Genomic DNA, 226,840 nt, shown 5'->3' with positions numbered 1-226,840 from the left:
CCGCCGAGGAACGCACCCGTCAGGTGAATGAGCCGGGCCGCACCCTGTGGGCCAAGCTGGACTACCGCTTCTGAGTCAGGGTCGAAGCGCGTAGTCACTGCCCCACTTTTTCAGACACAAAAAAAGCGGCCCGATGGCCGCTTTTCTCATGCCGATGCCGCTACACGAAGAAGGCGAACAGCAGGCCCGCCAGAATCAGGCGGTAGATGACGAAGGGCAGCATGCCCATATTACTGATCATCTTCAGGAAGTAGTGGATACACAGGTAGGCGGACACAAAGGCCACCACCAGGGACACACCCAGGGGGGCCCAGTTAACCGGCTCAGGGTTACCAATCAGGCCCAGGGCCTCGTAACCACCGGCCAGTGCCCCCACAGGGATCGCCAGCAGGAAGGAGAACCGAGCGGCGGCGACCCGGTTCAGCCCCACCAGCAGGGCCGCAGTAATGGTGACACCGGAACGGGAGGTCCCGGGAATCAACGCCATCGCCTGGGCGATACCGATAAACAGCACCAGCTGCCAGGTCAGATCCTCAATACCCCGCTTCTCACTGGGCTTGGCGTCTGCCCACCACAGCAGCAGACCGAAGATCAGGGTGGAGCTGGCCACCACCAGGGTGCTGCGGAAATGGGTGCCGATGAAGTCGTTGAACAGCAGGCCGGAGAGCCCGACGGGAATGGTGCCCAATATGATGAGCCACGCCAGTTTGCTCTGATCACAGTGACGTCCGGCAAGCGAGCGTAACCAGGCGGCCAGCAGGGAAACCACATCCTGCCGGAAATAGATCACCACCGCCGCCAGGGTACCCAGGTTGACGATGGCATCAAAGGCCAGCCCCTGATCCGGCCAGCCCAGCAGCTGCGAGGGCAGAATCAGATGCGCCGAGCTGGAGATGGGTAGAAATTCGGTGATCCCCTGAATCAGGGCGAGCCAGAAGGCTTGTATCAGATCCATTTACTGCATGTCTCCGGAGGGTAACCAGTGGAAAGCCACTGGCCACAGTTTCTGTTGAGTCTTGTCAAAATCCTGCCACCGCTGCGACAGGGGGGTGTCATCGCCGGGCATCACCAGCTCGGGCGCCAGCTCAGCCAGGGGCCACAACACAAAGGCGTTAAAACGAATCTCTGGCCTGGGCAACACCAGGGGCTGCTGGCACTGAATCTCGCCGAAGAGCAGCAGATCCAGATCCACGGTGCGGCTGGAGAACTTCCGGGCGTTCGGGGCGCGGCCATGGGCGAGCTCTATCTGCCGCAAGGCAGTGGCGGTGCCCGCCAGAGAGAGCTTGGAGTCGCAGGCCACTACAAAGTTCAGGAAGTTATCCCCGTCAAAACCCACCGCTTCACTTTCAAACACCCTGGACAAAGTCAGGGGGCCAAAGTGACGAAACAGGTCGTCCAGGGCGGGAGGGATGTTCTCTCTGGGGCTGATGTTGCTGCCGACACTGATGTAGATGCGAGTCACGGATTGGTCCTGCAGCCCCGCTCTATGCGCACCCCAAGGTTGGCAGCATTTTTCACCGCGCCAGGCTTATTGACCGTCACCTTGACCCAATGCACGCCGAAGCGGCTGCGAATCAGCTCGGCCACCTTTTCAGCCACGGTTTCCACCAACTCGTGGGGCGTCCCCTCCACCAGTTCGGTAACGGCGGTGGAGACGGTGTCGTAACACAGGGCATGGCGGTAGTCGTCCGAGGCGGCGGCTGGCCTGTTGTCCCAACTCATCTCCAGGTCAATAAACAGGGTCTGGGTGATCTGCTTCTCCCAGTCGAAAACCCCGATGACCGCTTCACACTTCAGCTGGTCTACGAAAACCGTATCTGCTTGCAACTCTGGTACTCCAATCAAAGGTTAGATACCCTAATATCCTGTCCGTAGGCGGGTGTGGCGGAATCATAAAGCCTTTTACCCCATCCCGGCAAACCGCAACCACCGTCCCGGGTGGCCATTTACGCAGAAAAGGACGCGCCGTTTCGATGACCCTGATGATGATCCTGTTTGCCTACCTGCTGGGTTCCGTATCCAGTGCGGTATTGGTGTGCAAGCTCAAAGGGTTACCCGATCCCAGAACCAGCGGCTCCAACAACCCGGGCGCCACCAATGTGCTCAGACTTGGGGGCAAGGGAGCGGCGGTGATGGTGCTGCTGTTCGACGTGCTCAAGGGCACCATTCCGGTGTGGACCAGTTACCATCTGGGTATCGATCCCCTCTCCCTGGCCTTTATTGGCATCGCCGCCTGCCTGGGCCACATCTATCCGGTGTTTTTCGGCTTCCGCGGAGGCAAGGGGGTGGCGACCGCCCTTGGGGCCCTGGCGCCCATCAGCGACTGGATGGGGCTGCTGATCATCGCCACCTGGGTGGTGATCGTCTGGCTGACTCAGTACGCCTCCCTGGGCGCGGTGATCACCTCGATGCTGGCCCCTGTGTACACCTACCTGATCAAACCCCAGTACACCCTGTCGGTGGTCCTTCTGTGTCTGCTGATCATCTGGCGGCACCAGCCCAATCTGGTGCGCCTGTGGCAAGGTAAGGAGCCAAAGGTGTCCGAACGCCTGAAGGCGAAGGCTAAGCAGCCCCCGGCGCCTTGAGGGTCTCCAAAGGCCAGCGCGGCTGACACTTCACTGAAAGAGGCTGGGTTTCACCGGCCTTGAGCCGCTGCAGACCCGCGTAAGCAATCATCGCACCGTTGTCGGTACAGAATTCGTTACGGGGGTAATACACCTCGCCCTTCTGTTTGGTCATCATCGCTGCCAGCTGAGCACGCAGGTGTTTGTTGGCGCTCACCCCACCGGCGATCACCAACCGGTTCAGGCCGGTCTCCTTCAGGGCCCGGCGGCACTTGATCGCCAGGGTATCCACCACGGCATCCTCGAAGGCCCGGGCGATGTCGGCCCGGGTCTGGTCATCGTTGCCTTCGGCGGCGATGGTATTGGCGGCAAAGGTCTTAAGCCCAGAGAAGCTGAAATCCAGGCCAGGGCGGTCACACATGGGACGGGGGAAGGTAAAGCGGCCCGGCGTGCCCTGCTCAGCCAGCTTGGCCAACAGCGGTCCGCCGGGGTAATCCAGGCCCATCAGCTTGGCGGTCTTATCAAACGCCTCGCCGGCGGCATCGTCGATGGACTCACCCAAGGCCTGATACTGTCCTATGCCATCCACCCGCACCAGCATGGTGTGGCCACCTGAGACCAGCAGCGCCACAAAGGGGAACGGAGGCGGGTTATCCTCCAGCATGGGTGCCAGCAGGTGCCCCTCCATATGGTGCACCGCCACCGCGGGAATGTTCCAGGCAAAAGCCAGGCTACGACCAACACAGGCCCCCACCAGCAGTGCCCCGACCAGGCCCGGGCCAGCGGTATAGGCGATGCCGTCAATCTCCTCCGGAGTCAGGCCGGCGTCGGCGACCGCCTCCTTCACCAGGGGCACGATCTTACGTACATGGTCTCGGGAGGCCAGTTCAGGCACAACGCCGCCGTAATCCGCATGCAGCTTCACCTGACTGTAGAGGGCGTGCGACAACAGCCCACGCTCATCGTCGTAGATAGCGATACCAGTTTCATCACAGGAAGTTTCGATTCCCAACAGTCGCATGCTAGACTCTCACATTAATTGTTGAAGGCGGCAATTCTACCTGTGCCTTGACCAGGATACCAATCCAGGCTGGCACAACCGCCCTTAACCCGGGGAAAGCTCACCGGGCACAACCGAAAATCTCCTTTCACCATAAAGGGTTGAGAGGCGATTTTGTTTTGGTTGTTACCCAAGCTCCTTAAGACAGGTGAACGCCCCTTTACAAGGCAGTGCGGTTCAGAGTAGAATTTCGCACCATTTTGAACTTACGCCGGTCAAAAGATGACCAGCTCAAACCCAATTTATTGAGGTGAGTGGCAGATGCCAGTAATTAAAGTACGTGAAAACGAGCCCTTTGACGTAGCCCTGCGTCGCTTCAAGCGTTCCTGCGAGAAGGCAGGTATCCTGTCTGAAGTACGTCGCCGTGAGCACTATGAGAAGCCTACCACTGCACGCAAGCGCGCTAAAGCTGCTGCTGCCAAGCGTCACGCTAAGAAGCTGTCTCGCGAAAACGCTCGTCGTACTCGTCTGTACTAAGCAGAGTTTACGATGTCCGTAATTGAGCGTCTTAAAGACGAACAGAAAGCTGCCATGCGTGCCAAAGATAAGGCACGCCTGGGCACCATCCGCCTGGCTCTGGCTGCGGTTAAGCAGCAAGAGGTAGACGGCCAGAAAACCCTAACAGACGATGAAATCACCGCGGTTCTGACCAAGATGGTCAAGCAGCGTCGCGATTCCATCAGTCAGTTTGAGGCCGCCGGCCGTCAGGATCTGGCCGACGTGGAAGCCGCCGAAGTTGTCGTGCTGCAGGAGTTTCTCCCTCAGCCTCTGACCGAGGAGGAGCTGGGCGCTCTGGTAGACAAGGCACTGGCCGATTCCGGTGCCAGCTCAATGCAGGATATGGGCAAGGTGATGGGGCTTCTGAAGCCTCAGGTTCAGGGTCGTGCCGACATGGGCGCGGTCAGTGGTCTGATTAAGGCCCGTCTGAGCTAAGCCATCTTGCCTTAGCGTGAAACAAGCCGTGCCCTGCACGGCTTGTTCGTCTCTAATCGATTGCACCGCGGAGACTCATAAGTAAGTGGCAGGGCGTATCCCCAGAGATTTCATTGACCAGCTACTGGCCCGAGTCGACATTGTCGATCTGATCGACGCACGCGTAAAACTTAAGAAAACAGGCAAGAATCACAGCGCCTGTTGTCCATTCCACAACGAAAAATCCCCCTCCTTCACCGTCAGCCAGGATAAGCAGTTCTATCACTGTTTTGGCTGTGGCGCCCACGGCAATGCCCTGGACTTTGTGATGGAGTATGACCGGCTGGAGTTTCTCGACGCCATCGAGGAGCTGTCATCCACTGTGGGCCTAGAGGTCCCCAGGGAGCAGGGCCAGAACGCCCACCAGCAACAGGCCCCCAAACTCACCAGCCACTACGAGCTGATGGATTGGGCCGCCCGCTTTTTCCAACTGCAGTTGCGCAAGCATGCCCAGCGCCAGAAGGTGATCGACTACATTCGTTCCCGCGGCCTGGATGGCGATACCGTCAAGAAGTTCGGCATCGGTTTCGCCCCGGATGGTTGGGACAACCTGCAGTCGCAACACAAACAAAATCCCACCGGCCTGAACGTGCTGACCGAGTGCGGCATGCTGATCGCCAAAGAGGGAGGTGGCCGAAGCTACGACCGCTTCCGCGACCGGCTGATGTTTCCCATCCGCGACCGACGAGGTCGGGTGGTGGCCTTTGGTGGCCGGGTATTGGGTGACGGAACCCCGAAATACCTGAACTCGCCGGAAACCCCGATCTTCCACAAGGGACGGGAGCTCTATGGCCTGTATGAGCTGAAACAGCACGACAGGAACCCCGCCAGAATTCTGGTGGTCGAAGGCTATATGGATGTGGTGGCCCTGGCTCAGCATGGGGTGCCCTATGCGGTGGCCTCCCTGGGTACCTCCACCACCGCAGATCAGATGCAGCTGCTGGTGCGCACCAGCAAGCAGGTGATCTGCTGCTATGACGGCGATAACGCTGGCCGGGAAGCGGCCTGGCGTGCCATGGAAACCGCCCTGCCCTATCTGCGGGACGGTATCCAACTGAAGTTCATGTTCCTTCCCGATGGGGAGGATCCGGACAGCCTGGTGCGTAAACAGGGTAAAGAGGCGTTCGAAGCCCTGGTAGAGAAGGCGATGCCCCTCTCCGATTACCTGTTTGACACCCTGCTGACCGACGCCGATCTCTCCAGCCAGGAGGGCAAGGCCCAACTGGCCAGCACCATGGAGCCCCTGCTCAACAAGGTGCCCGATGGTCTGCTGAAAGAGAGTCTGTTTGCCCGGCTTCGTACTGAACTGGGCTGGGGAGCAGACTCCCTGCGGCAACGCAGTGCGCCCCAGGTAGTTCAGCCCACCGGGGCACAGGGGCGCGGCACGCCGGTTCGGCGGGCCATCGCCCTGCTGCAGCAACAACCTTCACTGGGCCACAATCTGCCGGTCCAGGAGGAGTTGCAACACCTGGAGATGGCGGGCTTGCCGCTGCTTCGGGAGATGCTGGAGATCTGCCGCCCTGAATCGCTGACCACAGGTCAGCTGATGGAGCGGTTCAGGGGCCGTCCTGAACACGGCACCCTGAGTAAGCTGCTGAACTGGAAACTGGAACTCAGTGATGAGTCCGCCTTCCGCCAGGAGTTTACCGACTGTTTATTATGGTTAAACCAACGTTTTTTTGAACAGATGTCAGAGCAACTGCAACGTAAAGCGCGTGATGGTTCAATATCCACCGATGAGCTACGTCAACTGCAGGAGATGAATCTGTTATTACAGGGGCTTAAGGCCCCGGCAAAGGCTAGCGATTGAACCGCAGAAACGCTATAATTGGCTATTTGCGCGGCTGTCGCTCAAACACTCTGTTCGCATAAGTAAGTGGATGATATCTATGGATCAAACTCCGCAGTCACAACTCAAGCTTCTGGTAGCCAAAGGCAAAGAGCAGGGCTACTTGACCTACGCCGAGGTGAACGACCACCTTCCGGCGGATATGATCGATTCCGATCAGATCGAAGATATTATCCAGATGATAAACGACATGGGTATTCAGGTTTTCGAGTCCGCCCCGGACAGCGATGACCTGATGATGTCGGAAGACGCCACGGATGAAGACGCTGCCGAAGCCGCCGCTCAGGTGCTGGCCAGCGTAGAGGGCGAACTGGGCCGCACCACTGATCCCGTACGCATGTACATGCGTGAAATGGGCACAGTTGAGCTGCTGACCCGCGAAGGCGAGATTCTGATCGCCAAGCGCATCGAGGATGGTATCAACCAGGTACAGTGCTCCGTCGCCGAGTACCCGGAAGCGATCTCCTTCCTGCTGGATCAGTGGGATCGTTTCGAAGCGGACGAGATTCGTCTGTCTGAAATCATCTCCGGCTTTGTTTCCGAAGATGAAGACCAAAACAGCGTTGCCCCCACCGCCACCCACGTTGGCTCCGAGCTGTCCCAGGAAGATCTGGACGACGAAGACGACGAGGATGATGACGACGAAGAGGAGACCACCTCCGGCCCGGATCCGGAAGAGGCCCGTGAGAAGTTTGGTGAACTGCGCCGCCACTATGAGTTGGCCCAGCAGGCGATCGCCGATCACGGTCATGACTCCGTCGAAGTGGCCATGGTGGTGACCCGCCTGTCCGAACTGTTCAAGCAGTTCCGCCTGGTGCCCAAGCAGTTCGACCACCTGGTTGGCAACATGCGTACCATGATGGATCGCGTGCGCATCCAGGAACGCCTGATCATGAAGCTCTGCGTTGAACAGGCCAAGATGCCCAAGAAGAACTTCATGAAGGCCTTCGCCGGCAGTGAAACCGACGACAGCTGGCTGCAGACAGAAGTGGCCGCCGGCAAGAGCTACAGCGATGCCCTGACCAAGGTGCAGGATGAAGTGTCCCGCTGCCAGTCCAAGCTGGGCCAGGTAGAGGTGGAAACCCGCTTGACCATCGGTCGCATCAAGGACATCAACCGGCGCATGTCCATCGGTGAAGCCAAGGCCCGCCGAGCCAAGAAAGAGATGGTGGAAGCCAACCTGCGTCTGGTGATCTCCATCGCCAAGAAGTACACCAACCGTGGTCTGCAGTTCCTGGACCTGATTCAGGAAGGTAACATCGGCCTGATGAAGGCGGTGGATAAGTTCGAGTACCGCCGAGGCTACAAGTTCTCCACCTACGCCACCTGGTGGATCCGCCAGGCGATTACCCGCTCCATTGCGGACCAGGCTCGTACCATCCGTATTCCGGTGCATATGATCGAGACCATCAACAAACTGAACCGCATCTCCCGTCAGATGCTTCAGGAGATGGGCCGTGAAGCTACCCCGGAAGAGCTGGCCGAACGGATGCTGATGCCGGAAGACAAAATTCGCAAGGTACTGAAGATCGCCAAAGAGCCCATCTCCATGGAGACGCCCATTGGTGATGATGAAGACTCCCACCTGGGTGACTTCATCGAAGATACCACCCTGGCTCAGCCCATTGATGCCGCCACCAGCGAAAGCCTGAAAGTGGCCACCAATGAGGTACTGGAAGGGCTGACCGCCCGTGAAGCCAAGGTACTGCGTATGCGATTCGGTATCGACATGAACACCGACCATACTCTGGAAGAGGTGGGCAAACAGTTTGACGTAACCCGTGAGCGGATTCGTCAGATTGAAGCCAAAGCGTTGCGTAAGCTGCGCCACCCCTCCCGCTCTGAAATTCTCAAGAGCTTCCTCGACGAGTAATCAGGCGAGAAACCGAAAATGAAAACGCCCCGCTAATGCGGGGCGTTTTTTTATTTCTGCCTTGACCCTCATTCGCTATTTCCACCTGACTTTTGTCAGACAAAAAATCAAACTTTCGGGCCTTTATCTCGGCAGATAATTACGCTCTTTCCCCTGTTGTCTGGCCACGGCAATTCTCTGGTTTTTCGAAAACATTGCCTTTATCTGGCCCAGAGTTTCTCCTAAAAGCACCGAACCATTGGATCCAAAGGCGCGGGTCTTATACAGCCTCTTGACCTCCGCCAGAGCGTTGGGCGAACGCTGAGCCAGGGCGGTGGCCAGTTCCTGGCTACGCGCCATGGCGTCATCCACCACTTCGGTGACCAGGTTCACTCTGAGTGCCTCTTCGGCGCTGACCGGCTCCGCCAGCATGGAGAGCATCAATGCCTGGTCCTGGGGCATCTGTTCACGCAGCGCCAGAGTCCCGCCCATATCCGGAATCAATCCCCAGCGCCCCTCCATCACCGCCAACGTGGCGTCGGACTCGGCAATGCGGAAATCCGCCCCCAGGGCGATCTGCATCCCTCCGCCCCAGCAGCGTCCCTGGATGGAGGCGATCACCGGTACCGGCAGGTCCCGCCAGCCGGTGCTGACCCTCTGGGCCCGGTTCGCCTGCCAGGGCCAGAGTTTGAACAGCAACTTCATCGCGATTGAAGGAGAGGTAAACATGGACTTTATGTCTATGCCGGAGCAGAAATCCTTGCCTCGTCCGGTCAGGATGACCGCACGAATCTCCCTCATGCCCGCGATGCGTTTTTGTACATCTACCAAGGCCTTGAACAGTTCATAGTCCAGGGCATTACACTTATCAGGACGATTCATCTCCACCAGGGCGATGCCGTCCAGGACACTTAAAATAACTTTTTCCGACATAACCACTCCTTAGTTGTCAGAAATTCATCACCGTCAAGATCATGACATTTATAAATTAATTCAATAGAATGCTCTTTTTACGAGTTTCGATAAAAAGGTCATTTAGACCCTGGGCAGGGAGGCACCACCATTAAGGTTCTAATTTGCGATGACTCTGCGCTGGCCCGCAAGCAACTGGCCAGAACTTTGCCGTCGGGCCTTTGCAGTGACATAGCCTTCGCCGAAAACGGCGAACGGGCCCTTGAGATGCTGAAACAGTCCAGCTATGAGCTGCTGTTTCTTGATCTCAACATGCCTGGCCTGGATGGCTATCAGGTCCTGGAGGCCCTTTCTGGTCTGACCTCCAAGCCCCAGACTATCGTGGTTTCCGCCGATATCCAACCCCAGGCCCTGGCCAGGGTGAAGGCTCTGGGTGCTTTGGACTTCATTAAGAAGCCGGTCAACGCCGCGGATCTGGCCTCGGCCCTGGCCAGACTGCAGATCGAAACCGGCACAGAGACGGGCTCTGTAGACACGGGAAACGTCAGCCTGGAAGATGCTCTGCGCGAAATCTGTAACGTCGCCATGGGCCGTACCGCCTCGCTGCTGGCCAAGGTGATCGACGACTTTGTTCAGTTGCCTGTGCCCAAGGTCTCCCACTGGAGCAGCCGTGATCTGGAGATGATGCTCAGCTCCGCCCGCCAGGATCAGTACACCCAGATCCTCAGCCAGGGGTTCATCGGTGCCGGTATCGCCGGCGAGGCGCTACTGCTGTTCCACGACATCAACGAAACCGATCTCAGTCAGCTGTTTGGCCTCAAGGGCGAAACCGCCGCTCAGCAGGAGGAGATCCTGATGGATGCCGCCAACCTGTTATTTGGCGCTTTCCTAAACAGCCTGTCAGAACAATTACATGTGGCCTTCAGCCAGAGTCCGCCCATCATCTGGCGCCACTCCAAAGAGGTCAACAGTCTCAGTGGAGAGGTCTACGCCATTGAAATCAGCTACCGACAGGAGCAACATAAGCTAAATTGCGACCTGTTACTGCTGCTGCCTCAATCAAGCTGGGCCCTGCTGCAGACCCAACTCAAGGATCTGGTGTAATCGATGCCAAACCAGCACTCACACAACGCCGAACTCGATGCCCTGCACCTGCTGACCCAGTTGGTTCAGACCATTGAAGTGGGCCTGGTGGTGCTGGATCGTCAGTTCCGCATCCACCTGTGGAACAGCTTCATGGAGAACCACAGCGGCCTTCGAGCCTCTCAGGTCAGGGGTAAGCGGGTCTTCGACCTGTTCGAGGAGTTACCGGAGGAGTGGCTCACCAGCAAGCTGGAAACCGCCTTCCTGCTGAACAACCGCGCCTTCACCACCTGGGAACAGCGCCCCTATATCTTCAAGTTTCCCAACTCCCGCCCTGTGACTGGCCAGAGCCCTTACATGTACCAGAACCTCACCATTCAACCTCTGAGCAACCGGTTTGCCGAGGTGAACAATGTGGCTCTGGTGGTGTATGACGTCACCGTGGAGGCCAACCACCGCCAAGCGCTGTCGAAGATGAGCCAGATTGACACCCTCACCGGACTGGCCAACCGCCGCATGTGGCAACAACACCTGGATCAGGAGTTTGAGCGCAGTCGCCGCTATGGCCACCCCACCACCCTGATGGTGCTGGACATCGACCACTTTAAATCCATCAACGACACCCTGGGCCACAGTGCCGGCGATCTGGTGTTGGCGGCGGTGGGTCAGAAGCTGGGTCAACTGCTGAGGAAAAGTGACGTGGCGGCCCGCTATGGCGGTGAAGAGTTTACCCTGTTGCTGCCTGAGACCACTCAGGAGCAAGCGCAGCAGTTGGCCGAGCGTATTCGAAGCTGCATGTCTGAGTTAACCGTAGAGACCGACGCCGGAGCAGCCAGCTTTACCGTCAGCATAGGTTATGCCCCTTACCATACAGGGCTGGAGAACAATAAGGTGTGGTTTGAGGCGGCAGATAAAGCCCTGTATGAGGCCAAACGCCAGGGACGCAACCGCTGTATCCTGGCGAAGGCGAGCTGATCTTGCCCGACTAATCCTGCCAGTAGCCCTGAAGGCCATCTTCTTTACGACGCCCCCACCCCCGGCGCCTCTCCTTCTTTCCAGGCTCCCAGCGCAGGTACTGGCGACGATCTGAGTTCTGGCGCCGGTTAATGCTGCGGCGCTCCTGCTGAGGCTGCTGATCCGTCATACTCTGTCCCCTCTATGAGACACAGACTATAGTCTCCGGCATTGCGGCCAGCAAGCTCTTGGGCTCCACATATGGACCAAGGAAGCTGGCATAAGCATCGCCGACAATCCGGTCGGCCCCAGGCACAGCGCCTGCCTGAACCGACCTATCTTAGCCACAAAAAAAAGCGCCTGGCGGCGCTTTTTTCACCATTGCTGGCGAGTGAGAATGACACCAGGGTGTTCATTCTACAAAGTAGGTGCCCCAACCATCGTACTGAATGCCATGTTTGTCAGCCAGTTCGATCATGGTCTTGGTGTCCTTATTCAGGCGCTCCACCTCAAGTTTGTGCTCAATCACGGCATCGAAGGCAAACACCACGGCGCCGTCATCCAGCTCCAGCTCTTCGGCATCTTCCACCTCGAACCCCGCCTTAAAGGCGTCCACAGCGGCCTTCTCCAGCTTATCGAAGTTGGAGCCGGAGAAGTGGTGTTCTATGACGTACTCGGCGTCCGGCTGAGAGCCATCCTCCAGCAGAGCTTCCACGATCTCGCGGTTCTCCAGCTCCTGCTCGAGGATCAGTTGTTCAATGGTCATGACCATCTCCAAATGGGTAAGATTGGCGCCAGTATATCAGGCCAGGGCAGGCTTGGCCCCTGCCAGTCGCATCGCCTCGTTGTTCAGCTCTTCCAGGCGCTGCTTCATTCGGCCGTAGACCTCTTCCGCCAGTTCGCGAACCTGCTCCTTGGAGTAGCCCTTGGTGCAGATCGGCTCCAGAGTCTCCACGATCACCACCCCGTTGTTACGGCGATTCATATTGATTCCATGCTGGTCTGAGGCGATCACAGGTACGATGGGGACCCCGGCCTGGATGGCGGTATGGAAAGCACCGGTCTTGAAGGGGAGCAAACCACGGCCACGAGAACGGGTGCCTTCAGGGAAGATCCACACCGAGAGCGACTTGCCGCGAATCTTCTCTGCCGCCTGCTTCAGGGTGCGAACCGCCTTGGAGCGGTTGCCGCGATCGATAAGGATGTTGCCGGTCAGCCAGTAGAGCTGGCCAAAGAAAGGGATCCATTTCAGGCTGGTCTTGCCCATGGAAACTGTGCCCTTGGGCACAGAGCCTGTGTGGGTGAACAGATCGAAGTTGTTCTGGTGGTTGCCCACGTAGACCACGGGATCACCATCGCCTCGTGCGCCGCGGTGGATCACCTTGAGACCGAGGATCGGTGCCACGGCACCAAACACCTTGGCGGTGTAGTGGACATTATTTCGGTGAAAAGGGCGAATCAGGCACAACAGCAGGCCAAGGGTGGACACCAGGACCAACAACAGAGCCAGAGTCAGGGAACGCAACAGTAACAGCATCGGTAACGTCTTTTCCTCACAACAGGGGCGCCCAGTATAGGCAAACCCCGTGACCGACTCAACGAATTCGTTACAACTGTTCGCTCAAAATTTGATACCCATATTGGTCACAGACTACAGCCAATGACGACACTGGTTGATACGTTGCTGTAATGCCTCGTAAAACTCTCCAAGGTGCAGCCCATCAGCCAATCCGTGATGAATCTGTGCTGCCACCGGCACCTTCACCTCTTCACCACTCTGATCGTACTTTCCCCAGGTGATCCTGGGCACCGAGTCCGCCGGACTCAGAGGCATGGGGTTGGTCATCTGGGTAAAGCGCACCCAGGGCAGGCAGGACATGTAGATGGAATCATCCCCATCCCCCTCCTCGTCAAACAGCCCGGGGCGCTGCCAGGCCATATCCGTCTGAGACGTCATCCGTCGGGAAAATTCGTCAAACTCCTCACAGTAGGGCACCCGGGTGAACCGCACCAGTCGGTCTTCGCCCAGGGTGGTGATCCCGGCACTCAGGTGTTGATGCTCGACAACCAGATCACCGCGTATCCGCCAGCGGGTCCAGTCAAGCTGGTGACATACGGTCATGATGGCGTGGGTGATGGCATGATAAGCGGAGAGTTTGTCACGCCGGCATCGGTGAAAAAGCTCGGTGATGGTGATGTCCGCGCACAGGCTGAAGTAGGGCTGGTCCAGCTGAGTGAAAAACTGAAATTGCTGGCGGCGGGGCCAGCGCTCCATATCCAGATGTTTCATGATGTCCTTTGTTCTGTTCTTACCGGGCTCTTGGCGGCCCGCTGAAAGTGTACCTCTGTTTTATAACAGAGCGACTACAGCGGGCATAAAAAAAAGCGAAGCCAGTCGGCTTCGCTTTCTCTGTGACTCAGTTAATCGGTGACTAACTCAAGTTTATCCACCCGCTGCAGGCCCCGGGGCAGTTTGTTGCCTCGGCGACCTCGCTCACCCTGATAGTGAGCAAGGTCATCGGGTTTGAGGGTCAGCTTACGCTTACCCGCCCACAGGGTCACGGCGGCGGTTTCAGGCACCACTACCAGATGCTTCAGGTACTCTTCCCGGCTCTTCACCCGTTCGGTGGGAATGCCGATGATCTTGTTGCCCTTACCCTTGCTCAGGACCGGCAGCTGAGCCACGGGGAACAGCAGCATCCGCCCTTCGGTGGTGATCGCCAACAGACGATCGCTCTCCTGGTTGGCAATGGCGGTCGGCGCAATCACCCGGGCGCCGATAGGCACGGTCAACAGTGCTTTACCCGCCTTGTTGCGGCTGATCATCTCCTTGAGGGCACAGACGAAGCCATAGCCAGCATCGGTGGCCATCAGATAGAGTTGTTCCGAGTCCCCCATCAGGGTGTGTTCCAGCATCTCACCGGCCACCAGGTTGAACCGGCCGGACAGGGGCTCACCCTGGCTACGGGCCGAAGGCAGGGTGTGCGCGTCCGTGGTGTAGCTTCGTCCTGAGCTCTCCAGGAAGATCACCGGTTGATTGCTGCGGCCCCTGGCATGGGACAGATAGCCATCACCGGACTTGTAGCTGAGCGTTTCAGGGTCCACCTCATGGCCCTTGGCCTGACGGGCCCAGGCTTTCTGGGACATCACCACGGTGATCGCCTCGGTGGGCATCAGCTCGGTTTCGGTCAGGGCCTTGGCCTCCTCCCGCTCCTGAAGCGGACTGCGGCGATCGTCGCCATACTTCTCTGCGTCCGCCAGCAGCTCCTTTTTCACCAGGGTCTTCATCCGGCGCTCTGAGGAGAGGGTCAGTTGCAGCTTGTCCCGCTCCTTGGAGAGTTCATCCTGCTCACCGCGGATTTTCATCTCTTCCAGCTTGGCCAGGTGACGCAGCTTGAGGTCGAGAATCGCTTCCGCCTGCTTCTCGGTCAGGCCAAAGTGCGCCATCAGCACCGGCTTGGGGTCATCCTCATTGCGGATGATGGCAATCACTTCGTCGATGTTGAGGAAGGCGATCAACAGGCCGTCCAGGATGTGCAATCTGGCCAGTACCTTGTCCAGGCGGTACTCCAGCCTGCGACGCACCGTGGCCATACGGTAGTCCAGCCACTCGCCGAGAATGGTTTTCAGCCCCTTCACCGCCGGGCGCTGATCCAGTCCCAGCATGTTCAGGTTGACCCGGTAACTCTTCTCCAGATCCGTGGTGGCGAACAGGTGCGCCATCAACTGCTCCAGATCCACCCGGTTGGAGCGGGGCACCACCACCAGGCGGGTGGGGTTCTCGTGATCAGACTCATCCCGAAGATCCGTGACCATGGGCAGCTTCTTCGCCTGCATCTGAGCGGCGATCTGCTCCAGAATCTTGCCACCGGACACCTGGTGGGGCAGCTCGCTGATCACCACTTCGCCCTGCTCTATGGTGTACACCGCACGCATCTTCACCGACCCCTTGCCGGTTTCATACATCTTGGCAATTTCATTGGTCGGGGTGATGATTTCGGCACCTGTGGGGTAGTCCGGGCCTTTGACAAAGGTCATCAGCTCCGGCAGTTCCGCCCTGGGATTGTCCAGCAGGTGGGCACAGGCGTTGGCCACCTCGCGGGCGTTGTGGGGCGGGATGTCGGTGGCCATACCCACGGCAATGCCGGTGATGCCGTTCAGCAGGATGTGGGGCAACCGGGCCGGCAGGCTCTTGGGTTCCTTCAGGGTGCCGTCGAAGTTAACGCCCCAGTCCACCGTGCCCTGACCGAGCTCGCTGAGCAAAACCTCGGAGAAACGGGAGAGGCGGGATTCGGTGTAACGCATGGCGGCGAAGGACTTGGGATCGTCCGCCGCCCCCCAGTTCCCCTGACCGTCTACCAACGGGTAACGATAGGTAAAGGGCTGAGCCATGAGCACCATCGCCTCATAACAGGCGCTGTCACCATGGGGGTGGTACTTACCCAATACGTCACCCACGGTACGGGCTGACTTCTTGTACTTGGCAGAGGCGGACAGGCCAAGCTCACTCATGGCGTAGATGATACGTCGCTGTACCGGCTTGAGACCGTCACCGATGTGGGGCAGTGCCCGGTCCATGATGACGTACATGGAGTAGTTCAGGTAGGCCTCTTCGGTAAAGGCATGCAGCGGCCGCTGCTCCACTCCCTCAAGGCTCAATTCAGTTGCATCACTCATTGTTTTCGTTATCCGCCGTCTGCGCCGGCATTCCGTTGTAAGTTAGCTTGTAAACCGCACCATTATAATCGTCCGAAATCAAAAGCGAACCATCAGGGTGCTCAAGAAATGCCACAGGACGGGCTAAAGGTTGTTCTCCGTCAAGCCAGGGGCCAATAATCACCCGGTATTGCCAGCTGCCGTCGGCCTGTGGCAACAGGACACTGACCTGGTAGCCGACCTTGCTGCTGCGATTCCAGCTACCGTGCTCGGCGATAAACAGCGCCCCCCGATACTCTTGGGGAAATGCCTCACCCCGGTAGAAGTGGATCCCCAGGGGCGCCACATGGGCCTGCAGCTGCCACATTGGGGGCTGAAAACCGGCCATCTGCCCAGCACTGGCCTTGAACTTAGGGTCTGGCACCTCGGCGCCATGGAGGAAGGGGTAACCAAAATGGCTGCCCGCAGTGGTCAGCCGATTGATCTCATCCGGGGGCACGTCATCCCCCATCATGTCGCGGCCATTATCGGAAAAATAGAGTTCGCCACTGTCCGGATGGAAATCGAACCCCACGCTGTTGCGTACGCCCCTGGCCAGTATCTCGTAGTTCCCCCTGTCCAGGTCCAGCGCCAGAATGCTGGCGTAGGGCAGTTCCGGATTGCAGATGTTGCAGGGCGCACCCACAGGCACAATCAACCGGCCGTCGGGGGCAAAGCGGATGAACTTCCAGCCGTGGTGGGCATCACTGGGTAGGCCGTCATACGCCACCTCCATCTTGGGTGCCACCAGCCTGTTTTCCACGTCCGGGAAAGCCAGGATGCGACTGACCGCCGCCACGTAGAGGGTGTTGTCGCGAAACGCGATGCCGGAGGGAAGGTAGAGCCCCTGGGCCACCAGGTGCCGGGTCTCATAGACACCGTCACCATCCAAGTCCTGCAAGGCATGTACCTTGCCCGCCTTTCTGCTGCCGACAAACAGGGTACCCCGGCTGCCCCAGGCCATCTGCCTGGCATTGTCCGCCTCGGCGACCTGAGTCAGAGAAAACCCCTCCGGCAGCTGGACGGACGAAACCGCCGCCGCCGCGGCGATGATCAATAGTGTGACGCTTCCCATTTTTCCTCCCTGGCAGCCGGGCTAAGATTGCATAGTTATGCAAGCTCAATCTGGTCACCCTTTAGCCATGGCGTTCAGTTAGCCATCAATGCTGTCGTTAACAATTTCAAAATTCAATCCAGAATTGCAGCAATTGAAATCCAGAGCTTCAAAAAATATTATATTTAGAGCAATAACATCAATAAAATGTGATTATCTGACCCCGTCGACACTTCACACTTTTTCGCAAAAATCGATCTGGGCGCCATTTGACCCCTTTACATAGTGACAACATTCACGAAAAAGATGCTCAGTTTTTAGGCTGTTTCAATAGTGTGAACTGATGACGATTCCCGCATCAAGCTCTCTGCTATTAATACACCTGCACACAACTAAGCGGGTAAAGATCATGCAACGCGTATTCAATACACAGGACACTCAAAATCTGGCGATTGATCGCCGTCCGACCCTGGAAGAGCTGGTGCGTGACACCGGCTGGGTCACCGAGTCCACCGCCGTAACCCAGGAGCCCGACGGCACCCTGGTCCACTGGCGTATGCCCCTACACCAGGTGGTGGCGGCCCGTATGTCCTTCACTGGCAAGTCCCTGCGCAGCGAGCTGGGTGGCAACTTCAGCAAGTACGTGGTTCAGGTAAACCACGAAAAACGAGAGCTGGCAGAAGACTGGTCCAACGGGGTGGTCAGCGCCCTGAACTACATGGATTGTAAGCGTCGCACCATCTGGTAAGCGCCGCTCTCGCACTGACAGACAAAGAAAAAGGCCGCACTGAGTGCGGCCTTTTCTTTATCAGTTATCCAGGGCAGCCAGGTCGCCCTTGGCTTCCAGCCAGGACTTGCGGTCACCGGCCCGCTTCTTGGCCAGCAACATGTCCATCAACGCCTCGGTGGCCTGGGCATCATCCACCGTGAGCTGCACCAGACGGCGGGTATTGGGATCCATGGTGGTCTCCCTGAGCTGGCCCGGGTTCATCTCACCCAGCCCCTTAAATCGGGTGACCTGAACTTTGCCTTTGCGCTTCTCGGCGGCAATTCTGTCGAGGATCCCCTGGCGCTCCTGATCGTCCAGGGCGTAGAACACCTCTTTGCCCACATCGATGCGGAACAGAGGTGGCATCGCCACATACACATGCCCCTGCTCCACCAGGGAGCGGAAGTGCCTCATGAACAGGGCGCACAGCAGGGTGGCGATGTGCAGGCCATCGGAGTCCGCATCCGCCAGGATGCACACCTTGCCGTAGCGCAGCCCGCTGAGATCGTCCGAATCGGGATCGATCCCCAGGGCGATGGAGATGTTGTGCACCTCCTGAGAAGCCAGCACCTGACCGGCGTCCACCTCCCAGGTATTCAGAATCTTGCCCCGCAGGGGCATGATCGCCTGAAAGTCACGATCTCGGGCCTGCTTGGCACTGCCCCCCGCCGAGTCACCCTCCACCAGGAAGAGTTCGCCGCGCATCGGCTCAGTAGTGGTGCAGTCGGTGAGCTTTCCTGGCAAGGCAGGACCACTGGTCACCTTTTTGCGGGCCACCTTCTTGGCCTTGCGCAGACGGCTCTGAGCGCTGGCGATGCAGAACTCTGCCAGGGCTTCCGCCTGCTCGGTGTGCTCGTTGAGCCACAGGCTGAAGGCATCCCGGACCACGCCGGTAATGAAAGCCGATGCCTGACGGGAGGAGAGCCGCTCCTTGGTCTGACCGGCAAACTGGGGATCCTGCATCTTGATGGAGAGGATGTAGCTTACCTTGTCCCAAATATCCTCAGGAGCCAGCTTGACCCCCCGGGGCATCAGGTTGCGGAACTCGCAGAACTCGCGCAGCGCCTCCAGCAGGCCCTGGCGCAGACCGTTGACGTGGGTCCCGCCCTGGGCGGTGGGGATCAGGTTGACGTAACTCTCCGCGACGGAATCGCCCCCCTCCGGCTGCCACACCAGGGCCCAGTCCACCGCTTCATTGTTCGCAGCAAAGGCGCCGGTAAATGGGGTATCCGGCAGCATGGGCCAAGACTTCACCGTATCGAACAGGTAATCCTTGAGGCCATCTTCGTAGTGCCACTCGGTGACCTCGCCGGTCACCTTGTTGTCGAACTTGATCTTGAGTCCGGGGCAGAGTACCGCTTTGGCCCGCAGCAGGTGAGTCAGCCGGGCCACAGAGAAGTTGGCGGAATCGAAATAGCTGGGGTCGGGCCAGAAATGAACACTGGTGCCGGTATTGCGACGGCCACAGGTGCCGGTCACCTGCAGATCCTGCACCTTGTCGCCATTTTCGAAGGCGATCTCATACACCTGGGCATCGCGGCGAACGGTCACCTCCACCCGGGTGGAGAGGGCGTTCACCACGGAGATCCCCACACCGTGCAGGCCACCGGAGAACTGGTAGTTCTTGTTGGAGAACTTACCACCGGCGTGCAGTTTGCACATGATCAGCTCGATGCCGGGCACGCCCTCTTCCGGGTGGATGTCCACCGGCATGCCACGACCGTCATCGATCACCTCCAGAGACTGATCCTTATGGAGTATCACCTGGACGCTGCTGGCGTGACCCGCCAGGGCTTCATCGACGCTGTTGTCGATCACTTCCTGACCCAGGTGGTTGGGCCGGGCAGTGTCGGTGTACATCCCGGGGCGCCGCTTTACCGGCTCCAGTCCGTTGAGTACCTCAATGGCATCGGAGGTGTATTGATTGGTCATCTCTGGTCCCAAGTCCGCTTAGTTGTGGTTATGTTATCGGCATCATCGAGTGGGCTTCAAGCCAGCCCAAGGAAACGGCATGCCGCAGGCAGGTGCTGCTCAAAGCCGACGAAACTGTGGTCGCCGCCGGGTTCAATCACCATTTGGCCATGATGATATTTATCGACCGCCTGACGGTAATCCAACACCTCGTCACCACTCTGCAGCAGAGTCAGGAAACGGTCGGGGTGGTGGATCACCTGAGTATCCAGTGCCTGAAGCTGGGCCATGTGGGCCTGTGTGACCTCAAAGCACTCACCGGTGTAGGGGTTCTCCTGAGGGCCCAGATAGTCCAGCAGCAGTTCAAAGGGGCGCACCGCCGGGTTGATCAGCACCGCCCTACCCCCATATTTTTCCGCCAGGTAACTGGAGAAAAAGCCCCCCAGGGAGCTGCCCATCAGCCGCAGCGGCTCTCCCGCGGCCAAGGCAGGTTCGACAATCCCCTCAAGCTGTGCCATGGCCGCCTGTGGCGTGGTGGCCAGCCGGGGAATGGCTAAGGGTTCATTGGCATGATGCCGCCCCATGTAGTCGCGGACCAACTCCGCTTTCTGCGAACCGGGGGAACTGTTGAATCCGTGGATGTAGAGCAGCATGGTTCCTTGCCTAGTAGCCGGACGCCGTCCTGTCGGGCTGGAAGCGATCGCCGGAAAGCCGTTTTATGGAGGTGTCGATGCTACCATCGGCATTCAGGGTCAGCAAACGGTAACCGGGCTGCAGGTTGTCCAGGCTGAAGTCCCGGCAGTGTGGCCGGAACTGAATGGAGGTGGACGGTGCCGCCAGCATGCGGATGTGATCCAGGCGCTCATCCATCTCCTGATGGACATGGCCCCAGACCACCCCTTTCACTGTCTCGAAGCGGCGAATCAGATCGTTGAACTCCTGACCATTGTCCAGTCTGTGCTGGTCCAGCCAGACACAGCCCGTATCCAGCGGGTGGTGATGCAGGGCGATCAGGGTGTGGTAGGCACTGGAGTAATTCAACACCGCTTCCAACCACTCCAGCCTGTGGTGATTCAGGTGCCCACCGGGCAGACCCAGTACGGTACTGTCCAGTTGCAGCAGCTGCCAAGGGCCGAGAATGATGCGCCTGTCCAGCATGACACCGCTGCCCTCGAGGCCCAGCTCCATGCGATCAAAGGCGTCGTGGTTGCCCGGCAGTGCACTGACCGGCACACCCAGCCCGCGAACGCCGTCGGCAAAGTGGCGGTAGGCTTCGATGCTGTGGTCCTGGCTGAGATCCCCGGTGCCAATGACCATATCCAGGGGCTCATAGCGCAGTTCAGAGAGGATCGCGGAGAAGCTGTCCCAAGGATTCAGTCCCAGGAACTCAGCCCCTTTATCGGCAAACAGGTGGGGATCGGAGATCTGTGCGAGGCGGATCGACTGCTTGTCCGCAGGAAACGACAGTGCCTTGGCTCGAACACTCAAGGGCTGGTTTACTCCCTAACTTCAGCCACCATGGCCTTAAGCCGATGGGGCGATAAACATTCCAATATTTCAGCCAGAAACAGGTTTGTCTGGAACCTGTCCTGCGCCAGCCACAATTTGGCAGTCTGCCAATCATACAACGGCGAAAGGCCGGAGATCTGTTGACCACTTAACACTTCTGCCAGTCGAGCGTCGTGGTACATCCTAACCGACATGCAGGGGATAGTCAGCCAGGAGCTGGCCGGCACCCAGCGCTGTATCTGTAAAACCTGGGTGTAACGGGTTTGCTCCACCAGGGTGAAGCCCACCTCTATCAGGGGAGAGAGGCGCATATGCCAACGCTCCCCGGGCTTGGCATCTTCGGGGATCAGGGGCAGCAGGCGCAGATAGTTGCGCCCATACAGGGCGTGTAATCTCGCCAAAGAGTCGCGCCGTTTGGCCATCAGACCTTATCCCTCCTGAGCTTGTGGTGATTCAATTCCAGCCATTGTAGACCAATCACGCTGCTTCCATTGTCGATTTCTCCAGATTCCACCATCTGGTACGCCTGGGACCTGGGCACCACCACTACCCTGATGTCTTCATGCTCATGATCCAGGCCGTGAATCCCCTCAGCCTTGGAAGCGTCCACCAGGGCCAGGACCATATAAAGGCGCTCGGAGCAGCCCCCCGGCGAAGAGAGATGGCTGCCGATGGGAGTGAGGCCATCGCTGCTCAGTCCGGTCTCCTCCAGCAGTTCCCTCTCGGCAACCTCCAGGATCGACTCCTGCTTATCGATCATTCCCGCCACCAGTTCATAGAGCCAGGGGTTGCGGCTGTTGCCTATGGCGGGAATGCGAATCTGCTCAATCAACACCACCTCATCCCGCACCGGGTCATAGGGCAACACCACCACCGCATTGCCCCGCTCGAAGATCTCCCGGGTCACCACCTCACTCATGCCGCCGTCGAACAGGGGGTGGCGCAATTTTCTCTGAATCAGTTTGAAAAAGCCCTGAAACAGCGTTTTTTCCTCCAGAAGCTCGATCCGTTCAGGATCCATCTGGCCAGGAAGTTGTACTTTCATCCATCTACCCTCTGTTTGGCGAATTTCTCCAGCCTTATGAACTCTATAAACTGTTACACTTGGTGACGCAAAATGATTGACTTTCCTGGGTGCAATTCAGTTTACTAAGGCTGTCAAAGTCAAGGTCGTCTTGGGAATAACGGGTTTTCCCAGCCCGGAAATTTAGCTTGCCTGTGGTGCAGGCTAGCTTTGTGTTTACTTTAAGGATTTCAAATGCGAACCAAATTTCGTGCATTGACCCTAGCGCTTGGTCTGGCCGGTGCAACCCTGCCAGCTCATGCGGACGATCTCTATCAGATCTACCAACAGGCACTGACCAAGGATCCGGTCCTGCTGCAATCCAAAGCGACTCGTGACGCCGCCTTCGAAGCGATCGATCAGAGCCGAGCCTCTCTGCTGCCCCAAATCAGTGGCTCCCTGGGCTATGGTTACTCCTGGTTTGATGACCTGGGTGAAACCTCAGACAGCGGTGGTTCCGGTTCCGGCAGCATCGAGCTGGGTCAGAGCATCTACAATCACGCCAACTACGTCAACCTGGCGCTGAGTGAGAAGAGTGCCGCCCAGAGCGACGCCAACTACTCTCTGGCCGCCCAGAGCCTGATCGTGCGGGTGTCCAACGCCTACTTCGACGTGCTCTCTGCCCAGGACTCCCTTGAGTTCGTTCAAGCCAACAAGCGTGCCATCGAGCGCCAGCTGGAGCAAACCAAGCAGCGTTTCGCCGTGGGCCTGACCGCCATCACCGACGTGCATGAAGCCCAGGCTCAGTATGACCTGGCCATCGCCGAGGAGATCAACGCTCAGAACACCCTGGAGAACAGCTACGAGGGCCTGCGTGAGATCACCGGCCTGGAGCACAGCGAACTGTCCGTGCTGGACACTCAACGCTTCAGCCCCTCTGCCCCGGCCCCGGCCACTCACGAGGCCTGGCTGGCACTGGGTGAGGAGAGCAGCCTGGAGCTGCTGAGCCGCCGCCTGGGTGTGGACATCGCCAAAGAGCAGATTGAACTGGCGAAAACCGGTCACCTGCCCAGCCTGGATCTGGCCGCTGGCATCACCGCCAACTATGGTCAGGAAGATCGCCCCAACCAGATCACCAACGATACCACTGGCCAGATCGGCCTGACCCTGAGGGTACCCATCTTCAGCGGCTTCTCCGTGACCAGCCAGGTTGAGCAGGCCAAGTACAACTTCGTGGCCTCCTCTCAGGCCCTGGAGGAGACTCACCGCTCCGTGGTGCGTAACCTGCGCAACAGCCTGAACAACGTTAAGGCGTCCATCAGCACCATCAAGGCCTATGAGCAATCTGTGGTCTCTGCGGAGAGCGCCCTGAAGGCCACCGAAGCGGGTTTCGAAGTGGGTACCCGTACCATTGTTGAGGTACTGAACTCCACCCGTCAGCTGTACAGCGCCAAGCAGCAGCTGGCCGATGCCCGCTACAACTACATCCTGGCCGTTCTGTCCCTGAAGCAGGCAGCCGGAACCCTGAGCGCCGAAGACGTACAGATGATCAACAACGGTCTGAAGTAAACGTTGCGCCTACGAAAAAACCGCCCATTGGGCGGTTTTTTTATGGCTGGCGCAGGGCGATTAGAAGCTCAGCTCCACGCCGACGAAGGCACCGGAGAACTCCAGGTCCGCCTGAGTGCCCCAGTCGCTGACGTCAAAGGTGTGCTGGCGATAGCCCCCCTTGATGGCCAGGTCCAGGGCCAGCATATCCAGCTCCCAGCCCAGGCCAGCCTTATAATCGCTGATGTCGCGATCGTCATAGCTGGCCAGCACCCCGTCGGCAAACACAAACAGTCCGGTACCAATCAGGTTCACCTGTCCCCGCACATAGCCCATGAGAATGCCATCATCCAGGTTGTCCTCATTGAGGGCGCCATCGTTGAGCTTGCCACTGTACAGTCGGTAGCTGGCGCCCAGATCCAGTTCTACGGCACCGTTGTCCAGCAGCTCATAGTAAGCCACCAGTTCGGTGTTGGAGAGGTCCGCCTTAACGGAACCCTGGCCGTCTGACTCCTGCTGGTTGTGACGCAGCATCACGTTGGGCACCAGGGGAATGAAGTGCTCGAAGGCGACATAGCCACTTGGCTGATAGCTGTCGTCCCAATCACCACCCGTGCTGTGCAGATCGCCACTGACGCTGTTCTGCTGCAGATCCAGGCCCAGCTTGACCCCCAGTACATCGGCCTGGGCGGTTCCGGTCAAAGCAGTGGCAAGACAGGCCGCCGCAACAGAGAGTTTCAAACGCATAAAGAGTTACCCTTGAGTTAGCAGTTGTTTGAGGTCAATCAGTGCCGCATTGGCACGACTGATGTAATTCGCCATCACCAGCGAATGGTTGGCCACCAGGCCAAATCCGCTGCCGTTGAGCACCAAGGGACTCCAAACGGTCTCCTGGGTCGCCTCCAGCTCACGGATGATCTGTTGCAGGCTGACGGTGGCGTTCTTCTTCTCCAGCACAGGAGCAAAATCGGACTCCACGGCGTTCATGATCGCCAGCAGCGCCCAACAGCTGCCACGGGCCTCATGGAACACATCGTCAATCTTCCACCAGCTGGTTTTCACCTCCTGCTCGCTCACCGTCATGGTGGACGCACTGGCGGAGGTGTCCCCGGCCAAGTCGGTGTTCAGGCGAGCCTGGCCGACACTGGCGGACAATCTCTGGGACAGGCTGCCCAGACGTTTCTCCACCTGATCCAGCACCGCCACCAGGTTGTCGGCTCGGGCGTAGAACTGGGCCGAGGGCTGAGTGGGGTCACTGATGCGCATCCGGTAGGACTTGAGCGCCTCAATGCCATCGCGATACTCGGACTCGGCACTGGGGATCATCCAGCTGCGATGATCGATGTTGAATTTCGGCTGAGCCTTGGCCAGATCCGGGTCCTCGGCAGATTGGGACTGGGAGCGAGCCAGGTCCTTGCGCATCACCAGGGTCAGATCCCGCACCTGCTCCAGGGCACCAAACTCGAAAGCAGGCATGTTATCCATCAGCACCGAAGGCGGCATCTTGTCATTGGAGAGGAAGCCCCCGGGTTTATCCAGCAGGTTTTCCATCACCTCAATGGCCGCAGAGGTGGTGGCATAGCCGGTCACCGGCGTCTCCCCGCGCAGACGGTCGTTGCCTATCTGGTCTGGCTCGAAACTCCACCATACGGCGACCAGCCAGTTCAACAGCAGCAGACCCACCAGGCCTGCCACAATCCACTTCCTATTCAATGCGGCCATACACTGGCTCCTCTTTAGTGGTGATGATGGTGCTCATGCCCGGCGGACTTCATGTCCACCACCGGCAGACTGACATCGACCTTGTCGCCATTGGCAAAGGTCAGGGTGCAGTTCACCTGCTGACCGGCCAGCGGCTGCTGGGTCAACTGCAGCAACATAAGGTGGTCCCCCCCTTCGGCGAGGGTTACCGACTGGCCCGCAGGCAATTCGATGCGCTCAATGCGGCGCATCTTCATCATGCCGTTCTCGGTCAGCATGGTGTGTATCTCGGTCTTACCGGCAATGTCACAGCTGGCCCCAGTCAGGGCAGTGGCCGCGTCATGGTTATGAAGGGTCAGGTAGGCGGCGGTATTGGGCACTCCCGGCGGCATCTCCCGCACCTTGGCATCACTCAGGGTAATGGCAGCCATGGCAGGAGCTGCAGCCAACAGGGCACAGCAAGTAAACAGTTGTTTGAATTTCATCGCGCTTCCCTTACACTTTTTCCTTCGGTACAAAATCTCTCCACGGAAAGGAGCAATTATGGCCAATCCCATAGCGATCTCCCGTGACGGTAACGTCATGGTACTGACCATCAATCGACCCGACAAGCGTAACGCATTGACACATGAGATGTATTACCAGCTGTGTGACGGGCTGCAACAGGCGGAAAAGGATCCTGAGATCCATGCCTGCCTTCTCAGGGGGCAGAGCAACTGCTTTACCGCCGGCAATGACCTGAGCAACTTCCTGGCCGATGGCGGCTTCGACGAATCCAATGCCGCCGCCCGGTTCATCCAGCTTCTCCCCACCCTCAGCAAACCGCTGGTTGCTGCGGTAGGGGGCAATGCCGTAGGCATCGGCTGTACCCTGCTGCCCCACTGCGACATGGTGATCGCGGCAGACACTGCCACCTTTATGCTGCCCTTCGTCAACCTGGGGATCGTTCCTGAAGCGGGTTCCAGCACCCTGATCCCGCAGATGTGCGGCGGCCCCCTGGCGGCAGAGCTGCTGCTGCTGGGTGAGCCCTTCGACGTAGAGCGCGCCAAGCAGGTGGGCCTGGTCAACTACAGCTGCACCGAAGCGGAGCTGATGGATCTGGCCATGACCTATGCTCAGAAGTTTGCCTCCCGTCCTCCACAGGCGATGCAACAGGCAAAGAGACTGCTGAAACTATCCCAACCACAGTTGGGCCAGGTGATGCAGGCGGAATTTTCCGCCCTAGGGGAACGACTGGCCAGCGATGAAACCCGCCGGGTGATTCAGGCTCGTCTGAAACGATAAGGGAAGCGGGGCCCCCGAGAGGGCGGTGGGGACCCCGCGGAAATTCGGTTCTACTGGCTCTTTTGCCAGTACCAACAGGCGATCACCACTAAGGCCAGGGTCACCAGGGACCAACTGCCGTAGTCCTGCCACCACCACACCAGTGCCGGGGGATCGCTCAGGGTTGCCAGACAGAGGCAAAGCAGCAGTACGACTAGCAGTAACGGCATCGACGTTTAGGCATCAACAGGGTGGCAACCAGATAAGCCAGGGTTGCGGTCACTGGCTCAAGCATCAGGTAAACCAGAAAGATGGCCCGGCACCAGAAAGGGCTGAATCCCAGATAGCTGCAGAGGCCGGCAAAGGTTCCGGCGACCCAGCCCCGGCTGGGATCTCGTTGAATTTTATTGGCCATGGTTTACCTCCTGGTCGTGCAACTCTTTCCTATTTACTCTTTCATCGGTCATCGCCAGTGCAGGCAACGGCCGGAAAACCTTTCTGGGCTCTAGCACACTTCGTTGTAGATCCAGTAACCCAGGACAGTCAGCATCCAGCCGGCCAGGGGCAACATGCACAGCATGGCCGGCATCCAGTTCACAATCATTCTGCGTCCTCTCCCTGTTGGTGAGCAGCTGCGGTCAACTCGGGCTTGGGCTGCTTGGCGGCCAGCTCGGTGGATTTACCCACCAACAGCATCTGGGCGGCCAGTCGCACTTCGTTGGCCAGTTGACGTTCCAGGGCTTGGCGCATTGAGGCTACCTGGGAAGACACAAACTGCTCGACTCCCTGCTCAATCTCGCCGTGAGGGGTCGCCTGGGCACCGGCGGAAAACATCAACACTGCGGCCAATGAAACGGATACCAGAGACTTCACTTTGATTGAACGGTCCATGAGATTTTCTCCAAAAGGGTGAATGTGTAGTTCACATAGGACTATTCAATCAGCGTGCCAACTTTTATCTTATTGATATTAAAGAATATGATAAAAATAAGGGGGGAGGTCGGAGTGCCCATTTAAGGAGATCTCCGGGGAAATGGTGATTTTCACCAACCCTTGGTGAAATTGGTTAAGAAAGGGACAGCAGGCTGCCCCTCGAACAGAATCAGGCGGATTGCACACCGGTGGCCAGGGCCAGATCCACCATGTCGCTGAAGCTGTTCTGGCGCTCCTCTGCGCTGGCTTCCTCGGTCATCAACAGATGATCCGACACGGTAAGGATGGTCAGCGCCCGCGCCCCCTGCTCGGCGGCGATGGCGTAGAGGGCGGCCGCCTCCATCTCCACCGCCAGCACCTTCATTCTTTGCAGGGCGGGCAACAGTGCCGGGTCGCGGCCATAGAACAGATCATTGGTGAACACTGTGCCGAAGCGGGCCGGGATTCCCAGCCGCTGGGCCTGCTGATGGCAAGCCATCGCCAGATCAAAGTCCGGTACCGCAGGATAGTCGTAGCCCGCCAGCCGGGTGCGGTTGGTGAGTGATGCGGTGCCGGCACCGGTGGCCACCACCACGTCCCTGAGCTTAAGATCTTCCGCCACGCCACCGCAGCTGCCGATGCGGATCAGGGTTTTGACCCCATAGTCGCGTATCAGCTCTTCGGCGTAGATGGAGATGGAGGGGATGCCCATGCCGTGGCCCATCACCGACACCCTGTGGCCCTGCCAGGTGCCGGTAAAGCCCAGCATGTTGCGCACATTGGTCACCTCCACCGCGTCCTCGAGAAAGGTGTCGGCAATGTACTTGGCCCGCAAGGGATCGCCGGGAAACAGCAGCAAGTCGGCGAAGTCGCCAGGTTTGGCATTGATATGGGGAGTCATCTTGGTTTCCTCTTTTGTCAGTGTCGACGACAGTGTAAAAAGAGGCTTAAGAACAGTATGAGGACATTTGTCCGCCTGGGGAGCCAGACATGCCCGCATTAGAATCCCACCTCCTGAGCAGCGCCATCGAAAAGGGCCATCGACAGCTGATGGAGGCCATCCATGCCCTGCCCCTGAAACAGTGGCTATTGGCGGAAGGGGAGCCCCTGCTGCGCCAGGGAGAGCGTGTCGACGCCCTCTACTGGGTGGAACAAGGGGAGTTTACCCTGCACTACGCCGCCGCCAACGGCAAAGAGTTTGGCCTGGGGATCTGGCAGGGGGATCGGCGGCTGTTTGGCGAGGTGGAACTTCTCACCGGCCAACCTTGTCAGTTCGATGTGGTACCCCTGGCGCCGGTCAATGTCAGAGAGCTGCCCAGGGCCAAATTTGAATCCCTGCTCATCGAGCACCCGGAGATCGCCCTGTGGCTCAGCCAGCAACTGGCGGGGTACTACCAGGGGCAGATGCAACGGGCCATGACCCTGAGCCTCTACCCCCTGGCGCACAACATCGCCCTGGATCTGATGCAGCGCCGTGCCAATGGCGAGCCGGACCTCAAGCTCTACCAGGAAGCGGCCCGCTTCGGCTGCTCCGAGAGGGTCTACCGCCGGGTGGTGGTACAGCTGACCGAGCTGGGGTTGTTGGAGAAACGTGAGGGGCGACTGGAGATCATTGACCAGGAGAAGCTCAGCGCCTTCCTGGATCTGTAAACAACAACGCCGCCCCTGAGGGCGGCGTTGGCTTATCTGACGTGAACCTAAACCTGCTCCAGAGGCTCACCCACTTGGGCCATCGCTTCCAGCAACAGGGCTGGCGTGGCATCGGCCTGATGGGCGCGCTCAGATAAAGTGCGGCGCCAGGTGCGGGCACCGGGCAGCCCATTGAACAGGCCCAGCATATGGCGGGTCACGTGGTTGACCCGACCGCCTCGGGCTAGGTGACGCTCCACATAAGGCACCATCTTCTCCACCACCTCGCGGCGATCCGCCATGGGGGTATCACAGCCGTAGATCTCTCTGTCCACCGCCGCCAGCATATAGGGGTTCTGGTAGGCTTCACGGCCCACCATCACGCCATCCATCTGCTTCAGGTGGGTCTGGCACTCCTCAAGCGTCTTGATGCCGCCATTGAGCGCCAGGGTCAGGTGGGGGAAGTCCCGCTTCAGCTGATAGGCACGCTCATAGTCCAAAGGCGGAATCTCCCGATTCTCCTTGGGGCTGAGACCAGAGAGCCAGGCCTTACGGGCATGGATGGTGAACTGCTCACAGCCGGCGTCCGACACCAGCTCGATGAAACGAACGAGGAACTCGTAGCTGTCCTGATCGTCGATGCCGATACGGGTCTTGACCGTCACCGGAATATCCACCACCTGACGCATGGCGTCCACGCTCTGGGCCACCAGTTCTGGCTCGGCCATCAGGCAGGCACCAAATCGACCGTTCTGAACCCGATCAGAGGGGCAACCCACATTGAGGTTCACCTCATCATAGCCCAGCTCCTCGGCCCGCCTGGCGCACAGGGCCAACTCCTGTGGGTTGCTGCCGCCCAGTTGCAGGGCCACTGGGTGCTCCTCCTGGTTGTAGCCCAGATAATCTCCCTTGCCGTGGATAATCGCCCCTGTGGTCACCATCTCGGTGTACAGCAGGGTATGCCGGGACAGCAGCCTGGCAAAGTAGCGGTAGTGCCTGTCGGTCCAGTCCAGCATGGGGGCCACGGAGAAGCGGCAGTTGTGCTCGGCGTAACTCAAAGAAAGATCACCCTAGATTCAGTTCAACACAGCCGGAGACAACTCTCCGGACGGCTTTGGGCCGGGGATTATAGCAAAGCCCACCCCCTCAAAGAAAACCCCGCCGACATCGCTGACGAGGCAAAGGGAGTGATGGGCCATTTCTCAATGGGTTGGCAGAATGTGCCGGGCGGTGCGGCCCGGCACAGGGTGAAGATCAGCGGGCGGACGCCACATGCTGATAGGCAGGAAGGTGTTCATACAGCTCATCCTTGAGGGGATGACGACGGGCGCTGCGGATGCGATGTATCTGGTAGATCGCCAGGGCCACGTTGGCCGCCAGGGCGATGGCCGAGACACACCACAGGGCCGCAGGATCAGCGGACGCCTTCACGGCAAACCTGGAGGTGTCCACAAAGCTTGGGAAGCACATGACAAACATCATCCAGAACGCCAGGGTATGGGCCCGGTGTTGCAACCAGGCTCCGCGACGCATGAAGAAGGCTGGAATGGTGCAGGAGAGCAGCAGGGCCGCACCGGCATAGAAGGCGTGGTCACCGACGCAGTTATAGACATAGGCAAAGTTCCACAGATCGTAGGCGATGATCCAGAACCACAGCATGTCGGGCCAGAGCATATCCTTGAACTTGTCCCGGCTGATGAAGATCCCGGCCCAGCCACAGATGGTGAGGATATTCAGGATGCCGGCAACGCCGTTCATGATGTTCCAGGAGCCACCGGTGATCATCACTCCGTCCACCAGGCCGTTGAAGCTGTAACACTGAAAGTCCCGCACCACGGCCTCGGCGATGTTGATGGCCAGAATCGCCGGTGGAAACATCAGCACCCACTTTTTCTGGGCCGCGCCCGGGATATAGCGGATCGCCATAAAGCCGATGCAACCCGCCAGCACCGAGTACACCTTGGCCCAGTGGAACCAGGTGCCCACACTGGAGCCTTCTGCGGTGGTGGTGTGGGGCCAGACGGTAAAGGTCAGCACCAGGGGCAGCACAATGAAACAGCCGATGCCGGCCCACATGCTGCGGCGGGAGATCTCGTTAAGCAGAATCAGGGCGCCCAGAACCGCGCAGAAGGCGACCCAGGAGTGAAAGGGGATGGGTTCAAACAGAGACATGTTCCACCTCGCAAGGTAGGGCGGAGGAGCGGAATGGGGATTGAGGATGACACCGCTCCTCCTGAAAGCTGGCAGAGCTACGGACGAGGCTCTGCCAGCGTTTCTGGGTTAGAAGGCGTAGTTGTATTCCAGCCAGTAGCTGTCGTCCTTGGCGGTGCTGTAGTAGGCGCGGACGTTCTGCTTCTTGGTCAACTGATACGCCAGGGAGATCTCGAACTCATAGGCATCCATCTGCAGGCCCCCCTCCATCACGTCGTCATCCCAGGACTTGCCGTTGAGCTCCATGGTGTAGCGGTAGCTGGCCAGGGTCCACCAGTTGTCGGAGATGGTCCACTTGGCGTACACCATGGCCGTACCGATGGTGGAGGCGATGTCCACACCACTGGAGCTGGAATCGGGCCATTCAGGGTTCAGATCCTGAATGTTGTCGTCCATGATCACCGCACCCACATAGAGGATGGGCCAGATCAGGATGTCATCCCCCACGGGGATGGTGGCCACGGGACCGGCCTGAATGACCGAGGTGGACCCGAAGAAGGGATGATCGGCAAATACCGCGTCAACGGAGAAACCCAGGCCGTTCTTGGTATTAATGGTGCCGTAACGCAGACGGTAGGAGCGGTTACTGGCATACCCTTTGGTTTTGGTGCCTACGGGTCCAATACTGCCATCTGGGTATTGGCCATATTGAATGCCACCGAATTTGGGTGTTTTATCGCCTTCATTGAAGATGTTTTTTACTTCAAACAGAATACCGGTCTTCTGATCAAATTCTCCTTTATCTTCACTCAGGGCCATCATCCCTTTCAGGTTGGCACCCTCGCTACCATAAGATGCACCTAAATAAGTGTACACTTCGGTTGGATTGCCCATATCCGGTGCTTCTTCAGAAGCAAATGCAGACAAACTCAGGGCGGCCATCGCTAATGCAGTGAATTTTTTCATTTTCAACTCCAGAATCATTTAATTATTTATTTGTGTCGTAACTAATAACTAACTCGCCATCTCTTGTCTCAAGCGGTAATTTCTCCATTTGGCGCCGAAAACCTGATAGAAGAGGATGGAATTAAGGACGAAGCTCAAAAGTCCAACCGCCAGCATTAATTCGTCGTTTCTTGGCAGCATCACCACATTACTTTCGTACATCGCCGGGTTGGTGAAGTAGTACATAAAGGAGAGCGCCAGGGTAAACGCCCGTGCCTGCAGCCAGGTACCCTTGGTGATCAACAGAGACGGAATGGTGGCCGCCGTCAGCACCATAAACTGGGCCGTGGCGGAACCGGGGAAGTTCAGGTAGACGAAGGCAAAGTTCCACACGTCATAGGCGATGATCCAGAAGGTGGTCATGGCCGGCCAGATCATGTCCTTCTCCTTGGTCTTGGCCGCCTGGATTTGCGCCCAGCCGGTCAGAGTGATGATGGAGAAGATGCCGCCGATGGCGTTCAGGACATTGGCGGTGTAGCCCATGCTGAAATCCTGCAGTACCGCCTCGGAGATGTTCAGTGCCAGGAAGCCCGCCGCACAGAACTTGGCCCACTTCATCTCACCCACCTTGGTGTATCGAATCAGGGTAAAGAGCACACAGGCGCCGACCACGGAGTAGAGCTTGACCCACTTGAACCAGTAGCTGACGCCATAGCTGGCCCACAGGGGGATCAGTACGATGGGCAGGACGAAGAAGATGATCACCGTGGGCCACTTGTAACGGCGGCAGACCTCGTTCATCACCATCAGGCCAATCAGCACCAGCAGCACGTGACCATAGGCCCTGGCCTCAATCCACTTGTGGCCGATGAACTTCTTCCCCTCCTTGGCATAGTGGAAGCGATCGGCGGAGACCACGGTCATCTCGGCGTTGTCGAAGTTGTCGATCTGCTGACCGGGAGAGCTGCTGATGACCAAACGGTCGCCATCAACCTGCCACTGTTTCACCTCAACCTGATTGTGACCTCCGGACTGCTTGGTGATGGTCACCTGGTGGTCAGGCGCAAACTCCAGTCTGAAGAAGATGCTTCCCTGGCCGGGGTCGCCATCCATGGTGCCTTGCCAGATCTGGCCGGCAAACTGATCGCCGATGGACACCCCATCCAGGTCGTTGGCCAGCACGGCCGGAGCCAGCACCAGGGCCAGCAGCCAGGCGCAAAATAGCTTAAAGAAGGATTTCATTTTGTCTCTCCGCGGGGCAGTTGCCCTGCCCCGCATTTCAGTAAACTCAGGCGGTGACCGGTTTTTGGCCTGGAAGCAGCGGGCTGCTCTCCTCGGTTCTGGCATCCACCACCAGCGGCGGTTGCCGGTCCCCATAGGGGGGTTCATTGCCACCCTCCGCATTGGGCTGACGGAACTTCTTGAAGTACCAGAACAGGTAAGCGACATGCAGTACCGCGTTGGCTACGCCCCAGTACAGCAGTACCTGATCGTTGGCCCAGTGGGTGGAGTCCATGACCTTGGCGAAGGGGTCGCCCATGGCACGCACCAGGATGTGGAACGCCAGGGTGTAGACCCGGGCAATGATGTAGAGCTCGGGACGCTTCTTGAAGACGGGATAGAGCTCTGCGGCCATCAGGATGCAGAAGGAGCTGGCGAAATATCCGGGGTTCTCACCATAGACAAAGGCCATGTTCCAGGTGGTGTAGAGGAAGTTCCATGACGCGGTGGAGTAGAACAGCAGGTCATTGGGCGCATCCTTTCCGATAAGCCAGTACTGGCGCTTGCCGTTCTTGTATTTGGGGAAGGGCATGGTCACCAGCAACACACAACCTGCAATGAAGTTGAAGTAGTTCTCTGTCACCAGATCCTTGACGGTTGCCTCGGCAATATTGAGGAAAAGAACGCCATACAAAACCCAAAGAACCCAGTCTTTTCGGAAAAACTTAAGTATCCGGTTTGGATTTTCATAATAGAGATATGCAATTCGTGCAGTACCGACAATTAATGCGGTAGGAATAAGCACGCTGACGGTTTTTGCCCAGCGGAACCAACCATCCAAATTATCCGCCCAAAGAGGCGCAGTCAATAAAGACAACAGCCAGAACAGAAAGGTAAATCTTGGTGTTCTTCTCATCATTTCGACGAGAACTAGCAGAAATACAATGTAGCCCACCATGGAAACTACATAGGTAGAAATCGGGATACCCATACCAACCTCAGAATTTATCCAGACTCACTTTAGAGCTTTTACTCTAATCTTTGGTTTGGCCGATTTTCATGACCGGGATCAAGAAATTTCCCGCCCACTTTCTGAACTAACATCAATATGGTTCGAACCAGATTCTTTAACCAGAAAACAGAGTGACCTGTCAATCTGGCAGTCTCATATGAAGCTTTCGCCCAAATTTGACCACCCCGACAGACAGGTAACTCCATTCGTTAACATGAGCGAACACTTTAGAAAAATAGATTGATTTAAATCAATAAAAAATAGATTAGAGCAAATACTCTAATGGGGATTCTGGCCATATATTAAGGTGACCCAAGATGCAAAAAATGCCCCTGCTTTCCCTATGCTTTTCCCTGGCCTTCAGTGGCGCCGCCTGGTCGGTGAACATGGCCGATGTGGAGCTGGCAGACAACCTCACGCTGGATGGTGTGGAGATGCCCTATCGAGGCGCCGGCATACGCTCCAAGTTCTTTATGGACCTCTATGTCAGCTCCCTCTACAACCAGGAGAGCCTGCCTGCTACCGAGTTGATGGAGGGCCACACCGCTGCCACCATTCAACTGGACATCATCTCTTCGATGATCACCTCGGAAAAGATGACCGCCAGCATGGAGGACGGATTCGCCCAGTCCGCCGGTAAACACCTGCCGCAGCTGAAAGAGCAGATCAGTCAGTTTACCCAGGCCTTCAGTGCCCCGGTCAGTGAAGGCGACACCTTCCAGATCGTTTCCATTCCTGGTCAACCGGTGGAGCTGCTGAAAAATGGCACCAAGCTGGTGGCTGTTGAAGGGGAACTGTTCCGCTCAGTGTTGCTGGGCATCTGGCTCGGTGACACTCCTCTCGACGATGATCTGAAAGAGGAGATGCTGGGACTGTAAACATCCTGGAGCTTTGTTGTCGCTCTTTTGAACGAGCCAATGAAGACCGCTGAAGAGTGTCGCACGTAAGTCGTACTGTCCGGATACGCCGCCGGACCGCTTCGGGGCCAGAGCAAGACCTGGCCCCTTTTTTTAGCTCATCAGAGTCGCCAGAATACGACGCCCTCCCCCCTGATCCCTATGCTCGCCCAGGTAGATCCCCTGCCATTGCCCCAGCGCCAACCGTCCCTTGCGGATCGGCAGCATCAGGCTGGTGCCCAGCAGACTGCTCTTGATGTGGGCTGGCATATCGTCATCCCCCTCATAATCGTGGCGAAAATAGCGGGTACCATCGGGCACCAGCCGATCGAAAAAGGCGGAGAAGTCTCCTCTGACCGTGGGATCGCAGTTTTCATTCAGTGTCAGGCTGGCGGAGGTGTGCTGCAACTGCAGGTGCACCATGCCGACGGCGATCTCCCCCAGGGGTAACCCCCGGCAAATCTCATCGGTGATCAGATGGAACCCCCGTGGGCGGGGATCCAATCTGAGCTCAATCTGTTTCATCGAATTATCCTGGCGTCGAAGCTGTTACCGGCATAGTGGCAGTTCTCCCACAGGATGCAAGTACCCTCAGGCGATGGACCACTCCTGTCGGGTGGGGAATCTACACTTTCGGGTAATGGGCTGAGCCCAACTTGCACACTGGTTATCCGTTGCGCTTAGGGAGAGCGAGTGAAACTAAGAAAGTTACCTTCAAGCAGAGGGCTCAGTTCAACCCCAGCTTGCTCACCAGTTCCACCCGGTTTCGGGTCTCGGTCTTACGGAAAATGGAAGCCAGGTGCGCCTTCACTGTGTATTCACTGATAAACAGCTCTCGGGCAATCTCCTTGTTCCTGGCCCCCATGGCCACCAGACGCACCACACTCTGCTCCCGGTTGGTCAGTTTCTCCTGCTCCTGGCGCTGCTGCAGTTGAACCTGGCTGCCAATCATGCGAGTAACCGCCTTTTCAAGAGTCGCCCGGGAAAACCACAGCTCTCCCTGCATCAGGGCTCGCAATGCTGACAGGGTCATGTCCACGCGTTTCTCCTGGAACAGCAGCCCTTTGAGGCCCAGTGTCAGCAATTGCACCGAGTCCACCTGAGACTCCTTCACGTCGTACAGCACCATGGCATGGTGAGGCAGCAGATCACGCGCCCAGTCAGGCAGCCCGCCGGCCCCGATTCCGCCCTGCCAGGGCACCAGAATCAGGGTATGGGAGTCGACATCCGGCTCGGCCGGAAGAGGCTCGCCTACGGTGTGGATCTCCACGGGAACCCCCAAGGTGGCACACAACATCGGCAGGGAGCTGGGCAGCTCACCACTCTGGTAGAAGAGAATTTTGGAAAACGGGGTCATAGGCATTCCTTGCACTCGATGCGCCAGACATCCATTGTCCGGCATGACCGTAACGACCCCAACCTAAAGGCTTAGAAGAGAAAGCTCAAGAAAATGAATGCGGATCAACACCGCGCACAAGCAACTTGGATGCGCTTCATAAGCTGCGCTTTGGGGTGCCCTACTCCACGTACCGATATTGAACCCGGGCGGTGGTGCTGCACAGCAGCTCATAGGGTATGGTAGACGCACACTCTGCGACCTCCTCCACCGGCAAGCCTTCCCCCCACAGCACCACGGCATCGCCCACCTGGACCGGATCGTCGCCGATCTCCACGGTGATCATATCCATGGAGACACGGCCTGCCAGGGGATAGCGTTTGCCATTGATCAGCACCGGTGTGCCGCTGACCGCATGGCGGGGGTAGCCATCCCCATAGCCCATGGCGATCACCGCCAGGCGGGTGTCACGACTGGCGCGCCAGCTCTGCCCGTAGCCCACGGGATCACCCGCCTTGTGCTCCCGCACCGCCAGCACCGCGGTTTTCATGGTCATCACCGGCTTCAGTTCATAGTCTTCCGGACGACCGGCAATCATCGGAGACCCGCCGTACAGCGCCAGCCCGGCACGCACCCACTGCCCGTGGGACGCGGGCCAGGCCAGGGTACCGGCGGAGTTGGCCAGGGTGCGCTCACCAGGCAGATTCTTGGTCAGTTGATTAAACAGGGCAATCTGCCGGGTGGTTTCTGGATTCTCCGCCTCATCGGCCACGGCGAAGTGGGTCATGAAGTTGATTTCTCCCTGGATGTTGTCCAGGGCACGCAAGCGCTGATACAGGGCTTCGAACTGATGAGGCTGAACCCCGAGGCGGTGCATGCCTGTGTCCAGTTTCAGCCAGATGCGCACCGGCTTGCTGAGTGCGGCGCGCTCCAGTATCGCCACCTGTTCACTGTCGTGAATGGCCACCTCCAAGTCGTGGCTGGCCGCCAGCTCCAGATCCTCTTCGGAGAACACCCCCTCCAGCAACAGCATCCGGGCACCGATCCCTTCGCGGCGCAGGCAGAGCGCTTCCTCCAGCCTGGCCATGCCGAATCCATTCACTCCGGCATCATCCAGCCACCGGGCCAGAGTCGTCAAACCATGGCCATAGGCATTGGCTTTGACCACCGCCATGATCTTTGCACCGGGCGCCAGTTGGCGCAGCCGGCCCAGGTTGTGCAACAGGGCACTTCGGCTGATCTCAGCCACAGGAGAAAATCGCACTGCAGGTCCTTACTCGTCGTACTCGAAACCGCCGCCGGCATAGTTGTCAAAGCGGGAGAACATCCCCTGGAAGGTAAGGGGCACCTTGCCAATGGGGCCATTACGCTGCTTACCGATGATGATCTCGGCGGTGCCCTTCTCGGCGGTATCCGGGTGATACACCTCATCCCGGTAGATAAACATAATCAGGTCGGCATCCTGCTCGATGGAGCCAGATTCACGAAGGTCGGAGTTCACCGGGCGCTTATCGGCCCGCTGCTCCAATGAGCGGTTAAGCTGAGACAGGGCAATCACCGGTACGTTCAGCTCCTTGGCCAGGGCTTTCAACGAGCGAGAGATTTCGGCAATCTCCAGGGTCCGGTTATCGGCCAGGGCCGGCACCTGCATCAGCTGCAGGTAGTCCACCATGATCATGGAAAGTCCCCCGTGCTCACGGGCGATTCGCCGTGCCCGGGAGCGCACTTCCGTCGGGGTCAGGCCAGAGGCATCATCGATGTACATCTTGCCCTGCTCCATCATCAGCCCCATGGTGCTGGAGACCCTTGCCCAATCCTCGTCGTCCAGCTGGCCGGTACGGATCTTGGTCTGGTCTACCCTGCCCAGGGAGGCAAGCATACGCATCATGATCTGTTCCGAGGGCATCTCCAGGGAGAAGATCAGCACCGGGTGGTCTTCGTTCATCGCTGCCGCTTCGCACAGGTTCATGGCGAAGGTGGTCTTACCCATGGAGGGTCGGGCCGCCACGATGATCAGATCCGACGGCTGGAATCCGGCGGTCATCTTATCCAGATCCGAGAAACCACTTGAGACCCCGGTCACCCCGTTGTGGGGGTTGGAGTAGAGCTGCTCAATCTTATCGACCGTCTTCTCCAGGATGCTCTTGATGTTCTCCGGGCCCTCGTTGGCGTTGGTCCGGCTTTCGGCAATCTTGAACACCCTGGTTTCCGCCAGGTCCAGCAGAGCGGCAGAGTCCCGCCCCTCAGGATTGAAGCCGGCGTCGGCGATGTCGTTGGCCACCTTGATCATCTCGCGCACCACCGCCCGTTCACGGACAATTTCGGCGTAGGCGACAATGTTGGCGACACTTGGAGTGTTACGAGATATGTCAGACAGGTAGGGGATGCCGCCGACGTTTTCCAGCTCCCCCTGACGACTCAGCTCTTCGGAGACCGTCACCAGATCCAGGGGGTGGCCCCCCTCCAGCAGCAGGGACATGGCGGCGAAGATATACTGATGGCTGCGGCTGTAGAAGTCCTCTTTGACCACTCGCTCGGCCACCTGGTCGAACACATCGTTGTTCAACATCAGGCCACCCAGGACCGACTGCTCCGCCTCAATGGAGTGCGGAGGGATCTTCAGTTGGTCGACCGTTTTCTGCTGCCCGCTTTCGCGCTGGCGTGTTTCTGCCATGTTAAACCCGTTACACTAGGAACTTTTAGTTGATAAGATTGCCCCTTTCCGGGCGCCAGCCCAGACAGGATTCATAATAATAAAGGGATCTCCCATGCCAACCAAAGCTTCTTCTTCGGTATCAGCATTGGCGCTGAGCCTCTCCCTGGCGATGCCCGCCCTGGCGAATGAGGGCCAGTGGCTGCCAATGCAGATGCCGCAACTGGCGGATGAGCTGAAACAAGCCGGTATCCGTCTGCCAGCGGATCAGCTGGCCGATCTGAACCAGTATCCAATGAATGCGGTGGTGGGACTCGGCTATTGTACCGCCTCCTTCGTCTCTCCCAAAGGCCTGGTGGTCACTAACCACCACTGTGCCTACCGGGGCATCCAGTTTAACAGCAATGAAGAGCACAACTACCTGGATGATGGCTTCCTGGCCACCTCCATGGACAAAGAGCCCTCTGCCGGGCCACAGGAACGCCTCTACGTTACTGACAAGATTGAAGATGTCACCGATAAAGTGTACGCAGGTACCACCGACGAAATGGACGGCTACCAGCGTTACCACACCATCCAGGGCAACCGAAAAGCCTTGCTCAAGGAGTGTGAGTCCAACGACAACTACCGTTGCCACGTTCGCAGCTTCCACGGCGGCAAGAAGTACTACCTGCTTCGCCAGCTGATGATTCGCGACGTACGCCTGGTGTACGCACCGCCTCAGAGCGTCGGCTCCTACGGCGACGACATCGACAACTTCGAATACCCACGTCACAGTGGCGACTTCACCTTCCTGCGCGCCTATGTGGCCCCGGACGGCTCCCCTGCCGCCTACAGCGAAGAGAACGTGCCCTACCAGCCAAAGAGCTTCCTCAAGGTCAACGCCAGCGGCGTTCGCGAAGGGGACGGCGTCCTGGTGGCAGGCTACCCTGGCCGCACCAGCCGTCACAAGCTGCTGAGCGAGCTGGAGTTCGCCTCCGACTGGCAATACCCGGTGGCTGCCAAGCGCTACCAGCACCATATCGATCTGATCGATCAGTATGGAGTGGACGATGGCGTCATTAAGATCGCCTACGCCGGCACCAAGGCCAGCCTGGCCAACCGCATGAAGAAGCTGAACGGCCTGCTGGACGGCTTCCGCAAGACCGACATCCCCGCCATCAAGGGCAGCAGTGAGCAGGCGTTCATCGACTGGCTGAAGGCCGATGCCAAGCACGCCAATCAACTGGCCAAGGTGGATGAACTGCAGCAGAAGCTGGCCAAACAGCGCGACTACAAGCAGCGCGCCTTCTACTTCGAAAACGCCCAATCCAGTGCCATGCTGAGCACCGCCAATCGCCTTTACAAGCTGGCGAACGAGCGTCAGAAGCCGGACGCGGAGCGTGAAGAGGGCTATCAGGAGCGTGACATGAAGATGCTCCAGGGCCGACTCAACCGTCTGTCTCGCAGCTACGACTCCCGTATGGACCGGGCCCTGTGGCAGACCGACATCGACGCCTACCTGGGCCAGGACAACCGTACTGCCGCCCTGGACAAGGTGCTGGCGACTCTGGACCTGGATCAGGCCTACGCCAACACCGAGCTTCATGACGGTGCCAAGCGCCTGGAGTGGATGACCCAGCCGGTCGACGCCTTCAAGGCCAGCAAAGACCCCTTCATCCAGATGGCCGTGGCCCTGTATGACGCCAACGAAGCCAACCGCAAGGAGCGCCAGACCCTGGCCGGTGAAATCACCGCCGCCCGTCCGGCGGTGATGGATGCCCTGCTGGAGTGGTACGACAGCCGCAATCAGCCTGTGTACCCTGACGCCAATGGCACTCTGCGCGTCAGCTATGGTGTGGTGGATGGTTACCAGTCTGCCGACGCCCTCTACAAGCAGCCCTTCACCAAGCTGGAAGGGATTGTGGAGAAGCACACCGGCGTCTATCCCTTCAACGCCCCTGAAAAGGTGGTCGAGGCGATCCAGGCCAAACGCTACGGCAGCTTCTTCCAGGAGAGCCTGAAGGCCGACAATCAGGCCTGGTACTGCGCCATCTTCTCCTGCCCTGAAGCCCGTGATGCTCACTTCGGCTCGGTGCCGGTGAACTTCCTCTCCAGCGTTGACACCACAGGCGGCAACTCAGGTTCCCCCATCCTCAACGGTGACGGCGATCTGGTGGGCCTGAACTTCGACTCCACCTATGAGTCGATCACCAAGGACTGGTACTTCAACCCGGAGATCACCCGGGCGGTGCATGTGGACTTCCGCTATGTGCTATGGATGATGGAGCAGGTCGACAATGCCGACAACCTCCTCAGTGAGCTGACCCTGGTGGAGTAATCCTCAGGTTCAGGCCAAACAAGAGAGGCGCACCGGAGTGCGTCTCTTTTTTTGGTCCGCTGCTGCGCCCTGGGCGTACTTCAATGGAGTTCACCGAACAGGCTTAGCCATGGAGACACCATGAATCGGCCCAAATTGCTGTTCACCGCCCTGTTGGGCTCCTTTACCATGGGGCTGGTAATGTCCGCCGCCCTGACCACCATCCTACCGGCATCGATGCCAGCTGGGCGCAGCGCTGGGGCGAGAGCTTCCTGCTGGCCTGGCCTCTGGCATTCACCCTGAGCCTGACGGTGATGCCCAGAGTGACCAAACTGGCCAACTCTCTGGTCAAAGAGCCTGTGCGCAGTACCAAATAGCAGGCAAAAAAAAACACCGCCCGGAGGCGGTGTTTCTCAATCTTCCGACTAATGCGGCAGATTACTCAGCAACAACGGAAATCTTAACGTCGGTGCTAACTTCGCTGTGCAGAGCGATAGCGATGTCGAATTCGCCAGTGTGACGCAGAGCGCCTTCAGGCAGACGAACTTCAGACTTGGCTACTTCAACGCCAGCAGCAGTGATGGCGTCGGCGATGTCGCGGGTACCGATGGAACCGAACAGCTTACCTTCGTCACCGGCCTTGGAGGCGATAACAACGGCTTCCAGAGCAGCCAGTTTCTCGGCGCGAGCTTCAGCAGCAGCCAGCTTGTCAGCGATGTTCTTTTCCAGATCAGCGCGACGAGCTTCGAACTCAGCGATGTTGGCTTCGTTAGCGAATACCGCTTTGCCTTGAGGCAGCAGGTAGTTACGAGCGTAACCGGATTTAACGGTTACCTTGTCACCCAGACCGCCCAGCTTGGCAATTTTATCCAGCAGAATAACTTCCATTACCTTTTCCTCTACTTTTAAAGGGTTAACCTAATGCCGAACTTAACCTTGCAGGTCAGTGTAAGGCAGCAGAGCCAGGTAACGAGCACGCTTGATGGCGCGAGCCAGCTGACGCTGGTACTTAGCGCTGGTGCCAGTGATACGGCTCGGTACGATCTTACCGCTTTCGGTAACGTAGTTTTTCAGAGTCGCTACGTCTTTGTAGTCGATCTCAGTAACACCGTCTGCAGTGAAACGGCAGAATTTACGACGACGGAAATAACGTGCCATTTGGGCATCTCCTATGAAATAGGTTCAATTGAGTCAGCGTGCAATACCAGGCGGCTTTGGCCATTCCTGCTCTGTTGCCAGGCGAGGAATCCCGCCACCCGTATTGGCTGACCTGAGTCCAATGAATCCAGTAAGGGTTGTGCTTCCCGACCGCTTACGACCACCTGTATCTTGCAGTAAACCGGACGATTCAGTCCCGCTTCCTGCTGCATGGAGCGGTGCTCCAGAACGAAGTACCCGTGGGGAACTCCGTTGATACCGGTTGCCCGTTTAGGAGGCCGAAGGACGGTGCCAGTCAGCTCCAGGCGGTTGGTATTCACAACAATTACTCGGCCTTGGCTTCCTCAGCAGCAGGTGCAGGAGCAGGCTTGGCTTCGCGACGCTCTTCACGCTCACGACGCTCTTCCTTGGCTTTGGCCATAGCGGAAGGCTCGGTGATAGCGCCTTTGGTGCGGATTACCATGCTGCGGATAACGGCATCATTGAAGCGGAAAGCAGTTTCCAGCTCTTCGATGGCTTCAGCGGTAGCTTCAGCGTTAACCAGAACATAGTGAGCCTTGTGCAGCTTCTCAATTGGGTATGCCAGCTGGCGACGGCCCCAGTCTTCCAGACGGGTTACAGAACCACCATCTTTACCGATGGTAGCGGTGTAACGCTCGATCATGCCAGGAACCTGTTCACTCTGATCAGGGTGAACCATAAATACGATTTCGTAATGACGCATTATTGATCCTTACGGTTATTCAGCCTCTTGCAGGCTCAGCCGGACCTAGAGGCAAGGAACAAAAAGGGTTTCGGCTGATTAGCCGGCGCATATTACAGCAAATGGGCATGCTGAGCAAGGAAATTGGCGCCTTTGCGGAGGTTATTCTCCCCGGCTTTCGCGGACGACGTCAGTTCATCACCACCTTCCACTGATGGCGGGGGCGGAGTACACTGTGTCTCTGCCACTGGCCCGCAACGGGCCCATCCCATAATGACAAGAGTGCACAAACACAGTGTTAAAGACACCCTATTGGCTGCCCATACTGCTCATCGCTCCCAAGGCCCTGGCCCTGGTGCCGCCGGAGTACAAGGAACCGGAGGATCGCCTCGACGCCGAGGTGGAACTGGGCCTGCAATACACCTCGGGCAACACCGAGTCCAGCAACTTCAACAGCCGGGGAAAGCTGGTCTACGACGGTGATTCCGCCAAGCACGAAACCGTGCTCAAGGCCTACTTCGCCTCGGACAACCAGAGCGCCACCGCAGAGCAGTACACCGTCGAATACCAGCTCGACTACAAGCTGAGCGGCAGCAACTACCTCTATGGCCGTAGCGAACTGATCTGGGACAGGTTCGGCTCCTTCACCCAGCAGCAGATCTACTCAGCGGGTTACGGTTTCACCCTGATTGACCGTCGCCACACCAAGCTATCACTGGAAGCGGGTGGCGGTTACCGTTTCAACGAACCCAACCTCACCGATGACGATGCGGACCAGAGCAGCTCCACAGACGAGGGGATTGCCCGTTTCTCCGGCAAATTTGAGCAGCGGCTCCATGAGTACACCACCTTCAATGCAGAGGGGGCGGTGGAAACCGGTAACCGTAACACCGTTGCCACCCTGAAGATGTCCATCCGAAACCAGCTGTGGGCGGACCTGGCTCTGAAGATCGGCACCGACATCAAGTTCACCGACCGGGTACCGGAGAACAGCGAACGCACCGACATCATCTCCACGGTCAACCTGCTCTATACCTTCTAGGGCGTGTTGACCTTTGCTGAATGTTTTTGCGCCAGCATCCAGCCACTAAGGCCTCGGTGTGTCGACAGTGCGCTCAAAGTAAATGGGCATCTGGACTGAGCAAAGCGCCCTAGAGACACAGCAGACAGAACAGAAAAGGGCGCCCCAAGGCGCCCTTTGTCATTTGTGGATCCGAGTTAGCCCCGACGCTGACGCACCGCTTCAAACAGGCATACCCCGGTGGCCACAGACACGTTCAGGCTGGTGACCACCCCGGCCATGGGAATGGAGATCAGCTCGTCACAGTGCTCACGGGTCAGGCGACGCATCCCCTTGCCCTCGGCGCCCATGGTGATGGCCAGAGGACCGGTCAGCTTGGCCTGATAGAGGTCATGGTCCGCTTCGCCCGCGGTGCCCACGATCCACACCCCACGCTCCTGCAGTTCACGCATGGTGCGCGCCAGGTTGGTCACCTGGAACAGGGGGATGTTTTCGGCGGCACCCACCGCCACCTTGCGCACCACCGGGCCCAGGCTAGCAGAACGGTCCCGGGGCACAATCACCCCATGAACCCCAGTGGCGTCGGCGCTGCGCAGGCAGGCACCCAGGTTGTGGGGATCGGTGACCCCATCGAGGATCAGCAGCAGCGGCGTCTCAACCCCATCGAGCAGGGCAGCCAGTTCCGCTTCCCCCTTCACCGGGGCAGGCTTGGCCGCGGCCACCACGCCCTGATGCTGAGGGGATGCCGCTTTCTCATCCAGGGCCTTTCGCGCCGCCGGCTGACAGCTGATGCCGTTTTGCTTGGCCAGCTGCAGGATCTTGTGCAGGCGCTCATCGTCCCGCCCCTTGAGCAGCCAGATTGACTTCACCCGCTCAGGCTCGGACTGCAACAGAGCCTCCACCGCGTGGAGGCCAAACACCATCTCTTGTTTCATTACTGCTTATTCCGCTTCTTACTCTTGTTGGCCGGAGTATCCCGACCCGCTGTCTGTTTCTGAGAGGCTTTGCCTCGGCCGCCGGACTTGGGCTTACCGTTCTCCTTGCCACGGCCTGACTTGCCCTTGCCTTTGCCGTCGCCGGCCTTGTAAGGGCCCTTTTGCGACTGCTTGTCGGCAGGCTTTTGAGACGGTTTCTGGGCCTGCTTGCGGCTGGATTTGGCCTTGGCCTTCATCTTCTTGCCGACGCCCTTCTCCTCCACCATGCCCAGCTCGATCTGACGATCGTCCAGCTTCACCGACAGCACCTTGACCCGAACTTCATCGCCGAGACGGTAGCGCTTACCGCTGTGCTCGCCGTAGAGCCCCTGGCGGACCGCATCGAAGTGGAAGTAATCATTCTCCAGGCTGGAGATGTGCACCAGGCCGTCGATGTGATAGCTGTTGAGGCGGACAAACAGGCCAAAACTGGTGACGCCGCTGATCACCGCGTCGAAAGTGTCTCCCACATGGTCCTGCATAAACTCGCACTTGAGCCAGTCGGACACATCCCGGGTGGCGTCATCGGCACGGCGCTCGGTCAGGGAGCAGTGATCCCCCAGCTCTACCAGCTGCTGGGTATCGTAATGCAGCGCCGCCCCATCCTGGCTGCGGCCCTTCATCTTGTCCATCGCCTTCTTGATCAGCCCCTGGTCCTTGACCAGCAGGGAGCGGATCACCCGGTGCAGAATCAGATCCGGGTAGCGACGAATAGGAGAGGTAAAGTGGCTATAGCCCTGCAGCGCCAGGCCGAAGTGGCCCAGATCGTCGGGGCTGTAGACCGCCTGCTTCATGGAGCGCAGCACCATGGTGGTCACCAGCTCCGCATCTCCCCGCCCCTCAAGAGAGGAAAGCAGCTTGGCGATGTCCGCCGGAGAGGGCTTCTCACCACCGCCCAGCTGCAGCCCTTGCTGGCCCAGGAAGTCTCTCAGAGACTTGAGTTTGGACTCGCCCGGCCCTTCATGGATCCGGTAGAGGGTTTCACCCTTGTGCTTCTTGACGAACTTGGCGGCGGCCACGTTCGCCAGAATCATGCACTCCTCGATCATCTTGTGGGCGACATTTCGCTCACGGGGCACGATCTGCTCGATGCGGCGATCGGCGTTAAAGATAAACTGAGTCTCTGTGGTCTCCAGCACCAAGGCACCGCGCTTCACCCGGGCCTGATCCAGGGCACCGTAGAGCTTGTGCAGCTCCTCCAGGTGAGGCAGCACTTCGGCATATCGCTCGCGCAGGCGCTCATCGCCGTCGAGCATGGCCGCCACCTTGGTGTAGGTCAGGCGCGCGTGAGAGTGCATCACCGCGGGATAGAACTTGAAGCCGGAGAGGTTGCCCGCCTTGGAGACGGTCATCTCCGCCACCATGCACAGACGGTCCACTCCGGGATTCAGGGAGCAGAGGCCATTGGAGAGCTTCTCCGGCAGCATGGGAATCACCTGAGCCGGGAAGTAGACGGAGTTACCCCGTTTAATCGCTTCATCGTCCAGAGGCGTGCCGCTGCGCACATAGTGACTGACGTCGGCGATGGCCACCCACAGGCGCCAGCCGCCACCGCTCTTCTTCTCGCAGTAGACCGCATCGTCAAAGTCACGGGCGTCTTCACCATCAATGGTCACCAGAGGCAGCTTACGCAGGTCGATGCGCCCCTGTTTGTCCTCTTCGCTGACCTCGTCGTCAATTCCTTCCACCTGCTTGAGCAGGGCTTCGGGCCACTGGTGGGGCAGATCGTGATTGCGCAGGGCGATGTCGATCTCCATACCGGGATCCATCTCGTTGCCCAGCACTTCAACCACCTTGCCTCTGGCGTGGGTGTGCCGACCTGGTCGCTGCACCAGCTCAACGGACACCACCTGGCCGAGGCGGGCCCCCATGCGGTCGCCTTCATGAATCAGGATGTCCTGGCTGATGCGCCTGTCGTCGGGCACCACAAAACCGACACCGTCTTCGGTGAAGTAACGGCCAATGATCATCGGGTTTCTCGGTTCCAGTACCCGGACGATGCGCCCCTCCTGGCGACCACGGCGATCGTGACGATCTCCCTGAGCCATCACTCGGTCCCCGTGGAGCACACTGTGCATGGTGCGCTCGGTCAGGAAGAGATCCTGGCTGCCATCATCGGGGCGGAAGAAGCCGAACCCATCCCGGTGGCCAAGCACCGTGCCGGTGAGCAGGTCCATCTTTTCCGGAATGCCATAGCGTCCTTTGCGGGTGTACACCAGCTGTCCGTCACGCTCCATGGCGCGCAGGCGACGCATCAGGGCGATATACTGCTCGCCCTCCAGGCCCAGTTCCGCCGCCAGTTCATCGCGGCCAATCAGGCCACGGCCGTCAGCGATCAGCTGCAGCAGGTATTCACGGCTGGGAATGGGGTTTTCGTACTTCTCAGCCTCACGCTGATAATGGGGATCGTTTTTATCCAATAGTTAAATTCTCGTAGAAAAAAGGGGGATTTAGCTTCAAGTATACCGGCAATCAACGGTACTTATCTTGAAATTTCTGATCCGCTCGGATGGCCGCAACGGTGCGGGGCGGGATCAGAGGCTCCAGTTGAGCCAGGAGAGTGCGGGCGGTCTGCCTGTCCTCTTCGTGCTGGTACACCTCCTCAAACAGCCAGCGGTAGGCCTGGGGATAATCCCTCGGGGCACCATGGCCGTTGATGTACATGCGCACCAGATCGAACCGGGCGCGAAGGTGGCCCTGTTCTGAGGCAAGCTTATAGTAGTGAACCGCCAGGTCATTGTTCACCAAAGTGAACTTGCCGATGCGGTAGTAACGGGCCAACTGCTCCAGAGCATCGGGCAGGCCGGACTCAGAAGCGGTCTCCAGATAATAGAACCCTTCGCGAACATCCTCGTCCACGCAGACACCGTACATCAGCATATCGGCCCACAGCATCTGGTAGGCGGGCTCCTTAAGCACCTTGGCATGAGCCCGGACATCCTCGACCAGCTGACAGTCGTCGCGACGCATCTGAGCCAGGTGGGTATTGTCGCGAATCATCTGCAGCAGCGCATCCTGCGAGTACAGCTCCACCGCCTGCAGTTCCGCACGGGCAGGAGCCATCATCATCAGAGTTGTGAGCAGCAGCAGAATTCGTCTCATACTTGGGTTATCGGCCCGGGTTGTTCAATCTGTAGTCCAACATAGCATAACGGGGCCAGTTGGCCCCGTCACTGTCGCTGTTAGGCGAATGGATTCCGCAGAATCATGGTCTCTACCCTGTCCGGGCCGGTAGAGATGATGTCCACGGGGACCTCCAGCAGCTCTTCGATGCGGGCGATGTAATCCAGCGCCGCCTGGGGCAGCTTGTCGTGCTCCACCACACCAAAGGTGTTGTCGTTCCAGCCAGGCATGCTCTCGTAGATGGGCTCTACCTGCTCGTAGTCTTCGGCGGCCAGGGGCGGAACCTCAACGATGCTGCCGTCGGCCATCTTGTAGCCGGTGCACAGCTTCAGCTCTTCCAGGCCGTCCAGGACGTCCAGCTTGGTCAGGCACAGGCCGGTGATGCCGTTGATCTGAACGGCGCGACGCATGGCCACGATGTCCAGCCAGCCACAGCGGCGCTGACGGCCGGTGGTGGCACCAAACTCATGGCCCTTCTCACCCAGGTGCTGACCAACATCGTCATCCAGCTCGGTGGGGAATGGACCACCGCCCACACGGGTGGCGTAGGCCTTGATGATGCCCAGCACGTAGTCGATGCGGTTAGGACCGAAACCGGAACCTGTGGCCACACCACCGGCAGTGGTGTTGGAGGAGGTCACATAAGGGTAGGTACCGTGGTCGATGTCCAGCAGAGTGCCCTGGGCACCTTCGAACAGGATCGGCTCTCCGGCCTTGCGGGCCTTGTCCAGCAGGTCGGTCACGTCGACCACCATGGACTTCAGCAGATCCGCCACAGACATCGCCTGCTCGTACACCTCATCGAAGGAGACGGGCTCGGCCTGGTGGTACTCGGTCAGCATGAAGTTGTGGTAGCTCAGTACCTCCTTCAGCTTCTCGGCGAAACGCTCGGCATCGAACAGGTCACCAACGCGCAGGGCACGACGGGCTACCTTGTCCTCGTAGGCCGGACCGATACCACGACCTGTGGTGCCGATCGCCTTGCTGCCACGGGCCGCTTCACGGGCCTGATCCACCGCCACGTGATAGGGCAGGATCAGCGGGCAAGCCTCGGAGATCAGCAGGCGGTCCTCGACAGGCACGCCACGCTCTTTGAGCATGGTCAGCTCACGCAGCAGCGCGTTGGGAGCCAGTACCACACCGTTGCCGATGATGCACTTGACGTTCTCGCGGAGGATGCCGGATGGAATGAGATGCAGGACGGTCTTCTCGCCGTTGATAACCAGAGTATGACCAGCATTGTGGCCACCCTGATAACGCACCACATAGGAAGATTTATCAGTAAGCAGGTCTACGACCTTGCCTTTGCCTTCGTCACCCCATTGGGTGCCGAGAACAACAACATTTTTGCTCATTATGGATACAGAGTAGGTGGTTAAAGCAGGATTCTAGCAAAACAGCCTGAGCAAAACAGCCGTTATTAAGAAAAAATGTACAGAATTACCGCACCCGCAGTCACCAGGGCGCCTCCGATGCGCCTCAGGATAGCATCAGGCTGCTGACTCAGTTCGGACACCGCAGCGCGCCACTGACGAGGCAACAGGGCCGGTCCTATCCCCTCCATCAACAACAACAAACCCAGGGCCAGAAGCCAGGATTCAGACATAACTCACTCTCCTTGAAGAACATTTCCCATTAAAGAAAAAGCCCGGCTTTGAGCCGGGCTTTTCAACGTAACCGAGATCAGTTGGCCTTGTTGGCGCCCTTCATGTACTGGAAGAACTCCGAGTCCGGAGAGACCACCAGTACGTCCTGCTTGCTGTTGAAGGACTTAGCGTAGGCATCCAGGCTGCGCATAAAACTGTAGAACTCAGGCGCCTGATTGTAGGCATCGGCGTAGATCTTGGCGGCCTGAGCCTCACCCTGACCACGCAGAGTCCGAACCTTCTTCTCGGCTTCCGCCAGCATTACCGTGACCTTGGCGTCGATCTCGGCGCGAAGCACCTCTGCCTTCTCGCGACCTTGAGAGCGGTGCTCCTTGGCCACGGCAGTTCGTTCGGCGCGCATACGATCGTAGATGGACTGACTCACCTCTCGGGGCAGGTTGATCTGCTTAACCCGGACGTCCACCACCTTGATGCCCAGCTCCAGGGCACTGTCGGACGCGGCCTTCAGGGCCTCCTGCTGCAGCTCATCGCGGCTGCCGGAGACGATCTCGGAGATGGTACGGGAACCGAATTCGCTACGCAGGCCGTTGTTGATCTTACTCTGCAGCAGCGCTTCCGCCTGCAACTGGTTACCACCGGAGGTCGACAGGTAGAAGCGTTCGAAATCGATGATGCGCCACTTCACGTAGGAGTCCACCATCAAATCTTTCTTCTCGGAGGTCACGAAGCGGTCAGCGGGCGCATCCAGAGTCAGGATACGGGCGTTCAGTCGGATCACCGAGTCGATGACCGGCACCTTGAAATGCAGGCCTGGCTCATACACCAGGGTAACGCCGTCGGCGTCCTTGGCGATCTTACCGAAACGCTTCACGATGCCGCGTTCACCTTCGCTGATCACGAACAGGCTGGAAAGTCCCAGGAAAAACACCAGGACCAGAGTGACAATAGCTACGGGTCTCATGGCTTAGTTCCTCCCCTGACGAATGCTGCCGCCACGGCTGTTGGAGCTGCGGTTGTTGTTAAAGGTGGACGAAGGCAGAGAGCTGCTGTCGTTTACCTGAGTGGACCCTGTACGAGGCGCACTCTTGCCGGAAGAGCGCTCGATGATCTTGTCCAGAGGCAGATAGAACATGGAGCCGTTGCCCTCGGTATCCACCATCACCTTGGAGGTGTTGCCAAATACCTTCTCCATGGTCTCCAGGTAGAGACGCTCACGGGTCACTTCAGGCGCCGCCTGATACTGAGGCAACAACTGAACGAACCGGGTTACCTCACCCTCGGCTTCCAGGGTGACACGCTCACGATATGCGGTGGCTTCCTGCTCCATACGCTGCACCTGACCACGAGCCTCAGGCTCAACGGCACGGGCGTAGGCTTCCGCTTCACGCACGAAACGCTCCTCATCTTCCTGGGCGGAGATGGCGTCATCGAAGGCGTCTTTCACCTCTTCCGGCGGACGGGCAGGCAGTAAGTTGACGTCGACCACGGTCAGACCCAGGCCGTAGGGCTCAATGATCCCCTCCAGCTCGGTACGGGTGTCCTGACGCACCTGCTCACGGCCGGTGGTCAGGATGTCATCCATGGTGGTGTGGCCCACAACATAGCGCAGGGCACTGTCCATCGCCTCGTTGAGAGACTCATCCGGATTGGTCACGTTGAACAGGTAGGCTCGAGGGTCGGTGATGCGGTACTGAACCTTCATCTGCACCGCCACCACGTTTTCGTCCATGGTCAGCATCATGCCGGAAGCGGGCAGCTCTCGGATGTTGTTGACGTTCACCGGAGTCACCTCATCGATGAAGGTGGCTTTCCAGCCCAGACCAGGCTCAACCAGCTCATAGTACTGACCGAAACGCAGCACCACACCGCGCTCCGCTTCCTCAATCTTGTAGAAACCGGACAGGCCCCATACCGCGGCCAGCAAAAGGGCAGCGATGCCTACGGCGGCGCCGCTCAGGCCTCCGCCACGGTTACCGCCAAAGCGCGAGGACAGCTTGCGGAACACCTGATCCAGGTCCGGTGGACCCTGATCATTGCCACCGCGGTTCCCCCAGGGGTCATTTCCCTTATTTCCAGGCTCATTCCAGGCCATGTAGTTCTCCGTTATATCTTATCGGGACCAGGTGGAAACGTCCGCCGTATGCGGTCATTACGCCCCTGCCGATAGCTTAGAGGTTTAACGCTAATTTATCAGGCAATTACTGGATGATAAAGTGCTCTAGCTTCCCTTGCGAAGCCTTCACCTGTCTACGCCACTCCGATTCCGGAAGGGAGATCGCCACCAGGCAGTTCCCCTCCTCATCATATTGACTGCTCTGAACCGCGCTAAGTTCAAAGAAGACGTTGAGCCACTTGTGCTCAGCTGGCGGTAGTTTTAATGATAGTTCAACTATTTGCCGTCCGAGAAGGTCGCTGAGTGCCTCAAACAGGAACTCCTGACCCAGGTCTGCCTGAGCAGACACCCACACCCGCACCGGTCGACCCTGGTCGTCCCGGTCGATGCGCGGCACCGCGTCCTCCAGCAGGTCCACCTTGTTGTAAACCAGCAACTGCGGGATCTCATCGGACTCAATCTCCTTAAGAACCCGATGAACCTCTTCGATATTCTCGACGGCTCGCTGGTCATGGGCATCCACCACGTGCAGAAGCAGGTCCGCTTCCCGGGTCTCCTGCAGCGTCGCCTTAAAGGCGGCCACAAGATCGTGGGGCAGGTGTCGGATAAAGCCAACGGTGTCCGCCAGCACGGCTGGCCCCACCTGGTCTATCTCGATCCTGCGCAAGGTGGGATCCAGGGTGGCAAACAGCTGATCAGCCGCATAAACGCCTGAGTTGGTCACCAGATTGAACAGGGTCGACTTACCCGCATTGGTGTACCCCACCAGGGACACCGTCGGAATTTCGCGGCGGGCCCTGGAGCGACGCCCCTGTTCCCGCTGCTTCGCCACCTTCTCCAAACGTCGGAGGATGGTTTTAATACGTTCGCGCAGCAAACGCCGATCGGTTTCAAGCTGAGTTTCGCCCGGCCCCCTCAGACCGATCCCCCCTTTCTGGCGCTCCAGGTGAGTCCAGCCACGCACCAGGCGGGTGGAGAGGTGGCGCAACTGTGCCAGCTCAACCTGCAGCTTACCTTCGTGGGTTCGTGCCCGTTGGGCAAAGATGTCCAGAATCAGGCCGGTGCGATCCAGCACGCGACATTTCATCAGGGCTTCGAGGTTTCTCTCCTGGGCTGGAGAAAGGGCGTGGTTGAAGATCACCACATCGGCCTGTTCCGCCTGGACCAGAGCCGCGATCTCTTCTGCCTTACCGGCGCCACAGAAGTATTTGGGATGGGGGGAGGAGCGAGATCCGGTAACGACTCCGCAGGCGTCAACACCTGCGGAGGAAACCAGTAATTGCAGCTCTTCCAGATCTTCTCGTTCCCCCTCTCGGGAGAAGTTCAGATGAACAAGTACAGCGCGTTCGCCTGCCTCATACCGCTCAAACAAGCAGACTCTCCTGGCTGTTAACCCTGGTTTTGATCCTGTTGATTATAACCGCTCTGCTGGTTCTGGTTCATGTTGAATGGACGGCCAGGAACCACAGTGGAGATGGCGTGCTTGTAAACCATCTGGCTCACAGTGTTCTTCAATAGAATCACAAACTGATCGAAGCTCTCAATCTGTCCCTGCAGCTTAATACCGTTTACCAGATAAATAGATACTGGTACCCGTTCACGACGCAATGCGTTCAGAAACGGGTCTTGTAAGGATTGCCCCTTAGCCATAATGATTCCTTAACTAAAATATTCTAATTGCTTTTAATAAATACCGTTCTGCAAGCAACATCTAACTGAGCTGTTGGTAGTTATAGCCTATGTAAAGTTAGATGGCGAGTCCCCGTAACAGTTTATCTACATTGCCTGCAGACTCCGAGGTCAACCATTGCAGATCGGACCAGCTCCTCAGCCAGGTTATCTGCCTCTTTGCCAGCTGCCTGGTAGCAGCTATCCCCTTCTGCGTCATCTGTTCGTAGTCATCTTCACCTGCCAGGAAAGACCACACCTGGCGATAACCTACGCAGCGGATGGACGGCAGACCTGGGTGCAGATCGCCTCGTTGATACAACCGACGCACCTCATGCTCGAAGCCCGCCTCAAGCATCAGGTGGAATCGTTGCTCGATTCTCTCATGCAAGCGCTGCCTCTGCTCCGGAGCAATGGCGAACTGGCTGACTTTATACGGTAAAGGATCGCTTTTACGCTTTGTCAGCTCTGTCAGAGTTTCGCCACTAATTCTATAGACTTCCAGAGCCCGCGACAATCGTTGCGGATCGTTGGGGTGGATTCTCTCAGCAGCAACCGGGTCGATCTCTGACAACTGCCGGTGTAATTCGGCCCAACCGATGCTTTTTGCCTCCTCCTCGATCTTCTGCCGAACAGTCGCATCCGCAGAGGGAAGAGGAGACAGGCCTTCAAGCAGCGCCTTGTAATAGAGCATGGTGCCGCCCACCAGCAGGGGGATGCGACCGGCGGCGGTGATCTGAGCCATCTCCCTCAGGGCGTCGGCACGAAAGTCTGCCGCAGAGTAGGCTTCAGCCGGATCCAGGATATCGATAAGCCTGTGAGGAGCCAGCGCCAGCTCTTCTGCACTGGGCTTGGCAGTGCCGATGTCCATCTCCCGATAGATCATCGCCGAATCGACACTGATCAGATCACAGGGCAGCCGCTGACACAGCTCAATGGCCAGGTCGGTCTTTCCAGACGCAGTCGGCCCCATCAGGAAGATGGCCGGTGGCAAGGTGGTGCTCATATCAGGACTCCAACTCAGAACGCCAGGGCAGTGCCCGGCCCCGGCTGGTCATTAATCTTTCTATGTCGGCGCCGGGCAAGGTTTGTAACCTCTGCCACAGCGCTTCCGGGTTCCCCGGCTCAGGCTCGGCCTGATCCGTCAACCAGGCCACAAGGGCCTCACTGTTGGGGGCTTCACCGGCAGGAAAGGACGCCAGCCACTGCAACAGCTCCGGCACCACTTGTGCCAGGTTGGCTTGGCGCAGCATCGCCGGCACCTTACGGATAATCAGCCTCTGCTTCTGCTCGGCCAGTTCCAGACCGAGGCGCTTAAGCAGGCCCTGCTGCAACTCCAACACCCCATCCCAGGCATCAATTCTGGGTACAGACACCGGCAATAACAAGGGTTGTCCCACCAGCCCCTGCGGCAGTCGTTCCGCCAGCTCCAGGCGCAGTACGGCGCTGCCCAGGGCGCCAAGGGGCAGCAATCTTAGTTGATCCCCCCGCCCAAATAAAGCAAAGCGCTCATCCAGCTGAGTCAGCCAACGCCACACCGACGCATCGGGCCGCTGCTGAGGCTCAGACTCGGGCACCGACTCGGTGCGCATCAGTTCACCGTAGTTGCTGACCGCGTTTCGGTTGGACGCCGGTTGCAACGGCGGCGGGGTATAACCACCTCCTGAGGGGGCAGATCTGACGCTGGACCTGTTCCCAGCATAGCCGCCATACCCTTGGCCCGTCGGAGCAGATTCAGACACCCTAGCTCCGGGGGGGGCGCCCTCATAACCTGCACCTCTCCGAATGGTATCCCCACCAGGAGGCTGCGACACAGGAGGCGTGGGAACGGTGTCGGTGTCAGGCGCCGACTGCAGGGAAAGTTCTCCCTGAGTCAGCTGCGCCACCGCATCGCTAAGCCCCTGCAGAATAAAGTCGTGCACATAACGGGCCTGGTGGAAGCGCACCTCATGCTTGGCCGGGTGCACGTTGACATCCACCTCCTGGGGAGGCAGCTCCAGATGAAGTACGTAGCCGGCATCCAGCTGCTGACCGTGGAGCTCCAGCGCCTGGCGCAGCGCATGGTTGACCAGGCGATCCCGGACCACCCGGCCATTGACGTAGAAGTACTGCACCTCATTGAACTGCTGGTGGCCATCGCCGATGCCCAGGTGACCGTGGAGCTGCAGCTGGTCATTGCCGGCGCTGATGGCCAGGGCAGCATCGGCGAATCGATTGCCACAGATGGCGCCTAGCCGCTGCTGATGCTGACGCTCGGTGCGGGCCGGACGGTACTGCCTCACCTGCTTGCCATTGTGGCTCAGGGTGAAGTGCACCGTGGGCTTGGCCAGGGCGATGCGTCTGAGCTGCTCATCGATATGGTTGAACTCGGTCTTATCCGCCCGCAGGAACCGCCGGCGCGCCGGGGTGTTGAAGAAGAGATCCTCCACCTGGACCGTGGTGCCAACCGGGTGGGCCGCCGGCTGAAGCTTCACCGCCATCTCCCGTCCCTCGGCGTAGGCCTGCCAGCCCTGCTCCTGCTCCTGAGTGCGTGAGGTCAGGGTCAGCCTGGAGACCGAACTGATGGACGCCAGTGCCTCTCCGCGAAATCCGAAACTGAGGATGCTCTCCAGATCCTCCAGGCTGGCCACCTTGGAGGTGGCATGACGGGAGAGCGCCAGGGACAACTCCTGTTCGGCAATGCCGATGCCATTGTCGCGGATCACCATCGCCTTGCTGCCACCGCGCTCGATCTCAATGTCGATACGGCTGGCACCGGCATCCAGGCAGTTCTCCACCAGCTCCTTTATCACGGAGGCGGGTCGCTCCACGACCTCGCCGGCCGCGATCTGGTTAGCCAGTTGCGGCGGCAGTATCTGAATCGGCATAGGGGGTCCTCAGAGACGGGGAATGGTCAGGGTCTGGCCAATTTGAATGTTGTCAGACTTCAACTTGTTGGCATTGCGAATCGCCGCCACGCTGACCCGATACTTCTGAGCTATGCGCGACAGAGAGTCACCCCGCGTCACCTTGTGAGTGCGGGTCTGGGCCAGCAAGGCATCCCTTGGGGGGTTCTCGGTGAAGTAGGTTTTCACCGTCTGGTGGATGGCGCCGGCCACCTTGTTCTGATAAGCACTGCTGCGCAGCTTCTTCTCCTCATTGGGGTTGGAGATAAAGCCGGTTTCAATCAGCAGGCTGGGAAAATCCGGAGATTTGAGCACCGCCAGACTGGCGTGCTGCGGGCTCTTCTTGTGCAGCTTGGTGATCTTGCCGATGCGCCTCAGCATCTGGTCGGCGATCGCCTGACTCTCCACCATGGAGTTTTCCCGAGCCAGATCCAGGAAGGTGCGCTGAAGGTGCGGATCTGCACCACCACTGGCGGAGATCACCTCACCGATGCCCCGAAGTTCTGAGAGCTTGTCATCTTTTTCCAGCCAGCGACCCATCTCGGAGTTGGCACGTCGCTTGGAGAGCACCCACACCGACGCCCCCTGGGGCTGTGGCGAGGTAAAGGCATCCGCATGGATGGAGAGCAGCAGATCGGCCCGCTTCTTTCGCGCCAGTTCAGAGCGGCGATCCAGGGAAACAAAGTAATCGCCGGTGCGCACCATGAAGGCCTCAAACCCCGGGGTGGCATTGAGCTTGTCCCTGAGCTTGCGGGCGATGGGCAGCACCACATTTTTCTCATAGGTGCCGGACGGCCCGATGGAACCCGGGTCCTTGCCGCCATGGCCCGCATCGATGGCGATCACCACATTGCGAGCCGGAGTGCTTTTACTGCTTTTGGCGGAAGTCGCTTTGCCTGCGGGAGCCGCCAGCAGATCGATCACCAGACGGTGGCCATAATTTCCCTTTGGACCCAGCTTAAACACCTTATGGGAAGCGGGTTGCTTCAGATCCAGCACCAGACGCAAAGTGCCGCTTTTGGGTGGGTTACTGAGGCGAATGCGTTTGAGTTGGGACGAGGTGAACTTCAGATCGGAGAGCTTGGTGTTCAGCTTCCCGCCCTTGAGGTCCAGCACCAGCCGCTCCGGGCCATCCAGGCGGAAGCTGTCGTAACTGGGAGACGCGGACAGGTCCAGCACCACCCGGGTCCGCTCCTTATCAGGCCAGATGCGAATGGTGTCGATGTTGTTGGCCCATGCCAGGCCGGGAATCACCCCTAAACACAGCGTCAATCCAATCAGGACCAACAGCCGACGTCCCCAGTCTCTTATCATCGGTTATAGCTGTTCCAGTAGTGCCTCGCCCTTGATGGTATGGCTACTGAGTGTCGCACTCCGCCCATCCCCTTGATAGCTTAGGGTAATGGTTAGATCCGCCGGGGGCAATACGCCCTGACCTCGATTCGGCCACTCCACCAGGCAAAGGGAGCGGTCGGTGAAATAATCCCGAATCCCCATAAACTCCAGCTCTTCCGGGTCCGCCAGGCGGTAGAGGTCGAAGTGATAGACACTGACCTGACTCAGTTCATAGGGCTCCACCAGGGTATAGGTGGGGCTTTTCACGTGCCCTTGGTGACCCAGCCCCTGAATCAATGCCCGTGACAGGGTGGTTTTGCCGGCGCCCAACTCTCCCTCCAGGTGGATCACCATGGGCGGCTTGATCAGCTTGGCGAGCTCGGCCCCCAGGGCCAGGGTGTGACTGTCGTTATCCAGGATCCGGGTGTATTGCCTCATTCAGTTCACTCTTGCGGGTTGACCAATTGACGGATGTAGGGCATCAAATCCGATGCCAGCATGCCTCGCTGGCCCCCTTCCGCCGCCATATCCGCAGCCTCTCCGTGGAGGCAGACACCGCAGGCAGCGGCATCGAGCAGTGGCAGTCCCTGGGCCAGCAGGGACGCGATTATACCAGACAAAACGTCTCCGCTGCCCCCTGTGGCCAAACCTGGGTTGCCTACCGGTGCCACCAACATCGACTCACCGTCATAGATCAGGGTACCGGCCCCTTTGAGCAGCACCACACCGCCGTAACGCTCCTGCAGCTCCCGCACCGCCTTGAAGCGATCCCGCTGAATCTCCACGGTCTCAACCCCAAGCAATCTGGCCGCCTCACCCGGATGGGGCGTCAGCACCCAGTCATCCCGTTTCAGCGGATTCTTGGCCAGCAGGTTCAGGGCGTCGGCGTCCATCACCAGGGGACGCTCGGAGTTAAGGGCCACTCGCCACATATGGTAGGCCCAATCACCACTGCCCAGGCCAGGACCACAGAGCACGACCTGACCCCAGCTGACCCTCTGGTACACCTCCATGTCTGCGATGTCACTGCCCCATAGCATCAGCTCGGGGCGCCCAGCCTGAATCAGCGGCAGGTTTTCATAGCGGCTGATGATGCTCACCAGGCCAGCGCCACTGCGCAGGGCCGCTTCCGACGCCAGACGCACGGCACCAGGCATGCCGTGGTTACCGCCGATCACCGCGATGCGTCCATGATCCCCCTTGTGGGAGTCAGGCTTTCTGGGCCCCAGGTAATGAAGATAATCGGCGTAACTCACCTTGGAGGCGTCACAACGAACCTGAGAGGCCATGGCGTCACCGATGGCCAGAGGGGCCAGCACGATGTCGCCGCAACAACCCACCGCCATGCCGGTCAGCAGGCCCTGCTTCACCCCAACAAAAGTCAGGGTGACATCCGCCTGAACCACGGCTTCCGCCACGTAGCCGTTGTCACCATTGAGGCCGGAGGGCAGATCCAGTGCCAGTACCTTGGCGCCACTGTCATTGATGGCAGTGATCATCTCCAGAAACTCTGGACGCAGATCCCCTTCAAAACCGGTGCCCAGCAGGCCATCGACAATGTGGCTCGCCCCCGCCAGACGGCAGGCTTCTGCCACCTCGAAACGACCGCCAGCATCCATAAACTGCTGCTGAGCTATCTTGGCGTCCCCCTTGAGCAGGCGCTCAGGTTGAATCTGCAGGACGCGAACCGTCAGTCCTTCCGCCAGGGCATTTCGCGCCAGGACATAGGCATCACCGGCATTGTTACCCCGGCCGCACACCACGGTCAGTTCGGTGGCCTCTGGCCAACGTTCACGAAACAGTTGCCAAGCTCGCAGCCCCGCCTCCTCCATCAAAGACCACATCAGCACCCCGTGCTGCTTGGCCAGAAGGGGCTCCCATTTCCTTACCGTCGCACCGGAAAACAGGGTTGAGGGTAGTGCCGCCGTTGCCTTACGCATTACTGTGTCTTGCCTCCATCAGGGGAAAAAAAACGGTCAGGATTCCCTGACCGTTTCTTATGTATTGGTTAGCCGAATTCATCACGACTGTGATCTGTATCCGCTCAAGGTCTATGATAGGTACCCCAACATCCCCCAAGCTTCCAGTTTAATCGAACCCGGCTTTGATCAGTGTCAAATATCATCCATCCGCAGCGTGTTGTGGACGAATCTCTGCTGACGAATGCGCTCTGCGGCCAGCACCGCCTCCAGAGCGGACTGGGTTTCCATATGCTCGGATTGCTCCAGGGCCAGATGCAGCAGACCCAGCACCTTGTTATCCAGATCCAGGGCCAGGTTCATCACCGTATGCTCATCGGCTCCCCCCTCTAGGACAACCCCGTTGCACTCCTCGATGATGTCATCGTAATCCAGACGCTTGAACCAGGTATCCAGCACGCCATCAGACGCTTCCTCGATATACTGATCCATCTTCTCGGCCACCTCGAGCTGGTGGGTCCGCAAGTACTCCAGCAGCAACTTAACCCGGGATGAGTCAGCCTGATGGTCCAGGCGGTCATACAGCTTGCTCATCGCCACCCGGCACTGTGACACGTATTCGAGCAGCTCTCGCATCTGTTTAAAGCGCATAGGATCTCTCCACAAATTCAAGCGTTTGATCTTAGGTATAGCCTCATTATGGTGACTTTGTACAAAAGATATTTTGAACGCCATCACCCTTTAGTGATCTGGGATCACACACAGAGTTTTCGCGCCTGTGACCCTGGTCCTATGGACAGACAAAGCAATCCTCTGAAAACCGGTCAACTTCATTCTAAAGAGGGACGATTTAACCAGGCAGAGACACCCCTTGGGTAACAACTGCTAAGGGAAAACAAGGGCTTTGACGGCCCAAACGCAAAAAGCCACCCCGAAGGGTGGCTTTTACTGATTTGCAGCGCCGCACGAGGCTCCCCGCGGTTTGGCAGAGAGTGTGGCCTCAACCCATCAAGGTTGCGCTCTGCCAGTTGACGGTCCTAAACCTCAGACGCAAAAAGCCGTTCGAAAGCATGGCTTTTTCTAATTTGGCGCACCGCAAGAGGTTGCGCTCTACCGGTTGGCAGCCCTGAACCCCAAACGCAAAAAAGCCGTTCGAAAGCATGGCTTTTTCTAATTTGGAGCGGCACACGAGGTTCCCCGTGGTTTGGCAGAGAGTGTGACCTCAACCCCTCAAGGTTGCGCTCTACCAGCTGATGGCTCTATAACCCAGACGCAAAAAAGCCATCCCGATGGATGGCTTTTTCTAATTTGGAGCGGCACACGAGGTTCCCCGTGGTTTAGCAGAGAGTGTGACCTCAACCCCTCAAGGTTGCGCTCTACCAGCTGATAGCTCTATAACCCAGACGCAAAAAAGCCATCCCGATGGATGGCTTTTTCTAATTTGGAGCGGCACACGAGGTTCGAACTCGTGACCTCAACCTTGGCAAGGTTGCGCTCTACCAGCTGAGCTAGTGCCGCTTAATTCTGTGGACTCTGCCGAGTGTCTCACGGGCGAAAAGAAGGTTGCGCTACTTTCTACCCTGCACTGAGCTAGTGCCGCTTAATTCTTTGTTCAAATTTGAGAAATTGGAGCGGCACACGAGGTTCGAACTCGTGACCTCAACCTTGGCAAGGTTGCGCTCTACCAGCTGAGCTAGTGCCGCTTCGTTTTAAGCTTTGAAAATTGGAGCGGCACACGAGGTTCGAACTCGTGACCTCAACCTTGGCAAGGTTGCGCTCTACCAGCTGAGCTAGTGCCGCATAATTTTCTATCGCGCTATTCCCGAGTTGTCTCAGGAAGCGAGGGCGCATTATAAGCGAAAATAAAGCCTCTGCAACCCCCAGCCGCCAAATTTGGTTTAAGTGGTCAAATTTTAAAAACTTCGCCCCTGTAGTAGGCCAACTCGGCGATGGATTCACGGATGTCATCCAGTGCCAGATGGGTGCCCTGCTTCTTAAAACCACCAAGGATTTCAGGCTTCCAGCGACGGGTCAGCTCCTTCACCGTGCTCACGTCCAGATAGCGGTAGTGGAAGTAGCGCTCCAGCGCTGGCATATAACGATAGAGGAAGCGCCTGTCCTGGCCCACGCTGTTCCCACAGATGGGCGAAGCTCCCTCAGGCACCCAGAGTTTCAGAAACTCGATGGTTTGACGTTCCGCCTCAGCGGTGCTGATGGCACTTTCCTTGACTCTTTGGGTCAGGCCGCTCTCCCCATGGGTTCGGGTGCACCATTCATCCATCTTCGCCAGCTCGGCGTCACTCTGATGAATGGCCAGCACCGGCCCCTCCGCCAACACATTGAGCTGGGCGTCGGTGACTATGGTGGCAATCTCGATGACGCAGTGCTGCTCTGGGTCCAGCCCGGTCATCTCAAGATCGATCCAAATCAGGTTGCTTGGGTCCGCTGCCATGGGTGATTTCCCTCAAATCCAGTATTTTTGATGCATTAAGTAGTATGATAACCCTTTTACTTCTCCCCCTGCCACGGTCCCTACAGCGGTCCGCGGCCTGAGACAGAGTTAATTCACGCGTGAGCAAAGGCAAAAAGAGACTGACCAAAGGACAGATTCGCCGAGTCAGAGCGAATCAGCAAAAGCGACTGAAACGCCAGGAACCCGAATGGGACAGTGATCAACTGGGCGCCCAGGAGTTGGGACGGGTCATCAGCCGCTACGGCCAGCATGCCGATATCGAAGCCCCGGATGGCAGCGTCCACCGTTGCAACCTGCGACGCACCATCGACAGCCTGGTCACCGGCGATGAGGTGGAGTTTCGTCTGGGTAAAGAACACCTGCACGGGATCAGTGGCATCGTCGAAGCGGTTCACCCCAGACGCAGCGCCCTGACCCGCCCCGATTACTACGATGGCGTAAAGGTGGTGGCGGCTAACATCGACCAGATCTTCATCGTCTCTTCAGTTCTGCCCGAGCTGTCCAGCCAGATCATCGATCGTTACCTGGTGGCCTCGGAAGATACCGGCATTCCCCCGGTTCTGGTCCTCAACAAGATTGACCTGCTGGATGATGAGGGCCACCAGCTGGTGGATGAGATTCTGGCTCCCTACCGGGAGATCGGCTATCCCATCTTCCTGCTCAGCAGCCACACCGGCGAAGGCGTTGATGAACTGCGTCAATGGCTGAAGGACAAGGTCAGTATCTTCGTGGGCCAATCCGGTGTCGGCAAGTCCTCCCTGATCAATGCGCTGATGCCTGACACCGAACTGGATGTGGGGGCGGTCTCATCGGTCTCTGGCCTGGGGCAGCACACCACCACCACCGCCAAGCTGATCCATTTTCCCGAGGGGGGCGACCTCATCGACTCTCCCGGAGTGCGGGAGTTTGCCCTGTGGCATCTGGAGACCGAGCGCGTCACCTGGGGCTTCAAGGAGTTCAGAGAATGGATGGGCAGTTGCCGCTTCCGTGACTGCAAACACATGGATGATCCCGGCTGCGCCTTGCAAGAAGCCGTAGAACAGGGAAAAATCAGCCAACAACGTTTTGATAACTACCACAGAATTTTAGAAACCATGGCCACAGATCGACCCACTCGCCAGAGCAGCGATCCCATGGACAGGAAATAGAAAGGAAGAACCGTGTCTCTGGACAAACTTAAAGTGAACCTGCAGTACATCCTGCCCAAGCACGCCCTGTCGCGCCTGGTGGGCAGCTTTGCCGCCTCTCAGGCGGGCCCGCTGACCACAGCTTTCATCAAGTGGTTCATCAAGCAATACAAGGTCAACATGGATGAGGCTCTGCACAGCGACCCTCGCTCCTACAAGACCTTCAATGACTTCTTTACCCGGCCTCTGCGTCCCGGTGTGCGCCCCATCGCCGAAGGCGACGATCTGGTGGTTCAGCCCGTCGACGGTAAGGTGAGCCAGCTGGGCCCCATCAAGGATGGCCGGCTGTTCCAGGCCAAGGGGCATGAGTACAGCCTGCATACCCTGCTGGCCGGTACCAAAGAGGATGAGGCGAAATTCACCGACGGTGAGTTTGCCACCGTGTACCTCTCCCCGACCGATTACCATCGCATCCACATGCCAATGGCCGGCACCCTGCGCAAGATGATCTACGTGCCAGGCGACCTGTTCTCAGTCAATCCAATAACCGTAGAAAATGTGCCCGGCCTGTTCGCCCGCAACGAGCGTGTGGTATGCATCTTTGATACCGACAAGGGCCCCATGGCGATGATCCTGGTGGGCGCCACCATTGTGGCCAGCATCGAGACTGTCTGGGCAGGCACCATCACCCCCCCCACCGGCCCCTCCGTCTTCAGTTGGGACTACCCCGCCGAAGGGGAAAACTCCGTCTTCCTGGAGAAGGGCGCAGAGTTGGGACGCTTCAAGCTGGGCAGCACCATCATTGCCCTGTTTGGTAAGGGGATGCTGGAGGAGTTTGACGACGACTTCCACGTCGGTGCCGCCACCCGCCTGGGCAAACCCATGGCCAAACTGGACTGACACCAGCCTAAGATTCAGGGAGAGGCCGGCGAGCCTCTCCCTGAATGGCTCTCCCCAATCACTAAAGGGCGTATCCATGAACTCCAAGGGTCAATCCGCCCTGATGTCGCCGCTGCTGCAGCTGCACCTGTCGATACTGTTGTTTGGCGGTACCGCACTGTTCTCCGCCCTGATCCCCCTGCCCGCCACAGAGATCACCGCCTATCGAGCCGCCATCGCCTCCCTGGTACTGGGCTCTCTGGTGCTTTACCGTCGCGGCCACCTTAAGCTGATGCGCTACCGTGACTATGGGGTGATCACCCTGCTTGGGGTGATCGTCGGCCTGCACTGGGTGACCTACTTCGCCTCGATGCAGGCCTCCAGCGTCGCCATCGGCATGATCGCCTTCTTTACCTACCCGGTGATGACGGTGATTGCCGAGCCCCTGTCTAAGAAACAGTTGCCCAAGGCCGCAGACCTTGTCAGCGCCATGGTGGTGCTGGCCGGCATCGCCCTGCTGGTGCCTACCCCCTCGCTGTCTGACAACCTGACCCAGGGCGTTGCCCTTGGCATCATCTCTGCGGCCCTGTTTACCGCTCGCAACCTGATTCAGAAACGCTGGTTCAGTGGCTACGATGGCCCCACCACCATGGCCTATCAGACCGGCGTCGCGGCCCTGATGCTGCTGCCCTTCTGCACCCAGGCACCCACCGAGCTGGATGGCTCAGGCCTGGGGTTGCTGTTGCTGTTGGCCATCATATTTACCGCCCTTCCTCACGCGCTGATGTCCCAGTCGCTGCGACACCTGGCGGCCAAGACCGTCAGCCTGGTCGGCTGTCTACAGCCCCTCTATGGCGTCAGCCTGGCGGCCCTGGTGCTGGCCCAGTGGCCGGATGCCCGCACCCTGGCCGGAGGTGTTCTGGTGGTGTGCGCCGCCCTGTTTGAAACCCATCAGCAGAGTCGGGCCCAGGGGAAAAAGGCCCGCTGACGCCTAAATGCCGGTTACGCCACCGCCGATGGGCGAGCCTGTTGGAGGGGAAAGCGCAAAATTAGCCATAAATAACTCCTGTGCCCTAGTGCTCGGCCCCCAATCTCCGCTACCATTTGATGCAGCCCTAACTGCCTCAGATGACCCGAAAAATACCCATGTGGCGCACCTTTCTACTCTGCCTCACCCTGCTCACTGCCCCCTTGGCGGTGTCCGGCCCCTTTTCACTCGAAAAACAGCTCTCCGGCGGTCAGGCCCAGGCGGGCTCCCTGACCCCAGTTCAATGGCAACAAGCCACCGACTCTGAGCGTCGACGCACCGAAGAGTATCAGCAGCAGCTGGCGGATTACCCTGTCCAGCAGCAGCAGATCCTCTCCCAGCTGCAGCAGCCCCTCCGGGCGGCGGTGGACGCCGCCCTGCCTCTGCCCCAGCAGCTCTCCCTGGCCCATAACATGCTGGGCGAGCTCAAGAGCAGTTTCGACAGCCTGGGAGAGCGCATCGACTGGCTCAGAAATCGTCGCGATGAGATAACCAAGGAGCTGACGCTGGCCCAGGAGCAAAAGCGCCTGGCGGAGCAGGACAGCGGCGCCCTGCCGGAACGACAAGCCTATCTGGCACAGTGGCTTCAGACCCTGCTCCTGGAAGAGCAGGTTCGCCCCAAGGAGCTGAAGCTGACCCAACTCAGGCAGCAACTGGTCACCTCGCAGATTCTGGCTCAGGAGCAGTTGATCGAGCAGCTCAACCAACAAGCCAATGAACTGCGCCGCCGCCAGAGCGAGCAAGCCCTGAGCGACCTCGCCGGACAGGAGTACCTCAGTGATCCCGCCCTGACCGCCCTGGCCAGGGAGAACGCCATCCTCGCCCAGCAGCTGACGTCCGTAAACCAGACCACCGAATCTCTGGTGGCACAGCAGCAACAACTGGAGCAGATGCACAGTAAGCAGCAGCAGCGGCTGAACCAGGTGCGCGATCAGTTTCAATGGATGACACCGGACGCCACCTTCGGCAGCAGCCTGCTCAAACAGCTCAGGCAGTTGGAGCGGCGCCAGCAACTGCCTCTTCTGGATCGGGAGATCAGTCGCTCCCGGGTGCAGAAGTTCGACCTGGAACAGCGCCAGGCAGAGCTGGAGTACCGGTTGGGCCGCACAGACAGCGACGACCCAAGAGTCCCCCTGTGGCAAAATCAGCAGACCCTGCTCACCCAGACTCTGGAAGCCCTGGAGCAGCAGGTGGTGGAACTGTCCCGCCTCAACCAGCTTCATCACCAGGTCACCCAGTTGGATGATCGGCTGCTGCAGCTCATCGGTGAGCGGCTGTTCTGGCTGCCCAATGCCCAGCCTCTGGATACCCATTGGCTCGCCCAGGTGATCGGCAGCATCACCTGGCTGGTCTCCACCGACCGCTGGCAGGAGCTGCGCGTCGCCGTCAATCAACACGCCGCCTGGTGGTCCCTGTGGCTGGTGTTAGCGGTTCTGGCTGTTGTGATGCAGGACCTGCTGCGCCAACCCTATGCCCGCCTTCGCGAGCACCAGGCGCGCTACGTGGGCAACGTGACCCACGATCGTTTCAACGATTCTTTCAAGGCGCTGCTGGCGGCCATCGGCTACTCCGCCATCATTCCCGTCCCGCTCCTGGCTGCCGCCTGGAAGCTTCAGGCGCAGGTACAGATGCCCTTTGTTCACGCCCTGGGTTCAGGAATGATGGCCGGGGTACTGCTGATCGCCCTCTATTGGTTGGTGTTCCAGCTGAGTCGCGAAGACGGTCTCTTTATTGCGCACTTTCGCCGCCATCCACCGCTGATTCGGCAGAACATCCTGTTCTTCCGCCGCCTGCTGCTGAGCGCGGCCCCGCTGCTGGTGCTGATCCGTTTCTGCCAGGAATCCCAGGTGCCCCTGCTCAGTGACAGCCTGGGGCGGGCCGCTTTCCTCGGACTGTGTCTGTTGCTGGGACACGGCTACTGGCGCTTTATCAAGCTGGTGGATCAATACCACGTGCACCACACCCGCAGCCGCCCCAATCAACACCTGCTGGAGCGACTGGTGTGGCTGGCCCTGGTGATTCTTCCCCTGGTGGCCTTCGTGCTTACCCTGCAGGGCTACTACTACACCGCCTTCTCGGTGCTGACCCAAGTGCAGCTCACCGTGCTGCTGGCCATCGGCTTTATGCTGGCGCACCTGATGGTCAAGCGCTGGATGCTGATTCAACGCCGCCGTCTCGCCTTCGAGCGGGCCAAAGCCAGGCGGGCCGAGGTGCTGGCCCAACGGGAGAAGGAGCGCAGCGACCCCGGAGGCGAACCCCTGGAGCCTCTGGAGGAGCCCCAGATCGATCTGGACACCATCTCCACCCAATCACTGGGTCTGGTGCGATCCCTGATGATCCTGGCGTTCATCCTGACCCTTCTTGGGGTCTGGAACCAGACCCACCCCGCCATGTTCAGCTCCCTGGACGGCGTCGTGCTCTGGACCAGCAACGAGGTGGTGGCTGGCATCGAGCAGGTGGTGCCCATCACCCTCAAATCCATTCTGGCCGGCAGCCTGATCCTGGGGTTCACCCTGATGACCGCCCGCAACCTGCCCGGTATGTTGGAGCTGGTGCTGCTGCAGCGGCTTGAGCTGACTCCGGGTACCGGCTTTGCCATCACCACAGTAAGCCGCTATCTGGTGGTGCTGGTGGGCACCATCGCTGCGTTTTCCACCCTGGGGATGGCCTGGAGCAAACTGCAGTGGCTGGTGGCCGCCCTGTCGGTGGGTTTGGGCTTCGGCCTGCAGGAGATCTTCGCCAACTTCATCTCCGGCCTGATCATCCTGTTTGAAAAACCGATCCGCATCGGTGACACCGTCACCATCCGCGATCTCACCGGGAACGTCTCCAAGATTCAGACCCGGGCCACCACCATCGTGGATTGGGACTGCAAAGAGATCATCGTGCCCAACAAGGCCTTTATCACCGAACAGCTGATCAACTGGTCCCTCTCCGACGCCATCACCCGGGTCACCATCAAGGTGGGTGTTGCCCGCGACAGTGACCCCGCCCTGGTGGAAGCCCTGCTGCATCAGGCCGTGAAAGAGACGCCTCACGCCCTGGTACAGCCGGAGCCTGAGATCTACTTCGCTGGCTTCGGTACCCATACCCAGGATTATGAGATTCGGGTCTATACCGATGAGATGGGCAAACGCTGGCCTCTGCGCCACCGCCTGCATCAGCTGATCATCAAGAAGTTCCGTGAGTCCAAGGTGGAGCTGGCTTATCCTCAGATGGAGATTCAGCTGAAAAACCGGGGCGAACCACCGGAAGGGGCCTTAGGCCTGATTCGATAACCAGGAGACAAGGAACCGCCCATGTTAGTTATCGCGCACCGGGGTGCCAGTGGCCTGGCACCTGAGAATACCCTGGCGGCCATGGAGAAGGCTCTGGACCTGGGCGCCTGCGCCATCGAACTGGATGTGCACAGGGTGGAGCAGGATCTGGTGGTGATCCACGATCGCTGGCTGCAACGACATACCGACGGCCATGGCCTGGTACATCAGTCGACCCTGGCCCACCTGGCGAGCCTGGACGCCGGCAACGGTGAACGGGTGCCCACCCTGTGGCAGGTGCTGACCCTGGTGGCGGGCCGCTGCGACATCAACATCGAGCTGAAAGGTCGCGGAACCGGCGAACTGCTGGCCCCTCTGCTGGAGCGGGCCATCGCCGAGCTGGGGTATCAGGGCAGCCAGTTCCTGGTCTCCTCCTTCAACCACCCACAGCTTGCCCGGATGAAGGCCGCCCTGCCTTGGGTGAAGATAGGTGCCCTCACCACCAGTTGCCCCCTGAACTACGCGCGGTTTGCCGAAGAAATGGGGGCATTTTCGGTGCATATGGACGTCAATTTCGCCGAACCCGAATTCATCGCAGACGCCAAGGCCCGGGGTCTGAAGGTGTATGTGTACACAGTGGATGAAGCGGAAGACATGATAGAGCTGCAACATCAGGGCGTCGACGGCGTCTTCTCCAACCTGCCAGACAAGGCCAGGGGCATTCTCGGCAATGATCGCCGTGGCCCGGGAGAGGCCTGGCAATGACCACCCTGGCCCTGCTGACCTCGAACAATGAAGCCTATCAACAACTGATGGCTCAAACCTCTTTGCCAGGCCTCACCCTGGAGAGCGACCCAGCCAACGCAGAGATCTGGCTGGCAGACCCGGACCAAGCGGCTCAGGCTCTGCAACACTGTCCTCCTCCTGCCTGGCTGGCCAGCACCTTTGCCGGGGTCAATCCGCTGCTTGCCCCCCACCTGCCCCATGGCTACCCACTGACTCACATCAAGGGGATCTTCGGCCCGCTGATGGCCGAATACGTCATGGGACACCTGTTGAACCTCTGCCGGGATCTGCCCAGGCTGAGAGAGCAGCAGCAACAAAGTGAGTGGAATCCCTTCGGCTATGCCAGCCTAAGCGGACAGACCATGCTGATTCTGGGCACGGGCGACATCGGCCAGAAGGTGGCCAGCGTCGCCCAGGCCTTTGGCATGAATACTCTGGGCGTCAGTCGCAGTGGTACCGCCGCCCCCCACTTCGAGCGAGTCCATCCGGTGAGCCAGCTCCATCAGGCGCTCAGTCAGGCTCAGGTCGTGGTGGGCGTGCTGCCCGACACACCGGACACCCGGGGCCTGCTGGATGACTCAGCCCTGGCGGCTCTGCCTCCGGGAGCGATACTGGTCAATGTTGGCCGCGGCAGCCTGGTGAGCGATGAGGCCCTTCTGAACGCCCTGGAAAAAGGCAGGCTGACCCATGCGGTGCTGGACGTCTTTCAGCAGGAACCTCTGCCCAAACAGCACCCCTTCTGGTGCCACCCGGGCATTACTCTGACCCCTCACGTGGCCGCCACCAGTTTTCCTGAGCAGATATGGCAGCAGTTCACCGACAACCTCGCCCGCTTTCAACGAGGAGACACACTCCGCCACCTGTTTGACTGGGCGAAGGGCTACTGATCCCTGAGCGACAGCAACCCCTCTACCCGCTGTTCCAGTTCCAGGGAGTCCACCTCCAGGGTCATGGTGACCTTGATGGCGACGGTGTCGGACAACTTATCTGCCTGCTCCAGGATGCTGTGCTCCAGGGTCTGGTGTGACTTGATTCCCACTTCTTTGAGAAACCGTCTAATTGACTGATTTAGCAATTCTTTATCCACACTCATTTTCAGCACCTCTCACTATAAAAGATCGACTTCACATATTTTTATAACAACAAAACCTAACTATTGCCGATTTAACAGCCAAAAGTAATTGGACATGATAATCGTTCGCATTTATTATGAGCCCAGTTCAACAGAAGGGTTGTCACCATGTACGTATGCATCTGTCACGCCGTTACCGAAAAGCAGGTCCGCCAAGCAGTGGACGACGGCGCTACCGACGTAAAGTCACTCAAGCAGAAACTGGGTGTGGGTAGTGAGTGTGGCCGTTGCATTCAGGCAACCCTGGAAGTGATTCAGGCCCAGAAAGACGTCCAACCACGCTACTACGAAGTGGCCTGACACAACCTGTCCCCCCTCCCCTCCAGCCTTTTTGACAGAGGCTGGAGCGCTTCTATGCTTAATCGTTGTCCCCACAAAAAGAGCACAACGATGAAAGCTGACCCGAAAGTGATCACCCACCTGAATAAGGTGCTGTTCAACGAACTCATCGCCATCAATCAGTACTTCCTTCATGCCCGTATGTACAAGGACTGGGGCCTGAAACGGATCGCCGATAAGGAGTACGATGAGTCCATCGACGAGATGAAGCACGCCGATAAGCTGATTGAGCGGATCCTGTTCCTCGAGGGGCTGCCCAATTTGCAGAGCCTGGGAAAACTGCGCATCGGTGAGAACACCAAAGAGATGCTGGAGTGCGATCTGGCCCTGGAGATGGACGCCATTCAGGATCTGAGGGAAGCGATCGCCTACTGCAAATCAGTGCGCGATTATGTCAGCGGCGAACTGCTGGATGACATCCTCGAAGACGAAGAGGAACACGTGGATTGGCTGGAGACCCAGCTGGAGCTGATCGACAAGATGGGCATCCAGAACTACCTGCAGACCCAGAACATCGACGAATAGCAGCGGCCAACGAAGAGAGAGCGGCTCCAGGCCGCTCTTTCTCTAATCAGGCGTTGTGCTGCACCTCGGGCAACTCGCCACCTCGCGCCAGGGTAAGCCTCACCAGGGCGCACACCACTGCCAGGGTACAGACTATGGTGGCTCCTGAAGGCAGATCCCAGGTGGCCGATGCCCACAACCCCAGCAGATAACCGGCCAGGCCTGCGCCATACCCCAGAACCAAAGCCTTGGTCCCCTTCATCCGATTCACCGCCAGCGCCGGTAGGATCAGGCTGGAGAACACCAGGTAGACCCCCACCAACTGCACCGAGAAGGTGATCATCAGGGCAAACAGCGGGTAGAAGGCACGGCCGCTGAGCAGCGCCGGGCGCCAGAGCAGCAGCCCCAGAACCAGGGCGGTGCACAAACCAGGCAGCTTGAGTGCGGGCCAGTCGGTCCAGAGGATCTGCCCGGAGAGCAGCTGCTTCAGCAGCTCTCCCCCATGGGGATCCTTGGCCAACAGCAGCATGGCCGCCACCGCAGACAGCACATAGAGGCAGCCGATCATCGCCTCAAGTTCCGCTTTGGCGTGCTTCTCCAGCAGGGCAATCAAGCCTGCACCAAACAGGGCAAACAGCAGAGGCATCCACAGGCCGGAGCCCGCCAGGTGCTCCAGCTCATGATGCGTGGACGCGAATACCGCTCCCAACGCGGCGATCTGGGCGATCGCCAGATCGATAAAGATAATCCCCCGAGCCAGCACCTGTCGCCCCATCACCACGTGGCTGGCCAGCACCAGGGTGCCCGCCGCCAATGCCGGCAACAAAATGCTGAACATAGTGAGATCAAACATCTTTATTCTCCAGGGTCTCCAGCAGCAGCTGGATGTTGGTGTCATACAGCTGGAACAGATCGTCCACCTCCTCGACCCCGGGACCAAAAGGCAGCTGCAGCACGGGAAGATTGGCTCTCTGGCCCAGCCACTGGGCTCCGCGGCCATCCTGATAACCGGTGTAGATCACCGCCATGACCGGGGTCGACTCGGTGAGCTTCAGCAGCTGAGCCAGGTGTCCGGTTGTGGGTGGCAGACCCGGCTTTGGCTCAAGGTCACCCGCCTGCTCCATGCCCAGCCAGTCAAACAGATACTGGAAGCTGGTGTGGTAGGCGATCACCTTCTTGCCTTTGAGAGGCGCCGCAAGGGTTTCCCAACGAGTGATCGCCTGGGACCAGCGCTGGCTGAAGTCCACCAGATTGGCCTGGTAGTCACCCTGACGCTCAGGATCCAGCTCCACCAATTTGGCGGTCACCGCTTTGGCAACGGACTGCATCCGCTCAGGGGAAAAGTGGAAGTGAGGGTTACCGCCGGCATGAACGTCGCCCATGGAGCGGTCCACCTTGTCCAGCTTGCCCAGGGTGTCCACATACTCGGCGGCGTAGAGCATACCTGGCTGACCGTCGCGCACCTTGCGGTTGTTGGCCTTCATCTGCAGCATGGGCAACCAACCCACCTCCAGTTCGGCGCCGGCGCAGATCGCCAGATCGGCACGACGCAGTTTGGAGATCAGGCTGGGCCGGGCCTGCACGTGGTGAGGGTCCTGCAGAGCGGTGGTGGCGCTGGAGACATTGGCCTCCGGCGCCAGCTCCTTGGCCAGAGCGGCGTACTCTGGCTCGCAGGTGAAGATATTGAGCGCCCAGGCTTGGGGCGCTGCAAGCAGCGCCGCCAGCACGGGCAGAGTCCATTTAGAACTGGTGCGCACCGTGAGCTCCTAATGCCATAACGAATTGCAGAGTCAGGATCTGATCGTCTTTGGAGCCAAACAGCTCATCATCCTGATGGGTGTACTGCAGACGAACTGTGGAGAAGTGGCTGTTGTGCCAGGCAACCATCACCTCGGCCTCTTTCAGCTTACCCTCTTCGAAGTGCAGGTGGTGCTCACCGTCATGCTCCTCTTCATGGCCCATGGAAGCGGTCAGCTCACCATAGCGCACACCGGCAGACCAGTTGGGGGTGAACTGGTATACACCAGACACATACCAGCCCTTGTAGTCGGCAGGCAGGTTCTCTTCACCGCCGGACTCTTCAAACGGCTTGTCCATCAGCATGTACTCTGCAGACAGAGTCAGGAAGTTGTTCTTGTAGTTACCGTTGGGCGCCCACTTGTACACGGCGTCCAGGCTGTAGAGGTCACGGCCAGTCAGAGAGGCACTGTGGCTGTGGCCAGCATGGTCGTCACCCTCGTCGGCGTGCTCCTCCTCTTCATGCTCTTCAAGGTGGCCCTGACCGTTTTCATTGCGCAGCCAGGAGAAGCCCAGCTGCCAGCTGTGGTCAGTGCCCCAGTCGCCACCCAGTTTGGTGTACAGGTGATAAACGCCCACACTTTCCAGTTCAGACTCTTCGATGCCTTCCGCTTGCAGGCTGTCACCGGAGAAGCCTTCGGCACCCAGTACCCAGTAGGTCTCGGTGGGGGCAACCCAGTTCAGGCGCAGGCCGTCATCGAAGTAGTGACCACCCAAAAAGGCACGGTAGATGGCAGGACGCTCTACGAAGGAGTCGGTGTGAGGGTGCTGGCTGTTCAGGTAACCCAGGTCAGACAGGAAGCGACCGCCGCGGATGGAGAGGCCACCGGGCAGACCCAGGGTCTGAATGAAGGCTTCCTCCAGCTCCACTTCGGTGTCACCGTCGTGGGTTTCCAGTACGGTAGTCAGTTTGCCGTAGAACTGATCGTCGATGGCACCACTGATGGCCAGTTCGGTTTCACCCAGGCCAAGACCATCTTCACGGCCGCCCAGCGCGCGATCGCCATCCTGGTAGTAACCGTCCAGCACCACGCTGATGGCAGGGTTGTTGGCCGCAAACACGGAGGCAGAAGCGCAGGCCAGAACCAGGCCGGTGGTAACAGCATTCAGTTTCATTGTTCTTTGTTCCTAAAAATCGCATAGGGTCACGCCCACCACGGGACATGACGGAAAAAATAAAAATATATTTTTGGATATAACGACTTAGGACAAAGGAGGGGCGCGAATGGCGCAGCGCCGCTGTGGCCCAACCTGAGGCTTGCACGTATCTACAGGAATGGGTTGCGGATGAACCGACGGCTGAAGCGCCTTGGGCAGAGAGGGAGTCAGGGCCTTGGCCTGATGATCCCCGTGGAAGCACCAGGCACACTTAACCAGGTCCTGGTGAACATCAAAGTGATAAACAGCATGAGCCGGGGCCGCCAGTGACAGGACCAGCACCCAGAGCACCATCAACTTTGTCAGAAGGGTCCTATGACTCATGCAGCTTTGAATTTGACTTAATTGAGGCCATGTTAGCCGCTAACGATGACACCCACAAGTCAGTAACAGGGGGTCAACTGCAATCGAAAGCGTAAGAAAAAATGTTCTTGGGTCAGCTCACGCCCTGGAAACGGGGAAGGCGGTCACCGCATCGATGTGGCTCTCCCCAAGGGCCAGCATGATCAGGCGGTCCACTCCCAAGGCCACCCCGGCACAGTCCGGCAGCCCGGCAGCCAGTGCCCGAATCAGCTGATGGTCGATGGGCCGCTCGGGCAATCCCGCCTGCAACCGTTTGCCATTATCCGCCTCAAAACGGCGCAGTTGCTCGTCGGCGTCACTGAGCTCATGAAAGCCGTTGGCCAGCTCAATGCCTTTGAAATAGACCTCGAAACGTTCCGCCACTCTCTTGTCAGTAGGACTGATGCGGGCCAGTGCTGCCTGGCTGGCGGGGAAGTCGAACACGAAGCAGGGGCGCTGCTGGCCGATCACCGGCTCCACCACCATGGAGAACAGCAACTGCAACAGGGTATCCAGATCCTCCTCAATGTCGGCGATGTCGCCCAGACCATGCTCCTGACAGCAGCGCCTGAGGGCAGCCAGATCCCGCTCCAGGGGATCCACCCCGGTTACCTGGATGAACACCTGCTGGTAGCTCATCCGTTCAGGCTCGGCGCAGTTCAGCACCAGTTGCAGCAGCTCGGCCATCTCATCCATCAGCTGATGATGGTCGAAACCTGGCCGGTACCACTCCAGCATGGTGAACTCCGGGTTGTGGTGCCTTCCCGCCTCCTCGTTTCTGAAGCTCTTGCACAGCTGATAGATGGCACCACTGCCGGCGCACAGCAGCCGCTTCATATGAAACTCAGGGGAGGTCATCAGGTAGAGGGGCACCCCATCGGCGGCACCCGGTCCCACAAAGCGGGTGTCGAAGCTGTGCAGGTGCAGATCTGTGGTGGCCGCCCTGGAGAGGGCGGGGGTATCCACCTCCATCACATCGAGCCGGGCGAAGAACTGACGGATGCTGGCCATCAGCTTGGCTCGCTGCCTGAGGTTAGTCAGGGGGGCCGTGGGTTGCCAATCTTGGCTTGAGGTCGCCATTGGGGTCTCCATAAACAAAAACAGTGGGCCTTGGCCCACTGTTTATCTCACAAGCTTAGGCTGTGATTACTTGGTGCGAACACGCTCTACGTATTCACCGGTACGGGTATCCACCTTCACCATCTCACCGATCTGGATGAACAGAGGAACACGCACCACGGCACCAGTGGACAGGGTGGCAGGCTTGCCGCCGGTGCCCTGGGTGTCGCCCTTCAGGCCGGGATCGGTCTCAGTCACTTCCAGAGTCACGAAGTTGGGCGGAGTCACCACGATGGGGTTGTCGTTCCAGACGGTGATGGTGCAGACATCCTGCTCCACCAGCCACTTCTCGGCGTCACCCACAGCCTTGGCATCGGCCGCGATCTGCTCGAAGGTGTCGTTGTTCATGAAGTGCCAGAACTCACCGTCGTTGTACAGGTAAGCCAGGTCATGATCCATCACATCCGCCGCTTCCACGGATTCGCCGGACTTAAAGGTTTTCTCCAGCACCTTGCCTGTAAGCAATTTGCGGATTTTTACGCGGTTAAAGGCCTGGCCTTTGCCAGGTTTTACAAACTCGTTCTCAATGATGTTGCACGGCTCGCCATCCAGCATTATCTTTAGGCCGGAGCGAAATTCGTTCGTTGAGTAAGAAGCCATTATTTTCTCTTCCAACAGGTCGTTTTGACGTCTAACGGTAAATGATAACCCGAAATTCCCTGAATTTGCACGACTGCTGGCAACAGGAGTTGGCGCAAGCCTATACAGATCCCAAACTGCTCCTCGAAGCCCTGGATCTCGACCCAGAATGCTTCGCCGAAGAGACAGCGGCTCGCACCCTGTTTCCGATGCGGGTTCCCCGCCCCTTCGTGGCCGCCATGGAAAAGGGCAACCCCAGAGATCCGCTGCTTTTGCAGGTGCTCCCCGCAGCCAGAGAGTTTGACCAGATCGCCGGGTACGGTCCCGATCCTCTGGAGGAGCAAGCCTCCGCCGTACCGGGCATACTGCACAAATATCGCAGCCGCGCCCTGCTGATGCTCAAGGGAGGCTGCGCAGTGAACTGCCGCTACTGCTTCCGACGTCATTTTCCCTATGGGGACAATCAGCTGAGCGGGTCGGCGATGGAGCAGGCCATCGACTACCTGGCGTCAGACACCCGACTCAACGAAGTGATTCTGTCCGGGGGCGATCCCCTGATGGCCAAGGACGCCCACCTGCAGCGGCTGATTAAGCGCCTAGAAACTCTGCCTCACCTGACCCGGCTGAGGATCCATTCCAGGTTGCCTGTGGTGTTGCCCGCCCGACTGACCACCGAACTGGAGCAACTGCTCACCAGTACCCGGCTCAAAGCAGTGCTGGTGCTGCACATCAACCACCCCAATGAGATCACCCCAGAGTTAAAAGAAAAGCTGCTGATGCTCAGCCAGTCGGGGGTAACCCTGCTGAACCAGTCGGTGCTGCTCCGGGGGGTAAACGACAGTGCCGAGGTGCTGGGCCGGCTCAGCGAGGCGCTGTTCGATGCCGGGGTCCTGCCCTACTACCTGCACCTGCTCGATAAGGTTCAGGGCGCTGCCCATTTCGATCTGCCTGAGTCCAGGGCCCGGGAGCTGATGTCACAGCTGCTCGAGGCCATGCCAGGCTTTCTGGTGCCCAGGCTGGTGAGAGAGGTTGGTGGACGCAACAGCAAGACCCCGGTGGATCTGCACTTGGCCTGAGAGGTACAATTCCGCCAGATTTGGAAGGAGAACCAACTATGTCACTGCTTTGGGTCACCGACATCTGGGGCCAGCACGCCAGCATGAAGGGCCAGATAGAGAGCCTCAGCCAACACGCCGGGGAGTGTCAGCTGCTTGACCCCTATGCCGGTCAACCTTTTGCCTTTAACGATCAGCAGCAAGCCTACGACTACTTCCTGTGCCGCTGCAGCAAACCCGGCTACGTGGATAAACTGGAAGCCTGGCTGGATGGCCACGATGCGCCAGTGACTCTGCTTGGATTTTCCGCCGGGGCCAATGCCATCGCCACCCTGCTGAGTCGCCGCAGTTTCCCTCAGGTCCAGAAAGCGATCCTGGTCTACGGCAGTGAACTGCCCCAATTGCACGCGCCCCTGCCAGTGGAGACCCACCTGCTGTTATGCCAGGAGGATGCAGGCAGCGACAAACTGGCTCAGGCCCAGTGGCCCGCCAGTGTCCAGCTGACCGAAGCCCCCCACGGCTTTATCAACCCCAGGGCGACCGCCTACGACGCCCAGCAGGCCGATAACGCCTGGAGCTGGATCCAGCAAAGACTCTGATTTGGCCTCAGTTGGCAGGGCAGCGACTCTGCCAGCAGTTGGTCACGGTGACGCCCTGCTCTCTGAGTAGGGCCACCACACTCTCTTCACCCACCAGATGACCGGCGCCAACCACCACGAATATTGGCCCCTTGGCATCCTCCAGCCAGGAGATCAGGGTGTCTCTCATCCCCTGGTTGCGTTTGACCATCAACGCCTCCCAGGCTTCCGGTTCTTCGGCGATATCCTCGAAGGTGAGCTTTGCCAGCAGGTCATGATCGCCGCGGCGCCAGGCATTCAGCAGCGGCCCGACATCCATGGGCTCCATCGCCCCCTCGAGCATCGCCTGCTGAGTGTCATCAGACAAACCATCGAACACCCGCATCTGCAACAGCATCCCCTCCAGCTCCCACAAGGGTCTCTGACCGCGACGCTCACTGAAATAGGCCTCGACGCCCTGGGCAGACTGGTAGCCCGCACGGGCCATCTCCGCCATCAACAGTTGTGAGCTCAGAATCCAGGGAGCCAGATTGGGATCGCACTGCATTCCCCGCTCACCGCAATACGCCGCCAACTTGCGGGACAGGCTGTCTGGAAGGGGGGACTTGGCGTAAAGAAACGGCTGAATCTGGCGGGCTATCTCCGGATCCTGGGTATCCGCCTCCAGCGCCAGTACCCTAGAGGCGATGAAAGCCTGCTCTATCTGCTCGGCAAAGGGGTAAAAATCCTCCTGCCCCACGTGAACCGACCCCAGCAGCCAGGCCTGTCCCTCGGGCCCCTGCACATGGAAGAAGGGGGGTTTGTCATCAGGGGCCGCGTAAGCCAGGGTGGTAAACAGCAGCAGGGATAACAACAGTCGCATGATCTCTCCAATGTTAGGGCTGTCCCTCCATTGTCCAACGGAGAGCATCTTCCTGATCGGCCAGGATCGCGGACGATTTGAGCCTTTGGGTTAAAACGGCTTTTCTTAACCTGGCCAACCCGGATAATAGGGTTCTGAGGTGTGTTGAGCTTTGGTGATGACTTGGGCCAAGTTGTCGGCATCACCATTCAATACCTCAGAGCCGATACTAACTTTTCAGAGCAAGGATTTGGAGTCTATGTCCTACAACCAGGTGATCGCCCAGTTTAAAGCCACCTTTCAGCAAGCCTACCGTCAAGTGGTTGATGCCGATGCCATGCTGGAGCAGTTGCGTCAGGAGGGGCATGGAAAATTTGAATCTGTCTTTCCTGAAGGTCAGGGGTTTACCACCAGAGCCAACCGCTTCATGCCCTACCTGGAAGAGGTTGTAGGTGAGTTTGACCAGTTTGAGGCGGCCCCCAGCGCCGAAAAACTGCCCTCCCTGGTGCAGAAGCTGGAGCTGCTGCTCTCCACCCTGACCCAGTTTCGCGAGTCAATGAAGGCCGCAGGTAAGTAAGCGCTCACAAATCGTGGTGCACCATTGAAATAAGGGACCAGGCAATGCCGTCCGGGTCCACCCAGCGGCCGCCGCTCTCCCAGCGCACGCCCCACTGAGCCAGCTCCGATTTCAGCTCTCTGGGGTCGAGCCCCAACACCCCGAGCCCAACGAACCCTCGCTCAGGCCCATTGTGGTATCGGAAGCCAGGCAGGGACTCTGTACCCTGAATGTGTTGCAGCTCCAACAGGGTATAGGGGCGCTGCCACAGCCACTCCCTGTTGGCCACAGCTTCCAGATCCGGCTCAGGTAACGACGCATCGTCATAGCCGAGAAAGTAGAGGGTCATGTTGCGCTCAGGCACAGGTTGTCGTGACAGCAGTCGCATCCCCATGGCCTGCTGATAGAAGGCCAGGGAGAGCCCGGGATCCTTCACCCTGACCGTTGACAGCAGCAGAGAGGGCGCAAAGCTGGCAAACCCCGACTCCCCCAGAGGCTCGGCAACCGACCCAAAGATCCTCTGAACCAGCTCTATGCAATAGCCGTCCGGATCGGTGAAATGACACAGCAATGCCACCTGTGGAACCTCGAAAGGTTCTCCTGTGGCCACCCCCATGCGCCGCAATGCCCATACCGCACCCGCAACCGAGTCGACCGCCAGCGAGAACTTCCAATAGCCCTCGGCGGGGTTGGGTTGAACCGCCACAGCCAGGGGCACCTCATCCTCTATCAGCACCAGAGATGCCTGCGCTGACCCATAACTCAGGGTGGCCCACCGTCTCCCGCCCTCTGACTCCAGGGAGACCAGTTCCATGGCAAGCTGGCTCTGATAGAACGCCATGCTGCGCTCCAGATTTGAGACTCTCAGCCGATGCTCCGCAATCTTCATCTGCAACATCCTCTGTATCCACCCATTTCTTTATACAATAAAAAAAGCCGGAGTCAGCGGGACTCCGGCTTTTTCAGCACTCGTTGAGTTTAGCGGCGAGCTGCCAGGGGCTGAGGCAGATCCCGTTTGGCCCAGTTCTCGATCATGGCGGTTTCATAGCGCAGTGAGTCACTGGAGTGGCTAGCCCTGGTGGAGCCACGCTCGAAGTTGAGATCCTTGATCTTCACCTTATCGCCATCCACCTGGTTGCCACTGGCATCCTGCAGGCTCCAGCTGAACTCAATCATCGGTGGATAGACACTCTTGACGATGCGGATGTCATTGGCTGCCGCACCGAAGGAGGGGCGAACGTCGCCAGCCAGGTCCAGATCCGTCACGGTAATGACCAACTTCTCACCATCATTCAGCAAAGGCTTCAGAGACTTCTGAAACTCCTTGCCCAATGTGGCAAACACATGGTTTTCAAACCTGTCCTGACGCCCTGCATTGGCTCGGACATCACGGTAATCATCAGGACTCTGCCATACCACGGTCACCGGACCGTCTTGTGTCGGCCACTCCTGCGCATCGGACTGCGCAGCTGCCCATGGACTCATCACCAATAACATCAGCCAGGCAAAAGCTCTCATAGTGCTCCCCTCGTTCGGAATCAAACTGGATCATTCACAAGGTTAGAGCCAGTTGGCCAAAAAAAATTCAATGAGAACACTCAAATATTTGCGATCTGGATCACAAAGCCAATCTAATTCACTTTTTTAAGCAAGACTTCAAAAGGCAGGTGTATCCGGCTTAACCTTTGAGAGATTCCTCCGGCGATTCCAGAGCGCTTTATCTTGAATCCTGGCCACCAGCACTGAACAGGAAGCCGCTCAGAAGAGCGGCTTCCCGAATGACACCACGCTTTATCAGGCCAGATTCAATGTGGCTGACAATGGCATGCTGGGGCGTCCAATCAGCCGCTCCAGATCGCCACTGTCATCAAACAACCAACCGCTGGCAGCGTGCGCTTCAGCATCCGCCAGGGCACCGGCAAAGCCTTCCGGCAAACCAGCGCCAACCAACACACCGGCAAATTGCTCTTGAGACATGGGAATAAACTCCACCTTCCTGCCACTCTGCTTCGCCAGTTCTTCGGCAAACTCTGTCAGGGTAAAAGCACTGCTGCCCGCCAACTCATACACCTTGCCAGCCTGACTCTCTTGCGAAGTCAGCACCACCGCCGCCGCCTCGGCATAATCCGCTCTGGGCGCAGTAGCCAGCTGACCTTCAGCGGCCGCCCCAGCCACCATACCCAACTCCACCAGCCCTGGCGCCTGAGCGGTATAGTTCTCGGTATACCAGCCGTTTCGCAGCATCACTGCCGGAATGCCGGACTCGGCAATCATCTGCTCAGTCACCTTGTGCTCTGCGGCCAGAGCCAGTGGAGAGCTGTCCGCCTTGAGAAGACTGGTGTAGGCAAGCAGCTTCACCCCAGCTTCCCTGGCGGCCTCGATCACCGCCCGGTGTTGAGGCACTCGCTGGCCCACTTCACTGCCGGAGATCAGCAGCAGCTTGTCGGCACCCACCAATGCCGGTGCCAGAGTCTCAGGGCGATCATAGTCTGCCTCACGCACTGCGATGCCCAACTCGCGCAGATCTTCCGCCTTCTCCGGCGTGCGTACCAGGGCGATCAGCTGGTCGGCAGACACCCGCTGCAGCAGGGATTGAATCACGAGGCGGCCCAGTTGGCCGTTGGCTCCAGTAATGGCGATCATAGGGTTCTCCTTGGGGAATGAGTCTCTGTCGTGTCGATATGCCAGCCAGTATCGGCAATAATGATTGTCACCACTAGATGAGCCTTTCCGAATGGAGCGCACCGAATTTGAGTACAATGAACTTCTCCCAACTGAAGCCGTTGGCGATCTTCTCTCTGGTGGTGGAGAGTGGCAGCTTTGCCGCCGCCGCCCGCAAGCTGAACACCAGCCGCTCCAGGGTCAGCGAGCAGGTGGCCGGGCTGGAAGCCACGCTGGGCGTCAGGCTGATTCAGCGCTCCACCCGACAGCTGGCGATCACCCCGGAGGGGGATCGCATCTATCAGCTGGCCCGGACCCTGCCGGAAGTGCTGAACGACGTCGAAGCCATAGGTCAGCCCGCCGTCCCCAGTGGCCGAGTGACCCTGACGGTCACCCACGATGTGGGCATCAAACACCTGGCACCAGTGCTGGAGGGGTTTTGCCAACGCTATCCGCAGATCCAGCTGGACCTGGTGGTCAGCGACCAGCCCCTGGACTTGATTGGCGAGCAGATCGACCTGGGCATTCGCATCGGCTTTCCCAAAGATGACTCCCTGGTGGCCAGGGTGCTGCATGAAGAGGCGTTTTCACTGTACGCCAGTCCAAAATACCTCGAACTACATGGCACCCCCACCTGTGTCGCTGACCTGGAGCAGCATCGCTGGATCACCCTGTTTCAATCAGGTTCAGATGGCACGCAGCGTCTGATTTACCAGGGCAACAGCCTCACCGTGCGTCCCACGGACTTCTTCCGCACCAGCTCCCCGCTGATGATGCAGCAGATGATGTCTGACGGCCTGGGAATAGGCTGCCTGCTGCCGGTGACCGTCCAGCAGGAGCTGGCCGAAGGCAGACTGGTTCAGCTGATGCCGGAGATCAGCAGCGAACGGCTGATCTTCACACTTATCTACCCCTCCAGGCGACAGATCCCCCAACGAGTGCGCTGCCTGCTCGACTACCTGCTGGAAGCCAGGCTGTTCGGTTAGGTCAGTTCGCTGAGTCGGTTGTCACCCCGCACCCATGGGGCTATCTTGGCCAAAGGGGTCAATGACGCCCCATGCGGATCGCCCCCCCCAAGGAGCGACCGGCGCCTTTCAGGGAGACAAGGATAAGATGAGCCCTTCGAATCACTACCAAAGGCTGGTCAGCATGTATGCGGCAGCCCCCATCAATGCCTTTTACCAGCCAACCATGGAGGTATCCGAAGGCTGCGCCAGCATAGAGATTGAACTGTCCGAGCAGTACCATCACTCAGCAGGCGGTGTTCATGGGTCTGTCTATTTCAAGATGCTGGATGACGCCGCCTTCTTCGCCGCCAACTCCCTGGAATCGGAGTTCTTTGTGCTGACCACCTCCTTCACCACCTATCTGACCCGTCCCGTGGCCAACGGCAAGATGCGCGCTGAGGGCAAGATAGTGAATCGCAACAGGACCCAGTTCATCGCCGAGTCCGTGGTCTACGACGACGAAGGAAGGGAGATCGGTCGGGGTAACGGCATCTTTGTACGAGGCAAGTCCCCTCTGGCAGAGGCCAAAGGCTATGCCGAGGGTTAACTCGCCAAAGCCAAGCGCACAAAAAAACGGACGCCTTGGCGTCCGTTTTTTCATGGAGGTCGGTAGACCGGCAGATTACATCATGCCGCCCATGCCGCCCATGCCGCCCATGCCGCCCATGTCAGGGGCTGCGGCAGCTTCATCCTTAGGCAGGTCGGTCACCATGGCTTCGGTGGTGATCATCAGACCGGCTACGGAAGCGGCGAACTGCAGGGCAGAGCGGGTTACCTTGGTGGGATCCAGGATACCCATCTCAACCATGTCACCGTAGGTGTCGTTACCGGCGTTGTAACCGTAGTTACCTTCGCCGCCCTTGACGTTGTTGGCCACAACGGAGGACTCTTCACCGGCGTTGTAAGCGATCTGGCGCAGAGGGGATTCCATGGCACGCAGGGCCAGACGGATACCGACGTTCTGCTCTTCGTTGTCGCCAGTCAGTTCGGTGATCTTGGCTGCAACGCGAACCAGGGCAGTACCGCCACCGGCAACCACGCCCTCTTCTACGGCGGCGCGAGTGGCGTGCAGAGCATCTTCCACGCGGGCCTTCTTCTCTTTCATCTCAACTTCGGTGGCCGCGCCAACCTTGATTACGGCAACACCGCCAGCCAGCTTGGCCATGCGCTCCTGCAGCTTCTCTTTGTCGTAGTCGGAGGTGGACTCTTCGATCTGCTGCTTGATTTGAGCAACGCGACCCTGAATCTGGTCCTCGGCGCCTACGCCGTCGATGATGGTGGTGTTGTCCTTGGAGATCACAACGCGCTTGGCGCTGCCCAGATCTTCCAGGGTGGCCTTCTCCAGCTCCAGACCGATCTCTTCAGAGATAACGGTACCGCCGGTCAGGATGGCGATATCCTGCAGCATCGCCTTGCGGCGGTCACCGAAGCCAGGGGCCTTAACGGCAGCCACTTTCACGATGCCACGCATGTTGTTCACCACCAGAGTCGCCAGGGCTTCGCCCTCAACGTCTTCGGCGATGATCAGCAGTGGCTTACCAGCCTTGGTCAGGCCTTCCAGAATGGGCAGAAGCTCACGGATGTTGGAGATCTTCTTATCCACCAGCAGGATGAAGGGGGAATCCAGCTCAACGGTGCCAGCTTCGGCGTTGTTGATGAAGTAGGGAGACAGGTAACCACGGTCGAACTGCATGCCTTCAACCACGTCCAGCTCGTTCTCCAGAGCCTGGCCCTCTTCCACGGTGATCACGCCTTCCTGACCCACTTTCTCCATGGCGGTGGCGATGATCTCACCGATGGCGGTGTCGGAGTTGGCGGAGATGGTGCCTACCTGAGCGATGGACTTGGAATCCTTACACTCAACGGCCAGATCTTTCAGCTGCTCGACGGCGGCGGCTACGGCCTTGTCGATGCCGCGCTTCAGATCCATGGGGTTCATGCCGGCGGCAACCGCTTTCAGGCCTTCGTTGACGATGGACTGGGCCAGTACGGTGGCGGTGGTGGTGCCGTCACCGGCAGCGTCGTTGGCCTTGGAAGCCACTTCCTTCACCATCTGGGCGCCCATGTTCTCGAACTTGTCGTCCAGTTCGATCTCCTTGGCCACGGACACACCATCTTTAGTGATGGTCGGTGCGCCGAAGGACTTGTCCAGAACCACGTTACGGCCCTTAGGACCCAAAGTCACCTTAACGGCGTCAGCCAGAACATTTACACCAGCCAGCATTTTTACGCGGGCGTCGTTACCAAACTTTACGTCTTTAGCAGCCATGTTGCGCTTTCCCTTTGAAATTCAGAATCTACAGAGTGACTTATTCTACGATGGCCAGAATATCGGCCTCGGACATGATCAGGACCTCTTCGCCGTCCACTTTCTCAGTCTTAACGCCATAGCCTTCGTTGAAGATAACAACGTCGCCTACTTTCACATCCAGGGGCTTCACTTCACCGCTGTCCAGGATGCGACCATTACCCACGGCCATAACTTGGCCACGGGTGGACTTTTCCGCTGCACTGCCGGTCAGTACGATGCCGCCTGCGGACTTGGACTCAACCTCGGTACGCTTAACGATTACCCGGTCATGCAATGGACGAATCTTCATCTCTGATGTCTCCTAAAAGGTTCCGTCTAAAACCAAATCTTCAATAATATGTGCGGCCTGCGCCGCCAGATGATTTTCAATATGGGGCCGATGGCTGAAAACACAAGGGTGAAGTCAAAATTTTTTTGCCCAGACCCCGGTAAAAAAAGATGCCACAGAGGCCCGTATTTTGCCTCTCCCTCTTTGCGCTGGCCCCCAAGCCGCTGGTACCATGCCCTCCCGACGACTCCGTCCCCAACCTAGATGTGACTTACCGGATGTATGATAAGCACGGCCTTTTAACCGCTCCCATAGGCAGAGTTCTGCTGCGTATGAGCCTACCCAACCTCCTGGGTGTACTGAGCCTGCTCTTCTACCATCTGACCGACACTTTTTTCATCAGTCGCCTGGGCACCGAGCCCCTGGCGGCCATCTCCATGACCTTCCCGGTCACCCTGGTGGTCTCCTCCATCGCCCTGGGCATGGGCGCTGGCATGAGTGCCCATATGGGCCGACTGCTGGGACAGGGCGACCTGCCCCAGGCCAGGAGCTTCCTGACCCATGGCCTGCTGCTGGCAATGTTGATCGTGGTGGTGATCGCCCTGGCGGGCGCCCTGACCATCCGGCCGCTGTTCGCCCTGATGGGGGCCGAACCGGCGATGCTGGAGATGATCTGCGACTACATGCTGGTGTGGTATCTGGGCATCGGCCTGCTGGTGCTGCCCATGGTGGGCAACCAGGCACTGCGCGCCACAGGCAACACCCGAACCCCGGCGGTGGTCACCGCCGTGGCCGCCCTGGTGAATGCGGTCCTCGACCCTTTGCTTATCTTTGGCATTGGCCCCTTCCCACGCATGGAGATGCAGGGCGCCGCCATCGCCACCGTGCTCTCCTGGCTGATCACCTTTGCCGTGGCGGCCTGGATGCTGGGATGGCGATACCGCCTGATTGCCGCCCCCTGCCAGCGCTGGCTTGAACACTGGCGGCGGCTGCTGCACATCGCCCGACCCGCGGCGATCTCCAACCTGCTGAACCCCCTGGCCAACGGGGTTATCCTGGCGATTCTTGCGCGAATCGACACCCAGGCAGTGGCGGCCTTCGGGGCGGGTACCCGAATCGAAGCCCTGATGCTGGTCGGCGTCACCGCCCTCTGCGGCTCCCTGATGCCCTTCATCGCCCAGAATCTGGGGGCTGGTCAGTACCTGCGTGCCAAGGAAGCCCTGATGGGCAGCATCCGCTTCGTGATTGTGCTGCAGTTAGGGCTGTACCTGCTGATCTGGCCCTGGCTGGGGGAGATTGCGGCGATATTCAGTCAGGATCTGACGGTTCAGGGATACCTCATCTGGTACCTGCAGGTACTGCCTCTGGCTTATGGCCCCCTGGGCGTGGTTATCCTGTTTGTCCTGGCCCTCAACGCCTATCACCGGCCGATGACCGCCCTCTCCCTGAATGCGGTGAGGCTGTTCCTGATGCTGATCCCCATGACCATGGTGGGCGCCTGGGCCTTTGGGGTGAAAGGGGCCTTTATCGGCGTCGCCATGGCCAACCTGATGATGGGCGCGGCCTGTTATCACCTGGCCACCCGGGTGTGTGAACCCGAGTCTCTCACCGAGGCACACAGTTCTCCCCTGGATTGAACGCCAGGCATAGAAAAGCCGCCCCTTGGGGCGGCTCTGTCACATCGGATTCAAACGCTAACTCGAACCCTGGTGAACCCGGACAGTTGACCACAGTGGCGCAACGGTCTCAAGAACTTCAGTCATCCTTTCTCTCGTACTCACCTTCGATGGTGGTGTTACCACCGCGATCCCGACTGTCCTGACGGTCAAAAGGACGCTGCTCGCCGAAAGGGGATTGCTGCTCGCCAAACGGGCCTGGCTGCTCATCGAAGGGACGCTGCTGATGAAACTGGGTATGGAAGCCAAACCCCTGCTGCTGGGTGGCGATATGCACCTGGGCTCGGCTCATCAGCCAGGTGGCCAGCTTGCGGCGGGTGAAGGGGGTGAGCACCAGCAGGCCAAATAGGTCGGTAACAAAACCCGGGGTCACCAGCAGTACGCCGGCCACCGCCAGTAACATGGCTTCCATGATCTGGGTGCCGGGCATCTCTCCCCGGGCCATGCGGTTACGTACCTCCATCATGGTGCTCAAACCCTGGCTGCGAACCAGAGAGGCCCCCAGGGCCGCGGTCAGCAGCACCAGGCCTATGGTGGGCCAGGCGCCCAGGGTGGTGCCGACCTGCACCAAAACGGAGATCTCGATGATCGGCATCACCGCAAAGAGTAAAAAGAGATAGAAAACCACACCTGCCTCACAAATTCTGTCTGGTTAAGAAACTCAAATGGGGGTGGGCCGGTCTATTTTCAAGTCAGCCTTCATGGGCTGTTACATTTATCGATGCAGCACCGGGATGGATCCAGTAAAGTAGCGGTCTCAATCGATACAGGCGGGTGTTGCCCGCAAGGGTTCGCCAACGGGCGATTCACCCCCCAATGGAAATGATTGGAACAACACACAGACAATGATGAAAAGACTTTTTGCCCTGGCCCTGATGCTCACCATGAGCAGCACAGCCTTCGCCCAGTTCTCCTTCCTAAACCAGGAGCCTGAAGTTCTCCCGGTAGACCAGGCATACCTGTTTAACTTCTATCAGCAGGACAACAAGCTGGAGCTGACCTGGGAGATGCCCGAACAGGGGTACTACCTCTATCAGGAGCGATTTAGCGTCAAAATCGAGGGCAACGCCAAGGTTGGCGACTTTGTCTATCCCGAGGCCACCTCCCACTTCGACGATTTCTTTGGTGAGCAGCCAGTCTACTTCGACCGGGTCACTCTGGCTCTGCCCATTCTGGAAGCCGCAGAGAACACCGAACTGACCATCACCTACCAGGGGTGTCTGGACAAGGTACTGTGCTATCCGCCCACCCGCCAGAAGGTACTGCTCTCCGCAGTAGCCGCCAACGACGGGCTGATTGCCACCCCGGCCGCAGCCGTGGGTACTCCTGCCACAGAACAGGACAGCCTGGCGGCCCTGCTCTCCGGCGGCCATCTGGGCCTGGTGATTCTGACCTTCTTCGGCCTGGGTATTCTGCTGGCCTTTACGCCCTGTGTGTTCCCCATGTACCCAATTCTCACCGGCATCATCGCCGGCCAAGGGGACAAGCTCTCCACCGGACGGGCCTTCGCCCTCTCCATGACCTATGTACAGGGTATGGCGATCACCTACTCCGCCCTGGGTCTGGTGGTGGCTTCCGCCGGCCTGAAGTATCAGGCTGCCCTGCAGCATCCCGCCATTCTGATCGGTCTGGCCATCCTGTTCGTGGTGCTCTCTCTCTCCATGTTCGGGGTGTACAACCTGCAACTGCCCGACTCCTGGCAGAACAAACTGAACCAGGCCTCCAACTCCCAGAAGGGCGGCTCATTCACCGGTGTGCTGGTGATGGGCCTGATCTCCGGCCTGGTGGCCTCCCCCTGCACCACCGCCCCTCTGTCCGGCGCCCTCATCTACGTGGCCCAGAGCGGTGACCTTATGCTCGGTGGCCTGGCCCTGTACGCCCTCTCCATGGGTATGGGCGCTCCACTGCTGCTGCTAGGTACCTCGGGTGGCAAATTGCTGCCCAGGGCCGGAGCCTGGATGGAGATCATCAAGCACGTCTTCGGCTTCCTGCTGATCGCCGTTTCCATCGTAATGCTGACCCGCATGTGGAGCGGCGTAGTGGCGGACCTGCTGTGGAGCCTGTGGGGCCTGGCCCTGGTGCTCTACCTGCTGAAAGAGAACCGCAACACCCGTCAGGGCATCGGCCAGAGCGCCCGCTACCTGGTGTTGGGAGCCCTGATGATGGGCAGCCTGGGCTATGGCGGCTTCAGCGTCGGCTACGCCCTCTACAGCGACAAGATCGCAGAGGCCGGCGGCGCCCATCACGAGGTGGAGTTTATCCGGGTGAAAAGCCTGGCAGATGTGGAACGGGAAGTGGCCAAAGCCGCTGCCACAGGCAAGCCGGTGATGCTGGATCTCTATGCGGACTGGTGTGTGGCCTGTAAAGAGTTCGAGGTGAAGACCTTCCCCAAACCTGAAGTAATGAAACGCACCGACCAGATGGTGCTGCTACAGGCAGACATGACCGCCAATGACGAGCTGGATATCGAAATCCAGGAACGCTATCAGGTGCTGGGCCTGCCCACCATCCTGTTCTTCGATCGTCAGGGTAATGAGCTGAGCCGCCAGCGGGTCACTGGCTTTATGAACGCCACCCGCTTCGCGTCACACCTGGACGGGGTGCTCTAGTCAGATTACCCCAACCACACCAGCGCCTGGGCCAACAACCCGGCGCTGGTGATCAACGCCAGCCCCATCCACAAATAACTCCACCTCAGTTTCAGCATCACGCTCTCCCTCTGTTGGTATGCAGATTCCCGCCGTCACCCAAGGCGACCACCTACAGCGTTCTCTGATTACTCTGACCGAGCGGCCCGTTAAAAGTGTCGTAAGAGTTTGTAAAGGTTTTGATAACGCCCACTTAAAAAGGGGGGCTCAGTGGTGGGTGAGGAAAGGGCTCCACCCTGGGTGCGACACCAATGAAAGAGCCCCGCAATCAGGTGCGGGGCGGTTGGGCTCGGCGATGTGGTCAGAGGGCTCTGTCAGGCCAGGTTCTCCGGCTGGACAATCAGTGACAGAATGAACCGAAGGGTACGGGTACAGTCCGGTGCCCTGAGCAGTTCCTGGGTATCCTGTTCCAGCAGAGGCAGAATTTCCAGCCAACGCTGACCGACCCAGCAGGCATCCTCCAACTGACGTTCACCGTAAAGCTCACCCAGTTCCGGCCTGACCTCAAACAGACGTTCCAGGGCTTCGCCAAGCAGCTCAAATCTGGCGGGCATGGGCAGGGAGGGCCAGTTATTCATCACCAGTCCCTGGCCCATCCACACCCCGTCGGCCTCGGCCCAGGCGTCAGACACCTTAAACCGGCGACATCCTTCGACGATCAGGCTCAGGCAGCCATCTTCCAGCTGGTGAAAATCGATAATATTAACCACGGCCGCGATTGGGTAGCAGGGCAGCTCATCGTCCTCCCGCTGGACACAGACCACCAGAGGCAACTGCTTATGGTAATGCTCGGCCACCACCCGGTGTTGACCTGGGGTCACCATGCGAAGCTCTTTGCGCCCCTGCGGCAGCACCGGGCTGTCGATGGGCAGCAGGGCGACGGTCATTCTGTGCATACACCCTCCCAGCCGGAGATGTCACCCTTCTCAACTGAGGTTTGCATATGCTGCGATCACCTCTGAATCTGCGGGCTTTCCACTAGTTTAGACCCAGATTCAGCGATGGGGGTTCATTTGTTGGTCAGGCGGCCAGAGCCTCGCACTGGGCCCTGCGCTGCTCCACCCTCTTCCACACCTTGTCATGAAAGTAGAAGGCAACGGTGTTGACCAGGGGTTCAATCACCGCCACGGCGCCGCCTATGGCCCAGCTGCCGGTTAACAGATACACCAGAACGAAGGCGATGGAAAAATGCATGATGGCAAAAGTCAGAGTCTTCAACATTGGGGTATCTCCGTATTGGACTTTAATCAATGATAATAGTTATTATTTGCATTGAAAGCCAGTAAATACGAATGCCCTAATCGATCGCCTCTATTTTCAGGGGCCGCTCCCCCCTGACCATCGCTTCAAAAGCCTGGGCCAGCTGCTCTCCGGCTTCGGTAACCTGATGCCAGCGCTGCTTCCGTTCGTCAGTTGGCAGGGTCTTGAAATCATTACGGTCGGGAATCTTCGCACTCGGCAAGTTGGCAATGAACTCCTCGGAGGGCACCAGCATCACCACCCGTTCGAAGTTGACACCGGCCCGACGCCCCTTGAGTGATTTGTCGAACCAGCCCGGTAACGCATAGGGGTGGAAGTGAGGGTAAAGCACCAGCCCGCCCCGGCTCAGCACCGGCAGATCCAGATGGTAGTCGGTGATGCCTCCATCCATATAGCGGCCGGCGGCGGCCCCCTTGATGTCCACCTCACCAGGTGAAAGCAGGGGAATGCTGCCGGTGGCCAGCAGTACAGCCTCCAGGTTCTCCTCGGTCAACGCACTGTGATGGGTGGTCAGCTCCCCTGGCTCATAAAACCCCTGGTGCTCAGCAGAAAAGAGCCAGCGTTCCCACTGGTGCTGAATCAGGGGTCGACTGACCAGATTGAGCCCTGCCGTCAACGCCAGGCTGGCCCCCTGCAACAGTGGTCGACGGGTACGCTGCCCTTTCCAACGACAGGCGATAAGGTTCAACACCCGATTGGGCTGACTGAGCAGCGCCTCATAGCCCTGCTCGCCAGCCAGGGCGCGCATTATGGTGACGCAGTTGCTTCTCACCACCGCTTCAGTGGGGCGCGTCTCATACACCTGGCCAATATAGGCATGTTGCAACCGCCGGTGAGCCTGAGCTGGGTCGGGGTGACACAGGGCCGCACAGCGCCACCCACCGGAGGAGGTTCCCAGGAGTTGCATCTTCTGGTGGCTCGGGATCCAGCGGGTCATCAGGGCCCGATCCAGGGCGGCCATGGGCAGCCACTTGGGGCCCCCTGACGCCGCGATGAAACGATCAAACAACGCGGTTTTCCAACCGTGTTCAGCGAATTGCCGCCGGGCTTCAGCCCCGGCCAAAATACGAAGTGGAGTCAATATCCTGCTCCTGTTTACCCTGACGCAGGGGTCGCCACCCCAGTCTCGAAGGGGATAGAAAATATCAGAAGTTGTTAAAATTTAGAACAATGTGGCCTTTTCCACTCTCCTGTAACCGGGCAGCACCAGACTCCCAGACCCTCTGGCGATTCTATCCTGCCCAGCAGGCAAAAATCAGCAGCTTCTCCCTCCCGAGCCGACATGAGACCGAACAAAGTCGGGCAGGAGTTCACTTTTCGGTAACAAAATGGTAAAACGTGATCAATGTCGCAGTTCGGGCCCACACAACAACCACAAGGCTCGGTTCCGGCCCGGCAGGAAAGCCACCGGAGCGCGACACGGGGCGCCCCGGCTGTCACGGGGCACCACTCGCGCAGTAATGAAGGAAGGAGTATCTGTATGCGCTTACGCTCTCTGGCCACCCTGGCCGCCACCCTGCTACTGACCGCCACCGCATCCGCCAGCACACTGCAACTGCCCAAGGGCTTCTATGCCACCAATGTGAACGGCCAACAGGTGTCTGCCTTTGATTCCAGCCTGGATCTGGGACAGGGTAAGCAGGTCATTACCCTGAGATATGCCAACCCCCATCGGATTCACCCTGAGCACCACGAAATGGTCGTCTCTGGCCCCATCTATGTGGTATTTGATGCCGACGGGAGTGCCAACTACCAACTCAACGCCGATCTGCCCATGGCTCTGGACCAGGCCAAGTCCTACGCCCGCAACCCCAAGTTTGACCTGAAATCCGATGGCCAGGCTATCGTCCACAAGGCCTATCTGGGCCAGGGTGCCATTGCCAGGCTGCTGGCCGACTAGTCCCGGCCGGGCGGCCCAGGCGGGCCGCCTTCCTCTCTGGGCAGCCCCAACGGCGTGAGACTGGTATACTCTCTCTTTTCTTTGCGGTAGTTCGCCATGCTGACTCTGTCCAATCGCCTTACCATTCCCGCCTCCGAACTGGAGTTTCAGGCGATCCGCGCCTCGGGACCAGGGGGGCAGAACGTCAACAAGGTCTCCACCGCCATCCAGCTGATCTTCGACTATCGCCGCTCCCCCACCCTTCCTGAGCACTATAAAGAGGGGCTGGACAGGCTCTCCCACCCCAACATCACCCCAGGCGGCAAAATTCTCATCAAGGCGCAGCAATTTCGCAGCCAGGAGATGAATCGCCAGGATGCACTGGATCGCCTTCAGGCCCTGCTGAAGAAAGCCGCCTTCCGTCCCAAGGCCCGCCACGCCACCAAACCGACCAAGGCCAGCGTCCGTCGTCGCCTGGACAGCAAAAGCCGCCAGAGTCAGCGTAAGCAACTGAGGCGCTCCCCCCCAAAGGATTAAACCAAAGCGGTGGTTAACCTTTTTGCCGATTGACGGGCATTTCCCCTTCACCGCGAAGGGTCCGCCGTCGCTATTAACACTGTGGGCAACACACGTGATTAGACCAGTAAAATGCTGCCATTTTCGTTGATGTAGTTATAATGGCTATCACTGGAATTCAAGGGTGTGAAACTGTGGCGAATTTTGGTGTCTAACGATTTACACTGAATATGCACACACGTTCGCAGAGGATAGGCGCAAAATGTCGAAGCAAAAGCGAATCTTGCTGGTCAATGGTCCCAACCTGAACATGCTGGGACGGCGCGAGCCAGGCCATTACGGTAAGATGACCCTGAATGAGATCGTCACTGGTCTGACCAAACTCGCCGAAGATCATCAGGTTAGCCTTAGCCATATCCAGAGCAACTCCGAAGCTGAACTGATCGATGCCATCCACGCCAGCGACGTGGATTTCATCATCATCAATCCCGCCGCCTTTACCCACACCAGTGTGGCCTTGCGGGACGCCATTCTGTCGGTTTCCACCCCCTTTATTGAAGTACATCTGTCAAATGTCCACGCCCGGGAGCCTTTCCGGCACCACTCCTATTTTTCCGATGTGGCGGTAGGAGTCGTTTGCGGTCTGGGCGCGGACGGATACCAATTTGCACTGCAAAGTGCGGTTAATTACTTGAATCGTGCGGACGAGTACGAGCGCAGCTGAATAAGAGAACCACTATGGATATTCGCAAAATCAAGAAACTGATCGAACTGGTACAGGAATCCGGCATCGCCGAGCTGGAGATCGCCGAAGGGGAAGAGTCCGTACGCATCAGCCGTACCGGCAATGCGCCTGTGGCCGCTTCCTACACTGTCGCTGAGGCCCCGGTTGCCGTAGCGCCTGCACCTGTAGCTGCTGCCCCTGCGGCCGCTCCTGCTGCCGAGGCTGCACCAGCCATTTCCGGTCACGCAGTGAAGTCCCCCATGGTAGGTACCTTCTACCGCTCCCCAAGCCCAGCGGCCAAGCCCTTCGTTGAAGTGGGCGACACCGTCGCTGTGGGTGACACCCTGTGCATCATCGAAGCGATGAAGATGATGAACCAGATCGAAGCCGACAAGGCCGGTGTGGTTAAGCAGATTCTGGTGGAAAACGGCGATTCCATTGAGTTCGACGAGCCGTTGTTCATCATCGAGTAAGGAAGTCACTATGCTGGACAAAGTGGTCATTGCGAACCGCGGAGAGATCGCCCTGCGAATTCTGCGCGCCTGTCGCGAACTGGGTATCAAAACGGTAGCGGTGCACTCCACCGCCGACCGGGACCTGAAGCACGTGCTGCTGGCCGATGAGACCATCTGCATCGGCAAGGCCCCAGCCACCGAAAGCTACCTGAACATTCCCGCCCTCATCTCTGCAGCCGAGGTGAGCGACGCCGTTGCCATCCACCCGGGTTACGGCTTCCTGGCTGAAAACGCCGACTTCGCCGAGCAGGTGGAGAAGAGCGGCTACATCTTTATCGGCCCCTCCCCCGAGGTGATCCGTCTGATGGGCGACAAGGTGTCCGCCATTACCGCCATGAAGAAGGCGGGCGTACCCTGTGTACCCGGCTCCGACGGCCCTCTTGGCGACGACCCCAAGGTCAACACCCAGATTGCCAAGCGCATCGGTTACCCGGTGATCATCAAGGCATCCGGTGGTGGCGGTGGTCGCGGCATGCGAGTCGTGCGCTCCGAGTCCGAACTGCTGAAATCCATCGAGCTGACCCAGGCGGAAGCCGGTGCAGCCTTTGGCAACCCCATGGTTTACATGGAGAAGTTCTTGGAGAACCCACGCCACATCGAGGTTCAGGTTCTGGCGGACGGTCAAGGCAACGCCATCCATCTGGCCGAGCGTGACTGCTCCATGCAGCGTCGCCACCAGAAAGTGGTTGAGGAAGCGCCGGCTCCTGGCATCACCGAAGAGATGCGTAAGTTCATCGGTGAGCGTTGTGCCCGCGCCTGTATCGACATCAACTACCGTGGTGCCGGTACCTTCGAGTTCCTGTATGAGAACGGCGAGTTCTACTTCATCGAGATGAACACCCGCATCCAGGTTGAGCACCCGGTAACCGAGATGGTGACCGGCGTGGATCTCATCAAGGAGCAGCTGCGTATCGCCGCCGGCCAGCCCCTCTCCATTACCCAGGAGCAGGTGCAGGTTCGTGGTCACGCCATTGAGTGCCGCATCAACGCCGAGGATCCGGATACCTTCATCCCCTCCCCCGGCAACATCGATCGCTTCCACCCACCCGGTGGCATGGGGATCCGTTGGGACTCCCACATCTATGCCGGCTACAAGGTTCCGCCTCACTACGATTCCATGATCGGCAAGCTGATCACCTTCGGTGAGAACCGGGATATCGCCATCGCCCGCATGAAGAACGCCCTGCGCGAGCTGGTGGTGGGCGGCATCAAGACCAACGTTCCTCTGCAGCAGAGGATCATGGCTGATGAGAACTTCCAGCACGGTGGTACCAATATCCACTACCTGGAGAAGAAGCTGGACACCTCCTCCTAAGGAGTGGCCACGGCCGAATGAGAAAAGAGGACCTCAGGGTCCTCTTTTTTGTGGGCGAACTTACTGTGCCTATGGCGGACCGTCCTAGGTCACTCACGGCAAATATCTGAATTGCTGAATTTTTCCTATATGCATCATGGGCAATTTCCTACAGCCGCACCATTGCATCACTTCCGCACAAAACATAAACTCACCAGCGCCTGCACATCACAATCAATGACTTTCAGTCCGACATCCCTGGTGGATTCATCGACGAAAGATCACAGGATGTCTAACAACAAGGAATAGCATGACGCAAGGAGCGCTGTCGGAAAGATGAACGAATTACGTCATACCCCTTAACCACAATACTTTCTTACTTTTTAAGACACTGAGAAGTTGTAATGAATAAACTGAAAATTGTTCTGATCTCTATTGTCGCCCTAGTACTTGGCGGTTGCGCCAGCGGCGCCAAGATGGATGCCATGATCCTCGCCAACAGCGAGACCACCAATGCCACCTACGATAATGCCCTGAAAAACGAGGTCAGCGTAGAAAAGGTAAAAGGTGGTAAGGAGACAAACCCTGCCTGGACGTCACAGATCAGCGACAAAGCCTTTATGGGTGCCCTCAAGTCCTCTCTGAAGAGCCACGGACTCTATGGAGAAAAGGGCCGCTACCACCTGACCGCCGAACTGCAGAAACTGGACCAGCCGCTGTTTGGGCTGGATATGACCGTCACCTCTCACGTCAACTACAAGCTGGTTGATTCTGCCACCGGCGAGGTGGTGATGGAGAAGCTTGTGGTGACTCCCTACACCGCGACCGTAGGCGACGCCTTTGCCGGAGTTACCCGCCTGAGAATGGCCAACGAAGGTGCAGGCAAAGAGAACATCCGTGGATTGCTGGATGCATTGGCGAAACTCAATATTGAAGCCAACCAGGTCAGCATGAACTGATTCCCACTCCCTGGCGACCTGATGCCGTCGCCATATGCAGAGAGGCGCTTAAGCGCCTCTCTGTTTGCACTCTAGATCTTAAACTGGCCCACCAGCTGTCGCAGCTGCTGGCCAGAAAGACCAAGCCGCTCAGAGACCCGGGCCGACTGTTCACTGGTATGCACCAGCTCGCCGACGATGTCACGAATGGCCACCATATTACGGTTGATCTCCTCGGTCACCGAGCTCTGCTGGGTGGCTGCGGTGGCGATCTGGCTGGTCATGTCGTTAATCTCATTGACCGCGCCGGATACCGCGTTGAGGCTGGTGGTGATCTCTGACGAAGAGCCCACGGTGTTCTCACAGTTTTGCTGACTGTTGCTCATGGTGTTCACCGCCTTGGACACCGATTGATGCAGCTCATCCAGCATCTCTTTGATCTCCAGAGTACTGGTCTGGGTGCGACTGGCGAGGCCTCGCACCTCATCCGCCACCACGGCAAACCCTCGACCCTGGTCCCCTGCCCGGGCCGCCTCAATGGCGGCGTTGAGTGCCAGCAGGTTGGTCTGGTCGGCAATATCTCCGATAACACCCAGTACGCTGTGAATTTTAGTGGACTGCTCATTGAGGCGATCGATGTGCTGAGACGCCAAGTCCACCTCATCCACCAGGGCATTGATGGAGGTCACCGAATGGCCCAGCTTGTCCTGGGCGATGCCCGCATCATCGGCTGCGGCCTGGGTTGCATCCGCCACCTGATTGGCATTACCCGCAATCTCAGCAGCCGCGGTGCTCATCTCTGTCACTGCGGTGACCACCTGCTCGGTTTCATCATCGTGCACCGACAACTGACGGCTGATGGTGGCAGTCTGATCGTTGATGCTGTCTACGGCCATACCCACCTGCTCCGTGGCCTCGGCAACCTCACTCATGGTCTGCTGCAATTTGGAGGTAAAGCGGTTAAACGCCTCAGCCAACTGGGCGATCTCATCCTGTCCTTTCACATCCAGACGCTTGGTCAGATCGCCCTCGCCCTGAGCAATCTCCTGCAAACTCGCCAACATGGCGTTCACCGGTGCCACGGTGCGCCGTGAAACATACAGGATGGCAAGCACGGCAAGAATTAGGATCCCCAGGCCCAGCCCTGAGGTGGTCAGGGCCTCTTTGTCGGACATCGCCTGGGCATCGCTTCGGAAGGCGGCGACAGCCGAGTCGATTTCATCCACATAGACACCAGTGCCCAGCAGCCAACCGTACTCGTTCAGAGGTTCGACATAGCTGATCTTCTCCACCAGTCCGGAGCTCCCAGGCTTCTGGTAGAAGTAGGAGGCTGTGCCTCCCCCGGCCTTGGCGGCTTTCACCAGCTCCGCGATGAAAGGGGTACCGTTGGGGTCCTTGAGATGCAGTTGATTCTGACCCTTGGTTTGGGGCTTAAGTCCATGGAACTGCACCGTGCCCTCCAAGTTGTAGACAAAGAAGTAGCCCCCGTCACCGAAGGTCACCTTGTTCAGGGTCTCCTCCACTACCTGAAGAGCTGGCCTGTCCGGCTGGGCCTGAATCTGGTTGCGAACCGACGCCAGTGCAATGGTCACTGCATCCTTCACCTGCTTCATCTTCTGAGCACGAAGATCCTGGGTAAAGGTGTTTACCTGTTGGTCCAGCGTTTGATTCTTAAAATAGATGGAGCCGGAAAACACCACCACCAGGGTCAACACCAAAGGTACCAGAGCAAGCAGCAGCATCTTGCCCATCAATCCAAGTCGACTCATCAAACCTCTCCTGACTCGAAAAATGACAATCCCTAAAACCCGGCCAACCAGTGACCGGCGTCACCACGCCAGTTATCACGAACGGGATTCGCATCACAATTGCGATTTTGAGTGAAAATGGCTTGCCATGGCATTAGCTGGGTTGAATGCCAGCCTAGAGAGAACTGAAGAGAGGCGTTGGTAGAAACAAAATGTGAATTTTTTTCGTTTCTAATCAGGTGATTATATTTATTTCAGGTCCGAGAGAGGCTAATTCATTGATTGCTAATACAAATTTATCTAAGTGTCCGATTGCACCTGGAATAAATGACACCTTAGTCGTAACAACGCGGCAGGCCACCGAATGGCAACCTGCCGCTGACAAGGGTTAAGCGGACGCCGGCGCCAAAGACTCAACCTCCTCAACCTCACCTTCGGAGTGCGCAATCACCGTGGTCGCCACCAGGTCTCCAGACACATTCACCACGGTACGGGCCATGTCCAGCACCCGGTCGATGCCCGCCACCAGAGCCACCCCCTCCAGGGGCAGGCCCACTGAAGTAAGCACCAGGGTCAGCATCACCAGACCGGCACCGGGTACCCCCGCGGTACCGATGGACGCCAGGGTCGCCGTGGCGATGATGGTCAGGTACTGCACCAGGGTCAGGTCCACACCGAACAGCTGCGCCACAAACAAGGCGCACACCCCCTGATACAGGGCGGTGCCATCCATGTTGATGGTGGTCCCCAGGGGCAGAACAAAGCTGGAGATGCTCTTGTTGATTCCCAACTTACGGGCACATTTCATCGAAGCCGGCAGGGTACCTGCGGAGCTGGACATGGTGTAGGCCACCGCCATCGCCTCGGAGATCGCCCGGAAGAAGCGTAAGGGGTTCACCTTGGCCACAATGGCCAGCAGCAGGCTGTAGAAACCGAAGATGTGCAGCAGGCACCCCAGGTAGACAGCCAGGATCACCTTGAGCAGGGGCAACAGCACATCGATGCCATACTTGCCGGCCACCCAGGCCATCAGGGCAAAGACACCGTAAGGCGCCAGCGCCATTACCATGTCGGTCAGTTTGTACATCGCCTCCGCCAGGGACTCAAACAGCTGCACCGCTGGCTTACCACGCTCACCAATGAGCACCAGGGCGATGCCCAGGGCCACCGCGAATACGATCACCTGCAGAATTTTCCCCTTGGCCAGCGCCTCAATGGGGTTGGTGGGCACCATATTCACCAGGGTCTGCACCAGGCTGGGGGCTTCGCTGACCTGGGTGGTTTGGACCACCTCCCGGGTCATCTCCACACCGGCACCGGGCTGAAACAGGTTGCCGAGCAGCAGGCCGATGGAGATGGCGATGGCCGTGGTGCCCAGATAGAAGAGGAAGGATTTCAGTCCCACCCGCCCCATCTTCTGGGTGTCCTGCATCGAGGTCACACCAACGATAAGGGAGCAGAACACCAGAGGCACAATCAGCATCTTGATGGTGTTCACGAACAGGGACCCGATGAACTTCAGGTGCACGGCACTTTCACCGAGCGAGACACCGGTCAGAATTCCGGCCAGCATGCCAGCCAGAATTTGTGCCCATAAAGGCAGGGCACGCCACTTGCCCCAGCACAGTGCCAGGGGATTGGATTTTGTAGACATAGGAGACCTATGGAGTAGTTGGGTAACAGAGAGGGTTGTGCAGAGGAAAATTGTACCCTGAGGCCTCATCGTGCCCCCAGAGAATCTCCCTCAAAAGTGATCCCAGACGCAGAGAATATCCGGCGAATGATCCGGATCAGCCCCTGCTGATCCAGATGGAAACAGGCCAATTACCTGGCGCGATCCTAAGGAGACCAAGCCGTCACACCGACCAGCAAAAGTCCAACATCCCCAACCTGGCTGCAACAGGGGTCAGGGACGCCAGATGCGACTGGCCCGAGAGCTTCTCTCCCTCAGGCTCTGGTGGTAGGCAGTGGAATACCCCATCAGCGAAAGCCCCTCCCCCAGGCCACACTGACAACAGCTGCCGGAGGTGCAATCCAGATACGCCCAGACGAAGCTCCAGGCGCCGGCCGTCAGCAGAGTCAGAGTCAGGTGCAGGCTGTGGTCCACACAAGCCCATTCATGGCGGGTCTGAGTGTGACACCAACCACAGAAGCTCTTATACAAGGTGCGCCTCCCCGAAGATCGAAGCCAGGGTATAAAGTTTAGCCGCTTATTCCCTTGGCAAAGAATTGGCGAAAGTGGCATCATTGACCGACTTTTTTTTGACAGGCTTCTGGCAGCCGATGCATCCATCACCCTGTGAAATTCCGGCCACACTGTCGTCGGCGCCCCTGATTTCGGCGCTGGCCCAACTGAGTGCGCCAGACACAGACGCCGATGCCGCCTTCTCCGCCCTGCATCAGTGGCTGGATGACCACCTGCACGCCCCCCACTTTCTGGTGCTCGAAGAGCACTCCCTGCGCTATCGGGGCAGCCCCCTGAGCGAAACCCAGTTGCTGTCGGATCAGGGGCTGATCGAGCACCTGTTCAAGGGCAACAGCACCCTGATTCTGAACCAGGCGGAGCTGGTGGCCCGCCAGCTCAACAAACAGGTACAGCTGCTTCCCCCCAAACCCTATGCCTGGGTAGGGTGTCCATGGCGGGATCAGGATGGCCGTCGGGGCGCCCTGATCGTCTTTACCACGGACAAACACCGATACGACGAGGACGCCAGGCAGTTGCTGGAACAGGTGGCGGATCTGATTCGTCAGGCACTGCAAAGCCGCCAGGCCAAAGGCCAACTGAGAGAACTGGCACAGAAACAGGAGCGGGTAGAGCATCAACTGCTGCAGCAGGAGAAGCTGCTGTCAGTGCAGCACAGGATCACCCAGCTCAGCCGCCAACTGTTGCCTCTCAAGGAGCTGTGCAGCCAGTTCCACCAGCTGATGGGGCAACTGCTCCCCTGTGAGAACTTCTATGTCTCCCTGCTCAGGCGGGAGTCCGATGCACTGGAGTTCCCCTATATGGTGGACCAGTTCCAGGCGGACCAGACCAAGACCCGCCCACTGGCCCGCGGCCTGACGGAGTACCTGATCGAGAAAGGGGCCCCGCTGCTGCTCAACGCCGCCCAGAGACGCTACCTGGCGGAAACCGGCGCCGCCGAAGAACAGGGCCAGGTGGCCCGCTCCTGGATGGGCGCCCCGCTGGTGATCGACGACGAGGTGATCGGCGCCGTCGTGGTTCAGGATTACCAGCAGGAAGATCTCTATGGGGATGAGGAGATGCAGATGCTCTCCTACCTGGCGGCCCACATCGCCAACATCATCATCATTCAGCAGGCCCACCGCAGCCTGTCTGAGACCCAACAGGCACTGGAAGGCGCCGTGGATGAGCGCACCCGCGCCCTGCAGCACGAGATCGCCGAGCGTCGACGCATCGAGAGCCAGCTGCGTCATGACAACCTCCATGACCACCTGACCGGCCTGCCCAACCGTGCCCTGTTGCTGGAGCGCCTGGACCAGCTGTTTGCCCAGCGCAAGCGCAACCCAGACTTTAACTATGCCCTGATCTACCTGGATCTGGACAGATTCAAGATGGTTAACGACAGCCTGGGTCACCTCACCGGAGACAGCCTGCTGATGCAGGTCTCCGCCAGGTTGAAGCGCTGCCTGCGCGGCAGTGATACCGTGGCCCGCCTCGGTGGCGACGAGTTTGCCGTACTGCTGGACAGCCTCCATGAGGCCCAGGATGCGATGATCACCGCCAAACGGATCCACAAGATGCTGTCCCAGCCCTTCCTCATCAACAATGAGGAGATCTACAGCGGCGGCAGCATCGGCATTGCCTATTGCGATGACGCCTACAACAACCCCCAGGAGATCCTGCGGGATGCAGACGTTGCCATGTACCAGTCTAAGGCCAAAGGGGGACGCCAGCCGGTGGTGTTTACCGCCACCATGCGCGAAGCGGCGCAGAAGCGGCTCCGCCTGGAAACCGAACTGGCCCGCGCCATTGAGCAGGATCAGTTCGAGATCCACTACCAGCCGGTGTGGCGCCTGGACAACGAGCACCTGGTGGGCTTCGAAGCCCTGGTGCGCTGGCAACACCCCAAACGCGGACTGCTGCTGCCGGGCAAATTCATCGAAGTGATGGAGGAGACCCGACAGATCCTGGAGCTGGATCGCCTGGTGCTGCAGAAGGCCTGCCACCAATTTGCCCAGTGGCATGAGAAGTACCCACGGATGACCAGCCTGAGCGTCAGTGTCAACCTGAGCTCCGAGTGGTTCTCCCGCCAGAACAGCCTGGATGTGATCAACTCCATCCTGCGGGAGTCCGGCCTCACCCCGGAAGCCCTGAGACTGGAGATCACCGAGCGGTCACTGCTGGGGCAGCATGAGCAGGCCTCGGTGGTGCTTAAGCAGATCCGCCGCCTGGGAGTGCGCCTGGCCATGGACGACTTTGGCACCGGCTACTCCTCCCTGAACTATCTGCATCGACTGCCCCTGGATATCGTCAAGATCGATCGCAGCTTCACCTCTCAGGTGCACACGGAACAACGGGCAAGAGATGTGGTTCTTGCCATAGTGCACCTGGCTAACGCTTTGAATATGAAAGTGAATGCCGAGGGAATCGACGATATTCGCCAGATCGAGGTGCTCAGAAAGATGGGCTGTCACTTCGGTCAGGGTTTTCAGCTGGGTCGCCCGATACCGGCAGAAGATGTTCCTAATTATATTGCTGGAAAAAACACCAAGCACTGACACAAGCAATTTACAATGTGGTGTGTTTTCTCAAGGAGTGAGAGATGCGCTCGCAAAGTTTGTTGTCTTTGATCTGGTTGCTTCCGCTGCTGGTGCTTGTCCTGTTCTGGGAACCCGCTCCGGGAAAAAACACAGAACGGGTCTCTTCCCAATCCACCGCCGATCTTCGTGCAGAACCGGAACTTCACGGTAGCCCCCTGAATCACTCTCTGGCCCTTGAAGCTGCCGATCCCTCAGAGCTGATGCATCAGTATGAGTTGATGGGCCCGATGTTCATCGTCGATGGCTGGGTCTACCTGGCGGACGATCGAAACCCCAAGCAGATTCAATTTCGCCGCCTGCATCCGGAGTTTCCAGTCAGCCGGGATGATCCGGTGCACTTAGCCCAGTGGCGCTACTTCTACCACGCCACCGAATGGGGTGAGTGGGGGCAGCCTCGCTGGCTGAGAGACTCAGTGCCCGCTCCTATGGATCAGGCATTTGCCCACCATCCCATCTGCCGTCAGTACCGTTGCATGGTGGAGCTGAACATCAGCTCGGCCGGTGCCACCGCCTGGCAGCAGCAACTGATACGACACCTGAGCAGCGGCGTCAGCACCGAGATGAGAGGCGGGGCCAACCACCCCCTGCTGGTACTGACCCTCAACTCCAGACATTAAAAAAGCCGGCGCAGGGCCGGCTCTTAAGTCGAAGTTGCAAGAAATCAGCAGACGTTCAACACCTTGATCGCCAGGCCACCCTGGGAGGTCTCCCGGTACTTGGGGTGCATATCCTTGCCGGTCTCATACATGGTGGCGATCACCTTATCCAGAGACACACAGGGATCGGAGTTACGCCTCAGCGCCATGCGGGTGGCGTTCACCGCCTTCACCGCAGCAATGGCGTTGCGCTCGATGCAGGGTACCTGCACCTGGCCTGCAACAGGATCGCAGGTCAGACCCAGGTTGTGCTCCATGGCGATCTCCGCCGCCACACACACCTGAGAGGGACTGGCCCCCATCAGTTCAGCCAGACCAGCGGCCGCCATGGAACAGGCAACCCCCACCTCACCCTGGCACCCCACTTCCGCACCGGAGATGGAAGCATTCATCTGGTACAGGGTCCCTATGGCCCCGGCAGCCAGGTAGAACTTGGTGTACTGAGGCGCGTCCACCTTTTCGATGAAGCGATCGTAGTAGGCCAGCACCGCCGGGATGATCCCCGCAGCACCATTGGTGGGCGCCGTCACCACCCGACCACCGGCGGCGTTCTCCTCAGAGGCCGCCAGGGCAAACATGTTGACCCAGTCGATGATGCTCATGGGATCCGTGGTATTGCGCTCGTTGGCAATCAACTGACGATGCAACGCCGCCGCACGCCGTGGCACCTTCAGCGGGCCGGCCAGCAGGCCTTCGGTCTTACACCCCCGCTCAATCGCCTCCCGCATCACGTTCCACACCTGCCCAAAGCCCGCACCGATGGCGGCTTCATCGTGGTAGGCCTTTTCATTCTCCATCATCAGCGCAGAGATGCTCATGCCTGTGTTGCGACACTGGGCCAGCAGCTCGTCGGCGTCGGCAAAGGAGAAGGGCACCGGCTTGAGGTTGGCACTGGGACGGCCAAAGTTCTCTTCATCGACAATGAAGCCACCGCCGGTGGAGTAGTAGGTCTTGGAGAGCAGCAGCTCGTCACCGGCAAAGGCGTGCAGCCTCATACCGTTCTCGTGAAGCTCCAGGGCGTGCTGGTGAAAGGTCACCGCGTCCCGGGGAAAAGCCACTGGGTGCTGATTGCGGCCCAGAGGCAGGGTTTCACTGCGCTCCACCTCGGCAATGAAGGCGGGAATGGCGTCGATATCCACAGTTTCCGGACTGTTACCTGCCAGCCCCATGATGATGGCAATGTCGGTGTGGTGGCCTTTACCTGTGAGTGACAAAGAGCCATAGATATCTACGGCGACCCGCGTCACCGTCTCCAGTTGCTGGGCACAGGCCAGGTCATCGGCAAACTGCATGGCCGCCTTCATGGGTCCCACGGTATGGGAGCTGGAGGGGCCGACGCCGATCTTAAAGATATCGAACACACTGAACATGGGGGGAACCTCGATGTTGAAAAAAAGCCGGAGTCCGATGACTCCGGCTTCAGAGTCATAAATGCGGGTTTAGAACAGGCCTTTGACGATGGCGCTGATGGCAACGATGCCCATCACCGTGATGAAGACGTTGGACAGCTTGCCGCTGTAGCGCTTCATGGCCGGCACCTTGTTGATGGCGTACATCGGCATCAGGAACAGGATGGCCGCAATGAAGGGGGCACCCAGGGACTCAATCATACCCAGCACTGATGGGTTGATGATGGCCACGCCCCAAACGCTAAAGAAGAAGAAGGCCACCAGGGCGCGATCGAAGCCCTTGTCACCCATGGCAGTCACCATCTTGGGCGCGCTCTTCTTGGCAATGCCCGCCAGGCCCTCTTTGGCACCCAGATAGTGACCGAAGAAGGAGGAGAAGATCGCCAGGAAGGCAACCAGGGGACCCACGACAGAGATAACCGGAGAGTCATACTGGTTCGCCAGGTAGCTCAGTACCGGCAGGTTCTGTGCTTTGGCCTCAGCCAGTTGAGCGGGAGACAGGGCCAGCACGCAGCTGAACACAAAGAACATCACAAATCCCAGCAGCATCAAGGAGGCACGCTTGAGGATGATGTCGGACTTGGCCACCGCATCATCGCCATGGGCTTCTCGCTGAGCCAGGGCCATGGAGGAGATCGCCGGGCTGTGGTTGAAGGAGAAGATCAGCATGGGGATGGTCAGGTACACCACCAGCATCAGGTCACCAAAGGCGGGGATGTTGTCGACGCTCATGGCCGCCATGGACCAGTCGGGGATCAGGTAGACAGACATCGCCAGCAGGATGAACACCAGCGGGTATACCAGCAGTTCGGTGGCACGCAGCATCAGGCGGCGACCCAGAATCATCACGCCCATCATCATCGCCACCAGCACACCGGAGAGGATCCAACGTGGCGGGGAGATCATACCCAGCTGGTTAACGATGAAGCTGTCCACTGTGGTGGTAATGGCGTTGCCATAGATCAAAACGATGGGGTAGATGGCAAAGAAGTAGAGGATGGTGATCAGCAGACCCGCCCCTTTACCAAAGTGCTCCTCAACCACATCGGTGATGTCGGCATCATTACGCTTGGAAGAGAGCACAAACCGCGCCAGTGCACGGTGAGACAGATAGGTCATGGGGCCCACCAGCAGGGCGATCAGGATCAGGGGCCAAAACCCTTCCAGACCTGCGCGAATTGGCAGGAACAGAACTCCGGCGCCAACGGCGGTGCCGAACATGGAGAGGGACCAGGTCAGGTCCTGCTTGGTATAGGTTACTGCCTTGCCGGCGGTGCCGGTCGCAGTTGCAGCGGTTGAAGCCTGCATAATTATTCACCTTAAAGAGTTCGAGTTAGCGAGGGCAAATATAGAGATTTATTTCATTTTTGATGGGATCGAGATCCCAAATCAGATTTCGCTGCGTGAAGCCGATCACAACATCGATCTTTTGCATCCTGGCATGAACAGCCTTAATGCGAAGGTGAAAAACCTGTGAAATATCGTTCAACATCGGTTATATCTGGGCACTTTGCGTAAAGCCCCCAGCGCAACCCGGTGAAAACGGCGAAAAAAAACGGGTCGTATTGACCCGTCTTCAAAAAAACATCTGTAGTTTAATTACATCAGATCACGCCAAATTAACTGGTCAGCAACGTCTTTATCGCAATGACAAACAGCAGGACGGCGAAGCTCTTCTGCATAATCCTTGGATCCAGCTTGTGAGCGAGGTGAGCCCCGAAGCGGGAAAAGATGGAGCTGGTGAGGATGATCCCCACAAAGGCGGGCAGATAAACGTAACCCAGGCTCATCTCCGGCAACCCAGGTTGATTCCAGCCACTGACGGCGTAACTCAGGGCGCCGGTCAGGGCAATGGGGAAGCCCAGGGCGGAGGAGATTCCCACCGCGTTACGCATCTCCAGCCCAAAGCGGGAGAGCAGGGGAACGCTGATGGTGCCGCCGCCAATGCCGAAGATGGCCGAAAAGAAGCCAATACCTGCGCCGGAAACACTGAGCCCGACCGGGCCGGGGAAGGGCTGTTGCCCCTTAGGCTTGAGGCCAAACCACATCTTGAGGGCCACTGCCAGGATAAAGGCGGTGAAACAGTAAGAGAGTATGGTGGCGTCCAGCAGGTGGGCCACATAGCCCCCCAGGTACGCCGCCAGGACAATGCCGGGCACCATGGTAAACACCACCTTCCAATTCACTCCGCCCCGACGGTGGTGGGCCATCATGGAGTTGATCGAAGTGACGATGATGGTGGCCAGTGAGGTCCCCAACGCCATATGAATGGCGATGGCATTATCAAAGTTGAGCACCTTAAAGGTCGTCAGCAACACGGGCACGATCACCAAACCACCGCCGATGCCAAACAGACCGGAGAGTACGCCCGCAAAGGCACCGAGAAGCAGATACAACAGGTAGATCATAATTAGTTGAAGTTGCTGATTAGATTGAGGACCATTGTGTCATATTCCCCTACACAACCACACCGATTGATGACAAAAACAACAGAAAAAACTTTGCTGGTGGCCTCCCGTAACCCGGTGAAAGTCAATGCGGCCCAACGCGCCCTGGAGCGCGCCTTCCCCCATGTCCATTGGCAGGTCAAGGGCGTCAGCGTCCCTTCCGGCGTGGACGAACAGCCGATGGGCGACACCGAAACCCGGGTCGGCACCATCAACCGAATGGAGGCGATCCTCAGGGATCAGGCCGACTTCTACGTGGCCTTCGAGGGGGGCTATGATCGCATCCACGGCCAGGGCTTCACCTTTGCCTACATCGCTGCCAGCGATGGTACTCAGACCCAGATTGGCCGCAGCGGCCTGCTGCCACTGCCTGAACTGGTCAGCCGCCGCCTGGAACAGGGCGAAGAGCTGGGCCCCCTGATGGACGAGTTGTTCAACGACCACAACATCCGTCAGAAGGGAGGGGCCATGGGGATCCTCACCAATAACCTGGTGGACAGGACCAGCATCTACTCAGATACCCTGTGCATGCTGCTGGCCCCCTTCCTCCACCCGGAGCTCTACGCCCAGTAGGGCGCTAAACCAGGTTAAGCACCCAACCCATCAGAGTGAATCCGGTGAGAAGCAGTGCAAACAGCAGCGCCAGCAAGCGCCACTGCATCACCTGTTTGAGCATCACAAACTCTGGGAAGCTGGCGGCGACGGTGCTCATGCAGAACGCCAGGGTGGTGCCCAGGGGCACCCCCTGCAGCAACAGGCTCTCCATCACAGGAATGACACCGGTAGCGTTGGCGTACAGAGGGATCCCCAAGCCCACGGCGGTCGGTACCGACCACCACTGGCCGTCTCCCAGATGAGCCTGCAGCCAACCGGCAGGAACAAAGCCATGGAGCGCCGCCCCCAGGCCCACGCCGATGACCACCCACTTCCACACCCGACCGAAGATCTCCAGGGTCTCCTCACGGGCAAACTGGTGGCGCTGGGTCAGGCTCAGTGATGGCGCATCATCATTACCCTCCTCCAGAGGCTGTGCCTGCTGGCCCATGGCGTGGGCCCTGGCGGCCAGGGGCTGCAACCAGCGCTCTGCCCCTATGGCGTCAAGCAACGCGCCACCGGCCATGCCGATGGCCATCCCCACCACCACGTAGATCAGGGTCAGCTCCCAGCCCAGCAGGCTGAGCAGCAGCAACAGGGCCACCTCATTGATCAGGGGCGAGGTGATCAGAAACGCCATGGTGATCCCCACGGGAATGCCCGCGGAGGTAAAGCCGAGAAACACCGGAATGCTCGAACAGGAGCAGAAAGGGGTGATGGCACCAAAACCGGAACCAAGCAGATAGCCTGCGGTTCGGCTCTTACCACTGAGGTAGTGGCGCACCCTGTCCACATCCAGAGACGCACGGACCAGGGCGATGGCGTAGATCATCACCACCAGCAGCACCAGAATCTTGCTGGTGTCCTCCACAAAGAAGTGCAGCGCCTGTGCCAGTCTACTCTGCGGATCCAACCCCAGCCATTGATACACCATCAGGCTGGCCAGATCACCGAACAACTCAAACATGGGGTCAGCCTTAACCCTGATTTAACAGGGCATCCAGCTCAGCCTGCCCAGGCAGCGAGCCGCTGTGCTTCACCTCACCGTCGATGACAATGGCCGGAGTGCGCATGACTCCATAGTCCAGGATCTTCTCCATATCGGTGACGTGCTCCAACTCAAATGCCAAACCCAGCTCCTGAGCCCGAGTTTTCACCAAGTCTGCCAGGGTGTTGCACTTCTTACATCCGCTACCAAGAATCTCGATTTTCATCATTACCTCTTCTATCTTTTAGAAAATATGGATATCCATATATTGGCAGTGATACTGTTCCATGATTAACGATGCTTCAAGTGAAAACCCGATTCACGGACAAGAAAATGTCGAAGTGTTGATCCGGATCAGATACTGGAATCCTGGCCGATAACCCCTGAGCAGATAACAAAGAGGCGCACCGGGCGCCTCTTTTTGATGATTCCCCGGGGGAGACTTACTTCTGGTGCTGCAGACGAACGTCCGACAGGGTCTCCGCAGCAATGGTCTCTTCGGTAAACAGCAACGGCCGCAAGGCGGTGTTGTCCGAGTAATACTTGGTCTGATCGTTCCAATGCGGTGACTGGACGTTATTGGACTCGGAGTAAGTGAGCAGGCCACGGGCCTCAGGTCCCTGATCGCCAAAGCCCACCACCATCATCCAGCTGGAGCCGTAGCGGATGTGATACCCCTCTTTGCTGAGATGGGAACTGGTGGGCTCGCCGGTGACCGGGTCGATGGCCGGCTCGTAGGCGTGCTGGGGCAGCAGTGTTTCATCGCGCTGCTTGTTGGCATAGGCGAATACATTGAATCCCCCCTCCCGACTGTTGGGGCCGGACCAGGGGAAACGGACACCTGAAGGCTGACCATTAGGCAGGGACTTCTCCACAAACTGCATCTGTCCCAGGGGCGCTTCCAAATCGAAGCCGTTCTGGGACAGGGTGGCGCTGGCTGCGGCCAGGGCCACCAGAGCGGAGCCGTCGGCCGCCAGAGTATTGGGGGTATTGATGGGGTCGGTGTAGACGAAAGGCACGTCCAGATGGGCGGCGCTGTCGAAGCGATAACCAAACTCCCGCAACAGGGCACCGGCAATGCTGTCCTGGTTCTGCGCGCCATTCCACTTGGCCAGGGCGGCACAGGCAGCAGACAGATCGACACTCAGGCTGTCGCTCACCACCACCGGAGTGGTCCCCTGTGCTTCACACTGCAGCAGCAGCTGGGGCAGCACCAACTCCGCCAGATAGGCCCGGTTGGAGAGCAGAGCCGCTTCCACCTCGGTGGCGTTGAACTTGCCATCATCCCCGCGGGCGTCCGCCATCAGGGTGAGCGCCATCCGAGTACGCAGTGACTGCTCTACCCGGCGCTTACCGTACAGCGGAGAGACATTCTCAATGGGCTCTGCCGGGTTGGTGATCCAGTAGGAGTTGTTGGAGTTCTGCACAAAGTCCTTACGAATCAGCTTGGGCGCCCGCTCGTAGGGTACGGCACCGTCATAGGCAAAGCGCGCCTCATTACCGGGCATAATGGTGAAGCCGGCCTGCTCACGGGCGGCACGCAGTTCAGGAACCAGCCTCAGGGCGCTTTCCGCCTCGCTGCTGATGTTGGGCACGGTGGAGTCGTCGATGTAGAAGGCGTTGCCCTGGTCATCGGCGTACATGGTGTTGTTGAAGACCACCCCGTCGTAATCCTTGAACGCCTGTTGGAACTCAGCCAGGTTGCTGGCGAAGTTCATGGCAGACCAGTGCTCCAGCACATCCACATTGTTCATGTTGGCGTCCTGGATATAGAACGCCTGGGTGTCATCCCAGGGGAAGGGCGCCAGCGCCGGTGGAGCCTCCACCATGGGCCCCTTGGCGGTGAGGTAGACCTCCTTCTCCAGGGGAATGGTCACTCCGGCGCCCATGTTCACCTCGACGGTCAGGGTCTTGGGAGTAATGGCCATCTCCTCACCCTCAAACAGATAGCTGAGACGATCCCCCTCCTTCAGGCTGAGGTTGTACATGATGAAATGCTCAGCGGTGGAGAAGGTGTGGGTCCAGGCCAGATTCTGGTTAAAGCCGATGTTGACCGCCCCGGGCATGCCCACCAGGGAGCCCCCCATCACATTGAGGTGGCCGGGAATGGTCAGGTGCGACTGCCAGAAACGCAGTTGCCCCGTGTGAGGGAAGTGGGGATTGCCCAGTACGATCCCTTTCCCGTTCTCGGTCACTTCGCTGCCCAAACCCCAGCCATTGGAGCCCAGCCCGCTGGGGTTCACCTTCGGGGTGGCCAGGGCCGAGGAGCGGGTTATCGCCTTGGCACGAATGTCCGCCAGCATCATCTGACCCTGCTTGGGCACATAGGCGGTGGCAGCTGGCCTTGGCAGGTACTCCTCCCCGTCGCCCGGGTTGGCGAAGAAGATCAGATCCATGAAGTTGGCGGCGCCAGGCAGAAGGGCGATAGAGAACAGGTAGGTGAGCATATCCACGTCGGTGATGGGTTTCACCCAGGGCTGACCGGCACAAGGCAGATTCGGCGTAGTCACTGACCCGGATGCCAGATCCGCCAGGTAAAGGTTATAGCCAGCGGCGAAACCGGAGAGCATGGCGCGGGACCGCTCCGGCAGGGTACCGATAAGCTCGGCGGCAGATTGGCGAACTCCCAGAGCCTTGTAGCCGAAGTCACTCACCAGGTTCTGGTTGTCCTCTTCCGTGGGCAGGCCGGTGGCAAAGTCGATGCTCTTGTGGGGACCAAAGTACTTGGAGCGCTCACTGTTGGCCTTGAGGAAGCCATCGGCCAGCAGGCACAGGTGATCCTGTGCCTGGGCATAGCCTGAGCCAAAGGCCAGGCTCTCAATGCTGTCTGCCTCGATATGGGGGACACCAAAAGTGGTGCGGCGAATGCGCACATCCAGAAGGCCATCTTCGGCAAACACCTGCACTTGCGGTTCGGGGTCAGGGGGCAAAGTGGCGGAGTCGCGGTTGTCGTCGTTGCTGCAGCCTGACAACATCAGGCCGGTCGCCGTGGCTACGGCGATCCACAGAGGTGATCTTATCATTATCATCTTCCTTGTTGGGTGCTCACCTCCCCAGTGAGCCGTCCTCCATTTAAACAGCTCAGACCAGATAGATCCACAGAGTTTTAACCATATTAACAGTTAATTAACCAGCCATGCCGAGGGCCTGGATCCCTGATTCGGACAAAACTGGTATCCTTCCTGTGATCACTTGCAACCGAGACAGGGATTGGTCATTCTCTGCCGCCGGATTACCTTGATGGAACCTCGATGAGCGCACCACTGCACCACTTGCGAAACCAGTTTCCTGCCCTGAACCAGCCGGATCTGGTCTACCTGGACAACGCCGCCACCACTCAGAAACCTGAGCGGGTGCTCGCGGCGATGAATCGTTTCTACCGGGAGCAGAACGCCAACGTCCATCGCGGGGCCCATCGTCTTTCCGACCTGGCCACCCGGGCATTCGAGGGCGCCAGAGACCGGGTACAGTCCTTCATCAAAGCGCCGGCGCGGGAGGAGGTGATCTTCACCCGGGGCACCACGGAATCGATGAACCTGCTGGCTCAGAGTCTGGGCAGTCACCTGCTGCAACCTGGAGACGAGATCCTCATCGACACCTGGGCTCACCACGCCTGCATCGTTCCCTGGCAACAGATGGCGATGCGCACCGGTGCCAGGCTGATCCCCATCCCGCTGACTCAGGAGGGCGATCTGGACCTGGATGCCTATCGGGCGTTGCTGGGACCAAAAACCAAAGTGGTCAGCCTCACTCAGATCTCCAATGCCCTGGGCAAGGTGGCGCCCCTTGAGCTGATGTTGCCTGCCGCTAGGGCCGTCGGCGCCATCACCATAGTGGATGGTGCCCAGGCGGTGGCCCACCTGGAGATCGACGTGCAGGAGCTGGGCTGCGACTTTTACGCCTTCTCCGGCCACAAATGCTATGGCCCCACAGGCATAGGGGTGTTGTGGGGTCGTCAATCACTGCTGGAGCAGATGCCCCCCTATCAATATGGCGGCGAGATGATTCAGCAGGTCAGCTTCGAGGGCAGTCAGTTCAACCGCCTGCCCTACAAGTTTGAAGCGGGCACCCCTGCCATCGCCGAAGCCATAGGTCTGGGCGAAGCTCTGACCTTTATCGATGAGTTGGACAGGCAAGCACTGCAAGCCCACGAAACCGCACTGATGGAGAGAGTCAAGGCGGGTATGGCCGCCCTACCCGGCGTGGAAGCGATCGCCGGTAGCGGCCGCAATCTGGGTGCCCTCTCCTTCAGAGTCGAGGGGGAACACCATCAGGATATTGGCATCCTGCTGGATCAGGCGGGCATAGCGGTGCGCTGTGGCCACCACTGCTGTCAACCGCTGATGCAGGCGCTGGGACTCAAAGGCAGCTGCCGGGTCTCCTTCGCCGCTTACAACAGCCTCGAAGAGGTGGACGCCTTCCTGGCTGCCCTCAAGGAGATCACGGAGTTTCTCGATGATTAAACCCGGCATTCAAGAGTTTCTGGACTCCCCTCTGGGGAGAGAGCTGACCCGAGAGCAGTTGCATCAGGAGTTGATGGCTCAGTCCCACTGGCAGGGGCGATACCGGATCATCATGAAACTGGGCAGCCGTATGCCCGCTTTGGCCCCACAGTGGCAGAGGGAGGATGCGGAGGTGGCTGGCTGCGAAAGCAAGGCTTGGCTCTACCACCACAGAGATGAGACGGGTTATCATCACTTCCTTGCCGGCAGTGAGTCCCGCATCATCAAAGGGCTTCTGGTGCTGATCCTGAGCGCCTGCAATCACGGCGACGATCAGACCATTCGCGGCCTGGATCTGGACAGCTGGTTCGGAGAGTTGGGGCTGTCGGCCCATCTGAGCCCATCCAGAGCCAATGGTCTGGCGGCCCTGGTGGAGGCGATTCGCGCCCAGGTAACGCCGAGTTAGCGGCGCTGGCCAAACTGGGCCTCCAGAGTCAGCATCAACTCCAGATTGGTGTCGAAGCCGTACTTTCTGGGCCAGGTGACCTGGGGCTCCACCTCATAAAAGAGCCAACTCCTCAGAAAACTCTGGCGGAAGGTGAGGCCCAGACGGCGAATTTCACTCTGGGTCAGGGTATCCTCCGTAGCCCCTGAAACGGCGGCAAACACCGACAGAGCGGTGCGGTCATTGAGCCACTCGACCCTGCTGAGCTTACTGCTCCACTCCAGCCCATCACTCTCCTCTCCATAAAAGAGCCGGTTGCGCCACAGCAGGGCGTGACCGTCGTAGTGCCGCTCCAGGTTCAGGCCTGTGGTTTCACTCCAGCCCTCATTGGATTGCACCCTCAGCTCCTGGGTGGCTTTCAGCAGGGTACGCTCGTCCAGGTTGTCGTAGTAGCGGGCGCGTCCCCGAACAAAGGGCTGAATGCCCGAGTCCATACTGGCGCCGAGATCCAGTGACAGATCCCAGCGCTTTCTATCCAGCGGGATCCAGCGCAGCGCCGCTCGGGTGGTGCCCTCTCCGGTACCGGTAAAGGGATCGCCCAGCTCCTCATCCTCTTCGTCGGATTCCAGCAACAGCTTGAGCCGCCGTTCAGTCTGGGGAAGATAATAGGCGGCGGAGAGGCGCACACCCAATTGATCGCTCTCCCGCTCAATGAACTCCTGCTGGACTCTCAACCTAAAATGACTGGACGCCTGATCGGCATCGTCTGTGGGGCCAAAGAAGTGATCGAACCAAAGGGCGGAGCGACGGGCAGAGCCGGAAAGCAGCTCATGGGCCTTGTCATACCAGGGGTGTTCCTGAGTCTCCGACTCAGGTTGTACCGAGGCCGAAACACTCAGGCTCATCAGCAGGCAAATCAGCCCAAGCTGTCTGGACAACACGTCACTGCCCTCCCATGGCATTGAACTAAGGCATTGAAATATTATGCCTCTTTGTCGGCTTGTGCCGCCAGCTTTAGCAGTACTCGACTGGCCGCCACAAAGCCAAAGGTGCCAGTCACCGGGGTCACTGCACCAAAACCACTGGCACAGTCCATCGCCTTGGGGCCCTCTGCGGCCGACTTGGCCAGGCAGATCTGACCATCGCTGCCGGGGTACTTGAGCTGCTCATCGGAGAAGACGCACTCCACCTGAAAACGGCGCTTGGGGTTCTTACTGAAGTTGTATTCCCTGCGCAGCAGGTTACGCACTTTTGCTGCCAGGGGGTCCTGATAGGTCTTAGCCAGATCCGCCACCTGAACCCGGGTGGGATCAAGCTGACCGCCAGCGCCGCCGACGGTCACAATACGAATCTTGCGCCGCTTGCAGTGAACAATCAGCGCCGCCTTGGCCTTAACACTGTCGATGCAGTCCACCAGATAGTCCAGCGTATCATCGATAAGCTCAAACAGGTTATCGCTGTCGACAAACTCCTCCACCTCATCCACCTGACAGTCCGGATTAATGGCGCGGATCCGCTCCGCCATCACCGCCACCTTGGAGAGACCCACGGTCTGCTTCAGGGCGTGGCACTGTCGATTGGTGTTGGTAATACAGATGTCATCGAGGTCGATTAGCGTAATTCGAGCGATGCCGCTGCGGGCAAGCGCCTCAGCCACCCAGGTGCCCACCCCTCCGATGCCAACCACGGCAACGTGGGACCGGGAGAATCGCTCCAGTGCCGCTGGACCATAGAGGCGGCCAATGCCGCCAAAGCGTTGTAGGTAGTCGTCGTTCATATCTGCATTCCTGACAAAGTCCGGCGCAGTATAACAGGGGTGATGGGAATTCAGGGAAGTCCCGGACGGTTTGCGTAGGGTGAACTTTTCACGTTAACCATATAACCTTGGTGAATCAACGTATTAATCGCGGCTTTATTGACCTTCCGCAACATTTACAATTATCTCACGCCAAAACGTGCGCCACTTCAAAAAACGCCCGATCGGGCGGTTGCATGTCACAGACTTCCTGCCAGAATCGAGTTCGCAAAATGACTAAAAAGCCTGATTAAATCTTGATACATAGGGAAATATGTTGCTTATGTGTTAACCAAACATCAGGCATTCATTGATCGTCAGGAGTAAATTGATCATGTTAAAACGGACACCCGCCCTCTCTGCTGCTGCACTGCTGGTTGCTGCCTCTTTCGGCGCCCAAGCAGAAATGCCCACCTTCTACGGTGACCTGAACATCTCTTTGACCGATTCCGACACCGGTTACACCGTTCAAGGTACCAGCGGTGACACCGGCACTGTTCTGGAAAACAACTCTTCCAACATCGGTATGAAAGGCGCCCACGACATCAACGGCGCTCTGAAGCTGGTGTACAAGGTAGAAGTTGGTGTTAACGGCACCGACAACGACGCCGACACCTTCTCTTCCCGTAACACTTACATCGGTCTGGCCGGTGGTTTCGGTGAAGTGGTATTCGGTCGCAACGACACCGCCTTCAAAGGCTCCGAAGGTGGCGTTGATGCCTTCGGTAACCTGAACGCCGACATCGTGATGATCCTGCCTGGTCAGGATCGTGTTGCTGATGGCATCACCTATGTTCTGCCTAAGGTAGACATGCTGACCGGTAAGTTCACCTACATCCTGGAAGACGACAACGACGGCGCCACCAGCGACGACGGCGACAACTACGCCCTGTTCCTGGGTTACGGTGACAAAGGCCTGAAGAAAGCCAACTTCTACGTTGGCGGCGGCTATGTTGACGGCATCAAAGGTCTGACCGCCTGGCGTCTGACTGGTCAGGTAAAAGTTGCTGACCTGGCTCTGGGTGCCATCTACCAGTCCTCCGAGAAGACCGCCGACTCCTCCGCTGAGTCCGACGGCTACATCGTTTCCGCCAAGTACCCTCTGGGCAACTTCATGCTGAAGGCTCAGTACGGCTACGAAGATGGCGCCATGGGTACCTTCGGTAAGAAGGCCCAGGGTGACACCACCGGCACCGTTGAAGATGTAACCAACTACACCATCGGTGGCGACTACACCCTGAGCAAGTCTGCTTACCTGTACGGCCACTACGCCAAGTACGAAGCCTCCATCAAGGACGCTGCCGACATCGAAGATGATGTAGTAACCGTAGGTCTGCGCTACCGCTTCTAATCTTTGGCCTAGCCAAAGAGGAAACGGTCGCCCCAATCAGCTGATTGGGTAACCTGCCAGAGGCCACCGCAAGGTGGCCTTTCTTATGTCCGCCTTTCCCCGACTCTTGAAATCCTTGCTGGCACCATCGGCTCATCGCTGCCCCTCCCGTCAGCCGCAGCAGAACTCGGTCCAACCGATGATGGTTGCTCCCAGCCATGGGCTGAACCTGCTACGCTAATGAGCGCCCGACAGATTCCAGCAGTTTGTGGCAATGCCGAGCATCAGGCACAAAAAAGCCGGCGTTTCCGCCGGCTAAGGGTTGGGTCTAACTCTCTGCCAAGATGGACCCGTCGCGGGGTCAGGATCCCCGCCTCTCTGCTACCTGGTTACAGGGCGTAACGGATAGAGAACTGACCGTACATGGAGTCCTTGTCCTCGTGGTCGATGGAGTAGTTACCTACTTCCAGACCCATGGACAGCTCCTTGGTGAAGTTCTTAAAGATGTTTACGCCCCACTGGCTGGTTTCGTTACCGGAAACGTCGCCTTCGATGTGGCCATAGACCAGAGTAGAACGAACAGTCTCGTTCCAGAAGTGACGGTAGGCGATGTTGTAGGAGGTGGTATCTTCTACCTCTTCGCCAACCAGGTCCTTAACAGCAGCGGTACCAACATAGCGGCCCAGCTCACCTTTGTGGATCTGGAAGCGCAGGTCGTCTTTACCGAAGGTGTTGATGCGACCGGCTACGGAGAAGCCCAGGGCGTTCTCAGTCTCACCACCCAGGGTGTTCAGCTGACGAGCCAGACCGGCAACAGACACGTTACCCCAGTCACCCTTGAAGGTGTACTTGGCGATCAGGTCAGGCAGTTTGTCGTTGGCAGTGTCACCACCGAAGCTCTCAGGGTTCTCCATAGCCAGCTGCAGGCCACCGTTGGTGTAACGGATCTGACCTTGACGGATAAAGGAGATACCCATCATGGTGCTACCGAAGTCAGCAGTCTCAGCGATGGCGCTGGTGTTCATCAGGGTAGACCAGGTCTGACCGGCAGTGATGTTCTTGTACTTCACGAAGGCGTGACGCAGACGTGGGTTCAGGGAGTTGGAGATAATCTGGTTACCGCCACCACCGAAGAAATCCATCTCGATGAAACCGACCAGGTCACCGTGGATGTACTTGGTGTTAAAACGGGTTTCGTTGGCGAAGATGCGGAACTGAGATGCGCTCTCCTCCAGGGGGGTGCCTGCACCGGTCCACTGGTCTTTATAGGCTACGTCACCGTCAACGTAACGGACATCAGCCTTGATGTATCCGCCGAAGATCAGCTTATCGTTGTCGTTCAGTTGGATTTCGTATGCAGCTAACGCCGGGGTTGCCATGGCAGCCATGGAGGTTACTAAGGCAATCTTTTTAATTTTAGAAACGAACATCTCAGTTTCATCCTATTTTATAGGTTATGAATCAACATCACTCTCTTATTTGAAATGTTGTGTCGTGGACTGAGATCATTTGTCGGCAACGCATTAGATGGAAAAAACTAACCTGACACAACCACAGATAAGCGCCAATCAACAAACACCAGTCCAAACATTTCGCCCCACGAAGTTAACAAAACGGCAATCTGAATTTCCTTACCCAGGCTCAACTGGTGCGATCCACGTCGCATAATGGCGATTATTGTCGAACAAAACCTACATCGGACCAGGGGCGACAAAGACCGCGATCACAACCGGCGGGCATATTGTGACCCGAGAGGCGGTTTTGGATATTTTTTTAGGCTGGCTCAGCCTTTGGGGCGATTTTGCAATTGCGGCGTGATCCAGGGTGAATTAAGAGACAAAGCCCCCTATCAATTAATCAACGCTAAACTCATCAAGAGAAAACCTTTAGCATAAAACCCACACAAACAAACACTTAAACCGCAGCGACTTAAGTTTATAATGAAGAGGTATTTAATTAATTATTGCCTTTTTATTATGAAATCATTCAAGGCGAACCTATCACCAAATGAGTAGAGATCCAGCTCACAAAAACAGTTGGGGCGGAAAGTTGGGCGGGGCAATTTGTAATTTTATTAGAGATTTTCCGCTAAAAAGGCGGTAGAGATCCAATCCCCCAATGAATGAGGCTCAATTAATTGAATGATATTTTCTTTATTCGTAATTTTTAGACTCGATGCATCTAAGCATGAGTGCACAACATTTGAGCAAGGCTCACTGGCGGAAGATATTCAGAGTTGGCTGACCAACATGTGAAGTAGCCATATGCAACCCTTTATTTCGAGGAGGGAATATGGGCTATAGAGTCAGCCTGATGATAGTAGAGATAAGGGGCGGGCAGCGATGGCTGCCCTTAACGGGTCTCGGAAGAAGAGCATTGCGTCGGGAATGCTGCCGCAATGGAGGAGCACCCCCTCCTCTACTGATTCTTCTCACAAGGGAAGTAGAGGGTCTTCTGCTTCGCCGCAAACTCCTGGGCTTTGGCTTCACAGTATCCCGCCTCGTTTTGAGCACGCCACAGCACCTTGCTGTCACTGCCTTTCACATAATGAACCTCGCAAGGCAGCGGCGCGCCCTGAGGATAGATCACCTGGATACGGCGCTCCATCTCACCGTTGCGGCAAATATATTCATCACCCTGCTCCACCCCGGCCAAAGCGGGTTCGGACGCGAGGGCGGTCACCAGGACTAGCAGTGCACTCATAGGAGGATCCTCATTGAGGGTTAAGGAGGGGCTCAAGATACAGAGCCAACTGAAACTGGTTGAATTTTAGCACAGGGGAGATAATAAGCTTCGATAAAACAACGCGCTGCAAAAGCAGCGCGTTGTCAGTCGGCATGGCTACAGATTAAGCGGGAGTGGGGGTCATCCTGACTTTAATTGTGGTCAGCAACGCCCGGATCATCAGCACGGCCAGCAGAATGCCACTGCCGTACACCAACCAGTTGGGCAACATTCTGTGCTCCTCGCCCACCAGGGGGGTCACCTGGAAGCCGTAGCTGGTCACCAGGAAGTTCACCAGGTAACCAAACACCATGGCAGTACCGATAACTCCGCCCAGGTAGCCCCACAGGGCACGCTTGCCAAGTTCATTACGTACCACCCCCAGGGTGGCGATGTTGGTCGCGGGGCCCGCCATCATAAACACCAGTACCGCACCGGGGGACACCCCCGCCAGCAACAGGCCCGCGGCAATAGGCGTCGAGGCGGTGGCACAGATATACATGGGCACGGACACCAGCACCATCAGAGACATGGCCAGGATGCCATCCCCCCATTGCGACAGGTACTGTGGCGGAACGAAGGTGTTTACCAGGGCCGCGAAAAACAGGCCGATGAGCAGCCACACTGTGGTGTCCTTCACCAGATCATTACTGGCGTAACGGATCCCCTGAACCATTCGGCTGAGTACACCATCGCTGGCTTTGGGGGCCGCCTTGGAGGCACAGCACCCTGTTTCGCTCTTCACCTCGTTGTTGCTGCTGCAGCAACTGGCGCTCTCTTGGGGTTTGGCTTCGGCCTTGGAAGAGCAGCAGCTGGAAGTCACCTCTGGGGCTGGTGACTTCTTGGTAGAGCAACAGCTGGATGCCGGTTCGGGCGCAACCTCCTTATTGGAAGCGCAACAGCCAGACTTTGGCTCTACCTTCAGTTGAGGTTGACCACCGGAGGCCATCAGGGAGCCCTGGCCCATGGGGCGCATCTTGGCTACCTTGATAGGCGCTTTCTCCTCTTTGGGCTCTTCGTCATCGCGGCCAACCAGCAAGCCAGCCACCACGGCGGATGTGACTGCGGCGATGGGACGCACCACGGCCATAAAGGGACCCAGCAGGACATAAGAGACGGAGACCGAGTCCACACCGGTTTCCGGCGTCGACACCAGGAAGGAGGTGGTGGCACTCTTGGACGCACCCGAACGGCGCAGGCCCACCGCAGCCGGAATCACCCCACAGGAGCATAATGGCAAAGGCGCACCAAACAGGGCTGCCTTCAGAGTGGTCTTGAAACCGTGCCCCCCCAACTGCTTGTTCATCCACTCCATGGGGACAAACATCTTCAGCATCCCCGCCAGGAACAGGCCCAGCAACAGCCAGGGCGCGGAATCCAGGAAAAGGTCCAGGAAATTCTCAATCAACAACATCTACTTGGTCTCCAGGGTATCCAGGATGGAGCAGTGAATGGCACTCTCCGGCCCACCACAGCATGCGTCCGCCAGCTCCTGAAGGGAGTCTCTCAGGCGGGTCATCTCATCAATCTTTCGCTGCAACTCGGCCGCCTTGGCCTCTACCATCCCTTTCACATCGGCGCAGGCCCAGTCTGAGCGACTGGCCTCGATGTTGAGCAGCTCGCGAATCTCCGTCAGGCTGAACCCCATCGCCTTAGCCCTCAGGATGAACTTGAGGTGGCGGGCATCCTCTTCGGTATACAGCCTGTAGCCTTTGTCCGAGCGGGACGATGGGCTGAACAAGCCGTTCTTTTCATAAAACCTCAGGGTGTCGGCGGTGACCTCACAGGCCGTCGCCAGCTCGCCGATGCGGTACATGACAGACTCCGGAATCTTGACTTGGTGGGATTATAAACCTTGGAGTTAAGTCTAAGGTCAAACCCTTTTTATATGGAAATGCACTTTTCTTATACGTGAACAAAAGTCGTGGATTTGGCCTGATTTCATGACCATTTTGACGTACAATGCGCGCGACTCCATTAAGGTTGTACAGACCCCCAAAGAGGGTATTTCGCCAACACCTTACGCCAAGGTGTTAGCGAAATATCTTCCCATAATAAGAGTCACCCTCAGGGTGACCCACTAACCCTACATGAAAGGATCTGTACCCTATGGAATCTGCACGTCCCATTCGACGCGCCCTGCTGAGTGTGTCTGACAAGACTGGTGTAGTTGAGTTCGCCCAGGCTCTGAGTCAGCGCGGTGTTGAGCTGCTCTCCACCGGCGGCACCGCACGCCTGTTGGCCGAAGCTGGCCTGCCTGTCACCGAGGTGTCCGACTACACCGGCTTCCCTGAAATGATGGACGGTCGGGTCAAAACCCTGCACCCCAAGGTACACGGTGGCATCCTCGGCCGCCGCGAAAAAGATGACGCGGTGATGGACACCCACGGCATCAAGCCCATCGATATGGTGGTGGTGAACCTCTACCCCTTCGCCCAGACCGTCGCCCGTCCAGATTGCTCCCTGGAAGACGCCATCGAGAACATCGACATTGGCGGTCCGACCATGGTGCGCTCCGCCGCCAAGAACCACAAAGATGTCACCATAGTGGTCAATGCCCACGACTACGACAGAGTGATCGCGGAGATGGACAAGGGTGAGGGTTCACTCACTTACCAGACCCGATTCGACCTGGCCATTGCCGCCTTCGAGCACACCACCGGCTACGATGGCATGATCGCCAACTACTTCGGCACCATGGTGCCCAGCCACGGCGACAACAAAGAGGGCGACGATGAGTCCGTCTTCCCCCGCACCTTCAACCAACAGTTCATCAAGAAGCAGGATATGCGCTATGGCGAAAACAGCCACCAGCGCGCCGCCTTCTACGTAGAGAAGGCGCTGCAGGAAGCCTCGGTAGCCTCCGCCATCCAGATTCAGGGTAAGGCACTCTCCTACAACAACATCGCCGACACCGATGCCGCACTGGAGTGCGTCAAGGAGTTTGACGCTCCCGCCTGTGTCATCGTCAAGCACGCCAACCCCTGTGGTGTGGCCCTGGGCGACAACCTTCTGGAAGCGTACGATCGCGCCTTTAAAACCGACCCCACCTCTGCGTTTGGCGGCATCATCGCCTTCAACCAGAAGCTGGATGGCGCCACCGCCCAGGCGATCATCGACCGCCAGTTCGTTGAAGTGATCATCGCGCCCACCGTCTCCGACGACGCCAAGGCGGTGGTCAGTGCCAAACAGAACGTGCGCCTGCTGGAGTGCGGCCAGTGGCAAGGTAAAACCACCGAGTTCGACACCAAGCGGGTCAACGGTGGCCTGCTGGTTCAGGACAGGGATCAGGGCATGGTCGGCCTGGAGGAGATCAAGGTGGTCTCCAAGCGCCAGCCTACCGAGGCCGAACTCAAGGACCTGATGTTCTGCTGGAAGGTGGCCAAGTACGTCAAATCCAACGCCATCGTCTACGCCAAAGAGGGGATGACCGTGGGGGTGGGTGCCGGCCAGATGAGCCGCGTCTACTCCGCCAAGATCGCCGGCATTAAGGCCGCCGATGAGGGCCTGACCGTACCCGGCTCCGTGATGGCGTCCGACGCCTTCTTCCCCTTCCGTGACGGCATCGACGCCGCCGCCGAAGCGGGGATCAGCTGCGTGATTCAGCCTGGTGGCTCCATGAGAGACCAGGAAGTGATCGATGCGGCGGACGAACACGATATGGTTATGGTGTTCACCGGAATGCGCCATTTTAAGCACTAATGGCTTTGGGTTGACGCTTGCCCAAACCTCGAATTGCGGCGTCGCCCTCTGTCCTCGCCCCCCTCATTTGCAACAGCAAACTCAGGGGGCTGTGGAGAGGGCTTCTAGCACTTCATCGGTTTGGCCTGCGCTTGAGGGGTGGACCTGACTCCTGTTTGGAGCCCCCCTTCCCTTTATCGCAAAGGATTAAGAGATGAAAGTATTAGTTATTGGTAGCGGTGGTCGTGAGCACGCCCTGGCGTGGAAGGCGGCGCAGAACCCTGCCGTGGAGACCGTGTTCGTGGCGCCGGGCAATGCCGGTACCGCCACCGAGCCCAAGCTGGAAAACGTCGCTGTCTCCGGCAACCAGGCCCTGGTGGCCTTCGCCAAAGAGCAACAGGTTGCCCTGACCATCGTCGGTCCGGAAGCACCTCTGGTCGACGGTGTAGTGGACGCCTTCGAGGCCGAGGGACTGACCATCTTCGGCCCCAGCGCCGCGGCTGCGCAGTTGGAAGGCTCCAAGGCGTTCACCAAGGATTTCCTGGCCCGTCACGCCATTCCCACCGCCGAGTACCAGAACTTCACCGAAGTGGCGCCTGCGTTGGCTTACCTGCAGGAGAAGGGTGCCCCCATCGTCGTCAAGGCAGACGGTCTGGCCGCCGGTAAGGGCGTTATCGTTGCCATGACCCTGACCGAAGCCGAGGATGCGGTCAAAGACATGCTGGCCGGCAATGCCTTCGGCGATGCCGGCCACCGGGTGGTGATCGAGGAGTTCCTCGAGGGCGAGGAGGCTTCCTTCATCGTCATGGTGGATGGCGACAACATCCTGCCCATGGCCACCAGCCAGGATCATAAGCGCGTCGGCGACGGCGACACCGGCCCCAACACCGGCGGCATGGGTGCCTACTCCCCCGCACCGGTCGTCACCCAGGCGATCCACGACCGCATCATGGCCGAGGTGATTCGTCCCACGGTAGATGGCATGAAGGCCGAGGGCCACCCCTACAAGGGCTTCCTCTATGCCGGCCTGATGATCGACGCCGACTGCACCCCCAAGGTGATCGAGTACAACTGTCGTTTCGGTGACCCGGAAACCCAACCCATCATGCTGCGGATGCAGTCTGATCTGGTGGAACTGTGTCTGGCCGCCTGTGCCGGCGAGTTGAATGACAAGAGTGCCGAGTTTGATCCCCGGGCCGCCGTGGGCGTGGTTCTGGCCTCTGGCGGCTACCCCGCCAGCTACACCAAGGGCTTCCCCATCAGCGGGCTGCGCATCGACTACGCCGAGGGTGAAAAGGTGTTCCACGCCGGCACCAGTGAACAGGAGGGCGCCATCGTCAACACCGGCGGACGGGTGCTCTGCGCCACCGCCCTGGGCCACACCGTCACCGAGGCGCAACAGCGTGCTTACCTGTTGGCGGATGAGATCAGCTGGGATGGGGTATTCTGTCGGCGGGACATCGCCTATCGGGCCATCGCCCGGGAACAGCAGTAACCGTTAAAAGGGCCGCCACTGCGGCCCTCTTTAATATTGACGTTCCTAGGAGACTTTCGCGGATTTCTTCCGCGCCCGCTTCTTGCGACTGCGATTGGAGATGGGAGTGACCTCCCGATGCTTTCTTTTTCGGGGTACCAACAGAAACGCGACTGCCGCCGTTGCCAGTGCCAATAGCAGCACCACAGTAATGGCCGACTCCATCATCCTCTCCTTGAGCCAGTGGTTACCTTTTCAGCATGCGCTCTTTTGTTCACCCGGTCCATGGTGTACCTCACAAACAGAGTATCACCCCCCTATTTCATGCCCCGTTCCAGCTCCGCCAAATCCTCCAGCCAGCGACGGAAATCCGCATCCATGTCCTTGCCCCACTGCCGCACCAGCGCCTGATACCTGGGGTAATCACCGCGCCGGGTCAGGGTCAGCATCTGTTCCACCCTCTCCCTTTGATGCTCCATCATGTAGCGCACCGCCAGATATCCCCAGCCATACACCCGCCCACTGCCACCATTAAGGCTGTAGCTGGTATCAAACAACTCACTCAGGGCGAAGCTGGGCTCCAGGACCAAAGAGGTGGCCCTGGGATTATCCCGGCCCTTGGCCACGTACTCTGCCACGCCTTCGGACCACCACACCAGGTGAGGCAGAGGCGGTGATGGCTCAGGACAGTACTCAGGCGCACTGTGATCGTCGTGCAGACCCAGACAGAAGTTGCCATAAAGGTTGAAGCGCCCATCCAGGTAGTGGACATACTCGTGGGCCAGATTCCAGATCTCGCCCTGCTTCTCATAGGCCACAAACTCCGCCTGGTTGCCTGGCCTGTCCGGATGCCCTTCCAGATACATGCCGCCATTGTCGCTGGGCACATTGAAATGAGCCGTCACATGGGCCACATAGCTGTCCCTGTCCCCATAGATGTTGGCCCGCATCGCCCCATTGTGATCATGAGACACCGGCTGTCCCCGGGTGCCAAACATCTGATGAAACTCGCCCTCCTGTCTTCCCAGCATGTCGCAGGCCTGCGCCTGCTGCTCTGCCGTCAGGGACTCGGATCGCAGGATCAGGGTGTCACTGCACCTGTGCACCTGGGACAGCACCTGATCCACCGAGGGAACGGCAGGCCCCTCTAACGCCCATGGCGACGCACTCAGCATCAGTAGGCCAAGAGAAAAACAGCGGGAAATCATAGAGACTCCAGAATTGCATACAATATTCACGATTTTGCCTGCCTGAGAAGGCTAAGACAAGCCCATGAGAAACAGTTCTACTTTTTAGAAAGAACCGCCCACGATTTTGCGATATTAATTCTTATTTATGAAATTAAAATGTGTTGCATCACTCACTTTCAGGAGACCCGTGATGATACGCAACAACTCCCACAGCTACGGCTGGGTCACCATCGCTTTGCACTGGCTCTCCGCCCTGGCGGTGTTCGGCCTGTTTGGCCTGGGCCTCTACATGGTGGACCTGGGCTACTACGACCCCTGGTATCGTCAGGGGCCCTATATCCACAAGAGCCTGGGCCTGCTGCTGCTCGGCGCCACCCTGCTGCGCCTGATCTGGCGCTTCGCCAATCCGGTGCCCAAGGCACCAGCGGGACAGGGGCGGATGACCCAGCTGGCCGCCAAAGCCGGCCATGGTGCCATCTACCTGCTGTTGATGGCCCTGCTGATCTCCGGCTACCTGATCTCCACCGCCGATGGCCGGGCCATCGACGTCTTTGACTGGTTCAGCGTTCCCGCTCTGATCACCGGGCTGAATCAGCAGGAGGAGATCGCTGGCACCATCCATGAGTACGCCGCATGGAGCCTGATTATTCTAGCGCTGGGCCATGGCCTGGCCGCCCTGAAACACCAATTCATCGACCGTGACAACACCCTGGGCCGCATGATCGCACCATCAAACTGAGCCCCAACCAACTGGAGAGTATTACTATGAAAATGATCAACGCTGCCCTGCTGGGCTCCGCCCTGGCTTTCAGCTCCCTGGCTATGGCCGACGACTACGCCATCGACACCAAGGGGGCCCACGCCTCCATCAACTTCAAGATCAACCACCTGGGTTACAGCTGGGTGATCGGCCGCTTCGACAGTTTCAAGGGCAGCTTCAACTACGCAGAGGGCGCCCCAGGGGCCTTCCGGGTGAGCATCGATACCGCCAGCGTCAACTCAAACCACGCCGAGCGTGACAAGCACATTCGCGGCGAGGACTTCCTGGAAGTGAAGCGCTTCCCCGAGGCCAAGTTTGTCAGTACCTCCTATGACGCCAAAGACGCCGAGTCCGGTGTGCTGCACGGTGACTTCACCCTGCGCGGTGTCACCAAGCCCATCTCCATCGACGTTCAGAAAATTGGCGAAGGTCAGGATCCCTGGGGTGGCTACCGCGTTGGTTTTGAGGGCAGCACCACCATCAAGATGAAGGATTTCGGCATCCCCATGGATCTCGGCCCTCAGTCCGCCGAGGTACAGCTGGACCTGCACGTCGAAGGGATCAAGCTGTAAGCCCCCTTTTTTCTTAGAGCAAGCATCATCATCTCTTGGGCCGGCCCGCCAACGGGCTGGCCCTTTTTTTCTCTGTCCGCCCCATTTGGTTTATACTCGCTGCAGTTTTGGCACCCATATCCCTGCGGTATGCCCCCCTCTTTCGGACAAAGATTTTCACCATGGTTAGAATAGGTCACTACAACCGCCTCTCCGTCGTTCGCCTCAGCGATTACGGCGTCTTCCTCGACGGCGGCAAGTTCGGTCACATCCTCCTCCCCCGTAAGTTCGTTCCCAAGGACACAGAGATCGGTACAGAGATCGAGGTGTTCCTCTATTTCGATTCCGAGGATCAGCTGATCGCCACCACCCAGAAGGCCAAGGCCTGCCTGGGCGAGTTCGCCCTGATGCAGGTGGTGGACGTTAACAACGCCGGGGCATTCCTGGATTGGGGTCTGGATAAAGACCTGTTGGTCCCCTATAACCAGCAGAAGGTCCCCATGGAAAAGGGGCGCCACTATGTGGTGCACATCTACCAGGATCACCACACCGAACGCCTGGCCGCCTCCACCAAACTGGACCGGTTTGTGTCAGAGCGCCCTGGCCGCTTCAAGCGGATGCAGAAGGTCGACCTGCTGCTGACCAACAAGACCGACCTGGGCTTCAAGGCGATCGTCAACGACAGCTACTGGGGCGTGCTCTATCACAACGAAATCTTCCGCGACGTCCGCGTAGGCCAGCGCCTGACCGGCTACGTCAAGTGGGTGCGTGAAGATGGCGGTGTCGACCTGACCCTGAATCCCCCCGCCGCCGAGGCAGTGGATCAGCTGGAAGCTCAGGTGCTCAAGCACCTGGCAGACAACAAGGGCTTCAGCCACTTGGGAGACAAGGCGGATCCTGAAGCGATCAAACGGGTCTTCAAGGTGAGCAAGAAGGTGTACAAGCGCACCCTGGGCAGCCTGTTGAAGTCCGGCAAGATCAGCATCGACAGCGATGGCATCCGTCTGAAGGAGGAGAACTAATGGCCCTGACCATCAGCTACACCTTCAAGGGGCAGCAGAAGAGCATCGGCTATGCCAACGACAAATACCACGACGCTTTCGAGGCGGTGGCCGCCGCCGAAGGGATAGACACCAGCGACTACCTGGCCATGGAGCAGGCGGTACGCATGTCCACCCGGGATAAGAAGACCGTCCGCAACTTCCGGGATAACTACATCCGTCAGAAGGGTTTTACCGACATCACCGTGGTCAGGGATTAAAAAAAGGGGCTCAAACGAGCCCCTTTGTTATTTGTCTCTTATTAGAGTGTCAGCTGGGCCCTGTGGGCCCATACCATGGTCTCTCCCCAGAGGGGCAGGCTCCAGACACCACTCTGGTCATCCTCATAGACCTGGTGCAGGGTCATCTGCTTCTTGGACAGCACCGCCTTCTGGATCTCGCGGTAGATCACCGCGCCCTCCTCAGACAACTGCTCCGGTCGGCGGAAGTTCTGATCCTCCACCTGGATCAGGAAGCGCTTCACCGGTCGCCCATCCACCTGGGTCTCCCGGACCCTAAAGGGGCCGGAGAACTCATAGCGCATGCTGATCTCCCGGTTCAGTGCGTCGGTAAAGCAGGCGGCCACCAGCAACTGGCCCTGGGTCTTCGACTGATAGAGGATGGAGAAACGGATGTCACCTCGCACCACATTGTCACTGTCGCCATAGTAATAGACGTCAGCCCGGTAGACATCCTCCAACAAGCCGTCGGTGGGGCCATCGAATCGGTCCAGCAGGATCTTGTTGTAGGTCACCTGCTCCATTCTCAGCTTGGTGTCCCTCAGCCATTTAAGATCCAGCGACGGCTGCTCACCATGGCGACGCACCAGGTTCAGCGGCTGTTTGTCCCGGCAGATGCCATCGAAATCCGCACACAGGGCGATGGAATCGAAGTCTGGACTCTGCTTCAGATAGCTCTGCTGGGCTTTGACCTCCGGCAACATATCATCCACCCGCTCCCAGTTGGCGATGAACCTCTGCGGCGACACCTTGGGCAGGGTTTCCTCCTCCTCGAACACCACGTTGTGGGCCAGGTTGGGGTGGGAACCCACCTTAAGCGACTCGCTGGAGATGGCGGCCACCGATGGCTGGCTTATCAACCTCAGCCAGTCCAGGGCATGGGACAGCCCCCCGGAGAGGTGCAGGTAGGCCACGGATGCCAGCAACAGCCCCAGGGCTGGCCAGCGCCAACGGAGGGCGAAGCCAGACCGGCGACCATCTGGCAACTCCTGAGCCGAAGGTTGCGGCAGCTCCTGGGCCGAAGATAGCGGCAGTTCCGGTTCTGCGGGTTGACTCGCTGCAGGGGCCATCTCGCGGGGCTCCACATAACCCAGACAGTAGCCGTACCTGGGAATGGTCTTCAGCTCAATATCCGGGTGCCCCTCCAGCTTGCGCCTCAGGGTACTGATGCACTGGGTCAGCGAAGACTGGGCAACGATCCGGCCCGGCCAACCAGCGTCGGTGAGACGCTGCTTGTCGACAACCTCGCCGTGCTCAGCCACCAGCAGCTTCAGCATCTCCAGTTCGGCAAAGGAGAGTGGATGGGTCAAGTTCCCTTTGCTGTCGAGCAGCAGACGACGCTCCTCGTCCACAGTCAGATACTTGGATACTTTCACATCGGTCCTCTCAACCCTGTTAGACAGCCTTGAATCAGGTAAAGGCTCAGCTTAATGGTCATGATAATCCCAAATTGAAGTGGGTTTTATTCTGCACCTTCAGCTTTGTGATCCCGACCCAGACTCAAAAAAGGCCCGGGTGATGAGGCCCGGGCCTTGGCTTACAGGGAAACGTTGCACACGCGGGCTTCGCCCTTAGTTAAGACCGTGAACAGACTTGAGATTGTCCAGGTTGTGACACACGGCGCAGGACTCCTCGCCGGTGTACTCACCTTCGGTCACACCGAACTGGGCACCGTTCTGCTTCATGTGAGCCACCACCTCTTTACGCACCTGGCGACGATCCTCACCGTCTTCAGCGGCACGCTTACCGTGACAGCTCAGGCACACGGCCGCGGTGGGGGACACATAGGCATCAGCCTTGGCATCTACGGCGTAACGCTTGTTGCCAGTGGTGTCTTTGCCGTTGGCCGGATCCAGGCCGTCATAGGTGTTCATGTAGTCCAGATCCAATGCCAGAGGCTTACGACCCACCAGGTACTTGGCATCGAAGCTGTCGCCTTCGTGACACTTGACGCAGTTCGCCAGGTCAGCGGAGTACTCTACGTTACGTACCCAACCTTCACCGCCCTGGTTGGCACGGTTGTTGGCGTGCATGGAGTGGATCCATACCTTGTGGTCAGGGTGGCTCATGGTCAGCTGTTCCACGTAATCGGCGTCGCCCTGCTTGGTGTGGGCGTCACGGATCACCTGAGTCGGCGGGTTGTTGGCGTTGTGACAGGCCAGACACTCTTCACCGGCGTTGGAGGCTGTGGTCCAGTCACGCTCACCACGTGGACGCAGGTTCTTCAGCATCACCTGCTCATCCAGCTGGCCATCACCATCTTTGTCGATGGAACCAGAAGCACAGGTTGTGCCGAAGAACTCAGAGTCGGTCTTGGTAACCGGGTGACAGCTGCGGCAGTTCAGGGTCATCTGAGCCATGCCATCGCTGTCGCGCTCGGTCATGCCGTGGCAGGAACCACACTTCTCATTGGTCACCACCTGACGACGAGGACGCTCGGACAACATGCCCTGGTCATCGAAGAAGTGCAGCCAGTTGAAGCCTGCGGCACCCTGGCCCCAAACACTGGAGGTCTCCTTACAGGACTCCAGGTTTTCACCCTTGGCATCCATACAGAACCAGATGCGTGGAGACACCATGCCGTAGCTGTCGGTCAGGTCACCGTCGAAGGTGTCGGTCAGATCAAACGGACCGATCTCGAAGGTGGTTTCACCGTTTTCGTAGTTCAGTACGATGGGGGTATCTACGTAACCTGGGTAGAGCTCCTTGTTGGTGAATACGCGCAGGATCTTACCGCGCTCCATGCCCATGTCGTGGCCACCCCAGTTGATGTAGAACTCGGAGTAGTAGAAGAAATCTGCCTTATCCAGCTGCAGATTCATGGACTGACCATCCTTATCACGGATGTCTACGGTCAACTGCACGTAACCGGTCTGATCGGTATCCAGACCGGCATCGATGTTGGCCTGGGCCTGAGGCGCCGCCACCATCTTGGCATCGGTCACCGTCAGATGAACGTTTTCACGGCGAGAGGTCTGTCCCTGGTAGGTGGACAGGTGGTTCATCTCGATCATCGCTTCGCTGTGGCAAACCGCGCAAGCGCCGTTGTCTTCACGAGGACCGCCCACGTGGTTGGCACCGGTCTCGAAGTCTACATCGGCGTGGCAGGTAGAGCAGGACTCGATGGTGGGAACCTGCTTCCAGTTGGCATAGTCGCTCGCCTCACCGGATTCGTTGTGGCAGTTGTCACAGCCTCCAACGGGCGCAGAGATCACCCCAATGTGAACCTTGTGGGCCAGGTTGGTGAACAGGGCCTCTTCGCCTACCTTGTTATCGGCGTGACAGGCAACACAGGTCTCCACCTCGGTGTACTTGCCACCGTGGAAGGCCAGGTCGTCGTGACAGGAGGCACAGTTCTCTTCGGTCACCACATTCTTGGAGTAGGAAGGGGTATTGCCATCAGGACGGAAGTCGTGAATCAGGTTGGCATAGGCCACTTCAGTGTTGCCGACCTCTTCACCACCGGTACGAACCACCAGACGCAGACTCTTGTCGTCGGCAATGGTAAAGGCAGACTCGGCGGTTACATCCTTATCGAACTGATAGCTGTAGGTGCCATCCTTATTGTCCACAATGGTGCCGCATCCGGAGTACTTGCTGGCCGGGCAACCTTCTGAGGCCAGCAGTTTCCAGGCGTTGGCGTCCCCATCCTGGCCCTGTTCCAGACCGGAGAGGAGAAAGCCAAACTTACCCAGTCCAACAACGGGCAGATCCTGCTCGTTGACCACACTGAAGTTCACCTGGGTGTGCTCACCCAGGGCAATATTGGTCACAGTGACCTCGAGGGATTTGGCGCTGTCGGCCACCACCAGTCCGGGGGTGCCGGGTTGGCCAGGTTCACCGGGCTGACCCGGGGCACCATCTTTGCCATCGTCGCCGGAACAGCCGGTCAGGGCTGTGGCCAGCATGGCCGCCAGGGTGGCGACCTTAAAGTTGAGAGGTTTCATCATCATTTCCTTCAATCAGCGGTTTGATTGTTGCTCTTCTTAGGGGATGTTGATGTTTGGTGGTAAGGCTTTGGCCGAGGAGGACGACAATCAATCAAGGCGTTCGATTGCTGGCATAGTTGCTCTACGTCGAAATCGGACAACGCAGAGTGGTTGTCGTCAATCCGGCCCCGAAGGGCGCCCCGCCCGCCTCAGCTATATCCGGCTCAGAGCCGATATTTAAGCACTCGCTACCAAATCAAATTGGTGTTTGCGCAAAGGCAATCACCGAAAATCAACAGCCCCTATAGGCAGGGAAACCTTAACCTCCTTCCTTCGGGCACTCCGTGACCAAAGCGATTGCAAAAGTGATGAAAAAACAAACTGTGAACCAGGCCCCGATGAAAGTGCCAATTGCTGCTTCTTGGCAAGAAAAAGGATAAAAGTGGGTCACCACCATGTTGCACAAGCGTGATTTTCAGTCGTTTTTGGGTGATTTGGGACACCTTTTGGGATCCCAAAGCTGCCATTACTGCCGATTACTTGCCAAAAAACGTGATTAGTCACCAAAACAGAGCGGCAGAAGGAGAAAAGATCTTCCCTCAGCGGCGGTTTAGGCAGGAAAGCCTGGGGGGAAAAATAGGTAAAGCTCTGTAAATTATCTCAAATCTGAACCCAACCTGACCGATAAATGGGGTGTTCATTCACTCAAGGATTTCAGGATGCAGGTCGGCAACAACTCCAGTCTCGCCCAATATCAGGCCAACTCCGTCAATCAGGCTCGCCGAGGTGAGACGCCGGAGACGTCCAGCTCCAGCGACAGCGAACGTCCTCTGGGTGACGACATCTCCACCTTCGCCCACGGCGCACTGGGTATGGATCATCCGGAACGGATCGAAGCGATGGATGACGCCACCTATGAGGCGGGCCAATACGCCAAGGCGGCAATCGCCATAGGCGGCATCCTGCTGGCCATCGCCTAAGGCGGGTTGCCGGCCGCCCCTGGCTCCTTTGCCAATCGACAGAACCGTCATCCACCGCTCATGAGATTGTCAACTCCCTGTCATGACTCCCGCCTAACTTCTTGAGTGCTTTTTTCAGCAAACCCTCAAGGAGACGAGCATGTATATGGATATGATCAAGCAGTTTCAGGACCAGGCTCAGCAATTTACCGCCCCCTGGGCCGAAATGAACCAGCTGCTGGCCGACCACTACCAGCAACTGACCCGCCTGCAGCAGGAAGCCGGCAAACACTACACCGACCTGAGCATCGAACAGGTTCAGGCCTGTGCCGACGTCAGGGACCTGCAGACCATGACCGCCCTGGCAGGCAAACAGATGCAATTGATGGGTGAGATCTCCTCCCGAGTGATGCAGGACATGCAGTCTCTCAACGAGATGGGCCAGGAGTTTCGTGCCTCCATGGACAAGCTGACCCGTCCCCAGTCCTGATCCCAACCAAGGAGAGACAGCAATGAACCAGGAGTCCATGGCGTGGTTTGCCCAGTGGAGCCAGTGCCAACAACAGTTATGGCAGAAGTGGCTGACATCCGGATCCGGTCAGAACAAGCTCTGCATGGGGCTGGGCCTGGAATGGCTTGAATTCTGGCAGCAGGAAACCTCTGAGCCGGAACAGATGATTGGCCGCCAGCTGCTCTGGTGGCAGGAACAGCTGCAGCTGTTTGAACGCCTGCTGCAGCAACAGCCTGCGGTGATCGCCCCCGACAAGGGAGACCGCCGCTTCAAGGATCCCCAATGGCACTCCGACCCCTGGTTCAGTTGCATCCTCCAGTCCTACCTGCTGACGTGCCGTCACGTTCAACAGGGGATAGAGCAACAACCCGGCCTGGATGACCGCCAGAAATCGCGGTTGCAGTTTCTGGCCAGACAGATGCTCGGCGCCCTCTCTCCCAGCAACTGTCTGGCCACCAACCCCGAACTGGTGAAGCTCACCGCCGACAGCGGCGGCCGTAACCTGCTCGACGGGCTGCAACGCCTCAGGGAGGATCTGGCGCGCAGTGGCAACCAGTTGAAGGTGACCATGAACGATGACACCGCCTTCGGCCTGGGACGGGATCTGGCCATCACCCCCGGACGGGTGGTGTTTGAAAACCCGCTGCTGCAGCTGATTCAGTACCAGCCCAGCACCGACCAGGTGTTCAAGCGACCGGTGCTGATGGTCCCCGCCTTCATCAATAAGTTCTACATCCTGGATCTGCAGCCCAAGAACTCTCTGGTCAACTACCTGGTCAGCCAGGGGCATACGGTGTTTATGATCTCCTGGGTCAATCCGGACCAGAGCCACAGTCAGCTGGATTTTGACGACTATGTGGTGGACGGGGTGATGGCCGCCCTGGATGCCATCGAAGCCGCCACCGGCGAGCGCGAGGTCAATGGAGTGGGGTACTGCATCGGTGGCACCCTGCTGGCGGCCACCATGGCCTATATGAGCGCCAGGCGGATGAAGCGGCGCATCCAGTCCGCCAGCCTGTTTACTACCCTGCTGGACTTCTCACAGCCGGGGGAGATAGGCCACTTCCTCAACCAGGCCACCGTAGATGCGGTGGCGGCTCAGAATCGGCGGCTCGGCCTGATGGATGGACGCCAGCTGGCGGTGACCTTCTCCCTGTTGCGGGAAAACCAGCTCTACTGGAACTACTTCGTCGAGGGCTACCTCAAGGGCAAAAGCCCCATGGCCTTCGATCTGCTGCACTGGAACTCAGACAGCACCAATGTCCCCGGCCCCTGCCACACCAGCCTGGTGCGCCGCCTGTACCAACACAATCAATTGGTGAATAAAGGGAAATTCAAGATCAGGGGCACCGCCCTGGATCTGAAAAAGGTCACGGCTCCGGCCTTCGTGGTGGCAACCAGGGAGGACCACATCGCCCTGTGGCAGCCCTGCTACGACAGTGGTCAGGCCCTGGAGGGCAAGACCACCTTCGTCCTTGGCGAATCCGGCCACGTCGCTGGGATCATCAACCCTCCGGGGGGGAAATATGGCCACCTCACCGGCGAAAGCGCAGGCTCTGCCGACGCCTGGCTGAAGGCCGCCAGCCGGCAGGAGGGCAGCTGGTGGCCCACCTGGCAGCAGTGGCTGGAGCAGCAAAATCCGGCCACCAAGGTGGCCGCCAGGGTGCCCGCCGAAGGCCTGGAAGCCGCGCCAGGCCGCTACGTTCGCCGCCGCCTGGACGGAATCGGCTAACAATTCGGACCCTCATTGGCGACCCCGCCTCCCGGCACCTATGCTTAGGGTTGTCCCACAAGGAGGCTCCCGATGAAGCAGCTACTGATTGCCCTGGCGCTGGTGCTAAGCGCCTCAGTCCAGGCGTTCGACAGCACCTCACCTCAGGTGAAACTGCTCTATGGTATCCACGATACCGACGGCAACCTGGTGCATGCTCAGGAGGTGCTGGTGACTTTGGTGAAACCCTACTATCTGCGGCTGGACAGGGGCACTGGCGGACAATTGGAACTGGTGATCAGCGTGGACGAACTGGCGACCCGACTCAGCATGTTCTCCCCGGAGCTTGGGGAGTGCGAGTTTACCCTGGAGCGAGAGTACGACGCCGGCACCTGCCACACCCACAACGGCAGCAGCATCACCCTGATGATAGACAAGTACAACCGTTAGAGCGGCTCCCCCAAAACAACCACGCCGGGCATCTGCCCGGCGTTTGTTTTGAGTGATATGGCTATTCTTTAGCGCCCCTGACGCTGAGGCTTAGGACGACTCTGGGGTTTCCCACGCCCTGTGGAAGATCCTTTGCCCGCCGCTCCTGGCCGGTTTCCTCCAGCCGCTGGCCCCTTACGCTGCCCCTGACCTGCGGGTTTGCCCTTGGCTGCGCCGCGGTTGTCGCCGGTTGCGCCATTGGCCGCCTTGCGGGGCTTGTCGAACTGCTTGAGGCCGGTGTGCTTGCTCAGGGCTGGCTTGCCCCGCCCTCCCTGGCCTCTGGGCTTATGCCCTTCCGGCGGCACCAGACAGTTGGGACCATGACCAATCAGCCTGGCCAGCCCCACCTTCTTCAGGCCTTCGCGCACCAGTGGCCAGCCCTCGGGGTCGTGGTAACGGAGGATCGCCTTGTGAATGCGACGCTCCCGCCCGCCCTTGGCCACGGTCACCCTGTCCGACTTGTGGCTCACCTTGCGCATAGAGTCCACTTCGGTGTGCCAGATGGCGGTGGCGTTGGCCAGGGGCGAAGGATAGAAGTTCTGCACCTGATCCAGTTTGAAGTTGTTCTCCTTCAGCCACAAAGCCAGGTTGGCCATGTCCTTGATGCTGGTCCCCGGGTGGGCGGAGATGAAATAGGGGATCAGGTACTGCTTCTTTCCAGCCTCGGCCGAGTATTTGTCAAACAGCTCCTTGAAGCGGTAGTAGCTACCCATCCCGGGCTTGAGCATCTTGGACAGCGGCCCCTCTTCGGTATGCTCCGGGGCAATCTTCAGGTAGCCCCCCACATGGTGAGTCACCAGCTCCTTCACATAGCGGGGGTCCTCCACCGCCAGGTCATAGCGTACCCCGGATGCAATCAGCACCTTCTTGATCCCCTTCACCTTACGCGCCTTGCGATACAGCTCGATGGTCGGGGTATGATCGGTGTCCATGTGGCCGCAGATGTCCGGGTAGATGCAGGAGAGGCGACGGCAGGTGGCCTCCGCCTTGGGACTCTTGCAGCGCAGGTGGTACATGTTGGCGGTGGGACCACCGAGATCGGAGATCACCCCGGTAAAGCCCGGTACCTTCTCCTTGATCTCCTCAATCTCCCGAATCACCGACTCATGGCTGCGGCTCTGGATGATCCTGCCTTCGTGCTCGGTAATGGAGCAGAAGGAGCAGCCCCCGTAGCAACCACGCATGATGTTGATGGAGGTCTTGATCATGTCGTAGGCAGGGATGGTCTTGCCCTGGTACTTGGGATGAGGCACCCGCTGATAGGGCAGGCCAAATACCCAGTCCATCTCGTCGGTCTCCAGGGGGATCGCCGGTGGATTGAGCCAGATGTGGCGGTCACCGTGACGCTGCATCAGCGCACGGGCACAGCCGGGATTGGTCTCCTGATGGAACACCCGGGAACTGTGGGCATAGAGCACCTTATCCACCCGCACCTGATCAAAGGCGGGCAGCAGGATGTATTGCTTCTCCCAGGGCTTGGGTTTGGCAGGCTGGACCGTGACCGCCTTGGCCCCCTCCTCCTGCTGCTCAGAGGCCATATGACAGCCCATCTCATCGGCGCCATAGGGGTTGGGGATGGGGTCAATCTTCCCTGGGGTGTCCAGGGTGGTGGAATCCAGGCCACTCCAGCCCGGCAGGGCATCTTTGGTGAGGAAGCCGGTACCACGGATGTCGCGCATCTCGGAGATGGGCTCCCCCGCCGCCAGTCGGTGGGCCACCTCGATGATGGGACGCTCGGCGTTGCCGTAGATCAGCAGATCCGCCTTGGCATCGAACAGGATGGCTCGGCGCACCTTGTCCTGCCAGTAATCATAGTGGGCGATGCGGCGCAGGCTGGCCTCGATGCTGCCGATGGTCACCGGCACATCCTTATAGGCCTCCTTGCAGCGCTGGGTATACACCACCACCGCCCGGTCCGGACGCTTGCCGTGAACATTGCCCGGCGTGTAGGCATCATCATGGCGCAATCGGCGATCCGCGGTGTAGTGGTTGATCATCGAGTCCATGTTGCCCGCCCCTACGGCGAAAAACAGGTTGGGCTTGCCCAGGCGCATGAAGTCGTCTTTCGAGGTCCAGTCGGGCTGATCGATCACCCCGACCCGAAACCCCTGGGCTTCCAGCATGCGGCCGACGATGCCCATGCCGAAGGAGGGGTGATCCACATAGGCATCGCCGGTGATGACGATGATGTCACAGCTGTCCCAGCCCAATGCCTCCATCTCCTTGCGGGAGGTGGGCATAAAGGGAGCCGGACCGTAACTCTCGGCCCAGTACTTGGGGTATTCAAACAGCTTGGTCTTTGCCTTGGGGATCATGGTGCACCTTTTCTCTTGCCGGGCGCGGATTGTAGCAGAGTGACGGGGTGCTGGCGATGGCCAGATTTTAACCACTTAAAGTGTAGGGGCTCCCCTCTCCATTGCCCTAGTCCATAGGTGCATGGATACTGGTCGGCTAGAAGAAACCAAGGAAGTGCTCTATGAATCAATCTGTTAGCCAAGAGATGGTGAATTCGGAATTTCGGCTGCCACTCTATTATGTGGCGGCCATATATGCCTTTATCCTTTTCCTCACTGCAATTTCAGGCACCATAGCACTTCAGTTTTCTGAACTCTCTATGACGGCCCGCCTTTTAAGCATAGGTGAACAACTGCTTTGGATTGCTGTCATCCTCTCTATCTTCCGCAAGTACTACTCCAACTGGATTCAAGCAGCGGCCCTGGCTAAACCCAAGGCCAACCTAAAGTTCTGGGGCATGCTCCTGGGCTATGTGGTACTACTTCGGGCCAGCCTGTTTCTGCTTCCCGAGTCAGCGGAAGATCTTCAATGGATGGAGCAGCACTCTGTCAACGCCCCCCTGTTACTGGTTTTCCTGGGCACCGTTATCCTGGCTCCCCTGGCTGAAGAGCTGTTTTATCGTCAGTTCCTCTGGCAAGCTCTGCAGCAGCAATGGCAGCGTCCTTGGCTGACCATAGTGCTCACCTCTGCGGCCTGGGCTATGGTTCATGGCCAATATACCTGGGTGGGACTTGTCCATATCTTCCTGTTTGGGCTGATTTTGGGCTGGAGCCGCCATAAATCCGAATCCCTTTGGGTTCCCATCGGACTGCATTCACTGAATAACGGCTTAACCTTTGCCGTACTTACATCTGGGGGGGGGGGCAGTTAGGCTAATGCCGCTCCCGTATCGCCCTGTCGGCGATGCGGTCGATCAGCCCGGGTGCCACCAGTCTCAGCCAGCGGCCCAGCTTGCCACGCAATGAGGTGATCAAAAGCCGCTTGCGCCCGGCGATCGCCTCCAGACACAGCTGGGCACATTGTTCGGCGGTCATGATCTTGGCTTCCTGCATGGGGCTCTGTCCCAGGGGCTGACCGTCCGGGCCTATGGCCCTTTTGTGGATCTGGGACACCACGAAGTCGGGGCAGATGAGGGTGACCGCCACCCCTTGCGGGGCCAGTTCGATACGGAGGGAGTCGAAAAAGCCGACCATGGCGTGTTTGGAGGCGGCGTAGCCGCTGCGACTGGGGACACCGGTGAGGCCGGCCACCGAAGCCACCGCCACCACCTGACCACCACTGGCCTTGAGAGACGGCAGGGCCGCGTGGGTCAGGTAGACGGCCCCGAGATAGTTCACCCGCATCAGGGTCTCGTAGATCGCCAGGTCTTCCGCCTCGTCGAAGCGGCTCCACATGGTGATGCCGGCGTTGTTGATCAGGATGTCGATGCGGCCGAAGGCCCCCAGGGTACGCTCTACCAGGGCCTGGCACTGGGTTTGCTCGGCCACGTCACAGGGACACCACTGCACCCCCTCTCCCAGTTCGCCGGCCAGTTCGGCCAATCGGTCCGAGCTTCTGGCCGCCAGCATCAGTCTTGCACCGGCCCGGTGCAAGGCGATGGCCAGGGCTCGGCCTATCCCCTCCGACGCGCCGGTGAGTATGACGACTTTGTCCTGCACTCCCTGCATCTTGTCCCTCCCTGGGATGAAATGGATTTATGGCCAGGCCTGAGCCTGCTCCTCCGGCGGCGGCAGATCCGGCTCATAGGTCTCCAGATCCTTGGGTCGGCCGATGCCATAGCCCTGGGCGTAGTTGACCCCAATCATCTTCAGCTGATCCAGGGTGTCCTGATCCTCGACAAACTCCGCCACCGTCTCGATGCCGATCACTCGGCACACGTCGTGAATCGACTTGACGATGGCGTAGTCCTTGGCATTGGTGGCCAGGTTACGGACGAAGCAGCCGTCGATCTTCACGTAATCCACCGGCAGCTGACGCAGGTAGCCGTAGGAGGCAAAGCCTGAGCCGAAGTCATCCAGGGCGAAGGCAAAGCCTCGGCGGCGCAGGGCATGGAGGATCTCCAGCGCCCGGCTCTCGTTGGCAATCGCCGCGGTCTCGGTCACCTCGAAACAGATGCAGTGAGGCGGGATGTTCAGGCTCTTGGTGAGATCATCGATATAATCCACCAGGCCGTCACTGGAGAGGGTGGTACCGGAGAGGTTCACCGACAGCACCTGGATCTCCCACAGCTCGGGGTGACGGGCCAGCCACTCGAACGCCTTGCGCACCACCGCCCGGTCGACGGTGGGCATTAGGTTAAAGCGCTCGGCGGCGGCGATAAACTGCCCCGGCGCCAGGATGCTGCCGTTCTCTTCGCGAATCCGCAGCAGAATCTCCATCCGGCGCCTGTGGGTCTTGTGGGAAATGGCCTCGATGGGCTGGAAGAACAGCACCAGATTGTCGTTAATGATCGCTTCGTTGATCTTCATTGCCCAGGCCGGAGCGTTGCGCTGGTGGGCCATGTCCTGGTCCAGGGAGTCGAAGAAGTGGATCTGACTCTCGCCCTTGGTCTTGGCGGCCTGGCACGCCAGCTCGGCATCCTTGAACACCTCCCTGGGGGTACTCTCCAGCCCACGATGGAACGCCACACCAATGTGAATGCCTACGGTGTAACTGCCGGAATCCCAGTAGAGGGTGATGGCGCGGACCTTGTCCATCAGTACCTTGAGCTGACGGGCGGCCTCCAGGGCGGTGGTGTTGGCCAGCACCAGGGCAAACTCATCGCCGCCGATACGGGCCAGGAAGTCGCCTTTACGGATGCAGCGGGCCATCGCCTCGGAGACATCCTTAAGCATGCGATCCCCCGCCTCGTGGCCACAGCTATCGTTGATCAGCTTGAAGCGGGCCAGGTCCATGTAGCAGATGGCGTGCTGACCGTCGTCACTCTCCATATTCTGCAGATACTGATCGAAGCTCTGACGGTTATAGAGCGAGGTGATCACATCGTACTGGGCCTTGCGCTTGAGCTCCCGCTTCAGCAGTTCGGAGCGGGTGATGTCCTTGAGGATCACCACGGCGCCGACACACTCACCCTCCTGCTTGTCGACCCGGGTGATGCTAAAGTCCACCATCCGCGCCAGCTGCTCCCGAGCCAGCTGAACCCGCCCCTCTTCGTGAAGTTTGCTGCCGTTGAGCAAGGCCACCAGCATGGCATCCAGCTGGGCGCCGGAGTTGCCAGGCATAATGGCAGAGAGGGGTTTGTGCAGCACCTGCTCGGTCTTGAGCCCCAGCAGCAATTCCGCTACCGGACTGAGCTGAATCACCCTGCCCTCCTGGTTGACCATGATGGCCGCATCAGACACCGCATTGAGGGCACTGTGATGGAACAGGTGACTGATCCCCACCTCTTCGGACAGGGTATTGATCAGTTGGGTCAGCTTGCGGGTGGCACTGCTGCCCTTGAGCTTCAGGGGTTTGTGCCACAACTTGTTCTGATGATGATTTTCCAGGGCCTGTTTCAGCTCCTGTGCCGGGGCCAACAACTGGCGCCACAGCTGGAAGATCATCACCCCGAGCATCACCAGTATCGCCCCGACAAACAAGGCCATCAGCGACCACAGCAGGTGACTCTTCTGCACCCGCTGCCACTGGTGGAAGGTGGCGGTCACCCACAGGGGTTCGCCGGAGAAGGTGGCCACCGGAATGCTGATATTACGGCCGATGCGCGACTCGGGCAGCAGTTGCAACTCGCCTATCAGTTCGCTGGCATGGCTCAGAGCCTTGAAACGCTCGGGTGTCAGCTCCTGAATCAGGGCCAGCCCGCGCCAGGCCTTGGTCTGGGCCGGCAATACCACCACGGTATAGTAACGCTCTCCCAGCGCCATCACGCCACTGCGTTCATACTGGAAGGTGCCCACATTGAACAGGCGGGTGTACTTATCCAGAATCCCCTGCTCGGTGCCGGTCGGTCGAACCCCGTCGGGCAGCAACAGGCGAAGCTCGCCATGATGGTTGATCACCAGGGGAACGCGTCCCTGAAGCCGGCTTTGAGCCAGCAGGTGCTGTCGAAGGGGAGGTTGAGCCACCAGGACATCGGACAGATCCCGCCCCTGGCGACGCAGTTCGGTCTCAAGCTCATCCACCACCCCAGCCAGAGTGCGACTGTGCAGGTCGGCGGTCATCGAGGAGAGGCCGCTTTCCAGTTGCCAATAGAGGGCGCTACCGATAAAGATCAGTATCGGTAAGGCGATAACCGCAAGTTGTAGTGTGAAGCGCTTGGTTATGCTCATCGACGCCGGTAAGTCGGACCGTTACCTTTTGAAATGTTGAAGGTCAAGTTACCGAAAATTCATGCCCTTTTAAATGGCAAATGCGAAATCGATATGGAATCTGATAAACAGGACGGGACAGAGCTCAAAAATGCTTCACAGGCCTTGGCCAAACGCATAGGTCGCTGCCAGTTGTGCAAGGATGTCCTGCCTCTGGGCCCTCGTCCCGTGGTGCAGTTCTCCGCCAGCAGCAGACTGCTCATCATAGGCCAGGCACCCGGGCTCAAGGTCCACAACAGTGGCATCCCCTGGAACGATCCCAGCGGGGTGAGGCTGCGAGAGTGGATGAACCTGGAACCGGAGCGGTTCTACGATCCGAGTCGGGTCGCCATTATGCCCATGGGGTTCTGTTACCCCGGCCGGGGCAGAAGTGGCGACAATCCGCCGGATCCCCGCTGTGCGCCCCAGTGGCACCAGCAGATTCAGGCATTGATGCCCAGGATTCGACTGACGATTCTGGTGGGCCAGTATGCCCAACGGCATTACCTGCAGGGGTTCGACTCCCTGACCGAGAGCGTACGCCGCTGGCGTACCCACCTGGAGCATGGAATCATTGCCCTGCCCCACCCCTCCCCCAGGAACAACCTGTGGCTCAGACGCAATCCCTGGTTCGAGGCAGAACTGATAGCGCCGCTGCAACAGAGCGTGGCAGCGGCGCTAAAAGGCAATTAGCCTGACAGAGGATTAGCTGCAGTAGGCGGCGGCGACTCTGGCACCCAGACGGGCGTTGTTCAGCACCAGCTGGATATTGGAATCCAGGCTGTTGCCACCGGTCAGCTCACACACTCGCGCCAGCAGGAAGGGGGTCGATGCCTTGCCGCCGATGCCCTGCTCTTCCGCCTCCTTCAGGGCGGTTTCGATGGCGTCGGTGATCACCTGCGGGGCCATGGCGTACTCTTGTGGGATGGGGTTCGCCACCACCACACCACCTTTCAGATCCATAGCCCACTTGGCTTTCAGTGCCTCGGCAATCGCTTCAGGAGTGTCCAGACGGTAATCGATGCTGTGCTCGCTTTCACGGGTGTAGAACGCAGGCAGGCTGTCGGTCTGGTAACCCACAACAGGCACACCCTGAGTCTCCAGGTACTCTCGGGTCAGGCCCAGGTCCAGGATCGACTTGGCGCCGGCGCAGATCACCGCCACATCGGTGTTGGCCAGCTCCTGCAGGTCCGCGGAGATGTCGAAGGTCTCCTGGGCACCACGGTGCACACCGCCGATACCGCCTGTGGCAAACACCTTGATGCCGGCCATGGCCGCCAGAATCATGGTGGCGGCAACGGTGGTGGCGCCATCTTTCTTAGCGGCAACGATAAAGGGGATGTCGCGACGGCTCACCTTGGCCACCGCCTGACCCGCCTGACCCAGGTGACGAATCTGTTCCTCATCCAAACCCACTTTCAGGCGGCCTTCGATGATGGCGATGGTGGCGGGGATAGCCCCCTGCTCACGAATCGCCTGCTCAACCATCAGCGCAGTTTCCACGTTGCGTGGATAGGGCATACCGTGGGAGATGATGGTGGACTCCAGGGCGACAACGGGCTGGTTGTTGGCCAGTGCTTGGGCCACTTCAGGCTGGATATCCAGATACTGCTCTAACATGATGGGGTCTCCTCCAGCAGACGCTCAACCGCCTGCTCTGACATGGTTGAATTGATGGTTTTGTCGGCAATCAGCGCCAAACGCGCCGCGCCGAGGGCAAAGTCGACACTGCGGTCCCATTGCCATTGATTCATGAATCCGTGGGTCAGGCCTGCCATCAGGGCGTCACCGGCCCCGGTGACATTGTTGACCTGAGTGGCCGAAGCCGGAATAAAGCGGTGCTGCTCGCCGTCACTGGCAAAGGCCCCTTCGGCACCGAGGCTGATCAGCAGGCGCTGAACCCCTTTGTCGTGCAGGGCCGCCGCCACGCCGGGCAGGTCTTCAGGACGGTTCAGCGCCCGGTCTGCCAGCAGGGCAGCTTCCATGCGGTTTGGTTTCAGAGTGTGGATCTTCTCCAGAAACGGCGCCAGTTTACCCGCCTTCACCGTAGACACCGGGTCCACCAGAATCGGGGTGTCACCGTGTCGATCAAACAGATACTCGAGGGCATCCTGGCTCAGGTTGGCATCCAGCACCAGGGCACTGGCGCGCTTGAAGATGCCATCACGTTTGGCCAGCTGCTCGGCGCCCAGGCGCTCGATGAGGGACATATCATTCAGCGCCACCTGCATCTCGCCGTCCGGGCCATGGATGGACAGGTAACTGCTGGTGGTCGCACCGGAGACAGTCAGGCAATGATCCACCCCGACCCCGGCTTCACGACAGGCCTGCTTCAACTGTTCGCCCCAGCTGTCGTCCCCGAGCGCCCCCACAAACTGAACCCGGCTGCCCAGGCGCCCCAGGTTATCGGCGATATTACGGCCCACACCGCCAGCGCTGCAGGTGAGGTGTCCGGGATTGGAGTCACCGCTGACCAGGGGCGCATCGGAACGGCCACAGAGGTCCATATTGGCACCACCGATCACCACGGCGTACTGCTCCGGGGCCAGGATGTAGCCTTTGCCCTGAATCGCTCCCTTGCGGGTGAGGTTCATGATGTGCCCAGCCACGGCGCTGCGACTGATGCCAAGACGGTCTGCCAGCTCCTGCTGAGGGATCAGGGGATCCTGACGCAGTATGGTCAGAATCTGTAATTCCCGCTCGGTCATAAACATTTGTCCGGTAGTCAAACTTATGTTTGGAATAATGGATCATCGGCGGGAAAAAGGGAAGGGAAATTTTTGCGATCCGCTCTAAAAAAAGGGCACAAAAAACCCGGCGTAAAGCCGGGTTTTTCTTCAACGGTATCTGAATCTTACTTGTGGTAGGGCTCAGACAGCTCGTGAACGGCACGGATAAAGGCGCCGGCGTTCTCTGGATCCACGTGCTGGTGAATGCCGTGACCCAGGTTGAACACGTGGCCGTTGCCAGGACCGAACTCTTCCAGGATGCGGGACACTTCGCCACGGATCTTGTCCGCAGGGGCATACAGCCAGGAGGGGTCCATGTTGCCCTGCAGGGCCACCTTGTCGCCCACACGCTGACGAGCCGCCTTCATGTCGACGGTCCAGTCACAGCCTACGGCGTCACAACCGGTGGCAGCGATATCTTCCAGCCACTGGCCACCACCCTTGGTGAACAGGACTACAGGAACCTGACGACCATCGTACTCACGGATCAGACCGTCAACGATCTTCTGCATGTACTGCAGGGAGAACTCACGGTAAGCCGGGCCGGACAGCGCGCCGCCCCAGGTGTCGAAGATCTGTACGGCCTGAGCACCGGCTTTGATCTGGGCGTTCAGGTAGAGGATGACGGAGTCGGCCAGCTTGTCCAGCAGCATGTGCAGGGTGGCAGGCTCGGCGAAGGCCATCTTCTTGATCTTGGCAAAGTCCTTGGAGCTGCCGCCTTCAACCATGTAGGTGGCCAGAGTCCAGGGGCTGCCGGAGAAGCCGATCAGAGGCACTTCGCCCTTCAGCTCACGGCGGATGGTGCGAACCGCATCCATCACGTACTTCAGCTCACCCTCTGGATCAGGGATAGGCAGCTTCTCAATGACCGCCTTGCTGTCACACAGGGTTTCGAAGCGCGGGCCTTCGCCCTGCTCGAAGTAGAGACCCAGCCCCATGGCATCTGGCACGGTCAGGATGTCGGAGAACAGGATGGCGGCATCCAGAGGATAGCGACGCAGAGGCTGCAGGGTCACCTCGCAAGCCAGCTCGGCATTGCGGCACAGGGACATGAAATCGCCGGCCTCGGCGCGAGTGGCGCGGTACTCAGGCAGGTAGCGTCCAGCCTGACGCATCATCCATACCGGGGTTTTATCTACGGGCTGGCGCAGCAGCGCACGCAAGTAACGATCGTTTTTCAACTCGGACATTTCGCTCATCCCTAACACGCAAGCGGTTCAAAAAGTGGCGCTATTGTAGCACCTGGACACAGCTTTATGACCACGGAGACGTGAGGAGATTCGCAAAATTTGTCGTCAAAAGTTTGAACTGTGACTCAAATTCAGTGGGAACTTATTCGTAACAAGGTATTGCACCTCATCCTCGCCTTTGGTATAAAAATAGCGCGCTAGCAAATAACGCAGAAGCTCGCGGCAAGCGAGCCCTGAAAGACCATATCTTCGGCCCCACAGCATTGCTGTGGGGTTTTTTATTGTACTGCCGTCCCAATACACCACAATATTCCCCCTCCACCCTCGGTTCTTTTGGACTAGGTCAAAAAAAACATTGATCAACTGCCCTTCCATTACTTAAATTTGAATCAATAGGATCGCAGAACAAGAGGGACAGGCTATGTTAACCAGACTCCAGAATGCGGTAGAACAGTGGGGGGGAAAGAACACACTCATTGACCAGTGGCTGAACAATCGGCGTCAGTTGCTGATTCACTACTGCCAACTGGCTAACCTGCCTCCCTACGACAGTGCCCCCCACCTGCCTGACCCCGATGGCGTCCATCACTTCTGCAACCTGCTGGTCGACTACGTCTCCGAAGGCCACTTCGAGGTCTACGATCAGGTGGTCTCCGAGTGCGAAAAGCACGGCGAGGAGTGTCGCCAACTGGCCAGCCGTATCGTCCCCCAGATCGCCAAGAGCACCGACGTCGCCCTGGACTTCAATGACAAGTTTGGCGTGCCCTTCGACGAAGACGATGAGCGCATGATGGAGCTGGATGAGTCTCTCTCCCGCCTGGGCCAGGCGATGGAGGAGCGCTTCGCCTTCGAAGACAAATTACTCGATACCCTGCACCGTCACTACAGCGAAGAGCTCCAGCCCCAACCCTGACGCAGCGACTTCGCCAACTGATTGAGTTGGGTCTTAGCCTGTCGACCCAAATAAGAAAAGCCCCGCATCTCGCGGGGCTTTTTGTCGTCCAGAGTGTTGGGGCTACACCGCAGTCTGGATAATCACCTCGCCAGCCGGCTTGGTGTAGTGCTCCATCTTGTGGAAGTTCAGATAGCGGTAGGTGTCCGCCGCCTGAGCATCGATCGCCCTGGCGTACTCCTGGTACTCCTCGACGTTGGGCAGTTTACCCAGGATGGACGCCACCGCCGCCAACTCCGCGGAGGCCAGGAACACATTGGCTCCGGTACCCAGACGGTTGGGGAAGTTACGGGTGGAGGTGGAAACCACGGACGCACCGTCGGCCACCCGGGCCTGGTTACCCATACACAGGGAACAGCCGGGCTGCTCGGTTCGAGCACCCACACGGCCGTAGATGCCATAGTAACCTTCATCGATCAGCTGCTGCTGATCCATCTTGGTTGGCGGCGCCACCCACAGACGGGTAGGCAGAGCACCCTTGTGCTTATCCAGCAGCTTACCGGCGGCGCGGAAGTGACCGATGTTGGTCATACAGGAGCCGATAAACACCTCGTCGATGCTTTCACCCTGAACCTCGGACAGCAGGCGAGCGTCGTCAGGATCGTTAGGTGCACACAGGATCGGCTGGTTGATCTGGGCCAGATCGATCTCGATCACCTCGCAGTACTCGGCATCGGCATCCGCTTCCATCAGCTCTGGGTTGGCCAGCCACTTTTCCATCGCCTGGATGCGGCGCTCGATGGTACGACGGTCGCCGTAGCCCTCGGCAATCATCCACTTCAGCATCACGATGTTGGACTGTAGGTACTCGGCCACAGACTCTTCGGACAGCTTAATGGTACACCCGGCGGCGGAGCGCTCGGCAGAGGCGTCGGACAGCTCGAACGCCTGCTCCACGGTGAGGTGGTCCAGACCCTCGATCTCCAGAACGCGACCGGAGAAGATGTTCTTCTTGCCCTGCTTCTCTACGGTCAGCAACCCCTGCTGAATGGCGTAGTAGGGGATGGCGTGCACCAGGTCGCGCAGGGTGATGCCAGGCTGCATCTCTCCCTTGAAGCGCACCAGCACGGATTCAGGCATATCCAGAGGCATCACACCGGTCGCGGCGGCAAAGGCCACCAGGCCAGATCCTGCGGGGAAGGAGATCCCCAGAGGGAAACGGGTGTGGGAGTCACCACCGGTACCCACGGTATCGGGCAACAGCATGCGGTTCAGCCAGGAGTGGATCACACCGTCACCGGGACGCAGAGAGATGCCGCCGCGGTTCATGATGAAGTCAGGCAGGGTGGCGTGGGTGGTCACATCCACCGGCTTGGGATAGGCGGAGGTGTGGCAGAAGGACTGCATGGTCAGGTCGGCAGAGAAGCCCAGGCAGGCCAGGTCCTTCAGCTCGTCACGGGTCATGGGGCCGGTGGTGTCCTGGGAACCCACGGTGGTCATCTTGGGCTCACAGTATTGACCGGGGCGAACGCCGGTGACACCACAGGCCTTACCGACCATCTTCTGGGCCAGGGTGTAACCCTTGCCACTGTCGACCACATCGGCGGGACGACGGAACACCTCACTGGTGCCCAGCTCCAGGGCTTCGCGGGCACGATCAGTCAGGCCGCGGCCGATGATCAGCGGAATACGACCGCCGGCACGCACTTCATCCAGCAGCACGTCGGTCTTAAGCTCGAAACGACACAGCTCTTCGCCGCTGTCGGCATTCTTGGCCACGCCCTCATAGGGGTAGATTTCGATGACATCACCCATGTTCATCTTGCTGACATCCAGCTCGATGGGCAGGGCGCCGGCGTCTTCCATGGTGTTGAAGAAGATGGGCGCAATCTTGCCGCCCAGGCAGTAGCCACCGCCGCGCTTGTTGGGCACATTGGGGATGTCGTCGCCCATAAACCACAGCACGGAGTTGGTGGCGGATTTACGGGAGGAGCCGGTACCCACGACGTCGCCCACATAGGCAACGGGGTGACCCTTCTCCTTCAGCGCCTCGATGGTGCTGATGGGGCCAATCTCGCCGTTCTTGTCCGGAGTAATACCGTCACGGGCAGTCTTCAGCATCGCCAGGGCGTGCAGCGGGATGTCCGGACGGGACCAGGCATCGGGAGCAGGAGACAGGTCATCGGTGTTGGTTTCGCCACTCACCTTGAACACGGTCAGGGTGATCTTCTCAGCCAGTGCAGGCTTGGACAGGAACCACTCCGCTTCAGCCCAGGAGTGCACTACCTGCTTAGCAAAGTCATTGCCGGCGTTCATCTTCTCGACCACATCGTGGAAGGCGTCAAACATCAGCAGGGTGTGGGACAGGGCCTTGGCGGCCAGAGGCGCCAGCTCGGCGTCATCCAACAGGGCAATCAGCGGCTCGATGTTGTAACCGCCCTGCATGGTGCCCAGCAATTCAGTGGCACGCGCCTTGCTCATCAGCGGGCTGGAGGTTTCACCACGGGCAACGGCGGTCAGGAAGCTGGCCTTCACATAGGCGGCTTCATCTACCCCGGGCGGGATGCGGTTTTCCAGCAGATCGACCAGGATCTCCTCTTCACCGGCGGGGGGATTCTTCAGCAGCTCCACCAGAGCAGCGGTCTGCTCCGCGTCCAGGGGCTTGGGAGCGATACCTTGGGTTGCGCGTTCGGCGACGTGTTCACGGTAGGCTTCTAGCACGGCAAAATTCCTCTTTTACTGGCAGGCTTACAACGAAGCTGCTCGTCCTGTTGTTGATTCCGGGTTCTGGGTCACTGCGTCAGATCACAGCGCACTCCGGTTATGGGTGGCGTTTTGGTTCCATTTTGTGATGAATGCCACACGTTTCTGGCTGTGGGCAGTATATCTGAATTAAAACGGAAGTTTAAATTGCAACCGCTCCGATGAGCCGGTTTTTTGGACTAAAGTTGAAGAAAGTGAAGCTGGGCGGCACCCAGGACAGGCGCCGCCGCGTTGGATCACAAAATGGGATCCAGATCTTGAACAGTGGTCAGTCCAGGCTGGACCAGTACCGGGGTGTAATGCTGGTAGAAGGTGAAATCCTGCTCTTCGGTCTCATGACTCTCGGGCAGATCGAAGTTGGACACACAGCTGTAGCCGATGCTGTAGGTTCCCTCACCAATGAAGCCAAACTCATAACGGTACTCTCCGCTGGCCTCATCCAGAGTGATATCGGCAGTGGCGACAGGCGCCACCAGGGACGAACCATCCGGGTATCCGGCGTCCCCCACCAGATCGCCCATGGTGGTGCGATCCCGCTCTCCGGCAAACAGGTAAGCCACGTGACTGAACTCGGACACATCCAACAGGGAAGTCATGTCTGCCTCACACGCCTCTCTCTGCACCTCATCGAGCACCCCGGCGATGTTGCCGGCACCGGCCTCATTCACCAGTTGTACTGCGGTGGGTTTGATGAACATCCCCTCCTGGCCCTGTGGGTCAACCAGCCCCTGGCGCAGATTAAACTCCGCCACAAAATTGTTGATGCCGGTATTGATGGTGAAAGGCTGATTGAAGAAGATGCGCCCCGCCGCCTGGGTATTGCCCTGCACTCCCTGACAGCTGCCTTTACTGTTCACTCTCAGGGGAACCACCCCCTGATCCTGGGTATTCACGTAGGACAGTTGCTGGCTGCCATCCCCATCCAGGGCATAGAGGCACATGGTGTACTCGCCCACGGCCAGAGTCTGGCTGTTCACCAGGGTGGCACTGTTGCTGCCGGTGTAATCCAGCAGGTCGACACTGTCCGGGCCGCCTTCACTCAGATCGATCTGTATGGGATCGCCACCGTCCTGGGGCACCAGTACCACTTCGTTGAAGAACAGCACCACCTCGTCCGCCTGCTCCACCGGAGCGTCGGACACCGCCAGGGAGAACTGGCCGGTTTGAGGAGAGGAGGAGCCGCTGCTGCCACCGCAACCGGCGACAAGCAACGCCAAACTGATGATGGAAAGGGGTTTGATCATAGGGTCACCATTTAAAAATAGGCTACACTGCCCAGCCCATTAGGGCAGGCAATAATATTGATATCACGTGGAATGCCTTAACCTTAGTCAAAGCTGAAAGCCTTGCAAGGGGCCCAGTCGCAAGTGAGAGGAATCAAGATGGTCAAAGGGGTCGTGTTCGATATGGACGGTGTGCTGGTGGACTCCGAACCATTCTGGCAACTGGCTGAAATGGAGGTATTTCCTCAACATGGTGTCCCCATCACCCTGGAAGACACATTAAAAACCCAGGGATTGAGAATTGATCATGTGGTTCAGTTCTGGTTCAGCCGCCACCCCTGGCAAGGCGCCACGCCCAGGCAGGTGGAGCAACAGATTCTCGATGCCATGGTCAAGGTGATTCAGGATAAGGGGCAGCCCATGACCGGGGTGCTGACAACCCTGGATACCCTGCATCAGGCGGGTATTCCCATGGCGGTGGCCACCTCCTCCCCCCACCTCCTGATGGAAGCCACCCTGGAGAAGCTGGCCATCGGCCACTACTTCCGGGCGACCTGCTCAGCCGAACATCTGCCCCTGGGCAAGCCCCACCCCCAGGTCTACCTCGACGCGGTCGATGCCTTGAACCTTCATGCCACAGAGTGTCTCGCCATCGAGGACTCCTTCAATGGCCTGCTGGCGGCCAAGGCCGCCAGGATGCACACCCTGGCGATCCCCGATGCCGACCACAGGGGCGATCCCAGGTATGTGATTGCCGATCGGCAGTATCTCAGCCTGGAGGAGTTCTCCCTGGAACACTGGCTGTAAGCCCAATAGAACCAATAGGGGCACCCGAAGGTGCCCCTTGTTGATCCGGCTCCCCGATTAAAACCGCTTGCCCAGGAACAGATAGAGGCTGGAGTCGCCGCTGTCTGCCATGCCCCAGGCGATGGCCGCAGGACCCAACTTGGTTTCTGCGCCAATAAACAGGCTGCCGGCGTAGATAAGATCGTCCCAGTCCGCCTCTTCCCGGGTCAGCCACACGTTACCCGCCTCGGCAGAGAAGCCCAGGTAGAGCGGCCAGGTGATACCCAACACACCCTTACTCAAATCATAGGTATACACACCGGCAATCAACCCCTTGTGGCTCCCCAGCAGGGAGTCACGGTAGAAGCCTGACAGGTTCAGGAAGCCCCCCAGGGAGGTGAAGTGAACGAAGCTGATGCCATCGCTGTCGATGGTCTCTAGTTCACTCTTGACGAAGAAGCTGTGCTGGTCCCAGTTGGTGGCGCCGGTCCACTCCAGGTGGTAGACCAGGGACTCCTGCTTATTGGTGGGCAGGCCATCGAAGGCCAGTTTCGAACGCTCATCGATGTGGGATACGCTTACCAGCAACCGGTTCCCCTGAGTCGGGAACATGGCGCCATCCAGGGTATCGTAGCCGAAGCTCACCATGGCACCGTGGAACTCATAATCCCCCAGTTTACTAAATACGAGCGCGTGCTCATCATTGACCTCACCAGACTCATACTGATACCCAAGCTCCAGCTGAGCGGCCAGCCCCAGGTTGATCCCCAGTCCCGCCATCCAGTTGTCCCGCTTACGCTCAATGCTGCGGAAAGGGAAATCCGCCGTGGGTGAAATCCGCTCCCAGCGCTCCTGTTGCGCCTCAAACTGGGCCCGACCATACCAACGGCCATTGGCGTCCAGGGGCAGATAAAACTCGCTGCTGATGCGGCGGTTGGTCCCCAGGGACAGCTCGTTTCGCCACTGGCCGTGGAGGCTGGTGATGTTGTTCATGGTGAAGGCGATGTCCAGGTTGGAGGTGGTTGGATTATCGAAGTCATCCTCAAACCTCAGCCCCAGCTCAAACAGATGGGGCCCCCAGCTCTTACCGTCGGTGTCCACCACCAGCACCCGCCCCTCTGCCCGCTCCTGAATGTAGGCGTCCACTCGTTCAAACTCGTCGAGGGCATAGACACGGGCAATGGCCTCCTCAATCTCATCCTGGGCCAGGGGTTGTCCGGGTTTGACCCCCAGGGCAGTGAGAATCCGGGTCTCTCCCACCCAGGAGTCGTTATCCAACTCGATGGCCACCAGCTCTCCCGCCCCCTTATCCTCCCAGAAGCCGCGCAACGCCTGCTTCTGAGCCAGGTAACCGGCATAGCGGGCTTCTGGTAGAGAAAGTGCCCTGAGCTGTTCCAGCTTGGTTCGGGCCGCGGCTTCCCCCCTGGGAATCATCTGTGGCATCAGATCAAAGTCCGAGGTCCCCACACCGTCGATCTCCGGCACCAGCAGGATATCCCGCTCGCCCATCAGTGCCACCTGCTGGTCCCGGGTGAGGTTGGTCAGGTAGCCGGTCAGTTGATCAACGATATCAAACACCGACTTGAGCTCATCCTTGCCCTTGAGGGGAGTACCGATGTCCACCGCAATCACGATGTCCGCCCCCATCGCCTTGACCACGGATACGGGCAGGTTGTTGGCCATGCCGCCATCCACCAACATATGGCCATTGATCTCTATGGGCGCCAAGGCACCGGGTACCGTCATGCTGGCCTGCATCGCCAGCACCAGATTCCCGCTCTCCAGCACCACTTCGCTGCGATCGGTGAGATCCGTGGCAACGGTGCGCAGGGGGATGGGCAGGTCATCGAAGTGGCCCACTTCCGGGATGTTGCCCACTGAGCGGCGAATCAAGGAGCGCATGGTCTGCCCCTGCAGCGCCCCCTTTGGAAACCGCAGCTCTCCCGAGCGGTACCCCATCTGAATCCCCAATGGGAAGTCATCCCGTTGCTGCTTATCACGATAGGAGAGGTCCTCCCGAGGGATCTCGTCATCGAAGCCGGTATTGAAATCCATGGAGAGCAGGATCGCTTCAATTTCGTCGGCGCTGTACCCCAGGGCATAGAGGCCGGCCACATAGGAGCCCATGGAGGTCCCGGCAATGTAATCCACCGGAATCCGGTTTTGCTCCAGCACCCTAAGCACACCGATGTGGGCAGCTCCCTTGGCGCCCCCCCCGGAGAGAACCACGCCCACAGAGGGTCGTTCGGAAGCCTGCAACCAAAGCGGCAGGAGCAGCAGTAAAGCCAGCAATGTGCGTAACATAGATCCCTCTAGGGCGCCTTTATCTTGGATGATGGAGTTGTGTCAGAGAATAGCAGAAGGCTATCAAGGAGTTTGGCAGGAGGTACAGTGACTTTGCATAAAAAACAATGATGCCTCCCCGGGCTGTTGCCTGCACCTTGGCCGGTCTCAGGCGCAATCAACAGCTCGTGGAGGCGACCATCTCAGGATGATGCCACCAGCAGTTCATGTTCACTCGGAGCCCAGTTTGCCAACCACTGGCGACACTGTGAAGAGGGCATGGGCCGGGCGAAGTGATAGCCCTGCACCAGATGACAGCCCTGACTGCGCAGGAACGCCAGTTGGTCAGGGGTCTCCACCCCCTCCGCCACCACGTCCAGCTCCAGGTTACGGCCCAGGTCGAGAATACTGCAGGTGATCGCCCGGTTGGCCTTATTTTCCAGCATGGACTGAATAAAGGAGCGATCGATCTTCAGGCTGTTCACCGCAAACTGGCTCAGGTAGGAGAGCGATGAGTAGCCGGTCCCAAAGTCATCCACCGCCACAGAGATCCCCAGCTCCCTCAGGGCCAGGAGGTGCGCCTGGGCCAGGTTCACCTGTCTCATCAGCACCCCTTCGGTGATCTCCAGACACAGCTGCTCCGGCGGAATGCCGGTACTCTGCAGCACCGACTGGATGAACTCCACATAGTCGAACTGACGGAAGTGGCTGGCCGAGACGTTGATGGAAAGCTTGAGGTCCTGGTTTTCCGGCCAGGACATGAACTCCCGACAGGCGTTCTCCAGCATCCAGCGGTCCAGGCGGATGATCAGGCCGCTGGACTCCGCCAGCTCGATAAAGAGATCCGGCGCCACCGGGCTGCCGTCCTCCCGATTCCAGCGCATCAGGGCCTCGACACCACACACCGAGTTGTCGGTGACATCCAACTGGGGCTGGTAGTGGATCGCCAGCTTGTCCTGCTCCAGGGCCTGACGCAGCTCATTTTCCATCTCCAGCTGGTAGGTGGCCTGGGCATCCCGCTCACGGGTGTAGAAGCAGGCGCGTCCCCGCCCCTCCTCCTTGGCGTGGTACATGGCCAGGTCGGCGTTCTTCAGCAGCTCCTCGGCCTGGCTGCCATCCTCGGGATAGAGGGCGATACCGATGCTCACCGACAGGTAAAGCACCTGCTGCTGCACCTGGATAGGTTCGGACAACAGGCTGAGGATCCGCTCCGCCAAGGCTTCCACCTGGAGCCTGTGGCTGAAGTCTCGAACGATGATGACAAACTCGTCACCGCCAAAGCGGCAGACGGTGCCGCTGCCCCCTACTACGGAAGTGAGCAGGCGGCTGACTTCCACCAGCAGGGCATCCCCGGTGCCGTGGCCGAAGGTATCGTTGATGTGCTTGAACCTGTCCAGGTCCAGGAACAGCAGGGCCAGGGGCTGATCCGGTGATTCCTGCATCCGGGCCCGGATCTGCTGATCAAACTGGGAACGGTTAGGCAACCCGGTAACCAGGTCATAGTTGGCCAGCTTCTGAAGCGCCACCTCCTGTTTCTTGCGCTCAGAGATGTCGGAGAAGAGCACCACCAGGTAGTCGCCACCGCTGTCCAGGGACATATGGCTGAGGTTAAGCCAGACCGGCACCTGGCCGCGGCCACGGCGGCGCATCTGAGCTTCGCCACTCCAACGCCGCTGGTGCTTCATCTCCGTGAGAATCCCCGCCTCGGTCAGCAGGGTATCGCACAGGCTCACCCCTTCCAGCGCCCCCTTGGGGTACCCGAGGATCGCCAGAGCAGAGGGGTTGTGCGCGGTCACATTGTACTCCGCGTCCAGAATCATCATCCCCTCGGTGGTGTTCTCCATGGCATGGGCATAGAGGGTGTGCAGGTGAGCCATTTTGCGCACCTTGGTCCGGTCGGCGTACACCCCGGCCACCAACAGCGCCTGGCCGGTATCGGGATCCCGCTCGATCACGGTTCCTGTGACCCACAACCAGCGCCATTCACCGATGGGACTGATGGCACGAAACTCCACATTGATCCGCTCCTGGCCCCCTGTCAACAACTGCTTCCAGGCCTGAACCACCGGCTGCAAGTCCTGACGGTGCAGGGTCATTCCCACCCGGGGAATGCGCATGGGTCTGTTGGTGCGGGACAGGGTGGTCTGGCGGTTTTCCACATAGAAGCTGTCGCTCTTGGCGTCCCACTCCCAGATGTCTGATCCGCCCCCCTGCAGCGCCAGCTGCAGTCTGTGCTGGCTCTGTCGCAGCGCCTGGTTGATGCGACGCTGTCGGCGCAATTGGTTGCGCCAGTTCACCGCGGTGACAAACAACATCAGGATGGTGACCGTCAGGAACAGCAGCTGCATCCCCTGCCTGGCCCACCAGTGTTGCTCGACCTTGAAGTTGAGCCTCAGTGGCTGCTCCTGCCAGACGCCGTCAAATTCACCATACACCAGCAGGGAGTGGTTGCCCGGCGGCAGGCGCGACAGGGTGATGCTGGACTCACCATCCAGCTCGGTCAGGCTGCTGGGCTTGCCATCGAACACCAGTTGATAGCGGAAGTGAACCGCCGGACCGGTAATGAGATTGGTGGTGCCCAGGTTGATGTTCACCAACTCGAAGTTGGGGCGAATCACCATCTTCTGACTCTGGGGGATCAGGAACAGCTCGCTGCCCTCCTCATACTGCACCTTAACCGACTCCAACTGCACGCTGTTGCTGCTGCTGGCCTCGGAGATGTGCATGGGGTCCACCCGAAGCAGTCCGGTAGTGGTCCCGATTACCAGGGTGTCATCGGCCAAACGGTAAGCGGCGCCCTCATTGAGCTCGGTATTAAACAGGCCACCGTCATTGCCCACACTGGTGATGGAACCGGTATCCCTGCGGTAGCGGGCCAACACCTGAGGACAGCCAATCACCGCCCCCTCATCGGTGGGTTGGATAAAATAGGGGGTGGTGCAGTTGAAGCGCCACTGCTCGTTCATACGGAACGCCAGCTGGAGGCCAATATCCACCTCCAGGATCCCCTCGCCGAAACTGCCCACCAGCAGTTTGTCCGGCGCCACCTGAGCCATGGGGCCGAAATGGTAGTCTGAAGGGTCGCCGGGCAGCCAATTCAGGGCAGACTCCAATCGCCTGTCCATCAGGTGGTAGCGGCCAAACAGCTGCTTGCCCCCCAGCCACACCTCGTTACCCAGATCCAGGATGTTGCGCACCTCCATCAGAGGCTCGCCATCATCCAGAATCAGCTCCAGAGTGCGACCTTCGGTATCAAACAGGTAGAGCCCCATGTCGGTGGCCAGCCACACCCGGCCTGGGCCCTCGGTCAGAGTCAGAATCACCCGGTTGCTCAGGTCAGGCAGACCGTCATCGCCGGTGGCGATCCTGTGGCCCATACCCAGCTCCCTGTCCACCATAAACAAGCCCTTGGTGGTGCCCACCAGAAGCTCAGTGTCCGAGATGGGCAGAGCACTGAACGCCGCGTCCAGGGCATCCAGGCCCTCCAGCAGCAGGGGCTTGACCGTCCGCCCAACCAGGTCCACCTCATCTACCCCTTGATCGTGGGAGACGAACAATTGACCCGGGGTGCCGCTGAACCCCCACACCAGGTCCGCGCCGATGGCGGGCGAGGTGTGAGTAGAGAGACGATCCAGCACATAATCTTCCGGCGGGGACAGGGCAGCAATGCCGGCGCTGATGGTGGCCACCCAGAGGTTGTCGCTGTCGTCCAGTTCGAGCTTGTGCATACTGGCCGCCACATCGAACAGCTCTTCGCTGCGACCCATGGCGGTCACTTTCAGATCCTGACCATCGATGCGGAACAGCCCCAGGGTGGTTACCACCCACAGGTTGCCCTTGCTGTCCTGCTGGATGTCACGCACCGAGCGTCCCACGGGGTCGATGCGGATGAAATTCTGACCCTGGCGCAGATAGAGGCCCCGAGTGGAGGTCAGCCACAGCCGACCCTGGCGATCGGAAAACAGGGTAGTGAGGTTGCCCCGCTCCTTGGGCCAGGAAGCCGACTCCAGCACCTCCCCCTCCATGGAGAAGGTGATCAACTGGTTGCGGGTGCCGGTGACCAGGGTGTCGCGGTGGTGGACCAGGCCTTGAAAGAAATGTTTTTGAGCACCGATCACCGACAGCAGGGTGGCCTGCTCCTGGGCCATATCAAACCGATAAAGCTGACCCAAGTCGTTCAGCACCCAAAAGAGATGCCCTTCCGCCTCGGTCAGGGCGGTAGAGCCCCCGCGCTGATAGCCGGTAAAGCTGTCACGGCCAAGCAGAGAGACCTGGTTGTGGGCCTCATCGAGCAGAAACAGATCGTGCTCACTGGAGACCAGCACCAGGCTGTTTGGCAGGGCGCGGACCCTGGTCAGGGTGAAATCCGGCAGAAGTACGGTGTCAGAGAGGCGATCGAGACGACGAACCTTGTGGCTGGCGATGCGGTAGAGGCCATCATGGGTAGTCACCCACAACTGTCCCCGTTCGCTGAAGGCCATATCCGTTACAGAGTTGGAAACGAAACCGGATTGGTGATCGAATACGCGGCTCTGGAAGCCGTAAACCGGTAAAACTTGTCCCAACAACAGGACCAATAGCGTGAGCCACCTCAACAGAATGAGCCACCTTCAGAGTTATGGTTATCGAATCGCTACTTTAAAAGGTGTTCTACCAAACTTCCATCGCTCTGTGCATAAAAAAAGCGGCCGAAGCCGCTTAATTCGCATTTGAAGGGTGTTAACGCTTCTTCGCCTTGGGGTTTGGCAGGTCAGTGATGCTGCCCTCATACACCTCGGCGGCCAGGCCCACAGACTCATGCAGAGTGGGATGGGCGTGGATGGTCAGAGCCAGATCCTCGGCGTCACAGCCCATCTCGATGGCCAGGCCAATCTCACCCAGCAGTTCACCACCGTTGCTGCCGACGATGGCACCACCGATCACCCGGTGAGTCTCCTTGTCGAAAATCAGCTTGGTCATGCCGTCAGCGGCATCCTGGGCAATGGCTCGGCCACTGGCGGCCCAAGGGAAGACTGCGGTTTCATAGGCGATGTTCTGCGCTTTGGCTTCCTTCTCGGTCAGACCCACCCAGGCCACCTCAGGATCGGTATAGGCGATGGAGGGGATCACCTTGGGATCGAAGTAATGCTTCTTACCGGAGATCACCTCGGCGGCCACATGACCTTCATGCACACCTTTGTGCGCCAGCATCGGCTGACCCACGATGTCGCCGATGGCGAAGATGTGGTTGACGTTGGTGCGCATCTGCTTATCCACGTTGATGAAGCCGCGCTCGTCGATCTTCACCCCCGCCTTGTCGGCATCGATCAGTTTGCCGTTGGGGGTACGGCCGATGGCCACCAGAACCGCGTCATAGCGCTGAGGCTCGGCCGGGGCCTTCTTGCCCTCCATGCTGACGTAGATGCCATCTTCTTTGGCTTCCACCAGGGTCACCTTGGTCTCCAGCATGAAGTCGAACTTGTTCTTCATCCGCTTGGTGAAGACACGCACCACATCCTTATCGGCGGCGGGAATCACCTGATCCAGCATCTCCACGACGTCCACCTTGGAACCCAGGGTGTGGTACACGGTACCCATCTCCAGGCCAATGATGCCGCCGCCCATAACCAGCAGGCGCTCGGGGACCTCTTTCAGCTCCAGGGCGTCGGTGGAGTCCCAGATGCGGGGATCTTCGTGGGGGATGAAAGGCAACTCGATGGGGCGCGAACCTGCGGCGATGATGGCGTGGTCAAAGTTCACCACTGTGGTGCCGTCGGCACCTTCCACGGCGATGGAGTTGGGGCCGGTAAACTTACCGAAGCCATTCACTACCTTCACCTTACGCATCTTAGCCATACCAGCCAGGCCACCGGTCAGTTGACCAATCACCTTCTCCTTGTGGGCGCGCACCTTGTCCAGATCGATCTGGGGCTCGCCGAAGCTGATACCGTGATCAGCCATCGCCTTGGCTTCGTCAATCACCTTGGCAACGTGCAGCAGCGCTTTGGAGGGGATACAACCGACGTTCAGGCACACGCCACCCAGGGTGGAGTAACGCTCAACGATAACGGTTTCCAGGCCGAGGTCAGCGGCACGAAAAGCGGCGGAGTAACCGGCAGGTCCGGCACCGAGAACCACGACTTGGGTTTTGATCTCGTTGCTCATAATGTCCTCTATTTTTTATTCATTCCGTTGGGGCAGTCACCACCTGACGGCGGGGATGCTGGCATTGTACTGCCCCGATTCCTTAAACAAAAGGCCAACCAGAATGGTCGGCCTTTTATATGCCGATTTACAGAATCAATCGACGGATGTCACCCAGTGTCTGGCTCAGGGTGGTGATGAAGCGGGCCGCGTCGGCACCGTCGATCACCCTGTGGTCATAGGACATCGCCAGAGGCAGCATCAGTCGGGGCTGGAACGCCTGCCCATCCCACTTGGGCTTCATCTCGGAGCGGGACACGCCGAGGATGGCCACATCCGGGGCATTGACGATGGGGGTAAACTGAGTACCGCCAATGCCGCCCAGGCTGGAGATGGTAAAGCAGCTTCCCTGCATATCGGTAGCTGTCAACTTACCTTGACGGGCCTTAGTGGAAAGCTCCGCCAGATCCCGGGACAGCTCGATGATCCCCTTCTTGTTCACATCGCGAACCACGGGCACCACCAGACCGTTGGGGGTATCCACCGCCACACCGATATGGATGTACTTCTTCATCACCAGACTCTCACCATCCGCAGACAGAGAGCTGTTGAACTTGGGATGAGCTTCCAGGGCACGAGCCGCCGCCTTGAGGATAAACACCAGTGGAGTGATCTTCACGCCGCTGTCGCTCTTGGCCGCCAGCTGGTTCTGCTCCTTACGGAACGCCTCCTGCTCGGTGATGTCTGCCTCGTCAAACTGCGTCACATGGGGGATGGTCACCCAGTTGCGATGCAGGTTAGGACCGGAGATTTTCTGGATTCGGGTCAGTGGCACCTCTTCCACTTCACCGAACTTGGCGAAGTCCACCTTAGGCCCTTCAATCACCTGCAGGCCGTTACCGGCACCTGTGCTGGTGGCGGCGCTGGCCTTGGGACGGGACAGCTCGTACTTGACGTAGGCTTGAACGTCCTCTTTGAGGATGCGGTTTTTGCGACCGCTGCCCTTCACCTTGTTCAGGTCCACACCAAACTCGCTGGCCAGACGGCGAACCGCTGGAGAGGCGTAGATGGCGCCGGAGGCCTTAGGCGCCGCCGCAGAGGGGTGGTGAGGCACAGGTGGCGCAGAGTTCTTGGCCGGAATCGGAGCGGGCTCCGCCTTCGGTGCTTCAGCGACGGCGGGGGCCGGCGCAGGCGCGGCAGCCGCAGGGGCCGCTTCCTGAGTTTCAATCAGGGCCACCAGTCCGCCTTCGCCAATCTTGTCGCCGACGTTGACCTTAAGCTCCTTCACCACACCGGCGAAGGGGGCAGGCACCTCCATGGTGGCCTTGTCGGTCTCCAGGGTGATCAGGCCCTGCTCCGCGTCAACGCTGTCACCGACGGCAACCAACACCTCGATGATGTCCACTTCACCGGACTCGCCGATATCGGGCACGGTCACCTCTTTCACCACAGGCTCGGAGGCAGCCACTGGCGCCTCGGCCGCCACGGGCGCTTCAGCAGCAGGGGCGGCCTCAGCAGGAGCGGGAACTTCCGCGGGCGCCTCTTCAACAGCCGGGGCCTCGGCGGCCGCTTCACCGGCCACCTCAACCAGGGCGATCAGATCCCCTTCGGAGACCTTGTCACCTACCTGGACTTTCAGCTCCACCACGGTGCCCGCATCTTCGCTGGGCACATCCATGGTGGCCTTGTCGGTTTCCACGGTGATCAGGGAGCCTTCCGCTTCAACGGCGTCGCCAGCGGCGACGCACAGCTCGATAATTTCTACCGCATCGCCGCCCACGTCGGGCAGACGGATCTCTTTGATTTGTGACATTTATCTAATCCCTATCAAGCCCACAGCGGATTCGGTTTGGCGGTGTCGATGCCGTACTGCTCAATGGTCTGGGTCAGTACGTCAACCGGCAGCTCACCACGGTCCACCAGGGACTTGAGCGCGGCCAGCACCACCCAGCGAGAGTCCACTTCGAAGTGGTGACGCAGGTTGGCACGGCTGTCGGAGCGGCCGAAGCCATCGGTGCCCAATACGCTGTAGTCGCCGGGAACCCAGGCGCGAACCTGATCGGCGTAGGACTTCATGTAGTCGGTGGCCGCGATAACAGGAGACTCGTCCAGCACGGTGCTGATGTAGGCCTGCTTAGGATCGGCAGTGGGGTTCAGCAGGTTGTAACGCTCGATGTCCTGACCGTCACGGGTCAGTTCGTTGAAGCTGGTGACGCTGAATACGTCCACATCGATGCCGTAGTCCTTGGCCAGGGCGTCGGCGGCCTTGCGAACCTGCTCCAGGATGGAACCACAGCCCAGCAGCTGTACCTTGCCCTTGCCGGAACCCTTGATGCTGTCCAGCTTATAGATACCCTTAATGATCCCCTCTTCCACGCCATCAGGCATGGCAGGCTGCTCGTAGTTCTCATTCAGGGTGGTCAGGTAGTAGAACACGTCTTCCTGAGCATCGCCGTACATCCGCTCCAGGCCGTCGTGGACGATGACCGCCACTTCGTAGCCATAGGTGGGGTCGTAGGTGATGCAGCTTGGGATGGTGTTCGCCTGAATGTGGCTGTGGCCATCCTGGTGCTGCAGACCTTCACCGTTGAGGGTGGTGCGTCCTGAGGTACCGCCGATCATGAAGCCCCGGGCACGCTGGTCACCGGCCGCCCAGGCCATGTCACCGATGCGCTGGAAGCCAAACATGGAGTAGTAGATGTAGAACGGAATGGTCGGGGCGTCGTTGGTGGAGTAACTGGTCGCCGCCGCCAGCCAGGAGCTCATGGCGCCCAGCTCGTTGATGCCTTCCTGCAGTACCTGGCCCTTCTTGTCCTCACGGTAGTAGGCCACCTGGTCCTTATCCTGAGGGGTGTACTTCTGGCCTTCATGGGCGTAAATACCCACCTGACGGAACAGGCCTTCCATACCGAAGGTACGGGCTTCATCCGGGATGATGGGCACGATGCGTTTGCCGATCTGCTTGTCTTTCAGCAGGGCGGTCAGGACGCGCACGAACGCCATGGTGGTGGAGATTTCACGGCCGTTGGAGCCCTTGAGCACCGCATCAAACGCCTTCAGCGGCGGAGTGATCAGCTCTTCGGTGAACTTGGAGCTACGGGCAGGCATGTAGCCCTTCAGGGCTTCGCGGCGCTCGCGCAGGTATTTCACCTCTTCGGAATCTTCACCCGGGTGGTAGTAAGGGATGTCTTCCAGCTGATCATCGCTCAGAGGGATGTTGAAGCGATCACGGAAGTGCTTGATCGCATCCATGTCCATCTTCTTCACACCATGGGCGATGTTCTTACCTTCACCGGCTTCACCCATGCCGTAACCTTTGACGGTCTTGGCCAGGATCACGGTGGGGCGACCCTTGGTTTCGGTGGCCTGCTTCAGGGCGGCGTAGACCTTCACCGGATCGTGGCCACCACGGTTCAGGCGCCAGATGTCGCTGTCAGACATGTTGGCCACCATTTCGGCAGTCTCCGGGTACTTGCTGAAGAAGTGCTCACGGGTGTAGGCACCACCCTTGGCCTTGCAGTTCTGATATTCGCCGTCGACGGTCTCTTCCATCAGCTGCAGCAGCTTGCCGGAGGTGTCCTGGGCCAACAGAGGATCCCAGTAGCGACCCCAGATCACCTTGATCACTTCCCAGCCGGCGCCGCGGAATTCGCCTTCCAGCTCCTGGATGATCTTGCCGTTGCCGCGAACCGGGCCATCCAGACGCTGCAGGTTGCAGTTGACGATGAAGATCAGGTTGTCCAGCTCTTCACGGGCAGCCAGGCCGATGGCACCCAGGGCTTCCGGCTCATCCACTTCGCCGTCACCGAGGAAGCAGTACACCTTCTGCTCGGAACAGTCCTTAATGCCGCGGTCGGTCAGGTATTTGAGGTAGCGCGCCTGATAGATGGCGGCAATGGGACCCAGACCCATGGATACGGTGGGGAACTGCCAGTAATCGGGCATCAGGCGTGGGTGGGGGTAGGAGGAGAGACCTTTACCGTCCACCTCCTGGCGGAAGTTATCCAGCTGAGCTTCGGTCAGGCGGCCTTCCAGGAAAGAGCGGGAATAGATGCCGGGGGCGATGTGACCCTGGAAGTAAACCAGGTCACCACCATCCTTCTCGTTGGGAGCACGGAAGAAGTGGTTGAAGCACACGTCATACAGGGTGGCACTGGAGGCAAAGCTGGAGATGTGCCCCCCAAGCTCCAGGTCCTTCTTGGACGCGCGCAGCACCATGGCCAGGGCGTTCCAGCGAACGATGGCACGGATACGCTCCTCCAGCTCCTGGTTACCAGGCATGTGGGGTTCGGAGCCAACAGGGATGGTGTTCACATAGGCGGTGGTGGGTTTGTAGGGCAGATGGGCACCGCTGCGGCGGGCCTTGTCGATCATCTGCTCCAGCAGGTAGTGAGCCCGCTCGGGACCATCCTGCTCCAATACCGCCGCAAGGGCGCCCAGCCATTCATGAGTTTCTTGCGGATCCACGTCGTGTGGCATCATTTCCGGCATCACAAAATTCCTCTTCCATCGTTGCTTGTGATGGGGCGGCCCTAAGGACCGCCTTTACTCGCATTCTGCTAGTAGTCGTTCCGCAGGCGGCGCAGGCTGCGCTGCTGACGACTGTCTTCCTGGCGCACCTCGATGGTCACTTCCTCGATGTAGGCCAGGTGTTCATTAGATGCCCTGCGTGCCACTTCGGGCTCGCGATTCAAGATCGCTTTTAACAGGGCTTCCCGGTGCAGGTTGGCGTAATGGGCGGAGCCCTCCCGGCGGTACAGAAGACCGAGGTTTTCCGTCACATTACGCTCGAGCAGAGGCGACAGGCTCAACACCACGTGCAACATGGCAACGTTGTGTGAGGCTTCGGCCACCGCACGGTAGAAGTCAACGATCGCCTTGGCTTCAAGCTCAAGCTGACCCTGGACCTCATGGAGTCGCTCAATTCGCTGCTTAAGAATGGCGTGGTCCGAATCGGTGCCACGCAATGCTGCATAATAGGCCATCATTCCCTCGGTTGCGTGACGGAACTCCAGGAGGTCATACTGAGTCTCCGGGTTGTCCGCAAGCAATTCGATGAGGGGATCGGCCAAGCTTTTCCACAGCTGATCCTGCACGTAGGTGCCGCCACCCTGGCGCCGATTCAACAGGCCTTTCACCTCCAGCTTCTGAATCGCCTCCCTCAGCGAGGGTCGGGATACTTCAAACTGTTGTGCCAGCTCCCGCTCCGGCGGCAGTTTCTGCCCCGGTTTCAGGCTGCCTTCGAGGATCATCTTCTCCAGTTGGTTAACGATGACGTCGGACAGCTTTGGCTGACTGATTTTTTGGTAGGCCATGGTCGGATAACTTCCCAGTCTGCTAATGGTTTGTCAATTGGTAAGACCATTATGAGTGCGGCACAAAATGTAGCAGATCACACTCTTTAATGGCAACCACTTTGATTGAAATCACAGAATGCATTTAATAGATCGACCCGATCAATAAAACCGAACAGGCCTTGCAATCAATGGTATGACCACTTTACAACATTTTGATCTCAAAGGAATCTGTGAATGAGATTCTGGCAGGCAAAGGGGATTGCTGCCACGTTGGATCATCCCTTGTTTGAGAGATAGATCAACCGACCGGTTCGCAATTTCGACAATTGAAGTGAGTCGAATTCTGTTGGCATTTCAACCCAGCCTAAAATCGCTGATTCTTCAACCGCGTTTTCACTGGTCAGACTGACCCATGTGCGCCAGATCACCCTGAGGGGTTCGGTGGTGTGAACTGGTTCAGCGCCGGACATAAAAAAGGGGAACCTACGGGCTCCCCTGGGTCATTGAGTTGACCAGCGGCTAGCTTAACACCCCGAAGATGGTCAGCAGGGAGGCCAGGATCAGCAACAGGGTGACATTGCGCTTGGCCAGCTTCAGCAGGTTGAGGGTGGACTGAACACAAACCGGTGCTGCGGTTTCCACCGGAATCTCCTCCGCCACCAGGGCAACGCGGTAGATCAGGGTTCGGGCCGACACCGTGGGCTTGAACGCCAGGGAGAGCCACACCGACAAGGCTCGGCTGAAGTGACCTGAGAGGGCAAAGCCAAAAGCGACCAGCCGTACCGGCACCCAGTCCAGCAGGGTCATCAATCCGGACACCAGGGGGCGACGGAGCTGGTGACGCTCGAAGTGGTCGTGGTAGCCGCGCACCACGCAGTAAAGAGTCGCCACCGCGGGTCCCAGCAGCACAAAGTAGAGGGCCACCGCCGCATAGTAACGGTAGTTCAGCCAGGCGGCCACCTGCCCCATTCGCTGCCCCAACTCCCGCTCAGTCACCGCTTCGAGGGGCACAGGATCCACCTTGTCGGCAATGTGGAAGCTGGCCTGAAGATCGGCCCGACAAGCAGCCTGCAAATACTCCTTAAAGGCCGCCCTCAGCTCCATGTGGCTGAAGAGTACCACCCCGACCAGCAGCCACAGGGCCAGATGCCAGACTCCGTAGTGTACCCCTTCAAACTCATAGGCGAGCAGGGCCACCAGGGCCGGGGCCAGAGCCAGGGAGAACAGCATCTTCCAGCTGCTACGCAGCTCACTGTCATTAAACAACCTGCTGCGGTAGGCGCCAAACACCGCATTAAACTGCAGGGCGGGTGCAATCAACTTCAGCCGCTCCAGCAGCAGCACCACCAGTAGTGAGAACAGAGCCATTTAACTTGCCTTGTCTAATCCGAGCCTGTAACGGTTCCAGTCAAAATGGGGGCCGGGGTCGGTTTTCCGCCCCGGGGCGATGTCACTGTGCCCCACAATTCTGTCCAGGGTGATATCGGGGTAAGACGCTAATAAAGCGGAAGTTACCTCGATGAGACTATGGTATTGTGCCATGGTAAAGGGGAGATGATCACTGCCCTCCATCTCAATTCCTATGCTGAAGTCATTGCAGCGGCTTTGGCCGGCCAGTTCACTGACTCCCGCATGCCAGGCGCGGCGATCGAAGGGGACATACTGAATCACCTGACCATTGCGCCGAATATAGAGGTGGGCAGACACCCTCAGTCCCCGAACGTCCGCCAGCACCGGATGGTCCACCTGGATGCAGCCAAGAAACAGCTGGTCCACGTAGTCACTGCCAAACTGACCGGGTAACAGACTGATGTTGTGGATCACCAGGGCACTGATAGGGAGGCCCTCGGGACGGGCATCCTGAAAAGGACTGAATCTGTGGGTTGCGCCGCTGAGCCAGCGCCCCTGAGGATCCAGGGTATAGTGGTTGCCCTTGTCCATGGAGAAAACCGATAATGCCAAAACCCACACTGTAGCAGGTCCGGTATGAAGAGAACACGTCCACACTCTCCCCTGGGAAAGCCAATGCTGTTTCTGGCCTGGCTCTCCATGCTGGGTCTGCTCTATCTCTACTTTGATGACAAGCTGCAGCAGCAAATCAACCCCAACCTGGATCCTATGATTCAGGGAGAGGAACTGGTGCTGAAGCAGAATCGCCGCGGTCACTACGTGGTGGCCGGGGATCTCAATGGCCAGCCGGTCACCCTGATGCTCGACACCGGCGCCACCACCATCTCGGTGCCCGCCCATCTCGGCCCGGCGCTGGGACTGAAACCCGGCTTTCCCTACCCGGTGAGCACCGCCAACGGCACCATCACGGTTCACCGTACCACCATAGAGACACTCACAATCGGCCCTCTGACCCTGTATAATCTGGACGCCAGTCTCAACCCCGGCCAGGAGGACGACACCATACTGCTGGGGATGAACGCCCTGAGGCACCTGGAGCTGGTGCAACGGGGACAAACACTTACTATCAGGAAGTAACTCACTATGCTGGAAAACGACATCCGCCTCACCGTGGCCGCCGCCCTCACCGAAGACCTGGGTGGACTCAATGCCGACGAGGGGGACATCACTGCCCAACTGATCCCTGCCGAGCGCAACGCCGAGGCCACCATCATCAGCCGTGAAGAGGCGGTGTTTTGTGGTAAAGCCTGGGTGGAGCAGGTGTTCAACCAACTGGGGGGCGAAGTGGCCCTTCACTGGCACGTGGATGATGGCGATCTGATCCTGCCCAATCAGGTGCTGTGTGAGCTCTCCGGCCCGGCCCGTAAGCTGCTCACCGGTGAGCGGGTCGCGCTGAATTTTGTCCAGACCCTCTCCGGCGTGGCCACCCTGGTCAATCAGTATGTGATGAAGCTGGAGGGTACGGGCACCCAACTGCTGGATACCCGCAAGACCCTGCCGTGCCTGCGCACCGCCCAGAAATACGCCGTGACCTGTGGTGGCGGTAAGAACCACCGCATCGGCCTGTTCGACGCCTTCCTGATCAAGGAAAACCACATCGCCGCCTGCGGAGGCATCGGCGCTGCCATCGCCGCAGCCCGTGCCCTTCATGCCGATAAACCGGTCGAGGTGGAGGTGGAAAATCTGGACGAACTGCAGCAGGCCATTGACCATGGCGCCGATATCGTGATGCTGGACAACTTCGACCTGACCATGCAGATGCAGGCGGTGGAATTGAACCAGGGCCGGGCCAAGTTGGAGGTGAGCGGCAACGTCACCATAGACTCCATCGCCGAGTTTGCCCACACCGGCATCGACTACATCTCGGTGGGCGCCCTGACCAAACACGTCAAGGCGGTGGATCTCTCCATGCGATTCCGCTAACCGGGGCAGCGCCCCTGTGTGACACTCCAAGACGGCACCCCAGGGTGCCGTTTTCTATTTTTGCTTCCATCACCCAGGACAAATCACTGATTATTCGGAGTAAAAGCCTCAATCTCATGGCGCCATTCAGTTTTTTGGTCCTGGCCAGCTTGTGACAGCAGCACTTTGTACTAGCTTTTAGGTTGAATCACCTCTTCGCAGGAAGCGGAGGGGAGACAGGGATTGTCGCCAAAGCAAAGGAGTGTTCAGATGCGTACCCATGCCCGCCAGCAAGGCTTTACCCTTATTGAACTGATGATCGTCGTGGCCATTGTCGGCATCCTCGCCGCCATCGCCCTGCCCGCCTATCAGACCTACACAAAGCGCGCCAAATTCAGCGAAGTGGTGTCCGCCACCGGCTCCATCAAGACCCAGATCGAGGTCTGTGTGCAAACCAAGGGCACCACGGGGGACGCCGAAGCGGTGCATACCGCTTGTAACGGTTCTGTCAGCACCGCCGGCGCTGATGCGGGCGCCTACGTGACCAGCGTGACCTTTACCACCGCCGGCATTACCGCCACCGGCACCGCAGACGTGGACAGCAAAACCTATATTCTGGTCCCCACAGCCAGCAGCGGCACCATCACCTGGAACCAGACGACGGGAAGCTGCGTCGCCGCCGGCCTCTGTTAAGGATCTCAGGTGGAGGGCCACTATTATCAGCAGGCGCGTGATCTGGGCGCGCCGCTGTTTGATATCCGCCACCTCAACCCCGACACCCTGCCGGTTGACCTGATCAGCCAGAAGCTGGTGGAACGCCATCGCTGTCTGCCCCTCTCCTCCCGGGGTGGGCAGCTGTTTGTCGCCACCTGCGATGCCGCCAACCTGACGGTGCTGGAGGACTTCGAATTCAACACCGGCCTGAGGGCAGTGCCGGTTCTGGTGGAAGAGAGCGCCCTGGAACAGGTGATCGAGCAGTTCCTAGAGAGCGATTTCGATGCCCTGGAACTGACGGCGCTGGATGAGCAGAACCTGGGCAGCATCGAGGTGGAGGAGCAAGGAGAGGAGCGGGACGCGCCGCCGGCCGCCGACGACGCCCCCATCGTCATCTACATCAACAAGCTGCTCACCGACGCCATCAAAAAGGGCGCATCGGACCTGCACTTTGAACCCTTTGAGGCCAGCTACCGTATCCGATTTCGCATCGACGGCGTGCTGCACACCGTCTCCAGCCCGCCCGCCAACCTGGCCAGCCGCATCTCCGCCCGACTCAAGGTGATGTCAAAACTGGACATTGCCGAGCGCAGGCTGCCCCAGGATGGCCGCATCAAGCTGCGCCTCAGCCCCAAGCGGGCCATCGATTTTCGGGTCTCTACCCTGCCCACCCTGTTCGGAGAGAAGATAGTGATGCGGATCCTCGATGGCTCCGCCGCCCTGCTCAACATCGATGTCCTTGGTTACCACCCGCCCCAGAAAGCCCTCTACCTGGGGGCGCTGCAACGCCCCCAGGGGATGATCCTGGTCACCGGCCCCACCGGCTCCGGCAAGACGGTCTCCCTCTATACCGGCCTGAATATCCTCAATACCGAACAGCGCAACATCTCCACCGCCGAAGACCCTGTGGAGATAAACCTGCCGGGCATCAATCAGGTGCAGATCAACAACAGGGCCGGACTCACCTTCGCCGCCGCCCTGCGCGCCTTCCTGCGACAGGACCCGGACGTGGTGATGGTGGGGGAGATTCGCGATCTGGAGACCGCAGAGATCGCCATCAAGGCCGCCCAGACCGGCCACCTGGTGCTCTCCACCCTGCACACCAACTCCGCCGCCGAGACCCTGACCCGGCTGCTGAACATGGGGGTGCCCGCCTACAACATCGCCGCCTCGGTGTCACTGATCATCGCCCAGCGACTGGCGCGCAGGCTGTGTCGCCACTGCAAGCAGCCTGAGCTCCTGGCCGCCGAGGTGCTCCGGGAGGCGGGGTTCAGTGAGGCGCAGACAGCTTCGGGACTCACCCTGTATCAGGCCAAGGGGTGTGAGCACTGCACCGGGGGGTATAAAGGACGGCTGGGGGTGTATGAGCTGCTGCCCATGTCGCCGCCCCTGGCGGAGCTGATCATGGCCAATGGCAACTCCCTGGAGCTGGCCCGGGTGGCCATGGACAGTGGCATGGTGCCTCTGCGTCAATCCGGCCTGGCCCAGGTGGCTGCCGGGCTCACCAGCCTGGCGGAGATCAACCGCATCACCGACTGGGAGGGTCAGGGATGAACCAGCAGGCCAAAGGGGCCGACGCCTCCCTCATCGAGTTCCTGTGGCAGGGTGCCAGCAGCAGTGGCCGCCGCACCCGGGGCGAGATCCGCGCCATCAGTTCTGAGGAGGCCCGGGCCCAGCTGCGCAGACAGGGGATCCACGCGGTGCGGCTGCGGCGCAAGCCCACGCCCCTGTTTGGCCGGGGCGCCAGCATCACCCCCATGGAGATGGCCATGGTCACCCGACAGGTCGCGACCATGCTGATGGCGGGGGTGCCCCTGGTCACCACACTGCAGATGATAGGCCGGGGCCACGACAAGGAAGCGATGCGCAGCCTGTTGGGGGAGATCCTGCTGCAGGTGGAGGCCGGACTGCCCCTCTCCAAGGCCCTGCGCCCCCATCCCAAGCAGTTCGACGACCTCTACTGCGATCTGGTGGAGGCGGGAGAGCACTCCGGGGCCCTGGACCAGGTGTTTGACCGCATCGCCACCTACAGGGAGAAGGCGGAGGCGCTCAAGTCCAAGATCAAGAAGGCGATGCTCTACCCCACGGCGGTGATTGTGGTGGCGGTGATCGTCACGGTGATCCTGCTGCTGTTCGTGGTGCCCCAGTTTGAGGAGATCTTCGCCAGCTTCGATGCGCAGTTGCCGATGTTCACCCAGCTGGTGATTCAGCTGTCCCGTTTCCTTCATCTGGCCTGGCCCTATTTTGCCGGGGGGCTGATTGCTCTGATCTGGGGGTTCATCCAGGCCCATCGGCGCTCCCAGGGAGTCAGGGACAAAGTGGACGCACTGTTGCTGAAACTGCCTCTGGTGGGCCCCATCCTCAACAAAGGCGCCGTCGCCCGCTTCTCCCGCACCCTGGCCACCACTTTTGCCGCCGGGGTCCCTCTGATCGACGGACTGGAGTCCGCCGCCGGCGCCGCCGGTAATGCGGTCTATCGCAAAGCGGTCCAGTCGGTACGCACCGAGGTGATCTCCGGGCTGCAGATGAACATGGCGATGCGCACTCAGGGGGTGTTCCCCGACATGCTGATCCAGATGGTGCTGATCGGAGAGGAATCCGGCTCCCTGGATCAGATGCTCAACAAGGTCGCCAACATCTATGAGATGCAGGTGGATGACGCCGTCGATGGCCTGTCCACCCTGATTGAACCCCTGCTGATGGTGGTGATCGGCTCACTCGTGGGCGGTTTAGTGGTAGCAATGTATCTTCCGATCTTCCAATTGGGTAGCGTGGTCGGCTAGGATCTACGGGTTAACTCACTAAACCGAATCGATAAATGGATTACTGGATCACCCTATTTCACACTCAGCCCTGGCTGTTCATCACCCTGGTTGCCCTGCTGGGCCTGATCCTGGGCAGCTTCCTCAATGTAGTGATCCACCGTCTGCCCATCATGATGGACAGGGACTGGCGCATCGAGTGTCAGGAGTACTGCGAGCAGCCGGTGACCCGCACCGACCTGCCAAACACATTCAATCTGGCCACCCCGAGATCCCGCTGCGGTCACTGTCAGACCCCCATCCCCATGAAGCACAACATTCCTGTGCTCAGCTATCTGCTGTTGGGGGGCAAGTGCCACAGCTGTCAAGGCAGCATAGGCCTGCGTTACCCCATGGTGGAGCTGATGACCGCGGCGGTGTTGGCACTGATGGCCTGGCAGTTCGGGCCCACCCCGACCTTTGCCGCCCTGTCGCTGCTGAGCCTGGGTCTGATCGCCCTGGCCTTCATCGACGCCGACACCATGCTGCTGCCGGACCAGATCACCCTGCCCCTGCTGTGGCTGGGCCTGCTGTTCAACATCAAGGATGGCCTGGTTCCCCTGGAACAGGCGGTCGCTGGCGCGGCCTTCGGCTACCTCAGCCTGTGGAGCGTCTTCCAGCTGTTCAGGGTGGTCACCGGCAAGGAGGGGATGGGGTATGGCGACTTCAAGCTGCTGGCCCTCTTTGGTGCCTGGCTGGGGTGGAAGCCGCTGCTGCTGATCATCCTGCTCTCCTCGGTACTTGGCGCGGCCTACGGCATCCTGCAGCTGGCCCTGGGCAAACTGAAGCGGGACAACCCCATGCCCTTCGGCCCCTGGATCATCCTGGCAGGCTGGATAGCCCTGCTCTGGGGCGACCAGATTGTCCATTGGTACCTGACCCGGGTGCTGGGCCTGTGAGCGCCCTGCTGATCGGCCTCACCGGCGGCATCGGCTCCGGCAAGACCACGGTGGCCAACCTGTTTGCCGACCGGGGCATCGAACTGATCGACGCAGACATCATCGCCCGCGAGGTGGTGGCACCGGGCAGCGATGGCCTCAAGGCGATCGTTGACCATTTTGGCAAGGAGATGCTCTCCAGCGGGGCGCTGGACCGGGCGGCACTGAGGGCCAGGGTGTTCAATAACCCCCAGGAGCTGCGGTGGCTCAACAACCTGATCCACCCCATGGTACGCACCACCATGACCGAGCGGGGCAAGGCCGCCGCCTCCCCCTATGCCCTGCTGGTGATCCCCCTGCTGGTGGAGAACGGCCTGCAGTCCCTGGTGGAGCGGGTTCTGGTGGTGGATCTGCCGGAAGAGGAGCAGCTCAGGCGCACCATGAGCCGCGACAGCAACGACCGCGCCCTGGTGGAAAAGATCATGGCCAACCAGGCCAGCCGCGAACAACGCCTGGCCGCGGCAGACGATCTCATTGACAACGGCGGCAATCTTGCCGACCTTAACACACAGGTGGAACGACTCCATCAACACTATCTGACACTTGCCGGGAGCCATGAGTAACTCGACGCTGTATGAACACCCCCTAAATGAGCGAACCCGCTTCTACCTGCGGGTGGAGCAGCTGATCCAGTCTCTGGAGGACTGCCGAAACGGCGACTGCCCCAGTGCCCACCGCAGCCTGTTTCGCACCCTGTTTGAGCTGTGTGACCTGCTGGAGCGCTCCGACATCAAGGGTGAGCTGGCCAAACAGGTGGACCAGAGCCTGACGCTGGTAAACCAGTGGCAGAGTCAGCCCGGGGTGGATCAACAACAGCTGCAAGCCCTGGTGGATACTCTCAAGGGGCAGAGCAGCGCCCTGCTGCAGATGGAGCGGCCGGGCAGCACCCTGCGCCAGGACCGCTTCCTCAGCCAAATTCGCCAGAGGGTCAACCTGGCCGGCGGCGCCTGTGGCTTTGATCTGCCCAGGCTGCAGTTCTGGCTGGGTCAGCCCAGAGAACAACGGATCCGCGACATTGAGGCCTGGCAGGCCACCCTGGCCCCGCTGACCGAGGCGATCACCCTGCAACTGCAGCTGATCCGCGAATGCAGCCACTGGGAGAACAAGGTGGCGATCCAGGGGCAGTTTCTCCATAATGCCGACCATCCCCTGGCGCTGTTGCGGGTGCGACTGGACAACCACTACGGCTGCTACCCTGTAGTGAGTGGCCACAAGAACCGCTTCAGCCTGCATATGATGAATGCCAGCACAGGCAGTGCCGAGGTTCGTAACCTGCCCTTTAGCCTGTCGCTGTCGATGGAGACCCCATGACCTTGGAAGTACAATGCCCCACCTGCAAGAAGACAGTGAGCTGGGACAGTGAGCACCCCTTCAAGCCCTTTTGCAGCGAACGCTGCAAACTGATCGATCTCGGCGACTGGGCAGACGAGAAACACGCCATCCCTGCCGAACCGGAGATCCCCGACGACCTGGGCTACGACGAAGGCGACTTCTTTAAAGAAGACTGATCGCCCACACGGCAAAAAGGCTCCACGAGGAGCCTTTTTTGTCTGTCGCTACAGGGCGTCGATGACCGAGTCATTGGCCTTGGGGAAGGGCAGAGCCCGGAGCTCCTCCACACTGGCCCACTTCAGGGGCTGGCCCTCCCTCGCCTGCGCCTCTCCCCGGTAACCGGTCACCCGGAAGAAGTGCAGCTCCAGGGTGCGGTCGTCAAATTCAAACACCTTACGCTCCATCAGCTCGGCCTGGGTCAGTTCCAGTCCCACCTCCTCATGAAGCTCACGGGCCAGGGCCGTCAGTTCATCTTCCCCTGCCTCCGCCTTTCCGCCGGGAAATTCCCACTTGCCTGCCAGGTGCTGATCCCCCTGGCGCAAGCTGATCAGGTAGTGCTTCTGGCCGTTCTGCACCAGACCAATGACGATTTTCTGGATGCTCATCCGTTGTTACCTTCCTAATACAAAAATGCCAGTCCGGAGACTGGCATTTGCTGTTCGATTCAAGCCTTATCAGGCCAGCTTACCGTGGCACTGCTTGTACTTCTTGCCGGAGCCGCAGGGGCAGGGCTCGTTGCGGCCAACCTTGGGCTGGGGCGCTTCTTCACCCTCTGAGGCACCAGAGTAGTTGCGCTGGGCGGCCAGGGCTTCCTCCTGCTCACGGCGCTTGGCCTCCATCTCATCCACCTCGGACTGGGTCTGTACCCGTACCTTGGAGAGGATGGAGATCACGTCGTGCTTCAGGGTCTCCAGCATGTTCTCAAACAGCTCGAAGGACTCGCGCTTGTACTCCTGCTTGGGGTTCTTCTGGGCGTAACCGCGCAGATGAATGCCCTGGCGCAGGTGATCCATGGCCGCCAGGTGCTCCTTCCACAGGTTGTCCAGGGTCTGCAGCATGATCGCCTTCTCGAACTGGCGCAGCACAGGCTCGCCCACAGACTCCTCTTTCTGCTTGTACACCTCGGCCCAGGCCTGGCTGATGCGCTCGCGCAGGGTCTCTTCGTGGAGGTCTTCCTCATCCTCAAGCCACTTGCTGATGGGCAGCTCCAGGTTGAACTCGGAGTTCAGGCGCTCTTCCAGACCGGGAACGTCCCACATCTCTTCCAGAGACTGAGGCGGAATGTAGCTGTTGATGACGTTTGCCAGCACATCGTCACGAATCACCTGGATGGTCTCGGCGATGCTGTCGCTGTCCATCAGCTCGTTACGCTGGGCGTACACCACCTTACGCTGGTCGTTGGCCACATCATCGAACTCCAGCAGCTGCTTACGGATGTCGAAGTTGCGGGCTTCCACCTTGCGCTGGGCGCCTTCGATGGATTTGGTCACCCAGGGGTGTTCGATGGCTTCACCGCGCTCCATGCCCAGCTTCTTCATCAGGCCGGACACCCGGTCAGACGCGAAGATGCGCATCAGGGAGTCTTCCATGGACAGGTAGAAACGGGAGGAACCGGCGTCACCCTGACGACCGGAACGACCACGCAGCTGGTTGTCGATACGGCGGGATTCGTGACGCTCGGTACCGATGATGTGCAGACCGCCGGCTTCCAGAACCGCGTCGTGGCGCTCCTGCCAGTTGGCCTGCTTCTCGGCAACCTGCTCCTCGGTAACACCCTTGGCCTTGAGCTCATCCAGCTCCGCCTGCCAGCTGCCGCCCAGCACGATGTCGGTACCACGACCGGCCATGTTGGTGGCGATGGTCACGGCGCCGCTGCGGCCGGCGTCGGCCACGATCTGGGCTTCCTGCTCGTGGAACTTGGCGTTCAGCACGTTGTGCTTGATCTTGGACTTGCGCAGGGCGTTGGAGAGACGCTCGGACGCCTCAATGGAGATGGTGCCCACCAGGGCAGGCTGGCCACGCTCCTGACAATCAATGATGTCGGCGATGATCGCTTCGAACTTCTCCTCCTCGGTCAGGTAAACCTGATCGGGGCGGTCATCACGAATCATCGGACGGTTGGTGGGGATCACCACGGTGTCCAGATTGTAGATGTGCTGGAATTCGAACGCTTCGGTGTCGGCAGTACCGGTCATGCCACCCAGCTTGTCGTACAGACGGAAGTAGTTCTGGAAGGTGATGGAGGCCAGAGTCTGGTTCTCATTCTGGATCTTCACACCCTCTTTGGCTTCCACCGCCTGGTGCAAACCTTCGGACCAGCGACGACCCGGCATGGTACGACCGGTGTGCTCATCCACGATGACGATCTCACCTTCCTGGATGATGTAGTCCACATCCTTCTCGAACAGGGTGTGGGCACGCAGGGCGGCGTTCACGTGGTGAAGCAGAGAGATGTTGGCGGCGCTGTAGAGCGAGTCGCCTTCCGGCAGCATGCCAATCTCGGCCAGCAGCAACTCCACCTTCTCCTGACCGCGCTCGGTCAGGTGAACCTGCTTGCCCTTCTCATCGATGGTGTAGTCACCTTCGCCGGTGTACTCCTCGGTGTCCTCCTTCTCCTGACGCTCCAGGCGGGGGATCAGCTTGTCCACCTTGATGTAGGCTTCGGAACTGTCCTCGGCGGCACCGGAGATGATCAGCGGAGTACGGGCCTCGTCGATCAGAATGGAGTCCACCTCATCGATGATGGCGTAGAACAGGGGACGCTGAACCCGCTCAGGGGCGGAGAAGGCCATGTTGTCACGCAGGTAATCGAAACCAAACTCGTTGTTGGTGCCGTAAGTGATGTCGGCGGCGTAGGCTTCTTTCTTCTGCTGGGGCGCCATACCGGGCACGTTGGTGCCTACGGTCATGCCCAGGAATTCGAACAGGGGACGATTCCAGTCGGCGTCACGGGTGGCCAGGTAGTCGTTCACGGTAATCACGTGAACCCCTTTGCCGGTCAGGGCATTCAGGTAGGCTGGCAGGGTCGCGGTCAGGGTTTTACCTTCACCGGTGCGCATCTCGGCGATGCGGCCGGACTGCAGCACCATGCCGCCCACCAGCTGCACGTCGAAGTGACGCATACCGAACACCCGCTTGGAGGCTTCACGCACAGTGGCAAAGGCCTCAGGCAGAATGTCGTCCAGGCTGGCCCCATCATTGATGCGCTGCTTGAACTCCTCAGTCTTGGCCTTGAGCTCTTCGTCACCCAGGGCCTCGAATTCCGCTTCCAGCTGATTGATCTGCGCGGCAACCTTGCGCAGTTGCTTCAAGGTGCGCTCGTTCTTGCTACCAAATATCTTGGTGAGGAGTTGTGCAAACATCGTATTTTTTCACTTTCTAGAAAGGTCTTGGGCCAGACTCCGCCGGTCCCACCAGGATTGCCACCCCCGCTTAACTGCGGGGCTTACGATAAACGTATTTGTTAGGGTTGACCTGACGATCGTTGCGCAACACTTCATAGTGGACGTGTGGTCCAGTCGAGCGGCCGGTGTTGCCCAGTTCGGCAACCACGTCTCCCTTCTTAACCACCTGGCCTGCTTTGACAAGCAGGGACTTGTTATGACCGTAACGGGTCTTCAGCCCGTTACCGTGATCAATCTCGACCAGATTGCCATAGCCATACATCTCTCCGGAATAGGTCACTACTCCCGCTCCGGTGGCTACGACATCGCCTCCTTCCGTTCCCGCAAAATCGATGCCTTTGTGCATGGCGGGACGGCCGGTAAATGGATCGTTGCGCATCCCATAGTCAGAGGACTGCCAGCCCTTGACGATGGGACGTCCTGACAAATAACTGCTTAGGTCTATATGGTGATTGCGCTCGACAGTTTCAAGTAGTGCCAGCTGGTTGTCTGAACTGGCCAGCCGTTTGGCCAGCTGTTCCATCTCCAGCAGCAACTGCTTGAGCTCCACATCACCCAACTCATCGGCATTGGCGCCACCCAGGCCCACTGCCGATGAGAAATCAAACTGTTCGGTAAGTTCGGCCCGATCGGCCAGTGCGATACCCAGGGACTCCAGGCGATTCATCTGCGCCTGCATCCGCCCAAGGCGGACCGCCAGGGTGGCCAGTTGGGTCTGGGACAGCTGGCGGATCTCGTCCACCAGCTCCTGCCCTTCGGCCTGACTCTCCTGGGCCTGAGCCAATTTTTGCTCGGCCTGGTGCAACTGTTCCTTATGGGCCTGAAACAGCCCGACACCCGCAGCCACCAGCATCAGCGGCAGTAAAAACCACCCCTTGCCCGGTTGCCAGTGTCGTACACCGTGCTTTCCCTTAATAAAGACTGTTACACTCATGGAGTTCTTTTCTTATGTTTCGTGTCTTGGTATGAAATCAAAACCAACCGATGTTGCCGAGCTGATGGGCCAGAGGCTCCGCCAGGTTCAGGAGCGAACCGAATCGCTCAGACAACTGCAACAAGTGACCGCCGACATCCTGGGTAATGACCTCAAGGGGCGGTACCGGGTGGCCAACATTCGCAACGGTGTCATGATCATCGAGACCGACAGCGGCGCCTGGGCGACCCGGTTGCAGTTCATGAAACTGCAGCTGCTGCAGCAGTTGCGGCAACAAAACTTCCCAATGCTCACCACTATTGAGATCAAAGTCAACCCGGCACTGTCCAGGATTGAGCGTCCGGTAACGCAAAATCTCAATAAGCTCAGCCCTCAAGCCGCGAGCCAGATTCAGGAACTGGCAGATTCTATAGGCGGCAGTCTGGGGGAGAAGCTAAAAAAACTGGCCGCCCATGGGGGCGGCCAGCAAGGTAACTCTTAGGTCAGGCGGTAACCGGTGCCAGGTAGTCCATGGGCACCTCCTGAGCCTCCTCGAAGCTCACCAGCTCCCAGGCTTCCTGATTCTCCAGAACGGCTCGAATCAGCTGATTGTTCAGGGCGTGACCGGACTTGAAGGCGGTAAACTCACCCAGGATGGCGTAACCACCCAGATAGAGGTCGCCAACCGCATCCAGAATCTTGTGCTTGACGAACTCATCTTCCACCCTCAGGCCATCGGGGTTGAGGATGCGGAACTCATCCAGCACCACCGCATTTTCCATGCTGCCGCCCAGAGCCAGGTTGTTGGCCCGCAGGTACTCGATGTCACGCATGAAACCGAAAGTACGGGCACGGCTGACCTGCTTGATGTACTCGGCGGAGGAGAACTCCATCACCATCTTCTGCTGGCTGCGAGCGATCTCTGGATGATCAAAGTCGATGGCAAAATTGAGCTTGAAGCCATTATGGGGACGGAACTCCGCCCACTTGTCTCCCTCTTCGACCCGGATCGGCTTACGGATGCGCAGGTACTGTTTGGACGCAGGCTGCTCTACCAGGCCGGCGGTCTGAAGAAGGAAGACAAAGGGACTGGCACTGCCGTCCATAATGGGGATCTCGGGGGCATCCACCTCAATGATGGCATTGTCCACGCCGAGACCGGCCAGGGCAGACATCAGGTGCTCCACCGTCGCAATGCGGTGGCCCTCATCGCTGACCAGGCCTGTACACAGGGTGGTTTCACGCACCAGCGCAGCACTGGCGGGAATTTCCGCCACCGGGGTCAGATCAGTGCGCCGGAACACGATCCCTGTGCCCACGGGGGCGGGATTGATGCTCATGGTCACCTTATCACCGGAGTGAAGGCCCACACCGGTTGCCTGAACCGGGCGCTGTAGAGTGCGTTGTTTACTCATTAACCGTCCTGCTCTCTATAAACTCAATGAAGGGCGCGTATTTTACCAGAAAAAACGCCCAGAACCAAAATCTGGTCTGATCAGCCAGTAAAGCCTTTTAATCCAGCTGCTTACGCAGGAATGCCGGAATATCCAGGTAGGCACCCTTCTGGGACTCCTGGGCAGGCGCGGCGTTGCCGTGATTGCTGCTGGCCGGAGCCGGTGCCGGAGCCGGAGTGGCAGGCTCAACAGCCGGGATCGCTGGTTCAACCCGGATAGGCTGCATGGACACCGGAGGCTGCTCCATCGGCTTGGGCTCGGGCTGAGCCGCAGGCTGAGGCGCTGGCGCCGGGGTCGCGGCCTTGGGTGGCACCACGATCTGGATGTCAGGCTTCTTGTCTGCACCGATGCCGGTGGCTACCACGGTCACGCGGATCTCGTCGCTCATCTCAGGCTCGATGACGGTACCTACCACGATGGTAGCATTCTCAGACGCGTAGGCACGAACGTGGTCACCGATGAGGGTGTACTCCTCGATGGACAGGTCCATACCACAGGTGATGTTCACCAGTACGCCCTTGGCACCGGTCAGATCGATGTCTTCCAGCAGCGGGCTGGAGACGGCGGCCTCGGCGGCCTCTTCTGCCCGGTTCTCGCCACGGGCCACACCAGTACCCATCATGGCGTTGCCCATTTCAGACATCACCGTCTTCACGTCGGCGAAGTCGACGTTGATCAGACCGGTACGGGTGATCAGCTCGGCGATGCCCTGTACCGCACCCAGCAGTACGTTGTTGGCGGCGCTGAACGCCTCCAGCAGGCTGGTCTTGGTGCCCAGTACCTTGAGCAGCTTGTCGTTGGGTACGGTGATCAGGGAGTCCACATGCTTGGACAGCTCTTGGATACCTTGTTCAGCGTAGGCCGCACGCTTCTTGCCTTCGAAGACAAAGGGCTTGGTCACCACGGCCACGGTGAGGATCCCCTCCTCCTTGGCCACTTCGGCAACCACAGGCGCCGCACCGGTACCGGTACCGCCACCCATACCGGCGGCGATGAACACCATGTCGGAACCGGTCAGGGCCGCCCGGATGGACTCTTTGTCCTCCATGGCCGCTTCGTAGCCAACCGCAGGGTTGGCCCCGGCTCCCAGGCCCTTGGTGACATTTTTACCCAGTTGAATGGTGGTGCCAGCGGTGGACTTGCGCAGCGCCTGCGAGTCCGTGTTGGCCACGATAAACTGAGCCCCTTCGATGGTCTGCTCGACCATGTGTTCGATGGCGTTACCACCACCGCCCCCTACACCGATCACTTTAATGACCGCATCTTCGGTGTGCGCGTCCACAACCTCAAACATACTTTTATCTCCGTTTAGCCTGCGTCCAAATTCAATCTGTTACCTAGCGGCTGTATCACCGGGGTCAATCCTAACCCCGTTCCACTCAGCGGGCCGCTAAAACTCGCCCTTAAACCAGCCTTGGATCCTATCCAGCAGACTGGTCACTCCGTGTTTGGTGTGGCGTTCTATTTCCCGATCGCGGATGCGCTCGGCGCCAAAGTACAGCAAGCCGACGGAGGTTGCAAAGCTTGGCTCGCTGACGTATTCCTTCAGTCCCTTAGGCTCGTGGGGCACCGCCACCCGAACCGGCATGCCGAAGCACTCTTCGGCCACTTCCACCGCCCCTTCGATGGCGGAGGTGCCTCCGGTGAGCACCACGCCCGCCGCCACCTGCTCCTCGAAGCCACTGGCCCGCAGCTCCTCCTGGACCAGTTCGAAAATCTCCTGGTAACGGGGCTCCACCACCTCTGCCAGGGTATGGCGGGACATGGTGCGCGATGGCCGGCCACCGACGGAGTGCACATCGATGCTCTCCTCCTGGCTGACCAGGGCGCTGCGAGCCGAGGCGTACTGCACCTTTATCTGCTCCGCGTAGGAGAGTGGGGTGCGGAAGATTTTGGCAATGTCACTGGTCACCTGGTTGCCGGCCACCGGGATCACCGCGCAGTGGCGCAGGGCACCGTTGGTGTAGATGGAGATGTCGGTGGTACCGCCACCGATGTCCACCAGGCAGGCACCCAGATCCTTCTCATCCTGGGTCAGCACCGAATCGGCACTGGCCAGGGCGGAAAACACCAGGTCCTCCACCTGAATGCCGCAGCGCTCGACACACTTGATGATGTTTTTGGCCCAGTCGTTGGAGCAGGTCACGATGTGGACATCCACCTCCATGCGCATCCCTGAAATCCCCACCGGGCTGCGGATCCCCTCCTGCTCATCGATGGTGAACTCCTGAGGCAGCACATGCAGGATGCGCCGCTCCGTGGGGATCTTCACCGAACGGGCGGTGTGGATGGCGTGGTCAACGTCATCCTGGGTCACCTCATCGTCATCGATGGAGACCATCCCCTTCTCATTCTGGCTGTCCACATGACGACCGGAGATGCTCAGGAACACCGAGTCCACCTGACAGTCCGCCATCATCTCAGCCTGGCCAATGGCATTCTTTATGCTGCGGGAAACCGAATCCAGGTCATTCACCCCGCCCTTGTCCATGCCACGGGAGGGCTGACTGCCCAGGCCTGCGATGCTGATGGCGCCGTCAGGCAGCACCTCACCGATGATCGCCACCACCTTGGAGGTGCCGATGTCCAAGCCCACAATTAGGTTTCGCTCCTGACTTTTGGTCATGATTTCATCAATCTCTCTGTTCCAACTGCCAGCCGACAGCCAATCCCGTATCGTACCGAATATCAATGTATTGTGCTCGCCTTCCTTGCTTGGAAAGCGTGGGCCACAGCTCAATAAATCGCTGCAGACGCTCAATCCCCTCGATGCGCCCCAGCCTGAGCTCCATTCCATCCTCCAGGGTCAGGGTCCAGGCGTGGCGATGACTCAGGGTAAGGCTCTGAGGCATAAAGCCATTTAACCTCAGAAGCTCGCTAAATTTCAGCCAGTTCTGCCACACTTTTTCACTGCTGCCTTCCGGCCCCGACAGGCTGGGCAGTTTGCCCACCCCGGCACGCTTGGGTGCCTGAAACGCTTCGGCATCCTGATTCAACCACTGATCACCGTTCCAGTGCGCCATGGGACGCTGCTCCACCAGGTAGAGCCGCAGCCGGTTGGGCCACTCGCGTCGCACCGTCACCCGCTTAACCCAGGGCAGCTGAGTCAGGGCGCTGCGCACCTTCTCCATGTCGGCGGTGACCAGACTATCCCCCTCGATGTGAGCCAGGGCCAGACGCACCTCCTCGTCCTGGGTGTAGCTGCGCTCCCCCACCAGGGCGATCTCATCGATGGGCAAGCGTTCCGCATCCGCCAGAACCTTCCCCAGCAGACGGCCTCCCCAGGCGAGGGCGATCAACACCACAATCAACAGCAGCACACCGCACACCGAGTACCAGTTCACCCTGGGCCGGGTCCAGTTGCGCCACACCGCCAGCCCCATCGCCGGTTACTCCGCCGTCTGCGCCAGGATGGCGGTCACCAGTTGCTGAAAGTCGAGGCCCACCGCCTTGGCCGCCTTGGGCACCAGGCTGGTCTCGGTCATGCCCGGAACCGTATTCACCTCCAGCAGTTGCCAGCGGCCATCTTTGGTGCGCATCACATCGACGCGGCCCCAGCCACTGGCCCCCACCGCACGGAAGGCCCTCACAGCCAGTGCCCTGAGCTCCTGCTCCTCCGACTCCGGCAGATCGCAGGGACAGAGGTAGCGGGTTTGTGTCGACTGGTACTTGGCCTGATAGTCGTAAAAGGCGTTGTCGGTCTGCATCTCGATGGCAGGCAGGGCCCGCTCACCCAGGATGGCGACGGTGTACTCGGGACCGTCGATCCACTGCTCCACCAGCACCTCGGCGTCATACTCGTGGGCCGCGGCGATCGCCTGGGCCAGTTGCTCGCCGGACTCGGCGATGGCCATGCCGATGGAGGAGCCCTCATTGGCGGGCTTCACCATCACCTTGCCCCCCAGTCGGGACAGCATCTGTGACGCGGTCTCAGGCCTAAACTGACCGGCCACCGCCACTTCGAAGGCGGCGGTGGGCAGCCCCTGGCCGGCCCACAGGCTCTTGGTCCGCACCTTGTCCATGGCCAGGGCGCAGCCCAGCACGCCACTGCCGGTATAGGGCAGATTCATGTGCTCCAGCGCCCCTTGTAGGGTGCCATCTTCGCCACCACGGCCATGCAATACGATGAAAGCGCGATCAAATTCGGTCAGCTCTGCCAGGGAGCGTTCCGCCGGGTCGAAGGGGTAAGCGTCCACCCCGGCCTTCAGCAGGCCCGCCAGCACCGCATTGCCGGATTTGAGGGAGATCTCCCGCTCGGCACTGCTGCCACCCAACATCACGGCGACTTTGCCAAACTCAGTCATGCTGTTCCCCTTTCATTTTCTCCACCGACAGCGCCATGGCGCCCAGTTTTCTGGCCAGGGCGCCGATGTTGCCAGCCCCCTGAGTCAACACCACGTCGCCGTCCTGCAGCACCTCAGCCAGCATCGCCGGCAAGGCTTCGGGCCCGGGCACATAGATGGGATCCACCTTGCCACGCCCACGGATGGTGCGGGCCAGGGCACGGCTGTCGGCGCCGGCAATGGGCTCCTCACCGGCGGCGTACACCTCCAGAAGCAGCAGTTCGTCCACCTGGGCCAGCACCTGGGCAAAATCGTCATAGAGATCCCGGGTGCGGCTGTAGCGGTGGGGCTGATAGGCCATCACCAGCCGACGCTCAGGCCAGGCCGCACGAGCGGCCTTGATGGTGGCGGCCACCTCGCTGGGGTGATGACCATAGTCATCCACCAACAGCACCTTGCCGCGGCCGGTATCGAACTCGCCATACTGCTGAAAACGCCGGCCAATCCCCTCGAAGCTGGCCAGGGCGGCGACGATGGCATCGTCTGGAACCCCGGCATCCGTGGCCACTGCGATGGCCGCCAGGGCGTTAAGGGCGTTGTGGCGCCCGGGCAGGGCCAGGGTCACCTTGAGATCCGCCTTGCCGGCACGCTCAACCAGGAACTCGGAGTGGGTGCCACTCTGGCTGAAGTCGGTGCCGCGCACATCCACTCCAGCCTCGAAGCCGTAGGTCACCAGGTGACGACCGATTCTGGGCAGCAGCTCCTGCACCCCAGGGTCGTCGGCGCAGACCACAGCCAGTCCATAGAAAGGCAGGTTGTGCAGGAACTCGACGAAGGTGTCGTGCAACTTGCTGACGTCACCGCCGTAGGTGTCCATATGATCCGGCTCCACATTGGTCACCACGGAGACCATGGGCTGCAGATGCAGGAAGCTGGCGTCGGACTCGTCCGCCTCGGCGATCAGGAATTTGCCGGAGCCCAGTCGGGCATTGGTGCCGGCGCTGTTGAGCAGGCCACCGATGACAAAGGTCGGGTCCAGCTGGGCCTGGGCAAAGATACTGGCGATCAGGCTGGTGGTGGTGGTTTTACCGTGGGTGCCGGCGATGGCGATGCCGTGGCGAAAACGCATCAGCTCCGCCAGCATCTGCGCCCGCTGTACCACAGGGATGCGACCGGCTCTGGCCGCCGCCACCTCGGGGTTATCCTGCTTGATGGCGGTGGAGACCACCACCACGTCCTTATCCTCCACCCATCGGGCATCATGGCCGATGTGGATGGTGGCGCCCAGCGCCTTGAGGCGCTCGGTGACCGCGTTCTCGGCGATGTCACTGCCACTGATGGCGTAGCCTTCATTGACCAGCACCTCGGCGATGCCGCCCATGCCGGCACCACCGATGCCGACGAAGTGGATCGCTTTCACCCGTCTCATGGCGGGCAGGCCGTTTGCCGTCGTTCTGTTACTCATTGTTGCCTCCGGCAGCCTGGATACACTCCTCGGCCACCAACTGGGTGGCTTGGGGTACCGCCACCTGGGTTGCCGCCTTTGCCATGGCGGTCAACCGTTCTGAATCTTCTGCCAGCTCGGTGAGCAGGGCCGCCAGACCCTCTGGGGTCAGGCTGGATTGGGGCTGCAGCCTGGCCGCCCCAGCCGCCACCAGGGCTTCGCTGTTTTTGGTCTGGTGATCGTCCACCGCATGGGGGAAGGGCACCAGGATGGCGGGACGGCCGCAGGCCGCCAGCTCCGCCACGGTCAGGGCGCCGGCCCGGCAGATCACCAGATCCGCCCAGGTGTAGGCCGCCGCCATATCGTCAATAAACTCCGACACCTGCACGCCGACTGCCGGAGCCAGGGTCTGCCAGGCCTCCCGGGTCGCCGCTTCATTGCCGCGGCCCACCTGATGCCAGACGGTGAGACTGGTGCCTGGGCCCAGCAATTGAGCGGCCTGGGGCAGGGTCTCATTGAGCACCCGGGCCCCCAGGCTGCCGCCGACGATCAGCACCTTGAGCTGGTCGCCTGGCACTACAGGATGCTCCTTGCCCACCGCCAGCAGCTCCTCACGCACCGGGTTACCCACCCGGCGGGCCTCTTTCCCGGGGAACACCCCGTCGAAGGCACACAGGATCCGCTTGGCGAAACGGGCCAGGATGCGGTTGGTGGCACCAGCCACGGCGTTTTGTTCATGGAGCACCACAGGGGTGCCCCGCAGCCAGGCGGCGATGCCGCCGGGTCCGGCAGCATATCCGCCCATGCCCAGCACCACATCCGGCTTGCGCTGACGCTGGATGCGCCAGGACTGATACACCGCCTTGAGGATCTGCAGGGGCGCCTTGAGCTTGCGCAGCACACCATTGCCGCGCACTCCCTGGATGTCGATAAAGTCGATCTCAAAGCCATGCTGAGGCACCACCCGGGCCTCCATCCGGTCGGAGGTGCCGAGCCAGCTCACCTGCCAGCCCTGCTCCTGGAGCCGACGGGCCACCGCCAGGGCGGGGAACACATGGCCGCCGGTGCCACCGGCCATCACCATCAGTCGCTTAGGCGCCGTCATTGCTCTCCCCCTTGGCGTCTCGCTGTGCCAGACGCCGCTCGTAGTCGATGCGCAGCAATACCACGGCTGCGCCCGTTGTTACCCATAAACTGCTTCCACCATAACTGACCATGGGCAGCGTCAACCCCTTGGTGGGCAACAAGCCCACACTGGCGCCGACGTTAACCGCGGTCTGAAAACTAAACCAGATGCCGATGCCGTAGGCCAGGTAGCCCGAAAACGCATGGTTGGCCTGCAGGGCCAGGTTACCGATGCGCAGGGCCCGCAATGCCAGCATCAGCACCAGCACCAGCACACAGGTGACGCCGACAAACCCCAGCTCTTCACCCAGTACCGCAAAAATAAAGTCCGTGTGGGCCTCGGGCAGGTACTCCAGCTTCTGGATGCTGTTGCCCAGTCCCTGCCCCAGCCAGTCACCTCGGCCATAGGCCATCAACGACTGGGTCAGCTGATATCCGGCGCCGAAGGGATCCTCCCAGGGGTCCCAGAAGCTGGTCACCCGCTTCATCCGGTAGGGAGCCGACACGATCAGCAGCACCACCATGGCCACCCCCAGCAGCATCAGGGCAAAGAAGTCTCGCAACTTGGCCCCGGCCAGGAACAGCATCCCCATCACGGTGACAAACATCACCACTGTGGTCCCCAGGTCCGGCTGCATCAGCAGCAACACGGCGTACATCCCCAGGGCGACGAAGGGCTTGAGAAAGCCTTTGATCTCCTCCCGCACCTCCTGGTGACGTCGCACCAGGTACCCGGCCAGGTAGAGGAACAGGGTGAACTTGGCCACCTCCGCCACCTGCAGGTTGAACGGCCCCAGGGGGATCCAGCGGGTGGCGCCATTGACGCTGCGGCCACCGATGAGCACCGCCACCAGCAATACCAGGCCGACGAACATCAGCGGCGTACTGTATCTCTGCCAGAAGGCGATGGGGATCCTCACCCCGACCGCCACAATCACCCCGGCCATGGCCAGGAAGAACAGGTGACGCTTGACGAAGTGGAAGGGATCGCCGGTGAGGTTCTCCGCCTCCGCCAGGGATGCCGAGGTCACCATCACCAAACCGACACAGGCCAGCACCATCATCAGCAACAGCAGCAGCCGGTCATACAGCAGCGGCTGTGACGGCGACTCCCTGAAATCCAATGACAGTTGACCCACGCCCATCTACAACGCCTCCACCGCGTGGCGGAACGCGTCACCGCGCACCATGTAGTTGGCGAACATATCCAGGCTGGCGCACGCTGGCGAGAGCAGCACCATGTCCCCGGGCCGGGTCTTGCCGGCCAGCAGCTGAACCGCTTCTTCGAGAGAGTCGCAGCGCAGCGCATCGGGCTTCATCGACGCAATGGCGTCGCCATCCTGCCCCAGGGTCACCAGATAGGTCACCTGGTTCTCCAGCCAGGGCGCCAGGGGAGAGAAGTCCGCCCCCTTGCCGACGCCACCGGCGATCAGGTGCAGCCGGCCGGAGAAATCCGCCAGCCCCTGCAGCGCCGCCAGTGTGGCCCCCACGTTGGTGGCCTTGGAATCGTTGATGTAGTGGACGCCGTCTTTCACCGCCACCGTCTCGCAGCGGTGAGGCAGGCCGCCGAACTGCTTCAGCGCGGTCACCATGGCCTCATCGGGCAAGGCCAGCGCCTCGGCCATGGCGATGGCCGCCAGGGCATTGGCCTGGTTGTGGCGGCCGACCAGGGCCATCTCGGTCACCGGCAGCACGGCGTGGCCTTTGGCCATAAGTTGCCCGTCATCCAGGCAATAGTCGCCGGCCTCCAGACCGAAGGTCAGCGCATCTTCCCGACCGCTGCGGGTTTCCGGGTCATCGGTATTCTCCAGCACCAGTTCGGCACCGGCGTAGATGGTGGCCTTGGTGTCCCGGTAATGGCCAAAGTCCCGGTATCTGTCCAGGTGATCATCGCTGACGTTCAGCACGGTGGCGATGCGTGGCCTTAAACTGGTGGTGGTCTCCAGCTGGAAACTGGAGAGCTCCAGGACGTAACAGTCGTGACCCTGCCCCAGCAGATCCAGGGCCGGAGTGCCGATGTTGCCCCCCACCCCAATACTGCGACCGGCCACCCGGGCCATCTCACCCACCAGGGTGGTCACCGTGGACTTGCCGTTGGAGCCGGTAATGGCCACCACCGGCGCGTCTGCCTCCCGGGCAAAGAGTTCGATATCGCCTATCGCCTCTACCCCGGCCGCGATGGCCTGGGCAATGGCCGGGTGCGCCAAGGGAATGCCCGGAGACACCACCATGGTCCGGGCCTGTTGCAGGGCCAGGGGGTCAAACTCCCCGGTATACAGGAGCACACCGGGAAACTCCCTGGCCAGGATGTCGGCCCCGGGAGGATTCTCCCGGCTGTCCCACACCGCCAGGGTGTCACCGCGTCGATGCAGATGGCGCACACAGGAGAGACCGGTGATACCCAGTCCCAGAATCAGCCATTGCAGCGGCGCAGTCATTGGTTTCATCAGCGCACCTTGAGGGTCGCCAGACCCAGCAGAACCAGACACAGGGAGATGATCCAGAAGCGCACGATCACCCGGGGCTCGGGCCAGCCCTTGAGTTCGTAGTGATGGTGGATGGGCGCCATCTTGAAGATCCGCTTACGACGCATCTTGAAGGAGCCCACCTGCAGGATCACCGACAGGGTCTCGATGACGAAGATGCCACCCATGATCACCAGCAGGATCTCCTGGCGGGTCAGCACCGCAATGGCGCCCAGGGCCGCGCCCAGGGCCAGGGAGCCGACATCGCCCATGAACACCTGGGCCGGATAGGTGTTAAACCACAGGAAGCCCAGTCCCGCGCCCACCATGGCGGTGCAGACGATCACCAGTTCGCCCACCCCAGGCAGGTAGGGAATGTGCAGGTAGCGGGAGAACTCGGCGTGGCCGGACAGGTAGGCCACCAGGGCAAAGGCCGCCGCCACCATCACGGTGGGCACAATGGCCAGGCCGTCCAGGCCATCGGTCAGGTTGACCGCGTTGGAGCTGCCCACGATGGTGAAGTAGACCAGCAGCACAAAGAAGCCGCCCAGTTGGGGCATCACATCTTTGAAGAAGGGCAGCACCAGCATGGTCTCGTCCGGGCTGCGGGCACTCCACAACAGGTAAGCGGCCACCACCAGGGCGATGGCGGACTGCCAGAAATACTTCCAGCGGGCGATCAGGCCCTTGGGGTCCTTGCGGATCACCTTACGGTAGTCATCGACGAAGCCGATGGCACCGAAGGAGCCCAGGACAAACAGCATCACCAGCACGTAGCGGTTGGTCAGCTCGCCCCACAGCAGAACACTGATAAAGATGCCGCCGAGGATCATGATGCCCCCCATGGTCGGGGTGCCGCGCTTGCTGAAGTGGGACTCGGGACCGTCATCCCGAACCACCTGGCCAATCTGCATGTTTTGCAGGTAGCGAATCAGGTGTGGCCCGGCGAACAGGCAGAACACCAGGGCGGTCAACAATCCGAGAATGGAGCGGAACGTCAGATAGGAAAAGACGTTAAACCCGCTATTAAACTGGGCCAGGTAATCGGCCAGGTAAACCAGCATCTACTTCTGTTCTCCATAGTGATCCGACAGCGCTTCAATCACCCGCTCCATGGCGGCGCTTCGGGATCCCTTCACCAATAGGGTTATGGGCCGGTCGCTCTCCTTCACCAGCGCCTTGACGGCAGCCACCAGGGCGGGCTGTTCCGTAAAGTGACGTCCCCTGGGATGGGGCGCGGAAATCGAGCGGCTTAATGTACCCACTGTCAGCACGTGGTCAATCTCTTTTTTCACCCCGTGAGCACCGACCTCAGCATGCAACTGCTCAGCGTTCTCACCCAGCTCTCCCATATCGCCAAAAATCAGCACTTTTAGGGAAGCTGTCTCCGCCAGCACATCGATGGCTGCCTTACCGGACGCCACACTGGCGTTGTAGCTGTCGTCGATCACAGTCAGGCCGCTGGCCAGGGTCACAGGGCGCATCCGCCCCTTGACCGGCTCAGTGCTCTGCAGGCCTCGGACTATGGTGTCCAGCTCAATGCCGGCGGCCGTCGCCAGGGTCGCCGCCGCCAGGGCGTTGTCCACCTGGTGGCGCCCCACCAGAGGCAGGGTGACGGTCCGGGCACCGTCGATCCTGTGCAGGGTGAAGCGGTAACAACCGTTATTGAGCGGCTCCAGGTCCTCCGCATAGAGATCGGCGAAGGTGTGGCTGGAGAAGGTCAGAATGGGTCTGGCCCCCAGGGTCGCCTTAATAAAGTCGGCTTTATGGTCGTCGAGATTAACTACGGCGACGCCATCTTCTGTCAGATGCTCGAAAATCTCACTTTTGGCCCGGGCAACCCCCTCGATTGAGCCGAAGCCTTCAAGGTGGGCGGCCTGAACATTGTTGATCATCGCCACATTGGGTTTGACCAGGGAGGAGGTGTAACGGATCTCTCCGGGGTGGTTGGCCCCCAGTTCGAAGACACCAAATTGATGCTGAGGTTCCAGCCTGAGCAGGGTCAGGGGCACACCCAGATCGTTGTTGAAGTTGCCTTTGGTGGCCAGGGTGGGCCCTTGGCAGCTGAAGATGGCCGCCGCCATTTCCTTCACCGAGGTCTTGCCCACCGAGCCGGTGATGGCGACACGATAAGGATTCAGCTTGCGACACAACCAGGCCCCCAGTTGCCCAAGGGCCAGGCGAGTGTCCGCCACCACCACCTGTGGCAGATTCGACGGCTGGGGCTCGCTCACCAGGGCAGCGGCTGCCGTATCCGCCACCTGATTCAGGTAATGGTGGCCATCGAAGTGCTCACCCTTGAGGGCCACAAACACCCCACCCGCCTCCGGACGACGGCTGTCGGTAAACAGGCTGGAGATCATTCGGTCCTCTCCCACCAGCTCTCCGGAGAGGATCTCCGCCATCCGGCTCAGGGTCAGATCAATCATCCTTGGCCTCCATCAGCTGTTGCACCCAGCGGCGTTCGTCGTATTCCAGCCGCTCTGTGCCAATAATCTGGTAATCCTCATGGCCCTTACCGGCCACCAGAATCATGTCGTGTTCGCCCGCTTCCGCCACGGCCAGGGCCACCGCCCGGGCTCGGTCGGTCTCGATGCGACAGGGAATACGTCCGAGCAACCCCTGGCGCATCTGGTCGATGATGTGATCCACCGATTCGGTGCGGGGGTTGTCGGCGGTGAGCACCAGCTCGTCGGCCACCGCTTCCGCCTCCATGGCCATCAGCGGGCGCTTGCCTGCGTCACGTTCGCCTCCGCAGCCAAAGACACACCACAGGCGGCCACGGCAGTGGCGTCTCAGTGCCTTGAGTGCCTGGCCCAGGGCATCCGGCGTATGGGCATAATCGACCACCACCGAGGCCCGGCCAGGGGCGGTGAACGCTTCCATCCGGCCCAGGGCCGGCTGCAGCTGGCTGACCGCCTCAATCAGCGGCGTCAGCGCCACACCCCGAATCAGCATTGCCCCCAGTGCCGCCAGCAAATTGGCCAGGTTAAAGGCACCGATCAGTGGCGAGTTCAGCTCGAAGGCACCCCAACTGGAGTCCAGCTGTGCCTTCACCCCGCCGGGGTGGTAATCGGCAGACTGCACCGAGAGAAACTGTCCCCGACAGGTTGCCCCATCCAGGCTGTAGCCCACCGAGGGCTTGTCCGAGGGCCAGCTGCGGTGCCACTGGGCCCCATACTGGTCATCCAGGTTAAACACTCCGGCGTCCAGCTGAGGCAGATCAAACAACCGGGCCTTCGCCTCGGCATAACCGTTCATGTCACCGTGGTAATCCAGATGGTCCCGGCTGAGGTTGGTGAACACCCCCACCGCAAAAGGCAGACCGTCCACCCGGTGCTGGCTGAGGCCATGGCTGCTCACCTCCAGGGCAATGGCCTGGGCACCGGCCCTGGCCTGCTCCGCCAGAGAGCGGGCAACGGTGATGGCGTCGGAAGTGGTATTGGCGGAAGGCTTAAGGGCCCCCCAGAGGCCGTTGCCTACGGTCCCCATCACCCCGGCTCTCTCACCCATCAGGTGGTGAAGCTGAGCCAGAAGCTGGGTCACCGTGGTCTTGCCATTGGTGCCGGTGACACCATAGAGCACAGGCTCCGCCGCCTGTGGGTAAGCGCGCAGGGCGATGGCACTGAGCTGGCTGGCCAGCTTGGGCAGGCCAATGCGCAGCACCGGGGCGCTGGCCAGCACACCGGCCCGCTCCGCCTCCTCCAGCACCGCCACGGCCCCATTGGCCACGGCGGCGTCGATAAATTTACGGCCATCCACCAGGTGGCCGGGTATGGCCACAAAGCAGTCTCCGGGGACCACCTTGCGGCTGTCCAGGGTCAGCCCCTGAACCTCTGTCTGTGTGTCGAGCGTCATCCAGGGCGCCAACAGATCATCAAGAGCGATCATTTGCGCCTCCTCGGCGGGCCACCAGGTTACCGGCCCGCTCCTTATCACTTATGGGTGCCACATTCAGCATCTGCAGGGCGCCGGACATCACCTTGGCGAATACCGGTGCCGCGACCGTCCCTCCGTAGTAATCCTCCCCCTTGGGGTCGTTGATCACCACGGAGATCGCCAGTCTTGGGCGCTCGGCAGGCGCCAGTCCGGCGAAGAAGGTCACAAAATCATCGCCGTAGCCACCGGCAATGGCCTTACGGGAGGTGCCGGTCTTGCCGGCCACGGTATAACCGTCAATGTGGGCCCGCTTGGCGGTGCCTTCCGGACCGGTGATGCCGGAGAGCATGGACACCACCTCCTCCGCGGCCCACTCGGGAATCACCTGCTCCGCCGGCGGCATCTGATCCGGTTTCACCTTGAGAATGGATATCGGGTTCTTGCGGCCACCGTTGCCGAGGATGGCGTACATCCTGGCCACCTGCAGAGGCGTGGCGCTGAGGCCATAGCCGAAGGAGAGGGTGGCTCGCTCAAAATCGGACCAGCGATGACGACGGGAAAGCACGCCGGTGGACTCGCCGGGCAGATTGATGCCCGAGTACTCGCCGATGCCGAATCCGGCATAGCTGTCCAACAGGGTCTCGATGTCCATCCGCAGCGCCAGGTTTGAGGTGCCCATGTTGGAGGACTTCAGCAGTACATGGGTGATATCCAGCTTGCCGAAGTTTCGGGTATCACGCACCATGCTGCCGCCAATGCGGCGGTAACCCGGGCTGGTGTTGATCACCTCACCGGGCTCAGTCACCCCCTCGGCCAGAGCCGTGGCCACCACCACGGGTTTCACCGTCGAGCCGGGCTCGAAGGTATCGGTCACCGCCCGGTTGCGCATGGCAAAACTCTGCATCCCCGCCCTCTGGTTGGGGTTGTAGCTCGGGGTGTTGACCATGGCCAGCACCTCGCTGGTGGCCACATCCAGAATGACGATGGAGCCGGAGCTGGCCATATGGTATTCGGTGGCTTTCTTCAGTTCCTCATAGGCCAGAGACTGCAGGCGCATGTCGATGCTGAGCTTGAGATCATTGGGGTTTTCCCCCTCCTCAATCACCGACAGGTTCTCCACCACCTTGCCATCCCGGGACTTGCGCACCCGGCGCTTACTGGCTGAACCGGTGAGCCAGTCATCGTACTGGCGCTCCAGCCCCTCCAGGCCCTTGTCATCGATGTTGGTGATCCCCACCAGCTGGGCGGTGATCTCTCCCGCCGGGTAGTAGCGGCGAGACTCTGGTTTAAGGCCGATGCCGGCGATCCTGAGCTCCCGCACGTAGCGGGCCAGGGCCGGAGTTACCTGACGTTTGAGATAGACAAAGCGGCGCTTGGGGTTGGCCTTAAGCCGGGTCGCCAGCGTGTCGGCGTCTTCGCCCACCACCTCGGCCAGGGCCTGCCAGCGGCGACTATCGGCGAAGCTGTTCTTCTGGTTGAGCACCTTGGGGTCGGCCCAGATCGCTTCGGCGGGCACACTGACCGCCAGCATCTCACCGTTGCGGTCGGTGACCAGGCCGCGCTGCACTTCTCGGGTCTGGGTTCGCAGGGAGCGCATGTCCCCCTCGTAGATAAGCCGGTCCGGTGAAATCACCTGGATGTAGGCGGCCCGGCCGACGATGGCCAGGAAAACGGCGCACAGGGCAAACACCACGAAGCGGTAGCGATACTGGAACAGGGTGGGGTGCAGGTTCTGCTTGGCCCCGGACTTGGCCGGTGCCTTAGCACTGCGTCGCTTCAATGGGCGCTTCTTGCGCGTTGCTGGTTTCATGGCAGCCTCACCACAACCTCTTGCCCCGGAGCGGGACGTCCCATACCCAACTGCTTCTCCGCCATCCGCCCTACCCGGCTGTGCTCGGTCAGGGTCTGCTCCTCGAGGAGCAGATGGCGCCACTCAATATCCAGTTCATCCCTGTGCTGCAACTGTTGGTTCAGTGCATTGGTCATCGCCCGGGCGTCATAGGCGGTCCACACCACGGCCAGGGCACTGCCCAGGACGAAGACGCCCAGAATCAGCACCGGCCACTGACGGCGCAGATCCGCCATAATGGCGGAGCCGAGACCGGCATCCCCCAGGATCATCCTCAGCCCAGCCTCTCCGCCACCCGCAGAACCGAGCTGCGGGAACGGGTGTTGTCATCCACTTCCAGATCGCTTGGCTTGAGGGCCTTGCCCACAGTCTTCATGGTGCGAGTCTGATTGATCTGGTCCTCGGTCAGCGGCAGTCCGGGAGGCAGGGGCTCACCCTGGCTCTGGCGACGCATGAAGCGCTTCACCATGCGATCTTCCAGGGAGTGGAAGCTGATCACCGACAGCCGCCCCTGGGGCGCCAACGCCAGCAGGGAACCGGCCAGGGCACGCTCAATCTCCTCGAGCTCGCTGTTGATGTAGATGCGAATGGCCTGGAAGGTCCGGGTCGCCGGATGCTTGCCCTTCTCCAGCTTGTGCTTGGGAGTAATGGACTCGATCAACCCAGCCAGATCCCGGGTACGGGTCAGGGGCTTGCCCTCCTCCAGATGCGCCTTGATGGCACGGGAGATGGGGCCGGCGTACTTGTCCTCACCGAAGGTACGAATTACCCAGGCGATGTCCTTGGCATCCGCCCGCTCCAACCACTGAGCCGCGGTCTCCCCCTGGCTGTTGTCCATGCGCATATCCAGAGGACCATCGCGCAGGAAACTGAAGCCGCGCTCGGCGTCATCCAGCTGAGGTGAGGAAACGCCCAGGTCCAGCAGGACGCCATCCACCTTGCCCTCCAGTCCGCGCTCTTTCAGGTAGTCCGCCAAGCCGGAGAAGGGGCCATGAATGATGCTGAACCTGGGATCAGCCTGCTCCAGCTCCTGAGCCACCGCCACCGCCTGAGGGTCACGGTCGATGCCGTACAGGCGACCATCAGGCCCAAGGCGGGACAAGATCTCCCTGCTGTGGCCACCACGGCCGAAGGTTCCGTCGACATAGATGCCGTCCGGTTTGATGTTCAATCCATCCACCGCCTCTTTGAGCAGCACGGTGACATGACTAAAAGTTTCCGCCATCAGAGGGCAAATTCCTGTAAACGTTGATTATCGATAAAGGCTTCCGCTTCCACTGCGGCATGGGAGGCTTGGATCTGGTTCTGCCAGTTCTCTTCCGACCAGATCTCAAACTTATTCAGTTGACCCACCAGCATCAGTTGCTTCTCCAGGGAGGCGAATTGACGCAGGGGAGGCGGTATCAGTACCCTTCCCATGCGGTCTATCTCCACATCGCTGGCATAACCGAGCAGCAGCCGCTTTACGGCCCGCTCACTGGGCTGGGTGTCCGACAGGCGCGCCAGTTTCTGCTCCACCTCACTCCAGGCTTGGAGAGGGTAAAGCAGCAGGCAGGGGGAATGAATGTCTACGGTAACCACCAGGGGACCGGCGTCTTCCGCGCACAACAACGGCCGGTATCGCTTTGGTATGGCGATCCGGCCCTTGGCATCAAGTGCGATGCTGCTGGCGCCTCTGAACACTGGCTACTCCATCCCTGTTAAATTTCAGTCGGACAAGGTTTTCCCACAAATAACCACTTTTTCCCACAAGCTACCAAGTTTATGGACACAAAGCGAGTATTGTCAAGGAAGCCTGATGGGCGCTAAAGCCTGTATTTTCGGGGCTTTACGCTTAGTTTTTAGAGAGTTATCCGGGAATTAATCGCAAGTGGGATTGATGGATAAATCCCACTTGGGAGAAATGAGTCACGGGGCCCGACAAGGGACCCCGTGATATATGGCGGCGCTGTGCCGGCTGGCCTGACGACTCCCGAGGGAGTCCCCCCTGAGCGATTATCCGGTCGATTCCGGTTCACGCAGGAGGTTGGCCGATGGTCATCGCCCGTTACTGCGCCTGAGCTTGCCAGTAGAGGGAGTTGGCAGCCCCCAGATAGGCGCGATACCAGCTCAGGTCCCCGTAGTGGCGCAGGATGTGGTCGGCCACCAGGCCCACCCGAGGATCCCACCCCTGAAGCTCAATCCAGTCGTAGCCTATGGCCATCTGATCCCAGGTGGAACTGACGCCGGTGCCATCCACGCCGAAACTGGCCATGGCGGGCGCCAGGAACACGCGCTCGACCAGGGCATTGGCCATGCACTGCAGAGGTTCGTCGTTGTCCAGCAGCCCCTCCTGGCGGGCCACAACCATGAAGCCAACATCCAGGTGGGCATGGTTGAAGTCCTCCATCTTGCCGCCACCGTTGGCCAGGAACTGGTAGTCCCAGTTACACAGGTTGTCGCTCTCCATCCTCAGATTGTCCATATAGAAACCGAGGATCTCCCTGGCCTTCTGGCCCAGGTCGCTGTTGGCTTGACCCCACTTGTCCAGGTAGATCATCGCCGTACCCAGGGTCATGTCGTGATTGAACGGCAGTGGGTTGGAGAACAGGCCACCGTCGCCATAGTCTTCATTCTTGTAGTTCACATAGAAGTAGGACCCCTGAATGGCACCGTTTTTGGTGGTGCTGAACGAGCTGTCGTGCGCGCGCACGATTCGCTCGGCCCGGCCTATGTAGTAATCCGCCCGCTCCATGTACTGGGTGAGGTTCTCACTCTTGATGTGATCCACCAGTCGCAGGATGCTGTTGAGGATCATACCGTCGGTCAACGCCTCATTTCTCCAGGCACCGTTATAGGGACGACGCCAGCCAGGTACCGGCAGACCCGGAGTATTCAGGTACAGCTTGGGTGCCAGTCCTTCATAGGGCTCGTTGTGGATATTGAGCTCACCACGTTCAACCCGCTTCTCATCGGTGTAGTTGAACATGTGATCAGCCAACTCCACCGCATAGTCCAGATACTTGGTGTCACCATAGGTCTCGGCCATACGCACATAGGCGCGCATCCAGTAGTGACCCTGCCAGGCAAACTTCTTCTCGTCGTTGCCATTGGTGGTTCCGATAAGCGGACGCTGATTTGGATAGCTCTTGTCGAACTGAGCATCCCAGTCCGCCTGACTGGCCACATGGGGCACCGGTGCCGACACGTTGGAGGTGATCGCCTGCCAGTCGCCGCTGTCCAGCCCGTGCAACAGATGGGTGCCCTCGGCACCGTCACCTGAGGCCACCACACCCTGCCCCTGCTCGAAGGTCAGGGTCCGGGTCTTCTCCGCATTGTCCAGATCGACCAGCGCCAGAGCCTGCAGTCCGCCACTGGAGTAGCTGTCATTCAGGCGATAGATCCAGCGGTAGGTCGCCGCATCGGCATCCACTGCGCCATCGCTGATGCTGGCCTGACTCTCGCCATCGGACGCGCTGAGCTTACCGTTGTCCACGGTGATCTCCACATAGCGGGTACGATTGAACTCGAACGGGCCGGTGAGCAACACGGTGTTGCCGTTCCATCGGCCTTCGACGCTGTTGTGGCTGAAGGAGAGGTAGTCTCCGTCATCCGCCGACACCAGTACGGTGCTGGCCGCAGGATCGCTGTTCACGTCATCCAGCCAGGCCACCAGCCGGAATTCACCATCGGCACGCCAGTCGGCAATCTCGCCATAGGCACCCTGGCCATCAAAGTAGACCGCATCGCCCTGCAGTACAGGCGCCACCTCGGGATCCGGCTCTGGCTCCGGATCCGGGTCTGGCTCGGGATCCGGGTCCGGCTCGGGATCCGGGTCCGGCTCAGGATCCGGGTCCGGGTCCGGCTCAGGATCCGGGTCCGGCTCGGGGTCCGGGTCCGGCTCTGGGTCTGGATCCGGGTCCGGCTCAGGATCTGGGTCAGGAATCACCGGCGGCGGCTCCGGATCCGGGTCCGGATTGCTGCTGTCCCCTCCTGAACCGCCACAGGCGCTCAGGGTAAAAGTAAGAAGTGCTGCCCCAAACAAGCTCTTCAACGGTACGATGCCGTTGTTAATCTGTTCTTGTTGCCGATTCAAGTCTGATTTCTCCAACTGTCGGCAGATAAGAGGCGTGCGCAGGCAGGGACTTCAACCCGGGAAGGAAGACCGATGCCAGACATGAGGTAGTCCCGCTGTCTTGCCACTGATGGTAAGACCGGTGACTTTGCGCCTCCCACAAAGGGAGTTGCCTTTATCTGCTGTCTGATAATTGAGTGTTGAACTGGTGTCCCCAACCGGGGATGCACCGAAATAACTGGGGAACAGAATACTGATCGACCACTTTCTGGACAAACCACTCAAATTCACCAAGTTGACTTGAAAAGAGGACCATTTCTGAGTGATTTATGACCTTGTTTAACCAAACTTTAGAAGGAGGTTAAACAGAATGTCGAACGTGGAATTGATGAAAGATAAGGGTAAGCAACTGGGATATTGAGCATTTCTCTTGTGCTGACGGGCGAGAACACAAGGCTCGTCTCTTGCTGGAAAACTTTAGTCCATAAAGGCAATTTTGCGATCCAGATCACACCAAAGGGATCGGTTACAATTCGTTCAGCTTGAAGCACGGAGTTATCCCGAACCTTTGCTCCGGATTCCCGAACAAAGTTCATGGAACTTTCCATGAAAAGGACAATAAAAAACGCGGCCATGGCCGCGTTTCGTCTTTATTTGATCACTCGTAAGCTGGGGCGCCCCTTCTGCGGAGCCTCCGGCTTGGGTTCAGCCTCTGTGGCCGACGGTTCCGGCAGGGGCGCATCATCGCCCTCGAGCACCTGCTCGTACGCCTCTTCCGGCGGGAACAGGGTGCCAGCTCCGTTCTCGCGGGCGTAGATCGCCTCGATGGCGTACAGGGGCAGGACCAGGGCCTGGGGCTGTCCACCAAAGCGGGCATTGAACCGAACCTCATCGATGCCCAGCTGAAGATTCCCCACAGAGTGAGGCGCCACGTTCAGCACGATCTGGCCTTCCTTCACATACTGACGAGGAACGACCACACCGGGCAGATCCGCATTGACCGCCAGGTGGGGGGTCAGACCGTTGTCCACCAGCCAGTCATACATCGCCCGCAGCAGGTAGGGGCGTTGAGGGCTCAGCTCAGACACCGATGCGCAGCTCACGCTCGGCTTCAGTCAGGGAAGCCTTGAAGGACTCACGCTCAAATACGCGGGTCATGTAGGCTTTGACCTCGTTGCTGCCGCGACCGCTCACTTCGATACCCAGCTGAGGCAGACGCCAGAACAGGGCCGCCAGGTAACAATCGACCAGGGTGAACTCCTCACTCATGAAGTAGGGAGTCTCGGCAAACACGGGCGCCAGTCCCAGGATGCTTTCAGTCAGCTCTTTGCGGGCCGCTTCCGCGCGGTCTCCACGCATGATGCGCTCGGCCAGGGCATACCAATCTTTCTGGATGCGGTACATCATCAGACGGCTCTGGCCACGGGATACTGGGTATACCGGCATAAGCGGTGGATGAGGGAATCGCTCGTCCAGGTACTCCATGATGATGCGGGAGTTATACAGAACAAGCTCGCGGTCCAGCAGGGTCGGTACGCTGTTGTAGGGGTTCAACTCCACCAGCTCATCCGGCAGATGGTTGGGGTCAACCTGAATCACCTCGACACCCACGCCCTTCTCAGCCAACACGATGCGCACTTGGTGGCTGTACAGATCACTAGCACCGGAAAACAGTGCCATTACAGAGCGCTTATTGGCAGCAACAGCCATCGAATCCTCCAAACTCTTTCAGAAACGGTAAAACAGTTGGGGGCGAGACCGCCCCCAACTGCGCAAGAGGTAGATTGTAACCTTATTGGCGTTTAGTGTACATCACGCCAGTATTCCTTCTTCAGCAGGTAGGCCACGATGAAGAAGATAAACAGGAAACCCAGTACCCATTTGCCCAGACGTTCACGCTCCAGCTTGACCGGTTCACCGGTGTACGCCAGGAAGTTGGTGATGTCACGGACATACTGATCGTACTCCTCGGCGGTCAGAGTACCGCCGGTGGCCACAATGGTGCCATCCTCCTGCAGAACCGGAGTGCCTTGCAGCCCCTCCAGAACATGGGGCATGCCCACGGCAGGGAACACCAGGTTGTTGACACCGAATGGACGGCTCTCATCCACATAGAAGGTCTTCAGATAGGAGTAGATCCAGTCAGGACTTCTCAGACGGGCTTCCAGAGTCAGATCCGGTGGCGCCGCGCCAAACCATTGGGCACCGTCATCACCGCTCAGGGCAGAAGTGATCTGCTCACCCACCTTGGCATCGGTGTGAATCAGGGCGCTGACCTCATCTGCGGTCATCTCCAGATCGTCGGCGATGCGCTGATAGCGCTGGTACTGCAGGCTGTGACAGCCACTGCAGTTATCCATAAACGCCTGGGCACCACGCTTGAGAGAGTCCTTGTCAGTCAGGTCGATGTTGGCGCTGACCACGTGTTCATTGCTGCCGCCGGCGGCGTAAGCCAGGGCCGGCAGGCAAGCGATCAATACTGCGAATACCTTTTTCATTAGCCTGTCACCCTCTCTGGAACCGGTTTGCACTTTTCGTTCTTGCTGTAGACAAACAGCAGCACGAAGAAGCCGAAGTAGCCCAGGGTACAGACTCGGGCCAGCAGGGTCAGGGCAGGAGTTGCCTGTACTGCGCCCAGGTAACCCAGGATGATGAAACACACCACGAATTGGGCCAGGTTCAGCTTGTGCAGACCGCTACGGTAGCGGATGGACTTCACCTTGCAGCGATCCAGCCAGGGCAGCACGAAGAGTACGCCGATGGCCGCACCCATGCCGACCACACCCAGCAGTTTGTCTGGAATGGCGCGCAGGATGGCGTAGAAGGGGGTGAAGTACCAGACCGGAGCGATGTGCTCAGGGGTCTTCAGCGGGTTGGCCGCCTCGAAGTTAGGACGCTCCAGGAAGTAACCACCACCCTCAGGCATAAAGAACAGCACGTAGCAGAACAGAATCAGGAAGCCCGCTACGCCCATGATGTCCTTCACGGTGTAGTAAGGGTGGAAGGGAATTGCATCCACAGGCCAACCGTCAGGGCCCTTGTTCTTCTTCACTTCGATGCCGTCAGGGTTGTTGGAACCCACTTCGTGCAGGGCGATGATGTGCAGGAACACCAGCACCACCAGCACCAGAGGCAGGGCAATCACATGCAGGGCGAAGAAGCGGTTCAGGGTGGCACCGGACACCACGTAGTCACCACGGATCCACAGGGTCAGGTCATCACCAATCACCGGAATGGCACCGAACAGGGAGATGATCACCTGGGCACCCCAGTAGGACATCTGACCCCAGGGCAGCAGGTAGCCCATAAAGGCTTCGGCCATCAGGATCAGGAAGATCAGCATGCCGAAGATCCACAGCAGCTCACGAGGCTTCTGATAGGAGCCGTACATCATGCCGCGGAACATGTGCAGGTACACCACCACGAAGAAAGCGGAAGCGCCGGTGGAGTGCATGTAACGCAGCAGCCAACCGTACTCCACATCACGCATGATGTACTCCACAGAGGCGAAGGCGCCTTCTGCGGTGGGCACGTAGTTCATGGTCAGCCACACACCGGTGAGCAGCTGGTTTACCAGTACCAGCATCGCCAGGGAGCCGAAGTAGTACCAGAAGTTGAAGTTCTTAGGAGCGGGATACTGGCCAACATGCTTGTTGTAGGTGGCCGTCATCGGGATCCGCTCGTCGATCCAGTCAATGATCTTTTTCATAATCAGGCCGTCCCCTTCTCAATACCGACCAGAATGGTGTTCTCATCCACATAGGTGTGAGGCGGAATCACCAGGTTCAGCGGGGCAGGTACGCCCTGGAACACCCGACCGGCCATATCGAACTTGGAGCCGTGGCAGGGACAGAAGAATCCGGAAGCAACGCCTTCGACCTGTTGGCCAAAGGTGTCAGGTTGATAGGTTGGGGAGCACCCGAGGTGGGTACACAGGCCTACGGCCACAAAGTACTCATCTTTGATGGAGCGGAAGGCGTTCTGAGCATACTCGGGCTGTTGAGGCTCAACAGACTCCGGGTCACGCAGCTGGTCAGCCAGCTTGGTCAAGCCATCCAGTACCTCCGGGGTACGACGTACGATCCATACCGGCTTGCCGCGCCACTCGACACGCAGAAGCTGGCCTGGTTCCAATTTACTGATGTTGACTTCTACTGGAGCGCCGGCGGCTTTCGCCTTGGCACTCGGGTTCCATGATTTGATAAATGGAACCGCAACAGCAGCGGCGCCGACACTGCCCACTACGGCTGTAGCAGCGGTCAGGAATCTGCGACGTCCATTATCGACAGGCGCATTGCTCATCCACTAAATCTCCCATTAGGGTCTGCTTATTTTTTAGTCTTTCCGAGCAGGGAGTCACCCCAAAGTGGTCTTTTGGTACCGCTAAAGCTCGGTCGCGCGCCCATTATATAGAAAAATTAGAGATAGATCATACTTTCCGTGGGGATATTGTTCTGAATAACAATAATTTGGAAACATGAGTTCAAGATAACTTTACAAAACAGCAGATTGCGCCCCATTTTGAGAGCTGCATAAAAAAACCCGCTGCCAGGCAGCGGGTTTTCCAGTCCGAAGTTCCGGGCGAATTAACGCTTGGAGAACTGAGGACGACGACGTGCTTTGCGCAGACCAACTTTCTTACGCTCAACCTCACGGGCGTCACGAGTAACGAAGCCAGCTTTACGCAGAACAGGACGCAGAGTCTCATCGTACTCCATCAGGGCACGGGTGATACCGTGACGGATAGCACCGGCTTGGCCAGTGGTACCGCCGCCCTGAACGGTTACGTAGATGTCCAGCTTCTCCAGCATTTCAACCAGCTCGAGAGGCTGACGAACTACCATACGAGCAGTCTCACGACCGAAGTAGGTGTCCAGAGTACGCTTGTTAACAGTGATGTTACCACTGCCAGCTTTGATGAATACGCGAGCGGTAGAGCTCTTGCGGCGGCCAGTGCCGTAGTATTGAGTTTGTGCCATTGCCAAAATCTCCGTATTAGATGTCTAGTACTTGAGGCTGTTGAGCAGCGTGTGCGTGCTCGGCGCCGGCGTACACTTTCAGCTTACGGAACATGGCGCGGCCCAGAGGACCCTTCGGCAGCATGCCCTTAACCGCTTTCTCGATGATCATCTCAGGCTTGCGAGCCTGCAGATCAGCGAAGTTGATCTCTTTGATACCGCCAGGGTAACCAGAGTGGCTGTAGTACATCTTGTTCTGAGACTTGTTACCGGTAACGGTAACTTTCTCAGCGTTGATGATTACGATGTAGTCACCAGTGTCAACGTGAGGGGTGTACTCAGGCTTGTGCTTGCCGCGCAGGCGACGAGCAACTTCAGTGGCCAGACGACCCAGAGTTTTGCCATCGGCATCGATGACGAACCAGTCACGCTGAACGCTTTCTGGTTTTGCAGTAAAGGTTTTCATCTAACTAATAACCCAAATTAGCTGTTACACATCAGTACAATGTCGGGGCCGACACTGTACGCTATGTTGGTTTCTTCCGTGCCCCTTCGAACACGTCGCAAACCGAGTGTCTGGTTGAATAATCAACCATTCGTAACGTGGGCAGGGCGCGAATTATAGAGTAAGGCGAGCCAAAAATCACCCGTTTTTTACAGGAAAACGGTGGTTTTGGCCCAGCTTCAGCGTCGGCAGGCCAAAATCATGGTAAGTGGGGCCGAGCCAGATAGTCGTGACTCTGCATCTCCTGCAGCCGACTCAGGCAACGGCGGAACTCGAACTCCAGACCACCACCGGCGTAGATCTGCTCCAGCGGCACTTCACTGGAGATGATCAGCTTGACGCCTCGCTCATAGAACTCATCCACCAGAGCCAGGAAGCGGCGGGCGATGTCGTCCCCGGTCAACTGCGCCCCCATGGCGGTCAGGCCACTCATCAATACGGTGTGGTAACAGCGGGCCAGCTCCATGTAGTCCACCTGGCTTCTGGGGCCATCACACAGGGCGAGGAAATCCGCCAGCAACACCCCATCCGCTTCCCGGCGCACCGGGATAAAGCGCCCTTCTACCTCGATGGTGCCCCCGACCCGGCCCTCTTCGGGGGCCAACTGCTCGAAATAGCAGTGCAGGTTGGTGTCCGCCTGCTCATCCAGGGGGTGGTGGAAGATCTCCGCCTGCTCCAGAGCCCTCAGGCGATAGTCGATGCCATGATCCACATTGACCACCCGGCAGTGGGTTTCAATCAGGTCGATGGCGGGCAGGAAGCGGGCTCGCTGCAGGCCGTTGCGATAGAGCTCCGCCGGAGGAATGTTGGAGGTGGCCACCAGCACCACGCCCCGCTCAAACAGGGCCCGAAGCAGACCCGCCAGCAACATGGCATCGGTGATGTCCGACACGAAAAATTCATCGAAACAGATCACCTCCGCTTCGGCGGCCAGGGCATCGGCCACCGCCTCAAGGGGATTGGCCTGGCCCTTGAGTCTGTCCAGCTCCCGGTGGACCCGGTGCATAAAGCGGTGGAAGTGGATGCGTAACTTGCGCTCGATGGGCAACACCTCATAGAAGGTGTCCACCAGGTAGGTCTTGCCCCTGCCAACCCCGCCCCAGAAGTAGAGGCCCTGGACCAGGGTCGGTGCCGTTCCCGTGCCAAACAGCCGTGAGAGCAGCCCGGGCTTGGGGGCCTGCTGCCGCTGAATCAGCTTCTCATACAGGGACTGGAGATGTTCAACCGCCTGCCTTTGGGCAGGATCTTCATGGAAATCTGGGCGTTGCAGATCCGCCTGATAACGCTCTAGGGGGGTCGTCTGCGGCACGTCCTTGGCCCTCTCAACTGGTCTAAGCTTTGGGCTCGCATGGTACCACGGAGGGCGCAGCCGATGTATAGTTGTTCTATAACAAGTACAATGCCCTCAAGTATTCAGACCCGAGCGCAGGGGTCGCCATGGAGTAAATATGAACGAAGTTTGGATTGTGTTGGCCTTCATCCTCGGTGCCGGGGTGGGCTATCTGATTCGCTGGAAGAGCGGCGGCAGTGCGGAAGAAGCACCGCAACTGAAGCAGTCTCTTGAGCAAGCCAAGTTTGACCTGGAGCAACAGCGTCAGGAGATGGCGGACTACTTTGAGCAGTCCCATGCCACCCTGTTGCAGCTGAGCCAGGGCCTGGATAAGGCCAATAAACTGTGGAACGACTCTGCGTCACACCTGTTTAACGAGCAACTCTCTACCGCCCAACTGCCCCTGCATGAGCCGGAGCCAGTGCTGATCGATAATGAAGAGTTCCAGCCCAATGACTATGTTCAGGGCTCTCACGGAATCATTACACCCCGTAAAAAAGTAAGTTAACAAGTGGAACTAAAACGGCGGCAGGCTGTCCGAAAGCAAGTAGACAAATTTGCTGATATACGGAGAGTTTTTATAGATGAAAAAGTCTGTCGCTGTTTTGACCGCCGCTTTATTATCTGCCGGTCTTTCTCTGTTTCCGGCCACTAGCCAGGCGGCTTTGCCCATGGCCGTGGACGGCCAGCAGTTGCCCAGCCTGGCCCCCATGATTGAGCAGGTGGGCCCCGCCGTTGTGTCGGTTTCCGTGTCAGGAACCCAGGTCTCCCGCCAGGAGATTCCCGAGCCCTTCCGTTACTTCTTTGGTCCCAACGCCCCCCGTGAGCGGGTTCAGGAGCGCCCATTCCGTGGCCTGGGCTCCGGAGTGATCATCGATGCGGACGATGGCTACATTGTTACCAACCACCATGTTATCGATGGTGCGGACAAGATTCTCATCAGCCTGGCCGATGGCCGGGAGTTCGAAGCCAAGCTGATCGGTTCCGATCAGAGCAGCGACGTGGCCCTGCTGCAGGTGGAGGCCGATGACCTCACCGAAGTGAAGCTGGCCAAGTCCGAGGAACTGCGAGTGGGCGACTTCGCCGTGGCCATCGGCAACCCCTTTGGCCTGGGTCAAACCGTCACCTCCGGCATCGTCAGCGCCCTGGGGCGCAGCGGCCTCAACATCGAAAGCCTGGAGAACTTCATCCAGACCGACGCCGCCATCAACAGCGGTAACTCTGGCGGTGCCCTGGTAAACCTCAACGGTGAGCTGATCGGCATCAACACCGCCATCCTGGCCCCCAGCGGCGGTAACGTCGGCATCGGCTTCGCCATCCCCTCGGACATGGTGAAGGGGCTGGCAGAGCAGATCATCGAGTTTGGCGAGGTTCGCCGCGGTGTTCTGGGTGTCCTGGGTCGTGAGCTGGACAACGAAACCGCCAAGCTGTTTGGCCTGGAGTCCCAGCACGGCGCCTTCGTCAGCCAGGTGGTGCCCGACTCTGCCGCCGACAAGGCCGGCCTGAAAGCGGGCGACATCATCGTCTCCGTCAATGGCCGCAAGATCCGCACCTTTGCCGAACTGCGCGCCAAGGTGGCAACCATGGGCGCCGGGTCCAAGGTGAAGATCGGTGTCATCCGCGACGGCGACGAGGAGAATTTCAATGTCACCCTCAGCGAAGCGGAAGGCGAAAACGTGAAGGCCAGTGTGGTGCACCCCGCCCTCGAGGGCGCCAAGCTCTCCACCTACAGTCAGGACGGCATCCAGGGAGTGGCGATCACCGAACTGGAGGAGCGCTCCCCCGCAGCCCGCCAGGGTCTGCGCAAGGGCGACATCATCCTGGGTGTGAACCGGGAGCGGGTACAGAGCCTCAAGGAGTTGCGCGGCCTGCTGGAGGATTATGAAGGCGCCCTGGCCCTGAACATTCGCCGGGATGACGCTAACATGTACCTGATCATTCGCTGACAGTGAAATCGAGAAAACGCCGCGGCCCGTCCGCGGCGTTTTTTTTCTCTCCGGGCGGATATGATATCCTGTTGTTTTACATCGGACCCTGAGCACTATGGCACGGCTACTCATCTACATCGCTAAACCCATCTTGGCCGGCTTGGTGTTGGCGACAGCCATCGTTCTTCTTATCCCCAACCTGCGTCAGCAACTGCCTGAGTTCAACTGGCCCACCAGCCAGGTCAGTCGCAACAGCTTCTCCCATGCGGTGAAACGGGCCTCGCCGGCGGTGGTGAACATTTACACCCGCACGCAGAATGCCCAGATGCCGAGCCAGTCGACCGGCGCCGGCCTGGGATCCGGCATCATCATGCGCGACGACGGCTATGTGCTGACCAACTACCATGTGGTGAGCCGGGCCGACCTGATCTACGTGGCACTGCAGGATGGTCGCTGGGGCTCGGCGGTGATGATTGGGGCCGATCCCTGGACCGACCTGGCCGTGCTCTACCTGGATACCCAGGGCCAGAGCCTGCCAACCATCCCCTACGATCTGCAGCGCACCACGGAGGTGGGCGACGCCGTACTGGCCATTGGTAACCCCTACAATCTGGGGCAGACCATCACCCAGGGGATCGTCAGCGCCCGAGGTCGCACCGGCCTGAGCTCCCAGTATCAGGACTTCATTCAGACCGACGCCGCCATCAACCAGGGCAACTCCGGAGGCGCCCTGGTGGACGCCGATGGCTATCTGGTTGGGGTTAACACCGCCAACTACAACGTCCGCGGTGAGAGTGGCCTGGGGATCAACTTCGCCATTCCGCTGCAGCTGGCCCACAACATCATGCAGAAGCTGATTCAGGATGGCCGGGTGATTCGGGGACACCTAGGCGTGGCCGCCCAGGATCTGGACTTCAACAGCAGTCAGTCCCTGGGGCTGACGGATCGCCAGGGCGTGGTGCTGACCGGCATCGATCCGGGCGGCCCGGCCTCCCGTGGCGGCCTGGCCAAATGGGACGTGGTGATCGAACTCAACGGCCAGCCTCTGCACGGGGTGAATGCCATGATGGATGACATCGCCGAGACCCCGCCGGGCACCGAGGTGAACCTGACCCTGCTAAGGGAGGGCAAGAAGCTGCAACTGCCGGTGACCATTGGCGAAAAGCCCCCCTATCAGGGACCGGAAAGATAACTCAGCGAAAAAGGGCTCACTCGAGCCCTTTTTTAATCTGCGCGCTGTTCGTGACTGAGCAACGCCTGCTTGATCGCCAGACCGCCGGCATAACCGGTCAGGTTGCCACTGGCACCAATGACCCGGTGACAGGGCACCACCAGAGCCACCGGGTTGCGACCATTGGCCGCCCCCACCGCCCGCACCGCCTTGGGCCGACCGATCTGCCTGGCAATCTCACCATAGCTGCGGGTCTCGCCACTGGGAATGGTGGTCAGCGCCTGCCACACCTGACGCTGAAACTCGGTTCCCGGCATATCCAGAGGCAGCTCAAACGCTTGCCGCTCCCCCGCCGCATATTGCCGGCACTGCAGTCGTACCTGTGCCAGGGCAGAGGCGTCCCTTTGCCAATGAGGCTCGGGCGTGACCGGCTGGGCCCCCTGCTGAAACGCCAGCAACGCCAACCCCTTGTCGGTGACCGCCGCCAGGATCTCTCCCCAGGGGCTGTCCCAGATATCGTATTTCATCATCGCTCTCCTAGTGAGTGCCACATGGCCATCACGCCGTAGGCCCGCCAGGGACGCCACCCCTCCGCCAGTGCCAGGGTCTGCTTCGGCGTGCCCTTCTCCAGCCCCAGCGCGTGGTACAGGCCCAGATCCGATGCCACGAACGCATCGCTCTCCCCAAACGCCCGCATGCATACGTAGTGGGCGGTCCAGTCTCCCACCCCTTTCAGGGTTTTCAATCGGGCGACCCGGCTGGCCAGATCCCCCTGGCCGGCAGTGAACCCTTCGCTGTAACGCCTGGCGATGTCGCAGATCCAGGCTGCCCGGGTCTGCGTCAGCCCCAGCCCCGACAGGTCCGCTCCGGCCAGCTGTACCGGTTGTGGAAACAGCCGGCCCAGCTGCGGCCCCTCGCAGGGCGAACCGAAGCGCTCACACAGCCGGGTCAGTATGGTCCGCGCGCCCTTGACGCTGATCTGCTGACCCACGATGGCCCGCACCAGAGCTTCAAATTCGCTCCAGATCCCCGGCAGGCGCACCACCTTGTCCGGCTGATATCTCGCACCGAGCATGGGGTCCTGGGACAGATGGCGGCTCAGTTGCATGGGGTCCAGGTCCAGGTCAAACATCTGCCGGATGCGCTGCACCACCGGGCGTATCGCCCTGGGCTGATCACAGTGCAGGGTCAGCGCCAACGCCTCCTTGCCGGCAATGGGCGCCACTTCAAACCAGCCACTGCCTTGCTGCCAGCGGAACGTACGCCGGTACACCTCCCCATCGATCGCCTCGACACCGGACAGGGCCCGGCCAGACAGAAAACGGATCAATCCGACCCAGTCCAATGGTGGGCGGTAGTTCAGCGTCAGGCAGCATCCCTGAGGCTGTCCCGCCTCACCTCGGCGAACCTGGCTCGGCGTCAGCCGGAACTGACGAGCAAAGGCATCATTGAATCGTCTGCGGGATTGGAATCCACACGCCAGGGCAACGTCCATCACCGGCAGCTGGCTCTCGGCCAGCAACTGCTTGGCGAACAGCAGCCTGTGGTTCAACGCATAGTTCAGCGGCGACACCCCGAGATGGCGCTGAAACAGGCGACGCAGGTGACGGTCGCTGACCCCCAGGCGCTCTGCAAAGGGCCCCAGGGGCCCATCGAGTTCGCCGGCGTGAATCAGTCCAAGGGCTCGCTCCACCGTGGTTTCGCTGCCCCGCCACGCCGGGCTCAGCGGGGCACTTTCGGGACGACAGCGCAGACAGGGGCGGTACCCTGCCGCCGCCGCGGAAGCGGCGTTGTCGAAGTACTCTACGTTTTCAGGCTTGGGGGCAGGGGCAGGACACACCGGACGGCAGTAGATGCCGGTACTCTTAACCGCGGTAAAGAAGCGGCCGTCAAAGCGGCTGTCCCGGGCCAGACGAGCCTGTTCACATTGCTCATGGGTCAGTTTCATGGCAGCCAGCTTACCACAGGCCATGAGCGGCATGAGCCGTATCCGGACCTCACCCTGATTGACCCTTGGTTCCTGAGCCGGAAGGGTTCCAGATCCGTGAAGGGTCACAGCGCAGAGCCTCTCCCGTTTGACCCAACCCAATGTTTTCAACATCGGTTCAGAAAGAAAGAGTTATCCGGCATCTTCTTCACATTTTTTCCACTCACCAAAGCATTTAATCCAAACGAAATGCATGAAATGACCATATAAATCAGAGACATAAAAATGACAGAATTCAAAAGATTGACGCTTTCCAGTCTGGTGGTGCTGTTGGCCGCCTGTGGAGGAGGTTCAGAGAATTCCTCGCCCCAGACGGAGCCATTGACCGGCTATCTTAAGGACTCCGCACTCAGTGGTGTCAGCTATCACACCGGCAGCTTAAGCGGCGTGACCGGTCCGAACGGCGACTATCAATACCGACGCGGCGAGCAAGTGACGTTCAACATAGGAACCTTGGCTTTGGGTCAGGCTCAGGGCGCCCCTTTGACCACCCCCTTAGAGCTGATGACGCAGTACAGTTACGGTGACGACGAGATCACTAATCTGGTGCGCCTGTTGATGGCATTGGATTCTGATCAGCTGCCGGGCAACGGCATCCAGATCAGTGAAGCGCTGCGCTTTCAGTTGGAGCAACAGATCGATGCCTCTCAGATGCCCCTGGACGAGGACAATATCGCGTCACTGCTATCGCAACTGAGTTTTGAGGATGCTTTGGGCAACACCACCACGGTCACTCTGCCCTCTACAGATCAGGCACTGGTTCATCTGGACAACACCCTGAGGTGCGGATACGCCGGCCTCTATGTCGGCGAATACTCAGGAGATGACTCCGGGGTATTTGCAGCAGCTGTTGACCCGGCCTCTCTCACTGTCAGGGGTTCACTGCACAGCAGTCAGCCGTATGAGCCCCTGTTCGGCATCGAGGCAACGGCTCCCATCTTCCTGAGCAATCCCGACGAGCCCATCTCCATGGGGATCACCGGCGCTGGCAGTGATGCGGGCTTCCTCGGAACCATCTCCGACTACTCAACCATCAGCGGCACCTGGATCTGGCCCGACGTTCGCAGAGGTGGCAAGTTTCAGGCAGAAAAAGCCGTGGAAGAGGAGGCGGGGGCCCAATACAAGTATGTGGGGACCTATACAATCAACCCAATTGAAGGCACACCGGTGGATGGGGTCATTCAGGTACTGGTTCAGGAGGATGGGACTGCCGACATCGATTACATCAACATCTTCGATGAGGAACACACCCATATCCGCACCACGGTGGAACAAGGGCAGTTGGTGTTCACCCTCTACGATGAGTTCTTTCACCAGCAGCCCAGCTTCACGCTGCCCCTCGCCCTAAGGGAGGGGGAGGTGATCGACCTGATGCTGACGGACAACTACAACGGAAACGATTACAACTTTGCGCTCAGCAGCTGCCGGTTGTAAGGCCCACAAAAAAGCCGGCGCAATCGCCGGCTTTATTCATACTCCAACAGGGGGCCTAGATCAGACGCACCACGTCGGCACCCAGACCCGCCATCTTGGCTTCGATCTGCTCGTAGCCGCGATCCAGGTGGTAGATGCGATCCACTATGGTGGTGCCTTCCGCCACCAGGCCGGCAATCACCAGGCAGGCTGATGCACGCAGATCGGTGGCCATCACCTGGGCACCGGTCAGGCGCGCGCCCCCCTTGATCAGGGCGGTGTTGCCCTCCAGATCGACGCTGGCGCCCATGCGCTGCAGTTCGGGGATGTGCATAAAGCGGTTCTCGAAGATGGTCTCGGTCACCTTGCTCACGCCCTCTGCCACCACGTTCATGGCGCAGAACTGGGCCTGCATGTCCGTGGGGAACGCAGGGTGCGGCGCCGTTTTCAGGTCCACCGCCTTGGGCTTGTTGCCCAGCATGTCCAGGGCGATCCAGTCGTCGCCGCGCTCGATGGAGGCCCCGGCCTCCTCCAGCTTCAGCAGGACGGCGTCCATGGTGTCCGGAGCCGCACGACGACACACGATGCGGCCACCGGTTGCGGCGGCGGCCACCAGGTAGGTCCCGGTTTCGATGCGGTCGGGCATCACGTCGTAATGGATGCCGGACAGGCGCTCCACACCGTGAATCTCCAGGGTATCGGTACCGGCACCGCGCACGTCCGCGCCCATGGCGTTCAGGCAGTTTGCCAGGTCCACCACCTCGGGCTCCCGGGCGGCGTTCTCAATGACGGTGACACCGTCGGCCAGAGCCGCGGCCATCATCAGGTTCTCGGTACCGGTCACGGAAACCATGTCCATCAGGATGGTGGCACCTTTGAGGCGACCATCGACCCGAGCCTTGATGTAGCCCTCTTCCACCACCACATCGGCACCCATCAACTGCAGGCCGTGAATGTGCAGGTTCACCGGGCGGGCGCCGATGGCGCAGCCACCGGGCAGAGAGACATCGGCGCGACCAAACTTGGCCAGCAACGGACCGAGAATCATGATGGAGGCGCGCATGGTCTTCACCAGGTCATAAGGCGCCACATACTGATCTATGGTCTGAGGGCGGATCGCAATCACGCCCTCTTTCAGTTCACTGACCTCTGCACCGAGTTGACGCAGCAGTTGTGCACTGGTGTTCACGTCTCTCAGAGCGGGAACATTGCCGATACGCATCTCATCATCCGCCAGCACCGTGGCCATCAGAATGGGGAGAGCGGCGTTTTTTGCACCAGAGATGGTGACTTCGCCGGCTAAGGGGCCGGCTGCCCGAATTTGCAGTTTATCCACGCTGAATCAATCACACTCAGAGGTTGAACATCTTTTCGCGTTGCCACTCCGCTGGCGTGAGTGCCTTGATGGTCAAGGCGTGCAGGGTGCCGTCGGTGATCCTCTCCATCAGCGGGCCATACACGGCCTGCTGGCGCTTCACCTTGCTCATTCCGTCAAAGACGTCGCCCACGGCAATCACCTTGTAATGGGTACCTTCTGAGGTCACGATAACCTCGTCCAGGTCCATGGTGCCCTTCAACAGATCGGCCACTTCACTGTTCTGCATTTCCCTCTCCCTCTCGCCCTCAGGCGAGTGTTAAGAATTCGATATCGTAGAGCTCGAAGAGCGCTTTTACCTTAGCCGGTACCGCCACCAGACTGAGGCTCCGTCCCTGCCCCTGGGCCTCGGAAACCCACTGCAACAGCAAGGCCACCCCGGCGCTGTCGCAGTGGCTCAGGCCACTCAAGTCCAGCTCGGTAACGGCGTCAGTCAGGGGGTTATGCCCCGGCTTGGAAAAGTAGGGCACTGAGTCCAGATCCAGCCGGCCGTTAAGGCATAGGCGGGTGTCCTGGATGGTGGCGGTTGCGCTCATTGGCTCTGTCCTGTGGTGGCAACAATACCCTGTCGATTGCGCTCCGCCAACTGTGCAGTGACAGATTCGATGCCGTTCTGGCGAATCAATCCGCCCAGTTCAGCCTGTTGAGACGCCAGCAGGCTGATGCCTTCCGCAACCAGATCAAAGACTTTCCAATGGCCCTTCTTGTTCTTGCGAGCCTTGAACTGAAGATCCACCGGTTCACGACGTTCTTCGATCAATTTCACGTTGATGGCAACGATCTTGGCATCCCCATAGGGTTGCTCAGGGGCAAACTCCAGGGTCTGATCATTGTACTTATTAAAGGCGTTGGCGAAGGTCGCCAGCATGTACTCTTTGAACTGTTCGGTAAACGCCAGACGCTGCTCCTTGGTGGCGCTGCGGGCTTGCTGGCCCATCACCTTATAGGCAGCGTATTTGTAGTCGATGTAGGGCAGCAGCTCCTCATCGATCAGGGCGCGCACCTTAGCAGGGTCCTGCTCCAGTTCGCCGCGCTCCTGGGCGAGACGGCCAAACGCCTTATCCGCCACCTCTTGCATCATCACATAGGGGTTGGTGTAGCTGGTGGCCTTGGCCGGCATCACGGCCGCCACAAGCAGAACCAGGCCCAGTTGTAGAATCCGTTTGATCATCGGCTCCTCCGTTACTCTTTACCGGCGCTATACAGGAATTGGCCAATCAGTTCCTCCAGAACCATGGCGCTGCGGGTGTCCTCCAGACGCCCACCATCCTCCAGAATTTCCGACTCATCATCGATGAATCCAGGGGTGAGGCCGATGTACTGCTCACCCAGCAGGCCGGAGGTCAGAATCGAGGCGCTGCTGTTGTCCGAGAACTGATTGAATCGGGTCTCGATGGCCAGGGTCACCTCGGGGATCAGCAGATCAGGATCCAGATCGATCTTGGCCACCCGGCCCACGACCACGCCGCCCACCTTCACTGGCGAGCGCTCCTTCAGGCTGCCAATGTTGTCGAACTTGGCGGTCAGGTAATACACGTTGGTGTGAGACCGGGGATCGATGTCCGCTACCTTGAACACCAGCACCAGGAAGGCGATCAATCCAGCCGCCAGGAATGCACCTACGGCCAACTCCAGTTTTCTATTCGTCATGCTAGTTTCCAAACATCAATGCGGTCAGCAGAAAATCCAGTCCCAATACGGCCAGGGAGGCGTGCACTACGGTGTCCGTGGTGGCTCTTCCCAATCCTTCGGCCGTGGGGACGGCATTGTAGCCCTTGTAGGTGGCAATCCAGGTTACGACCACTGCAAAGGCGACAGATTTAATCAGACAATTCACAATATCCTGGCGCCACTCCACCGAGGCTTGCAGGATGGACCAGAAGGCGCCGTCGTCGATCCCCTTCCACTCCACGCCCACCAAGTGTCCACCCCAGATACCCACGGCTACAAACATCAGTGCCAACAGAGGCATGGAGATCACCCCGGCCCAGAATCGAGGCGCAATCACCCGGCGCAGGGGATCCACCGCCATCATCTCCAGGCTGGCCAGCTGCTCGGTCGCCTTCATCAGGCCGATTTCGGCGGTCAGGGCGGAGCCGGCACGGCCGGCGAACAACAGGGCAGTCACCACCGGGCCCAGCTCACGCAGCAGGGACAGGGCCACCATGGGGCCCAGGCTGTCCTCGGTGCCAAAGTCCACCAGGATGGTGTAGCCCTGGAGGCCCAGCACCATACCGATGAATAGGCCGGACACCAGGATGATCAACATGGAGAGTACCCCCACGTTGTAGATTTGGCGCGCCAGCAGCGGCCACATCTTGGCTGGCTGAGGGCGGTGCACCAGGGCACCCCACAGCATCATACCTGCCCGGCCCAGAGAGCTGATCTTATCCAGCCCCGCAGCGCCGAGCCGGGCAACGGATTCGAGAATCATTTGTGCATCAGCTCCTGTTGATAGTCCCGAGCCGGATAATGGAAGGCCACGGGACCGTCCGCCAGTCCCTTGAGGAACTGGTTCAACTGAGGGGATTCGTTGGACAACAGGCTCTGGCTGTCACCTGCACCTATCACCTGACCATCGGCAATCACATAGGCGTAATCGGCGATGGAAAGCACCTCCTGTACGTCGTGGCTCACCACGACGGAGGTCAGTTCCAGAGACTGGCCCAGCTCCTTGATCAGCTTCACCAGCACCGCCATGGAGATGGGGTCCTGACCGGCGAAAGGCTCATCGTACATCACCAGTTCCGGCTCCAGGGCGATGGCCCTGGCCAGGGCGGCACGACGCTGCATGCCGCCGGAAAGCTCCGACGGCATCAGGCCGGCTGCCCCGCGCAGCCCAACCGCCTCGAGCTTCATCAGCACCAGTTTGCGAATCAATGATTCACTCAGCTGAGTGTGCTCGCGCAGAGGGAAAGCGATATTGTCATACACCGACATGTCGGTGAACAGGGCTCCGGACTGGAACAGCATGCTCATGCGGCGGCGCATCTTAAACAGATCCTGGCGACCGGCTTGATGCAGGTCTTCACCGTCGAACAGCACCCGTCCGGAATCCGGCTGCAGCTGGCCGCCAATCAATTTAAGCAGAGTGGTTTTACCAATGCCGCTGGGGCCCATGATGGCCGTGACCTTCCCCTTGGGGATCACCAGGTCCAGCCCTTTGAAGATGCGGCGACTGCCGCGACTGAAGGTCAGCCCCTCAACCTCGATCAGGTTGTGTTGAGTATCCACTTAGAACGTCATTCCCTAATTTCAGACACGACTTCAGATCGTAATGGGTCAGATTACCAAGAAATGGGAAAAAATTTAACAACAAAACAGCGCCCTTCCCCCACGATTCAGTTTCAGTTCAGACAGCATTGGGTCTCTAGAGTTTCAGTACGGCGAAGCCGATTTTCGCCTTTGCCGGGCACTGAACCCAGTTTATCCACCCCAAATTTTGCACTCAACAACGGGGGACGCCCTTTTCTTTTCAAAATGTTCGGGCGACAATGCGCCTCTTATACTGCCAGGCATTTTTTCAACCATGTTGCTCAACCTGTTACTTCTGGCCGGCGGGCTTGCCCTGCTGGTGTGGAGCGCCGACCGATTTGTTTACGGCGCCGCCGGCATTGCCCGCAACCTGGGCCTGCCCTCGCTGATCATTGGCCTGACCATCGTCTCCATGGGCTCCTCTGCCCCCGAAATGATGGTGTCCGCCACCGCGGCCCTGGAGGGGCGCGGAGATACCGCCATAGGTAACGTTCTCGGTTCCAACATCGCCAACATCACCTTTATCCTCGGCGCCACCGCACTGCTGCGCCCCCTGGTGGTCAGCAGCACCACACTCAAGCGTGAAATGCCGCTGATGATGGTGGGTACCCTGTTGGCCGGCTACCTGCTCAGCGACCTGGAGCTGAGCCGCAGCGACGGCCTGATTCTGCTGGTGGCCTTTGTGGCCATTCTTGGGTTTCTTTGCATTCAGGCCTGGCAGAACCGGGACACAGACCCCCTGGCTCAAGAGAGCGACGATGAGATCCCCAAAGATCTCTCCACCCCCAGAGCCCTGTTCTGGCTGGTGTTGGGTATGGCACTGCTGCCCCTGGCCTCGGGCTGGATGGTGGACGGCGCCGTGGGGATTGCCCAATGGTTTGGCATGTCCGATCTGGTGATCGGCCTGACCATCATCGCCGTGGGCACCAGCCTGCCGGAGCTGGCCGCCTGCATCGCCGGCGTCCTCAAAAATGAAGACGACCTGGCCATTGGCAACGTGGTGGGGTCCAACCTGTTCAATATTCTTGCGGTGCTGGCGATTCCGGCACTGCTGGCCCCGGGCCAGGTGGATGCCAACGCCGCCGGCCGGGACCTCTATATGATGCTGGCCACCAGCCTGGCGCCTCTGCTGCTATTGTGGATGAAAAAACGTCAGATACTGGGACGCATCGAAGGACTTATCCTTCTGGTTGTATTTATTGCCTATCAGGGCATGCTGTTTAGTCAGGCGGGTTAAAGGAGCAAAGCGACACCATGACCAACCCCTCTCAACTGCGTCAATGGGGACGCGAAGTGATCGATGTGGAGATTGAAGCCCTGCAGGGGATGCAGCAATACATCGACGACAGCTTTGTGGCCGCCTGTGAACAGCTCCTGGCTTGCCAGGGGAAGGTGATCGTCATGGGGATGGGCAAATCCGGCCACGTGGGCAACAAGATTGCCGCTACCCTGGCCAGCACCGGCACCCCCTCCTTCTTCGTCCATCCCGGCGAGGCCAGCCATGGCGACCTGGGGATGCTCACCGAGCAGGATGTGGTGGTGGCCATCTCCAACTCCGGCGAGGCCAGCGAAATCATGACCCTGATGCCGGTGATTCGCCGTCTGGGCATCCCGGTGATCGCCATGACCGGCAAGCCGGACTCCAGCCTAGCCCGGCTGGCCCAGGTGCACCTGTGCATCAAGGTGGAGAAGGAAGCCTGCCCCCTGGGGCTGGCGCCCACCTCCTCCACCACCGCCACCCTGGTGATGGGGGATGCCCTGGCGGTCGCCCTGTTGCAGGCCAAAGGGTTCACCGCCGACGATTTTGCCCTGTCTCATCCCGGCGGCGCCCTGGGACGCAAGTTGCTGTTGCGCGTCGACGATTTGACCCACAGAGGCGAGCACCTGCCCTGTGTGGAGGAGAAGGTCTCCCTGTCACAAGCCCTGCTGGAGATCTCCGCCAAGGGGCTGGGCATGACCTGCGTGGTCAACGATCAGGGGCGTCTCACCGGCATCTTCACCGACGGCGATCTGCGCCGGGTGCTGGATGCCCGGGTGGAGATCCACAACAGCACCATAGGCCAGGTGATGACCGCCAACCCCATTACCCTGGCGGACAACATCCTGGCCGCCGAAGCCCTCAAATTGATGGAGGAGCGCAAGATCAATGGCCTGGTACGCATTGACGACCAGGGCCGCCCCGTCGGCGCCCTCAACATGATGGACATGCTCAAAGCGGGAGTACTCTGATGACCATGATCGATACCCTCTATGGCCCCGTCTCTCAGGAGAATCTGGACCGAGCCGCCAACATCCGCCTGCTGGTGTGCGACGTGGACGGCGTGTTCTCCGATGGCCGCATCTACCTGGGGAACCAGGGCGAGGAGCTCAAGGCGTTCCACACCAGAGACGGCTTCGGCATCAAAGCCCTGCAGGGCACCGGTGTTCAGGTGGCCGTCATCACCGGCCGCCGCTCCGAAATTGTTCAAAATCGCATGAGCGCCCTGGGCGTCGCCCACATCTATCAGGGGGTGGAGGACAAAGTCAGCGCCTATGAAGAGCTGAAGGCCGCCCTGGATCTGCAGGACGAGCAGTGTGCCTACATCGGAGATGACCTGGTGGACGCCCCGGTGATGGAGCTCACCGGCCTGTCCGTTGCGGTCAATGACGCTCACCCGCTGCTGCTGCGCCAAGCGCACCTGGTCACCGGCACCCGTGGCGGCTTTGGTGCCGTCCGTGAGCTGTGCGATCTGATCATGGAAGCCCAGGGCACCTTCAAGGATGCCAAAGGGATGAGCGTATGAAGCGTGAAGGGATAGCCATTGCCATCCTGTTTGGTGCCGCCATCCTGTTGACCTGGCGATCCATGGTGATGAAAGACCAGGCACAGGTGGACGTCAAACCCAGCTACCAGCCGGACTTCGTCGCCAAGAATCTGCGCAGCCGCATCTACTCAGAGTCAGGCCGCCTCAGTGCCGAGATCAATGCCGAACAGATGGAGCACTACCAGGCCCTGGCCCTCACCCGCCTGCAGGAGCCGGACTATCTGCTCTACCCTGAAGACAGCCAGGGTCAGTGGCGGGTACAGGCCACTCAGGGGCAACTCAGTGACGGCCGCCACGTGGTACTGGAAAATGATGTTATCATCACAGCCATCGAGCCCAACGAACCACTTAAGACCATTACCACCGACTATCTGGAACTGGACCTGGAGACGATGATCATGACCTCCAACCGCCAGATCAAAGGCAATGGCGAGGGCTTTAACATCACCGCCAAAGGGTTGTGGGCGGATCTGAATTTGAACCGGATTGAATTGAAGAGTCAGGTAAATGCCATCTATGAAACCCCTTAAACTGCTTCTGGCTGCCATGCTGCTGCTGGGCAGCACCGGCGCCACAGCCCTGGACAGCGACATTCACGAAAAGGTGGAGGTCAAAGCCGACAACTCTCGGGCGGATCTGCCTAACGGCATGCTGATCTACTCCGGCCGGGTGCGCATCACCCAGGGCACCCTGCTGATCAACGCCGACGAGTTGCGCGCCGAAGCCACCGACGACAAGGTGGTGACCACCCTGATCGCCTCCGGCTCTCCCGCCACCTACCAACAGATGATGGAGAACGGCAAACTGGCCCAGGCCGAAGCCGCCGAAATTCGCTACGACATCCAGAAACGCATCCTTACACTGAAAGGGAAAGCGGAGATGCGCCAGTCCGGCAGCCTGGTTCAGGGCGACACCATCCAGTACGATCTGGAGAAGCAGATGCTGGTGGCCGAAGGCAACAAGGATGAGCAGATCACCACCATCTTCCAGCCCGCGGAAGCCGACCTGAAATCCCTGGCCGAGCCCAAGGAGAAGAAAGAGGGTGAGAAGCAGCAATGACCCGCTCAACCCTGACCGCAGAGAAATTGGCCAAGGCCTACAAGGGCCGGGAAGTGGTCAAGAATGTTGGCCTTGAGGTCAGCACCGGCCAGATCGTGGGTCTGCTTGGCCCCAATGGCGCCGGCAAGACCACCACCTTCTACATGGTGGTGGGCCTGGTGCAGAACGACCGGGGGCGGATCCTCATCGACGGTGAGGAGATCACCCTGCTGCCGATGCACAGCCGGGCCCGAAAGGGGATCGGCTACCTGCCCCAGGAATCCTCCATCTTCCGCAAACTGTCTGTGTACGACAACCTGATGGCGGTGCTGCAGACCCGTAAAGGGCTGAGCCAGTCCCAGCGGGTGGAGAAACTGGAGCAGTTGCTGGAAGAGTTTAACATCACCCACATCCGCGACAGCCTTGGGATGAGCCTGTCCGGCGGCGAACGCCGCCGGGTGGAGATCGCCCGGGCCCTGGCCGCCGATCCCAAATTCATCCTTCTCGACGAGCCCTTCGCTGGCGTCGACCCGATCTCGGTGATCGACATCAAGAAGATCATCCAGCACCTGAGGGACCGCGGCCTGGGCGTACTGATCACCGACCACAACGTCCGTGAAACTCTGGACGTCTGTGAACACGCCTATATTGTCAGCCACGGCGAGCTGATCGCCCAGGGCGAACCCGCCGCCATCCTCGAGAACAAGCTGGTGCGCTCGGTATACTTGGGCGACCAGTTCAAGCTATAGTAATTTGAACTCCCGACCAGGAATACAACCGGAAAAAACAAGAAGGAATAAGGACAGGTTGTTGTAAATGAAGACTTCTCTACAGCTAAAGCTGGGACAGCAGCTCACCATGACCCCGCAGCTGCAGCAGGCCATTCGCCTGCTGCAACTGTCGACTCTGGATCTCCAACAAGAGATTCAGGAGGCCCTGGATGCCAACCCCCTGCTTGAAGTCGAGGAGGATCTGAGCCCAGCCGTCCCCGACACCCCGGATGCCCCTTCCCGGGATGAGCTCGAGCCCGCCCCGGAAGCCGCCAGTCTGGACACCAGCGAGGCCCTGAGTCAGACCGACATGCCGGATGATCTTCAGGTCGACGCCTCCTGGGATGAATATTACACATCCTCCCCGGCCCCCATGGCCAGTCGGGAGGATGACATGCCCTTCCAGGGCAGCACCGGTGACAGCCTTCAGGGCCACCTGCTGTGGCAGATGGAACTGACCCCCATGTCCGATACCGATCGCGCCATCGCGGTGGCCATCATCGATGCCACCGATGAACGCGGCTACCTGACCCAGACTGCCGAGGATATTCTCGAAGCCATGGGCGACGACGAGGTCGAGCTGGACGAGGTGGAGGCGGTACTCAAGCGAGTGCAGCGCTTCGACCCTGTGGGCGTCTGTGCCCGGGATCTGGCGGAGTGCCTGCTGGTGCAGTTGAGTCAGTTCGATGGGGCGACTCCCTGGCTGGCTGAGGCCAAGATGCTGATTCAGGAAAATATGGATCTGCTGGCCAACCGCGACTTCCGCGGACTGATGCGCAAGACCCGCCTCAAGGAGGAGGAGCTCAAGGAGGCGATGGATCTGATCCAGACCCTCAACCCTCGTCCCGGCAGCGCCCTGGTCAGCGACAATGACCAGTACGTGATTCCCGATGTGGCCGTCTCCAAGCGCAAGGGGCGCTGGGTGGTAGAGCTCAATCCGGACACCATGCCCAAGATCCGCATCAACGAGCAGTATGCGGCCCTGAGCCGCAACAGCCGCAACCAGGCGGACAGCCAGTTCGTCCGCGGTCACCTGCAGGAAGCCAAGTGGTTCCTGAAGAGCCTGGAGAGTCGCAACGATACCCTGCTCAAGGTGGCCAACTGCATCGTCCAGTTCCAGCAGGGGTTCCTGGAATACGGCGACGAAGCGATGAAGCCCATGGTGCTCAACGATGTGGCCGAAGCGGTGGACATGCACGAGTCCACCATCTCCCGGGTGACCACCCAGAAATATATGCATACGCCCCGTGGCATCTTCGAGCTGAAGTACTTCTTCTCCAGCCACGTCAGCACAGACAGTGGCGGCGAGTGCTCATCCACGGCAATTCGTGCTTTAATTAAAAAATTGGTTGCTGCAGAGAATCCTAAGAAACCTCTCAGTGACAGTAAAATGGCGGAGCTGCTGGCAGAACAGGGCATCAAGGTGGCGAGACGGACCATCGCCAAGTACAGGGAAGCCCTGGGCATTGCTCCATCCAATCAGCGGAAACAGCTGTAACCAGCAAAAAAGGAGGAACCTATATGCAAATCAATCTGACCGGTCATCATGTCGAGATCACTACCGCTCTGAGAGATTATGTGCACACCAAGTTCGACAAGCTGGAGCGCCACTTTGACCATATCTCCAACGTCTACGTGGTGCTGAATGTGGAGAAAACACAGCAAACCGCCGAAGCCAAACTGAATCTGAGTGGCCGCGAAGTGTACGCGACCCACCACCACGACAACATGTACGCGGCCATCGACGGCCTTATCGACAAGCTGGACCGTCAGGTCATCAAGCACAAAGAGAAAATTTCACGCCATTAATCATGGACATATCCACGTTACTCAGCCCGGAGTGCGCCACCATCGCCGCTCCGGGCCTAAGCAAGAAGCGCGCCCTGGAGATGATCTCCCAGTTGGCGGGCGAGCATCACGGCAACCTGAACCCCCAGCAGCTGTTTGAAAGCCTGCTGGCCAGGGAGAAGATGGGTACCACCGGCATCGGCAAGGGGATCGCCCTGCCCCATGGCCGGCTAGCCAACATCGACCGCCCCATTGCCGTGTTCATCAAGTGCGACGAAGCGATCCCCTTCGACGCCATCGATGGCAAGCCTGTGGACCTGCTGTTTGCCCTGTTTGTCCCCGAGGACGCGGTACAGGAGCACCTGGCCACCCTGGCCGCCATGGCCAAGACCCTGCAGGACAAAGAGACCTGCCGGGCCCTGCGTAAATGCAGTACCGACTCGGAGCTTTATGCCCTGGTGACCTCGTGAAGCTGATCATCCTCTCCGGACGTTCCGGTGCCGGCAAATCCGTCGCACTTCGGGTCCTCGAAGACCTGGGGTGCTACTGTGTCGACAACCTGCCCGCGGTGATGCTCCCCTCCCTGGTGGAGGAGATGCTGGATCAGTGCGACACCCTGGCAGTCAGCCTGGACATCCGCAACCTGCCTGACCAGGCGGAACAGATCCCGGAGATTTTGAAGCACCTGCCGGACTCCATCGAAAAACAGATCTACTTCCTGGACGCGTCAGACACCAGCCTGATCAAGCGCTACAGCGAGACTCGCAGGCTGCACCCCCTGTCGCGCAGCGGCACCTCCCTGGCGGAAGCGATCGCCTCAGAGACCCAACTGCTGGCCCCCATTCGCGACCTGGCCGATCACAGCTTCATGACCGACGGCCTGTCGGTCCATCAGCTGGCCGATGAGATGCGCACCCGCCTGCTGGGTCAGGCGGAGCGGGAGCTGCTGTTGGTGTTTGAATCCTTCGGCTTTAAACACGGCATTCCCAAGGATGCCGATTACGTGTTTGACGTACGCTTCCTGCCCAACCCCCACTGGGATCCCGCCCTGCGACCGCTCACCGGTCTGGATAAACCGGTGCAGCGCTACTTCGCCAAGGAGTGGATAGTGGCGCGCTTTATCGAACACACTGAGAACTTCCTGCTCAACTGGCTGCCGATGCTGGAGCGCAACAACCGCGCCTACCTGACCGTCGCCATCGGCTGTACCGGTGGCCAGCACCGCAGTGTCTACATCGCCGAGCAGCTGGAGCAACGTTTCCGTCAGCGACAGAAGCAGACCTCG

The 226,840-nt window shown here is 59.2% G+C and carries 222 protein-coding genes, 3 tRNA genes and 1 riboswitch (2 of these 226 only partly in view); of the genes, 82 read left to right on the top strand and 143 right to left on the bottom strand.

Annotated features, from left to right (window positions below):
* Positions 1-74: the final stretch of a TonB-dependent copper receptor gene (locus ACN0RV_RS02720; protein ID WP_417345304.1), read on the top strand. Its footprint begins 1,909 nt before the window's first position; only the last 74 of its 1,983 coding nucleotides appear in the window; the start codon falls outside the window, past its left edge; it ends in the stop codon at positions 72-74.
* A gap of 86 nt (positions 75-160) precedes the next feature.
* On the opposite strand, the gene ACN0RV_RS02715 is transcribed toward ACN0RV_RS02720, so the two are convergent.
* The 3 genes from ACN0RV_RS02715 to folB are packed head-to-tail and all read right to left on the bottom strand — an operon-like array spanning position 161 to position 1,827.
* Positions 161-955: an undecaprenyl-diphosphate phosphatase gene (locus tag ACN0RV_RS02715; RefSeq protein ID WP_417345302.1), complete on the bottom strand. Its 795-nt coding sequence runs from the start codon at positions 953-955 to the stop codon at positions 161-163.
* Positions 956-1,462, bottom strand: a complete 507-nt coding sequence (gene folK / locus ACN0RV_RS02710; RefSeq protein WP_417345301.1) for a 2-amino-4-hydroxy-6-hydroxymethyldihydropteridine diphosphokinase — start codon at positions 1,460-1,462, stop codon at positions 956-958.
* Positions 1,459-1,827, bottom strand: coding sequence for a dihydroneopterin aldolase (folB, locus tag ACN0RV_RS02705; protein WP_417345299.1), 369 nt, complete (start codon positions 1,825-1,827; stop codon positions 1,459-1,461). The genes folK and folB overlap by 4 nt, the downstream gene beginning before the upstream one ends.
* 146 nt (positions 1,828-1,973) lie before the next feature.
* On the opposite strand from folB, the gene plsY reads away from it, so the two are divergent.
* Positions 1,974-2,585 carry a glycerol-3-phosphate 1-O-acyltransferase PlsY gene (gene plsY, locus ACN0RV_RS02700; protein WP_417345297.1) on the top strand — a complete coding sequence of 204 codons (612 nt, stop codon included), beginning with the start codon at positions 1,974-1,976 and terminating at the stop codon, positions 2,583-2,585.
* Here plsY and tsaD read toward each other — a convergent pair.
* The gene (gene tsaD / locus ACN0RV_RS02695; RefSeq protein ID WP_417345296.1) at positions 2,563-3,585 is read right to left on the bottom strand and encodes a tRNA (adenosine(37)-N6)-threonylcarbamoyltransferase complex transferase subunit TsaD; all 1,023 of its coding nucleotides are present in this window, start codon (positions 3,583-3,585) and stop codon (positions 2,563-2,565) included. The genes plsY and tsaD overlap by 23 nt on opposite strands.
* 300 nt (positions 3,586-3,885) lie before the next feature.
* Here tsaD and rpsU point away from each other — a divergent pair, with 300 nt between their 5' ends.
* The 4 genes from rpsU to rpoD all read left to right on the top strand — a co-directional run bounded on the left by rpsU (position 3,886) and on the right by rpoD (position 8,318).
* A complete protein-coding gene (rpsU, locus tag ACN0RV_RS02690) occupies positions 3,886-4,101 on the top strand; it encodes a 30S ribosomal protein S21 (protein WP_136850975.1) in 216 nt (71 codons plus the stop codon).
* A gap of 12 nt (positions 4,102-4,113) precedes the next feature.
* The gene (locus ACN0RV_RS02685; protein ID WP_286340414.1) at positions 4,114-4,557 is read left to right on the top strand and encodes a GatB/YqeY domain-containing protein; all 444 of its coding nucleotides are present in this window, start codon (positions 4,114-4,116) and stop codon (positions 4,555-4,557) included.
* Positions 4,558-4,642: 85 nt separating this feature from the next.
* Positions 4,643-6,406, top strand: coding sequence for a DNA primase (gene dnaG, locus ACN0RV_RS02680; RefSeq protein WP_417345293.1), 1,764 nt, complete (start codon positions 4,643-4,645; stop codon positions 6,404-6,406).
* A 79-nt stretch (positions 6,407-6,485) separates the two neighbouring features.
* On the top strand, positions 6,486-8,318 hold the full coding sequence (gene rpoD / locus ACN0RV_RS02675) for an RNA polymerase sigma factor RpoD (protein ID WP_417345291.1): 1,833 nt from the start codon (positions 6,486-6,488) through the stop codon (positions 8,316-8,318).
* Positions 8,319-8,441: 123 nt separating this feature from the next.
* On the opposite strand, the gene ACN0RV_RS02670 is transcribed toward rpoD, so the two are convergent.
* The gene (locus tag ACN0RV_RS02670) at positions 8,442-9,230 is read right to left on the bottom strand and encodes a crotonase/enoyl-CoA hydratase family protein (RefSeq protein WP_417345289.1); all 789 of its coding nucleotides are present in this window, start codon (positions 9,228-9,230) and stop codon (positions 8,442-8,444) included.
* Between the two features lie 129 nt (positions 9,231-9,359).
* Between ACN0RV_RS02670 and ACN0RV_RS02665 the strand changes: the two genes are divergently transcribed.
* Both ACN0RV_RS02665 and ACN0RV_RS02660 read left to right on the top strand, forming a co-directional pair.
* Positions 9,360-10,313, top strand: coding sequence for a response regulator (locus tag ACN0RV_RS02665; RefSeq protein WP_417345410.1), 954 nt, complete (start codon positions 9,360-9,362; stop codon positions 10,311-10,313).
* A 3-nt stretch (positions 10,314-10,316) separates the two neighbouring features.
* Positions 10,317-11,267 carry a diguanylate cyclase gene (locus ACN0RV_RS02660; protein WP_417345288.1) on the top strand — a complete coding sequence of 317 codons (951 nt, stop codon included), beginning with the start codon at positions 10,317-10,319 and terminating at the stop codon, positions 11,265-11,267.
* Positions 11,268-11,277: 10 nt separating this feature from the next.
* Here ACN0RV_RS02660 and ACN0RV_RS02655 read toward each other — a convergent pair whose 3' ends face one another.
* The 6 genes from ACN0RV_RS02655 to ACN0RV_RS02630 form a co-directional block, all read right to left on the bottom strand.
* A complete protein-coding gene (locus ACN0RV_RS02655; RefSeq protein WP_286340419.1) occupies positions 11,278-11,436 on the bottom strand; it encodes a hypothetical protein in 159 nt (52 codons plus the stop codon).
* Between the two features lie 222 nt (positions 11,437-11,658).
* Positions 11,659-12,012, bottom strand: a complete 354-nt coding sequence (gene rraB, locus ACN0RV_RS02650) for a ribonuclease E inhibitor RraB (protein ID WP_417345286.1) — start codon at positions 12,010-12,012, stop codon at positions 11,659-11,661.
* 36 nt (positions 12,013-12,048) lie between these two features.
* Positions 12,049-12,783, bottom strand: a complete 735-nt coding sequence (locus tag ACN0RV_RS02645; RefSeq protein ID WP_417345284.1) for a 1-acylglycerol-3-phosphate O-acyltransferase — start codon at positions 12,781-12,783, stop codon at positions 12,049-12,051.
* A gap of 114 nt (positions 12,784-12,897) precedes the next feature.
* Positions 12,898-13,536, bottom strand: coding sequence for a CatA-like O-acetyltransferase (locus ACN0RV_RS02640; protein ID WP_417345282.1), 639 nt, complete (start codon positions 13,534-13,536; stop codon positions 12,898-12,900).
* Between the two features lie 131 nt (positions 13,537-13,667).
* Positions 13,668-15,923: a DNA topoisomerase IV subunit A gene (gene parC / locus ACN0RV_RS02635; protein WP_417345281.1), complete on the bottom strand. Its 2,256-nt coding sequence runs from the start codon at positions 15,921-15,923 to the stop codon at positions 13,668-13,670.
* Positions 15,916-17,016 carry a PQQ-dependent sugar dehydrogenase gene (locus ACN0RV_RS02630; protein WP_417345280.1) on the bottom strand — a complete coding sequence of 367 codons (1,101 nt, stop codon included), beginning with the start codon at positions 17,014-17,016 and terminating at the stop codon, positions 15,916-15,918. Before ACN0RV_RS02630 ends, parC begins: the two co-directional genes overlap by 8 nt.
* A 388-nt stretch (positions 17,017-17,404) precedes the next feature.
* On the opposite strand from ACN0RV_RS02630, the gene ACN0RV_RS02625 reads away from it, so the two are divergent.
* Positions 17,405-17,743: a hypothetical protein gene (locus tag ACN0RV_RS02625; RefSeq protein WP_417345278.1), complete on the top strand. Its 339-nt coding sequence runs from the start codon at positions 17,405-17,407 to the stop codon at positions 17,741-17,743.
* Between the two features lie 60 nt (positions 17,744-17,803).
* Here ACN0RV_RS02625 and parE read toward each other — a convergent pair whose 3' ends face one another.
* From parE to nudF, 5 genes are read right to left on the bottom strand one after another with little or no spacing between them, the layout of a single operon-like run.
* Positions 17,804-19,696: a DNA topoisomerase IV subunit B gene (gene parE, locus ACN0RV_RS02620; RefSeq protein WP_417345276.1), complete on the bottom strand. Its 1,893-nt coding sequence runs from the start codon at positions 19,694-19,696 to the stop codon at positions 17,804-17,806.
* A gap of 56 nt (positions 19,697-19,752) precedes the next feature.
* Entirely contained in the window at positions 19,753-20,328 is a 576-nt protein-coding gene (locus ACN0RV_RS02615) for a YqiA/YcfP family alpha/beta fold hydrolase (protein WP_417345274.1), read from the bottom strand.
* A 10-nt stretch (positions 20,329-20,338) separates the two neighbouring features.
* Complete coding sequence (cpdA, locus tag ACN0RV_RS02610; RefSeq protein ID WP_417345272.1) at positions 20,339-21,163, bottom strand: 3',5'-cyclic-AMP phosphodiesterase; 825 nt, start codon at positions 21,161-21,163, stop codon at positions 20,339-20,341.
* 8 nt (positions 21,164-21,171) lie between these two features.
* Positions 21,172-21,606: a DUF1249 domain-containing protein gene (locus tag ACN0RV_RS02605; RefSeq protein WP_286340429.1), complete on the bottom strand. Its 435-nt coding sequence runs from the start codon at positions 21,604-21,606 to the stop codon at positions 21,172-21,174.
* Positions 21,606-22,229 (bottom strand): ADP-ribose diphosphatase, encoded by a 624-nt coding sequence (gene nudF / locus ACN0RV_RS02600; RefSeq protein ID WP_417345270.1) that lies wholly within the window; start codon positions 22,227-22,229, stop codon positions 21,606-21,608. Before nudF ends, ACN0RV_RS02605 begins: the two co-directional genes overlap by 1 nt.
* A gap of 213 nt (positions 22,230-22,442) precedes the next feature.
* Here nudF and tolC point away from each other — a divergent pair, with 213 nt between their 5' ends.
* Positions 22,443-23,756 (top strand): outer membrane channel protein TolC, encoded by a 1,314-nt coding sequence (tolC, locus tag ACN0RV_RS02595; protein ID WP_417345268.1) that lies wholly within the window; start codon positions 22,443-22,445, stop codon positions 23,754-23,756.
* Positions 23,757-23,816: 60 nt separating this feature from the next.
* Here the strand turns inward: tolC and ACN0RV_RS02590 are convergent, their stop codons facing one another.
* The 3 genes from ACN0RV_RS02590 to ACN0RV_RS02580 are packed head-to-tail and all read right to left on the bottom strand — an operon-like array spanning position 23,817 to position 25,921.
* On the bottom strand, positions 23,817-24,482 hold the full coding sequence (locus ACN0RV_RS02590; RefSeq protein WP_417345267.1) for a TIGR04219 family outer membrane beta-barrel protein: 666 nt from the start codon (positions 24,480-24,482) through the stop codon (positions 23,817-23,819).
* Between the two features lie 6 nt (positions 24,483-24,488).
* Positions 24,489-25,457 carry a DUF2333 family protein gene (locus ACN0RV_RS02585; protein WP_417345265.1) on the bottom strand — a complete coding sequence of 323 codons (969 nt, stop codon included), beginning with the start codon at positions 25,455-25,457 and terminating at the stop codon, positions 24,489-24,491.
* A 14-nt stretch (positions 25,458-25,471) separates the two neighbouring features.
* The gene (locus ACN0RV_RS02580) at positions 25,472-25,921 is read right to left on the bottom strand and encodes a copper chaperone PCu(A)C (RefSeq protein ID WP_417345263.1); all 450 of its coding nucleotides are present in this window, start codon (positions 25,919-25,921) and stop codon (positions 25,472-25,474) included.
* Positions 25,922-25,979: 58 nt separating this feature from the next.
* Between ACN0RV_RS02580 and ACN0RV_RS02575 the strand changes: the two genes are divergently transcribed.
* A complete protein-coding gene (locus ACN0RV_RS02575; protein WP_417345261.1) occupies positions 25,980-26,720 on the top strand; it encodes an enoyl-CoA hydratase/isomerase family protein in 741 nt (246 codons plus the stop codon).
* A gap of 50 nt (positions 26,721-26,770) precedes the next feature.
* Here the strand turns inward: ACN0RV_RS02575 and ACN0RV_RS02570 are convergent, their stop codons facing one another.
* The 4 genes from ACN0RV_RS02570 to deoD all read right to left on the bottom strand — a co-directional run bounded on the left by ACN0RV_RS02570 (position 26,771) and on the right by deoD (position 28,512).
* Positions 26,771-26,929 (bottom strand): hypothetical protein, encoded by a 159-nt coding sequence (locus tag ACN0RV_RS02570; protein WP_417345259.1) that lies wholly within the window; start codon positions 26,927-26,929, stop codon positions 26,771-26,773.
* Positions 26,914-27,114 carry a PspC domain-containing protein gene (locus tag ACN0RV_RS02565; protein ID WP_286340437.1) on the bottom strand — a complete coding sequence of 67 codons (201 nt, stop codon included), beginning with the start codon at positions 27,112-27,114 and terminating at the stop codon, positions 26,914-26,916. Before ACN0RV_RS02565 ends, ACN0RV_RS02570 begins: the two co-directional genes overlap by 16 nt.
* 185 nt (positions 27,115-27,299) lie before the next feature.
* Positions 27,300-27,590: a hypothetical protein gene (locus ACN0RV_RS02560; RefSeq protein ID WP_286340438.1), complete on the bottom strand. Its 291-nt coding sequence runs from the start codon at positions 27,588-27,590 to the stop codon at positions 27,300-27,302.
* 211 nt (positions 27,591-27,801) lie between these two features.
* Positions 27,802-28,512, bottom strand: a complete 711-nt coding sequence (gene deoD / locus ACN0RV_RS02555) for a purine-nucleoside phosphorylase (RefSeq protein ID WP_417345257.1) — start codon at positions 28,510-28,512, stop codon at positions 27,802-27,804.
* An 89-nt stretch (positions 28,513-28,601) separates the two neighbouring features.
* Here deoD and ACN0RV_RS02550 point away from each other — a divergent pair, with 89 nt between their 5' ends.
* Complete coding sequence (locus ACN0RV_RS02550) at positions 28,602-29,261, top strand: Crp/Fnr family transcriptional regulator (protein ID WP_417345255.1); 660 nt, start codon at positions 28,602-28,604, stop codon at positions 29,259-29,261.
* A gap of 47 nt (positions 29,262-29,308) precedes the next feature.
* On the opposite strand, the gene dusA is transcribed toward ACN0RV_RS02550, so the two are convergent.
* From dusA to ACN0RV_RS02525, 5 genes are all read right to left on the bottom strand, one after another.
* Positions 29,309-30,298, bottom strand: a complete 990-nt coding sequence (gene dusA, locus ACN0RV_RS02545; protein ID WP_417345254.1) for a tRNA dihydrouridine(20/20a) synthase DusA — start codon at positions 30,296-30,298, stop codon at positions 29,309-29,311.
* A 196-nt stretch (positions 30,299-30,494) separates the two neighbouring features.
* The gene (locus tag ACN0RV_RS02540; protein WP_417345253.1) at positions 30,495-31,412 is read right to left on the bottom strand and encodes a DUF5692 family protein; all 918 of its coding nucleotides are present in this window, start codon (positions 31,410-31,412) and stop codon (positions 30,495-30,497) included.
* 108 nt (positions 31,413-31,520) lie between these two features.
* Positions 31,521-32,357: a hypothetical protein gene (locus ACN0RV_RS02535; RefSeq protein WP_417345251.1), complete on the bottom strand. Its 837-nt coding sequence runs from the start codon at positions 32,355-32,357 to the stop codon at positions 31,521-31,523.
* A gap of 48 nt (positions 32,358-32,405) precedes the next feature.
* Positions 32,406-33,578 carry a DUF5692 family protein gene (locus ACN0RV_RS02530; RefSeq protein ID WP_417345249.1) on the bottom strand — a complete coding sequence of 391 codons (1,173 nt, stop codon included), beginning with the start codon at positions 33,576-33,578 and terminating at the stop codon, positions 32,406-32,408.
* Between the two features lie 46 nt (positions 33,579-33,624).
* Complete coding sequence (locus tag ACN0RV_RS02525; RefSeq protein WP_417345247.1) at positions 33,625-34,251, bottom strand: hypothetical protein; 627 nt, start codon at positions 34,249-34,251, stop codon at positions 33,625-33,627.
* 635 nt (positions 34,252-34,886) lie between these two features.
* On the opposite strand from ACN0RV_RS02525, the gene ACN0RV_RS02520 reads away from it, so the two are divergent.
* Entirely contained in the window at positions 34,887-35,447 is a 561-nt protein-coding gene (locus tag ACN0RV_RS02520) for a chalcone isomerase family protein (RefSeq protein WP_417345245.1), read from the top strand.
* A 132-nt stretch (positions 35,448-35,579) separates the two neighbouring features.
* Here ACN0RV_RS02520 and ACN0RV_RS02515 read toward each other — a convergent pair whose 3' ends face one another.
* The 4 genes from ACN0RV_RS02515 to dnaB all read right to left on the bottom strand — a co-directional run bounded on the left by ACN0RV_RS02515 (position 35,580) and on the right by dnaB (position 39,475).
* Complete coding sequence (locus ACN0RV_RS02515) at positions 35,580-35,990, bottom strand: secondary thiamine-phosphate synthase enzyme YjbQ (RefSeq protein WP_417345243.1); 411 nt, start codon at positions 35,988-35,990, stop codon at positions 35,580-35,582.
* Positions 35,991-36,192: 202 nt separating this feature from the next.
* Positions 36,193-36,822, bottom strand: coding sequence for a response regulator transcription factor (locus tag ACN0RV_RS02510; protein ID WP_417345241.1), 630 nt, complete (start codon positions 36,820-36,822; stop codon positions 36,193-36,195).
* A 160-nt stretch (positions 36,823-36,982) separates the two neighbouring features.
* Positions 36,983-38,065 carry an alanine racemase gene (alr, locus tag ACN0RV_RS02505; RefSeq protein ID WP_417345239.1) on the bottom strand — a complete coding sequence of 361 codons (1,083 nt, stop codon included), beginning with the start codon at positions 38,063-38,065 and terminating at the stop codon, positions 36,983-36,985.
* 9 nt (positions 38,066-38,074) lie between these two features.
* The gene (dnaB, locus tag ACN0RV_RS02500) at positions 38,075-39,475 is read right to left on the bottom strand and encodes a replicative DNA helicase (RefSeq protein WP_417345238.1); all 1,401 of its coding nucleotides are present in this window, start codon (positions 39,473-39,475) and stop codon (positions 38,075-38,077) included.
* Positions 39,476-39,569: 94 nt separating this feature from the next.
* Between dnaB and ACN0RV_RS02495 the strand changes: the two genes are divergently transcribed.
* The 3 genes from ACN0RV_RS02495 to ACN0RV_RS02485 all read left to right on the top strand — a co-directional run bounded on the left by ACN0RV_RS02495 (position 39,570) and on the right by ACN0RV_RS02485 (position 42,130).
* Positions 39,570-41,774, top strand: coding sequence for a S46 family peptidase (locus tag ACN0RV_RS02495; RefSeq protein ID WP_417345236.1), 2,205 nt, complete (start codon positions 39,570-39,572; stop codon positions 41,772-41,774).
* A gap of 120 nt (positions 41,775-41,894) precedes the next feature.
* Entirely contained in the window at positions 41,895-42,056 is a 162-nt protein-coding gene (locus tag ACN0RV_RS02490; RefSeq protein ID WP_417345235.1) for a hypothetical protein, read from the top strand.
* Positions 42,026-42,130, top strand: coding sequence for a hypothetical protein (locus tag ACN0RV_RS02485; protein WP_417345408.1), 105 nt, complete (start codon positions 42,026-42,028; stop codon positions 42,128-42,130). The genes ACN0RV_RS02490 and ACN0RV_RS02485 overlap by 31 nt, the downstream gene beginning before the upstream one ends.
* Before the next feature lie 61 nt (positions 42,131-42,191).
* On the opposite strand, the gene rplI is transcribed toward ACN0RV_RS02485, so the two are convergent.
* From rplI to rpsF, 4 genes are read right to left on the bottom strand one after another with little or no spacing between them, the layout of a single operon-like run.
* Entirely contained in the window at positions 42,192-42,641 is a 450-nt protein-coding gene (gene rplI / locus ACN0RV_RS02480) for a 50S ribosomal protein L9 (RefSeq protein WP_417345233.1), read from the bottom strand.
* Between the two features lie 42 nt (positions 42,642-42,683).
* Positions 42,684-42,911 (bottom strand): 30S ribosomal protein S18, encoded by a 228-nt coding sequence (gene rpsR / locus ACN0RV_RS02475; protein ID WP_028109942.1) that lies wholly within the window; start codon positions 42,909-42,911, stop codon positions 42,684-42,686.
* Positions 42,912-42,922: 11 nt separating this feature from the next.
* Positions 42,923-43,231, bottom strand: a complete 309-nt coding sequence (gene priB / locus ACN0RV_RS02470; RefSeq protein ID WP_084643986.1) for a primosomal replication protein N — start codon at positions 43,229-43,231, stop codon at positions 42,923-42,925.
* A 5-nt stretch (positions 43,232-43,236) separates the two neighbouring features.
* Positions 43,237-43,635, bottom strand: coding sequence for a 30S ribosomal protein S6 (gene rpsF / locus ACN0RV_RS02465; protein WP_417345230.1), 399 nt, complete (start codon positions 43,633-43,635; stop codon positions 43,237-43,239).
* Positions 43,636-43,909: 274 nt separating this feature from the next.
* Between rpsF and ACN0RV_RS02460 the strand changes: the two genes are divergently transcribed.
* A complete protein-coding gene (locus ACN0RV_RS02460; RefSeq protein ID WP_417345229.1) occupies positions 43,910-44,656 on the top strand; it encodes a DUF481 domain-containing protein in 747 nt (248 codons plus the stop codon).
* Between the two features lie 176 nt (positions 44,657-44,832).
* Here ACN0RV_RS02460 and rlmB read toward each other — a convergent pair whose 3' ends face one another.
* From rlmB to orn, 19 genes are all read right to left on the bottom strand, one after another.
* A complete protein-coding gene (rlmB, locus tag ACN0RV_RS02455) occupies positions 44,833-45,570 on the bottom strand; it encodes a 23S rRNA (guanosine(2251)-2'-O)-methyltransferase RlmB (RefSeq protein ID WP_417345227.1) in 738 nt (245 codons plus the stop codon).
* Positions 45,570-48,029, bottom strand: a complete 2,460-nt coding sequence (gene rnr / locus ACN0RV_RS02450) for a ribonuclease R (protein WP_417345226.1) — start codon at positions 48,027-48,029, stop codon at positions 45,570-45,572. Before rnr ends, rlmB begins: the two co-directional genes overlap by 1 nt.
* Positions 48,030-48,081: 52 nt before the next feature.
* Positions 48,082-48,711 carry a tetratricopeptide repeat protein gene (locus ACN0RV_RS02445; protein WP_417345224.1) on the bottom strand — a complete coding sequence of 210 codons (630 nt, stop codon included), beginning with the start codon at positions 48,709-48,711 and terminating at the stop codon, positions 48,082-48,084.
* A gap of 80 nt (positions 48,712-48,791) precedes the next feature.
* On the bottom strand, positions 48,792-50,087 hold the full coding sequence (locus ACN0RV_RS02440; RefSeq protein WP_417345222.1) for an adenylosuccinate synthase: 1,296 nt from the start codon (positions 50,085-50,087) through the stop codon (positions 48,792-48,794).
* Between the two features lie 65 nt (positions 50,088-50,152).
* The gene (locus ACN0RV_RS02435) at positions 50,153-50,338 is read right to left on the bottom strand and encodes a DUF2065 domain-containing protein (protein WP_417345220.1); all 186 of its coding nucleotides are present in this window, start codon (positions 50,336-50,338) and stop codon (positions 50,153-50,155) included.
* Positions 50,339-50,415: 77 nt separating this feature from the next.
* Complete coding sequence (gene hflC, locus ACN0RV_RS02430) at positions 50,416-51,300, bottom strand: protease modulator HflC (RefSeq protein WP_417345218.1); 885 nt, start codon at positions 51,298-51,300, stop codon at positions 50,416-50,418.
* Between the two features lie 3 nt (positions 51,301-51,303).
* The gene (gene hflK, locus ACN0RV_RS02425; RefSeq protein ID WP_417345212.1) at positions 51,304-52,431 is read right to left on the bottom strand and encodes an FtsH protease activity modulator HflK; all 1,128 of its coding nucleotides are present in this window, start codon (positions 52,429-52,431) and stop codon (positions 51,304-51,306) included.
* Between the two features lie 106 nt (positions 52,432-52,537).
* Positions 52,538-53,824 carry a ribosome rescue GTPase HflX gene (hflX, locus tag ACN0RV_RS02420; protein ID WP_417345211.1) on the bottom strand — a complete coding sequence of 429 codons (1,287 nt, stop codon included), beginning with the start codon at positions 53,822-53,824 and terminating at the stop codon, positions 52,538-52,540.
* Positions 53,825-53,841: 17 nt separating this feature from the next.
* On the bottom strand, positions 53,842-54,102 hold the full coding sequence (gene hfq / locus ACN0RV_RS02415) for an RNA chaperone Hfq (protein WP_028109931.1): 261 nt from the start codon (positions 54,100-54,102) through the stop codon (positions 53,842-53,844).
* A gap of 97 nt (positions 54,103-54,199) precedes the next feature.
* Complete coding sequence (miaA, locus tag ACN0RV_RS02410) at positions 54,200-55,126, bottom strand: tRNA (adenosine(37)-N6)-dimethylallyltransferase MiaA (protein WP_417345208.1); 927 nt, start codon at positions 55,124-55,126, stop codon at positions 54,200-54,202.
* A 1-nt stretch (position 55,127) separates the two neighbouring features.
* Positions 55,128-56,987, bottom strand: coding sequence for a DNA mismatch repair endonuclease MutL (gene mutL, locus ACN0RV_RS02405; RefSeq protein WP_417345207.1), 1,860 nt, complete (start codon positions 56,985-56,987; stop codon positions 55,128-55,130).
* Positions 56,988-56,996: 9 nt separating this feature from the next.
* Complete coding sequence (locus ACN0RV_RS02400; RefSeq protein ID WP_417345205.1) at positions 56,997-58,319, bottom strand: N-acetylmuramoyl-L-alanine amidase; 1,323 nt, start codon at positions 58,317-58,319, stop codon at positions 56,997-56,999.
* A gap of 3 nt (positions 58,320-58,322) precedes the next feature.
* Positions 58,323-58,778, bottom strand: coding sequence for a tRNA (adenosine(37)-N6)-threonylcarbamoyltransferase complex ATPase subunit type 1 TsaE (gene tsaE, locus ACN0RV_RS02395; RefSeq protein ID WP_417345203.1), 456 nt, complete (start codon positions 58,776-58,778; stop codon positions 58,323-58,325).
* A gap of 5 nt (positions 58,779-58,783) precedes the next feature.
* Entirely contained in the window at positions 58,784-60,280 is a 1,497-nt protein-coding gene (locus tag ACN0RV_RS02390; protein ID WP_417345201.1) for an NAD(P)H-hydrate dehydratase, read from the bottom strand.
* Between the two features lie 174 nt (positions 60,281-60,454).
* The gene (locus ACN0RV_RS02385) at positions 60,455-60,910 is read right to left on the bottom strand and encodes a hypothetical protein (protein ID WP_286340474.1); all 456 of its coding nucleotides are present in this window, start codon (positions 60,908-60,910) and stop codon (positions 60,455-60,457) included.
* A gap of 791 nt (positions 60,911-61,701) precedes the next feature.
* Positions 61,702-61,777, bottom strand: a tRNA-Gly gene (locus ACN0RV_RS02380).
* 109 nt (positions 61,778-61,886) lie between these two features.
* Positions 61,887-61,962, bottom strand: a tRNA-Gly gene (locus ACN0RV_RS02375).
* Positions 61,963-61,983: 21 nt separating this feature from the next.
* Positions 61,984-62,059, bottom strand: a tRNA-Gly gene (locus ACN0RV_RS02370).
* Between the two features lie 106 nt (positions 62,060-62,165).
* A complete protein-coding gene (orn, locus tag ACN0RV_RS02365) occupies positions 62,166-62,711 on the bottom strand; it encodes an oligoribonuclease (RefSeq protein WP_417345199.1) in 546 nt (181 codons plus the stop codon).
* Between the two features lie 119 nt (positions 62,712-62,830).
* Here orn and rsgA point away from each other — a divergent pair, with 119 nt between their 5' ends.
* The 6 genes from rsgA to ACN0RV_RS02335 all read left to right on the top strand — a co-directional run bounded on the left by rsgA (position 62,831) and on the right by ACN0RV_RS02335 (position 70,695).
* Positions 62,831-63,880, top strand: coding sequence for a small ribosomal subunit biogenesis GTPase RsgA (gene rsgA / locus ACN0RV_RS02360; RefSeq protein ID WP_417345197.1), 1,050 nt, complete (start codon positions 62,831-62,833; stop codon positions 63,878-63,880).
* A gap of 18 nt (positions 63,881-63,898) precedes the next feature.
* Positions 63,899-64,759 (top strand): archaetidylserine decarboxylase, encoded by an 861-nt coding sequence (gene asd / locus ACN0RV_RS02355; RefSeq protein ID WP_417345406.1) that lies wholly within the window; start codon positions 63,899-63,901, stop codon positions 64,757-64,759.
* A gap of 76 nt (positions 64,760-64,835) precedes the next feature.
* On the top strand, positions 64,836-65,726 hold the full coding sequence (locus ACN0RV_RS02350) for a DMT family transporter (RefSeq protein ID WP_417345195.1): 891 nt from the start codon (positions 64,836-64,838) through the stop codon (positions 65,724-65,726).
* Positions 65,727-65,866: 140 nt separating this feature from the next.
* Positions 65,867-69,043 carry a mechanosensitive ion channel domain-containing protein gene (locus ACN0RV_RS02345; RefSeq protein WP_417345193.1) on the top strand — a complete coding sequence of 1,059 codons (3,177 nt, stop codon included), beginning with the start codon at positions 65,867-65,869 and terminating at the stop codon, positions 69,041-69,043.
* Positions 69,044-69,064: 21 nt separating this feature from the next.
* Positions 69,065-69,787, top strand: coding sequence for a glycerophosphodiester phosphodiesterase (locus tag ACN0RV_RS02340; RefSeq protein ID WP_417345191.1), 723 nt, complete (start codon positions 69,065-69,067; stop codon positions 69,785-69,787).
* Positions 69,784-70,695 carry a D-2-hydroxyacid dehydrogenase gene (locus ACN0RV_RS02335; RefSeq protein ID WP_417345189.1) on the top strand — a complete coding sequence of 304 codons (912 nt, stop codon included), beginning with the start codon at positions 69,784-69,786 and terminating at the stop codon, positions 70,693-70,695. Before ACN0RV_RS02340 ends, ACN0RV_RS02335 begins: the two co-directional genes overlap by 4 nt.
* Here the strand turns inward: ACN0RV_RS02335 and ACN0RV_RS02330 are convergent.
* Positions 70,689-70,901: a DUF6494 family protein gene (locus ACN0RV_RS02330; protein ID WP_286340481.1), complete on the bottom strand. Its 213-nt coding sequence runs from the start codon at positions 70,899-70,901 to the stop codon at positions 70,689-70,691. The genes ACN0RV_RS02335 and ACN0RV_RS02330 overlap by 7 nt on opposite strands.
* 147 nt (positions 70,902-71,048) lie before the next feature.
* Between ACN0RV_RS02330 and ACN0RV_RS02325 the strand changes: the two genes are divergently transcribed.
* A complete protein-coding gene (locus ACN0RV_RS02325; protein ID WP_417345187.1) occupies positions 71,049-71,240 on the top strand; it encodes a (2Fe-2S)-binding protein in 192 nt (63 codons plus the stop codon).
* A 90-nt stretch (positions 71,241-71,330) separates the two neighbouring features.
* Entirely contained in the window at positions 71,331-71,804 is a 474-nt protein-coding gene (bfr, locus tag ACN0RV_RS02320; protein ID WP_417345185.1) for a bacterioferritin, read from the top strand.
* A gap of 46 nt (positions 71,805-71,850) precedes the next feature.
* Here the strand turns inward: bfr and ACN0RV_RS02315 are convergent, their stop codons facing one another.
* The 6 genes from ACN0RV_RS02315 to efp all read right to left on the bottom strand — a co-directional run bounded on the left by ACN0RV_RS02315 (position 71,851) and on the right by efp (position 76,799).
* Positions 71,851-72,636 carry a metal ABC transporter permease gene (locus ACN0RV_RS02315; protein WP_417345183.1) on the bottom strand — a complete coding sequence of 262 codons (786 nt, stop codon included), beginning with the start codon at positions 72,634-72,636 and terminating at the stop codon, positions 71,851-71,853.
* Positions 72,629-73,516, bottom strand: a complete 888-nt coding sequence (locus tag ACN0RV_RS02310; RefSeq protein ID WP_417345404.1) for a metal ABC transporter solute-binding protein, Zn/Mn family — start codon at positions 73,514-73,516, stop codon at positions 72,629-72,631. The genes ACN0RV_RS02315 and ACN0RV_RS02310 overlap by 8 nt, the downstream gene beginning before the upstream one ends.
* A 7-nt stretch (positions 73,517-73,523) precedes the next feature.
* Positions 73,524-74,696, bottom strand: a complete 1,173-nt coding sequence (locus tag ACN0RV_RS02305) for a hypothetical protein (protein ID WP_417345181.1) — start codon at positions 74,694-74,696, stop codon at positions 73,524-73,526.
* An 87-nt stretch (positions 74,697-74,783) separates the two neighbouring features.
* Positions 74,784-75,035, bottom strand: coding sequence for a hypothetical protein (locus tag ACN0RV_RS02300; protein WP_417345179.1), 252 nt, complete (start codon positions 75,033-75,035; stop codon positions 74,784-74,786).
* A 144-nt stretch (positions 75,036-75,179) separates the two neighbouring features.
* Entirely contained in the window at positions 75,180-76,160 is a 981-nt protein-coding gene (gene epmA, locus ACN0RV_RS02295; RefSeq protein WP_417345177.1) for an elongation factor P--(R)-beta-lysine ligase, read from the bottom strand.
* Between the two features lie 66 nt (positions 76,161-76,226).
* Positions 76,227-76,799, bottom strand: coding sequence for an elongation factor P (gene efp, locus ACN0RV_RS02290; RefSeq protein WP_028110029.1), 573 nt, complete (start codon positions 76,797-76,799; stop codon positions 76,227-76,229).
* Between the two features lie 41 nt (positions 76,800-76,840).
* Between efp and epmB the strand changes: the two genes are divergently transcribed.
* Entirely contained in the window at positions 76,841-77,854 is a 1,014-nt protein-coding gene (gene epmB / locus ACN0RV_RS02285) for an EF-P beta-lysylation protein EpmB (RefSeq protein WP_417345174.1), read from the top strand.
* Positions 77,855-77,892: 38 nt separating this feature from the next.
* On the top strand, positions 77,893-78,432 hold the full coding sequence (locus ACN0RV_RS02280) for a hypothetical protein (RefSeq protein ID WP_417345172.1): 540 nt from the start codon (positions 77,893-77,895) through the stop codon (positions 78,430-78,432).
* 7 nt (positions 78,433-78,439) lie between these two features.
* Here ACN0RV_RS02280 and ACN0RV_RS02275 read toward each other — a convergent pair whose 3' ends face one another.
* Positions 78,440-79,273, bottom strand: a complete 834-nt coding sequence (locus tag ACN0RV_RS02275; protein ID WP_417345170.1) for a TraB/GumN family protein — start codon at positions 79,271-79,273, stop codon at positions 78,440-78,442.
* A 238-nt stretch (positions 79,274-79,511) separates the two neighbouring features.
* Between ACN0RV_RS02275 and ACN0RV_RS02270 the strand changes: the two genes are divergently transcribed.
* Entirely contained in the window at positions 79,512-79,829 is a 318-nt protein-coding gene (locus ACN0RV_RS02270; protein ID WP_417345169.1) for a prephenate dehydrogenase, read from the top strand.
* Positions 79,830-79,833: 4 nt separating this feature from the next.
* On the opposite strand, the gene ACN0RV_RS02265 is transcribed toward ACN0RV_RS02270, so the two are convergent.
* The 3 genes from ACN0RV_RS02265 to ACN0RV_RS02255 form a co-directional block, all read right to left on the bottom strand.
* Positions 79,834-80,697: a VOC family protein gene (locus ACN0RV_RS02265; RefSeq protein WP_417345167.1), complete on the bottom strand. Its 864-nt coding sequence runs from the start codon at positions 80,695-80,697 to the stop codon at positions 79,834-79,836.
* A gap of 89 nt (positions 80,698-80,786) precedes the next feature.
* Positions 80,787-81,326, bottom strand: a complete 540-nt coding sequence (locus ACN0RV_RS02260; RefSeq protein ID WP_417345165.1) for a DUF3016 domain-containing protein — start codon at positions 81,324-81,326, stop codon at positions 80,787-80,789.
* 276 nt (positions 81,327-81,602) lie between these two features.
* Positions 81,603-82,451, bottom strand: a complete 849-nt coding sequence (locus ACN0RV_RS02255) for an SDR family oxidoreductase (RefSeq protein ID WP_417345163.1) — start codon at positions 82,449-82,451, stop codon at positions 81,603-81,605.
* Between the two features lie 116 nt (positions 82,452-82,567).
* Here ACN0RV_RS02255 and ACN0RV_RS02250 point away from each other — a divergent pair, with 116 nt between their 5' ends.
* A complete protein-coding gene (locus ACN0RV_RS02250) occupies positions 82,568-83,455 on the top strand; it encodes a LysR substrate-binding domain-containing protein (RefSeq protein WP_417345402.1) in 888 nt (295 codons plus the stop codon).
* A gap of 127 nt (positions 83,456-83,582) precedes the next feature.
* The gene (locus ACN0RV_RS02245; protein ID WP_417345161.1) at positions 83,583-84,023 is read left to right on the top strand and encodes a PaaI family thioesterase; all 441 of its coding nucleotides are present in this window, start codon (positions 83,583-83,585) and stop codon (positions 84,021-84,023) included.
* Positions 84,024-84,098: 75 nt separating this feature from the next.
* On the opposite strand, the gene groL is transcribed toward ACN0RV_RS02245, so the two are convergent.
* Positions 84,099-85,745, bottom strand: a complete 1,647-nt coding sequence (gene groL / locus ACN0RV_RS02240) for a chaperonin GroEL (RefSeq protein WP_417345159.1) — start codon at positions 85,743-85,745, stop codon at positions 84,099-84,101.
* Between the two features lie 40 nt (positions 85,746-85,785).
* On the bottom strand, positions 85,786-86,076 hold the full coding sequence (locus ACN0RV_RS02235) for a co-chaperone GroES (protein WP_028110039.1): 291 nt from the start codon (positions 86,074-86,076) through the stop codon (positions 85,786-85,788).
* A 311-nt stretch (positions 86,077-86,387) separates the two neighbouring features.
* On the opposite strand from ACN0RV_RS02235, the gene ACN0RV_RS02230 reads away from it, so the two are divergent.
* Entirely contained in the window at positions 86,388-87,692 is a 1,305-nt protein-coding gene (locus tag ACN0RV_RS02230; protein ID WP_417345157.1) for an MATE family efflux transporter, read from the top strand.
* 118 nt (positions 87,693-87,810) lie between these two features.
* On the opposite strand, the gene ACN0RV_RS02225 is transcribed toward ACN0RV_RS02230, so the two are convergent.
* Complete coding sequence (locus ACN0RV_RS02225; protein ID WP_417345155.1) at positions 87,811-88,359, bottom strand: FxsA family protein; 549 nt, start codon at positions 88,357-88,359, stop codon at positions 87,811-87,813.
* Between the two features lie 220 nt (positions 88,360-88,579).
* Here ACN0RV_RS02225 and ACN0RV_RS02220 point away from each other — a divergent pair, with 220 nt between their 5' ends.
* Positions 88,580-90,340 carry a protein-disulfide reductase DsbD gene (locus ACN0RV_RS02220; RefSeq protein ID WP_417345400.1) on the top strand — a complete coding sequence of 587 codons (1,761 nt, stop codon included), beginning with the start codon at positions 88,580-88,582 and terminating at the stop codon, positions 90,338-90,340.
* Positions 90,341-90,693: 353 nt separating this feature from the next.
* Here the strand turns inward: ACN0RV_RS02220 and ACN0RV_RS02215 are convergent, their stop codons facing one another.
* The 3 genes from ACN0RV_RS02215 to ACN0RV_RS02205 all read right to left on the bottom strand — a co-directional run bounded on the left by ACN0RV_RS02215 (position 90,694) and on the right by ACN0RV_RS02205 (position 92,648).
* Complete coding sequence (locus ACN0RV_RS02215; RefSeq protein WP_417345153.1) at positions 90,694-91,275, bottom strand: LON peptidase substrate-binding domain-containing protein; 582 nt, start codon at positions 91,273-91,275, stop codon at positions 90,694-90,696.
* A gap of 124 nt (positions 91,276-91,399) precedes the next feature.
* Positions 91,400-91,600 (bottom strand): DUF2061 domain-containing protein, encoded by a 201-nt coding sequence (locus ACN0RV_RS02210; protein ID WP_417345151.1) that lies wholly within the window; start codon positions 91,598-91,600, stop codon positions 91,400-91,402.
* A 76-nt stretch (positions 91,601-91,676) separates the two neighbouring features.
* Positions 91,677-92,648, bottom strand: coding sequence for an alpha/beta hydrolase (locus ACN0RV_RS02205; RefSeq protein WP_417345149.1), 972 nt, complete (start codon positions 92,646-92,648; stop codon positions 91,677-91,679).
* A 471-nt stretch (positions 92,649-93,119) separates the two neighbouring features.
* On the opposite strand from ACN0RV_RS02205, the gene ACN0RV_RS02200 reads away from it, so the two are divergent.
* From ACN0RV_RS02200 to ACN0RV_RS02175, 6 genes are all read left to right on the top strand, one after another.
* Positions 93,120-93,539, top strand: coding sequence for a DUF2057 family protein (locus ACN0RV_RS02200; RefSeq protein ID WP_417345147.1), 420 nt, complete (start codon positions 93,120-93,122; stop codon positions 93,537-93,539).
* A 96-nt stretch (positions 93,540-93,635) separates the two neighbouring features.
* Positions 93,636-94,055, top strand: a complete 420-nt coding sequence (gene arfB / locus ACN0RV_RS02195) for an alternative ribosome rescue aminoacyl-tRNA hydrolase ArfB (RefSeq protein ID WP_417345145.1) — start codon at positions 93,636-93,638, stop codon at positions 94,053-94,055.
* Between the two features lie 241 nt (positions 94,056-94,296).
* Positions 94,297-94,758 (top strand): type II 3-dehydroquinate dehydratase, encoded by a 462-nt coding sequence (aroQ, locus tag ACN0RV_RS02190; RefSeq protein WP_417345144.1) that lies wholly within the window; start codon positions 94,297-94,299, stop codon positions 94,756-94,758.
* Between the two features lie 14 nt (positions 94,759-94,772).
* Positions 94,773-95,231 carry an acetyl-CoA carboxylase biotin carboxyl carrier protein gene (accB, locus tag ACN0RV_RS02185; RefSeq protein ID WP_417345142.1) on the top strand — a complete coding sequence of 153 codons (459 nt, stop codon included), beginning with the start codon at positions 94,773-94,775 and terminating at the stop codon, positions 95,229-95,231.
* A 10-nt stretch (positions 95,232-95,241) separates the two neighbouring features.
* Positions 95,242-96,588 carry an acetyl-CoA carboxylase biotin carboxylase subunit gene (gene accC / locus ACN0RV_RS02180; RefSeq protein ID WP_417345141.1) on the top strand — a complete coding sequence of 449 codons (1,347 nt, stop codon included), beginning with the start codon at positions 95,242-95,244 and terminating at the stop codon, positions 96,586-96,588.
* A gap of 383 nt (positions 96,589-96,971) precedes the next feature.
* The gene (locus ACN0RV_RS02175) at positions 96,972-97,526 is read left to right on the top strand and encodes a hypothetical protein (protein WP_417345139.1); all 555 of its coding nucleotides are present in this window, start codon (positions 96,972-96,974) and stop codon (positions 97,524-97,526) included.
* 71 nt (positions 97,527-97,597) lie between these two features.
* On the opposite strand, the gene ACN0RV_RS02170 is transcribed toward ACN0RV_RS02175, so the two are convergent.
* The 3 genes from ACN0RV_RS02170 to ACN0RV_RS02160 form a co-directional block, all read right to left on the bottom strand.
* Complete coding sequence (locus ACN0RV_RS02170) at positions 97,598-99,274, bottom strand: methyl-accepting chemotaxis protein (protein ID WP_417345137.1); 1,677 nt, start codon at positions 99,272-99,274, stop codon at positions 97,598-97,600.
* 367 nt (positions 99,275-99,641) lie between these two features.
* Positions 99,642-100,907 carry a dicarboxylate/amino acid:cation symporter gene (locus ACN0RV_RS02165; protein ID WP_417345136.1) on the bottom strand — a complete coding sequence of 422 codons (1,266 nt, stop codon included), beginning with the start codon at positions 100,905-100,907 and terminating at the stop codon, positions 99,642-99,644.
* Positions 100,908-101,159: 252 nt separating this feature from the next.
* The gene (locus ACN0RV_RS02160) at positions 101,160-101,417 is read right to left on the bottom strand and encodes a hypothetical protein (protein WP_417345134.1); all 258 of its coding nucleotides are present in this window, start codon (positions 101,415-101,417) and stop codon (positions 101,160-101,162) included.
* 119 nt (positions 101,418-101,536) lie between these two features.
* Here ACN0RV_RS02160 and ACN0RV_RS02155 point away from each other — a divergent pair, with 119 nt between their 5' ends.
* Complete coding sequence (locus ACN0RV_RS02155; RefSeq protein ID WP_417345132.1) at positions 101,537-103,993, top strand: EAL domain-containing protein; 2,457 nt, start codon at positions 101,537-101,539, stop codon at positions 103,991-103,993.
* Between the two features lie 44 nt (positions 103,994-104,037).
* Positions 104,038-104,652 (top strand): hypothetical protein, encoded by a 615-nt coding sequence (locus tag ACN0RV_RS02150; protein WP_417345131.1) that lies wholly within the window; start codon positions 104,038-104,040, stop codon positions 104,650-104,652.
* Between the two features lie 44 nt (positions 104,653-104,696).
* Here ACN0RV_RS02150 and ACN0RV_RS02145 read toward each other — a convergent pair whose 3' ends face one another.
* From ACN0RV_RS02145 to ACN0RV_RS02135, 3 genes are all read right to left on the bottom strand, one after another.
* A complete protein-coding gene (locus ACN0RV_RS02145) occupies positions 104,697-106,061 on the bottom strand; it encodes an L-serine ammonia-lyase (RefSeq protein ID WP_417345129.1) in 1,365 nt (454 codons plus the stop codon).
* Between the two features lie 69 nt (positions 106,062-106,130).
* The gene (locus ACN0RV_RS02140; protein ID WP_417345127.1) at positions 106,131-107,408 is read right to left on the bottom strand and encodes an aromatic amino acid transport family protein; all 1,278 of its coding nucleotides are present in this window, start codon (positions 107,406-107,408) and stop codon (positions 106,131-106,133) included.
* A gap of 311 nt (positions 107,409-107,719) precedes the next feature.
* Positions 107,720-108,508 carry a sulfite exporter TauE/SafE family protein gene (locus ACN0RV_RS02135; protein ID WP_417345125.1) on the bottom strand — a complete coding sequence of 263 codons (789 nt, stop codon included), beginning with the start codon at positions 108,506-108,508 and terminating at the stop codon, positions 107,720-107,722.
* Between the two features lie 99 nt (positions 108,509-108,607).
* Here ACN0RV_RS02135 and yjjX point away from each other — a divergent pair, with 99 nt between their 5' ends.
* On the top strand, positions 108,608-109,120 hold the full coding sequence (yjjX, locus tag ACN0RV_RS02130; protein WP_417345398.1) for an inosine/xanthosine triphosphatase: 513 nt from the start codon (positions 108,608-108,610) through the stop codon (positions 109,118-109,120).
* 4 nt (positions 109,121-109,124) lie between these two features.
* On the opposite strand, the gene ACN0RV_RS02125 is transcribed toward yjjX, so the two are convergent.
* The 3 genes from ACN0RV_RS02125 to ACN0RV_RS02115 form a co-directional block, all read right to left on the bottom strand.
* Positions 109,125-110,108 carry a permease gene (locus tag ACN0RV_RS02125; protein ID WP_417345123.1) on the bottom strand — a complete coding sequence of 328 codons (984 nt, stop codon included), beginning with the start codon at positions 110,106-110,108 and terminating at the stop codon, positions 109,125-109,127.
* A gap of 10 nt (positions 110,109-110,118) precedes the next feature.
* Complete coding sequence (locus tag ACN0RV_RS02120; RefSeq protein WP_417345121.1) at positions 110,119-110,355, bottom strand: thioredoxin family protein; 237 nt, start codon at positions 110,353-110,355, stop codon at positions 110,119-110,121.
* A 217-nt stretch (positions 110,356-110,572) separates the two neighbouring features.
* The gene (locus ACN0RV_RS02115; RefSeq protein WP_417345119.1) at positions 110,573-113,152 is read right to left on the bottom strand and encodes an acylase; all 2,580 of its coding nucleotides are present in this window, start codon (positions 113,150-113,152) and stop codon (positions 110,573-110,575) included.
* A gap of 228 nt (positions 113,153-113,380) precedes the next feature.
* On the opposite strand from ACN0RV_RS02115, the gene ACN0RV_RS02110 reads away from it, so the two are divergent.
* Both ACN0RV_RS02110 and ACN0RV_RS02105 read left to right on the top strand, forming a co-directional pair.
* Positions 113,381-114,592, top strand: coding sequence for an aminotransferase class V-fold PLP-dependent enzyme (locus tag ACN0RV_RS02110; protein WP_417345118.1), 1,212 nt, complete (start codon positions 113,381-113,383; stop codon positions 114,590-114,592).
* The gene (locus ACN0RV_RS02105; RefSeq protein WP_417345117.1) at positions 114,585-115,037 is read left to right on the top strand and encodes a SufE family protein; all 453 of its coding nucleotides are present in this window, start codon (positions 114,585-114,587) and stop codon (positions 115,035-115,037) included. The genes ACN0RV_RS02110 and ACN0RV_RS02105 overlap by 8 nt, the downstream gene beginning before the upstream one ends.
* Here the strand turns inward: ACN0RV_RS02105 and ACN0RV_RS02100 are convergent.
* Positions 115,034-115,957, bottom strand: coding sequence for a hypothetical protein (locus ACN0RV_RS02100; RefSeq protein WP_417345116.1), 924 nt, complete (start codon positions 115,955-115,957; stop codon positions 115,034-115,036). The two genes, ACN0RV_RS02105 and ACN0RV_RS02100, sit on opposite strands and share 4 nt — an antisense overlap.
* A 41-nt stretch (positions 115,958-115,998) precedes the next feature.
* Positions 115,999-116,793 carry a tRNA cyclic N6-threonylcarbamoyladenosine(37) synthase TcdA gene (gene tcdA / locus ACN0RV_RS02095; RefSeq protein WP_417345114.1) on the bottom strand — a complete coding sequence of 265 codons (795 nt, stop codon included), beginning with the start codon at positions 116,791-116,793 and terminating at the stop codon, positions 115,999-116,001.
* Positions 116,794-117,145: 352 nt separating this feature from the next.
* Between tcdA and ACN0RV_RS02090 the strand changes: the two genes are divergently transcribed.
* Complete coding sequence (locus ACN0RV_RS02090) at positions 117,146-118,162, top strand: porin (protein ID WP_417345113.1); 1,017 nt, start codon at positions 117,146-117,148, stop codon at positions 118,160-118,162.
* A 368-nt stretch (positions 118,163-118,530) separates the two neighbouring features.
* Here ACN0RV_RS02090 and ACN0RV_RS02085 read toward each other — a convergent pair whose 3' ends face one another.
* The 4 genes from ACN0RV_RS02085 to zntR form a co-directional block, all read right to left on the bottom strand.
* Positions 118,531-119,571 (bottom strand): DcaP family trimeric outer membrane transporter, encoded by a 1,041-nt coding sequence (locus tag ACN0RV_RS02085; protein WP_417345111.1) that lies wholly within the window; start codon positions 119,569-119,571, stop codon positions 118,531-118,533.
* Positions 119,572-120,559: 988 nt separating this feature from the next.
* On the bottom strand, positions 120,560-120,844 hold the full coding sequence (locus ACN0RV_RS02080) for a hypothetical protein (protein WP_417345109.1): 285 nt from the start codon (positions 120,842-120,844) through the stop codon (positions 120,560-120,562).
* 145 nt (positions 120,845-120,989) lie between these two features.
* On the bottom strand, positions 120,990-122,276 hold the full coding sequence (locus tag ACN0RV_RS02075; protein WP_417345396.1) for an SO_0444 family Cu/Zn efflux transporter: 1,287 nt from the start codon (positions 122,274-122,276) through the stop codon (positions 120,990-120,992).
* 3 nt (positions 122,277-122,279) lie between these two features.
* Positions 122,280-122,681 (bottom strand): Zn(2+)-responsive transcriptional regulator, encoded by a 402-nt coding sequence (gene zntR, locus ACN0RV_RS02070; RefSeq protein ID WP_028110071.1) that lies wholly within the window; start codon positions 122,679-122,681, stop codon positions 122,280-122,282.
* Between the two features lie 293 nt (positions 122,682-122,974).
* On the opposite strand from zntR, the gene purH reads away from it, so the two are divergent.
* Together purH and purD are read left to right on the top strand one after the other, a co-directional pair.
* Positions 122,975-124,567 (top strand): bifunctional phosphoribosylaminoimidazolecarboxamide formyltransferase/IMP cyclohydrolase, encoded by a 1,593-nt coding sequence (purH, locus tag ACN0RV_RS02065; RefSeq protein WP_417345107.1) that lies wholly within the window; start codon positions 122,975-122,977, stop codon positions 124,565-124,567.
* Positions 124,568-124,760: 193 nt separating this feature from the next.
* Positions 124,761-126,041: a phosphoribosylamine--glycine ligase gene (gene purD, locus ACN0RV_RS02060; protein WP_417345105.1), complete on the top strand. Its 1,281-nt coding sequence runs from the start codon at positions 124,761-124,763 to the stop codon at positions 126,039-126,041.
* A 296-nt stretch (positions 126,042-126,337) separates the two neighbouring features.
* On the opposite strand, the gene ACN0RV_RS02055 is transcribed toward purD, so the two are convergent.
* Positions 126,338-127,228, bottom strand: coding sequence for a collagenase (locus tag ACN0RV_RS02055; RefSeq protein ID WP_417345104.1), 891 nt, complete (start codon positions 127,226-127,228; stop codon positions 126,338-126,340).
* A 169-nt stretch (positions 127,229-127,397) separates the two neighbouring features.
* On the opposite strand from ACN0RV_RS02055, the gene ACN0RV_RS02050 reads away from it, so the two are divergent.
* From ACN0RV_RS02050 to ACN0RV_RS02035, 4 genes are all read left to right on the top strand, one after another.
* Positions 127,398-127,949, top strand: a complete 552-nt coding sequence (locus ACN0RV_RS02050) for a cytochrome b (RefSeq protein WP_417345102.1) — start codon at positions 127,398-127,400, stop codon at positions 127,947-127,949.
* A 26-nt stretch (positions 127,950-127,975) separates the two neighbouring features.
* A complete protein-coding gene (locus tag ACN0RV_RS02045; RefSeq protein ID WP_417345100.1) occupies positions 127,976-128,542 on the top strand; it encodes a YceI family protein in 567 nt (188 codons plus the stop codon).
* A 161-nt stretch (positions 128,543-128,703) separates the two neighbouring features.
* Positions 128,704-129,543 carry a S1 RNA-binding domain-containing protein gene (locus ACN0RV_RS02040; protein WP_417345099.1) on the top strand — a complete coding sequence of 280 codons (840 nt, stop codon included), beginning with the start codon at positions 128,704-128,706 and terminating at the stop codon, positions 129,541-129,543.
* Complete coding sequence (locus ACN0RV_RS02035) at positions 129,543-129,782, top strand: DUF2960 domain-containing protein (RefSeq protein ID WP_417345097.1); 240 nt, start codon at positions 129,543-129,545, stop codon at positions 129,780-129,782. The genes ACN0RV_RS02040 and ACN0RV_RS02035 overlap by 1 nt, the downstream gene beginning before the upstream one ends.
* A 41-nt stretch (positions 129,783-129,823) precedes the next feature.
* On the opposite strand, the gene ACN0RV_RS02030 is transcribed toward ACN0RV_RS02035, so the two are convergent.
* Together ACN0RV_RS02030 and ACN0RV_RS02025 are read right to left on the bottom strand one after the other, a co-directional pair.
* Positions 129,824-131,176, bottom strand: coding sequence for a winged helix-turn-helix domain-containing protein (locus ACN0RV_RS02030; protein WP_417345095.1), 1,353 nt, complete (start codon positions 131,174-131,176; stop codon positions 129,824-129,826).
* Between the two features lie 195 nt (positions 131,177-131,371).
* Positions 131,372-133,747: a multiheme c-type cytochrome gene (locus ACN0RV_RS02025; protein ID WP_417345093.1), complete on the bottom strand. Its 2,376-nt coding sequence runs from the start codon at positions 133,745-133,747 to the stop codon at positions 131,372-131,374.
* Between the two features lie 701 nt (positions 133,748-134,448).
* Between ACN0RV_RS02025 and ACN0RV_RS02020 the strand changes: the two genes are divergently transcribed.
* From ACN0RV_RS02020 to ACN0RV_RS02005, 4 genes are all read left to right on the top strand, one after another.
* Positions 134,449-134,709 (top strand): hypothetical protein, encoded by a 261-nt coding sequence (locus ACN0RV_RS02020; protein WP_417345091.1) that lies wholly within the window; start codon positions 134,449-134,451, stop codon positions 134,707-134,709.
* Between the two features lie 139 nt (positions 134,710-134,848).
* On the top strand, positions 134,849-135,178 hold the full coding sequence (locus tag ACN0RV_RS02015; RefSeq protein ID WP_417345090.1) for a phasin family protein: 330 nt from the start codon (positions 134,849-134,851) through the stop codon (positions 135,176-135,178).
* A 22-nt stretch (positions 135,179-135,200) separates the two neighbouring features.
* On the top strand, positions 135,201-136,931 hold the full coding sequence (gene phaC, locus ACN0RV_RS02010; RefSeq protein ID WP_417345088.1) for a class I poly(R)-hydroxyalkanoic acid synthase: 1,731 nt from the start codon (positions 135,201-135,203) through the stop codon (positions 136,929-136,931).
* A gap of 72 nt (positions 136,932-137,003) precedes the next feature.
* Positions 137,004-137,360, top strand: a complete 357-nt coding sequence (locus ACN0RV_RS02005) for a hypothetical protein (protein ID WP_417345087.1) — start codon at positions 137,004-137,006, stop codon at positions 137,358-137,360.
* A 68-nt stretch (positions 137,361-137,428) separates the two neighbouring features.
* Here the strand turns inward: ACN0RV_RS02005 and ACN0RV_RS02000 are convergent, their stop codons facing one another.
* A complete protein-coding gene (locus ACN0RV_RS02000) occupies positions 137,429-139,714 on the bottom strand; it encodes a YgiQ family radical SAM protein (protein ID WP_417345086.1) in 2,286 nt (761 codons plus the stop codon).
* A 299-nt stretch (positions 139,715-140,013) separates the two neighbouring features.
* On the opposite strand from ACN0RV_RS02000, the gene ACN0RV_RS01995 reads away from it, so the two are divergent.
* Entirely contained in the window at positions 140,014-140,565 is a 552-nt protein-coding gene (locus ACN0RV_RS01995) for a CPBP family intramembrane glutamic endopeptidase (RefSeq protein ID WP_417345084.1), read from the top strand.
* Between the two features lies 1 nt (position 140,566).
* Here ACN0RV_RS01995 and ACN0RV_RS01990 read toward each other — a convergent pair whose 3' ends face one another.
* The gene (locus ACN0RV_RS01990; RefSeq protein WP_417345083.1) at positions 140,567-141,361 is read right to left on the bottom strand and encodes an SDR family oxidoreductase; all 795 of its coding nucleotides are present in this window, start codon (positions 141,359-141,361) and stop codon (positions 140,567-140,569) included.
* 27 nt (positions 141,362-141,388) lie between these two features.
* Entirely contained in the window at positions 141,389-143,962 is a 2,574-nt protein-coding gene (locus ACN0RV_RS01985; RefSeq protein WP_417345081.1) for a putative bifunctional diguanylate cyclase/phosphodiesterase, read from the bottom strand.
* Positions 143,963-144,055: 93 nt separating this feature from the next.
* On the opposite strand from ACN0RV_RS01985, the gene ACN0RV_RS01980 reads away from it, so the two are divergent.
* The gene (locus ACN0RV_RS01980) at positions 144,056-144,673 is read left to right on the top strand and encodes a uracil-DNA glycosylase family protein (RefSeq protein ID WP_417345080.1); all 618 of its coding nucleotides are present in this window, start codon (positions 144,056-144,058) and stop codon (positions 144,671-144,673) included.
* 12 nt (positions 144,674-144,685) lie between these two features.
* Here ACN0RV_RS01980 and ACN0RV_RS01975 read toward each other — a convergent pair whose 3' ends face one another.
* The 3 genes from ACN0RV_RS01975 to hemE form a co-directional block, all read right to left on the bottom strand.
* Complete coding sequence (locus ACN0RV_RS01975; protein ID WP_417345078.1) at positions 144,686-145,600, bottom strand: pseudouridine-5'-phosphate glycosidase; 915 nt, start codon at positions 145,598-145,600, stop codon at positions 144,686-144,688.
* Positions 145,594-146,688, bottom strand: a complete 1,095-nt coding sequence (locus tag ACN0RV_RS01970) for a PfkB family carbohydrate kinase (protein WP_417345076.1) — start codon at positions 146,686-146,688, stop codon at positions 145,594-145,596. Before ACN0RV_RS01970 ends, ACN0RV_RS01975 begins: the two co-directional genes overlap by 7 nt.
* 146 nt (positions 146,689-146,834) lie before the next feature.
* Entirely contained in the window at positions 146,835-147,899 is a 1,065-nt protein-coding gene (gene hemE, locus ACN0RV_RS01965; RefSeq protein WP_417345074.1) for a uroporphyrinogen decarboxylase, read from the bottom strand.
* Positions 147,900-148,320: 421 nt separating this feature from the next.
* Here hemE and rsd point away from each other — a divergent pair, with 421 nt between their 5' ends.
* Entirely contained in the window at positions 148,321-148,812 is a 492-nt protein-coding gene (gene rsd / locus ACN0RV_RS01960; RefSeq protein ID WP_286340550.1) for a sigma D regulator, read from the top strand.
* A 102-nt stretch (positions 148,813-148,914) separates the two neighbouring features.
* Here rsd and acnB read toward each other — a convergent pair whose 3' ends face one another.
* Both acnB and ACN0RV_RS01950 read right to left on the bottom strand, forming a co-directional pair.
* Positions 148,915-151,512, bottom strand: a complete 2,598-nt coding sequence (acnB, locus tag ACN0RV_RS01955) for a bifunctional aconitate hydratase 2/2-methylisocitrate dehydratase (RefSeq protein ID WP_417345072.1) — start codon at positions 151,510-151,512, stop codon at positions 148,915-148,917.
* A gap of 278 nt (positions 151,513-151,790) precedes the next feature.
* Positions 151,791-152,798: a DUF4382 domain-containing protein gene (locus ACN0RV_RS01950; RefSeq protein WP_417345070.1), complete on the bottom strand. Its 1,008-nt coding sequence runs from the start codon at positions 152,796-152,798 to the stop codon at positions 151,791-151,793.
* 138 nt (positions 152,799-152,936) lie between these two features.
* Here ACN0RV_RS01950 and hxpB point away from each other — a divergent pair, with 138 nt between their 5' ends.
* A complete protein-coding gene (gene hxpB, locus ACN0RV_RS01945) occupies positions 152,937-153,584 on the top strand; it encodes a hexitol phosphatase HxpB (RefSeq protein WP_417345068.1) in 648 nt (215 codons plus the stop codon).
* 57 nt (positions 153,585-153,641) lie between these two features.
* Here the strand turns inward: hxpB and ACN0RV_RS01940 are convergent, their stop codons facing one another.
* From ACN0RV_RS01940 to ampD, 8 genes are all read right to left on the bottom strand, one after another.
* Entirely contained in the window at positions 153,642-155,867 is a 2,226-nt protein-coding gene (locus ACN0RV_RS01940; RefSeq protein WP_417345066.1) for a patatin-like phospholipase family protein, read from the bottom strand.
* A gap of 182 nt (positions 155,868-156,049) precedes the next feature.
* Complete coding sequence (locus ACN0RV_RS01935; RefSeq protein WP_417345065.1) at positions 156,050-160,411, bottom strand: EAL domain-containing protein; 4,362 nt, start codon at positions 160,409-160,411, stop codon at positions 156,050-156,052.
* A 154-nt stretch (positions 160,412-160,565) separates the two neighbouring features.
* Positions 160,566-161,990: a dihydrolipoyl dehydrogenase gene (gene lpdA, locus ACN0RV_RS01930; protein ID WP_417345064.1), complete on the bottom strand. Its 1,425-nt coding sequence runs from the start codon at positions 161,988-161,990 to the stop codon at positions 160,566-160,568.
* Between the two features lie 127 nt (positions 161,991-162,117).
* Positions 162,118-163,782: a pyruvate dehydrogenase complex dihydrolipoyllysine-residue acetyltransferase gene (gene aceF, locus ACN0RV_RS01925; protein WP_417345063.1), complete on the bottom strand. Its 1,665-nt coding sequence runs from the start codon at positions 163,780-163,782 to the stop codon at positions 162,118-162,120.
* A 14-nt stretch (positions 163,783-163,796) separates the two neighbouring features.
* Positions 163,797-166,460 carry a pyruvate dehydrogenase (acetyl-transferring), homodimeric type gene (aceE, locus tag ACN0RV_RS01920; protein WP_417345061.1) on the bottom strand — a complete coding sequence of 888 codons (2,664 nt, stop codon included), beginning with the start codon at positions 166,458-166,460 and terminating at the stop codon, positions 163,797-163,799.
* Between the two features lie 68 nt (positions 166,461-166,528).
* Positions 166,529-167,284, bottom strand: coding sequence for a pyruvate dehydrogenase complex transcriptional repressor PdhR (gene pdhR / locus ACN0RV_RS01915; RefSeq protein WP_028107720.1), 756 nt, complete (start codon positions 167,282-167,284; stop codon positions 166,529-166,531).
* A 501-nt stretch (positions 167,285-167,785) separates the two neighbouring features.
* Positions 167,786-168,634 (bottom strand): beta-lactamase regulator AmpE, encoded by an 849-nt coding sequence (gene ampE / locus ACN0RV_RS01910; protein WP_417345059.1) that lies wholly within the window; start codon positions 168,632-168,634, stop codon positions 167,786-167,788.
* Complete coding sequence (gene ampD, locus ACN0RV_RS01905; RefSeq protein WP_417345394.1) at positions 168,635-169,207, bottom strand: 1,6-anhydro-N-acetylmuramyl-L-alanine amidase AmpD; 573 nt, start codon at positions 169,205-169,207, stop codon at positions 168,635-168,637.
* Positions 169,208-169,252: 45 nt separating this feature from the next.
* Here ampD and ACN0RV_RS01900 point away from each other — a divergent pair, with 45 nt between their 5' ends.
* The 9 genes from ACN0RV_RS01900 to yacG all read left to right on the top strand — a co-directional run bounded on the left by ACN0RV_RS01900 (position 169,253) and on the right by yacG (position 176,539).
* Positions 169,253-169,753 (top strand): retropepsin-like aspartic protease family protein, encoded by a 501-nt coding sequence (locus tag ACN0RV_RS01900; RefSeq protein WP_417345058.1) that lies wholly within the window; start codon positions 169,253-169,255, stop codon positions 169,751-169,753.
* A 6-nt stretch (positions 169,754-169,759) separates the two neighbouring features.
* Entirely contained in the window at positions 169,760-170,599 is an 840-nt protein-coding gene (gene nadC, locus ACN0RV_RS01895; protein ID WP_417345056.1) for a carboxylating nicotinate-nucleotide diphosphorylase, read from the top strand.
* Positions 170,600-170,848: 249 nt separating this feature from the next.
* Positions 170,849-171,271, top strand: coding sequence for a pilin (locus ACN0RV_RS01890; protein ID WP_417345055.1), 423 nt, complete (start codon positions 170,849-170,851; stop codon positions 171,269-171,271).
* Positions 171,272-171,280: 9 nt separating this feature from the next.
* Entirely contained in the window at positions 171,281-172,846 is a 1,566-nt protein-coding gene (gene pilB / locus ACN0RV_RS01885; protein ID WP_417345054.1) for a type IV-A pilus assembly ATPase PilB, read from the top strand.
* On the top strand, positions 172,843-174,075 hold the full coding sequence (locus ACN0RV_RS01880) for a type II secretion system F family protein (protein ID WP_417345052.1): 1,233 nt from the start codon (positions 172,843-172,845) through the stop codon (positions 174,073-174,075). The genes pilB and ACN0RV_RS01880 overlap by 4 nt, the downstream gene beginning before the upstream one ends.
* Before the next feature lie 35 nt (positions 174,076-174,110).
* A complete protein-coding gene (locus ACN0RV_RS01875) occupies positions 174,111-174,992 on the top strand; it encodes a prepilin peptidase (RefSeq protein WP_417345050.1) in 882 nt (293 codons plus the stop codon).
* A complete protein-coding gene (coaE, locus tag ACN0RV_RS01870) occupies positions 174,989-175,594 on the top strand; it encodes a dephospho-CoA kinase (RefSeq protein WP_417345048.1) in 606 nt (201 codons plus the stop codon). The genes ACN0RV_RS01875 and coaE overlap by 4 nt, the downstream gene beginning before the upstream one ends.
* The gene (locus ACN0RV_RS01865; RefSeq protein ID WP_286340568.1) at positions 175,587-176,342 is read left to right on the top strand and encodes a cell division protein ZapD; all 756 of its coding nucleotides are present in this window, start codon (positions 175,587-175,589) and stop codon (positions 176,340-176,342) included. The genes coaE and ACN0RV_RS01865 overlap by 8 nt, the downstream gene beginning before the upstream one ends.
* Positions 176,339-176,539, top strand: coding sequence for a DNA gyrase inhibitor YacG (gene yacG, locus ACN0RV_RS01860; RefSeq protein WP_417345046.1), 201 nt, complete (start codon positions 176,339-176,341; stop codon positions 176,537-176,539). Before ACN0RV_RS01865 ends, yacG begins: the two co-directional genes overlap by 4 nt.
* A gap of 48 nt (positions 176,540-176,587) precedes the next feature.
* On the opposite strand, the gene mutT is transcribed toward yacG, so the two are convergent.
* The 3 genes from mutT to ACN0RV_RS01845 all read right to left on the bottom strand — a co-directional run bounded on the left by mutT (position 176,588) and on the right by ACN0RV_RS01845 (position 180,701).
* Positions 176,588-176,968: an 8-oxo-dGTP diphosphatase MutT gene (gene mutT / locus ACN0RV_RS01855; RefSeq protein WP_417345044.1), complete on the bottom strand. Its 381-nt coding sequence runs from the start codon at positions 176,966-176,968 to the stop codon at positions 176,588-176,590.
* Positions 176,969-177,037: 69 nt separating this feature from the next.
* On the bottom strand, positions 177,038-179,725 hold the full coding sequence (gene secA / locus ACN0RV_RS01850) for a preprotein translocase subunit SecA (protein WP_417345042.1): 2,688 nt from the start codon (positions 179,723-179,725) through the stop codon (positions 177,038-177,040).
* Between the two features lie 70 nt (positions 179,726-179,795).
* Complete coding sequence (locus ACN0RV_RS01845; RefSeq protein ID WP_417345040.1) at positions 179,796-180,701, bottom strand: peptidoglycan DD-metalloendopeptidase family protein; 906 nt, start codon at positions 180,699-180,701, stop codon at positions 179,796-179,798.
* Between the two features lie 31 nt (positions 180,702-180,732).
* Between ACN0RV_RS01845 and ACN0RV_RS01840 the strand changes: the two genes are divergently transcribed.
* Entirely contained in the window at positions 180,733-181,182 is a 450-nt protein-coding gene (locus ACN0RV_RS01840; RefSeq protein ID WP_417345039.1) for a DUF721 domain-containing protein, read from the top strand.
* 1 nt (position 181,183) lies between these two features.
* Here ACN0RV_RS01840 and lpxC read toward each other — a convergent pair whose 3' ends face one another.
* From lpxC to zapE, 25 genes are all read right to left on the bottom strand, one after another.
* Positions 181,184-182,095 carry a UDP-3-O-acyl-N-acetylglucosamine deacetylase gene (gene lpxC, locus ACN0RV_RS01835; RefSeq protein ID WP_286340574.1) on the bottom strand — a complete coding sequence of 304 codons (912 nt, stop codon included), beginning with the start codon at positions 182,093-182,095 and terminating at the stop codon, positions 181,184-181,186.
* 97 nt (positions 182,096-182,192) lie between these two features.
* Complete coding sequence (gene ftsZ, locus ACN0RV_RS01830) at positions 182,193-183,428, bottom strand: cell division protein FtsZ (RefSeq protein ID WP_417345037.1); 1,236 nt, start codon at positions 183,426-183,428, stop codon at positions 182,193-182,195.
* A gap of 96 nt (positions 183,429-183,524) precedes the next feature.
* Positions 183,525-184,760, bottom strand: coding sequence for a cell division protein FtsA (gene ftsA / locus ACN0RV_RS01825; RefSeq protein WP_417345035.1), 1,236 nt, complete (start codon positions 184,758-184,760; stop codon positions 183,525-183,527).
* Positions 184,761-184,767: 7 nt separating this feature from the next.
* Complete coding sequence (locus ACN0RV_RS01820; RefSeq protein ID WP_417345033.1) at positions 184,768-185,517, bottom strand: cell division protein FtsQ/DivIB; 750 nt, start codon at positions 185,515-185,517, stop codon at positions 184,768-184,770.
* 6 nt (positions 185,518-185,523) lie between these two features.
* A complete protein-coding gene (locus tag ACN0RV_RS01815) occupies positions 185,524-186,438 on the bottom strand; it encodes a D-alanine--D-alanine ligase (RefSeq protein ID WP_417345031.1) in 915 nt (304 codons plus the stop codon).
* Positions 186,431-187,882: a UDP-N-acetylmuramate--L-alanine ligase gene (gene murC, locus ACN0RV_RS01810; protein WP_417345029.1), complete on the bottom strand. Its 1,452-nt coding sequence runs from the start codon at positions 187,880-187,882 to the stop codon at positions 186,431-186,433. Before murC ends, ACN0RV_RS01815 begins: the two co-directional genes overlap by 8 nt.
* Complete coding sequence (gene murG, locus ACN0RV_RS01805) at positions 187,875-188,966, bottom strand: undecaprenyldiphospho-muramoylpentapeptide beta-N-acetylglucosaminyltransferase (RefSeq protein ID WP_417345027.1); 1,092 nt, start codon at positions 188,964-188,966, stop codon at positions 187,875-187,877. Before murG ends, murC begins: the two co-directional genes overlap by 8 nt.
* Entirely contained in the window at positions 188,953-190,131 is a 1,179-nt protein-coding gene (gene ftsW / locus ACN0RV_RS01800; RefSeq protein ID WP_417345025.1) for a cell division protein FtsW, read from the bottom strand. Before ftsW ends, murG begins: the two co-directional genes overlap by 14 nt.
* A complete protein-coding gene (gene murD / locus ACN0RV_RS01795; protein ID WP_417345392.1) occupies positions 190,132-191,424 on the bottom strand; it encodes a UDP-N-acetylmuramoyl-L-alanine--D-glutamate ligase in 1,293 nt (430 codons plus the stop codon).
* Positions 191,425-191,432: 8 nt separating this feature from the next.
* Positions 191,433-192,515: a phospho-N-acetylmuramoyl-pentapeptide-transferase gene (gene mraY / locus ACN0RV_RS01790; protein ID WP_417345023.1), complete on the bottom strand. Its 1,083-nt coding sequence runs from the start codon at positions 192,513-192,515 to the stop codon at positions 191,433-191,435.
* Complete coding sequence (locus ACN0RV_RS01785; protein ID WP_417345021.1) at positions 192,516-193,880, bottom strand: UDP-N-acetylmuramoyl-tripeptide--D-alanyl-D-alanine ligase; 1,365 nt, start codon at positions 193,878-193,880, stop codon at positions 192,516-192,518.
* Entirely contained in the window at positions 193,873-195,342 is a 1,470-nt protein-coding gene (gene murE / locus ACN0RV_RS01780) for a UDP-N-acetylmuramoyl-L-alanyl-D-glutamate--2,6-diaminopimelate ligase (protein WP_417345019.1), read from the bottom strand. Before murE ends, ACN0RV_RS01785 begins: the two co-directional genes overlap by 8 nt.
* Positions 195,329-197,140 (bottom strand): penicillin-binding transpeptidase domain-containing protein, encoded by a 1,812-nt coding sequence (locus ACN0RV_RS01775; RefSeq protein ID WP_417345017.1) that lies wholly within the window; start codon positions 197,138-197,140, stop codon positions 195,329-195,331. Before ACN0RV_RS01775 ends, murE begins: the two co-directional genes overlap by 14 nt.
* Positions 197,137-197,451: a cell division protein FtsL gene (gene ftsL, locus ACN0RV_RS01770; RefSeq protein WP_417345015.1), complete on the bottom strand. Its 315-nt coding sequence runs from the start codon at positions 197,449-197,451 to the stop codon at positions 197,137-197,139. Before ftsL ends, ACN0RV_RS01775 begins: the two co-directional genes overlap by 4 nt.
* Positions 197,452-197,453: 2 nt before the next feature.
* Positions 197,454-198,404: a 16S rRNA (cytosine(1402)-N(4))-methyltransferase RsmH gene (gene rsmH, locus ACN0RV_RS01765; RefSeq protein WP_417345013.1), complete on the bottom strand. Its 951-nt coding sequence runs from the start codon at positions 198,402-198,404 to the stop codon at positions 197,454-197,456.
* The gene (gene mraZ / locus ACN0RV_RS01760; RefSeq protein ID WP_417345011.1) at positions 198,404-198,862 is read right to left on the bottom strand and encodes a division/cell wall cluster transcriptional repressor MraZ; all 459 of its coding nucleotides are present in this window, start codon (positions 198,860-198,862) and stop codon (positions 198,404-198,406) included. The genes rsmH and mraZ overlap by 1 nt, the downstream gene beginning before the upstream one ends.
* Before the next feature lie 364 nt (positions 198,863-199,226).
* Complete coding sequence (locus ACN0RV_RS01755; protein ID WP_417345009.1) at positions 199,227-201,254, bottom strand: hypothetical protein; 2,028 nt, start codon at positions 201,252-201,254, stop codon at positions 199,227-199,229.
* A gap of 82 nt (positions 201,255-201,336) precedes the next feature.
* A riboswitch (cyclic di-GMP riboswitch) is annotated at positions 201,337-201,417 on the bottom strand.
* A 466-nt stretch (positions 201,418-201,883) separates the two neighbouring features.
* On the bottom strand, positions 201,884-202,321 hold the full coding sequence (locus ACN0RV_RS01750; protein ID WP_417345007.1) for a ClpXP protease specificity-enhancing factor: 438 nt from the start codon (positions 202,319-202,321) through the stop codon (positions 201,884-201,886).
* Positions 202,314-202,943, bottom strand: a complete 630-nt coding sequence (gene sspA / locus ACN0RV_RS01745; protein WP_286340591.1) for a stringent starvation protein SspA — start codon at positions 202,941-202,943, stop codon at positions 202,314-202,316. The genes ACN0RV_RS01750 and sspA overlap by 8 nt, the downstream gene beginning before the upstream one ends.
* A gap of 92 nt (positions 202,944-203,035) precedes the next feature.
* On the bottom strand, positions 203,036-203,731 hold the full coding sequence (locus ACN0RV_RS01740) for a cytochrome c1 (protein WP_417345005.1): 696 nt from the start codon (positions 203,729-203,731) through the stop codon (positions 203,036-203,038).
* Positions 203,731-204,942 (bottom strand): cytochrome b, encoded by a 1,212-nt coding sequence (locus ACN0RV_RS01735; protein WP_417345003.1) that lies wholly within the window; start codon positions 204,940-204,942, stop codon positions 203,731-203,733. Before ACN0RV_RS01735 ends, ACN0RV_RS01740 begins: the two co-directional genes overlap by 1 nt.
* A 2-nt stretch (positions 204,943-204,944) precedes the next feature.
* On the bottom strand, positions 204,945-205,535 hold the full coding sequence (gene petA / locus ACN0RV_RS01730) for a ubiquinol-cytochrome c reductase iron-sulfur subunit (protein WP_286340593.1): 591 nt from the start codon (positions 205,533-205,535) through the stop codon (positions 204,945-204,947).
* A gap of 284 nt (positions 205,536-205,819) precedes the next feature.
* On the bottom strand, positions 205,820-206,212 hold the full coding sequence (gene rpsI, locus ACN0RV_RS01725) for a 30S ribosomal protein S9 (RefSeq protein WP_028107756.1): 393 nt from the start codon (positions 206,210-206,212) through the stop codon (positions 205,820-205,822).
* 16 nt (positions 206,213-206,228) lie between these two features.
* Positions 206,229-206,657, bottom strand: coding sequence for a 50S ribosomal protein L13 (gene rplM, locus ACN0RV_RS01720; protein ID WP_417345001.1), 429 nt, complete (start codon positions 206,655-206,657; stop codon positions 206,229-206,231).
* 238 nt (positions 206,658-206,895) lie between these two features.
* Positions 206,896-208,005, bottom strand: coding sequence for a cell division protein ZapE (gene zapE / locus ACN0RV_RS01715; protein WP_417344999.1), 1,110 nt, complete (start codon positions 208,003-208,005; stop codon positions 206,896-206,898).
* 139 nt (positions 208,006-208,144) lie between these two features.
* On the opposite strand from zapE, the gene ACN0RV_RS01710 reads away from it, so the two are divergent.
* The 3 genes from ACN0RV_RS01710 (at position 208,145) to degS (ending at position 211,146) form a co-directional block, all read left to right on the top strand.
* Entirely contained in the window at positions 208,145-208,534 is a 390-nt protein-coding gene (locus tag ACN0RV_RS01710) for a YhcB family protein (protein WP_417344997.1), read from the top strand.
* Between the two features lie 76 nt (positions 208,535-208,610).
* Positions 208,611-209,972, top strand: a complete 1,362-nt coding sequence (locus ACN0RV_RS01705) for a Do family serine endopeptidase (protein ID WP_417344995.1) — start codon at positions 208,611-208,613, stop codon at positions 209,970-209,972.
* Positions 209,973-210,069: 97 nt separating this feature from the next.
* Positions 210,070-211,146, top strand: coding sequence for an outer membrane-stress sensor serine endopeptidase DegS (gene degS, locus ACN0RV_RS01700; RefSeq protein ID WP_417344994.1), 1,077 nt, complete (start codon positions 210,070-210,072; stop codon positions 211,144-211,146).
* A gap of 32 nt (positions 211,147-211,178) precedes the next feature.
* Here the strand turns inward: degS and ACN0RV_RS01695 are convergent, their stop codons facing one another.
* Positions 211,179-211,652, bottom strand: coding sequence for a methylated-DNA--[protein]-cysteine S-methyltransferase (locus ACN0RV_RS01695; protein WP_417344992.1), 474 nt, complete (start codon positions 211,650-211,652; stop codon positions 211,179-211,181).
* The gene (locus ACN0RV_RS01690) at positions 211,652-213,106 is read right to left on the bottom strand and encodes a DNA-3-methyladenine glycosylase 2 family protein (protein WP_417344990.1); all 1,455 of its coding nucleotides are present in this window, start codon (positions 213,104-213,106) and stop codon (positions 211,652-211,654) included. The genes ACN0RV_RS01695 and ACN0RV_RS01690 overlap by 1 nt, the downstream gene beginning before the upstream one ends.
* Before the next feature lie 231 nt (positions 213,107-213,337).
* Between ACN0RV_RS01690 and ACN0RV_RS01685 the strand changes: the two genes are divergently transcribed.
* Entirely contained in the window at positions 213,338-214,546 is a 1,209-nt protein-coding gene (locus ACN0RV_RS01685; protein WP_417344988.1) for a hypothetical protein, read from the top strand.
* Positions 214,547-214,601: 55 nt separating this feature from the next.
* On the opposite strand, the gene murA is transcribed toward ACN0RV_RS01685, so the two are convergent.
* From murA to ACN0RV_RS01650, 7 genes are read right to left on the bottom strand one after another with little or no spacing between them, the layout of a single operon-like run.
* The gene (gene murA / locus ACN0RV_RS01680) at positions 214,602-215,861 is read right to left on the bottom strand and encodes a UDP-N-acetylglucosamine 1-carboxyvinyltransferase (protein WP_417344986.1); all 1,260 of its coding nucleotides are present in this window, start codon (positions 215,859-215,861) and stop codon (positions 214,602-214,604) included.
* A gap of 16 nt (positions 215,862-215,877) precedes the next feature.
* Positions 215,878-216,129: a BolA family protein gene (locus ACN0RV_RS01675; RefSeq protein WP_417344984.1), complete on the bottom strand. Its 252-nt coding sequence runs from the start codon at positions 216,127-216,129 to the stop codon at positions 215,878-215,880.
* 19 nt (positions 216,130-216,148) lie between these two features.
* Positions 216,149-216,436, bottom strand: a complete 288-nt coding sequence (locus ACN0RV_RS01670) for an STAS domain-containing protein (RefSeq protein ID WP_417344982.1) — start codon at positions 216,434-216,436, stop codon at positions 216,149-216,151.
* Positions 216,433-217,071 carry an MlaC/ttg2D family ABC transporter substrate-binding protein gene (locus ACN0RV_RS01665; protein WP_417344980.1) on the bottom strand — a complete coding sequence of 213 codons (639 nt, stop codon included), beginning with the start codon at positions 217,069-217,071 and terminating at the stop codon, positions 216,433-216,435. The genes ACN0RV_RS01670 and ACN0RV_RS01665 overlap by 4 nt, the downstream gene beginning before the upstream one ends.
* An 11-nt stretch (positions 217,072-217,082) precedes the next feature.
* Positions 217,083-217,550, bottom strand: coding sequence for an outer membrane lipid asymmetry maintenance protein MlaD (gene mlaD, locus ACN0RV_RS01660; protein WP_417344978.1), 468 nt, complete (start codon positions 217,548-217,550; stop codon positions 217,083-217,085).
* A gap of 1 nt (position 217,551) precedes the next feature.
* Positions 217,552-218,334: a lipid asymmetry maintenance ABC transporter permease subunit MlaE gene (mlaE, locus tag ACN0RV_RS01655; RefSeq protein WP_417344976.1), complete on the bottom strand. Its 783-nt coding sequence runs from the start codon at positions 218,332-218,334 to the stop codon at positions 217,552-217,554.
* Positions 218,331-219,134: an ATP-binding cassette domain-containing protein gene (locus ACN0RV_RS01650; RefSeq protein WP_417344974.1), complete on the bottom strand. Its 804-nt coding sequence runs from the start codon at positions 219,132-219,134 to the stop codon at positions 218,331-218,333. The genes mlaE and ACN0RV_RS01650 overlap by 4 nt, the downstream gene beginning before the upstream one ends.
* Before the next feature lie 295 nt (positions 219,135-219,429).
* Between ACN0RV_RS01650 and ACN0RV_RS01645 the strand changes: the two genes are divergently transcribed.
* From ACN0RV_RS01645 to rapZ, 10 genes are all read left to right on the top strand, one after another.
* Positions 219,430-220,392 (top strand): calcium/sodium antiporter, encoded by a 963-nt coding sequence (locus ACN0RV_RS01645; protein WP_417344972.1) that lies wholly within the window; start codon positions 219,430-219,432, stop codon positions 220,390-220,392.
* 17 nt (positions 220,393-220,409) lie between these two features.
* Complete coding sequence (locus tag ACN0RV_RS01640; protein WP_417344970.1) at positions 220,410-221,384, top strand: KpsF/GutQ family sugar-phosphate isomerase; 975 nt, start codon at positions 220,410-220,412, stop codon at positions 221,382-221,384.
* A gap of 5 nt (positions 221,385-221,389) precedes the next feature.
* A complete protein-coding gene (gene kdsC / locus ACN0RV_RS01635) occupies positions 221,390-221,938 on the top strand; it encodes a 3-deoxy-manno-octulosonate-8-phosphatase KdsC (RefSeq protein WP_417345390.1) in 549 nt (182 codons plus the stop codon).
* Entirely contained in the window at positions 221,935-222,489 is a 555-nt protein-coding gene (gene lptC, locus ACN0RV_RS01630) for an LPS export ABC transporter periplasmic protein LptC (protein ID WP_417344968.1), read from the top strand. Before kdsC ends, lptC begins: the two co-directional genes overlap by 4 nt.
* Positions 222,476-223,018, top strand: a complete 543-nt coding sequence (gene lptA / locus ACN0RV_RS01625; RefSeq protein ID WP_417344966.1) for a lipopolysaccharide transport periplasmic protein LptA — start codon at positions 222,476-222,478, stop codon at positions 223,016-223,018. Before lptC ends, lptA begins: the two co-directional genes overlap by 14 nt.
* Positions 223,015-223,746, top strand: coding sequence for an LPS export ABC transporter ATP-binding protein (gene lptB, locus ACN0RV_RS01620; RefSeq protein ID WP_028107776.1), 732 nt, complete (start codon positions 223,015-223,017; stop codon positions 223,744-223,746). The genes lptA and lptB overlap by 4 nt, the downstream gene beginning before the upstream one ends.
* A 67-nt stretch (positions 223,747-223,813) precedes the next feature.
* A complete protein-coding gene (locus ACN0RV_RS01615; RefSeq protein WP_417344964.1) occupies positions 223,814-225,265 on the top strand; it encodes an RNA polymerase factor sigma-54 in 1,452 nt (483 codons plus the stop codon).
* 23 nt (positions 225,266-225,288) lie between these two features.
* Positions 225,289-225,576, top strand: coding sequence for a ribosome hibernation promoting factor (hpf, locus tag ACN0RV_RS01610; protein WP_417344962.1), 288 nt, complete (start codon positions 225,289-225,291; stop codon positions 225,574-225,576).
* 2 nt (positions 225,577-225,578) lie between these two features.
* Positions 225,579-226,025, top strand: a complete 447-nt coding sequence (gene ptsN / locus ACN0RV_RS01605; RefSeq protein WP_417344960.1) for a PTS IIA-like nitrogen regulatory protein PtsN — start codon at positions 225,579-225,581, stop codon at positions 226,023-226,025.
* A protein-coding gene (gene rapZ / locus ACN0RV_RS01600) for an RNase adapter RapZ (protein WP_417344958.1) crosses the window boundary here: on the top strand, positions 226,022-226,840 show its 5' portion. It continues 48 nt past the right edge of the window; 819 of the gene's 867 nt are visible here — the first part of the coding sequence; its start codon is at positions 226,022-226,024; its stop codon lies beyond the right edge, outside the window. The genes ptsN and rapZ overlap by 4 nt, the downstream gene beginning before the upstream one ends.

Origin of the sequence: Ferrimonas sp. (genome assembly GCF_048263965.1) — a bacterium.
In the GTDB taxonomy this organism is placed as follows: domain Bacteria; phylum Pseudomonadota; class Gammaproteobacteria; order Enterobacterales; family Shewanellaceae; genus Ferrimonas.
Note: the sequence above shows the minus strand (reverse complement) of the source record. Positions and strands in the feature narration are given on the sequence as shown.

What these genes read in the sequence shown, in the direction of transcription:
- ACN0RV_RS02715 (WP_417345302.1), bottom strand. Translation starts at nt 955, where the DNA reads ATGGATCTGATACAAGCCTTCTGGCTCGCCCTGATTCAGGGGATCACC.
- plsY (WP_417345297.1), top strand. Translation starts at nt 1,974, where the DNA reads ATGACCCTGATGATGATCCTGTTTGCCTACCTGCTGGGTTCCGTATCC.
- tsaD (WP_417345296.1), bottom strand. Translation starts at nt 3,585, where the DNA reads ATGCGACTGTTGGGAATCGAAACTTCCTGTGATGAAACTGGTATCGCT.
- rpsU (WP_136850975.1), top strand. Translation starts at nt 3,886, where the DNA reads ATGCCAGTAATTAAAGTACGTGAAAACGAGCCCTTTGACGTAGCCCTG.
- ACN0RV_RS02685 (WP_286340414.1), top strand. Translation starts at nt 4,114, where the DNA reads ATGTCCGTAATTGAGCGTCTTAAAGACGAACAGAAAGCTGCCATGCGT.
- rpoD (WP_417345291.1), top strand. Translation starts at nt 6,486, where the DNA reads ATGGATCAAACTCCGCAGTCACAACTCAAGCTTCTGGTAGCCAAAGGC.
- ACN0RV_RS02670 (WP_417345289.1), bottom strand. Translation starts at nt 9,230, where the DNA reads ATGTCGGAAAAAGTTATTTTAAGTGTCCTGGACGGCATCGCCCTGGTG.
- ACN0RV_RS02660 (WP_417345288.1), top strand. Translation starts at nt 10,317, where the DNA reads ATGCCAAACCAGCACTCACACAACGCCGAACTCGATGCCCTGCACCTG.
- ACN0RV_RS02655 (WP_286340419.1), bottom strand. Translation starts at nt 11,436, where the DNA reads ATGACGGATCAGCAGCCTCAGCAGGAGCGCCGCAGCATTAACCGGCGC.
- rraB (WP_417345286.1), bottom strand. Translation starts at nt 12,012, where the DNA reads ATGACCATTGAACAACTGATCCTCGAGCAGGAGCTGGAGAACCGCGAG.
- ACN0RV_RS02645 (WP_417345284.1), bottom strand. Translation starts at nt 12,783, where the DNA reads ATGCTGTTACTGTTGCGTTCCCTGACTCTGGCTCTGTTGTTGGTCCTG.
- ACN0RV_RS02640 (WP_417345282.1), bottom strand. Translation starts at nt 13,536, where the DNA reads ATGAAACATCTGGATATGGAGCGCTGGCCCCGCCGCCAGCAATTTCAG.
- parC (WP_417345281.1), bottom strand. Translation starts at nt 15,923, where the DNA reads ATGAGTGATGCAACTGAATTGAGCCTTGAGGGAGTGGAGCAGCGGCCG.
- ACN0RV_RS02630 (WP_417345280.1), bottom strand. Translation starts at nt 17,016, where the DNA reads ATGGGAAGCGTCACACTATTGATCATCGCCGCGGCGGCGGCGGTTTCG.
- ACN0RV_RS02625 (WP_417345278.1), top strand. Translation starts at nt 17,405, where the DNA reads ATGCAACGCGTATTCAATACACAGGACACTCAAAATCTGGCGATTGAT.
- parE (WP_417345276.1), bottom strand. Translation starts at nt 19,696, where the DNA reads ATGACCAATCAATACACCTCCGATGCCATTGAGGTACTCAACGGACTG.
- ACN0RV_RS02615 (WP_417345274.1), bottom strand. Translation starts at nt 20,328, where the DNA reads ATGCTGCTCTACATCCACGGATTCAACAGTTCCCCCGGTTCGCAGAAA.
- ACN0RV_RS02605 (WP_286340429.1), bottom strand. Translation starts at nt 21,606, where the DNA reads ATGGCCAAACGGCGCGACTCTTTGGCGAGATTACACGCCCTGTATGGG.
- nudF (WP_417345270.1), bottom strand. Translation starts at nt 22,229, where the DNA reads ATGAAAGTACAACTTCCTGGCCAGATGGATCCTGAACGGATCGAGCTT.
- tolC (WP_417345268.1), top strand. Translation starts at nt 22,443, where the DNA reads ATGCGAACCAAATTTCGTGCATTGACCCTAGCGCTTGGTCTGGCCGGT.
- ACN0RV_RS02590 (WP_417345267.1), bottom strand. Translation starts at nt 24,482, where the DNA reads ATGCGTTTGAAACTCTCTGTTGCGGCGGCCTGTCTTGCCACTGCTTTG.
- ACN0RV_RS02585 (WP_417345265.1), bottom strand. Translation starts at nt 25,457, where the DNA reads ATGGCCGCATTGAATAGGAAGTGGATTGTGGCAGGCCTGGTGGGTCTG.
- ACN0RV_RS02580 (WP_417345263.1), bottom strand. Translation starts at nt 25,921, where the DNA reads ATGAAATTCAAACAACTGTTTACTTGCTGTGCCCTGTTGGCTGCAGCT.
- ACN0RV_RS02575 (WP_417345261.1), top strand. Translation starts at nt 25,980, where the DNA reads ATGGCCAATCCCATAGCGATCTCCCGTGACGGTAACGTCATGGTACTG.
- ACN0RV_RS02570 (WP_417345259.1), bottom strand. Translation starts at nt 26,929, where the DNA reads ATGCCGTTACTGCTAGTCGTACTGCTGCTTTGCCTCTGTCTGGCAACC.
- ACN0RV_RS02565 (WP_286340437.1), bottom strand. Translation starts at nt 27,114, where the DNA reads ATGGCCAATAAAATTCAACGAGATCCCAGCCGGGGCTGGGTCGCCGGA.
- ACN0RV_RS02560 (WP_286340438.1), bottom strand. Translation starts at nt 27,590, where the DNA reads ATGGACCGTTCAATCAAAGTGAAGTCTCTGGTATCCGTTTCATTGGCC.
- deoD (WP_417345257.1), bottom strand. Translation starts at nt 28,512, where the DNA reads ATGACTCCCCATATCAATGCCAAACCTGGCGACTTCGCCGACTTGCTG.
- ACN0RV_RS02550 (WP_417345255.1), top strand. Translation starts at nt 28,602, where the DNA reads ATGCCCGCATTAGAATCCCACCTCCTGAGCAGCGCCATCGAAAAGGGC.
- ACN0RV_RS02540 (WP_417345253.1), bottom strand. Translation starts at nt 31,412, where the DNA reads ATGTCTCTGTTTGAACCCATCCCCTTTCACTCCTGGGTCGCCTTCTGC.
- ACN0RV_RS02535 (WP_417345251.1), bottom strand. Translation starts at nt 32,357, where the DNA reads ATGAAAAAATTCACTGCATTAGCGATGGCCGCCCTGAGTTTGTCTGCA.
- ACN0RV_RS02530 (WP_417345249.1), bottom strand. Translation starts at nt 33,578, where the DNA reads ATGAAATCCTTCTTTAAGCTATTTTGCGCCTGGCTGCTGGCCCTGGTG.
- ACN0RV_RS02520 (WP_417345245.1), top strand. Translation starts at nt 34,887, where the DNA reads ATGCAAAAAATGCCCCTGCTTTCCCTATGCTTTTCCCTGGCCTTCAGT.
- ACN0RV_RS02515 (WP_417345243.1), bottom strand. Translation starts at nt 35,990, where the DNA reads ATGAAACAGATTGAGCTCAGATTGGATCCCCGCCCACGGGGGTTCCAT.
- ACN0RV_RS02510 (WP_417345241.1), bottom strand. Translation starts at nt 36,822, where the DNA reads ATGACCCCGTTTTCCAAAATTCTCTTCTACCAGAGTGGTGAGCTGCCC.
- dnaB (WP_417345238.1), bottom strand. Translation starts at nt 39,475, where the DNA reads ATGGCAGAAACACGCCAGCGCGAAAGCGGGCAGCAGAAAACGGTCGAC.
- ACN0RV_RS02495 (WP_417345236.1), top strand. Translation starts at nt 39,570, where the DNA reads ATGCCAACCAAAGCTTCTTCTTCGGTATCAGCATTGGCGCTGAGCCTC.
- ACN0RV_RS02490 (WP_417345235.1), top strand. Translation starts at nt 41,895, where the DNA reads ATGAATCGGCCCAAATTGCTGTTCACCGCCCTGTTGGGCTCCTTTACC.
- rplI (WP_417345233.1), bottom strand. Translation starts at nt 42,641, where the DNA reads ATGGAAGTTATTCTGCTGGATAAAATTGCCAAGCTGGGCGGTCTGGGT.
- rpsR (WP_028109942.1), bottom strand. Translation starts at nt 42,911, where the DNA reads ATGGCACGTTATTTCCGTCGTCGTAAATTCTGCCGTTTCACTGCAGAC.
- rpsF (WP_417345230.1), bottom strand. Translation starts at nt 43,635, where the DNA reads ATGCGTCATTACGAAATCGTATTTATGGTTCACCCTGATCAGAGTGAA.
- rlmB (WP_417345227.1), bottom strand. Translation starts at nt 45,570, where the DNA reads ATGAAACAAGAGATGGTGTTTGGCCTCCACGCGGTGGAGGCTCTGTTG.
- ACN0RV_RS02445 (WP_417345224.1), bottom strand. Translation starts at nt 48,711, where the DNA reads ATGAGACGAATTCTGCTGCTGCTCACAACTCTGATGATGATGGCTCCT.
- ACN0RV_RS02440 (WP_417345222.1), bottom strand. Translation starts at nt 50,087, where the DNA reads ATGAGCAAAAATGTTGTTGTTCTCGGCACCCAATGGGGTGACGAAGGC.
- ACN0RV_RS02435 (WP_417345220.1), bottom strand. Translation starts at nt 50,338, where the DNA reads ATGTCTGAATCCTGGCTTCTGGCCCTGGGTTTGTTGTTGTTGATGGAG.
- hflC (WP_417345218.1), bottom strand. Translation starts at nt 51,300, where the DNA reads ATGAGACCCGTAGCTATTGTCACTCTGGTCCTGGTGTTTTTCCTGGGA.
- hflK (WP_417345212.1), bottom strand. Translation starts at nt 52,431, where the DNA reads ATGGCCTGGAATGAGCCTGGAAATAAGGGAAATGACCCCTGGGGGAAC.
- hfq (WP_028109931.1), bottom strand. Translation starts at nt 54,102, where the DNA reads ATGGCTAAGGGGCAATCCTTACAAGACCCGTTTCTGAACGCATTGCGT.
- miaA (WP_417345208.1), bottom strand. Translation starts at nt 55,126, where the DNA reads ATGAGCACCACCTTGCCACCGGCCATCTTCCTGATGGGGCCGACTGCG.
- mutL (WP_417345207.1), bottom strand. Translation starts at nt 56,987, where the DNA reads ATGCCGATTCAGATACTGCCGCCGCAACTGGCTAACCAGATCGCGGCC.
- ACN0RV_RS02400 (WP_417345205.1), bottom strand. Translation starts at nt 58,319, where the DNA reads ATGATAAGAGACTGGGGACGTCGGCTGTTGGTCCTGATTGGATTGACG.
- tsaE (WP_417345203.1), bottom strand. Translation starts at nt 58,778, where the DNA reads ATGAGGCAATACACCCGGATCCTGGATAACGACAGTCACACCCTGGCC.
- ACN0RV_RS02390 (WP_417345201.1), bottom strand. Translation starts at nt 60,280, where the DNA reads ATGCGTAAGGCAACGGCGGCACTACCCTCAACCCTGTTTTCCGGTGCG.
- ACN0RV_RS02385 (WP_286340474.1), bottom strand. Translation starts at nt 60,910, where the DNA reads ATGCGCTTTAAACAGATGCGAGAGCTGCTCGAATACGTGTCACAGTGC.
- orn (WP_417345199.1), bottom strand. Translation starts at nt 62,711, where the DNA reads ATGGCAGCGGACCCAAGCAACCTGATTTGGATCGATCTTGAGATGACC.
- ACN0RV_RS02350 (WP_417345195.1), top strand. Translation starts at nt 64,836, where the DNA reads ATGAACTCCAAGGGTCAATCCGCCCTGATGTCGCCGCTGCTGCAGCTG.
- ACN0RV_RS02345 (WP_417345193.1), top strand. Translation starts at nt 65,867, where the DNA reads ATGACCCGAAAAATACCCATGTGGCGCACCTTTCTACTCTGCCTCACC.
- ACN0RV_RS02340 (WP_417345191.1), top strand. Translation starts at nt 69,065, where the DNA reads ATGTTAGTTATCGCGCACCGGGGTGCCAGTGGCCTGGCACCTGAGAAT.
- ACN0RV_RS02335 (WP_417345189.1), top strand. Translation starts at nt 69,784, where the DNA reads ATGACCACCCTGGCCCTGCTGACCTCGAACAATGAAGCCTATCAACAA.
- ACN0RV_RS02330 (WP_286340481.1), bottom strand. Translation starts at nt 70,901, where the DNA reads ATGAGTGTGGATAAAGAATTGCTAAATCAGTCAATTAGACGGTTTCTC.
- ACN0RV_RS02325 (WP_417345187.1), top strand. Translation starts at nt 71,049, where the DNA reads ATGTACGTATGCATCTGTCACGCCGTTACCGAAAAGCAGGTCCGCCAA.
- bfr (WP_417345185.1), top strand. Translation starts at nt 71,331, where the DNA reads ATGAAAGCTGACCCGAAAGTGATCACCCACCTGAATAAGGTGCTGTTC.
- ACN0RV_RS02315 (WP_417345183.1), bottom strand. Translation starts at nt 72,636, where the DNA reads ATGTTTGATCTCACTATGTTCAGCATTTTGTTGCCGGCATTGGCGGCG.
- ACN0RV_RS02305 (WP_417345181.1), bottom strand. Translation starts at nt 74,696, where the DNA reads ATGAAACTGAATGCTGTTACCACCGGCCTGGTTCTGGCCTGCGCTTCT.
- epmA (WP_417345177.1), bottom strand. Translation starts at nt 76,160, where the DNA reads ATGGCGACCTCAAGCCAAGATTGGCAACCCACGGCCCCCCTGACTAAC.
- efp (WP_028110029.1), bottom strand. Translation starts at nt 76,799, where the DNA reads ATGGCTTCTTACTCAACGAACGAATTTCGCTCCGGCCTAAAGATAATG.
- epmB (WP_417345174.1), top strand. Translation starts at nt 76,841, where the DNA reads ATGATAACCCGAAATTCCCTGAATTTGCACGACTGCTGGCAACAGGAG.
- ACN0RV_RS02280 (WP_417345172.1), top strand. Translation starts at nt 77,893, where the DNA reads ATGTCACTGCTTTGGGTCACCGACATCTGGGGCCAGCACGCCAGCATG.
- ACN0RV_RS02275 (WP_417345170.1), bottom strand. Translation starts at nt 79,273, where the DNA reads ATGCGACTGTTGTTATCCCTGCTGCTGTTTACCACCCTGGCTTACGCG.
- ACN0RV_RS02270 (WP_417345169.1), top strand. Translation starts at nt 79,512, where the DNA reads ATGTCCTACAACCAGGTGATCGCCCAGTTTAAAGCCACCTTTCAGCAA.
- ACN0RV_RS02265 (WP_417345167.1), bottom strand. Translation starts at nt 80,697, where the DNA reads ATGAAGATTGCGGAGCATCGGCTGAGAGTCTCAAATCTGGAGCGCAGC.
- ACN0RV_RS02260 (WP_417345165.1), bottom strand. Translation starts at nt 81,326, where the DNA reads ATGAGAGCTTTTGCCTGGCTGATGTTATTGGTGATGAGTCCATGGGCA.
- ACN0RV_RS02255 (WP_417345163.1), bottom strand. Translation starts at nt 82,451, where the DNA reads ATGATCGCCATTACTGGAGCCAACGGCCAACTGGGCCGCCTCGTGATT.
- ACN0RV_RS02250 (WP_417345402.1), top strand. Translation starts at nt 82,568, where the DNA reads ATGAACTTCTCCCAACTGAAGCCGTTGGCGATCTTCTCTCTGGTGGTG.
- ACN0RV_RS02245 (WP_417345161.1), top strand. Translation starts at nt 83,583, where the DNA reads ATGAGCCCTTCGAATCACTACCAAAGGCTGGTCAGCATGTATGCGGCA.
- groL (WP_417345159.1), bottom strand. Translation starts at nt 85,745, where the DNA reads ATGGCTGCTAAAGACGTAAAGTTTGGTAACGACGCCCGCGTAAAAATG.
- ACN0RV_RS02235 (WP_028110039.1), bottom strand. Translation starts at nt 86,076, where the DNA reads ATGAAGATTCGTCCATTGCATGACCGGGTAATCGTTAAGCGTACCGAG.
- ACN0RV_RS02230 (WP_417345157.1), top strand. Translation starts at nt 86,388, where the DNA reads ATGAGCCTACCCAACCTCCTGGGTGTACTGAGCCTGCTCTTCTACCAT.
- ACN0RV_RS02220 (WP_417345400.1), top strand. Translation starts at nt 88,580, where the DNA reads ATGAAAAGACTTTTTGCCCTGGCCCTGATGCTCACCATGAGCAGCACA.
- ACN0RV_RS02215 (WP_417345153.1), bottom strand. Translation starts at nt 91,275, where the DNA reads ATGCACAGAATGACCGTCGCCCTGCTGCCCATCGACAGCCCGGTGCTG.
- ACN0RV_RS02210 (WP_417345151.1), bottom strand. Translation starts at nt 91,600, where the DNA reads ATGTTGAAGACTCTGACTTTTGCCATCATGCATTTTTCCATCGCCTTC.
- ACN0RV_RS02200 (WP_417345147.1), top strand. Translation starts at nt 93,120, where the DNA reads ATGCGCTTACGCTCTCTGGCCACCCTGGCCGCCACCCTGCTACTGACC.
- arfB (WP_417345145.1), top strand. Translation starts at nt 93,636, where the DNA reads ATGCTGACTCTGTCCAATCGCCTTACCATTCCCGCCTCCGAACTGGAG.
- aroQ (WP_417345144.1), top strand. Translation starts at nt 94,297, where the DNA reads ATGTCGAAGCAAAAGCGAATCTTGCTGGTCAATGGTCCCAACCTGAAC.
- accB (WP_417345142.1), top strand. Translation starts at nt 94,773, where the DNA reads ATGGATATTCGCAAAATCAAGAAACTGATCGAACTGGTACAGGAATCC.
- accC (WP_417345141.1), top strand. Translation starts at nt 95,242, where the DNA reads ATGCTGGACAAAGTGGTCATTGCGAACCGCGGAGAGATCGCCCTGCGA.
- ACN0RV_RS02175 (WP_417345139.1), top strand. Translation starts at nt 96,972, where the DNA reads ATGAATAAACTGAAAATTGTTCTGATCTCTATTGTCGCCCTAGTACTT.
- ACN0RV_RS02170 (WP_417345137.1), bottom strand. Translation starts at nt 99,274, where the DNA reads ATGAGTCGACTTGGATTGATGGGCAAGATGCTGCTGCTTGCTCTGGTA.
- ACN0RV_RS02165 (WP_417345136.1), bottom strand. Translation starts at nt 100,907, where the DNA reads ATGTCTACAAAATCCAATCCCCTGGCACTGTGCTGGGGCAAGTGGCGT.
- ACN0RV_RS02155 (WP_417345132.1), top strand. Translation starts at nt 101,537, where the DNA reads ATGCATCCATCACCCTGTGAAATTCCGGCCACACTGTCGTCGGCGCCC.
- ACN0RV_RS02150 (WP_417345131.1), top strand. Translation starts at nt 104,038, where the DNA reads ATGCGCTCGCAAAGTTTGTTGTCTTTGATCTGGTTGCTTCCGCTGCTG.
- ACN0RV_RS02145 (WP_417345129.1), bottom strand. Translation starts at nt 106,061, where the DNA reads ATGTTCAGTGTGTTCGATATCTTTAAGATCGGCGTCGGCCCCTCCAGC.
- ACN0RV_RS02140 (WP_417345127.1), bottom strand. Translation starts at nt 107,408, where the DNA reads ATGCAGGCTTCAACCGCTGCAACTGCGACCGGCACCGCCGGCAAGGCA.
- ACN0RV_RS02135 (WP_417345125.1), bottom strand. Translation starts at nt 108,508, where the DNA reads ATGATCTACCTGTTGTATCTGCTTCTCGGTGCCTTTGCGGGCGTACTC.
- ACN0RV_RS02125 (WP_417345123.1), bottom strand. Translation starts at nt 110,108, where the DNA reads ATGTTTGAGTTGTTCGGTGATCTGGCCAGCCTGATGGTGTATCAATGG.
- ACN0RV_RS02120 (WP_417345121.1), bottom strand. Translation starts at nt 110,355, where the DNA reads ATGAAAATCGAGATTCTTGGTAGCGGATGTAAGAAGTGCAACACCCTG.
- ACN0RV_RS02115 (WP_417345119.1), bottom strand. Translation starts at nt 113,152, where the DNA reads ATGATAAGATCACCTCTGTGGATCGCCGTAGCCACGGCGACCGGCCTG.
- ACN0RV_RS02110 (WP_417345118.1), top strand. Translation starts at nt 113,381, where the DNA reads ATGAGCGCACCACTGCACCACTTGCGAAACCAGTTTCCTGCCCTGAAC.
- ACN0RV_RS02105 (WP_417345117.1), top strand. Translation starts at nt 114,585, where the DNA reads ATGATTAAACCCGGCATTCAAGAGTTTCTGGACTCCCCTCTGGGGAGA.
- tcdA (WP_417345114.1), bottom strand. Translation starts at nt 116,793, where the DNA reads ATGAACGACGACTACCTACAACGCTTTGGCGGCATTGGCCGCCTCTAT.
- ACN0RV_RS02090 (WP_417345113.1), top strand. Translation starts at nt 117,146, where the DNA reads ATGTTAAAACGGACACCCGCCCTCTCTGCTGCTGCACTGCTGGTTGCT.
- ACN0RV_RS02085 (WP_417345111.1), bottom strand. Translation starts at nt 119,571, where the DNA reads ATGTTCGTTTCTAAAATTAAAAAGATTGCCTTAGTAACCTCCATGGCT.
- ACN0RV_RS02080 (WP_417345109.1), bottom strand. Translation starts at nt 120,844, where the DNA reads ATGAGTGCACTGCTAGTCCTGGTGACCGCCCTCGCGTCCGAACCCGCT.
- zntR (WP_028110071.1), bottom strand. Translation starts at nt 122,681, where the DNA reads ATGTACCGCATCGGCGAGCTGGCGACGGCCTGTGAGGTCACCGCCGAC.
- purH (WP_417345107.1), top strand. Translation starts at nt 122,975, where the DNA reads ATGGAATCTGCACGTCCCATTCGACGCGCCCTGCTGAGTGTGTCTGAC.
- purD (WP_417345105.1), top strand. Translation starts at nt 124,761, where the DNA reads ATGAAAGTATTAGTTATTGGTAGCGGTGGTCGTGAGCACGCCCTGGCG.
- ACN0RV_RS02055 (WP_417345104.1), bottom strand. Translation starts at nt 127,228, where the DNA reads ATGATTTCCCGCTGTTTTTCTCTTGGCCTACTGATGCTGAGTGCGTCG.
- ACN0RV_RS02045 (WP_417345100.1), top strand. Translation starts at nt 127,976, where the DNA reads ATGAAAATGATCAACGCTGCCCTGCTGGGCTCCGCCCTGGCTTTCAGC.
- ACN0RV_RS02040 (WP_417345099.1), top strand. Translation starts at nt 128,704, where the DNA reads ATGGTTAGAATAGGTCACTACAACCGCCTCTCCGTCGTTCGCCTCAGC.
- ACN0RV_RS02035 (WP_417345097.1), top strand. Translation starts at nt 129,543, where the DNA reads ATGGCCCTGACCATCAGCTACACCTTCAAGGGGCAGCAGAAGAGCATC.
- ACN0RV_RS02025 (WP_417345093.1), bottom strand. Translation starts at nt 133,747, where the DNA reads ATGAAACCTCTCAACTTTAAGGTCGCCACCCTGGCGGCCATGCTGGCC.
- ACN0RV_RS02020 (WP_417345091.1), top strand. Translation starts at nt 134,449, where the DNA reads ATGCAGGTCGGCAACAACTCCAGTCTCGCCCAATATCAGGCCAACTCC.
- ACN0RV_RS02015 (WP_417345090.1), top strand. Translation starts at nt 134,849, where the DNA reads ATGTATATGGATATGATCAAGCAGTTTCAGGACCAGGCTCAGCAATTT.
- phaC (WP_417345088.1), top strand. Translation starts at nt 135,201, where the DNA reads ATGAACCAGGAGTCCATGGCGTGGTTTGCCCAGTGGAGCCAGTGCCAA.
- ACN0RV_RS02005 (WP_417345087.1), top strand. Translation starts at nt 137,004, where the DNA reads ATGAAGCAGCTACTGATTGCCCTGGCGCTGGTGCTAAGCGCCTCAGTC.
- ACN0RV_RS02000 (WP_417345086.1), bottom strand. Translation starts at nt 139,714, where the DNA reads ATGATCCCCAAGGCAAAGACCAAGCTGTTTGAATACCCCAAGTACTGG.
- ACN0RV_RS01995 (WP_417345084.1), top strand. Translation starts at nt 140,014, where the DNA reads ATGACGGCCCGCCTTTTAAGCATAGGTGAACAACTGCTTTGGATTGCT.
- ACN0RV_RS01990 (WP_417345083.1), bottom strand. Translation starts at nt 141,361, where the DNA reads ATGCAGGGAGTGCAGGACAAAGTCGTCATACTCACCGGCGCGTCGGAG.
- ACN0RV_RS01985 (WP_417345081.1), bottom strand. Translation starts at nt 143,962, where the DNA reads ATGAGCATAACCAAGCGCTTCACACTACAACTTGCGGTTATCGCCTTA.
- ACN0RV_RS01980 (WP_417345080.1), top strand. Translation starts at nt 144,056, where the DNA reads ATGGAATCTGATAAACAGGACGGGACAGAGCTCAAAAATGCTTCACAG.
- ACN0RV_RS01975 (WP_417345078.1), bottom strand. Translation starts at nt 145,600, where the DNA reads ATGTTAGAGCAGTATCTGGATATCCAGCCTGAAGTGGCCCAAGCACTG.
- ACN0RV_RS01970 (WP_417345076.1), bottom strand. Translation starts at nt 146,688, where the DNA reads ATGACCGAGCGGGAATTACAGATTCTGACCATACTGCGTCAGGATCCC.
- hemE (WP_417345074.1), bottom strand. Translation starts at nt 147,899, where the DNA reads ATGTCCGAGTTGAAAAACGATCGTTACTTGCGTGCGCTGCTGCGCCAG.
- rsd (WP_286340550.1), top strand. Translation starts at nt 148,321, where the DNA reads ATGTTAACCAGACTCCAGAATGCGGTAGAACAGTGGGGGGGAAAGAAC.
- ACN0RV_RS01950 (WP_417345070.1), bottom strand. Translation starts at nt 152,798, where the DNA reads ATGATCAAACCCCTTTCCATCATCAGTTTGGCGTTGCTTGTCGCCGGT.
- hxpB (WP_417345068.1), top strand. Translation starts at nt 152,937, where the DNA reads ATGGTCAAAGGGGTCGTGTTCGATATGGACGGTGTGCTGGTGGACTCC.
- ACN0RV_RS01940 (WP_417345066.1), bottom strand. Translation starts at nt 155,867, where the DNA reads ATGTTACGCACATTGCTGGCTTTACTGCTGCTCCTGCCGCTTTGGTTG.
- lpdA (WP_417345064.1), bottom strand. Translation starts at nt 161,990, where the DNA reads ATGAGCAACGAGATCAAAACCCAAGTCGTGGTTCTCGGTGCCGGACCT.
- aceF (WP_417345063.1), bottom strand. Translation starts at nt 163,782, where the DNA reads ATGTCACAAATCAAAGAGATCCGTCTGCCCGACGTGGGCGGCGATGCG.
- aceE (WP_417345061.1), bottom strand. Translation starts at nt 166,460, where the DNA reads ATGCCGGAAATGATGCCACACGACGTGGATCCGCAAGAAACTCATGAA.
- pdhR (WP_028107720.1), bottom strand. Translation starts at nt 167,284, where the DNA reads ATGGCCTACCAAAAAATCAGTCAGCCAAAGCTGTCCGACGTCATCGTT.
- ampE (WP_417345059.1), bottom strand. Translation starts at nt 168,634, where the DNA reads ATGGCTCTGTTCTCACTACTGGTGGTGCTGCTGCTGGAGCGGCTGAAG.
- ampD (WP_417345394.1), bottom strand. Translation starts at nt 169,207, where the DNA reads ATGGACAAGGGCAACCACTATACCCTGGATCCTCAGGGGCGCTGGCTC.
- ACN0RV_RS01900 (WP_417345058.1), top strand. Translation starts at nt 169,253, where the DNA reads ATGAAGAGAACACGTCCACACTCTCCCCTGGGAAAGCCAATGCTGTTT.
- nadC (WP_417345056.1), top strand. Translation starts at nt 169,760, where the DNA reads ATGCTGGAAAACGACATCCGCCTCACCGTGGCCGCCGCCCTCACCGAA.
- ACN0RV_RS01890 (WP_417345055.1), top strand. Translation starts at nt 170,849, where the DNA reads ATGCGTACCCATGCCCGCCAGCAAGGCTTTACCCTTATTGAACTGATG.
- ACN0RV_RS01880 (WP_417345052.1), top strand. Translation starts at nt 172,843, where the DNA reads ATGAACCAGCAGGCCAAAGGGGCCGACGCCTCCCTCATCGAGTTCCTG.
- ACN0RV_RS01875 (WP_417345050.1), top strand. Translation starts at nt 174,111, where the DNA reads ATGGATTACTGGATCACCCTATTTCACACTCAGCCCTGGCTGTTCATC.
- ACN0RV_RS01865 (WP_286340568.1), top strand. Translation starts at nt 175,587, where the DNA reads ATGAGTAACTCGACGCTGTATGAACACCCCCTAAATGAGCGAACCCGC.
- yacG (WP_417345046.1), top strand. Translation starts at nt 176,339, where the DNA reads ATGACCTTGGAAGTACAATGCCCCACCTGCAAGAAGACAGTGAGCTGG.
- mutT (WP_417345044.1), bottom strand. Translation starts at nt 176,968, where the DNA reads ATGAGCATCCAGAAAATCGTCATTGGTCTGGTGCAGAACGGCCAGAAG.
- secA (WP_417345042.1), bottom strand. Translation starts at nt 179,725, where the DNA reads ATGTTTGCACAACTCCTCACCAAGATATTTGGTAGCAAGAACGAGCGC.
- ACN0RV_RS01845 (WP_417345040.1), bottom strand. Translation starts at nt 180,701, where the DNA reads ATGAGTGTAACAGTCTTTATTAAGGGAAAGCACGGTGTACGACACTGG.
- ACN0RV_RS01840 (WP_417345039.1), top strand. Translation starts at nt 180,733, where the DNA reads ATGAAATCAAAACCAACCGATGTTGCCGAGCTGATGGGCCAGAGGCTC.
- lpxC (WP_286340574.1), bottom strand. Translation starts at nt 182,095, where the DNA reads ATGAGTAAACAACGCACTCTACAGCGCCCGGTTCAGGCAACCGGTGTG.
- ftsZ (WP_417345037.1), bottom strand. Translation starts at nt 183,428, where the DNA reads ATGTTTGAGGTTGTGGACGCGCACACCGAAGATGCGGTCATTAAAGTG.
- ftsA (WP_417345035.1), bottom strand. Translation starts at nt 184,760, where the DNA reads ATGACCAAAAGTCAGGAGCGAAACCTAATTGTGGGCTTGGACATCGGC.
- ACN0RV_RS01820 (WP_417345033.1), bottom strand. Translation starts at nt 185,517, where the DNA reads ATGGGGCTGGCGGTGTGGCGCAACTGGACCCGGCCCAGGGTGAACTGG.
- ACN0RV_RS01815 (WP_417345031.1), bottom strand. Translation starts at nt 186,438, where the DNA reads ATGACTGAGTTTGGCAAAGTCGCCGTGATGTTGGGTGGCAGCAGTGCC.
- murC (WP_417345029.1), bottom strand. Translation starts at nt 187,882, where the DNA reads ATGAGTAACAGAACGACGGCAAACGGCCTGCCCGCCATGAGACGGGTG.
- murG (WP_417345027.1), bottom strand. Translation starts at nt 188,966, where the DNA reads ATGACGGCGCCTAAGCGACTGATGGTGATGGCCGGTGGCACCGGCGGC.
- ftsW (WP_417345025.1), bottom strand. Translation starts at nt 190,131, where the DNA reads ATGGGCGTGGGTCAACTGTCATTGGATTTCAGGGAGTCGCCGTCACAG.
- murD (WP_417345392.1), bottom strand. Translation starts at nt 191,424, where the DNA reads ATGACTGCGCCGCTGCAATGGCTGATTCTGGGACTGGGTATCACCGGT.
- mraY (WP_417345023.1), bottom strand. Translation starts at nt 192,515, where the DNA reads ATGCTGGTTTACCTGGCCGATTACCTGGCCCAGTTTAATAGCGGGTTT.
- ACN0RV_RS01785 (WP_417345021.1), bottom strand. Translation starts at nt 193,880, where the DNA reads ATGATTGATCTGACCCTGAGCCGGATGGCGGAGATCCTCTCCGGAGAG.
- murE (WP_417345019.1), bottom strand. Translation starts at nt 195,342, where the DNA reads ATGATCGCTCTTGATGATCTGTTGGCGCCCTGGATGACGCTCGACACA.
- ACN0RV_RS01775 (WP_417345017.1), bottom strand. Translation starts at nt 197,140, where the DNA reads ATGAAACCAGCAACGCGCAAGAAGCGCCCATTGAAGCGACGCAGTGCT.
- ftsL (WP_417345015.1), bottom strand. Translation starts at nt 197,451, where the DNA reads ATGATCCTGGGGGATGCCGGTCTCGGCTCCGCCATTATGGCGGATCTG.
- rsmH (WP_417345013.1), bottom strand. Translation starts at nt 198,404, where the DNA reads ATGGCGGAAACTTTTAGTCATGTCACCGTGCTGCTCAAAGAGGCGGTG.
- sspA (WP_286340591.1), bottom strand. Translation starts at nt 202,943, where the DNA reads ATGGCTGTTGCTGCCAATAAGCGCTCTGTAATGGCACTGTTTTCCGGT.
- ACN0RV_RS01740 (WP_417345005.1), bottom strand. Translation starts at nt 203,731, where the DNA reads ATGAAAAAGGTATTCGCAGTATTGATCGCTTGCCTGCCGGCCCTGGCT.
- ACN0RV_RS01735 (WP_417345003.1), bottom strand. Translation starts at nt 204,942, where the DNA reads ATGAAAAAGATCATTGACTGGATCGACGAGCGGATCCCGATGACGGCC.
- petA (WP_286340593.1), bottom strand. Translation starts at nt 205,535, where the DNA reads ATGAGCAATGCGCCTGTCGATAATGGACGTCGCAGATTCCTGACCGCT.
- rpsI (WP_028107756.1), bottom strand. Translation starts at nt 206,212, where the DNA reads ATGGCACAAACTCAATACTACGGCACTGGCCGCCGCAAGAGCTCTACC.
- rplM (WP_417345001.1), bottom strand. Translation starts at nt 206,657, where the DNA reads ATGAAAACCTTTACTGCAAAACCAGAAAGCGTTCAGCGTGACTGGTTC.
- ACN0RV_RS01710 (WP_417344997.1), top strand. Translation starts at nt 208,145, where the DNA reads ATGAACGAAGTTTGGATTGTGTTGGCCTTCATCCTCGGTGCCGGGGTG.
- ACN0RV_RS01705 (WP_417344995.1), top strand. Translation starts at nt 208,611, where the DNA reads ATGAAAAAGTCTGTCGCTGTTTTGACCGCCGCTTTATTATCTGCCGGT.
- degS (WP_417344994.1), top strand. Translation starts at nt 210,070, where the DNA reads ATGGCACGGCTACTCATCTACATCGCTAAACCCATCTTGGCCGGCTTG.
- ACN0RV_RS01695 (WP_417344992.1), bottom strand. Translation starts at nt 211,652, where the DNA reads ATGAAATACGATATCTGGGACAGCCCCTGGGGAGAGATCCTGGCGGCG.
- ACN0RV_RS01690 (WP_417344990.1), bottom strand. Translation starts at nt 213,106, where the DNA reads ATGCCGCTCATGGCCTGTGGTAAGCTGGCTGCCATGAAACTGACCCAT.
- ACN0RV_RS01685 (WP_417344988.1), top strand. Translation starts at nt 213,338, where the DNA reads ATGACAGAATTCAAAAGATTGACGCTTTCCAGTCTGGTGGTGCTGTTG.
- ACN0RV_RS01675 (WP_417344984.1), bottom strand. Translation starts at nt 216,129, where the DNA reads ATGCAGAACAGTGAAGTGGCCGATCTGTTGAAGGGCACCATGGACCTG.
- ACN0RV_RS01670 (WP_417344982.1), bottom strand. Translation starts at nt 216,436, where the DNA reads ATGAGCGCAACCGCCACCATCCAGGACACCCGCCTATGCCTTAACGGC.
- ACN0RV_RS01665 (WP_417344980.1), bottom strand. Translation starts at nt 217,071, where the DNA reads ATGATCAAACGGATTCTACAACTGGGCCTGGTTCTGCTTGTGGCGGCC.
- mlaD (WP_417344978.1), bottom strand. Translation starts at nt 217,550, where the DNA reads ATGACGAATAGAAAACTGGAGTTGGCCGTAGGTGCATTCCTGGCGGCT.
- mlaE (WP_417344976.1), bottom strand. Translation starts at nt 218,334, where the DNA reads ATGATTCTCGAATCCGTTGCCCGGCTCGGCGCTGCGGGGCTGGATAAG.
- ACN0RV_RS01645 (WP_417344972.1), top strand. Translation starts at nt 219,430, where the DNA reads ATGTTGCTCAACCTGTTACTTCTGGCCGGCGGGCTTGCCCTGCTGGTG.
- ACN0RV_RS01640 (WP_417344970.1), top strand. Translation starts at nt 220,410, where the DNA reads ATGACCAACCCCTCTCAACTGCGTCAATGGGGACGCGAAGTGATCGAT.
- kdsC (WP_417345390.1), top strand. Translation starts at nt 221,390, where the DNA reads ATGATCGATACCCTCTATGGCCCCGTCTCTCAGGAGAATCTGGACCGA.
- lptC (WP_417344968.1), top strand. Translation starts at nt 221,935, where the DNA reads ATGAAGCGTGAAGGGATAGCCATTGCCATCCTGTTTGGTGCCGCCATC.
- lptA (WP_417344966.1), top strand. Translation starts at nt 222,476, where the DNA reads ATGAAACCCCTTAAACTGCTTCTGGCTGCCATGCTGCTGCTGGGCAGC.
- lptB (WP_028107776.1), top strand. Translation starts at nt 223,015, where the DNA reads ATGACCCGCTCAACCCTGACCGCAGAGAAATTGGCCAAGGCCTACAAG.
- ACN0RV_RS01615 (WP_417344964.1), top strand. Translation starts at nt 223,814, where the DNA reads ATGAAGACTTCTCTACAGCTAAAGCTGGGACAGCAGCTCACCATGACC.
- hpf (WP_417344962.1), top strand. Translation starts at nt 225,289, where the DNA reads ATGCAAATCAATCTGACCGGTCATCATGTCGAGATCACTACCGCTCTG.
- ptsN (WP_417344960.1), top strand. Translation starts at nt 225,579, where the DNA reads ATGGACATATCCACGTTACTCAGCCCGGAGTGCGCCACCATCGCCGCT.